This window comes from Gorillibacterium timonense (genome assembly GCF_001457415.1).
Taxonomy (GTDB): domain Bacteria; phylum Bacillota; class Bacilli; order Paenibacillales; family NBRC-103111; genus Gorillibacterium; species Gorillibacterium timonense.
In genome coordinates this window covers 576,715-807,400 of the sequence record NZ_LN881724.1, presented here as the reverse complement: position 1 = coordinate 807,400, position 230,686 = coordinate 576,715, and the positions used below count along the sequence as shown (strand labels likewise).

Annotated in this window: 193 protein-coding genes, 1 pseudogene and 1 riboswitch (2 of these 195 running past the window's edge); of the genes and pseudogenes, 58 read left to right on the top strand and 136 right to left on the bottom strand. The window is 54.5% G+C overall.

The annotated features are described in order from the left end of the window. The 7 genes from rpiA to BN2684_RS16205 all read right to left on the bottom strand — a co-directional run. A protein-coding gene (gene rpiA, locus BN2684_RS16235) for a ribose-5-phosphate isomerase RpiA (RefSeq protein ID WP_058303197.1) crosses the window boundary here: on the bottom strand, window positions 1-347 show its 5' portion. It extends 337 nt beyond the left edge of the window; the window shows 347 of its 684 coding nt (coding positions 1-347); its start codon is at window positions 345-347; its stop codon lies off the left edge, out of view. Between the two features lie 5 nt (window positions 348-352). Then, window positions 353-892 carry a CvpA family protein gene (locus tag BN2684_RS16230; protein WP_058303196.1) on the bottom strand — a complete coding sequence of 180 codons (540 nt, stop codon included), beginning with the start codon at window positions 890-892 and terminating at the stop codon, window positions 353-355. A 6-nt stretch (window positions 893-898) separates the two neighbouring features. Next, entirely contained in the window at window positions 899-3,313 is a 2,415-nt protein-coding gene (gene zapA / locus BN2684_RS16225; RefSeq protein WP_058303195.1) for a cell division protein ZapA, read from the bottom strand. 62 nt (window positions 3,314-3,375) lie between these two features. Further along, the gene (pheT, locus tag BN2684_RS16220) at window positions 3,376-5,814 is read right to left on the bottom strand and encodes a phenylalanine--tRNA ligase subunit beta (protein ID WP_058303194.1); all 2,439 of its coding nucleotides are present in this window, start codon (window positions 5,812-5,814) and stop codon (window positions 3,376-3,378) included. 52 nt (window positions 5,815-5,866) lie between these two features. Beyond that, a complete protein-coding gene (gene pheS, locus BN2684_RS16215) occupies window positions 5,867-6,898 on the bottom strand; it encodes a phenylalanine--tRNA ligase subunit alpha (protein ID WP_058303193.1) in 1,032 nt (343 codons plus the stop codon). A 559-nt stretch (window positions 6,899-7,457) separates the two neighbouring features. Beyond that, window positions 7,458-7,652, bottom strand: a complete 195-nt coding sequence (locus BN2684_RS16210; RefSeq protein ID WP_058303192.1) for a hypothetical protein — start codon at window positions 7,650-7,652, stop codon at window positions 7,458-7,460. Window positions 7,653-7,718: 66 nt separating this feature from the next. Continuing rightward, a complete protein-coding gene (locus tag BN2684_RS16205; RefSeq protein WP_058303191.1) occupies window positions 7,719-7,988 on the bottom strand; it encodes a DUF1294 domain-containing protein in 270 nt (89 codons plus the stop codon). 322 nt (window positions 7,989-8,310) lie between these two features. On the opposite strand from BN2684_RS16205, the gene BN2684_RS16200 reads away from it, so the two are divergent. Continuing rightward, window positions 8,311-9,243: an aldo/keto reductase gene (locus BN2684_RS16200; RefSeq protein WP_058304588.1), complete on the top strand. Its 933-nt coding sequence runs from the start codon at window positions 8,311-8,313 to the stop codon at window positions 9,241-9,243. Window positions 9,244-9,391: 148 nt separating this feature from the next. On the opposite strand, the gene BN2684_RS16195 is transcribed toward BN2684_RS16200, so the two are convergent. The 7 genes from BN2684_RS16195 to BN2684_RS16165 form a co-directional block, all read right to left on the bottom strand. Continuing rightward, window positions 9,392-10,939, bottom strand: a complete 1,548-nt coding sequence (locus BN2684_RS16195; RefSeq protein WP_058303190.1) for a DUF4179 domain-containing protein — start codon at window positions 10,937-10,939, stop codon at window positions 9,392-9,394. Next, window positions 10,932-11,441: a sigma-70 family RNA polymerase sigma factor gene (locus BN2684_RS16190; RefSeq protein WP_058304587.1), complete on the bottom strand. Its 510-nt coding sequence runs from the start codon at window positions 11,439-11,441 to the stop codon at window positions 10,932-10,934. The genes BN2684_RS16195 and BN2684_RS16190 overlap by 8 nt, the downstream gene beginning before the upstream one ends. 330 nt (window positions 11,442-11,771) lie before the next feature. After that, on the bottom strand, window positions 11,772-12,152 hold the full coding sequence (locus BN2684_RS16185; protein WP_058303189.1) for a hypothetical protein: 381 nt from the start codon (window positions 12,150-12,152) through the stop codon (window positions 11,772-11,774). Window positions 12,153-12,354: 202 nt separating this feature from the next. Continuing rightward, window positions 12,355-12,981 carry an MBL fold metallo-hydrolase gene (locus BN2684_RS16180; protein WP_058303188.1) on the bottom strand — a complete coding sequence of 209 codons (627 nt, stop codon included), beginning with the start codon at window positions 12,979-12,981 and terminating at the stop codon, window positions 12,355-12,357. 35 nt (window positions 12,982-13,016) lie between these two features. Next, window positions 13,017-13,583 (bottom strand): thioredoxin family protein, encoded by a 567-nt coding sequence (locus BN2684_RS16175; protein ID WP_058303187.1) that lies wholly within the window; start codon window positions 13,581-13,583, stop codon window positions 13,017-13,019. Between the two features lie 18 nt (window positions 13,584-13,601). Further along, complete coding sequence (locus tag BN2684_RS16170) at window positions 13,602-14,213, bottom strand: undecaprenyl phosphate transporter UptA (RefSeq protein WP_058303186.1); 612 nt, start codon at window positions 14,211-14,213, stop codon at window positions 13,602-13,604. A 282-nt stretch (window positions 14,214-14,495) separates the two neighbouring features. After that, complete coding sequence (locus tag BN2684_RS16165; protein WP_058303185.1) at window positions 14,496-15,458, bottom strand: aldolase catalytic domain-containing protein; 963 nt, start codon at window positions 15,456-15,458, stop codon at window positions 14,496-14,498. A 189-nt stretch (window positions 15,459-15,647) separates the two neighbouring features. Here BN2684_RS16165 and BN2684_RS16160 point away from each other — a divergent pair, with 189 nt between their 5' ends. Then, entirely contained in the window at window positions 15,648-16,094 is a 447-nt protein-coding gene (locus tag BN2684_RS16160) for a cupredoxin domain-containing protein (RefSeq protein ID WP_058303184.1), read from the top strand. A gap of 170 nt (window positions 16,095-16,264) precedes the next feature. Continuing rightward, complete coding sequence (locus BN2684_RS16155; protein WP_058303183.1) at window positions 16,265-16,576, top strand: hypothetical protein; 312 nt, start codon at window positions 16,265-16,267, stop codon at window positions 16,574-16,576. A 118-nt stretch (window positions 16,577-16,694) separates the two neighbouring features. On the opposite strand, the gene map is transcribed toward BN2684_RS16155, so the two are convergent. Beyond that, window positions 16,695-17,453 carry a type I methionyl aminopeptidase gene (map, locus tag BN2684_RS16150; protein WP_058303182.1) on the bottom strand — a complete coding sequence of 253 codons (759 nt, stop codon included), beginning with the start codon at window positions 17,451-17,453 and terminating at the stop codon, window positions 16,695-16,697. Between the two features lie 291 nt (window positions 17,454-17,744). On the opposite strand from map, the gene BN2684_RS16145 reads away from it, so the two are divergent. The 3 genes from BN2684_RS16145 to BN2684_RS24570 all read left to right on the top strand — a co-directional run bounded on the left by BN2684_RS16145 (window position 17,745) and on the right by BN2684_RS24570 (window position 22,816). Beyond that, complete coding sequence (locus BN2684_RS16145) at window positions 17,745-19,289, top strand: bifunctional ADP-dependent NAD(P)H-hydrate dehydratase/NAD(P)H-hydrate epimerase (RefSeq protein ID WP_058303181.1); 1,545 nt, start codon at window positions 17,745-17,747, stop codon at window positions 19,287-19,289. A 1,268-nt stretch (window positions 19,290-20,557) separates the two neighbouring features. Next, window positions 20,558-22,348 (top strand): LPXTG cell wall anchor domain-containing protein, encoded by a 1,791-nt coding sequence (locus BN2684_RS24340; RefSeq protein WP_058303180.1) that lies wholly within the window; start codon window positions 20,558-20,560, stop codon window positions 22,346-22,348. Window positions 22,349-22,678: 330 nt separating this feature from the next. Further along, window positions 22,679-22,816: a hypothetical protein gene (locus BN2684_RS24570; RefSeq protein ID WP_159065811.1), complete on the top strand. Its 138-nt coding sequence runs from the start codon at window positions 22,679-22,681 to the stop codon at window positions 22,814-22,816. A 159-nt stretch (window positions 22,817-22,975) separates the two neighbouring features. Here BN2684_RS24570 and BN2684_RS16135 read toward each other — a convergent pair whose 3' ends face one another. Both BN2684_RS16135 and BN2684_RS24755 read right to left on the bottom strand, forming a co-directional pair. Beyond that, window positions 22,976-23,896, bottom strand: a complete 921-nt coding sequence (locus BN2684_RS16135; RefSeq protein ID WP_058303179.1) for a prenyltransferase — start codon at window positions 23,894-23,896, stop codon at window positions 22,976-22,978. 361 nt (window positions 23,897-24,257) lie between these two features. Then, complete coding sequence (locus tag BN2684_RS24755; protein ID WP_187385780.1) at window positions 24,258-24,401, bottom strand: hypothetical protein; 144 nt, start codon at window positions 24,399-24,401, stop codon at window positions 24,258-24,260. A gap of 205 nt (window positions 24,402-24,606) precedes the next feature. Here BN2684_RS24755 and BN2684_RS16130 point away from each other — a divergent pair, with 205 nt between their 5' ends. Continuing rightward, window positions 24,607-25,617 carry a LacI family DNA-binding transcriptional regulator gene (locus BN2684_RS16130; RefSeq protein ID WP_058303178.1) on the top strand — a complete coding sequence of 337 codons (1,011 nt, stop codon included), beginning with the start codon at window positions 24,607-24,609 and terminating at the stop codon, window positions 25,615-25,617. Window positions 25,618-25,737: 120 nt separating this feature from the next. Next, the gene (uxaC, locus tag BN2684_RS16125; RefSeq protein ID WP_058303177.1) at window positions 25,738-27,144 is read left to right on the top strand and encodes a glucuronate isomerase; all 1,407 of its coding nucleotides are present in this window, start codon (window positions 25,738-25,740) and stop codon (window positions 27,142-27,144) included. Here uxaC and BN2684_RS16120 read toward each other — a convergent pair. From BN2684_RS16120 to BN2684_RS24565, 3 genes are all read right to left on the bottom strand, one after another. Beyond that, on the bottom strand, window positions 27,141-27,440 hold the full coding sequence (locus BN2684_RS16120; RefSeq protein WP_058303176.1) for a hypothetical protein: 300 nt from the start codon (window positions 27,438-27,440) through the stop codon (window positions 27,141-27,143). The genes uxaC and BN2684_RS16120 overlap by 4 nt on opposite strands. 94 nt (window positions 27,441-27,534) lie before the next feature. Further along, a complete protein-coding gene (gene yyaC, locus BN2684_RS16115) occupies window positions 27,535-28,113 on the bottom strand; it encodes a spore protease YyaC (RefSeq protein ID WP_058303175.1) in 579 nt (192 codons plus the stop codon). Between the two features lie 148 nt (window positions 28,114-28,261). After that, on the bottom strand, window positions 28,262-28,426 hold the full coding sequence (locus tag BN2684_RS24565) for a hypothetical protein (RefSeq protein WP_159065810.1): 165 nt from the start codon (window positions 28,424-28,426) through the stop codon (window positions 28,262-28,264). Between the two features lie 615 nt (window positions 28,427-29,041). On the opposite strand from BN2684_RS24565, the gene BN2684_RS24560 reads away from it, so the two are divergent. After that, complete coding sequence (locus BN2684_RS24560) at window positions 29,042-29,182, top strand: hypothetical protein (protein ID WP_159065809.1); 141 nt, start codon at window positions 29,042-29,044, stop codon at window positions 29,180-29,182. Window positions 29,183-29,210: 28 nt separating this feature from the next. On the opposite strand, the gene fumC is transcribed toward BN2684_RS24560, so the two are convergent. Continuing rightward, window positions 29,211-30,599, bottom strand: a complete 1,389-nt coding sequence (gene fumC / locus BN2684_RS16105; RefSeq protein WP_058303173.1) for a class II fumarate hydratase — start codon at window positions 30,597-30,599, stop codon at window positions 29,211-29,213. 222 nt (window positions 30,600-30,821) lie between these two features. Here fumC and BN2684_RS16100 point away from each other — a divergent pair, with 222 nt between their 5' ends. From BN2684_RS16100 to BN2684_RS16065, 8 genes are read left to right on the top strand one after another with little or no spacing between them, the layout of a single operon-like run. After that, window positions 30,822-33,203: a DUF7408 domain-containing protein gene (locus BN2684_RS16100; RefSeq protein ID WP_058303172.1), complete on the top strand. Its 2,382-nt coding sequence runs from the start codon at window positions 30,822-30,824 to the stop codon at window positions 33,201-33,203. Beyond that, window positions 33,200-34,129 carry an ABC transporter ATP-binding protein gene (locus BN2684_RS16095; RefSeq protein WP_058303171.1) on the top strand — a complete coding sequence of 310 codons (930 nt, stop codon included), beginning with the start codon at window positions 33,200-33,202 and terminating at the stop codon, window positions 34,127-34,129. Before BN2684_RS16100 ends, BN2684_RS16095 begins: the two co-directional genes overlap by 4 nt. Beyond that, a complete protein-coding gene (locus tag BN2684_RS16090; protein ID WP_234340254.1) occupies window positions 34,126-35,034 on the top strand; it encodes an ABC transporter permease in 909 nt (302 codons plus the stop codon). Before BN2684_RS16095 ends, BN2684_RS16090 begins: the two co-directional genes overlap by 4 nt. Window positions 35,035-35,055: 21 nt before the next feature. Further along, window positions 35,056-36,975 (top strand): hypothetical protein, encoded by a 1,920-nt coding sequence (locus BN2684_RS24555; protein ID WP_058303170.1) that lies wholly within the window; start codon window positions 35,056-35,058, stop codon window positions 36,973-36,975. A 12-nt stretch (window positions 36,976-36,987) separates the two neighbouring features. Further along, window positions 36,988-37,977, top strand: coding sequence for an AAA family ATPase (locus BN2684_RS16080; RefSeq protein WP_058303169.1), 990 nt, complete (start codon window positions 36,988-36,990; stop codon window positions 37,975-37,977). Further along, entirely contained in the window at window positions 37,974-39,056 is a 1,083-nt protein-coding gene (locus BN2684_RS16075) for a DUF58 domain-containing protein (protein ID WP_058303168.1), read from the top strand. The genes BN2684_RS16080 and BN2684_RS16075 overlap by 4 nt, the downstream gene beginning before the upstream one ends. A 25-nt stretch (window positions 39,057-39,081) precedes the next feature. Beyond that, the gene (locus BN2684_RS16070; RefSeq protein WP_058303167.1) at window positions 39,082-41,163 is read left to right on the top strand and encodes a vWA domain-containing protein; all 2,082 of its coding nucleotides are present in this window, start codon (window positions 39,082-39,084) and stop codon (window positions 41,161-41,163) included. Then, window positions 41,147-44,116, top strand: a complete 2,970-nt coding sequence (locus BN2684_RS16065; RefSeq protein WP_058303166.1) for a VWA domain-containing protein — start codon at window positions 41,147-41,149, stop codon at window positions 44,114-44,116. Before BN2684_RS16070 ends, BN2684_RS16065 begins: the two co-directional genes overlap by 17 nt. A 127-nt stretch (window positions 44,117-44,243) precedes the next feature. Here BN2684_RS16065 and BN2684_RS16060 read toward each other — a convergent pair whose 3' ends face one another. The 21 genes from BN2684_RS16060 to BN2684_RS15965 form a co-directional block, all read right to left on the bottom strand. Then, a complete protein-coding gene (locus BN2684_RS16060) occupies window positions 44,244-46,520 on the bottom strand; it encodes a M56 family metallopeptidase (RefSeq protein WP_058303165.1) in 2,277 nt (758 codons plus the stop codon). Between the two features lie 3 nt (window positions 46,521-46,523). Then, window positions 46,524-46,901, bottom strand: coding sequence for a BlaI/MecI/CopY family transcriptional regulator (locus BN2684_RS16055; RefSeq protein WP_058303164.1), 378 nt, complete (start codon window positions 46,899-46,901; stop codon window positions 46,524-46,526). A 241-nt stretch (window positions 46,902-47,142) separates the two neighbouring features. Beyond that, window positions 47,143-47,781 carry a PAQR family membrane homeostasis protein TrhA gene (gene trhA, locus BN2684_RS16050; protein ID WP_058303163.1) on the bottom strand — a complete coding sequence of 213 codons (639 nt, stop codon included), beginning with the start codon at window positions 47,779-47,781 and terminating at the stop codon, window positions 47,143-47,145. Window positions 47,782-47,914: 133 nt separating this feature from the next. Continuing rightward, window positions 47,915-48,436 (bottom strand): DinB family protein, encoded by a 522-nt coding sequence (locus BN2684_RS16045; RefSeq protein ID WP_058303162.1) that lies wholly within the window; start codon window positions 48,434-48,436, stop codon window positions 47,915-47,917. A 97-nt stretch (window positions 48,437-48,533) separates the two neighbouring features. After that, window positions 48,534-48,800, bottom strand: a complete 267-nt coding sequence (locus BN2684_RS16040) for a hypothetical protein (protein ID WP_058303161.1) — start codon at window positions 48,798-48,800, stop codon at window positions 48,534-48,536. Between the two features lie 61 nt (window positions 48,801-48,861). After that, a complete protein-coding gene (locus BN2684_RS16035) occupies window positions 48,862-50,442 on the bottom strand; it encodes a putative ABC exporter domain-containing protein (protein WP_058303160.1) in 1,581 nt (526 codons plus the stop codon). Further along, entirely contained in the window at window positions 50,439-51,143 is a 705-nt protein-coding gene (locus BN2684_RS16030) for an ABC transporter ATP-binding protein (RefSeq protein WP_058303159.1), read from the bottom strand. Before BN2684_RS16030 ends, BN2684_RS16035 begins: the two co-directional genes overlap by 4 nt. 52 nt (window positions 51,144-51,195) lie before the next feature. Continuing rightward, the gene (locus BN2684_RS16025; protein ID WP_058303158.1) at window positions 51,196-52,065 is read right to left on the bottom strand and encodes an ATP-grasp domain-containing protein; all 870 of its coding nucleotides are present in this window, start codon (window positions 52,063-52,065) and stop codon (window positions 51,196-51,198) included. Continuing rightward, window positions 52,058-52,966, bottom strand: a complete 909-nt coding sequence (locus tag BN2684_RS16020; protein WP_082652012.1) for an ATP-grasp domain-containing protein — start codon at window positions 52,964-52,966, stop codon at window positions 52,058-52,060. Before BN2684_RS16020 ends, BN2684_RS16025 begins: the two co-directional genes overlap by 8 nt. A 173-nt stretch (window positions 52,967-53,139) precedes the next feature. Further along, window positions 53,140-55,152, bottom strand: a complete 2,013-nt coding sequence (abc-f, locus tag BN2684_RS16015) for a ribosomal protection-like ABC-F family protein (protein WP_058303157.1) — start codon at window positions 55,150-55,152, stop codon at window positions 53,140-53,142. 97 nt (window positions 55,153-55,249) lie between these two features. After that, complete coding sequence (locus BN2684_RS24750) at window positions 55,250-55,393, bottom strand: hypothetical protein (protein WP_187385779.1); 144 nt, start codon at window positions 55,391-55,393, stop codon at window positions 55,250-55,252. Between the two features lie 111 nt (window positions 55,394-55,504). Continuing rightward, window positions 55,505-57,532: a beta-galactosidase gene (locus BN2684_RS16010; protein WP_058303156.1), complete on the bottom strand. Its 2,028-nt coding sequence runs from the start codon at window positions 57,530-57,532 to the stop codon at window positions 55,505-55,507. Between the two features lie 104 nt (window positions 57,533-57,636). Continuing rightward, window positions 57,637-59,349, bottom strand: a complete 1,713-nt coding sequence (locus BN2684_RS16005; RefSeq protein ID WP_058303155.1) for an ABC transporter substrate-binding protein — start codon at window positions 59,347-59,349, stop codon at window positions 57,637-57,639. A 125-nt stretch (window positions 59,350-59,474) separates the two neighbouring features. Continuing rightward, entirely contained in the window at window positions 59,475-60,371 is an 897-nt protein-coding gene (locus BN2684_RS16000) for a carbohydrate ABC transporter permease (RefSeq protein ID WP_058303154.1), read from the bottom strand. Between the two features lie 15 nt (window positions 60,372-60,386). Then, window positions 60,387-61,349: an ABC transporter permease gene (locus BN2684_RS15995; RefSeq protein ID WP_058303153.1), complete on the bottom strand. Its 963-nt coding sequence runs from the start codon at window positions 61,347-61,349 to the stop codon at window positions 60,387-60,389. Window positions 61,350-61,511: 162 nt separating this feature from the next. Next, the gene (locus BN2684_RS15990) at window positions 61,512-63,089 is read right to left on the bottom strand and encodes a response regulator transcription factor (RefSeq protein ID WP_058303152.1); all 1,578 of its coding nucleotides are present in this window, start codon (window positions 63,087-63,089) and stop codon (window positions 61,512-61,514) included. After that, entirely contained in the window at window positions 63,082-64,890 is a 1,809-nt protein-coding gene (locus BN2684_RS15985) for a sensor histidine kinase (protein WP_058303151.1), read from the bottom strand. The genes BN2684_RS15990 and BN2684_RS15985 overlap by 8 nt, the downstream gene beginning before the upstream one ends. A gap of 504 nt (window positions 64,891-65,394) precedes the next feature. Then, window positions 65,395-67,827 carry a glycoside hydrolase family 95 protein gene (locus tag BN2684_RS15980; protein WP_234340253.1) on the bottom strand — a complete coding sequence of 811 codons (2,433 nt, stop codon included), beginning with the start codon at window positions 67,825-67,827 and terminating at the stop codon, window positions 65,395-65,397. A 142-nt stretch (window positions 67,828-67,969) separates the two neighbouring features. After that, window positions 67,970-69,184 (bottom strand): glycoside hydrolase family 130 protein, encoded by a 1,215-nt coding sequence (locus BN2684_RS15975; RefSeq protein ID WP_058303150.1) that lies wholly within the window; start codon window positions 69,182-69,184, stop codon window positions 67,970-67,972. Window positions 69,185-69,213: 29 nt separating this feature from the next. Next, window positions 69,214-70,227, bottom strand: coding sequence for a glycoside hydrolase family 130 protein (locus BN2684_RS15970; RefSeq protein ID WP_058303149.1), 1,014 nt, complete (start codon window positions 70,225-70,227; stop codon window positions 69,214-69,216). Between the two features lie 253 nt (window positions 70,228-70,480). Beyond that, window positions 70,481-71,491 carry a substrate-binding domain-containing protein gene (locus BN2684_RS15965; protein WP_058303148.1) on the bottom strand — a complete coding sequence of 337 codons (1,011 nt, stop codon included), beginning with the start codon at window positions 71,489-71,491 and terminating at the stop codon, window positions 70,481-70,483. 648 nt (window positions 71,492-72,139) lie between these two features. Here BN2684_RS15965 and qoxA point away from each other — a divergent pair. From qoxA to qoxD, 4 genes are read left to right on the top strand one after another with little or no spacing between them, the layout of a single operon-like run. After that, window positions 72,140-73,120, top strand: a complete 981-nt coding sequence (qoxA, locus tag BN2684_RS15960; RefSeq protein WP_058303147.1) for a cytochrome aa3 quinol oxidase subunit II — start codon at window positions 72,140-72,142, stop codon at window positions 73,118-73,120. Between the two features lie 27 nt (window positions 73,121-73,147). After that, the gene (qoxB, locus tag BN2684_RS15955) at window positions 73,148-75,094 is read left to right on the top strand and encodes a cytochrome aa3 quinol oxidase subunit I (RefSeq protein ID WP_058303146.1); all 1,947 of its coding nucleotides are present in this window, start codon (window positions 73,148-73,150) and stop codon (window positions 75,092-75,094) included. Further along, window positions 75,091-75,687 carry a cytochrome aa3 quinol oxidase subunit III gene (qoxC, locus tag BN2684_RS15950; RefSeq protein WP_058303145.1) on the top strand — a complete coding sequence of 199 codons (597 nt, stop codon included), beginning with the start codon at window positions 75,091-75,093 and terminating at the stop codon, window positions 75,685-75,687. Before qoxB ends, qoxC begins: the two co-directional genes overlap by 4 nt. Before the next feature lies 1 nt (window position 75,688). Continuing rightward, on the top strand, window positions 75,689-75,976 hold the full coding sequence (gene qoxD, locus BN2684_RS15945) for a cytochrome aa3 quinol oxidase subunit IV (RefSeq protein WP_058303144.1): 288 nt from the start codon (window positions 75,689-75,691) through the stop codon (window positions 75,974-75,976). Window positions 75,977-76,061: 85 nt separating this feature from the next. Here qoxD and BN2684_RS15940 read toward each other — a convergent pair whose 3' ends face one another. From BN2684_RS15940 to BN2684_RS15920, 5 genes are all read right to left on the bottom strand, one after another. Continuing rightward, a complete protein-coding gene (locus BN2684_RS15940) occupies window positions 76,062-77,777 on the bottom strand; it encodes an ABC transporter ATP-binding protein (protein ID WP_058303143.1) in 1,716 nt (571 codons plus the stop codon). A 34-nt stretch (window positions 77,778-77,811) separates the two neighbouring features. Next, window positions 77,812-78,882: an ABC transporter substrate-binding protein gene (locus BN2684_RS15935; protein WP_058303142.1), complete on the bottom strand. Its 1,071-nt coding sequence runs from the start codon at window positions 78,880-78,882 to the stop codon at window positions 77,812-77,814. A gap of 20 nt (window positions 78,883-78,902) precedes the next feature. Further along, window positions 78,903-79,664 (bottom strand): ABC transporter ATP-binding protein, encoded by a 762-nt coding sequence (locus tag BN2684_RS15930; RefSeq protein WP_058303141.1) that lies wholly within the window; start codon window positions 79,662-79,664, stop codon window positions 78,903-78,905. A 5-nt stretch (window positions 79,665-79,669) separates the two neighbouring features. Then, a complete protein-coding gene (locus BN2684_RS15925; RefSeq protein WP_058304583.1) occupies window positions 79,670-80,695 on the bottom strand; it encodes a FecCD family ABC transporter permease in 1,026 nt (341 codons plus the stop codon). 223 nt (window positions 80,696-80,918) lie between these two features. Continuing rightward, window positions 80,919-82,475, bottom strand: a complete 1,557-nt coding sequence (locus tag BN2684_RS15920; protein ID WP_058303140.1) for an ATP-binding cassette domain-containing protein — start codon at window positions 82,473-82,475, stop codon at window positions 80,919-80,921. A gap of 477 nt (window positions 82,476-82,952) precedes the next feature. Between BN2684_RS15920 and BN2684_RS15915 the strand changes: the two genes are divergently transcribed. The 3 genes from BN2684_RS15915 (at window position 82,953) to BN2684_RS15905 (ending at window position 86,447) form a co-directional block, all read left to right on the top strand. Next, window positions 82,953-83,768 carry a DUF6492 family protein gene (locus BN2684_RS15915; RefSeq protein ID WP_058303139.1) on the top strand — a complete coding sequence of 272 codons (816 nt, stop codon included), beginning with the start codon at window positions 82,953-82,955 and terminating at the stop codon, window positions 83,766-83,768. Beyond that, complete coding sequence (locus BN2684_RS15910) at window positions 83,765-84,898, top strand: glycosyltransferase family 4 protein (protein WP_058303138.1); 1,134 nt, start codon at window positions 83,765-83,767, stop codon at window positions 84,896-84,898. The genes BN2684_RS15915 and BN2684_RS15910 overlap by 4 nt, the downstream gene beginning before the upstream one ends. 130 nt (window positions 84,899-85,028) lie before the next feature. Further along, a complete protein-coding gene (locus BN2684_RS15905; protein WP_058303137.1) occupies window positions 85,029-86,447 on the top strand; it encodes a sugar phosphate nucleotidyltransferase in 1,419 nt (472 codons plus the stop codon). 96 nt (window positions 86,448-86,543) lie between these two features. Here the strand turns inward: BN2684_RS15905 and BN2684_RS15900 are convergent, their stop codons facing one another. The 24 genes from BN2684_RS15900 to BN2684_RS15785 form a co-directional block, all read right to left on the bottom strand. Then, the gene (locus BN2684_RS15900; protein WP_058303136.1) at window positions 86,544-86,777 is read right to left on the bottom strand and encodes a hypothetical protein; all 234 of its coding nucleotides are present in this window, start codon (window positions 86,775-86,777) and stop codon (window positions 86,544-86,546) included. Window positions 86,778-86,958: 181 nt separating this feature from the next. Beyond that, the gene (locus tag BN2684_RS15895) at window positions 86,959-88,434 is read right to left on the bottom strand and encodes a hypothetical protein (RefSeq protein WP_058303135.1); all 1,476 of its coding nucleotides are present in this window, start codon (window positions 88,432-88,434) and stop codon (window positions 86,959-86,961) included. A 1-nt stretch (window position 88,435) separates the two neighbouring features. Continuing rightward, window positions 88,436-89,311 (bottom strand): ABC transporter ATP-binding protein, encoded by an 876-nt coding sequence (locus tag BN2684_RS15890; protein ID WP_058303134.1) that lies wholly within the window; start codon window positions 89,309-89,311, stop codon window positions 88,436-88,438. Window positions 89,312-89,400: 89 nt separating this feature from the next. Next, complete coding sequence (locus BN2684_RS15885; protein ID WP_058303133.1) at window positions 89,401-90,486, bottom strand: sensor histidine kinase; 1,086 nt, start codon at window positions 90,484-90,486, stop codon at window positions 89,401-89,403. Continuing rightward, window positions 90,476-91,201, bottom strand: a complete 726-nt coding sequence (locus tag BN2684_RS15880; RefSeq protein ID WP_058304582.1) for a response regulator transcription factor — start codon at window positions 91,199-91,201, stop codon at window positions 90,476-90,478. Before BN2684_RS15880 ends, BN2684_RS15885 begins: the two co-directional genes overlap by 11 nt. A 341-nt stretch (window positions 91,202-91,542) precedes the next feature. Then, entirely contained in the window at window positions 91,543-93,345 is a 1,803-nt protein-coding gene (gene pepF, locus BN2684_RS15875; RefSeq protein WP_058303132.1) for an oligoendopeptidase F, read from the bottom strand. Between the two features lie 62 nt (window positions 93,346-93,407). After that, a complete protein-coding gene (gene sdaAA, locus BN2684_RS15870; RefSeq protein ID WP_058303131.1) occupies window positions 93,408-94,292 on the bottom strand; it encodes an L-serine ammonia-lyase, iron-sulfur-dependent, subunit alpha in 885 nt (294 codons plus the stop codon). Between the two features lie 54 nt (window positions 94,293-94,346). Next, entirely contained in the window at window positions 94,347-95,111 is a 765-nt protein-coding gene (locus BN2684_RS15865; RefSeq protein WP_058303130.1) for a serine dehydratase beta chain, read from the bottom strand. A 350-nt stretch (window positions 95,112-95,461) separates the two neighbouring features. Next, window positions 95,462-96,496 carry a DUF7309 domain-containing protein gene (locus BN2684_RS15860; RefSeq protein ID WP_058303129.1) on the bottom strand — a complete coding sequence of 345 codons (1,035 nt, stop codon included), beginning with the start codon at window positions 96,494-96,496 and terminating at the stop codon, window positions 95,462-95,464. A gap of 187 nt (window positions 96,497-96,683) precedes the next feature. Beyond that, window positions 96,684-99,497, bottom strand: a complete 2,814-nt coding sequence (locus BN2684_RS15855) for an ABC transporter permease (RefSeq protein WP_058303128.1) — start codon at window positions 99,495-99,497, stop codon at window positions 96,684-96,686. Then, complete coding sequence (locus BN2684_RS15850; protein WP_058303127.1) at window positions 99,494-100,177, bottom strand: ABC transporter ATP-binding protein; 684 nt, start codon at window positions 100,175-100,177, stop codon at window positions 99,494-99,496. Before BN2684_RS15850 ends, BN2684_RS15855 begins: the two co-directional genes overlap by 4 nt. 83 nt (window positions 100,178-100,260) lie before the next feature. Continuing rightward, on the bottom strand, window positions 100,261-101,259 hold the full coding sequence (locus BN2684_RS15845) for a sensor histidine kinase (RefSeq protein ID WP_316245522.1): 999 nt from the start codon (window positions 101,257-101,259) through the stop codon (window positions 100,261-100,263). Next, entirely contained in the window at window positions 101,246-101,962 is a 717-nt protein-coding gene (locus tag BN2684_RS15840) for a response regulator transcription factor (RefSeq protein WP_058303126.1), read from the bottom strand. The genes BN2684_RS15845 and BN2684_RS15840 overlap by 14 nt, the downstream gene beginning before the upstream one ends. Before the next feature lie 208 nt (window positions 101,963-102,170). Continuing rightward, complete coding sequence (locus BN2684_RS15835) at window positions 102,171-103,865, bottom strand: M3 family oligoendopeptidase (protein WP_058303125.1); 1,695 nt, start codon at window positions 103,863-103,865, stop codon at window positions 102,171-102,173. Between the two features lie 195 nt (window positions 103,866-104,060). Further along, window positions 104,061-104,858 carry a hypothetical protein gene (locus BN2684_RS15830; RefSeq protein WP_058303124.1) on the bottom strand — a complete coding sequence of 266 codons (798 nt, stop codon included), beginning with the start codon at window positions 104,856-104,858 and terminating at the stop codon, window positions 104,061-104,063. Between the two features lie 62 nt (window positions 104,859-104,920). Further along, window positions 104,921-105,541, bottom strand: coding sequence for an MBL fold metallo-hydrolase (locus BN2684_RS15825; RefSeq protein WP_058303123.1), 621 nt, complete (start codon window positions 105,539-105,541; stop codon window positions 104,921-104,923). After that, the gene (locus BN2684_RS15820; RefSeq protein ID WP_058303122.1) at window positions 105,538-106,110 is read right to left on the bottom strand and encodes a PadR family transcriptional regulator; all 573 of its coding nucleotides are present in this window, start codon (window positions 106,108-106,110) and stop codon (window positions 105,538-105,540) included. Before BN2684_RS15820 ends, BN2684_RS15825 begins: the two co-directional genes overlap by 4 nt. Window positions 106,111-106,211: 101 nt before the next feature. Continuing rightward, complete coding sequence (locus tag BN2684_RS15815) at window positions 106,212-106,868, bottom strand: zinc dependent phospholipase C family protein (protein WP_058303121.1); 657 nt, start codon at window positions 106,866-106,868, stop codon at window positions 106,212-106,214. Window positions 106,869-106,889: 21 nt separating this feature from the next. Beyond that, window positions 106,890-107,150 carry a DUF2164 domain-containing protein gene (locus tag BN2684_RS15810; protein ID WP_058303120.1) on the bottom strand — a complete coding sequence of 87 codons (261 nt, stop codon included), beginning with the start codon at window positions 107,148-107,150 and terminating at the stop codon, window positions 106,890-106,892. After that, the gene (locus BN2684_RS15805; RefSeq protein ID WP_148449997.1) at window positions 107,147-107,818 is read right to left on the bottom strand and encodes an alpha/beta hydrolase; all 672 of its coding nucleotides are present in this window, start codon (window positions 107,816-107,818) and stop codon (window positions 107,147-107,149) included. The genes BN2684_RS15810 and BN2684_RS15805 overlap by 4 nt, the downstream gene beginning before the upstream one ends. 44 nt (window positions 107,819-107,862) lie before the next feature. Beyond that, window positions 107,863-108,324, bottom strand: coding sequence for a hypothetical protein (locus tag BN2684_RS15800; protein ID WP_058303118.1), 462 nt, complete (start codon window positions 108,322-108,324; stop codon window positions 107,863-107,865). A gap of 27 nt (window positions 108,325-108,351) precedes the next feature. Continuing rightward, a complete protein-coding gene (locus BN2684_RS15795; RefSeq protein WP_234340252.1) occupies window positions 108,352-109,092 on the bottom strand; it encodes a DinB family protein in 741 nt (246 codons plus the stop codon). 203 nt (window positions 109,093-109,295) lie between these two features. Continuing rightward, on the bottom strand, window positions 109,296-109,910 hold the full coding sequence (locus tag BN2684_RS15790) for a M24 family metallopeptidase (protein WP_058303117.1): 615 nt from the start codon (window positions 109,908-109,910) through the stop codon (window positions 109,296-109,298). Window positions 109,911-109,932: 22 nt separating this feature from the next. Further along, window positions 109,933-110,706, bottom strand: a complete 774-nt coding sequence (locus BN2684_RS15785; RefSeq protein WP_058303116.1) for a hypothetical protein — start codon at window positions 110,704-110,706, stop codon at window positions 109,933-109,935. 386 nt (window positions 110,707-111,092) lie between these two features. Here BN2684_RS15785 and BN2684_RS15780 point away from each other — a divergent pair, with 386 nt between their 5' ends. Next, window positions 111,093-112,082 carry a glycoside hydrolase family 43 protein gene (locus tag BN2684_RS15780; RefSeq protein WP_058303115.1) on the top strand — a complete coding sequence of 330 codons (990 nt, stop codon included), beginning with the start codon at window positions 111,093-111,095 and terminating at the stop codon, window positions 112,080-112,082. 87 nt (window positions 112,083-112,169) lie between these two features. Here BN2684_RS15780 and BN2684_RS15775 read toward each other — a convergent pair whose 3' ends face one another. From BN2684_RS15775 to BN2684_RS15765, 3 genes are all read right to left on the bottom strand, one after another. Next, window positions 112,170-112,685, bottom strand: a complete 516-nt coding sequence (locus tag BN2684_RS15775) for a GNAT family N-acetyltransferase (RefSeq protein ID WP_058303114.1) — start codon at window positions 112,683-112,685, stop codon at window positions 112,170-112,172. Between the two features lie 161 nt (window positions 112,686-112,846). Further along, complete coding sequence (locus BN2684_RS15770; protein WP_058303113.1) at window positions 112,847-113,374, bottom strand: DinB family protein; 528 nt, start codon at window positions 113,372-113,374, stop codon at window positions 112,847-112,849. Beyond that, window positions 113,361-113,927 carry a GNAT family N-acetyltransferase gene (locus tag BN2684_RS15765; protein ID WP_058303112.1) on the bottom strand — a complete coding sequence of 189 codons (567 nt, stop codon included), beginning with the start codon at window positions 113,925-113,927 and terminating at the stop codon, window positions 113,361-113,363. Before BN2684_RS15765 ends, BN2684_RS15770 begins: the two co-directional genes overlap by 14 nt. Window positions 113,928-114,588: 661 nt before the next feature. Between BN2684_RS15765 and BN2684_RS15760 the strand changes: the two genes are divergently transcribed. Continuing rightward, a complete protein-coding gene (locus BN2684_RS15760; protein ID WP_148449994.1) occupies window positions 114,589-114,816 on the top strand; it encodes a hypothetical protein in 228 nt (75 codons plus the stop codon). Between the two features lie 356 nt (window positions 114,817-115,172). Next, window positions 115,173-116,513 (top strand): alpha-helical endospore appendage domain-containing protein, encoded by a 1,341-nt coding sequence (locus tag BN2684_RS23980; RefSeq protein ID WP_082652010.1) that lies wholly within the window; start codon window positions 115,173-115,175, stop codon window positions 116,511-116,513. Window positions 116,514-116,659: 146 nt separating this feature from the next. Here the strand turns inward: BN2684_RS23980 and BN2684_RS15750 are convergent, their stop codons facing one another. From BN2684_RS15750 to BN2684_RS15700, 11 genes are all read right to left on the bottom strand, one after another. After that, the gene (locus BN2684_RS15750; RefSeq protein ID WP_058303110.1) at window positions 116,660-117,079 is read right to left on the bottom strand and encodes a VOC family protein; all 420 of its coding nucleotides are present in this window, start codon (window positions 117,077-117,079) and stop codon (window positions 116,660-116,662) included. Between the two features lie 19 nt (window positions 117,080-117,098). Beyond that, window positions 117,099-117,923, bottom strand: coding sequence for an alpha/beta hydrolase (locus tag BN2684_RS15745; protein WP_058303109.1), 825 nt, complete (start codon window positions 117,921-117,923; stop codon window positions 117,099-117,101). A 65-nt stretch (window positions 117,924-117,988) separates the two neighbouring features. Continuing rightward, entirely contained in the window at window positions 117,989-118,570 is a 582-nt protein-coding gene (locus tag BN2684_RS15740) for a hypothetical protein (RefSeq protein WP_058303108.1), read from the bottom strand. A 2-nt stretch (window positions 118,571-118,572) separates the two neighbouring features. Then, entirely contained in the window at window positions 118,573-119,043 is a 471-nt protein-coding gene (locus tag BN2684_RS15735) for a GNAT family N-acetyltransferase (protein ID WP_058303107.1), read from the bottom strand. A 191-nt stretch (window positions 119,044-119,234) separates the two neighbouring features. After that, window positions 119,235-120,026: an endonuclease/exonuclease/phosphatase family protein gene (locus BN2684_RS15730; RefSeq protein WP_058303106.1), complete on the bottom strand. Its 792-nt coding sequence runs from the start codon at window positions 120,024-120,026 to the stop codon at window positions 119,235-119,237. Window positions 120,027-120,173: 147 nt separating this feature from the next. Beyond that, window positions 120,174-121,139 (bottom strand): LacI family DNA-binding transcriptional regulator, encoded by a 966-nt coding sequence (locus tag BN2684_RS15725; protein ID WP_058303105.1) that lies wholly within the window; start codon window positions 121,137-121,139, stop codon window positions 120,174-120,176. A gap of 45 nt (window positions 121,140-121,184) precedes the next feature. Then, window positions 121,185-124,556, bottom strand: coding sequence for a GH36-type glycosyl hydrolase domain-containing protein (locus BN2684_RS15720; protein ID WP_058303104.1), 3,372 nt, complete (start codon window positions 124,554-124,556; stop codon window positions 121,185-121,187). Between the two features lie 106 nt (window positions 124,557-124,662). After that, window positions 124,663-126,825 (bottom strand): glycoside hydrolase family 3 N-terminal domain-containing protein, encoded by a 2,163-nt coding sequence (locus BN2684_RS15715; RefSeq protein WP_058303103.1) that lies wholly within the window; start codon window positions 126,823-126,825, stop codon window positions 124,663-124,665. A gap of 154 nt (window positions 126,826-126,979) precedes the next feature. Further along, window positions 126,980-128,581 carry a type 2 periplasmic-binding domain-containing protein gene (locus tag BN2684_RS15710; RefSeq protein ID WP_058303102.1) on the bottom strand — a complete coding sequence of 534 codons (1,602 nt, stop codon included), beginning with the start codon at window positions 128,579-128,581 and terminating at the stop codon, window positions 126,980-126,982. Between the two features lie 56 nt (window positions 128,582-128,637). Then, on the bottom strand, window positions 128,638-129,537 hold the full coding sequence (locus BN2684_RS15705; protein ID WP_058303101.1) for a carbohydrate ABC transporter permease: 900 nt from the start codon (window positions 129,535-129,537) through the stop codon (window positions 128,638-128,640). A gap of 29 nt (window positions 129,538-129,566) precedes the next feature. Further along, a complete protein-coding gene (locus BN2684_RS15700) occupies window positions 129,567-130,520 on the bottom strand; it encodes an ABC transporter permease (RefSeq protein ID WP_058303100.1) in 954 nt (317 codons plus the stop codon). A 567-nt stretch (window positions 130,521-131,087) separates the two neighbouring features. On the opposite strand from BN2684_RS15700, the gene BN2684_RS15690 reads away from it, so the two are divergent. Then, complete coding sequence (locus tag BN2684_RS15690) at window positions 131,088-132,098, top strand: serine hydrolase domain-containing protein (RefSeq protein ID WP_234340251.1); 1,011 nt, start codon at window positions 131,088-131,090, stop codon at window positions 132,096-132,098. Window positions 132,099-132,170: 72 nt separating this feature from the next. Here BN2684_RS15690 and BN2684_RS15685 read toward each other — a convergent pair whose 3' ends face one another. From BN2684_RS15685 to BN2684_RS15680, 3 genes are all read right to left on the bottom strand, one after another. Then, window positions 132,171-132,911, bottom strand: coding sequence for a TrmH family RNA methyltransferase (locus BN2684_RS15685; RefSeq protein WP_058303098.1), 741 nt, complete (start codon window positions 132,909-132,911; stop codon window positions 132,171-132,173). Between the two features lie 174 nt (window positions 132,912-133,085). Beyond that, entirely contained in the window at window positions 133,086-133,280 is a 195-nt protein-coding gene (locus BN2684_RS24550) for a hypothetical protein (RefSeq protein ID WP_148449993.1), read from the bottom strand. A 15-nt stretch (window positions 133,281-133,295) separates the two neighbouring features. Continuing rightward, the gene (locus BN2684_RS15680; protein WP_058303097.1) at window positions 133,296-133,919 is read right to left on the bottom strand and encodes a DedA family protein; all 624 of its coding nucleotides are present in this window, start codon (window positions 133,917-133,919) and stop codon (window positions 133,296-133,298) included. Between the two features lie 223 nt (window positions 133,920-134,142). On the opposite strand from BN2684_RS15680, the gene BN2684_RS15675 reads away from it, so the two are divergent. The 3 genes from BN2684_RS15675 to BN2684_RS15665 are packed head-to-tail and all read left to right on the top strand — an operon-like array spanning window position 134,143 to window position 138,432. Further along, window positions 134,143-135,117 carry an ornithine cyclodeaminase family protein gene (locus BN2684_RS15675; protein ID WP_058303096.1) on the top strand — a complete coding sequence of 325 codons (975 nt, stop codon included), beginning with the start codon at window positions 134,143-134,145 and terminating at the stop codon, window positions 135,115-135,117. 13 nt (window positions 135,118-135,130) lie between these two features. After that, entirely contained in the window at window positions 135,131-136,312 is a 1,182-nt protein-coding gene (locus BN2684_RS15670) for a dipeptidase (protein ID WP_058303095.1), read from the top strand. Then, the gene (locus BN2684_RS15665) at window positions 136,309-138,432 is read left to right on the top strand and encodes a CocE/NonD family hydrolase (protein ID WP_058303094.1); all 2,124 of its coding nucleotides are present in this window, start codon (window positions 136,309-136,311) and stop codon (window positions 138,430-138,432) included. Before BN2684_RS15670 ends, BN2684_RS15665 begins: the two co-directional genes overlap by 4 nt. A 235-nt stretch (window positions 138,433-138,667) precedes the next feature. Here the strand turns inward: BN2684_RS15665 and BN2684_RS15660 are convergent, their stop codons facing one another. The 5 genes from BN2684_RS15660 to BN2684_RS15640 all read right to left on the bottom strand — a co-directional run bounded on the left by BN2684_RS15660 (window position 138,668) and on the right by BN2684_RS15640 (window position 143,003). Next, complete coding sequence (locus tag BN2684_RS15660) at window positions 138,668-139,684, bottom strand: serine hydrolase domain-containing protein (RefSeq protein WP_058303093.1); 1,017 nt, start codon at window positions 139,682-139,684, stop codon at window positions 138,668-138,670. Between the two features lie 36 nt (window positions 139,685-139,720). Then, entirely contained in the window at window positions 139,721-140,545 is an 825-nt protein-coding gene (locus tag BN2684_RS15655; RefSeq protein ID WP_159065808.1) for a GNAT family N-acetyltransferase, read from the bottom strand. Window positions 140,546-140,849: 304 nt separating this feature from the next. Then, complete coding sequence (locus BN2684_RS15650) at window positions 140,850-141,278, bottom strand: organic hydroperoxide resistance protein (protein ID WP_058303091.1); 429 nt, start codon at window positions 141,276-141,278, stop codon at window positions 140,850-140,852. 158 nt (window positions 141,279-141,436) lie between these two features. Then, entirely contained in the window at window positions 141,437-142,540 is a 1,104-nt protein-coding gene (locus BN2684_RS15645) for a phosphodiester glycosidase family protein (protein ID WP_058303090.1), read from the bottom strand. Next, a complete protein-coding gene (locus BN2684_RS15640; protein ID WP_058303089.1) occupies window positions 142,530-143,003 on the bottom strand; it encodes a hypothetical protein in 474 nt (157 codons plus the stop codon). The genes BN2684_RS15645 and BN2684_RS15640 overlap by 11 nt, the downstream gene beginning before the upstream one ends. 422 nt (window positions 143,004-143,425) lie before the next feature. Between BN2684_RS15640 and BN2684_RS15635 the strand changes: the two genes are divergently transcribed. The 5 genes from BN2684_RS15635 to BN2684_RS15615 all read left to right on the top strand — a co-directional run bounded on the left by BN2684_RS15635 (window position 143,426) and on the right by BN2684_RS15615 (window position 148,304). Continuing rightward, window positions 143,426-144,022, top strand: coding sequence for an RNA polymerase sigma factor (locus BN2684_RS15635; RefSeq protein WP_058303088.1), 597 nt, complete (start codon window positions 143,426-143,428; stop codon window positions 144,020-144,022). Next, the gene (locus BN2684_RS15630) at window positions 143,961-144,767 is read left to right on the top strand and encodes a hypothetical protein (protein WP_058303087.1); all 807 of its coding nucleotides are present in this window, start codon (window positions 143,961-143,963) and stop codon (window positions 144,765-144,767) included. Before BN2684_RS15635 ends, BN2684_RS15630 begins: the two co-directional genes overlap by 62 nt. A gap of 46 nt (window positions 144,768-144,813) precedes the next feature. After that, window positions 144,814-145,716: an ABC transporter ATP-binding protein gene (locus BN2684_RS15625; protein ID WP_058303086.1), complete on the top strand. Its 903-nt coding sequence runs from the start codon at window positions 144,814-144,816 to the stop codon at window positions 145,714-145,716. Further along, window positions 145,713-146,969, top strand: coding sequence for an ABC transporter permease (locus tag BN2684_RS15620; RefSeq protein WP_058303085.1), 1,257 nt, complete (start codon window positions 145,713-145,715; stop codon window positions 146,967-146,969). The genes BN2684_RS15625 and BN2684_RS15620 overlap by 4 nt, the downstream gene beginning before the upstream one ends. A 72-nt stretch (window positions 146,970-147,041) precedes the next feature. Further along, window positions 147,042-148,304, top strand: a complete 1,263-nt coding sequence (locus BN2684_RS15615; RefSeq protein WP_058303084.1) for an ABC transporter permease — start codon at window positions 147,042-147,044, stop codon at window positions 148,302-148,304. A gap of 89 nt (window positions 148,305-148,393) precedes the next feature. On the opposite strand, the gene BN2684_RS15610 is transcribed toward BN2684_RS15615, so the two are convergent. Further along, a complete protein-coding gene (locus BN2684_RS15610) occupies window positions 148,394-148,888 on the bottom strand; it encodes a pyridoxamine 5'-phosphate oxidase family protein (protein WP_058303083.1) in 495 nt (164 codons plus the stop codon). An 887-nt stretch (window positions 148,889-149,775) separates the two neighbouring features. On the opposite strand from BN2684_RS15610, the gene BN2684_RS15605 reads away from it, so the two are divergent. Beyond that, window positions 149,776-155,169 carry a S8 family serine peptidase gene (locus BN2684_RS15605; protein ID WP_234340250.1) on the top strand — a complete coding sequence of 1,798 codons (5,394 nt, stop codon included), beginning with the start codon at window positions 149,776-149,778 and terminating at the stop codon, window positions 155,167-155,169. A gap of 147 nt (window positions 155,170-155,316) precedes the next feature. Here the strand turns inward: BN2684_RS15605 and BN2684_RS15600 are convergent, their stop codons facing one another. From BN2684_RS15600 to ileS, 4 genes are all read right to left on the bottom strand, one after another. Next, complete coding sequence (locus tag BN2684_RS15600; RefSeq protein ID WP_058303082.1) at window positions 155,317-155,853, bottom strand: hypothetical protein; 537 nt, start codon at window positions 155,851-155,853, stop codon at window positions 155,317-155,319. 89 nt (window positions 155,854-155,942) lie between these two features. Then, window positions 155,943-156,383 carry a hypothetical protein gene (locus BN2684_RS15595; RefSeq protein WP_058303081.1) on the bottom strand — a complete coding sequence of 147 codons (441 nt, stop codon included), beginning with the start codon at window positions 156,381-156,383 and terminating at the stop codon, window positions 155,943-155,945. Between the two features lie 63 nt (window positions 156,384-156,446). Beyond that, the gene (locus BN2684_RS15590; RefSeq protein ID WP_058303080.1) at window positions 156,447-156,965 is read right to left on the bottom strand and encodes a DUF4275 family protein; all 519 of its coding nucleotides are present in this window, start codon (window positions 156,963-156,965) and stop codon (window positions 156,447-156,449) included. A 258-nt stretch (window positions 156,966-157,223) separates the two neighbouring features. Next, window positions 157,224-160,316 (bottom strand): isoleucine--tRNA ligase, encoded by a 3,093-nt coding sequence (gene ileS, locus BN2684_RS15585; protein ID WP_058303079.1) that lies wholly within the window; start codon window positions 160,314-160,316, stop codon window positions 157,224-157,226. A gap of 697 nt (window positions 160,317-161,013) precedes the next feature. On the opposite strand from ileS, the gene BN2684_RS15580 reads away from it, so the two are divergent. Together BN2684_RS15580 and BN2684_RS15575 are read left to right on the top strand one after the other, a co-directional pair. After that, complete coding sequence (locus tag BN2684_RS15580; protein ID WP_058303078.1) at window positions 161,014-161,493, top strand: DUF6530 family protein; 480 nt, start codon at window positions 161,014-161,016, stop codon at window positions 161,491-161,493. 3 nt (window positions 161,494-161,496) lie between these two features. Then, on the top strand, window positions 161,497-161,883 hold the full coding sequence (locus BN2684_RS15575; protein WP_058303077.1) for a GIY-YIG nuclease family protein: 387 nt from the start codon (window positions 161,497-161,499) through the stop codon (window positions 161,881-161,883). A 65-nt stretch (window positions 161,884-161,948) separates the two neighbouring features. Here BN2684_RS15575 and BN2684_RS15570 read toward each other — a convergent pair whose 3' ends face one another. Beyond that, window positions 161,949-162,314, bottom strand: coding sequence for a DUF1304 domain-containing protein (locus tag BN2684_RS15570; RefSeq protein WP_058303076.1), 366 nt, complete (start codon window positions 162,312-162,314; stop codon window positions 161,949-161,951). Between the two features lie 327 nt (window positions 162,315-162,641). After that, a complete protein-coding gene (locus tag BN2684_RS15565) occupies window positions 162,642-167,819 on the bottom strand; it encodes an alpha-amylase family glycosyl hydrolase (protein WP_234340320.1) in 5,178 nt (1,725 codons plus the stop codon). Between the two features lie 609 nt (window positions 167,820-168,428). Here BN2684_RS15565 and hemH point away from each other — a divergent pair. The 4 genes from hemH to BN2684_RS15540 all read left to right on the top strand — a co-directional run bounded on the left by hemH (window position 168,429) and on the right by BN2684_RS15540 (window position 171,694). Continuing rightward, entirely contained in the window at window positions 168,429-169,487 is a 1,059-nt protein-coding gene (gene hemH / locus BN2684_RS15555; RefSeq protein WP_058303073.1) for a ferrochelatase, read from the top strand. Between the two features lie 14 nt (window positions 169,488-169,501). Next, entirely contained in the window at window positions 169,502-170,755 is a 1,254-nt protein-coding gene (locus BN2684_RS15550; RefSeq protein ID WP_058303072.1) for an MFS transporter, read from the top strand. Between the two features lie 14 nt (window positions 170,756-170,769). After that, window positions 170,770-170,985, top strand: a complete 216-nt coding sequence (locus tag BN2684_RS15545; protein ID WP_058303071.1) for a hypothetical protein — start codon at window positions 170,770-170,772, stop codon at window positions 170,983-170,985. 103 nt (window positions 170,986-171,088) lie between these two features. Next, window positions 171,089-171,694: a pentapeptide repeat-containing protein gene (locus tag BN2684_RS15540; RefSeq protein ID WP_058303070.1), complete on the top strand. Its 606-nt coding sequence runs from the start codon at window positions 171,089-171,091 to the stop codon at window positions 171,692-171,694. Window positions 171,695-172,174: 480 nt separating this feature from the next. On the opposite strand, the gene BN2684_RS15535 is transcribed toward BN2684_RS15540, so the two are convergent. Then, the gene (locus tag BN2684_RS15535) at window positions 172,175-174,016 is read right to left on the bottom strand and encodes a glycosyltransferase 87 family protein (protein WP_082652005.1); all 1,842 of its coding nucleotides are present in this window, start codon (window positions 174,014-174,016) and stop codon (window positions 172,175-172,177) included. 163 nt (window positions 174,017-174,179) lie between these two features. On the opposite strand from BN2684_RS15535, the gene BN2684_RS15530 reads away from it, so the two are divergent. Beyond that, window positions 174,180-174,407, top strand: a complete 228-nt coding sequence (locus BN2684_RS15530; RefSeq protein ID WP_148449991.1) for a hypothetical protein — start codon at window positions 174,180-174,182, stop codon at window positions 174,405-174,407. A gap of 15 nt (window positions 174,408-174,422) precedes the next feature. On the opposite strand, the gene BN2684_RS15525 is transcribed toward BN2684_RS15530, so the two are convergent. From BN2684_RS15525 to BN2684_RS15470, 12 genes and pseudogenes are all read right to left on the bottom strand, one after another. Beyond that, the gene (locus BN2684_RS15525; RefSeq protein WP_058303068.1) at window positions 174,423-175,184 is read right to left on the bottom strand and encodes a hypothetical protein; all 762 of its coding nucleotides are present in this window, start codon (window positions 175,182-175,184) and stop codon (window positions 174,423-174,425) included. Beyond that, on the bottom strand, window positions 175,181-175,876 hold the full coding sequence (locus tag BN2684_RS15520) for an ABC transporter ATP-binding protein (protein WP_058303067.1): 696 nt from the start codon (window positions 175,874-175,876) through the stop codon (window positions 175,181-175,183). Before BN2684_RS15520 ends, BN2684_RS15525 begins: the two co-directional genes overlap by 4 nt. A 104-nt stretch (window positions 175,877-175,980) precedes the next feature. Continuing rightward, window positions 175,981-176,340 (bottom strand): annotated as a pseudogene (locus tag BN2684_RS15515) (GntR family transcriptional regulator); the annotation flags it as partial. Between the two features lie 33 nt (window positions 176,341-176,373). After that, a complete protein-coding gene (locus BN2684_RS15510) occupies window positions 176,374-177,123 on the bottom strand; it encodes an ABC transporter permease (RefSeq protein WP_058303065.1) in 750 nt (249 codons plus the stop codon). Continuing rightward, window positions 177,116-178,177: an ABC transporter ATP-binding protein gene (locus BN2684_RS15505; protein WP_082652004.1), complete on the bottom strand. Its 1,062-nt coding sequence runs from the start codon at window positions 178,175-178,177 to the stop codon at window positions 177,116-177,118. The genes BN2684_RS15510 and BN2684_RS15505 overlap by 8 nt, the downstream gene beginning before the upstream one ends. A gap of 318 nt (window positions 178,178-178,495) precedes the next feature. After that, on the bottom strand, window positions 178,496-179,851 hold the full coding sequence (locus tag BN2684_RS15500; protein WP_187385777.1) for a dipeptidase: 1,356 nt from the start codon (window positions 179,849-179,851) through the stop codon (window positions 178,496-178,498). Window positions 179,852-180,058: 207 nt separating this feature from the next. Further along, entirely contained in the window at window positions 180,059-180,799 is a 741-nt protein-coding gene (locus BN2684_RS15495) for an SdpI family protein (protein WP_058303063.1), read from the bottom strand. Then, window positions 180,774-181,088 (bottom strand): autorepressor SdpR family transcription factor, encoded by a 315-nt coding sequence (locus BN2684_RS15490; RefSeq protein ID WP_058303062.1) that lies wholly within the window; start codon window positions 181,086-181,088, stop codon window positions 180,774-180,776. Before BN2684_RS15490 ends, BN2684_RS15495 begins: the two co-directional genes overlap by 26 nt. Before the next feature lie 243 nt (window positions 181,089-181,331). Further along, entirely contained in the window at window positions 181,332-181,958 is a 627-nt protein-coding gene (locus BN2684_RS15485; RefSeq protein WP_058303061.1) for a nitroreductase family protein, read from the bottom strand. 220 nt (window positions 181,959-182,178) lie between these two features. Beyond that, window positions 182,179-182,634 carry a hypothetical protein gene (locus BN2684_RS15480; RefSeq protein ID WP_058303060.1) on the bottom strand — a complete coding sequence of 152 codons (456 nt, stop codon included), beginning with the start codon at window positions 182,632-182,634 and terminating at the stop codon, window positions 182,179-182,181. Window positions 182,635-182,789: 155 nt separating this feature from the next. Further along, the gene (locus tag BN2684_RS15475) at window positions 182,790-184,529 is read right to left on the bottom strand and encodes an ABC transporter ATP-binding protein (RefSeq protein WP_058303059.1); all 1,740 of its coding nucleotides are present in this window, start codon (window positions 184,527-184,529) and stop codon (window positions 182,790-182,792) included. Beyond that, window positions 184,526-186,400 carry an ABC transporter ATP-binding protein gene (locus BN2684_RS15470; protein ID WP_058304575.1) on the bottom strand — a complete coding sequence of 625 codons (1,875 nt, stop codon included), beginning with the start codon at window positions 186,398-186,400 and terminating at the stop codon, window positions 184,526-184,528. The genes BN2684_RS15475 and BN2684_RS15470 overlap by 4 nt, the downstream gene beginning before the upstream one ends. Before the next feature lie 181 nt (window positions 186,401-186,581). Here BN2684_RS15470 and BN2684_RS15465 point away from each other — a divergent pair, with 181 nt between their 5' ends. Continuing rightward, window positions 186,582-187,463 carry a LysR family transcriptional regulator gene (locus tag BN2684_RS15465; RefSeq protein WP_058303058.1) on the top strand — a complete coding sequence of 294 codons (882 nt, stop codon included), beginning with the start codon at window positions 186,582-186,584 and terminating at the stop codon, window positions 187,461-187,463. 559 nt (window positions 187,464-188,022) lie between these two features. Here BN2684_RS15465 and BN2684_RS15455 read toward each other — a convergent pair. Then, on the bottom strand, window positions 188,023-189,153 hold the full coding sequence (locus BN2684_RS15455; RefSeq protein WP_082652002.1) for a DUF3048 domain-containing protein: 1,131 nt from the start codon (window positions 189,151-189,153) through the stop codon (window positions 188,023-188,025). A gap of 293 nt (window positions 189,154-189,446) precedes the next feature. On the opposite strand from BN2684_RS15455, the gene BN2684_RS24330 reads away from it, so the two are divergent. Continuing rightward, window positions 189,447-190,298 carry a DUF4358 domain-containing protein gene (locus BN2684_RS24330; RefSeq protein WP_199825324.1) on the top strand — a complete coding sequence of 284 codons (852 nt, stop codon included), beginning with the start codon at window positions 189,447-189,449 and terminating at the stop codon, window positions 190,296-190,298. A gap of 173 nt (window positions 190,299-190,471) precedes the next feature. On the opposite strand, the gene BN2684_RS15440 is transcribed toward BN2684_RS24330, so the two are convergent. Together BN2684_RS15440 and BN2684_RS15435 are read right to left on the bottom strand one after the other, a co-directional pair. Continuing rightward, window positions 190,472-190,960, bottom strand: a complete 489-nt coding sequence (locus BN2684_RS15440) for a cation:proton antiporter regulatory subunit (RefSeq protein WP_058303053.1) — start codon at window positions 190,958-190,960, stop codon at window positions 190,472-190,474. 77 nt (window positions 190,961-191,037) lie between these two features. Continuing rightward, window positions 191,038-192,261: a cation:proton antiporter gene (locus BN2684_RS15435; protein ID WP_058303052.1), complete on the bottom strand. Its 1,224-nt coding sequence runs from the start codon at window positions 192,259-192,261 to the stop codon at window positions 191,038-191,040. A gap of 274 nt (window positions 192,262-192,535) precedes the next feature. Then, window positions 192,536-192,641, top strand: a riboswitch (TPP riboswitch). A gap of 101 nt (window positions 192,642-192,742) precedes the next feature. Here BN2684_RS15435 and BN2684_RS15430 point away from each other — a divergent pair. Genes BN2684_RS15430 through thiE form a run of 6 tightly spaced genes read left to right on the top strand, consistent with a single transcriptional unit; the run spans window position 192,743 to window position 197,577 of the window. Continuing rightward, complete coding sequence (locus tag BN2684_RS15430; protein ID WP_058303051.1) at window positions 192,743-193,504, top strand: ABC transporter ATP-binding protein; 762 nt, start codon at window positions 192,743-192,745, stop codon at window positions 193,502-193,504. Continuing rightward, window positions 193,501-194,271, top strand: coding sequence for an ABC transporter permease (locus tag BN2684_RS15425; RefSeq protein WP_058303050.1), 771 nt, complete (start codon window positions 193,501-193,503; stop codon window positions 194,269-194,271). Before BN2684_RS15430 ends, BN2684_RS15425 begins: the two co-directional genes overlap by 4 nt. After that, entirely contained in the window at window positions 194,268-195,281 is a 1,014-nt protein-coding gene (locus BN2684_RS15420; protein WP_058303049.1) for an ABC transporter substrate-binding protein, read from the top strand. The genes BN2684_RS15425 and BN2684_RS15420 overlap by 4 nt, the downstream gene beginning before the upstream one ends. 30 nt (window positions 195,282-195,311) lie before the next feature. Beyond that, window positions 195,312-196,100 carry a hydroxyethylthiazole kinase gene (thiM, locus tag BN2684_RS15415; RefSeq protein WP_058303048.1) on the top strand — a complete coding sequence of 263 codons (789 nt, stop codon included), beginning with the start codon at window positions 195,312-195,314 and terminating at the stop codon, window positions 196,098-196,100. Then, a complete protein-coding gene (gene thiD, locus BN2684_RS15410; RefSeq protein WP_058303047.1) occupies window positions 196,097-196,912 on the top strand; it encodes a bifunctional hydroxymethylpyrimidine kinase/phosphomethylpyrimidine kinase in 816 nt (271 codons plus the stop codon). Before thiM ends, thiD begins: the two co-directional genes overlap by 4 nt. Continuing rightward, complete coding sequence (gene thiE, locus BN2684_RS15405; protein ID WP_058303046.1) at window positions 196,909-197,577, top strand: thiamine phosphate synthase; 669 nt, start codon at window positions 196,909-196,911, stop codon at window positions 197,575-197,577. Before thiD ends, thiE begins: the two co-directional genes overlap by 4 nt. Before the next feature lie 56 nt (window positions 197,578-197,633). Here thiE and BN2684_RS15400 read toward each other — a convergent pair whose 3' ends face one another. The 7 genes from BN2684_RS15400 to BN2684_RS15370 all read right to left on the bottom strand — a co-directional run bounded on the left by BN2684_RS15400 (window position 197,634) and on the right by BN2684_RS15370 (window position 206,602). Then, window positions 197,634-198,494: a cation diffusion facilitator family transporter gene (locus BN2684_RS15400; protein ID WP_058303045.1), complete on the bottom strand. Its 861-nt coding sequence runs from the start codon at window positions 198,492-198,494 to the stop codon at window positions 197,634-197,636. A 244-nt stretch (window positions 198,495-198,738) separates the two neighbouring features. Then, window positions 198,739-199,752, bottom strand: a complete 1,014-nt coding sequence (locus BN2684_RS15395) for an HD-GYP domain-containing protein (RefSeq protein WP_058303044.1) — start codon at window positions 199,750-199,752, stop codon at window positions 198,739-198,741. A gap of 235 nt (window positions 199,753-199,987) precedes the next feature. After that, window positions 199,988-201,883: a molecular chaperone HtpG gene (gene htpG, locus BN2684_RS15390; RefSeq protein WP_058303043.1), complete on the bottom strand. Its 1,896-nt coding sequence runs from the start codon at window positions 201,881-201,883 to the stop codon at window positions 199,988-199,990. Window positions 201,884-202,320: 437 nt separating this feature from the next. Beyond that, window positions 202,321-203,598, bottom strand: a complete 1,278-nt coding sequence (locus BN2684_RS15385) for an Nramp family divalent metal transporter (protein WP_058303042.1) — start codon at window positions 203,596-203,598, stop codon at window positions 202,321-202,323. A gap of 260 nt (window positions 203,599-203,858) precedes the next feature. After that, complete coding sequence (locus BN2684_RS15380; RefSeq protein WP_108722224.1) at window positions 203,859-204,494, bottom strand: nitroreductase family protein; 636 nt, start codon at window positions 204,492-204,494, stop codon at window positions 203,859-203,861. A gap of 119 nt (window positions 204,495-204,613) precedes the next feature. After that, a complete protein-coding gene (locus BN2684_RS15375) occupies window positions 204,614-205,063 on the bottom strand; it encodes a MarR family winged helix-turn-helix transcriptional regulator (RefSeq protein WP_234340249.1) in 450 nt (149 codons plus the stop codon). A 204-nt stretch (window positions 205,064-205,267) separates the two neighbouring features. Next, the gene (locus BN2684_RS15370) at window positions 205,268-206,602 is read right to left on the bottom strand and encodes an amino acid permease (protein WP_058304572.1); all 1,335 of its coding nucleotides are present in this window, start codon (window positions 206,600-206,602) and stop codon (window positions 205,268-205,270) included. Window positions 206,603-206,841: 239 nt separating this feature from the next. Here BN2684_RS15370 and BN2684_RS15365 point away from each other — a divergent pair, with 239 nt between their 5' ends. Both BN2684_RS15365 and BN2684_RS15360 read left to right on the top strand, forming a co-directional pair. After that, window positions 206,842-207,750 carry a LysR family transcriptional regulator gene (locus BN2684_RS15365; RefSeq protein WP_058304571.1) on the top strand — a complete coding sequence of 303 codons (909 nt, stop codon included), beginning with the start codon at window positions 206,842-206,844 and terminating at the stop codon, window positions 207,748-207,750. 36 nt (window positions 207,751-207,786) lie between these two features. After that, window positions 207,787-208,692, top strand: coding sequence for a GNAT family N-acetyltransferase (locus BN2684_RS15360; RefSeq protein ID WP_058303041.1), 906 nt, complete (start codon window positions 207,787-207,789; stop codon window positions 208,690-208,692). A 19-nt stretch (window positions 208,693-208,711) separates the two neighbouring features. Here BN2684_RS15360 and BN2684_RS15355 read toward each other — a convergent pair whose 3' ends face one another. The 9 genes from BN2684_RS15355 to BN2684_RS15315 form a co-directional block, all read right to left on the bottom strand. Further along, the gene (locus BN2684_RS15355; RefSeq protein WP_234340248.1) at window positions 208,712-209,770 is read right to left on the bottom strand and encodes a CdaR family transcriptional regulator; all 1,059 of its coding nucleotides are present in this window, start codon (window positions 209,768-209,770) and stop codon (window positions 208,712-208,714) included. Between the two features lie 77 nt (window positions 209,771-209,847). Then, entirely contained in the window at window positions 209,848-211,002 is a 1,155-nt protein-coding gene (locus BN2684_RS15350; RefSeq protein WP_058303040.1) for a glycerate kinase family protein, read from the bottom strand. Window positions 211,003-211,039: 37 nt separating this feature from the next. After that, window positions 211,040-212,338 carry a GntP family permease gene (locus BN2684_RS15345; RefSeq protein WP_058303039.1) on the bottom strand — a complete coding sequence of 433 codons (1,299 nt, stop codon included), beginning with the start codon at window positions 212,336-212,338 and terminating at the stop codon, window positions 211,040-211,042. A 550-nt stretch (window positions 212,339-212,888) separates the two neighbouring features. Then, entirely contained in the window at window positions 212,889-213,257 is a 369-nt protein-coding gene (locus BN2684_RS15340) for a DUF4180 domain-containing protein (RefSeq protein WP_058303038.1), read from the bottom strand. Window positions 213,258-213,350: 93 nt separating this feature from the next. Further along, a complete protein-coding gene (locus BN2684_RS15335; RefSeq protein ID WP_058303037.1) occupies window positions 213,351-214,124 on the bottom strand; it encodes a methyltransferase domain-containing protein in 774 nt (257 codons plus the stop codon). Between the two features lie 83 nt (window positions 214,125-214,207). Then, window positions 214,208-217,339: a hybrid sensor histidine kinase/response regulator gene (locus tag BN2684_RS15330; protein WP_316245521.1), complete on the bottom strand. Its 3,132-nt coding sequence runs from the start codon at window positions 217,337-217,339 to the stop codon at window positions 214,208-214,210. Between the two features lie 171 nt (window positions 217,340-217,510). Further along, window positions 217,511-217,777 (bottom strand): CD3324 family protein, encoded by a 267-nt coding sequence (locus BN2684_RS15325; protein ID WP_058303035.1) that lies wholly within the window; start codon window positions 217,775-217,777, stop codon window positions 217,511-217,513. Window positions 217,778-218,191: 414 nt separating this feature from the next. Next, window positions 218,192-219,832 carry a diguanylate cyclase gene (locus tag BN2684_RS15320; RefSeq protein WP_058303034.1) on the bottom strand — a complete coding sequence of 547 codons (1,641 nt, stop codon included), beginning with the start codon at window positions 219,830-219,832 and terminating at the stop codon, window positions 218,192-218,194. 27 nt (window positions 219,833-219,859) lie between these two features. Next, entirely contained in the window at window positions 219,860-220,675 is an 816-nt protein-coding gene (locus BN2684_RS15315; protein ID WP_058303033.1) for an alpha/beta fold hydrolase, read from the bottom strand. Window positions 220,676-221,219: 544 nt separating this feature from the next. On the opposite strand from BN2684_RS15315, the gene BN2684_RS15310 reads away from it, so the two are divergent. Next, the gene (locus tag BN2684_RS15310; protein ID WP_058303032.1) at window positions 221,220-222,995 is read left to right on the top strand and encodes an ABC transporter ATP-binding protein; all 1,776 of its coding nucleotides are present in this window, start codon (window positions 221,220-221,222) and stop codon (window positions 222,993-222,995) included. Then, the gene (locus tag BN2684_RS15305; protein ID WP_058303031.1) at window positions 222,982-224,757 is read left to right on the top strand and encodes an ABC transporter ATP-binding protein; all 1,776 of its coding nucleotides are present in this window, start codon (window positions 222,982-222,984) and stop codon (window positions 224,755-224,757) included. Before BN2684_RS15310 ends, BN2684_RS15305 begins: the two co-directional genes overlap by 14 nt. A 173-nt stretch (window positions 224,758-224,930) precedes the next feature. Here BN2684_RS15305 and BN2684_RS15300 read toward each other — a convergent pair whose 3' ends face one another. From BN2684_RS15300 to BN2684_RS15290, 3 genes are all read right to left on the bottom strand, one after another. Continuing rightward, window positions 224,931-225,425, bottom strand: coding sequence for a flavodoxin domain-containing protein (locus BN2684_RS15300; RefSeq protein WP_058303030.1), 495 nt, complete (start codon window positions 225,423-225,425; stop codon window positions 224,931-224,933). 134 nt (window positions 225,426-225,559) lie between these two features. Beyond that, window positions 225,560-226,438, bottom strand: a complete 879-nt coding sequence (locus tag BN2684_RS15295; RefSeq protein WP_058303029.1) for a hypothetical protein — start codon at window positions 226,436-226,438, stop codon at window positions 225,560-225,562. A gap of 30 nt (window positions 226,439-226,468) precedes the next feature. Further along, complete coding sequence (locus BN2684_RS15290) at window positions 226,469-227,044, bottom strand: TetR/AcrR family transcriptional regulator (RefSeq protein ID WP_058303028.1); 576 nt, start codon at window positions 227,042-227,044, stop codon at window positions 226,469-226,471. Window positions 227,045-227,378: 334 nt separating this feature from the next. Between BN2684_RS15290 and BN2684_RS15285 the strand changes: the two genes are divergently transcribed. Continuing rightward, entirely contained in the window at window positions 227,379-227,696 is a 318-nt protein-coding gene (locus BN2684_RS15285; RefSeq protein WP_058301425.1) for an LA_3659 family protein, read from the top strand. Next, window positions 227,693-228,571 (top strand): IS3 family transposase, encoded by an 879-nt coding sequence (locus tag BN2684_RS15280; RefSeq protein WP_108722159.1) that lies wholly within the window; start codon window positions 227,693-227,695, stop codon window positions 228,569-228,571. The genes BN2684_RS15285 and BN2684_RS15280 overlap by 4 nt, the downstream gene beginning before the upstream one ends. 778 nt (window positions 228,572-229,349) lie before the next feature. Here the strand turns inward: BN2684_RS15280 and BN2684_RS15275 are convergent. Then, window positions 229,350-230,686, bottom strand: the 3' portion of a protein-coding gene (locus tag BN2684_RS15275; protein ID WP_058303027.1) for a hypothetical protein. It continues 1,084 nt past the right edge of the window; 1,337 of the gene's 2,421 nt are visible here — the last part of the coding sequence; the start codon falls outside the window, past its right edge; the stop codon is at window positions 229,350-229,352.

Genomic DNA, 230,686 nt, shown 5'->3' with positions numbered 1-230,686 from the left:
ACGATGATGATCAGCTCCTTGCTCGCTCCTGCCACAATCTTCTCCCGCAGCAGCGCACCGCCGCCGCCCTTGATCACCTGCAGGTCGGCATCCACTTCATCGGCCCCATCGATCGTAAGATCAATGGTATCGATCTCCGCAAACGAAACAATCGGAATTCCGAGCCTGCGGGCATGCGCTTCGGATTGCTTAGAGGTTGCGATGGCGCGAATGGATAACCCGTCACGCACCAAACGGCCGATTTCCCGGATCGCCCAATAGGCGGTTGATCCGGTTCCAAGCCCGACGACCATCCCGTCCCGAAGGTAACGGGCAGCCCGTTCCGCCGCGATCCGTTTTCTGTCCATCCCGGTCATCTCCTGTCCATACGGCTGTCAAACTGGTCAAGCAGCTTCGGAATCCGGTCCATGATGAAGACGACGCTTTGCGATCCCGCCATCTTCTCGCGAAAGCGGTCTCCTGGCGCAGCCGATAGAGCATAGACGATCAAGCTGACCAGCACAGCCGCTTCAAGCAATGCAAGAATCGCCCCGGCAAGCCGGTTGGCTCCATTCAATCCGGGCGCTTTGGCGATGACGTTCAGCAGGTAACCGGCAATTGTGAGCGCGACCTTAACCGCCAGTACGATCAGGATGAACGCCAATGCCCGCAGCAGCGGCTGTTCCCAGCCGAGGCCGCTGAGCCTCTCCTCATAGTGACCAATCCCCTCGGCAAGCTCCTGCGGGAGCCAGCTTTCAAGATGAGGCACGAGTGCGGGTGTGAGCCGGTAAGCCGCATACCAGGCAATGATCAGGCTCCCTAAGGAAATGAGCTGGGTGATCAAGCCCCTTCGCCACCCGAGAACGAAAGCAAGCAAGAGGATAGCGCCAATCGTCGCGTCGATTCCGTTCATCCGCTTTTACTTGCGTCCCGCTTCTTCTGAGGTTTCTTCCATGACCAGCTCGATCCATTCGTTGTATTCTTTCTTGAGAAGCTCGTATTCCCTCTGCAAAGCCTCGTACTTACCGACCAGCTCCGAGTCTTCTTCGCTTCCGCGTTCGTTCTTCTCTCGCTCCAGACGCAGCGCTTCGAGCAAGCTTGATTTTTCTGCTGCCTGCTCTTCCGCCTGCCTCTGCAAAGCAGTCAGCCTGCTGTCGTTGTCTGCAAGGAGCTGCTCGCGTTCCGTAAGCTGCTCCTGTACCTCCCGAAGGGAAGCGCTCAGCGTCTCCCGCTCCGAGTCAGCGCGCGAGACGCTGTCCGCAGATTGGTTAAGCTCTCTGCGCAGAGAGAGGAGGGCATATTCGAGATGATCCTTCTCTTCGTTCCAGCGGGAGCGTTCAAGCTCCAGGTTAGCCGCATGCTCGGCTCGTTCGCTCTCGCGCTCCGCTTCCACCTGCTGCCGCTTCTCGCGCTCGGAGGACAATTGGCGGTTAGCTGCTTCTGCCTGCTCATCCGCCTCCCGCGTCTTCTCGATCAGGCTTGCGGCGGCGGCTTCTTCACCTGCCCGGAGGGAGGCAAGCAAAGCTTCCTTCTCCTGTAACAGAACGGATTTCTCTTCCTGCAGAGTGTCTTTCTCCCCTAGCAAGGTCGAATTCGCATCCTGCAGAGCTCCCTTCTCCTCTTGCAGAGCGGATTTCTCTTCAAGAAGGGCTTCTTGCTCCTCTTGCAGAGCCGATTTCTCTTCCTGCAGAGCTTCCTTTTCGTTCTGCAGTCGGGAAACTTCCTCCGCCTTCTCGGTCAGCAGACGGGACAACTCGGTATCCTTGTCCGCAAGAAGGCGATTGGAGTCGGCTTCGAGCTCACGGAAGAGAGCATCCGTCTCTTCCTCTTTCTTCTGCCTCCAAGCCTCGAACTCTGCTTCCTTCCCGCGGAGCTCCGCCTTTTCCCGTTCCCAAAGCTCCGAAAGCCGGCTTTGCTCCGCTTCCGCATCTTCCCGCGCTCGCGTATAGGCTTCTTCGGCTTCGGCAAGCCGTTCCCGAAGCTCGTCCGCTTGAATAGCCAGACCTTCCTTCTCTTCCAGCCAAGCGAGCTCCTTCTCGGCTTCAAGCTCGGCAAGCTCCTTGCGGAGTCGCTCCAGCTCGTCGGCTAGGAACAGGTCCTTGTGCTCCAGCGCTTCTTCCTGCCGCCGCCGAAGCTCTTGAACCTCCTGGCCGTGAGCAGCGATGAGGTGCTCGGTCTCGGCGCGCAGAGCTTGCTCCGCTCCCTCGAGCCGCCCTCTCCATTCGGCAATCTCCGCTTCCTGGGCTTCCCGCAGAAGACGCAGCTCTTCTCCGGCATCGTCCTTCAGACGCTGAAGCTCGGCGGCATGCGACGTTTGCAGCTCGAGCATTTCGGCGGAGCGGGTCTCCTGAAGCTTGTTCAGCTCCAGGGTATGCAGCTTCACCTGCTCGGCCGATTCCTTCTCGCCTTCATCAAGATAGGCAGCCAGCTCGGTGGCATGGGCTTCCTTCATACGACCGAGCTCCGCCGCATGCGCCGTCTCCCGTTCCTGCAGGGCCCGGGCATGGCTGGTTCGAGCGGTTTCCAGCTGTTCGCGAGAACGCTTTTCCGCGTTCTCCAGCTCCTTCAGCCGGGTAGCCGACTGCTCCAGCTCCTTGCGCAGACCCGCAAGCTCGGCTTGCAGGGAACCGCTCTTCTCTTGAAGCGACTTCCGCTCCTGCATTAGCGAATTCCGTATGTTCTCGTATTCCTTGATCCGTTCCCCGGTTTTCGCAAGCTCCGACGTCAGTTCCGCTTCGCGAGCCTTCAGGCCGTCCCGCTCGCCGGCAAGTCGGGCTGCCTGTTCGGCATGCTCCTCCTCAGCGAGAGCGAGGGCGAGCGCCGATTCCTCCGCAGCGCGCAGCTGCCCGTCGTAGCGGTCCTGCAGCTCGGCTAGGCTCGCGGTGAGCTCCTGCTCCCTGCGGGAAAGCTCGCTGCCTTCCCGGAGAGCGGAATCCCGCTCTCCGACGAGCTGCTCGCGCTCGGCGCGCCATTGCTCCTCCTGCTTGCGGTACTCCGCAAGCGCCGATTGCTGGGCGCTCGCGGTCTCCCGCAGCTTCTCCGCTTCCTCTGCGATGGCGCGAAGTGCCTGCTCGCTTGCCGACAAGCGCTCCCAATCCGCTGTCAGCTGATCGAGCTGGTCACGGATGCGCATCAGCTCATCCGCCATATTCACGGCAGCCAGCACGGCGATCTTCGTCGTATCGTACCGCTCGTTGGAACCGGCGATATGATGCATCTGCTCGTTGACCTGCGCGGCCAACCGCTTCATGTAAGCGGGGCTGGAGCTGCCTTTCAGCTTGTATGGAGTTCCGTATATGTCAACCGTCAGTCGCGTTTTCTCTTCATTGGCCATATGGAAAGACCTCCTCTCGCGTTCGTTAACCTATTCGCGCAGTACGGTCCCGGTTCCTGCCTTTACTTCCGCAGTTCCGCGGCAAAAGTTTGTTCCAGCGCTTCCAGCACTTTTCCATTGGCAAGAGTGACTTCTTCGTCGGTCAGCGTCCGTTCCGGATGGCGGTACACGAGGGACAAAGCGACGCTCTTGCGATCGTTGCCCAACCGATCTCCGGTGTAGATGTCGAACACATCGCTGAATTCCAGAAGAGAGCCTGCCGCGGTACGCGCCGTTTCCAGGATGGCTCCGACGGGAACCGATCGCTCCACGACGATTGCCAGATCGCGGGTGATCGCCGGGTATCTCGGCAACGCATGAAATTCAACCGTAGGTCCGGCAAGACGGATCAGGGTATCCAACTCGACCTCCAGAAGGTAAGCGTCGCTTGGAAGATCTCCTTGCAGACTCGGATGAAGCTGGCCGATTCGGCCGATGAAGACTTCTTCACCCTCCTGCTTCACGAACACTTCCGCCGTACGCCCCGGATGGAACCCGACGGGAGCTGCGCTGCGATAGAGGACATCGGCGATGCCGAGCGAGGTCGTTAGCTTCTCCATAAGCCCTTTCAGGTCGTAGAAATCAACCTTCTCCTGCTTCAACTGCCAATGAGGAGCCGTGCGGTTTCCGATGAGGAGCGCCGACAACAGCTGCTTCTCTTCCGGTTGGCGGGTAATGGTCTTCTCATTCGTCAGATAGACCTTACCGATCTCAAACAGGGCGATGTCAGCTTGATTGCGGTTACTGTTATATTCGGCTACGTCGAGCAGCCCCGGGATTAAGCTCGTTCTCAGCACGCTCCGCTCCTCGCTCATGGGCATCGCAAGCGGAATGAGCTGAGCTTCGAGATAGGTGCCCGGGAAGCGGGATTTCCGGCTCGGATGCGTGAGCGAATAGGAGATCACTTCATTCAATCCGCTTGCCGCGAACAGATTGCGGACAGCGCGGCGAATCTTCTGAGCCGGATTCAAGGAGCCGGGAGTTGTGACGCCATACATGAGCGTCGTCGGAATATTGTCGTAGCCGTGGAGGCGGGCGACTTCTTCGATGAGATCCACATCGCGGGTGATATCTCCGCGGCGTCCCGGAATGTGCACCGTGAAGGTATCTCCTGCGGTTTCATAGGTAAAATGCAGCCGGTCCAGCACCCCGCTCACTTCAGCAGCTGTAAGCTCTGTACCCAGATAGCCGTTCACTTTCGCAAGCGATAAAACGACGTTCACCGGCTCTGCTGCTTTTGCGACGGCTTCCGCATTACCCGATTTGGCGCTTCCTCCGGCATACTGGCACAAGAGCGAAGCAGCGCGGTCAAGAGCCGCTTCGACGGCTTCCGCGTTCACTTCCTTCTCGAAGCGAAGGCTCGCTTCCGACCGCAGCCCGAGCTGCCGGGAGGTACGGCGTACGGACGCCCCTGAGAACCTAGCGGATTCGAGCGCGATGCGCACCGTTTCGCCCGTGACCTCCGAATTGGCTCCGCCCATAACTCCGGCGATCGCGATCGGTTTCTCGGCATCCGTGATGAGCAGCATGGACGGGAGCAGCTCGCGCTCGCTGTCATCCAGCGTGACAAGCTTCTCTCCCTCGCGGGCAAAGCGGACATCGATGCGACCGCCGGCCACCTTGTCGGCATCGAAAGCATGGAGCGGCTGGCCGTATTCCAGCATGACATAGTTGGTGATGTCCACTACGTTATTGATCGGACGAACACCTGCCGCCATCAGACGGTTCTGCATCCAGAGCGGAGACGGCCCGATCTTGACCCCTTCGATGACGCGGGCCAAATAGCGATCGCAGGCTTCCGGCGCGCTGATCGAAACCGAGAGGAGCGAATCGGCAGCGGGTTCTTTCTCGACGAGCCCTTCACGCGGATCGGGCAGCTTCACGTCCCGTCCGATGATGGCTGCGATCTCGTAGGCGGTGCCCAGCATGCTGAGGCAATCTGAACGGTTCGGGGTCAGGTCGAGCTCCAGAACCTCGTCATCGATATTCAACACGTCGAGCGCGCTTGCTCCGACCGGAGTCGCTTCAGGCAGAACAAGAATCCCTTCCTGAATCTCCTTCGGCAGGAATTTGTCGTTCAAGCCGAGTTCCTTCGCCGAGCAGATCATGCCCTGCGATTCGACGCCTCTCAGCTTCGCCCGCTTGATCACGAGCCCATCCGGCAGCTTGGCGCCGATCATCGCGACCGGAACCTTTTGGCCCGCCGCCACATTTTTCGCTCCGCAGACGATTTGAAGGGGAGCTTCCAGCCCGACATCCACGGTACAGACATTCAGCTTGTCTGCATCGGGATGCTTCTCCTTAGCCGCCACATAGCCCACGACAACTCCTTCAACGCCTTTGTTGAGCTTTTCTACCTCATCGACTTCCACACCGCTGCGGGTAAGCTTCTCCGCCAATTCCTCGGCCGAATAGCCGGTCACATCTACATATTCCGATAACCATCGGTAAGATACTTTCATCGCTTTTCACGTCCTCTATAGATTGGATCAAGAGATTGGATCAAGTTTGGATTTACGCGCGGCCGAACTGCTTCAGGAACCGCAGGTCCCCGGTATAGAAATTGCGGATGTCATCGATCCCATATTTAAGCATGGCGATCCGTTCCGGCCCCATGCCGAAAGCGAAGCCGCTGTATACCTCGGGATCGTAGCCGCCCATGCGCAGCACGTTCGGGTGAACCATCCCTGACCCGAGGATCTCGATCCAGCCGGTGCCTTTGCAGGTCCGGCAGCCTTTGCCGCCGCACATGCAGGAGATATCCACCTCGGCGCTCGGTTCGGTGAAGGGGAAGAAGCTCGGACGCAGGCGGATCTGCACCTCCGGCCCGAACATTTCGCGAGCGAATTGCAGCAGGGTTCCCTTGAGATCGCTCATGCGAATGTTTTTATCGATCACGAGTCCTTCAACCTGGGTGAACTGGTGAGAGTGGCTGGCGTCATCTTCGTCGCGGCGGTACACCTTGCCCGGACAGATGATCTTGACTGGTACAGCGCCCTTGCGGCGCTCCATCGTCCGCACCTGAACCGGCGAGGTATGCGTGCGAAGCAGCAGCTCTTCGGTCAAGTAGAACGAATCCTGCATGTCGCGGGCGGGGTGATTCTTCGGCAGGTTCAACGCTTCGAAGTTGTAGTAATCCTGCTCGACCTCCGGCCCTTCCTCCACGGTATAGCCCATACCGACAAAGATGTCCTCGATCTCTTGCACCACGCGACTGATCGGGTGGATCGTTCCCGCTTTGGACGGACGTCCAGGAAGCGTCACATCGATCGTCTCGCTCGCAAGCTTCGCCTCCGTTTCCCGTCGCTGCAGCTCGGCCTGCAGAGCGTTCAGCTTTTCTTCGATCGCTTGCCGTACCTCATTGGCCACCTGACCGATGATCGGACGCTCCTCCGCGCTGAGTGCGCCCATGCCGCGGAGCACTTCCGTAAGCGGCCCTTTTTTACCCAAGTATTTAACCCTGAGGTCGTTTAGCTTTTGGCTGCCGCCTGCCGCCTCCAGCTCTTGAAGCGCGAACTGCTTCAGCTCCATCAAACGCTCTTTCATGAATCATTCGCCCCTTTGCCTGTTCTTCTTGCTCTCCATGGCTTGCTTTACTTTTACCTTCTTTCGGCTGCCGAATGCGATCGACAAAACGCAAAAAAACGCCATTCATCCCCCAAAGGGACGAAGACGCCGTGGTACCACCCTTATTCCAAACGCGCTTGCCGTTGTCCGCAGAAATGCGGATTCATCGTGACACCAATTGGCCGCTATGGCCCCGCTTGGGTCTGACGAGGTAACCGGACAAATTCCGAAAGCTCGTCGCGTTTGCTCTCACGAAGGTAACGGCTCGCAACCGGCCCCCTCTACTGGTCGCAATCGCGCGCGTTCAAGGGACTGCTCCGGAGTGAACTTCAGCAGCGGGATGGTGCGAGAAACGCTCTCAATCTTCGGCGTTTCCTCCCTGTCGCGTCGCTCTGCCTACTTTTCTCCATCTCTGCATTTCGGTATGGTGAACATTATGTCTCATTATAAGCAAGCGTGAACGGGAATGCAAGGTTTCGCTCGCCCATTGTCGGATTCCGGAGAGTGCCTGTACCCCATTCGATTCGACCGGCAAGCGCTACGGCATCCGTTTGATCCAATAAGCGGCGAGAACCGCGAAAATCGCGGTGATGGTCCACAAAGAGATCCGTACGTATCGGCGGCTCCGATCGCTTGCGGATTCGTCCGATTCCCTAAGCTCTGCCGCAAAGCGTTTTCCCCACTGGAGCGGTTCCGCCCCATGCTTTTGCCAGGACTGCTTGGAAAGTCCCATTCTAATCTCTCCTTCCCTATCCTTCGAACTTGGCTTTCGGCCATTCAAGCTGCTTATGTCTTCCCATCAATCCATCAACCGGACGATAAAGGTTACCGCCGCCGCGTTCACCATGAGCAACAGCGGGACTCCGACGCGAAAGGAGGTGTGAAGGGTTTTGTGACGAAAACGGTTCATGCCGAGCAAGACGCCGAGCGCCCCTCCGAGAAAAGCGGTGAGGAACAGTCTTGACTCCGGAATGCGGCGCTTTTTTCGCCGGGCGCGTGCCTTGTCGTCACCCATGAGGGCGAAACCAAGCACGTTAATCGCAAGCAGATAGACGAGCAGGACTGTCATCTTTTAGAGCCTCCTATCCTGATTTATCGGGGATACTTCTGAGCGAGTACAATTTCGACTTGAAACCTTGGGTTCAGTTGCCGTTCTCTTACCAATTGACACCGATACCTATTCACCCCATTTGGATCGATCGCTACTTGGTATACTCTTTTCGATTTTGGTCTAAATCGAGGACAACGTCAAGCCGGGAATGCAAGGAGGCTCCTTAGCTACCGAGTTGCTTTGATCCATGTGCATTCGATAAGGTAAGATGAATGAGAGTTTCGCTTATGCATCACCCTCAGTTGACCATCCCCATGCGAAGGAGGAACAGTCCATGGCCATGAAATACCGCAGGCTGGGCAAGACCGGTTTAAAAGTTTCAATCGTCGGAGTGGGCACCTGGCAATTCGGCGGCGAGTGGGGCAAGAGCTTCGGACAGGAAGAAGCGGACCGTATTCTCGGTCGGGCGAAGGAACTCGGCATCAACCTGATCGACACGGCGGAGTGCTACGGCGATCATCTGTCGGAAGAGCGAATCGGCGGCTTCCTGAAGCAGGACCGCCGGGAGGATTGGGTGCTCGCCACCAAGTTCGGGCATCATTTTCACGGCAATTTCAGCCGAACGGATGACTATGATCCCGAGGATGTCGTTCGCCAGCTCGAAGGCTCCTTGAAGGCGCTGGGAACCGATTATATCGACTTCTACCAATTCCACTCGGGACCGGATTCCTCGTTTGACAGAGACGATCTGTGGACTGCGCTGGATAAGCAGGTACAAGCGGGTAAGATTCGCCATCTCGGGATCTCGATCGGAGCCAACACCAACCTCCATCAAACCTCGGCGGCGACTCGCGTCGGCGCTTCCGCCATTCAGGTCGTCTACAACCGGCTCGACCGGGAACCGGAGGCGGAAGTATTCCCTTCCTGCCAGGAGCAGGATTTGGGCGTTCTCGCGCGGGTGCCGCTGGCAAGCGGTTATCTGAGCGGCAAATACAAGCCGGGAGCCGTCTTTGGTTCTGATGATGTCCGGCACCGGCATGACAAGGACAAGACCGACGCCAAGCTCCGCCTTGTGGAAGAGATTCTGCTGAACGAGGTGCCGGAAGGAACGCCGATGGCGGCCTGGGCGCTCGCTTGGTGCCTGAAGCACGATGCGGTGACCGCCGTCATCCCCGGCTGTAAGGACACCGCCCAAGTCGAGGCGAACGCCGCAGCGGTCGATCTGGTGAGCAACAACCACCCGCAAGCCTGGAAGGACGCAGAGCGGGAATAACGGACGAACGTTCTCTCAGAATGGAGCCAAAGGCAAAGCCCTTTACTAGCATCACAGCTGCAGTCGTATCACGAGAAAGGAGTTTTCGCCATTTCGGGCGGAGACTCCTTTCTTATGTCTTAAGAGAGATCGTGTCGGGACGAAGGCTTCAAAAAGGAGTCTTAAACTCCACCTTGTAAGGATCTTGCAAAACAGCGGGAAAGTAGCTGGGGTAAATCGCCAAGGTATCCTTCATCTGTGCTCCATTCGTAAATACGAAGATGTAGCTATAGTCAATTTCACCTTCATCAAACGTTTGCTGGCGAGTCTCCATGGTATGGGCTTCAAAAAGCGTTCCTGCTTCATCCGTTGCCTTTTCTATGCTGAAGCCTGCCGTATAGTCGGAGTTCCGTTTGACCCGGAAGCTTACGCGGCGGTCCTTCCCGCTCACCTCGGAGCCGAGGTATTCCAACCCGGAAGGGCCGTTCAGCAGCTTGCCAGTTTTCAGGTCCACGCGGATTGGCAGATCTTCATTCTTAAGTGCCACGACTCCCAGCCCCTCCAAGGTCAAACGATGCGGCCGAGTAAAGTACGTGCTTTCGAAAAAGTAAGTCATCCCGTCCGGATCGAACGTTGCCGTCTTTGTGGTCCATGCTCGGCCGTTTTCGTCTTTCAGGGTAAGGCCTTCCAATCCGTAGATATGAAGGGGGTTAGCCGGATCGAACACCACCTTCAGCTTCATGCGGGTCGGGTAGTAGATCGCATTTTCCAAGCGAAAGGTTTGCCCTGCGACCGTGAACGATTTGTCAATCCGCTGTTCTTGACGCATTCCTTGGAATTTGCTTTGATCGATCGAAAAAGAGACCTTCCATTCGCTACCGCTTTTCACGCCCGGCTCACTTTCAGGATGAAGAGCGATGTCAATCTTGGCCGGCTCGAGGCGCAAATCCTCCATCAGTTCAATCTCCAGGCTGTTTGATGCTGTCTTATCTGGAGGAGGATAAAAACCGCCGGCCACCGTGTACCCTTCCTTGATCGCTTGGCCTTGATCGTCATACAAGCGGACATCGTATCCGAAGGATGGAGGCAGATCGGTGTTCTTATCCGCTGTCAGTGTGTAAAAGATCACGATCCGCGCCTCGTCCGCGATTACCCCGTTCACCCGAAAGGTCACTCCCTCACGGCTGTCGGAAGCATCGATTTCTTGCATGAGGTCATGATCCACAGCAAGCTGCAGTCCTTTGTCTTGGGAAAAGAATTCGACGAAGCCCTCCATGCCGGGAATACGGCTTACATACGAAGCGAATACCGGAGAAACCCGGACGCTCCCGATAAAGAGAAGCAGTACCGCCGCCGCTGTCCAAGCCGCCAGCCGGGAGCGGATTTTCGTCTGCCGTCGTTTTGCCGCCCGGGCCATTCCGCTCTGCACGACGCCAGCGAGCCCGCTAGGAAGCGAAGTATTCTCGTAATGGCTCTTCAGCTCGGCTAGCGTCAGCTTGGACGGTGGATGTTCTTCCCTGCTCGATGAACTTTCCCCTTCGGGCTTGCCCGATGCTTTCGCATCCGTCCTTCTCCAGGAGTCGTCTTCCGACCCTTGCGAATCGCCATCCTGTTCCGGTTGTACCATGAACCGCTCCTTCTCCTCGTTCACAGTCGTCTGCTCCTCGCCGCCTTTCGGACGCTTCGCCCCATCGGGACGCAGGTTCTCCTCACGCATGGGTCCACTCCCCCTCTCCCAAGTGCCGGCGCAGCTCCGAGAGCGCCTTATGCAAGCGCGTCTTCACGGTACCGTCGGGTATTTCGAGAATTCGCGCAATCTCTGTCAGCGTATAGCCTTCAAAATACATCAGGACAACGATCCGGCGGTACTTCGGTTCAAGTCCGGTGATCGCCGCCTGCAGATCCGGGTCGGCTCCCTGATCCCAGACCACTGCGTCGTAATCAGCCAGCTCATTCCCCGCCCGGATGCGCCGCTTCCTCTCATCCGCGCAATAATTGAGCAAAATCCGAGTGATCCACGTGAGGAAATACTCGGGCTCCTTCAATTTGCCGATCTTCATGTAAGCCCGGCATACCGTTTCCTGCACGGCTTCGAGGGCGTCCGGTTCATTTCTCAGATAAGCGAATGCGATTCGGTACAGCCGCTCCTTACAGGAATCCGCCAGCCTTGCGAACGCATCGTCATCTCCCCTGCGGGCTTTTGCGGCCCATTCCGTCATGCTCACGTTCGTCCCTCCCTACGGGCCTTCGCAAACCTTTCCTTCCAACTCACGGCCGTCCTCCTGTCCTTGACTTCCCCCATTAGACGCGCGTACGAGCCAAACGGTTTTCGGTGGCGCTCTTTTTTTTCGCGCATGCTTTCAACCCTACTTATACGGATACGAGACGGCGTTGATTGGGATGGAAATGAGTGCGGGAGCCACAGCAAAAAACCTCCAGTTCCCGGAAAGGGCTGGAGGTTGAAAATTCTCGGTGAACATCGCCCGAGCTAAAGCTGCAGCTCGTTGATGCTAGCGCATATCCAATTTCTTCTCTGACGAACAGACCGATCAGATCCAAGCCTTCAAATTGATCTGCTTGATGAACTCCTCGCGGCTGGTGACTTCCTTGACCGGTTCTTCCGGAGCTTCTTCCATCGGTTCCCCGTTGACCAAACGGTAGAACAATTCCTCATTGCGGGTGGCAAGAGCGAAATCCAACAGCGCTTCCCGCTCTACCCGATCGGCTTCCTGCTCAAGCAAGACCTCTTCGCGTTCGATGTCCGCAGCGGGCACCAGCACATGCCGGTTCAGCTTGGGTATTCGCACCACATAATCAAACACATTGTCCGCATTGCGGTCATACGCGATGACATAGCCGTAATCCTCAAGCGGCAGTCCTTGTTCCAGAGAATCGCCCACAAAATAAACCTTTTGTCCGAGTCGCAGCATCCTGTCTTCCCCCTTTGACATCCCCTGCGGATGCGACCTTGTTTCTTCTTGAATCGGGCCAGTTTCAGCCTGATTCATGGTGCCATAATCAACAATACGGTTGAACCCTATATGATGTTTCACGGATGTTCAAGCTTCTTCTCAGGCTTCATGCTCGAGCTTTGGCTCAAGCTTTGGCTCAAGCTTTGGCTCAAGCTTCGGCTCAAGCGTAAGGATTGTTCGCCCGTTCATACCCGATGGTCGTCTTCGGGCCATGGCCCGGATAGACCTGAACGGCATCGTCCAGCTTGAACAGCTTGTTGTGCAGCGTGTCATGCAGCTCGCGTTCGTTTCCGCCGTAGAGATCGGTTCGTCCGACCCCGAGCCGGAACAACGCATCGCCGCCGAATAACCGGTCCTCCCAGAGAAAGCTGACGCTTCCCGGAGAATGCCCCGGGGTATGCAGCACACGAATCTCTGTGCCGAGCAGCTTCAGCACTTGCCCCTCTGCGAGGTCGTACTCCGCCGGACGGGCGGTGATGGCTCCGCCCACTTCCGGCCAACGAGCCGAACCATTCTTCTTCGGATCGGTCATCCAATCCGCCTCCAGGTCGTGGAGGTAGACGGGACAACCCTTCGCATCCCGAACCTCGTCAACTCCGGCCATGTGGTCGAAATGCGCATGCGTCAGCAGAATGGCTTCCACCTGGAGCGGTTCGATCCTGCGCAACAGCGCCCCTGGCTTCATTCCCGGATCGATCACGACGGCATGATTCGTCTCCGTATTCTTAAGCAGGTAAGCGTTGGTGCCAAGCGAGCCGAGAACGATGGTTTCGATTTGTAGGGTCATGCTCTTCGTCTCCATTTCCCGAGTGAGTGATTCCGTTAAAAGGATGAGAGAAGCGAACGTAGCTCCTCCACAATCGTCCCTTGATAGCCGTTGCCCTCTCCGTAGCGGCGTCCCATTTCTTCCCGCGCCGCCTGCAGCTTCTCCTGATAATCGGAGGCTTCCCGGTCGGGATTGGCCGTTTTGAAGGCGGTCATCGCCTCCTGGACATGCGCCGGTCTCGGTCCCCAGGTCCCGAGAACATAACCGCCGGTATCGGCGAAAATCACAATCGGAATCGCGCGTCCGCCCATCGTCAGGAACTGGTCCATGACATCGGGATGCTGCTCGATCACGAGCACCTCCAGCGGGATTCCGCTGTTCTCCAGGGTGCGGAATACGACCGGCACGTTGCGGACGACATCCCCGCACCATTCGGCGGCGAGAATCAAGCAGCGAAGGTCGTCGCGGTTCTTGAGCGATTCGAAGAACAACCGGTCATCCTCGCTCGGCCATTCAAAGGAAGTGTAATAATCCAGGAAGGCTTCCCGGTTTTTCTGCATGCTGTCGATGAAAACGGCGGGTTTCAAGCCGGTCCCGATGGAGCTTGCCACATTCTTGGCCATAACGAAGACCTCCTGTTGTTAAGATTGGGATTTCTTGCGGTTGCGCAAAATCTTGATGATGAAATAAAGCGACAAGAGTCCGACGGCTGCCGCGATGAACGGAATCGTGTACTGATCGGACAGCTCATGAATGTCATTCCAGCTCTTGCCCAAGCTGCTGAGCCGCTCCCCGAGCCATACGAAAAGGACGGACCACGGAATGATCGCCAGCGTCGTAAGCATGGTGAACTTCCAGAACGGCATGCGGGCGATCCCAGCGGGAATCGAGATGGCATGGCGGACGACCGGAATGAACCGGGCTGTGAAGATCACGCCGCCGCCGTATTGATTAAACCAGTTCTCCGCACTGTCGATGTGCTTTTTCTTAATGAGGATGTACTTGCCGTATTTCTCGACGAACGGCCTGCCTCCATAAAGTCCGATCCAATAGATGAAGAGCTGGGCGATGACGCCCCCGATGGTTCCGAAGATGATGGCTTCAACAAAATTGATTTCTCCCCGCGCTACCAGAAACCCGGCATAAGCGAGTACAATTTCGCTCGGAATAATCTCAATCATGAGGCCGAGCATGATGCCCCAATACCCGAGTCCCGTCAAAAAATCCAAAACCTGCTGAATAAACTGGCCCATTGTCAACCTGCCTTCCGATCGTTGGTTGTTCCTTGTCCCGACATTGGTCTCTACCATTCTATCATAATCAAATGGAAATCATGAAACCTTAATGCAGGATTAACTTTACTTGCAAAAGGAACCCTTGCTTTCGGCTCTACTCCGCTCCTGCGCGAAAGGCCTTGTACGCTGCCATCCTGAGTCATGTGGATAGAAAACGCGTCCGTTCGCATGAGAAAGGGTGCGAAAATCGCGGTTATGAGTTGACGCATACGAGGAGGGGAGGGAGAGACGAAGTCCTCGTCAATCTCCCTTCTTGGCAACGATGGCCTCCGGGTTCGTTAACGTATCGTAGAATTCGAGGTACTGGTCCTTGTTCTCGCTTGCGCGCAGCGCCATGGCAATTCGGGGATGCTCGTCGAACACGCCGGAGATCATGTACGGGATCAGGTAGCCCCACTCCCATTTTTGCCGGATGCCGATCATGTGCTCCTCAATGACCCGAATGAGCGGACGCAGCTCGTAGCGGGTGTTGTCAAGATGGCTCAGCAGCAGCTCCGTGTTGCAGTTGCCGGCAGCCCGTCCCATTCCGAAAACCGAGGAATCAAGGAACGTAGCGCCGTGGTCGAGTCCCGTCAGCGTATTGGCGAAGGCGAGCTGAAGGTTGTTGTGGGCATGAATGCCAAGCTTCTTATTCGGCACGAGCTCTTTGAATTTGTCTACCATCAAGGCGAAATCGCGGGGGTCCATGCTTCCGTAGGAATCCACCACATAGACGATATCGACGGGACTGGCGGCGATCCTGACAAGCGCCTCCTCCAGTTCATGCTCCAGCACGTGAGAGAGCGCCATGATGTTGAGCGAGGTTTCGTAGCCTTTGTCATGAAATGTTTGAACCAGCTCCAGCCCTTTCCCTACATCTCGTACGTAGCAGGCGACGCGAATGAGATCAAGGAGCGAATCCTCTCTCGGGAGGATGTCATCCTCGTCTACGCGCCCGATATCGACCAGGGCGGACAGCTTCGTTGCCGTCTTATGGGGAATAACCTCGCGAAGAAACCCTTCGTCCAGGTAACGCCAAGGTCCCGCCTCGGCCCCCTTCAACAGCTTGGGAGAATTTTTGTAGCCGATCTCCATATACTCGACACCCGCTTCACTGAGCCCTTTGTACAGGTCACGTACAAATTCGACACTGAACTCCCAATTATTGACGAGCCCGCCGTCGCGGATGGTGCAATCCAAAATGTTTGCTGCCCTTCGATCCATGAGTGATCCCCTTCCCGCTTCGTTTTCGCAATTTATATCATATGCCCGGCCCCCTGTCAAACAAACCCCGGAATGCCCGGACAGCCCATCGCATAAGAATGAGAGAAGGGGAATCGGACACGCCCCATTCGCTGCTCACCCCGGTATTCGGTGTTTGCCTGCAGCTGAATCTTTGAGGAGGGACGAACCATGTTTACAACCATTCGCATCCGCAAAAGCGCAGTGGCGGCCGTTCTAACGGTCCTCTGTCTGGGACTCATCGCCGGAGGGTATTATTACGGCAACGGAAGGGCCTGGACGGCATCGGCTCCGGCGGCTCCGGAAAGGATCATCGATATGGTAGCCGGAGAGTTCAGTTCGACCCAGAATGGCAAGGAAGTGGAGGCCTACGTCTGGCATCCGGGAACGGTCATTGCGGAAAAAGGCGAAACCGTCACCCTGCGCATCCGGGGAATCAATGGCGCAAGCCATCCTTTCTACATCGAAGGAACCGATGTGAAGGGAGTCGTGAAGAAGGGGATGACCACCTCCGTCACCTTTACGCCGCCGAAGGAAGGAACCTACCGGATCATTTGCACCGAGCATCCCGACGCCGCTCACAACGGTCCGATGATCGCCTACTTGGTCGTGGATTGATCCCTGGTCCAGACAGCTCCAATGATTCGTGTGCGATGGCAGGCTCCGTCGCACTTCCACGGGGCTTTAACCGATACCTCCCCGATTCGGCAGGCCGGTAGCCCGGTGCCTTCCTCCCGCATATGTATGACTAACGGCGCACATGCGCTGGCGGGAAAGGCGGGGAAGCTATGAAGTCGAATACAAGCAAGCATGATGCGCAGATTCCAAAGGCCCGGCACATCCGGCGGGCTTGCTCGCGCGAGCTGTACCGGACGGCCAAGAGGCTGAGCAAGCATATCTCGGCGGAGCGGATGGAGCAGGCCGAAGAGCTGTACGTGAAGAGGGTCATGCTGGATCTCCCTTATATCGCGCAGAACGGGAGCAACAAGCGGCTCTTGTCCGATTGGTTCGAGGAGCATGCGGCGGAGGAAATCGCCGCGCTCTGGGAGCTTCCGCCGAAGCAGGTGGCGGATGCGTTCCGTTCTGCTTTTGGCGGTTGAAGCAGGAGCCGTACCTTGCGAATCTGGATGAGAATGAACTTGCAACGAGAAAAGGACGCTCATCCGCCGAAACGGAAGTAGCGTCCTTTTTTACATGCAACAGCGCTTGCTTGCGTACTTACCGCGGCTCTCCCTGATCGGTGAGAATGACCGGACCGTCCTTGGTGATGGCAATGGTATGTTCATACTGAGCCGACCAACTGCCGTCCACCGTCTTAGCCGTCCAGCCGTCATCCTCGATGTACGCTTCCCAATGCCCCATATTCAGCATTGGTTCGACGGTCAGCACCATGCCTTCCTTCAAACGCGCCCCTCTGCCCGCAGGACCGTAATGAGGAACCTCCGGAGCCTCGTGCATATCCATGCCGATGCCATGACCGATGAACTGACGGACGACGGAATAACCGCGCTGCTCGGCATAAACTTGAATGGCATGGGAGATATCTCCGATACGATTCCCGACCACAGCCTGCTTGATGCCTTCATACATGGATTCCCGGGTCACTTGGAGCAGGTCCGCCGCCTTCGGACTCACTTCTCCGACCGCATAGGACCAAGCGGAATCGGCCAGCCAGCCGTTCAGGTTCACAACCATATCGATGGTCACGATATCTCCGTTCTTCAGCGGCTCCTTCTTCGGGAAGCCGTGGCAGATCACATCGTTTACAGACGCGCAGGTTGCATACTCGTAGCCGCTGTAACCCTTTTGCTCGGGTGTGGCTCCGCGCTCGCGCAGAAACTCCTCCACAAACTGATCGATCTCCCAGGTAGTCACACCGGGTGCGATTCGCTTGGCGATTTCCTTGTGGCAGTCCGCAAGTATGACTCCCGCCGCCCGCATCAGGGCGATTTCTTCGGGTGTTTTCATCTTAATCAAAACTGTTCCTCCTCCAATCGGCACAGCGTCGTCTCTATCGCGGATTTGGCGCTCATCCTTTCAAGAAGGCGAATGAACCCCGAATATCGGTGACGGAGATGGACCTGTACCCGTTCCACAGCTTACTATCACTATATGCGGCAAGCAGCACAGGGTAGCATTCGTCATGCTGCCGCTTTTTCGCTATACTTGATTCTAGAATTACGCCTTCGGAAAAGCAAGGGAAGCCGGCAATCGCTCGCATACCTCACCTCACGAAGCTATCCCAACTTGTTGTAGGGGGAATCCCTTTTGTACGTATTGACAGCAGAACAAATGAAGCAAGCCGACCGGCATACGATCGATCAGATCGGCATTCCGGCCATGTGCTTGATGGAAAATGCCGGCCGAGCGCTGGCGGATGAAATCATAGCCTTCTCCGAACGGCTGGAAGGAGAAGGCCGCAAGCTGAAGCGCCGATGGATCGTCTTGGCCGGCAAAGGAAACAACGGCGGAGACGGGCTGGTGGCGGCCCGACACCTGCGCCTAGCGGGAATGAGGGCCGACATTCTTTTCGCTTTCCCGGAGGGAGAACTCGCCGGGGAGGCAGCGTTACAGCGGGATATTGCGGCTCGCTGCGGCCTCTCTCTGTCTGCGGCGAGTGAAACGGACATCCGCTGGGACCGGTACGACGGGATTGTCGACGCCCTGCTCGGCACCGGTTCGACAGGAGCTCCGCGCGGGACGGTCGCCGATCTGATTCGCACGGCGAATGACAGCGGTCTCCCCATCGTGGCGGCCGATCTGCCGAGCGGTCTGGATGCCGACACGGGGGCTGTTCACGACCCGTGTATCCGGGCAGAGGCAACGGTGGCTTTCGCCTATCTGAAGCAGGGCCTCGTCCTCCATCCGGGCGCCGATTATGCCGGGCGGGTCGTCGTACGCCCGATCGGCATTCCGGAGGAAGCCCTGGAGGGGCTAACTCCGATCGCGCGATTGATCACGCCCGAGACGCTGGAAGGCGTCCTCGGGGTTGACGTAACGCGCAAGCGCAGAGAGGATACGCACAAAGGGACGTACGGCCACGCGCTCATCGCCGCCGGAACCCAGCGGATGAGCGGGGCCGGCCTGCTGGCGACTCGGGCCGCGCTGCGCACCGGCTGCGGGCTCGCGACCTGGGCGATGCCGTCGAGCCTGGTGCGCCATCTGCTCGGCCGCCTGCCGGAAGCGATGCTAGCGGGAGTTCCCGATGCCGGAGACGGCGATTGGACGCATGTCTCGGCGGAGACGCTCCTGAAGCTGGCCGAAGGAAAGAGCGCCTTCGCCATGGGCCCGGGGCTCGGACGCTACGCAGATGACTCACAGTGGCTGCGCGCCATCTGGGAAGGAGTCCGCTGCCCGCTTGTGCTCGATGCGGATGCGCTCGGCATGCTCGCAGACGCCTCTGACTTTGCCGACTGGCGGCGGAGGGATGAGCCGACCATCCTTACTCCGCATCCCGGCGAGATGGGCCGCCTCCTTGGGATTCCGACGGCGGACGTGCAGGCGGATCGCATCGGCGTCGCTCGCGAGTACGCGGCTCGGCATGGCGTGACCTTGGTCCTCAAAGGCTCGCGCACCGTTGTCGCCTCCCCGGACGGCGATGTTTACCTTAACCCGACGGGTAATCCCGGCATGTCCACCGGCGGAACCGGCGATGCCCTCACCGGCGTCATCACGAGCCTCCTCGCTCAAGGCTTGTCCAGCCTGCAAGCCGCCTGCTTCGGCGTATGGCTGCATGGAAAGGCAGGCGACGACGCCCGTGCAAGCCGGGGAACGGAGACCTTGCTTGCCGGGGACTTGATTGAGTGCTTGTAAGCTCCGGTTGAATGAGATCGGCGGAGGGGCTGTACGACATGTAGGTTTGGGCCTGCAGATCGTACAGCCCCTGATGATTGAAAGGACGAAAGATAAAGGAGCGGTTCAAGCGGGCGAAATTGCACGAGCTTGATTCGCTCCTTTTTGTGATCTTAACCGGTGCTCGACACTACTCGAGATCGCTCGCATTGATCCACCGGTGATCCATCGCTCACGGGAATCGAGGACATAGGCTCTATCGGATGCCACAGCCGCTATTTGATCGATAAACGGGGTTTGAAATCCTAGCGGAACTAGACGCAGCTATTTGATCGATATACGGGGTTTGAAATCCTAACGGAACTAGATGCAGCTATTTGCCTCCAATCGCCGATTTTTACTCCGCACCAAGCCAAGTAGCGGCATGCATTTCCTTTAGATTTGTCAGGGTGCCTTTTTGAGCGAGTTAACCGCTGCTGTCTCCGTTAGACAAGGAAATGTGGATCAAACTCCATTGCCGCTCATCATAGTAGAAGTCATTGCTGCACTCGTCCCTCTCCCTGCTTGCGGATTCCCTTCCTCAGCTTCATTCCCTCTCCCTTCGTGCGGATTCCTTTCTTCAACTTTAGTCCCTCTCCCCGCGTGCGGATCCCCCTCTTCAGCTTCAGTTCCCCTCGTAGGTAGTTCCTTATGAGGGGCTGCTCCAAAAGTGATCATTCAAAAGGGGAGCCGTTCCTATCATGTACGGAACTTCTCTTTTGGGACACCCCTTCTTTTATGTGGAAAGCTTCGTTCACGGCAAATCGTGATTTCCAGAGGGAATAGAAAGGAGCATTTATTGACTCCTTCCTCTATTGCTAGCAAGAACAACTTACTTGGGTTCAGCTCCATCACATTTTCGCTTCGCCGTATAAAAAGAAATCATTGTTCTATATAAAGAATTATTCTCTTGCGAATGAGTATGGTTTTATGGAATAGTTAGGGAGAGCGACGTTTGAACGGCATGCGTTCCGGTTAAAAGCTACCAGGAGTGTATGCGCTGGAAAGGAGCGATTTTTCTCATAAAGTCTTGGTATTCGCCACTGGCGGTTAGGAGCTTCGGATTATTTTTCTAAGGGGTGTCATAACTCAACGCTCGAGGGAATAAGTATCCCTCGAATTTCTTTTCAGTCCGACCGGTTCTTTATAACGAACATCATCGCAAAATGTCACCCAACGCCCATGATCTGCATGATCTAGAGTGTGGATGCAAACATGCTTAAATTGAAACCCACGAAAGAGGTGAACGCATGAAAAAGACAAATCAAAAACGGGTAGCAAAGCTGCTCCTCTGTGCTCTCCTAGTCTTCGGCTTGGCTCCCATCCTTCATGCTACGGCCGCCGGTCTCCATTCGACCGATTCTCATGCGGCCACAGAAGCAACCGTAACCGAGACCACTTATGCGAATGTACTCGACAGCACGTACTTGAATTTCATCGACTACGTGCGAACCGACGGCGATCAGAACACGGTCTTCCGGTATGCCTTAAAGCTGCCGGTATCTCCGGATTTATTCGCCGGGTCGATTCTCCAGTTGCATTTTGACGAACCGCTGACCTTCGTTGGCCCTGCCGGCAATTTGTCGGCGAGCCAGCTCAGCTTGCCAGTTGATCCAGCTTCCTGGGCATCCGCCCTCAGTCCCGGTCTCACTGCGACCGTCACGGGAAATACGATTGAGTTCTCCTTCAAGCTCGTCGGAAAGTTCAAGAGCGATCGCAGCTTCTCGATCCTGATCGAAGCGGACGGGAAGCAAAAGATGTTCACTGTACCGGCTCCTTCGCGGGAGATGAGCGGCGATCCAAAGGATTACGGCTCCCACTATATCGACATGGGCAAAACCAAAATCGTTGAAGATCCCGTAACCGGAAAAGCCAAGCTCCACCTAGTCATCACTGGAGGAAGCGCCACGATCAGCTTCAGCAGTTATCGTTATCCGCTCGGAACGGTTGTACAAGAGCATGGAGAGCCCTACGAGCTGCAAATTCTGCACGATTCCATCTCGGGTACCTACGGCCCGGGGACCTACGACCTGGAGATCGATCTCCCGGATGTCGGCCCATACCAGACGGATCTGTATGCCGGAGGAGTGTTGGTTTCACCCGGAAAAGACGGGCACGGCAGCTTGTACCTCAAATCGCTTCTGCAAATTTGGGATAAATGCCGGGGAAATGCGTTGCCGCTTGTATTGAACGTCGTTCCGGGGCAAACGAAACATGTCTGGACGGTAACGAGTAAGCTCGATGTCCCCGCCAAGTTCAATTGGCAGCTGGAAGGCAGCTCCCAAAAGGGGAGCGGTATCGTCATCCCGGCCGGCGGACAGCTGACCCTTGAGACCAACCGCATCGGGACGAACGACAAGCTGACTGTCGATCTGCTTCCTTGTCACAAGCTGACGAGCCTGGCAATCGGTGACGTGACGCCGACTCCGACTCCATCCGAGACCGCTACTTCGACGCCGACTCCGACTCCGTCTGAGACTGCTACTTCGACGCCGACTCCGACTCCGTCCGAGACCGCTACCTCGACGCCGACTCCGACGCCAACCGAGACTGCTACCTCGACGCCGACTCCGACTCCATCCGAGACTGCTACTTCGACGCCGACTCCGACTCCATCCGAGACTGCTACCTCGACGCCGACTCCGACTCCATCCGAGACTGCTACCTCGACGCCGACTCCGACTCCATCCGAGACTGCTACCTCGACGCCGACTCCGACTCCATCCGAGACCGCTACTTCGACGCCGACTCCGACGCCTGCGACCGCTTCCGAAACCGCAAACAGCTCACCGTCCCCGGATACCGTATCGCCCGCTGCTTCCCCCTCCCCTTCGGAGGATGAGATTCTCATCGACGTAACTCCGGAGCCGATTCCTTTAGGCGGCGGTGAAACAGCCTCTAGTGGAACGGGAACCACCTCGACCGCTGAAACCTTGCCTCAAACAGGCGAGTCTCTGCCCATCGGGTATTATGCCGCCGGCTTGCTGTTGATCGGAGCCGGACTCGGAACCCTGCGGTTTGCCCGCGATCGTTCGAAATAATCTCTGTCGATATATCCAGCCCTCTCGCTTCCCAAAAGGAAGCGGGAGGGCATTGTTTATGTACCGGGACAATTCCAACAACCCCCGATGAGCGTTGACCATTTCGAAACAGGGCCATTCCAGCGCCTTGTTGAATCGACTTCCGAAAAGGAACTCATACTAGTGAAAGCGTAGATTCAAACTGACGCTACGAACGAATGCGAAAAGAAGGACCGCATGAAAATCGAGCATAAAGAAGCTCGTCACAAGCGGAATCCTGAAACTCCACCGGTCGAAGTCCGGGTTGAATGAATGTTGTAGGGTACGCAATCCCACTAGGAGGAATAAAAATTGGGCAAAAAGAAATCGTTGAACCAGAAAATGCAGTCGATGGCCGACAAAGCCAGTAACGTGGAGAGCATCAAAGAAAATCCGACGGCGAACACAAAGAACGGCCAGTTTCACGAACCAAATCGTCCCTCTGTTTAAGATCACGATAAAGCGAAAGCAACCCACTCGGCTGATAACCGGACTGTGGGTTGCTTTTTTGATGGAGTGAGATAACGGGATTTAGGTATTTCTACTACCAAATAATGATCGCCATGAACTGGTTTTGCTTGGATTCGCCTGCTAACCAGCTCGAAGAGCCTACTTCAGAATTCCTTGAAGAAGCAGCGACGCCGCCATCACAAGCCCGCAGCGGACGCTAGCCATCTGGGATGCCTTCATCAGCGGAAGGTACGCTTCAGACGGATTCTCATCCGCTAGCGAGCGATAGACCTGGATGAGCGGCAACGCCGTGAGCAGCCCAAACAGCGCATACAACGGCACCGCTCCGACTGCTGCGGCCAAGACGAGGGATGCGTAGGCGAGAGCGACCAGCATCGTGGAGAACCGAAGCGCCTTGCTTTCTCCCATAACGACGACCAGCGTCCGTTTCCCCGCCTTGAGATCCGCGCGCCAATGAAGGAAGTGATGGTTAAACAGGATCAGGGTGGTCAACAACCCGATCGGCAGTGAGAGCAGGACGGCATCGAGCCGAAATGAGGAGGTCTGCACATAATAGCTGCCTACCACCGGAAGCACGCCGAATGCGATCACGATGGCGATCTCGCTGTAGCCCTTGCCCCGGTAGCCAAATTTCACAGGCGGAGCTACATAATAATAGGCGATCAGAGCGCCAAGTCCACCGTAGATCAATACGGGATATCCGCTCAGGATCGCAAGCAGGATTCCACTGGCCAGTGCCAAGACAAACATAGTCCAGGTCCAGAAGGCGTACTTTTGCTCCGTCCAGATCCCCTTGGTGAGAAACTGGGAGTGCGTTTGGATCACACCCTCGGTTTCAGCCGCAGCTGAGTCCGTTTCGTTGCGGTAGTCCCAAAGATCGTTAATCATATTGGAAAAGAGATGCATCGCAGCGGCGCCGATTGCCGTCACAACCAGCAGCCCGAAGTTCCAAACTCCGTTCCATGCGTATGCTCCAAGCGCTCCCAGAATGACCGGAAGAATCATCACCGGTACGATGTAAAACCGGGAAGCTTTCATAAAGTCTTTAATGCCGTTCATGCGCTAGCCTCCACCATTGATAAATGATAAGAAAATCACAAAAAAAGCTGCAGCAACCGCCAAATGCAGCGGAGCCCGCAGGGTCCAATGAGAAAGTATAAGGATTTTAGCCGAATTTGTCCATGTCAATCATTGGTGATTAATATCACAGCTATCGAGTGACTCAATTTCTGCACCTCTAACGGGTGGCCGGGGATAAAAAAGGAACGCGACTCCGCAAAAACAGCCCGTCCCTGATTATGGATGGGCTTGATCGTCTCCGAATTCTCGGTATTGGGGCAGCTATCTTTCTGTGGAGAAGCTAGTGCTTAACTGGCTTTCCTTCGGGAGCCGAAGTCCTACATCGGGAGCTGGATGACTCTCACATTGCCCGCTTATGCATTTCGACATCGACTTGCTCTTGGGCCTTCTGGATACGGATGACGAGCAGTTGCAGGAGATTCGCACGAAGTTCCTTTTGCTTGCAGCGGCTAAGCTTCCGAAGGATAAACCGTTCGATCGACATGCTCTTCAACTCCTTTTCCATTGGGTAATTTTACCGTTGATTCTAAGAATCTATACACGGAATTGCTAGAGCTGAAACAAGGACATGCATGCCTTTCCAAAAACAGGTCTTGGAGGCTAGAGAAGAGAAGCATCGGCTTGACGTCGTGAGCTTAGCGGCCTACACTGATACCATTCCCAACCCTTAAGAAAGCAGAGATCCCACTATGGTTACGATAAAAGATGTCGCTAAAGCAGCCGGCGTTTCGCATACGACCGTATCCCGGGCCTTGAATGGGAACCCGTTGATCAAGCTCGAAACCCGCGAGCGGATCGGACGGATCGCCCGGGAGATGAACTACATTCCCAACTATAGCGCAAGAAGCCTTGTGATGAAGAAGCCTCATACCATCGGCTTGTTCTTTTCAAGTCTCGGGCAATCCACCACAGCGAGCTTTTTAGAGGATGCGATCAAGGGGATCCGCAGCGAGCTGGATGAATCCTTCAACCTGTCGGTCAGTGCAATCGATGAAGTGAACCACCTGGACTCCCTCTCTCCTCAACGCTTCAGCGGTATTCTAATCGTAAGCCAAAGCGAAGTGGATGTGGAGTTTATCCGGCATGTCCAGAAAGCGAACATTCCGTTCGTGGTTCTGAACCGGCAGATGAACGAACCCGGCATCAGTTGGGTGGCGGCTAACGACCGCGACGGCACCCGCGCAGCCATCGATTATGCGATCGCCTGCGGCCACCGCAAGCTGGCCATTCTAGAAGGGAAGCCTGGCTACAAGTCCTCCATGGAGCGAAAGCTCGGATTCCTGGACAGCTTGAAGGCCGCCGGTATCTCTCTTCCATCCGAATACCAGATTGCCGGGGATTATTCAATGGAGAGCGGATTCGCTGCGATGGAAGAGCTTCTTGAGCTGCCTGACCCTCCTACCTTCGTCTTCTGCTCCAATGACGATATGGCAATAGGCGCGTTGAAGGCCTGCTATTCCCGTAAGCTTGATGTGCCAGGAGCCTTGTCGCTGATCGGGTTTGACGACATGCCGTTCGCCCGCTATGCGAATCCTGCCCTGACCACCATTCATAAACCTACTTTAGAAATCTGCAAGACCGGAATCCGCATGCTGCTTCTCCGCTTGAGCGATCCTTCGACCGAGTCGGAGCAAAGGCTGATCGAGACGAGCCTTGTTCTCCGAGATTCGGTTGCACGGCTTACTCCGGCTGAGGAATAATCATCCCTCTATTCAAAAAAGCCCGCTTATCACTAAGGGGTCCGATGTGATACAATGGCTTTGTTTCAAAATGTTAACGTGTGCATAATCCTATAAACTCGTTCGAAAGGGGATATCGCCATGTTTTTGAACGATGACTTTCTGCTGACCACCGAAGCGGCCCGAAATTTGTATCACCGCCATGCCAAGCGAATGCCCATCATCGATTACCACTGTCACCTGGATCCCGGGGAGATTCTGGCCAACGAGCCCTTCCGCAATTTGACGGAAGCCTGGCTTGCAGGCGACCACTACAAATGGAGGCTGATGCGAGCAAACGGAATCGCCGAGGAGTTCATTACAGGGAACAAGTCCGACTACGACAAGTTTCTCGCTTGGGCGGATACCGTGCCCCGGACGGTTGGAAACCCGATGTTCGCTTGGACGCATTTGGAGCTGCGCCGATTCTTTGGAATCACTGAACTTCTTAATCGAGAGACGGCTCCGCGGATCTGGGAGCAGGCGGGTAAGCTGCTAGCAACGGAGCCCTTTTACCGCCGCAATCTGGCGAAGAATGCGAGAGTGAAGGTGATCTGCACGACGGACGATCCGACCGATTCCTTGAAAGAGCACCAGCAGCTTCGTTTAGAGGAACCTGAGCTGCAGGTGCTCCCCACCTTCCGCCCGGACCGGGCGCTTCAATTGAATGCGGCAGACTTTCCCCAATGGTTGAAGCAGCTGGAGGAGGCTGCCGAATGCTCCATCGCTTCGTTCTCCGAACTCGTCGAGGCCTTAAGCCGGCGGGCTGCTTATTTCCATGACCTCGGCTGCCGCCTGTCCGACCATGCGATCGACTGGCTGCGCTATGAATCCGGAGATGAGGCTGTATTGGAGGAGCTGTTCGCCAAACGGTTGGCCGGCGACCGGCTCACCGATCATGAACGGGCCGTCTATCAAACCGAATTGCTGTCCCGGCTCCTCTCTCTCTATCGCAAGCTGGGTTGGACTCTGCAGCTTCACCTTCACGCTTATCGCAACAATAATAGCGCGATGCTGAAGAAGATCGGAGCCAATACCGGCTTTGACGCATTGAACGACCGGGATGTGACCGAGCCGCTCTCTCGGCTGCTGGATCGTGCGGAGAGCGGAGACGGGCTCCCCCAGACGATTCTATACTCGCTCAATCCAAAGGATTATCCCGCCATCGCCACCCTCATGGGCTGCTATCAAAAAGAAACGCCCGGCAAGCTTCAGCTTGGCTCGGGCTGGTGGTTCAACGATACGCGAAACGGGATGAGGCAGCAGCTAAAGGTGTTCGCAGACAACAGCTTGCTCGCCCATTTTGTCGGCATGCTGACCGATTCCCGCAGCTTCCTGTCCTACACACGGCATGAATACTTCCGGCGTGTGCTGTGCGAGCTGATCGGCGAATGGGTGGAACGTGGAGAAGCGCCTGCTGACGAAGCCTTGCTCGGCCGCATGGTCGAAGACATTTCCTACGGCAATGCCGCCCGGTACTTCGGGTTTGGCAACTCGTATCCCGCTTAACCGGTCAGAGCTTCGTTTGAGTCGGTCAGGACGGTTTCAAATGTGATATGGACATCCCGGCGCTGATTCTCCATCCATTCCGCGTACGGGTCCGTCACATTCACCTGGGTACGGGTTGTGCGTAGGTCCTCCCAAACACATTCCACCCCACCCTCTTGTAAAAGGGTGCTGAACATTTTACAGCCGTTGCAATACTGGGCTTGGTGTTCCGCATCCGCTCTCACGACTTTGTTGCGAAGGCAGCAATATATTTCCTGATCATCATTCGCCACATTGCGATGCAAGACTCTCGTCATGGGATCACTCCTCTATCAAAAATAAAAACAAAGCTCTTCCATTGTAGCGGAGCCGATCCGCGAAGTCGCTCGAACGGCGCTTCCTTGACCGGCTCTATTTTTGACGGTTCCTGTCTGCTACTGTATGCAGAAGGACTCCGATCGGTTCTTCTTGAGAGAGGGGATGGAAGGAGCCTGCCGGATCCGGATCGAAAGCTTCCAGGATCGCCTGGGAAGCACCCGCAGCCATGCCCAGCACTCGATGCAGGGAAGCGGTCTGAAGCGCTGTATACGGATTGGACCGATTCAGGCAGACGATTCCAAGAAGGGAGGCAACACCGATTTTCGGCAGGGGCTTGCCGAGCGAGCTTCCCGGAGCGAGCGGATGCGGCTCCAGCTGATAGAACCCGACGGAGCGTCCGACCACGCTGTCAATGGCTAACACGCAGGCGCCTTCCGGCACCTCGTTCAAGCAAGCCGTCAAGGTGTCGGAGTCGCAAGGCCGCTCCAGCGTTCCAATCACATTAGGATAGCCTGCATATTGCAGCAGGCTGCCGACGAGTGGCCCGAAGGCGTCTCCCGTCGACTGGTCCGTTCCGACACATATACAATAAACGGGATTTCCCGAGGCGAAACGTTCTTTGAATTTGACTAGCTCCTGAACTAACCCTTCCTTACGGATGATGGGCGCCACTTTCGTTTTCCTCCCTTTGCAGCAAAAGAACCCTTCATCCGCCGACAGTTCCGGCGAATAAGGGCCAGAGATTCTCCTGCAATTGTAAACGAAGCGGGGGCTTCCCGCCACTTCGGGACGAATCTCTCTCTTAAGCCTTCCCGACGGCCTACGCGGATACTTGCTCGCTATCCTGCTCGATGTCTTCGGCTAGAACGGCCTGGATGACCTCCAGATTCTGAAAGCAGGGCTTGAGATAGACCGCCATCGCCATCGCGCGCTCTTCATTCATGACTTCTCCAAACACTTTCCCCTTGTAGCTGAGCTGGTACAAGGCTCTCCCTCCGATCCTATCGTTCTTCATCGCATTGGTTGGCTCTGTTACCCTTCCCGTAGAAGCTCGGACTTATGGGCTTAAAGACTCGCTCTAGGTCCAAAGACTGACCGGGTTTTTTATCTTATACCCCATTCCAGCATTCTCTAAACAGAACGAATCACGAAAATTGAAAAAAATGATCAATATCCAAGCAGACAAGCCGCGAGATCATTGATAGGATAGAGGAAACGGGCATGGAGCAAGGAGAGAGCCGCGAGTTCGCTGAGGAGAACGCGCTGTCCGTCGCAGCACCGTTCAAGGAGGATACTTGGTGCTAAGGAATGAAGGCGGGATTTCCGATCGTCGTCGGCTATTGCCGATTACCGTCACCTTCGGCATGCTGGCGGAATCAGCCGGCCTCTCGCCGTGGATCGCCGTCGCTTTCTGAAGTCTTCATCTCTGACGCATTAAAAAAGCCCGTCCCTCAAGGGACGGGTCAAAGCGCTCATAGCCTTCGGCATTACGGATGAGACCTTCGTCGTTCAGTCCATGCACGAAAACGCGCGAACCTTATCGGTTCCCTTCCTGCTCGGACTGAGCGGAATTTGCTTACCTGTCCTGGAACTTCGGGACATGGGCCGGGCTTCTGCTCTCATCCGGTCATCCCAAGCTCGTCAAGAGCAGCAAGGCTTCTCGCTATACGAGCGCCTGCCGATCATCGCCTACGTTTTCGGAGGACTCGCCACAGCCTTGCTGACCCGTTGGCTGCTGTAAGATGCTTGAAGAGGATGCGGAGCTTCTCCTATTCCTTCGGATGAATCATGTCCTCGGGTCTCACGAAATCGTCGAATTGCTCAGAGGTCAACAGCCCGGAGCGAATGGCCGACTCCTTCAAGGAGATCCGATCTTTGTGCGCGGCCTTCGCGATCTTCGCTGCGTTCTCATAGCCGATATGAGGATTGAGTGCCGTCACGAGCATGAGCGATTCATCCAGATTGCGCTTGATGACCTCGCGGTCCGGTTCGATGCCGACGGCACAATGCTCATTGAAGGAGAGCATTGCATCCGCCAGGAGGCGCGCCGATTGGAGGAAATTGTAGAGGATGACGGGCTTGAAGACGTTCAATTCGAAATTGCCCTGGCTCGCAGCAAATCCGATGGCCGCGTCGTTGCCCATCACCTGCACCACCACCATGGTCATCGCTTCAGCTTGGGTCGGGTTCACCTTGCCGGGCATGATCGAGCTTCCCGGCTCATTCTCGGGGATGCGGATTTCGCCGAGGCCACAACGGGGGCCGCTCGCCAGCCAGCGGACATCGTTGGCGATCTTCATCAGATCGGCAGCGAGCGCCTTCAGCGCTCCGTGAACGAACACCGCCTCATCGTGGCTCGTGAGAGCGTGGAATTTGTTCTCGGCGGAGGTGAAGGCCGTGCCCGTCAGAGCGGCAAGCTCCGCCGCGACTCCTTCGCCGAAACGGGGATGGGCGTTGAGGCCGGTACCGACCGCCGTGCCGCCGATCGCAAGCTCCCGCATGCCGGCGAGCGCAGCCTTCAGCATACCACCCGTCTTCTCCAGCATCGCCTTCCAGCCGCTGATCTCCTGTCCCAAGGTGAGAGGAGTCGCATCCTGCAGATGGGTCCGGCCGATCTTGACGATATCGCGGAAGTCCTCCTCTTTCTGAGCGAACGTAGCTTTAAGCGTATCCAAGGCAGGCAGGACCAGCTGCTCTACAGCCAACACACCCGCGACGTGAAGCGCCGTCGGGAAGGTGTCATTCGAGCTCTGCGAGCGGTTTACGTCATCGTTGGGATGCACCGACTGATCGATCGCTCGTTCGGCCAAAAGCTGGTTCGCGCGATTGGCGATCACTTCATTGACATTCATATTCGTTTGCGTTCCGCTGCCCGTCTGCCAAACGACGAGCGGAAAGTGATCGTCCCAGCGGCCTTCCGCAATTTCATCCGCCGCGGTAGCGATGGCCTCCACCTTCTCGGCTGTCAGCTTGCCGAGCCGAAGATTGACCAGAGCCGCGGCTTTCTTCAGGAGCGCGAATGCGCGGATCACCTCGAGCGGCATGCGCTCGGTTCCAATGCGGAAGTTTTCGCTGCTGCGCTGGGTCTGCGCTCCCCACAGCTTATCCGCCGGCACCTTGATCTCACCCATCGTATCTTTCTCCATGCGGTATTCCAACGAGATTCCTCCTCCATTGCGCTAAGGTCCATTCTTCTTGCTTCATAAGTTCATTCCCCTTCATTCTATAAAAAAAACGTACCCTTTTCCAACGGATCGCAGGGCTAGCCTTCCCCGCATGCGTCCATGGCTAAGGAGAGTTGATGGGTGAGTCTCGCAACTTTCTGTTCCGAATTCCGTTATTATTGGTAGAGACTGCCGAAGAAGAGAGGAGTTTGCCGTTTGTTCACGAAGCTCCGGACGAAGATCGTCCGCACGTTCATCGCAATCCTATGCATCGGGATCACCGCTTCCGCTTTTGCTCCCACTTGGGTTAAGGGCACGGCGCATGCCGAGGAAGCCAAGCTAACCACAAGCATTCAAATCGGTTATGACGGGCAAGGCCAAGAGGGAAAGACCGTTCCAGTCCGCGTCAGCCTGACCAATCCAAATGAGGACCTGAGCGGCGATTTGGTCATCACCACCATCAGTCCCGCCGGCGGCAAGGATGTTTCGTACGTCAAGCACGTGGAGCTTCCGAAGGGAAGCACCAAAACCGTCTGGCTGTCGCTCCCCGTTCTTGGTTACACAAGCAAGAACAACAAGGTTGAATTCTTCGAGGGCGGCGTCGGTAAAGGAAAGTCCGTTGAGTTGGACGGAAAGAAGACCCTCTCGCTAAACATCTCAAGCGAACGGATCATCGGGGGGCTTACGCGTGATCCGGACACTTTAAATTACCTGTCGGCTATCCGCTTGCCCGAGCTCTATGCCGTTCCACTCGATAACGATTCGCTTCCGGACGAACCGGGACTCTTATCGGGCTTGGAAGCGCTTGTCCTGAACGATGTGGCAACGGATGCGCTGCGCCCCGAGCAAATCGAGGCGATCAAGAGCTGGGTGCGGAGCGGCGGGACGCTGTATCTCGCCGGCGGAGCCCAGTATGCGAAGACGGCAAAAGCCTTTGCCGAGCTCGCCCCGATGAAAGCGGAAGGAACCGTGCAGAAGGACGCCCTGCCCGCTCTTTCAAACTTCACAGGCAAAGAATTAAAGCTTTCCTCCCCGGTTACTCTGTCTACGGGTGCTCTGCAAGAAGCGGAGACGCTGATCGAAGAAGACGGCATTCCCCTCCTCGCTCTCCGCAAAGCAGGGCTTGGCAAGGTCTATTATTTTGCATACGATTTGGCGGATCCCACGTTAAACGGCTGGAGCGGCAATGCTCCCCTGTGGCAAACGCTTTTCAATGGCACGAACAACAACCGGGGAAACGGTCCCATGAGCTATGCGAATTCTTTTTGGCAGATCGACAATGCCCTAAATCAATTCCCGTCGATTAAAGCGCCGAAGCTCGGCTTGCTGGCGCTGCTCTTCGCCGTCTACGTCCTGCTGGTCGCTCCCGTTCTGTATTTGATCCTAAAGAAGCTGGATCGGCGGGAATGGGCTTGGGGCATCATTCCTTTCGTCGCGGTGATCTCCACGGGGATCATCTACTTCGTGGGAGCATCGGACAAATCCTCCACCCTGGTTCACGAATTGAACCGGTTTGAGCTGGACGGCACCGGCGGCGGAAGCCGGGTGTCCGATGCGGCTATTTTCGTTCCGCGCGGTGGCAAATTCAGCATCAGCTTACCCTCCTCGGCCCGTGCGATGCCCTTTGATTCCTCGCAAGGGATGGGAAGCATAAACGCCAATCTGCTCGGCAAATCGGATGTGTACCTGTATGGGCAGCCGGACAACCTCAAGGTGGAATGGAACGGCATTCCCTTCTGGTCCGTTCGCAAAACCCATTGGGTGAATATGCAGGAAGAGAAGCTCGGACAGCTGAAGGCGACCGCATCTATCAAGGGGTCAACGTTGTCCGGTGAAGTGACCAATGAAACGAGCCAAGATCTGACGGACGTCTACGTTGTTTCCGCCGGAAGTCTGATTTTCGTCGGAGACCTGAAGATCGGGGAGACAAAGAGCTATACCGGGTCCGTCGCTGCCGTTTTCACGAATAACAGCGATATCGGATATCGGATGTTCTCGAGTACGATGGGCAATTCGATGAATCCGTATGACCGCCATCAGAACATGCTCTCCTCTTATTACACGGAGCTGGATGCGGTTGGGAAGAGCTCGACCACACGGGTTCTGGGCTGGAGCAAGGATCGTACCCCGGACTTTAAGGCAAAGGGAGTCTCTCGTTTCGATCGGTTGAATTTGTGGGTTCAGGAAGTTCAAGTAGAGAGGGTTACGGATGGACAAGTCTACTTCCCTTACTCCTCCCTGAAAGCTCAGGTGGTCGGGAATACGGGCAGCCTTTCTTCCATGAACGGAGACTATCTGGAGCTAACAAGCGGCTCCCTCGAATTCGAATATCGGATTCCCGCCACCAAGGAAAAATACTTGTATCATGATCTCACCCTGGCTCAGGCTCAAAACTTTCCTGAAGTACAGCTGGAGATCATGAATTTTTCATCCAAAAAGTGGGAAGCTCTGTCGATGTCAAACGCACAACATATCATAGCCGGGGATATCTCCGACTATCTGAACAACAATCAAGTGCTTCGGCTGAGAGCCACAACATCGACTCAGACCAGCTATTGGCTGCCGCAGATCACCCTGGAAGGGACGGTGTCGCCATGATCGAGATCCAGGGACTGACGAAATCCTACGGCTCCTTCTATGCGCTGAACAATCTCAATATGACGGTTAATAAGGGCTCGGTCTTCGGCTTCGTCGGACCGAACGGGGCGGGTAAGTCGACGACGATGTCGATTCTCGCCACCCTGCTCGCCCCGACCTCCGGCTCCGCCAAGGTCGACGGCATCGAGGTGACCGAGCACCCGAAGGAAATCCGCCGAAAGATCGGCTACATGCCGGACTTCTTCGGAGTCTATGATCAATTCAAAACGACGGAATACTTGCATTTCTACGGAGCCAGCTACGGCATTCCCCGGCAGGAGCGCGAAAAGCTCATTCCTCAGCTGCTGGAGCTCGTCAATCTGACGGAAAAGAAGGACTTCTACGTCGATTCTCTCTCGCGCGGCATGAAGCAGCGGCTCTGCCTCGCACGCTGTCTCGTGCATCAGCCCGATCTGCTCATCCTGGACGAACCGGCTTCCGGGCTCGATCCGCGCGCGCGAATCGAAATGCGCGAAATTCTCAAAGAGCTGAAGACGATGGGCAAGACGATCATCATCTCCTCGCACATCCTTCCGGAGCTGGCCGAGATGGTCGACGAAATCGGCGTCATCGAGAACGGACGGATGGTCGCCCAAGGCAAGGTGCAGGACATTCAAGGACGGCTGCGCGTGAAGCGCGTGTTGCACATCCGCCTCTTGGGATCGACTGAAGAAGCGGCGGCTTATCTGCAGGACCGCCCGTATGTGAACTCCGTGCTGGTGGAAGAGGACGGCCTCCATGTTCATTTTTCCGGGCAGGATGAGGAGCAGGCAGAGCTTGTGAGGGAGATGGCCCTGCAGGGCTTTGGCGTGATCGCCTTTAATGAAGCCCAGACCAATCTGGAAGATGTCTTTCTGGAGATAACCAAAGGAGGGGATGTCAAATGAAAGCATCCGCGATGAAAGGGAGAATGGTGAATCCCGTCCTTAGCAAGGAGTTCCGGCTGCGTATGCGCACGCTTCGCTCGCCGCTCGCCCTTCTCTTCTATCTGCTCGCCTTCGGGGCTATCGCTCTCGGTTACTTGTACATCACCCGCGGCCTCTCAGGAAATGCGACCAACAGCTTTAATCCTTCCGACAGCCGCAGCATGTTCTATATTCTCAGTGTTGCCCAGCTGTGCCTGATCGGGTTCATGACGCCGGGCCTCACCGCAGGCGTGATCAGCAACGAACGGGAAAAGCAGACGCTGAACATGCTCCTCACGACACAGCAAAGCTCGACCGCCATCATCCTGAGCAAGCTGGCGTCGTCGCTCAGCTTCATGCTGCTCATCGTCATCTCGACCATGCCGATCTACGGGATCGTCTTCCTATTCGGGGGAATTTCGCCGAAGCAGCTCGGGTTGGTATTCCTCTTCTACGTCTTTGTGATGTTCGTGCTAGGCTCGTTTGGAGTGCTGTTCTCGACTCTCCTGAAACGGACCATCGCCTCTGTCATCGTCACCTATGGAACCAGTCTGTTCCTCTTCGGCGGCACCGGTATCGCCTATCTCTTCTGCCAGCAATTCGTGAACCGGATGCAATACCTATCTCAGGGAAGCTCTCAAGCAGCCGTTCACGGTTACAACTGGGCCGGCTATATTCTTGGCTTGAACCCAGTGGCTGCGCTGATCAGCCTGTTCGAGGAAGATCTCTCTGGCTCCGTCTTTCGCAAGCCGGGCTCAGGGACTCCCTCCGGAGCTCCCATCGAGCTGTGGCAGCTGTTCCTCATTGTCATGGCGGTCCTGGCCGTCCTTGCGTTGCTGCTCAGCATTCGCCACATCCGTCCGTCCATGAAGAAAAAACGGAAGTAAATCAGGAAAGGAGAATCCGCCATGGAGCAGCTTCCGAAGCAGCGGCCGGAACTACACCGTCCCCTCCTTCACCCTAGAGCCAGCCGCGAGCCGCGCTTGCGGTTTGGACTGCACAGGGTACGTTCTCTTCTTCGCAGCTATGGAATGACCTTCAAACCATCGAGTCATGCGGGAGTATCGGCGAGATCGCCTCTTCCAAAGGGAGAGCCACATCCGCCTCTCTTTGCCAAGCTTGCACCGATCCGCCGGAGGCTTCGTCTTGTCCGAACGGCGCAAGCGAGCTTGATCGGCGTGCTGGCAGGCTTCGCTCCTGCGAGTGCCCTCGCGATCGCCGCTCGCTTCCTGCCGCTTCCGCATTATCGCTTCGCCTCGGTTGCCGTCTTGCTCGCATGCGGCCTGATCGGGCTCGCCTGGGGCTTGCTGCGGCCCGTTCGCTTCGAGCAGGCTGCCGCTTGCGCCGACCGGCTCGCGGACGGCAACCCAGCGGCAACCGCCCTGCATTATTGGGACAGCGAGCAGCCGGTGGCTCGCCTGCAGCGGGAGGAAGGCCTCGCGGCAATCAACGCCGCAGCTGCCCTGCCGAAGCAGGCGGTGCCCTTCCCTGCGCAGCGAAAGCGGCTAATCGCGATGACGGGAGCTGCCGCTCTGCTGGTGGCCCTGCTGCTGATCCCGAACCCGCAGGACGCCGTGATTGCGAAGCTGCGCGAGGAGCAGCGGCTCGTCCAAGACGGCCGCGAACAGGTGAATCAGATCGCCGACCGGATACAAGCGTCCGAGCTCCCGGCAGCCGCCAAAAAGCCGCTGGCCGACGCATTGGCAGAGCTGCAGAAAGGCCTGAAGGATACCAAGGACCCCAAAGCGGCGCTGGATAAAATGGAAAAAGCGCTCGCCGATATGCAAAAGCAGCTCGACGAAGCGGAGAAACGCGAGGCCGCCGCCCGCCGCTTTGCCGAGGAATTAAAAAAACAGCCGGACTTGAAGGCGCTCGGAGACAGCCTCTCCAAAGGCTCGAAGGAGGATCTGGCGAAAGCAGGCGAGGCGCTTCAGCAATCGGTCGCCAAGATGAGCGAGGAGCAGAAAAAGGCGCTCGCCAAGGAGCTCGAACGGCTCGCCGATCAAGTCCCGCAAGGAAACGCGAGCAAGGACGTCCAGCAGGCGCTGAAGCAAGCCGCCGAGGAGCTGAAGAAAACGGCGGACGCTTCCGGCGAAGGCCAGAATGCGGCGGCGCTCGCCGATGCCGTCAAGCAGCTGGAGGATTCGCTGCAGAAGGCGCTGGCCGAAGGCAAGCTCGATGAACAGCTCGGCCAATTGGCCGCAGCCGAAGGGAAGGAACTCGCCGATCTCGGTTTGGCCGCAGCCAGCAAGCTCGCGTCTGCGTCCGGAACGCCCGCTTCCGGCACATGGGCCGCCGGCGGCGCCGCTCAGGCGATGGCGAACGGCCAAAACAGCGGCGCCAGCCCCAGTTCAAGCGGCGGGCAAGGCTCCGCCGGATCCGGGCAGAGCCCGAATCCTGGCAGCAGCGGCCAGAACGGCGCTGGAAAAGGCAGCGGATCGGGGCAAGGCAGCGGGAGCGGACAAGGCAACGGCAATGGGCAGGGCAGCGGAAGCGGACAAGGTAACGGCAACGGGAGCGGCTCTGGCTCAGGCTCCGGTCAGGGAAGCGGGGCCGGTCTTGGTGCCGGAAGCCGAAATCTGGTCAGCACTCCCCGCACCATGCAGGGCTCGGGCAACGTGCAGAAGGACGGCGGACCCGCCTCGCCCGGCAAAGGCCAAATCGAAAAGAGCGGATCGGCTCCGGCCATTGACGGCACCACTCGCCCTTATCAGGAAGTCTACCGCGACTATGAAACAGCAGCCAAAAGCTCTCTGGAGCGCAATCCGCTGCCGCAAAATTTGCAAAATCTCGTTCGGGACTATTTTACCGAAATCAATCCGGAGTAAGAGGTGGATGTGTTGATTGAATCGAAGGAACAGCTGAAGCAGTGGCAAACGGTATTGGATAGCGTACGGGAGCAGATCGGCCGGGTAATCGTCGGCCAGACGGAAGTAGTGGAGCAGCTGCTTTGGTGTATTTTCACAGGTGGCCATGCGCTTCTTGAAGGCATTCCCGGACTCGGCAAAACGATGCTCGTGCGCACGATCGCGGATACCCTCGATCTGGAATTTTCGCGGATCCAATTCACTCCCGACCTGATGCCTGCCGATATCACCGGCACGAATGTGATTCAATTCGGAGCGCGCGGCGAGACTTCCTACCAGTTCCAGCGGGGACCGATCTTCGGCAATTTGGTGCTGGCCGACGAGATCAACCGCGCCACTCCCAAGACGCAGAGCGCCTTGCTCGAAGCCATGCAGGAGAAGACCGTAACCATCGGTACGGAGACGCATCGCTTGCCTCGTCCGTTCTTCGTCCTGGCGACGCAAAATCCGATCGAAAACGAGGGAACCTACCCGCTGCCGGAAGCGCAGCTCGACCGGTTCCTGCTGAAGATTAACGTCACGTACCCCACTCCGGCGGAGCTGAAAGAAATCGTTAGGCGAACGACCTCAAGCGAAATCTTCGCTGCCGAGAAGGTGGCGGACGGAACGGTGCTGGAGGAAATTCGTGAAGGAGCCAAGGATATTCTGATCGCGGAGGATATTCTGGATTACGCCGTCAAGGTGCTCATGCTCTCCCATCCGGGAGAGGCGGGAGCTCCGGACTCCGTGCGCCGGTATGTCACCTTCGGCTCCGGCCCGCGCGGCATTCAAGCTCTGATCACGGTAGGAAAATTCCGAGCGCTCAGCCAAGGGCGCCTTCATGTCTCGTTAGGCGACATCCGCGAGGTAGCTTACCCCGTTCTTCGCCACCGGATTCTGTTGAACTTCGAAGGTCAAGCGACGGGAATTTCGTCCGATTCCCTCATCCGCGATATCCTCGCCGCGGCGGACGCCGCCCTATGAGCGGTTCCCTCCTCTTCCCCGATCCGCGAGACTTATACCGGCTGGAGCGGATGACCCTCTCCTCCAAATCCCGCATTCGCGGTACCATCCAAGGGCGCCGGCGCTCCCGCCAGGCCGGTTCTTCCCTGGAATTTGCGGATTATCGGCTCTACGCTCCGGGCGACGATACGCGGCAGCTCGATTGGAACGTATTCGGGCGGACCGGCAAGCCGTTCATCAAGCAATTTCTTGATGAGCGAGAGCTTCAGGTCCATCTCTATATCGATTGCTCGCGCTCGATGGATTTCGGCGGCGAAGGCGGCGGATACGTTGATCCGGGCAGCGCAAGCTCCAGCCAAGGCGGCAGTCGCGGAAGTGCGGATGCAAGCGATCTGACAAAAAAACCTGCGAACAGCGGGAAGCCCGAATCTGGAAACGATTATGCAGCTGCAACCGGCACCGGTACGAACCGAGATGGAAACCGACGCAGCGGCCGCACACCGGCAGCTGCGAACAAATTTCTTCACGCCAGGCGCCTTGCGGCCAGCATCGGCTATCTGGCACTCGCCGGGTATGACCGGACCGATGTGCGCTTCTTCGGCGAACGGATCAGCCGCGAGCTTCCTCTATTGCGAGGAAAGGGCTCCGCACATCGTTTGTTCTCGTTTCTGGAAGAAACGGAAACCGAACCGACCGGAGACATCGCCGCCGCCATCATGTCTCCGCTCGCCGTTCCGAAGCAGCCGGGTATGACATGGATCTTCTCCGATTTTTTGTACGAGACGGGGGTAGAAGAAGCCCTCGGTTATCTTCAAGCTGCACGCCAGGAGGTGATGGTCGTGCAGGTCTTGTCGCCCGAGGAAGTATCCCCCGAGCTGTTCGGCGATCTTCGACTCGTCGACAGTGAGTCCGGAACAGGCAAGGAGGTCGCGCTTAGTCCGAAAGTGCTCCGCGCTTACAAGGACGCGGTTCAGCAATATACGACGGGACTGGCATCATTTTGCCGCGAACGGGGGATGGGGTATGCCGCCGCACTCACCGACGTCCCCAGCATGGAGACCCTCGACCGACTGTTCCGTTCCGGCGGCATGATCCGCTGATCCCGCCTGAAAGGAGGTTACCGACTTGCATTTCGCATCATGGGCCGGCTTGTGGTTTGGGCTAACCCTACCCACCATCCTTCTCTTGTATATCTTAAAGCGCCGCTATACCGATACCCCCGTATCCAGCCATCTGCTGTGGAACAGGGTGCTCCGCGAATCCGAAGCCAATCGGCCCTGGCAGCGCCTGCGCAACAATTTGCTGCTCCTGCTTCAGTTGGCCGCAGCGGCTTTGCTCGTGCTTGCAGCCATGCAGCCGTTCATCTACGCACGCGGAGCGGCAAAGGGACATGTCGTGATCGTGATCGATCGTTCCGCAAGCATGACCGCTTCGGCCAGCTCACTTCCAACGGGCAATTCCTCAGAGGCAGGCTCGGGTGGCGGAGCTCCCGGCTCAACTGAAGATGATGCCGTTTCCCGGCTGAAGGAAGCGAAGCGAATGGTTCTAACGGATTGGGGCAGCCCGGGCCGAAGCCGAATCACCCTGATCTCCATGGGTGCGGAGCCGCAGATTCTCCTTACGGAAGAGAAGAGTTCCTCCAAGATCAAGGCTGCTATTGAAGGAATCACGCCCTCCTTCGGAAAAATCGGCTACAAGGAAACGATGTCCCTTGCCGCCGCATTGACCGCTAAGGAAGACGACGGAGAGATTGTCGTCTATACGGACGGGCAATGGCCGGAATCGGCGGATGGCTTGCCCTTCCACGTTCCAGTACGAGTCAAACAGCCGGGAGCCGGCATCATCGATAACCTGTCTGTCCTTCAGTTCGGTGTGCGAACCGGAACGACGAGCAGCGGCGAGGAAGCTACCTTAAGCGCCATCGCCGCGATCAAGAATGAAGCGACGGCAGCCCGCAGTTTCTCTCTTACGGTCTATGCAGGAAAGACACCTGTCGATTCCCGCGAGTACAAGCTTGGCCCCGGTGAACAAGCCGGCTATTCGTTCGAGGGCCTTCCCGCCGCCGATTACTACAAACTCCAAATGGACAGCGGCGACGGTTATCCACTGGATGACAGTCTGTATGCCTTCCCCGGAGAAACCCGCAGCAAGCGGGCGCTGCTTGTGACGGAAGGGAATCTTTTTCTGGAAAAAGCACTACAGCTTGCAGGGACGGAAGTGACGAAGGCGGCTCCCTCGGACACGCCTCCGAGCGTGAAGGGGGATCTCGACTTCATCGTCCTGGACGGCTTTCAGCCGGCGGATGGCGGGGACGCTTGGAACACGCTCCTCGCATCAAAGCCAGTATGGTCCATCGCTTCCGACGCTACTGGAACTCCGACCGCGATTTCTGATGATGACGCGGAGATCACTACTCATCCGGTTACGGATCACATCGGCTTTGCGGAGACGCATATCACCGCCGTTCGATCAACCGAGACGCCAACTTGGGGAAAAGCTCTGGTCTCCGTTGGCGGGGTTCCCCTCATCATCGGAGGAACGGAAAATGGGCAGCGCCGCCTTCTCTTCACCTTCAATCTGCATGAGTCGGATCTCCCGCTGCGACCGGAATTCCCCGTGCTCGTCCAAAATGCCGCCGATTGGCTGGGAGCATCATCCGCTAAGGCGCTAGGCCGGGAAACAGCTGGCGCCAAGCTAGAAATTGGCGTATCGGCCAAAACCTCTGCCGCCCGTTGGGTGACCGTCGAGAATAAGGGAGACGCGGGAACGGCAGCGCCATCCGAAGTTGCCGCAGAAACAGTGAACGGAGGGGTCGCCAGCACCCAGACCGTCCCCCCGATTCCCGGACTCTACCGGTTTGAGGAGACGGAAACGGACGGCACGGTGCGCAGCAGCTTCCTTGAGGTGATCGCCGACCCGGCGGAAAGCGCACTGGCGAACCGTACCGGGCTTTCAGTCGGAAGCACGACGGCAGACGGAGAGGGTCTTTCGGAGGGCGGCGCCGGATCAGACAACGGAAACGGATCATCCGGCGTATCGGCCACGGTCAGCCCCGATGGCACCGGCCAGCCCGGTTCCTCTGCCGCTTCCAGCGACTCAATGGGAGTAGATCGCTCACGGCTGCCTTTGATCCAATGGTTTGCCCTTGTGGCCATCTTGATCATCTTCGTGGAATGGGGGGTGTACCGCCGTGGGAATTCGCTTTGAGAGCCCTTGGATTTTGCTTCTCCTCCTTCCGCTTCTGTTCTTCCTGATCCAATCCGTTCGTTCGCCGGCACGCCGCGGCAAGACCCGCAAGGCGATCTCCTTGACGCTCAGAGCCGTCCTGCTGCTCGCCTTGATCGCATCGGCAGCGGGAATTGAGGCCCTGCTGCCCGTGAAGGAACGGGCCGTGTTCTATGTCGCCGACCGCTCAGAGAGCATGCCAGCTGCCAAAGCCTATGAGGAATGGCTGCGTCAATCCGCTGCGGCCAAGGGAGCTCGCGATCAGGTTGGCGTCATCGCCACCGGACTCGATTCGGCTGTGGAACGGAGCCTGTCGAAGGAACCGCTCACTGCCTGGGAATTTGCGGCTCAGGTGAACCGGCTGTTCTCCAATCCCGGCGCCGGCCTTCAGCTTGCGGGAGGCCTCTTGCCCGCCGAGGCGGACTCCCGCGTCGTGCTCGTAACGGACGGGCAGGAGAATGCCGGTGATTTGGCGCGGCAAGCCAAGCTGTTGAAGGACAGGGGAATCATTCTGGATATTCTCCCGCTCGCCACAGCCGCAAGGCCCGATGTCGCCGTCGAAAGCGTCAAGGTGCCGGGAAGCTTGTATCAGGCGGAAAAATACACGCTGGAAATCACTTTGAACAGCACCCTTGCGGCCGATGGAGAGCTTCGCGTCTACGAAGACAACAACGAAATCTCCCGCTCCTCCGTCCGCGTCGAGAAAGGCGTCAACCGATATGCGGTTCAAGCGTTGGCTTCAAGCACAGGGCTGCACCGGTACCGGGCCGAGATCTATTTTGCCAATGACGAGGTGAATGCCAACAACGCCGGTTACGCCTTCAGCCGGGTGTCCGGTTCGCCGCAGGTCCTCATCGTCGAAGGGGTACCCGGCAGCTCAGCGAACCTCGTCTCCGTGTTGGAATCCGGGCTCATCGGTCATACGGTCATTCCGCCCGAACGGTTGTCCCGCGAGTTAGCCGATTATGCGGCCTATGACAGCTTGATTCTGAACAACGTTCCCGCCACCAAGCTTTCGGGGAAAACGATGCAGCTCATCGAGCAGGCTGTCCGCGATTATGGGATGGGGCTGGTGATGACAGGCGGAGACGAAAGCTTCGGCATGGGCGGCTATTTCAAAACCCCCATCGAACAAGCGCTTCCGGTCAAGATGGAGCTGACCGGCAAACGGGAAATCCCGCCGCTTGCGATCATGCTCGTCATCGACCGTTCCGGCAGCATGAGCGGGGACAAGATGGAGCTGGCCAAGGAAGCGGCCATGCGCACCGTTGAGCTCCTGCGCGAGCAGGATACCGTGGGCGTGCTCGCCTTCGATTCCAGCCCATGGTGGGTCGTTGAGCCGACTCGCTTGACCGAGAAGGACGATGTGCTGAACCGGATCGGATCGATCCAGTCGCAGGGTGGAACGGATATTTATCCGGCAGCGGCTGCAGCCTATCAGAAGCTCGTCGATGTGAATGCCGAGCGCAAGCACATCATCCTGCTGACGGACGGCCAATCTGCCGGAAGCGGCAGCTATGAAGCTTTGACAGCGGACATGGTGGCCAAGAACATCACCATGTCTACGGTAGCGGTCGGAAACGATTCGGATCAGCGCCTGCTGAAGAGTTTGGCGGAGCTGGCAAAAGGCCGTTATTACTTCACCGATGACCAAAGCACCATCCCGGCCATTTTCAGCAGAGAGACGGTCCTCTTGTCTCGGACTTACATTGTGGACAAGCCCTTCGTTCCCGCCATAGGTCAAGCGGCCGAATGGTCGAAGCTGTTCCAAGGCGGCGTTCCGCAAGTGAACGCGTATATTGCGACTACACCCAAGGACTTGGCGGAGGTGAGTCTGCTCACCCCCGAGCCAGACCCGCTTCTCGCCCGCTGGCAATACGGCTCCGGCCGTGCCGTAGCCTGGACAAGCGATGTCACGGGCAAATGGGCACCGGATTGGACCGGCTGGGAGAAGTTCTCCGACACGTTCAGCCAGATCATCAAATGGACGTTCCCGCAGTTCCAGGCTTCACCCGTGGAGATCACGGCGGAGACAACCGGTGCGAATACGGAGCTGCTGCTGGACAGCCAGATGCTGGACTCCGCTTCCGGAGCAGCGGTCACCGTGACCGGTGATGACCTCGCCGAACGGAAGGTGAATGCCATCCCGACCGCTCCCGGCGAATTCCGCACCGAGCTTGGAGAGCTAAAGCCGGGTACTTATTTGACCCGGGTGGAGATGCAGGATACCACCGGCTCAACGCTTGGCGGAACGTCCACGGGCTTCGTCGTACCGTATTCTCCGGAATACCGGATCACGGAGACCGATCCGACAGACAAGCTGAAGGCTCTGGCCGAACAGACCGGCGGCAGGCTCCTCTCCCTTGATCACCCGGAGGAGGTGTTCCGGGGACCGATCCGTTTAGGCGAGCGCCGCATCGATCTCCGTCTGGCGCTGCTCATCCTGGCGCTGCTCCTCTGGCCGCTCGACATCGCATCGCGGAGGCTCGCCTTGCCTTGGCAGCGGTTCGCCTCCGCGCTCAGCCGCTTGCGGCACCCGCTGCGCGGACGCCTAGCGCCCGCAGCGGCTTCGGCGGCGGATGTCCCGGCCGCGATGACGCGGCTGCGCAGCCGCCAAGAGCGCGCCCGTGCGTTCTACGGTGCGGATGGCGGCTCCGGCGGCAAGCCTCGGCCGAGCGGCGATTCCGCTCCGGACAGCCAGCCTGCGGCACGTCCGCCCTCCCGCGGCGAACAGTCCGCGGCAAGCGCCACACCCGCCGCGAAGAAGACCGCGCCGCGCACGGTCGCAGCCGAGAGCCCGCTTGAACGAGCGGCGGCTTCCGCCGCTCCGAAGCCCCCGGAACCGCCGCAGAACGGCGGCTCCGCAGCAAGTCCAGGCAGCAGCGGCGATGCCATGAGCCGCCTCCTCGCCGCTAAAAATCGCAAGAAAAGCTGAACATCGGGCTCTGATCAAATAAACCGAGCAGCCCGCCCCATTCAAAGAAAAGCCCTCTCGCATCCATAATGGTTGTCGGGAGGGCTTCTATCATTTCCATCAGCTGGCTGTGGGAGTTGAGCTGGGGCTACAGGATCTCCGTCTTTCTCTCATCATAGATCTGATAAATCAGGTTTTCTACGCTTAGCTGAACTCGAGTGCTGCTGTATTGCTTTTCCAGCTTGTCAATTTCGGATTCCAGTGCGGGCCTACCGGTAACCCATTCATCCTCGCTCCATTGATCGACAAAAGCCCGCACCCCGCTCAATAGCCCCATGAGGGCATAGTCTCGTTCTGAAACGGTGAGAGTGCCTTCGTTCGGAATGGTATAGGTTAGGGTATACTCCATGTCCGCCTGGAAGGAGGGGTTCTGTTGACCGTTTGCCGTGGTTATAGGTTCTCTCTTGATCCGGTCTTTGAGATACGGGAGCACCTTCGCATTAGAATACTCCTGCATGTGCTTTGCCGAATTCTCCGAGAGGGATGCGTTCAAGGTGATCGCCAGGAACTGGTACTCTTCTTCGGTCAATGTTTCGGGTATGTCTCCCATCTGGAGTCGAAGCCGATGGCTAATCCGCTCCCAGCTCTCTTGGGGAAACGGCCCCCCATCTTCCATCGTCACCAAGACAGAGCGGTTGAATTCTGCGACCGATAACGACTTGTATCCCTTTGCTTGAAGGGAGAGGTAGCGAGCATAATCATCTGCAGTTGCCTCGCCGAGGGCACTTTCGGCTTCCTTAATCGAATCCTTAGCAGGTGACGGCAGAGGTTCCTTCTCTGGTTCTGCTCGGAAGGAGAAGATGGAGATCGTCACCTCCAGGGAGGGCGTGCTGTACTTCTGCTCCCATGTTCTCCCCTCCTCTTGCAGAAGAGCTTGCATGGCCGCTTCATCGGCAAGCTCATCCTCGCTTTTGCTCTCGACAAAGCGGGCAACCTCGGCTTGAAGGCCCTCGACCGCGCGATTTCTGTCCTTCATTTTCAGCGTATCCGCATCCAGAATGGTGTAGCTCGCTCCATACTCAAGCATGCCCGAGTTCCACTCTTTCGTTCCCCCAAAGCTCCATGACCTCCACTTATCCGATAAAATCGGATTCATGATCGTCAGAACGAACTGAATATCCCGGTTTGCTTGTCTCTCCTTAAACCAGCTTTCTGGAATACCGTTCAGCAGCTCTCGATAAGCTGCTTCATCCTGCCCGATTGCCTCCCAAGCCTTGTTCCGGTATTCGGAAACGGTCATTTCCTCGTAATGATCGAATCGGAGGTCCAACAGCTTCCTGTACTTGGCATCCATTCCATAGAGAGCCGAGGGGGTAGGAGCGGGGTGCTTTTCCTCTTCCTTGTCGGTTGTCGCCCAAGCTCCTCCTGTGATCACGATCACTAGTAAAAACAGACCGAGAAGGGCGAGCCCCGCTTTTTTGGGCTTTGTATCGACGATAGAGAGTAGCCGTTTTTTCAGCCCCTTCTTTCCACCCATAAAGGCTGTGGATAAATCCGTTTGAAGGTTCTCTCCGTTCCGAATGACATCGAGGATGGTTTCGCCATATTGTTGACGGCGCGTGGAGTCCGCCCCCGCCAGTACGAAGGCATCGCAAGAAATTTCACATTGAACGGCGACGGCCCTTCTCATCAGGTAGACGACCGGGTTAAACCAGTGCAGGCCGCTAGCCAGCAAAACCAGTGCCTTATTCCAAATGTCGTGCCGCTTGAAATGGATCAACTCATGCTTGAGAATAAGCTCCAGCTCATGAACCGAGATTTTGATAGGCGGCAGCAAAATGAGAGGGCGGATAAAACCAATCAGCATAGGACTTCTGATGCCGGGGCAGCGCTTGAGCTCCACTATGGCATTAATGCCGAGCTCCGCTTTCAAGCGATTTACTAGTTGAATCACCGCTTCATCATCCACGCGCTCGCTCCATCGATCTACAAAGCGGACATACCTTCGATGCTTCCAGAGAGGAACGACGATCACAATCGCAAAACCGGCAGCCCAGATGGCGCTGAGCCAAGGCCAGAGAGGAAACGCCGTTGAGACTGCCGAACCAACTGAGCTAACTGAGCCCGCCGATCCCTCCACCCTCTCATTCACGATCAGAGGTCCCGAAGCGGGTGGGCCGATACTTGCTTGTGGCAACGAGAAGGGGGCCATAATGGACTCCTGAACCGCTTGTGCAGGTTGGAGAAAAGGGAGCTCTATCAGCGGCCGAAAGGGGATCACCCAGCCGAGCACGATAACCAACCAAATCCGATAGGTCCATTTCGCTGCGTACCTTCTTGACAAAAGGGGCATCAAAGCCATGTAACCAAGGGTCATCAGCGACATGGTAATCGAACACGAAATAAGCGTGGTAAGAAGGGCCATCTCTCAATCCCTCCTGTCCTTCAGCCACTTTTCCAGTTCATCGAGGTCCTGCTTCTTTATCTTCCGGTCATTGTAGAGCGTAGCAAACAAACTGGCAAAGGAGTTCCCGTGAAATCTCTCCATAAAATCACCGGTTTCAAACTTCAGATACTCCTCTTTTCCGATCAACGGATAATAGGAACGCTCCTTGCCGTTCTTTTCGGTTCGGAGATAGTTACGTTCTACTAAGCGCAGCAGCAAGGTTAGGATGGTTTGCGCTTTCCAGCCTTTCTCTTTCCCTATCTGTTCCATAACGAGGTTGGTTGTGATCGGCGGTTCGTTCGCCCATACGACCTTCATGACTTCAAACTCAGCATCTGGAAGTTTTTTTGCGATGTTCATCGTCGAACCTCCACTTTCTACAAATGTCTTTAATCATATTCTACATCTGTCTTTATTCTTGTCAATTCATTTTTAAGCAAAACCAGGTTTTGTGACCATTATGTGGAATTCCAATCATCATAGAGCACATAAAACAACACCTCTTCACATGCGGCAAGGATAGCTTAGTGCTTTTCCTTTACCGGATGAAGAGGTGTTTTTGATTATCGTCACGTTTATATGAGGGTTACCCTGTTCTCACTTAGGACAGCGAATACAAAATCGAGAAGAAGTGCATCACCGAGCCGCCTAATACGAACAGATGCCAAACGGCGTGGTGATACGGGAACGTCCGCCAAACATAGAAGATGGTGCCCAGCGTATAAAGGACCCCGCCTATGACGAGCATCACCAACGCCTCATGGGGAAAGCCTGCCACCAGCGGCTTCCAGGCGAACACAACGACCCAGCCCATCAAGATATAGATCAGCGTCGAGGTAAACAAGAATCTTTTCACGAAGAACACTTTGAACACCACGCCGAGGAGAGCGATTCCCCAGATGATGCCGAACAGCGTCCAGCCTAGCGGCCCGCGGATCACGCTGAGCGTAATCGGCGTATATGTTCCTGCGATGAACAAATAGATCGAGGAATGGTCGAAGATCGTAAACAGATCCTTGACCTTCCCTTCCTGAAAGGCGTGAACCAGCGTCGACGAGGTGTAGAGAAGCAGCATGGTTACGCCGAAGATGGTAAAGCTCACGACATGCCAGGCGTTCCCTCGAAGACTGGCAAAGACAATCAATAAGACGAGGGCAGCAACGCTCAGTGCGACGCCGATGCCGTGAGTGATGGAGTTAGCCACTTCTTCACGGCGGGTGTAGACATGGGTGTTGGCCACAGCCGTCACGCTCCTCTCATCTGGTATGCGGCTAAAGACACAATCTGATGAAACTGTTGTATTTAAGCTTCTAATCGAAATAAGGGCTTTCGATTAACACGGGACGGGAACCGCTGCGCGCGGTCTACCCGATTCATTGCTGTTTCAAGTAACGCTCACGAACGATCGAGAGATGATGGAGCTCATGGCCGGCAACCACATAGACAAACGCACGAGCGCTCATCGTGTTCCCGCTAACAACGCCCTTCCGCGTCCATGCTTCCTCCGGGATGCCCCGCAAAAGAAACAGCGTCGTACGGCGCAATGCTGCGTATTCGTCAATAAGGAACGACAAGGAGAGGCGCCCCGCTTCGGCGTTAGCGGTATAAGCATCCTGATCGAATCCGGGCTGCGCGGTTTCATCTCCCCGGGCGATCCGGTGTAGCCTCCCCGTCATGATCCGCTCCGTATCGATCATGTGGCTGAGCAGCTCCTTCAGCGACCATTTTCCCGGAGCATAGCGATCATCCCCCTGCTCCTCCGCGAAGGACCGGAACAACCGCTCACCGGCAGCCCCTTGCTCTTCCAGAATCCCCAGCACGTCTCCTTCCGGAACTAAGCCGATGTAATGCGAAAAATGCCCTGCATGTTCCCCATCAAGCGGTTTTCTCAGCATAATCGAACCTCCTGTATGGACCGGGGATGCCGATCCCTCATTTTCCTTGTCTGATCTTCTGAATAAGCCGGACTCGCTCTCTCGATCTTCGTTGCCCTTACTCCTCCAAAGCCTCTTCGGCCGCATAGAGCAGCGCATCGAATGCATCGTCATCTTGTTCCAGCCATTCTTCCACCGCTGAAATCTCTTCTTCATCGCCCGGGGTGTCTTGAAAATGCAGACTGTAGTTCCAATCGTCCCCGGAATCGCTTTGAAGCGTAACTTCATAAGGCTCGCGATGTCCCTCCACCGTGAATATCACGGTTCCCAAATAGCCGAGTTCCTTGGTGTGCGTCGTGCGGGCGCCTTGAATCTTCAATTGCATATGCCGTGCCCCTTTCAAAAAATCATTCTTGCTCTCATTGTACCAAACGGAACGGATCCGGTCACTTCATCTCCAGCCGGTCAAATATCCCTCTCGCCATCGCGAAAATGCCGCTGACAAGAAGCAGGTTATAGCCCATGAGAGCCGAGACAAAGGCGGCATCTCCTGCGAGACCGTCCCATCCAGCGAAATGCCGGGCAATAAATCCGATCGCGACACCGGGTCCGATCAAGATCAGGAGCAAGAACATGCGGAGAAACAGGAGTACCACCTTGCTGTGAAGGGGGCCAAACAATCGCCGGAACAAGACGTCTGAGTACGTGAATGCCGCGCTGTAGGTCACGTATCCGAGAGCACAGAGCAGGATCGTCAGCGGTTCTCCGCGGAGGAAAATTCCCGCTGTCACGAACAGCACGAGCCCGTCGAGCAATCCCTTGATGAGATCCGCCAAGGTCGCATAGAACAGCTTCGCCGCCGATCCGGCTGGGATCAGGTAGATGTAGGGGCGCTCCAGCTCCCGCATCCAGCTTCCTTGGAAGGAGAGGATGAAGAGATAGTAGATGGAGAAGAGCAGCAGAATCGTGAGATCCATATCCGGTACAAAATACTGCGAGGCAAACCCGAACGCCGCCAGGAGTATCGTTGAACGATCGATCAGGAAGAGTCCGCGCTTGCGGTATTCCAGCAGTTGCCGGGAGAACACCGCCGCCGCGCCGCTCCGGTAATTCGTCTGCTTCACTTTACGAGCTTTACCCAAGGCTCCATTTCCGTTTCTCAACTGCTTGCCTGCCTTCTTGGCTGCGTAGAGAGTTTCCTTTTGCTCGGTGTTCGCCAGAACATCCTCGTAATAATCCGATTTCTGGTAATAGAACAGCACCATCAAGAGAACCGTAACCGCAAGAACGAGTGCGACCGCTATATAAAACCGAGGAGTCGTACCGATAAGGGGAGCCATGAAGATTGCTTTAAACCACCCGATCAACGGCACATACTCAAATTCCTTTGAATGGAGGACAGCGCGCAAGGTCGCCCCCATATCCTTAAGCTCCATGAGCTTGACGAGAAAAACAACGCCAAACAGTCCGAGCAAGCCATTCCACACCTGCGTGGCTCTCGAACGGGCAGCTTTGGTCCGGGAAGTCCACGAATAGATCAGCACGCCGATCATTTGGAGAAGGAAGAGCAGCATGACGAAGCCAAATAGCAAAGCGACGATGCCCCAGCCGTCGATCTCGTAATGGTTGCGCAGGTTGGGAATTTGCCAGACGAGCATGAAGACGCCGACAAACGACAACCAGATCTGCTTGAGAAACCCGTACAGCAGCACCTTTTTGGGTGAGATCGGCGCCGTAAACGCAAGGTTCACATCCGCCATCCGAAAGAAGCTGTTGCCGGATTTGATGCTCTTTGAGATTGACGTATAGACGATAAAAAGAATAACTCCGCTCACGATCATTCCGTATATAGCCGGATCCGCTGTCTGGCTTGTCGGGTCGATCGCCTTTGGGAGAAACGAGAGCACCAGAAACAGCACAAAGAAAGCAGCCAGGAACAGATATAGAATCAGTGTGCCCGGCTTGCGCTTCAATTCCTTGAGTGTATTGACGAAGCTTTTCTTCATGACATAGAGGAGGGGTCTCATTTCAAGCCGCCTTCCGTCAGGCGGAAGAAGATGTCTTCCAGCTTTTCTTCTCCCTCTTCAAACTCCCTCTTGGTACCGGAGTAGAGTACATGACCGTCCTTCATAATGAGCGCCCGGTCCCAGAGCCCTTCCACGCTGTCGATGATGTGCGTGCTGATCAGCAGGCTCGCTCCGGCATCGCTCAGCTCCGTGAACATCGCTTTCAGTTCCTTGATCGCCTTTGGGTCAAGCCCGATCATCGGCTCATCGAAGAAGATCACCTTCGGCTGCGGCAGAAGCGCGCAGCAGATGCTGACCTTTTGCTGCATACCCTTGGACAGCTCCTTGCCCAGCTTCTCCTTTTTGTCCTCCAGATCGAGCCGTTCCAGCAGCTTTTCACCGCGCTCCTGCCAATCGCTCAGCCCATACGCGTGAGCGATGAACTCCAGATGTTCCCACACCGTGAGCATATCGTAAAGCGCGGGCGTCTCCGGCACATAGCCGAAGAGCCGCTTCGCCTGAAGGCTTTTGCCGGGATGGCCGTCGACGAGCACCTCTCCCTCATGATTCAACAGGCCGATGATGCACTTGATGGTCGTGCTTTTGCCCGCACCGTTCGGTCCGAGCAGCACCGCAAGCTCCCCGTCTCTCACCTCAAAGCTGACGCCGCTCACCGCCAACGTCTTGTCATACTGTTTCGTTAAGCCTCTTACCTCCAGCATGCCACTTCACCTTCTCTTCCCCATGGGATATGTAAAGATGTCACTCGTTGTATCAATCTTTGGTCGTTATCGTCTCCCGAATGTGCTCCAGGTAGAGACGCACGATATTGATGTTGGAATGAAGGGAGAGCGTCCGACTGCCGACGACATCCTCAATTTCGTTCAAGAGAACCGTTCCGTCCGAACCGTAGATGAAATCGATGCCCGCCATCCCGAAGTCAAATCGTTCGATGATTCGTCGAGCCAACTCCTCCTCGCTTGCTGTTAGCGTGTACAGGGAAGAGCGCCCACCCAGTGAGTGATTGGCCCGGAAATCACGGTCGGACTCTCGAAGAACCGCTCCGACAATCCGCTTGCCGACGACAAAGACCCGCACATCTCTTCCCGGCGTCACCATCTCCTGCAGCACGAACGCACTTCCCTCCGGGTAACCGCGCAGCCTCTCCGTTATCTCCTGTGCGGAGCTAACCCGGTAAACTTCGCTTCCGCCTCGTCCACCCGCCGCTTTCAAAATGCGTGGATAGGCGAGTCCCTCATACCGCTGTTCCCGGTAATCCGTCTTGTTCAAGAACAGCGTATCCGGCATCGGGATTCCATGCTGAGCTAGGTACTGACAGGTTCGCGCCTTGTCATTGGCAAGCCGCGATACGGCGGATGAATTGAAGACAGGCACTCCAAGCGCTTCCAGCTGCGCGGATAACAATTCGTCCCGGTTCCGCATGATACAATAATCAGGCAGCTTCGCGTGATCGCCGCGCAGCCCTACATACAAGGAACCCGCTTGGACGCCGATCTCCAGCTCTTCCTTGCTCACAAGCTCGAGCCCCATGTCGAGCCCTCTCGCTTCCTCAAGAAACCAATCAATATAACTACGGTTGCGTTCGGCGTCCGTTTCGTTGTAGAGAAGCCATCCGTTAAGCATACCGCCCCGCCCTCTCGCTCCGTATGTAATCCAGCATGCGGACGGCCAGATCCACCCCTGTGCAATCGAAGATGTTTTTGAAGTGAGCGTTCGAGTTCACTTCGCACACATAAGGTTCCCCGTCCTCTCCGAACAAAAGATCGACCCCGGCAAAATCCGCACCGATCCGATTGGCGCAGGCGATGGCAACCTCTTTTTCTCGCTCGGTGGGGGTGTAAGCCTCCATCCGTCCTCCGGCCGTCACATTAGCCCGGAAATCATGCTCCGACTCCCTTCGCATGGCCGCCGCTGCCGTTTGCCCGACCACATTGATCCGTATGTCCCGGCCTATGCTTGAAGTGACCAGTTCCTGATACAAGTGCGGTCGGTGCTTGATCCTTTCCACAAGGCGGAGCAGTTCCTCCCGGCTCCGAACGAGATAAACTTGTTCGCCGAAGGAGCCGAACGCTTCCTTCACCACCATCGGGAAACCGAGCTCGGCGATGATCGTGTCGTAGGGACTGAAATCCGTGATCTCGCTCGTTTCATAAATGAGCGGCGCCACCATCGTCTTCGGCAAACGCAGACCTTGCCCCATCAGCGTCTCATAGGTACGGATCTTGTCGTCGCAAATCTCGATGCTGGCCGCATTGTTGTAGAGCTTGAAGCCCATCCGCTCCAAATGCCGGGCGAGCCGGACATCCTTGTCCCAAAAGAAGAAAAAATCCGGCTCATACCCCGCGTAGCAGCCCTTGATCACGGGAATGCCGCCTTCGATCGTCGGGATTAGCTCTTGATTACCGATCGTCCTTACGTCAAACCCAAGCTCTCCTGCGGACCTTTCCAGCCAGCGAACCTGATAGAGGAACTTCTCGCTTCCGAGATTTCCGTTATGGACGATGGCACAACTCGTTTTTTTCACTCATTCTCATTCCTTTTTGTCCATCAACTATGAGTTAAGTATAGGCCACAACCCGAGAATTGAACATAAAGAAACCGGTCAAAAAATGACCGGTGTTTTTCGTTGAGAGGAGTTACTTGGAGTAAATACCTTTTTCTCCCCGTATTGCTCACAATCGACTGCATTTCTTTCGTTTATTGGCCTTCCTCCGTCATCAATGCCCACTCTTCGTAGTATTCTTGAATCTGTCGATTGAGGGCTTCCTTCTCTTCCCATACCCGTTGAAGCCGCTTCGTATCCTCCTGCAGCTGAGGGGACAGCAAATCCGCCTCCAGCATAGCCGCTCGCGCCTCATGCTGCTCGATCTCCACTTCCAGTCGAGCTATGCGCTCCACGAGATTGTTGGCAGAAGCTTTTCCCGGCAGATCCGAACGCGGGCCTCGTTCATTCCGTTTAAGTCCGGCTTGCTCTTCGCGGCTTCCGGCAGCTCTCTTCGCTTCTATCAATCGCGACTTATCACAATCGCTCCCGCTGTCCGCACTCTCGGCTCCTGCTGCTTCCGCCGAAGACCGAGAGCCACTTTTTTCCCGGAAGTTCTCATAATTGCCGTGATAGACTGTAAGGCTGCCCTGTCTCAGCTCCCATACCTTCTGTGCCAGCTTGTTGATCAGGTAGCGATCATGTGAAATGAGCAGCAAGCTCCCCGGATAATCCTCCAGGGTCTCCTCTAACGCTTCCCTTGAGGCGATATCCAGGTGATTCGTCGGTTCGTCGAGTAAGAGCAGATTAGGCTTCCTTTCGACTAACAGCGCGAGCCGCAAGCGGGTCCACTCTCCACCCGATAAGGAAGCGACCGACTTGAAAACATCTTGGCCATAAAAGAGGTAACGCGCAAGCCGGCCACGAGCGACTCCTTCTTCCAGCTCGGCTTCCTTGCGGTAATAATCCAGCACGCTCTCGGTTCGGTCGGAAGGAACCGCCTCCTGGGCCAAATAACCTGCCTCCACCTGCGCACCAAGCGTCAGTTGCCCGCCATCCGGCGCAGCTTCACCCAAAACCAGCTTGAACAGGGTGGTTTTACCGGAGCCGTTGGTGCCGACTAGGGCGATCTTCTCGCCGAATTCCAGCTCGGCCGTCACCCCGTTCAGAATCGACCGGGAGCCATAGCTTTTCAGAACCTCGCGGAGCACAAGCGTTTTCCGGCCGGAACGCTCCATCATTTGGAGGTCGAACGCGGCGGTTTTTCGGTCCAGAACCGGCCGCTTCCTCTTCTCCATCCGATCGATCGCCTTCTGAATCGACGCCGCACGTGTGAAGAAGCGCTTATCCCCGCCAAGGCCGCCCCACTCTTGGAGCTGACGAATCGATTCCTTCATCTTGCGGATTTGCTTCTGCTGCTCCTGGTACTCGGCAAATTCCTTCAGCAGTCGTTCTTCCTTCTCCTTCACATAACCCGAATAGGTGGTCAGGTACAAGGAGGATTCGCCATCCTCCAATTCGATGATTTTCGTAACGACCTGGTCCAAAAAGTAACGGTCATGAGATACGATCAGACAAGTCCCCGGATAAGAGGACAAATAGCCTTCCAACCACTCTACGCCAGCTAGGTCAAGATGGTTGGTCGGTTCATCCAGCAGGAGTAGATCCGGCCGTTCGATCAGGACGGCAGCAAGCCCAGCCTTCGTCTTCTCTCCTCCGGATAACCCGGCGTAGGGGGAGTCGAATTGATCCGCGCGGATGCCAAGGCCGGATGCGACCTGACGAATTCTCGCGTCCATCTCATAGCCGCCGCCCTTCTCAAACGCCTCCTGCCATTCGGCATACCGGCTGAGCAGCTTATTCATCCGGTTCGCATCTTCGGCCAACTCCGGATCGGCCATTAACCGCTCGGCTTCCGCCAGCTTGGCACCAATGTCCCGCATCTCGCGAAAGCCGTGAGCGAGCCGGTCATACAGTGTACCTGAGCTTCCCTCCGCTTCCGCTTGGATCTGTGCCAGGTACGAGACGCGTATTCCTTTTCTTAGCGAAAGCTGCCCTTCATCTGCACGGTCAAGACCGGCCAGCAGTCTCAGCAGGGTAGATTTCCCGCTCCCGTTCAGGCCGATCAGCCCGACCCGGTCCCCGTCATGCAGTTCAAAGGTAACAGCCTTCAAAATTTGGTTCGATCCGATATAATGTTCAACTTGATTCGCGCTCGCGATAATCATGGATAATCCTCCTTGGGATTCTCCGGTTCGAGCCTTCGTGAATCAAAAAAAGAGCCGCAGGGAATATCCCTACGGCCCTTCATCGCTTCCGATGAGGCTACGGCAGGAGATTCTTCTCGAATGGGTGATACGTATAGGGTAAAATGGACAGACCTCTCCCGTATCCGTATTCCGCATGAACGATGCCAGCTGTAGCAATCGGCAGCCGGCTTACAGTGTTGTTCACCTGTTCGAGATTCATCTCCCGCTTCACCTCCTTGTCATAATTAGATTTATTTTATCAGATAGGTACCCGAAAGCGCAAGGGGCAGGGAATAGAGCCCCGTCTAGATCGGAGCTCGCTAACTCTCAATTACTTTTCGAGGATAAAAACGCCTCTGCCTGGGATGAATGTCGTCCCGGCCATGCTGCGTCCGGTCAACAAGTCGGTCGCCCCTGCATAGGTAGCGGGAAGTTCAACCTGCGCTTCCTCTGCGTTGTGGTTAAGAAGGAACGTAAAGCTCTTGCCATCCTTGCTCCGCTCGGTGACCTCCACTCCCTCCGGAGTTTCCAGCAACGGCTGAATGCCCTTCTCCCTGCAAATCTCCGCAAGCAGTCCTGTGAGGAATGCGGGCTCCGGATTCGAAGCGATATACCAAGCTTCTCCTTCCCCGTACTGGTTTCGAGTGACGACCGGCATCCCCTTGTAAAAGTCGCTTCCGTATTCCGCCAGGACTTCGGCGCCTTCAGAGTGGATCAGATCGCAGAGCAGGTTGCAGGAATAGTCGCCCGACAGACTGCCATACGGCTTTTTCATGACGATCCGATTGCTCGCATCTGGGAATAGCGCATCGATTTCCTCCGCCCAAATTCCGAGAATCGGACGAAGCTTGCCGGGATATCCGCCAACCGTAACGATATCAGTCTCGTTGACAATGCCGCTGAAGAAGGTCGTGATGAAGGTTCCGCCCCGCTTCACAAACGCATCGATTTTCTCTGCTACTCCCGGCTTGATCATGTAAAGAACCGGAGCGATGATCAGCTCGTAGCGGTCAAAATCCTCTTCGAGGCCGATCATATCCGTCTGGATGTTGTTATCGTACAGAGCCTTGTAATAGGTATGGACTTGATCGACGTATTTCAAAGCGACGGTTGGCCCGCTGGAGAGCTCGACCGCCCAGCGATTATCCCAATCGAAGAGAATGGCGGCTTTGGAGTTCAAGCGGGAATCAATCAGCTTGTCTTGGAGCGAGACAAGCTCCGCTCCAAGCTCCGTGCATTCGCGAAAGACCCGGGTATGCTCATGTCCGGCGTGCTCAATGACGGCACCATGGTATTTCTCGCATGCGCCGATAGAGCGCCGCAGTTGGAAGAACATGACCGTATCCGCACCGTGAGCAACCGCTTGATAGCTCCATAAGCGCATAACGCCCGGCCGCTTCAAGGAATTGTAAGCCTGCCAATTCTGCTGGCTCGGCGTCTGCTCCATCAGCATGAACGGTTGACCGCCCTTGAGCCCTCTCATCAAATCGTGGGTCATCGCGGTCACGCTGACCGGGGTATCGAGAGACGGATAGCTGTCCCAAGAAACCACATCCATATGCTTGGCCCAAGTGAAATAGTCAAGCTCCGGATAGGTTCCCATCAGATTCGTCGTGATCGGAACATCCGATTGCTTTTTTATGGCCTCGTATTCCAGACGATAGCAGTCAAGGAGAGATTCGGATTGGAAGCGCCGGTAATCGAGCGAGATGCTTTGGAAATTCGACCGTCCCCCGCCCCATTCCTCGCTCATGCCGCTGGGAGGAACGATTTCATCCCATTCGTAGAACGTATGGCCCCAGAATGCGGTATACCACGCTTGATTCAAAGCATCCAGCGAGCCGTAGCGCTTCTTAAGCCAATCGCGAAAGGCCTCCGCGCAGTTGTCGCAATAGCAATAGCCGCCGTATTCGTTGGCGATATGCCAAGCGACGAGTGCCGGATGATCCTTGTAGCGCTCCGCCAGCTTGGCGGCCAGTCTCTCCGAATACATGCGGTAAGTCGGGCTGTGCGGGCAGGAGTTATGCCGTCCGCCAAATTGCCGCTTCAAGCCGTTGTGATCGACGCGCCGGATGTCAGGATAACGCTTGGCCATCCAGGCCGGATGAGCTCCGGTGCTGGTGGCGAGACATACCTTGATTCCTTCTTCCGCCAATCGGTCCAAAATTTTATCCAGCCACTCGAACCGGTAGGTGTCTTCGTCGGGCTGAATGCGAGCCCAAGAAAAGACATTGACGGTAGCCACGTCAATATTCGCCAGCTTGAACATGCGCAGGTCTTCTTCCATCTTCGCTTCATCCCACTGCTCGGGGTTGTAATCCCCTCCGAACCAGATCTTGGGAAGCTTCTCGTGTATCATGGCTATGTTCACCTCGAATGATAGGATTCTAATCATCGTTTACTAAAGACCCCTGTATGACAAACAAGGAGGCCTGAAGCAGGCCTCCTTGTGCGATACTTCAATTATTTCCAGAGATCAACTCTTGCTTTGACAAGCTCAGTGTACAGTTCATTCATTTTCTTGACGCCGGCTTTGTCGATGTCCTGCATGAATTCATCCCAAACCTTGTCGAAGTCAGCCGGCTTCGCAAGGATCGCTTGCGGAACGCGCTTCTTCATGATATCTTCCATTTTCTTTTGGAGAATTTGCAGGTCGGAGCCAGTTTCAACCGGGATGTTCCAAGCCGCGCCCCAAGCTTTAACCGGGAATTCTTCCGGTTTCGGCCACAGATCAAGATACGTTTCGGCGTTATACGCTTTCAGCGTTTCTTTCTCGGCATCGGTGTAGGTAGCAATGATTTGGCTCTTGAAGTTCAAGGTATACGGATTGCCACTCGGGTCGTTTACACCGTCGCCGTACCAAGGAGCGAAGTTGTAGTTACCTACACCACTTTCTTTGGTATAGTTCACATTGTCATTGATGCGGCGGTTTTGGATGTCGTCCAGAATGACGCGCTTGCCGTTATCGACTTTGTAGTCTACGTTTTCAACGCCCCAGTTCTTCAGAACTTGACCTTCGTCGGAAGCGAGATAGTCCAGGAACTTGATCAGTTGGACGGCGTTCTTTTCTCCGCTGACGGTAATGCCGATCCCGGTACCTGCTACATAACCGGTATCTTGGAACTCCTTCTGCTTGATGTCTGCGCTCATGGTAACCGGGAAGCGGGCATAGGTTTGATCATACTTTCCTTCGGTCCTCAGAGCTTTCTCTGCATCTTGGTAGTCCCATTGTTGGTCGATGATGCCCAGTACACGGCCGGTAGCAACCTTCGCCTTGTATTGGTCATACTTTTGAACAAAGCTTTCCTTGTCAAGGAGGCCGATGTCGTTCATGTGGTTCAGCCAGCGGAAGTATTCCTTTTCTTCCGGACGCATGTAGTGGTAGGTAGCTTCATAGGTATTGTCATCGATATAGAACTCCCCGTTGTCGGAGCCGCCCGTCGTGTAGAAGGCCGGGTTCGTGGTGGAGATCAAGATCTGCCATTCACCAGCGTTCAGCGACATGCCAATGGTCGGTTTGCCGTCTGTAGTCGGATGTTTGGCAATATATGTCTTGATGGCGTTTTCATAATCTTGAACCGTCTTCATTTGCGGATAGCCAAGTTCCTTCAGAACGCGGTGCTGAAGCTGGAAGCCGCCACCGGCATCAAAATATTTCTGGTTAACACCGGCCGTCGGCAGGATGTAGATGGCATCGTCATCCTTACTCCATTTCAAGCGGTTCAGGTATTCACCGTAAACTTTCTTGATGTTAGGGGCATATTTCTCGATCAGGGGACGCAGGTCGATCAGGGCGCCAGCATCAACCAGCTTGGCAGCGTCGCCTTTTGGCAGAATCATGTCCGGATATTCACCGCCGGAAATCATAAGTGCGATCTTTTGGTCGGTTGCCGCGCCGCCAACCGGGAATTCCATCTTCAGGGTAACACCGGTTTTCTCGGTGAGTACCTTCCCAACTCGATCTTGCATGTTATTCCAGGATGCGTTCGGATCCGAGCTGTAAACGGTTGCATTAAGCGCTTTAGGAGCTTCCGCTGTAGCGCTGGCCACTGGAGAGCCAGATGAAGATGCTTCCGGAGAAGTAGAAGCTTCATTGCCGGATTTGCTGCTGCAGGCGGTTAATGCCAGTGAACCGACGAGCAAAACGCTTGTGAGTTTCGCTGCTGTTCCTTTCATTTTGCAATGCCTCCCTTTTTTTATCCCTCATAATGGATGTGTATCACACAGGTTTCCCTGGAAACACCTTGGATGATTCCGCGGAGTCCGAATCTCACAGACCCCGCGGGTGCCGAACTCGGCATTTAGCTCTTGACAGCGCCGAGCGTCATGCCTTTGACGAAATACTTTTGCATGAACGGATAGACTACAAGGATCGGCACGGTACATACGATCGTGATCGCCATCTTAATGGATTCCGGCGATACTCTTGCCATGCTCTGAGCCGCATTCGGATTGTGCATCTGCTCGTTCCCGGTCTGCGTGCTTTGCAGTACCTTCATCAACTCGTACTGAAGGGTCGTGAGCTGCTCTTTGGAGCTGTTGTACAGATAGGTATCAAACCATGCATTCCAGTGACCAACCGCAACGAACAAGGCGATGGTCGCAAGAACCGGCAAGCAGAGCGGAAGCACGATGCGATAGAAGATTTTGAAATCGTTCGCTCCGTCGATTTTGGCAGATTCTTGCAAGGCAAAGGGAAGTCCGTTGATGAACGAGCGGATGATGAACATATTCCACACGCTCAGGATTCCCGGAATGATGTAGACCCAGAACGTTCCGACCATATGCAGGTTGCGAATCAGCATGTAGCCTGGAATAAGGCCACCGGAGAAGTACATGGTCAAAGCGAACATGGTGGAAAACAGCTTGCGTGCTTGGAAGTCAGTCCGGCTCATCACATAAGCGACCATCGAAGCGCTGAGCACTCCGCAGATGGAACCAATAATTGTCCGGAGCACGGAGTTCCGGAACCCGATCAACAACGTAGGATAACGGAGTATGGTTTCGTAGTTGGACCAGGTGAATTGCCGCGGCCAGATGGTAATGCCGCCTCGAACCGTATCCGTGGAGTCATTAAGTGAGATCGCCAGCACGTTCAGAAAAGGATAGAGCGTGACGATACAGACCAGAATCATAACGATGTACAAGAAGATATCGAATAAGTGTTCCGTACGGCTTCTGCCGACTGCCGACTGCATGGTGATTCCCCCCCTTTAGATAATGCTCTCTTTGGTTACGCGCTTGTAGATTCCGTTAGCCGAAAGCACCAGGATGATGCCGACGACCGAGTTGAATATCCCGATAGCGGTACCGAAAGAGTAGCGTGTCATGCCGATCCCATATTCCAGAGCATAGAGATCGAGGACGCGGGAGTAATCCGTAACAAGCGGGTTTTGCAGCAGGAACTGCTTTTCAAAGCCGATGCTGATCAAATTCCCGATCGACAGGATGAGCATAACCATGATCGTCGGGCGAATTCCCGGGAGAGTGATGTGCCACATGCGCCGTATGCGTCCAGCGCCATCTACGGTGGCGGCTTCATAGATTTCCTGATCGATACCGGCCATCGCGGCTAGGAAGATGATCGAGTTCCAACCGGTTTCCTTCCACATATCGGCTGCGGTTACAATTCCCCAGAACCAGGAACCTTTGGCCATAAACTGAATCGGTTCGCTGATGATACCGAGCCACATGAGAAGCTCGTTCAACGCGCCTCCGTCTGTTGAAAGCATTTTCGTAACAAGACCTGCGACGACGACCCAGGATACAAAGTGAGGCAGATAAGAAATCGTTTGGACGGTCCGTTTAAACAGTTGTCCGCGAAGCTCATTCATCAAGAGGGCGAAGATGACCGGAACCGTAAACCCGACGATCAGCCCCATGACGCTCATGGCCAATGTATTTCTTAGAACAAGGTAGAAGGTATCATCCGAAAATAAGGCGCGGAAGTTGTCCAACCCTACCCACTTCTGATCGAGAATGGACTTGCCCGGCTTATATTTTTGGAAGGCCATCAGCCAGCCCCAAATCGGAACGTAGCTGAATACGATCAGCCAGATAACAAAAGGTACGGACATGAAATACAAATAACGTTGTTGGACCATCTTCTTCCAGAACCCAAAGCTTGTTCGGGTCTTTACTTCCGGCAGGGAGCCTCCTGCTGACAGCGGTTTCATGGGTATCCCCCTTCTCTTCTCTCTTGGTTCCATCTTACCGAAATCGGGTTATCGGAAAAACCACTAAAATTCACTGTGAAATCATATAAAAATAAGCGCTTTCATAAATTATTTCATGCTGAATAAAAAAATCCGCCGGATCAGGCGGATTCGATCGAAGACTTACGATTCATCGTTCGGGTCTTCTCGAAGCAGCTTCACAGATTTGCCTTTGAAGGTCGAGGGAGACTCCCCTACATACTTTTTGAACTTGCTGTGAAAGTAATCGACGTTGGCATACCCAACCAATCGGGCCACCTGATGGACCTTGAGCCCGCTTCCCAGCAATTCGATGGCATGGCGGATACGGACCCTATCCAGATAGGTGTTAAAGCTTTCACCGGTCTCGCTCTTAAAGAGCTTTCCGAGGTACCCACTGTTGTAGTTATGCAGCTCAGCCAGTGTCTCCAGCTTCAGGTTTTCTCCATAATGCAGCTCGATAAATGCCGTAATCTGCTTAATGATGGGGGCGCTGCTCATATTGCCGATCCGGTTAGCCAATTGGACCGTAAGCTCGGCCGCTTCCTGAATCAAATCGTGATACGTACTCTGGGTAAACAAAACCGGGATATGATTCATGCTCTCCTTCACCGGAGCGGCATACGCCGGATTAAGCGCTGCCAGCTTGTTGAGAGCAAGCGTGAGCACTTGGGTCATACTCGTTTTGATGGTCATGGCCGAGCTTTCGACGGAGCGGATTTTTTGACCGGCTTCCTTGACTGTATGCTGCACCTTGTCCGGCTGTCCCAGCTCAAGGGCGAACAAGAGCTTATCCGCCATTTGCTGCAGGGCCGACTCCGTCAATGGTTCTTCCGCGTGAGAAGAGAGCTCCTGAAGGGACGAATACAGATGAATGGTCTCCCCTTCGAGCAAAAAGCGGTTCTGCAGCACATGAGCCGCTTCCTCATAGGAGTCATGGATGCGGCGAATGTCGGGTACAGAAGCCCCTCCGGCCGCGAAGAAGCGAGTTCCATTCTCCGCAATCGCCCGCAGTTGGCGGTAAAAATCGATCAGGGCCCGCCCATTTGCCAATCCTTCTCGAAGCAAGATGCCCATCCGGCTATCCAGGAGAAAAGTGAAGCCCGCTTTCCGCGCTTGCAGCATGTCCTCGATCGAACGGCGAAGGGCAGCCCGCGATCCGGAGATGTTATCTTTTTGAAGCTCCAGTTCAAGCAAAATAATTTGGTAACCCTGATGGGTTGTACCGAAGAGCTCATTGATCTCCGGCCCGTAATTCGGTTCGCCCTTCTCATGGATCAAAGTGAGCAGCATCCGTTCTCGGTAGACGTCTTCGCTATCCTTCCGTCTCTTCTCCATTTCGGATTCCCGCTGCATGATCCCGCTGATCCTTTTCAATTCCTCCGACATTTCATCTTCATCCACTGGCTTCAAGATATATCCGTCCACACCAAGGCCGATTGCCCCTCTAGCATAATTAAAATCCGAATATCCGCTGAGAATAAGAAAATGGCAATTGCTGTTCCGTTTCTTGATTTCTTGAATGAGCTGCAAGCCATCCATTCCCGGCATTCGGATGTCAACCACCATCATCTGCGGATGGAGCTCGTCAAATTTCTCTAAAGCTTCCCGCCCATTGGCTGCCGTATCGACAACCTCATAGCCAAGCCCTGTCCAATCGATGAGCGATACGAGGCCCGTGCGAATGGCCGGCTCATCATCCACTAGCAACACTTTATACATGAGTCTTCCCTCCGATCGGTAACGAAAAATAGATGCGGGTTCCCCTACCCGGCTCGCTGTCAATGGTCAATCCGCTTCTTTCTCCGTAGGTGAGGATTAAACGCTGGTGGACATTTCGCAGCCCGATCCGATGCTCTTCCCGATCTTCGCTCTCGTCCATAGCGCGCATGATATCCTGCAGGCGATCAGAAGTAAAGCCGATTCCGTTATCTTCCACTTCTACATGCAGCCAACCGGATTCCACTTTCGCCGTAAGGGTGATCTCTCCGCCTTTTTCGATCTCCTCCAGCCCGTGGATGACGGCATTCTCCACAAGAGGCTGAATGATCAGCGGCGGAATCCGCACGAGCTCGCCGTCTGTGTCGATATCCAACCGGTAACTCAACCGGTCATTTCCGTAACGGAACTTTTGAATTTCCAAATAGCAGCGGATGATTTCGAATTCGTCCTCAAGCGGAATGTCCTTCGCTCCGATCTCCAGGTTTTTGCGGATCAGCTTGCCCAGGAGGCGGACAATCGTAGCCACTTCCGTCTCACCGCTCATATGCAGGCGCATCCGGATCGACTCCAGGGAGTTGAACAGAAAATGGGGATTGATCTGGCTCGCCAGCATCTTCAGCTTGATCTCCTTCTGGTGAAGCAGGAGCTGATTGCGCTGCTCGTTCGATTCGCGCACCTCATCCATCAGCCTGCTGATGTTGGTGACCATAAAGTTAAATTGCTTCGCCAATAACCCAATCTCATCACTTCCGTCAATTGCCAACGTGGAGTGAAAATCGCCCATGGCCACCTTGTTCAGCGACTTGTTCAATTTTAGAAGCCGATTGGATAAGAGCGAGGCGAACAGATAGATCAGCAGGGTCGCAAGGCCCAAGCTCAAGAAGATGATGGTGAACCCCAGCCGGTTTACTTGATTAGCCTCGCGAATGATGCTTTCAATGGAAAACACCGATATGATTTTAAGCCCGTTGTCACTGTCTCCCGGCAGTAAATCATCAATGATGATTTTAGAGGGCTTCCCTTCAAAATCGAACTCGTACGTTCCCTTAGATCGTCCGGTTAAATCCTTGGCAAAATCCATTTCACGGATATTTTTCCCTACCCAGGAGGTATCCTTGGCGGCGACAATGGTTCCATTGGAATCGAGCAGGAGAGAAGCGAACGGCTCCTGGCTCACGATGGAGTTCAGCTCTTGCTGATTGAGCGAGATGACAAAAACGCCTTTTGTTCCTCCATCAAACGTGATTTTGCGGATCAGGTTAAAGGACGGCCCCGAACTTGGAATCTGAGGCTCCTTCATGTACTCCCAGTCGATCCGGCTGATCGATTTGGCCATCGCCCTTTGATACCATTCTGATTTCAGTGTCTCTTCATCGGGATTGAGGAATTCCCAATTGTTCAGAATGGTTGGGTTGTCCACATACAGCCGAATCGAGGAAATCTGTTTGAAAAGACTTATATAGGTAGCAAAATCAAGATATTCCCGGTATGCCTCAAAAACGTCATATCGGTCCGTATAGGTGGTTCTTATCAGCTTGCTCAGACGGGTATCCACCATGAGCCGGTCGGAAACATCGATCGAGACTTTCAAATTTTCATAGGCTCGGGACTTGATTTTATCTACGTTATTCGAGGTTTGTATAGTTGCATGATTAAGGACCGTGCCCCGGAACTCCGCCGTCAGGTAGCTCCCGACAAACATAACCGGAACAAACACGACGATGATAAAGAAGAAAATCAGCTTGTTCTTGATCCGAATGTTGTTGGTTTTCAGGAAAAAGGCATGCAGGTTATGAAACATGGCATCTCCGCTCTCTTGTAACCGTTTGCCCAAACCTTGGCGTTGGGATATAGATACATGCGCATGTAGGGCTGGTTTAAGTATATAGCATGTTTTGTCCGCAAAAAAGCGCCTTTCCCGGCACTCCTCCGAAACTCGGATCCAAGCGCGGGAAAGTCGCCTTCCTAACGATTCTGGGCATAATGCCTTACAGGTAGAAGATCAGCTTGCCGAATGCGAGGGTGTCTTACTTCGACATGACGATTAAGCTCCTGCTTGCCCGATGATAGCTTGACGATATCGTGGACCGCTTCCTCTCGCTGAAAAGGAAACGATTACTTTTCGTTATGCTGCAGTTCTCCTCGGTTGTGATAGGCTCTTCCTGAGTCTAGCGTTCCATTCGCATGAAAGGCACCCAGTAAATTAGAGGGATTATCACCTAACAATTTCGACTTTCATCACCTTTTTCGTCACCGGAAGCTTCACAGCACGTCCGCGCGGCTGAGAGCGCCTGCGGGAAGCGGATCATTGTGCCGGGGTAACGCGGTACGTCGCACCGATCGCGGTGGCGAAGCCATCCGCTGTACAGGCTACCGCTCCATCCGGTCCGGTAATTCGCCAAGTGGAAGCGTCCGCGATGCGACACGGTTCTCCTGCGTGCGAGAGAATGACCGCTTCTGTTAACCGGCTCCCTTCCCAAGAGAGGGAGACCTCAAATCCGCCGCGCGCTCGCAGCCCTTGAATCGAGCCAGTCGTCCAATCGGATGGAAGAGCCGGAAGGAAATCCAGCTCGCCCAGATGACTCTGGAGCAGGCATTCCACGATACCCGCCGCCCCTCCGAAGTTTCCGTCAATCTGAAAAGGCGGGTGGGCATCGAACAGGTTCGGATAGGACGAGCGAGCGAGAAGCGTACGAATGTAGCGGTGAGCTTCTTCGCCATTCCGCAAACGGGCGTACAGGTTGATCAGCCACGCGCAGCTCCAGCCCGTATGCCCGCCGCCGTTCGCGATCCGACCCTCCAAGGATTTGGCAGCAGCCTGAACGAGCTCGGGACGTTCCTTCCGGTTGATCTGATTGCCCGGATACAGGCTGAAGAGATGCGAGACATGCCGATGACCCAGCTCACTCTCCGGGAACTCACGATACCATTCCTGCAGCCGCCCTTCCGAGTCGATGTGAAACGGGTACAGCCGCGATGCGGCCTCTCGGAGCTCTTGAAGCAGCTCCGCGTCCACGCCCAGTAGGTCTCCCGCTTCGCCCACAGCCGCGAATAGCTCGCGGATGATGGACATGTCCATCGTCGTAGCCATCGAAACGCTGCACGGATTGCCTTCCGCAGTGAGGAATTTATTTTCCGGCGTGGTCGACGGGTTCGTCACAAATAAGCCTTCCGGCGTCTCTTCCAGATAATCCAGGCAAAACAACGCCGCTCCCTTCATCAAGGGATAAGCTCGCTCCCGGAGAAACTCAGGGTCCATCGTAAAGCGGTAGTGCTCCCACAGATGCAGAGCCATCCACGCGCCGCCCATCGGCCAGAAAGCCCAGCTCGGCGAGCCGTCGGTAGGCGTGGACATCCGCCACAGGTCGACATTGTGATGGACCGTCCATCCCCGGCAGTTATAGTGAATCTGCGCGGTCCGACCGCCGGTGACGCTCAATTCGTCCAGCATGTCAAAGAGCGGCTCATGGCATTCGCTCAAGTTGGCGGTCTCCGCCATCCAATAGTTCATTTCCGTATTAATGTTCGTCGTATAATCCGAATTCCAGGGCGGCTGAACGTGTTCGTTCCAGATTCCTTGCAGATTGGCAGGCTGTGTTCCAGGACGCGAGGAAGCCATCAGCAAATACCGGCCATACTGAAAATATAAAGCTTCCAGCTCCGGATCTGATTCGCCTTGTTTGTAAGCATGCAAACGGTCGTCGGTAGCCAAGCCGCCTTTGGAGGTCGCAGTGCCCAGAGATAGCTCCATCCGCCGGAACAAGCGGCGGTGATCCTCCAAATGCCTTTCCTGCAGCTCTTCGCTCGTGTAAGCCGCCGCATGGCTGAGCCGCTGCCTGCATGCTGCGGCAAGCTCTTTACGATCGGTACCGGGCATAGCGGCATACCCTTTAAAGCTCGTTTCCACCGCAAAGAGCAGCGTGACCGCCTGAGGATCGCGGACAATCAGACGCGGCTCGTGCGAAGCAGCGAGCTCGACCTTCTCCGCTACGGCCTTAACCCCACCGCAAAAACGAATCCCCAACCCTTCTTCATCTTGGACCGACCAGGGATGGTCCCCCAAGTTATGGCCGGCGACAGGGCTCGGGCAGTTTCCGGCGAGAAGCAGTTCGCCGCCTTCTCCCGGCAGGAGCTGATGACGGAGCTTGGAATCGAGCGCAGCTGAGAGAACCACAGGCTCTTCTCCGAGAGAACGGATCGAAACGCACATCACCTGGTCAACGGCACTGACGAACACTTGCCGCAGGTACTCGGTTTGTCCGATCCGGTATCGAACGGAGGCGATTCCGGAATCCAGATCGAGCGTTCGCTCGTACCCTTCCCGCTCATCCCCCGCGCTGTCCAGATGCTCGAGGATCAGATCGCCAAACGGCTGATACGCTTGGCAGTTCACTCCCTGCATCTTATCTTCGATGAGTCTTTCCGCTTCGGAGTACTTTTCTTGACGGATCAGCTCACGCGCATTCTTCAAATGCCGGATTGCTTCATAATTGTTCGTATCACGCGGAACCCCGCTCCATAACGTATCCTCATTCAATTGAATCCGTTCGCTAATCGTTCCTCCGAAGACCATCCCTCCAATTCGGCCGTTCCCGACCGGCAGAGCCTCTTCCCATTCGACAGCAGGCTGCCCATATCGGAGCAGCAAAGAAGAGTTATCGTTAACCCCATATGCCATATTCGTTCCCCCTGCCAGCACCCGAAGACGCATTCCGTTCCCTTCGGACTCTGAATTCATACTCAGGCCTATCCTATCATGGAAGCGGTTAAGTTGCCACATGAAATCCAGACACAGCCCCTTGCCGGCTTATCATCATAAGAAAAGAACCCCTGCATCCTACCATTCGATAGGCGCAGGGGTTCTGTCGTTTCATTCTTTATTAGCCTTTGATCAGGAACGCATACTCCGGACGAGACATGAGCTCCAGGTTTGCCTTGATCAGCTCGCTGCGTTTCTCAACACTCGCGAAGGAACGCAAGCCGTCCTCCGGCGTGTGGAGCACGTAGTCAACGAGTTGGTCAACGGTGGTTTTGGCCACATGGCAACGGGTATCGGAGGAAGCGTAGTATAGGAATACTTCTCCGTTGTCGCGAGCGACGAGGCCGTTCGTGAATACGACGTTCGACACATCCCCGATGCGCTCGATTCCTTGTGGAACGATCAGGAAGCCGCCGGGAGAGTGAGTGACGCGATTCGGTTCGGCCAAATCGGTCATGAATGAGTAGATGACATAACGCAGGCCAGCAGCGGTGTTCCGCACGCCGTGCGCGATATGCAACCAGCCGTGCTCGGTCTTGATCGGGGCAGGGCCTTGGCCGTTCTTGACTTCCTTGATCGTGTGGTAGATCTTCTCGTCCACGATCGTCTCGTGATCGATGGAAGCCGGATTCATGCTCTCCGACAAGCCCCAGCCGATCCCGCCGCCCGAACCGGCTTCGATGAAGCCGTCCTGCGGGCGAGTGTAGAAGGCATATTTCCCATCCACGAATTCGGGATGGAGAACGACGTTGCGCTGCTGCGGCGAAGGGGTCTTGAGGTCAGGAAGCCGTTCCCAGCTCTTCAGATCCTTCGTGCGCACGATTCCGCATTGGGCGTACGCGCTGGACGTATCGCCAAAGGGAGCGTTCGGGTCTTTGCGCTCCGTGCAGAACAGACCGTAGATCCATCCATCCTCATGCTTGACCACACGCATGTCGTAGATGTTCGTGTCCGGAACTTCCGTCTCGGGGATCGCAATCGGATAATCCCAGAAGCGGAAGTTATCAACGCCGTTTTCGCTTTCAGCGATCGCGAAGAAGGACTTGCGATCGGCACCTTCCACGCGTGCAACGAGGTAAATGCGGCCGTTCAGCTCGATGGCGCCCGGATTGAACGCGGCGTTCACGCCGTTGCGTTCCATCAGATACGGGTTCGTCTCCGGATTCAGATCATAGCGCCAGTAGAGAGGGGCATGTTCCGCCGTCAGAACCGGATTCTTGTAGCGATCATAGATGCCGTTGCCGAGCTCCTCCGGGGCATTGGAGCGAGTCACCAATTCTTCATAATCGGCAGACAAACGACGCAGGCGCTGCCAGAAGTATGCTTGATTGTTCATGTCCATTCTCCTCTCAAATGACCCTGGAATTAACGGTAGCTTTCAGCGTCTCCGGGATTGAGATCGTTATGCTCTTTGATCCAGTCAACGAGCAGGTTCAGTTCGGTATAAGCAACGGCCACGTGGGTGTCAGCTGCTCCGTAGTAGATGGCGATACGGCCGGTAGCCGGATCATGCAGCGTAGCGCAAGGGAAAGCAACGTTCGGAACGAAGCCCGTCGTTTCATAGGATTCTTCCGGAGTAAGCAGGTAGTCCCCGGAGCGATACAGAACCTTCGAAGGATCTTCCAGGTCGAGGATGGCAGCGCTCATGCTGTAGACGAAGCCGTTACAGGTCGTCGATACGCCGTGGAAGAACATCAACCAGCCTTCGCTCGTTTCGATCGGGTTCGGGCCTGCGCCGATCTTGACGCCTTGCCACCAGCCGTTGCCGCCGCGAGTCATCACACGACGGTGACGTCCCCAGTGAACGAGGTCCGGGCTTTCGCTCAGGAAGATATCGCCGAACGGCGTGTGACCGCTGTCGCTAGGACGGCTGAGCAGAAGGTATTTGCCATCAATCTTCTTCGGGAACAAAACGCCGTTGCGGTTGAACGGAATAAACGGGTTTTCCATACGGATGAACGTTTTGAAGTCCGTCGTGCGGCCGAGACCGAGAGCAGCTCCGCCGAAATCGGTGCACCATACAATGTAGTAGGTGTCTTCGATTTTGACAAGACGAGGGTCGTAGGCATAGTGAGGTTGATACGACTTTCCTTCTTCATCCACCCAATGCACTTCTTCGTCTTCAATATCCCAGTTGATGCCATCGTTGCTTCGTCCCAGGTGAATTTGCGGACGGCCGTTCTTGTGGTCGGCACGGAATACACCGATGAAACCGCCTTCGTAAGGAAGCACTGCGCTGTTATAGATACGGGCAGACTTCTTCGTCGGGTTCCAAGGAATAATAGGATTGTTCGAGTGTCTCCATACAACGGACTCGCTGTCCGGGCGTTCTTGCCAAGGCATATTCGGCAATGCCTCTCCGATCATTTTCACTGTCATGTTCGAGTTCCCTCCCGATGGTATCATTCATTTGGTTAGGCTATCCTGCAAATCGATTCTTCATGCTTAATGGCGCTGCAATCGTCGACAGAACGAGGTCCTGCCGCGAAACGTCCATTAAGTTATCGATTAAGTAACAACTTTATTTTACCTTGTTAGGTTTTGTTGGTCAATATGCACTAACAAAAAAACACCCGATCCTCATGATGTTTTTTCTGTGACAGAAAATCATCATGAGGATCGGGATTGGCATTTAGACTTCAATGGAGCGAACCGAATCGCGGATCAGCAGCTTGCCCTTGACTAGAATCCGCCCCTCTCCGGATGTCTTCCCGCGGATTTTGCGAATGATGCTCCGCGCAGCGGTTCGGGCCATCTCGTTCATATTGACTTCCACTGTCGTCACCTGCGGAGATGCAAGGGTTGAGAACAGGTCGTTGTCGAAGCCGACCACCGAGCAATCTTCGGGTACGCGGACGCCATTTTTATTTAAGGATAAGATGAGGTTATACGCCACCAGGTCGCAATTGCAAACGAAGGCGGTCGGCAGCTCCTCGGGAAGCTGAAAATCGACCCACCACCCCTCTTCATCCCGATCCGTGATGATGTTATCGGGAAGAAGCGGAATGTGATGCTCGAGAAGAGATTTGTAAAAGCCAAGGAACCGGTCCTGGATGCTGCTCGTGGCATACAGATTGCCGACGAAGGCGAGCTTGCGATGACCGCATTGGATCAAATAATTGGTCATTTCATACATCCCGTAAAAGTTATCCGTAATCACGCAATCGATCGTCGATTGCTCAGTGTAGAAATCCAAAAAAGCGAGGGGAGCGCTGCTCCCGGCAAGCACTTGAATGTATTCCTTGCCGACTTGACCGAGTACGATCAGCCCGTCCACCTTGCGTTCTTGATAGATTCTTGGCAGCGTGAGAGAAGCTTCATCCCCCACCGTCAATATATGGAGAATGGCCGAGTACTTGAATTCCTCCAGGACCTGAGAGATCTGCTCATAGAACTTCAAATAGAACGAATGCGACTTGCTGGTAAACCGTTCAGAGACCACGACCCCGATGTTGTAGGTGTAGCCCTCCCGCATCGATTTGGCGACCATGTTCATCTGATAACCCATTTCCGCCGCGACCTGCTTGATCTTCTCCTTCAGCTCTTCGCTTACGCCCTCTTTGTCGTTCAGGGCTTTCGAGACCGTCACGCTGCTGATTCCTAGCTTCTCCGCGACGTCACGCATAGTCACACCTGGTTTCATTTCTTCCCTCCTCGCGAAAGAGGTACATATTTGTAACTTAATCGATAACCTTTGTTCATCTTACGATTTCCCTTCGTCTTATGTCAACCGTCTGTTCCAGGAATGAAGTGCAGCGAGAACACGGAGGATTAAGCTCATTCCATAAAATCGGGTTTCCAGCAAACAAGGAATACACGGTTCGCAATGATCGTAGGATGGAAGGTGATAACCGGAAGGGACTTCTCCCACAAAAGATAAGATCATCGGAGCATGCAGACATCAAAACCCATTTGATCCCCCTCATCCAGAGAAGGGAAAGGCAATTCATAAACAAGTAAATAAGTATCAATTGAATAAATCAATTAAATATTGCATAAAACAACCGGTTAAATTGTTACGAAATGAAGAATTTTTCGATAAATTTGATTATATTTGAACGAATTGTGAACATCAATAAAATCGAAGCTTTTTCAGTGATTTTAATCACACGTAGAGGATAATGTAACCGCTTTTCATAAATATTGTAATAATATATTCATATTATTGTTTTAATCTGGAAATGTTGTTACCATATGGCGTTTGAGTTCAATTTGCCGCTTTATTACTATATACATAGCGGAAGCACTCGCAGGAATCCATGATTTTATCACTAGAGAAAGGGGCTCCTATATGAAAAAGAGAGGGCCATTGTTCGTGATGTTTCTCGCACTTGCCACCCTTCTGACCGGCTGCGGAGATTCCTTCGTCGTTCTGGATCCCAAAGGGCCGCAAGCGAGGACCTTGTCGGACACGATCATCTTTTCCATCTTAATGATGGCGGGCATCCTGATTGTCGTTTACATCCTCTATGTCTTCATGCTCGTCAAGTACCGCGCGAAGAAATCAAATGAGGATTACATTCCTCCCCATGACGAAGGGAACAAATGGCTGGAACTGATCTGGACCGCCATCCCGGTCGTCATCGTCATCATTCTGTCCGTGGTCACCGTACGCACAACCAGTGCGGTGGAAAAGGTGCCGGAGGGCTACGAGAACCAAAAGCCGCTGGTCATCTACGCCGCATCCTCCAACTGGAAATGGCATTTCAGCTACCCGGAGGAAGGCATCGAAACCGTCAACTATGTCAACATCCCTGTGAACCGGCCCATTGAATTCCGACTGTACTCCTTCGGACCGATCACCAGCTTCTGGGTGCCTCAGCTTGCGGGACAGAAGTACGCCATGAGCGACATGATCAATACCCTCAACCTGGTCGCCGAGATTCCCGGCTCTTACATGGGCAAAAACTCGAACTTCAGCGGCGAAGGCTTCGCGCATATGGAGTTTGAGGCACTCGCGATGAGTCAGAAGGAATACGACGAATGGGTCGATAAGGTGAAGAAGACCGAACCCGAGCTTACGGAAGAGAAGTTCAATGAGCTGCTGAAGACGGCTCATGTCGGCCGCCAAAGCTATTCCACCACCCATCTGACCTTCAGCCCAGCCCCGGAAGGCACGAACGCCGGTCATATGCACGGCTCGGGAGGCAGCGAGGAGCACATGAACATGCATCCGTCTCCGGCGCCGTCGGATCGCTCCGAATTCGACGCAAGTCCCGACGTCAGCCCGACGCCGACACCGGAAGCTGTATCGCCTTCCGAAAATCCGTAAGACAACCCGAAAGGAGAACCTACCCTTATGAAATGGGATGAATTTTTCGTTACCGGCGAACCGATGATCTACGGGGCGATGGTTTCCATAGCACTCGCCTCCATCGGGATCGTCGCAGGCTTGACCTATTTCAAGAAATGGGGCTACCTGTGGCGGGAGTGGTTGACAACGGTCGACCACAAACGCATTGGCGTCATGTATATCATCTGCGCTCTGTTAATGCTGTTCCGCGGCGGAGTCGACGCGCTCATGATGCGCGCACAAACCGCAGCGCCTGAAATGAAATTCCTTGACGCTCAGCATTACAATGAAGTCTTCACCACTCACGGCCTTATCATGATCTTGTTCATGGCCATGCCCTTCATCTTCGGTCTCATGAACGTCGTGATCCCGCTGCAGATCGGCGCGCGCGACGTCGCTTTCCCGCGCCTGAACGCGATCAGCTTCTGGTTGTTCTTCGCCGGCGCCATGCTGTTGAACCTCTCCTTTGTGATCGGGGGATCGCCGGATGCCGGCTGGTCCGCTTATTTCCCGCTCGCGAGCAAAGAGTTCAGCCCCACCGTCGGCAACAACTACTATTCAATTGCTCTGCAGATCTCCGGGATCGGGACGCTCATGACGGGCATCAACTTCCTCGTGACCATTCTGCGGATGCGCGCTCCCGGCCTCAAGCTGATGCGCCTGCCGATGTTCACCTGGTCTACGCTCATCACCAGCGTCATCATCACCTTCGCATTCCCGGTTCTGACAGTTGCTCTTCTGCTCATGATGTTCGACCGCCTCTTCGGAGCGCAGTTCTTCACCATGGCGAACGGCGGGATGGATATGCTCTGGGCCAACCTATTCTGGGTATGGGGGCATCCCGAGGTTTATATCGTCATTCTTCCGGCCTTCGGGATTTACAGCGATATCATCTCCACCTTCGCCAAGAAGAACCTGTACGGCTACAAATCGATGGTCATCAGCATGGTCGCGATCTCCCTCCTGTCCTTCGTCGTCTGGGCGCACCATTTCTACACGATGGGGCAAGGCGCGATGGTCAACGGCTTCTTCTCGATCACGACGATGGCGATCGCCGTTCCGACCGGCGTCAAGATCTTCAACTGGCTCTTTACGCTGCATCGAGGCAAGATCAGCTTGACGACGCCTATGCTTTACGCGATGGCGTTCATCCCGATCTTCACTTTAGGCGGCGTAACGGGCGTCATGCTGGCGATGGCCAGCGCCGACTATCATTACCATAACACCATGTTCCTGGTCGCTCACTTCCACTACGTGCTCATTCCAGGCGCCGTGTTCGCCGTCATCGCCGGGTTCCATTACTGGTTCCCCAAGGTTTTCGGCTTCCGGTTGAACGAAAAGCTTGGCAAACTCGCATTCTGGCTCATCGCAGTCTGCTTTAACATCACGTTCTTCCCGCTGTTCCTGCTCGGCCTTAAGGGGATGACCCGCCGGATGTACACGTACTCGGCCGAAACCGGATTCGGGCCGCTTAACTTTATCTCCTTCCTCGGCGCGCTCGGTCTCGCGGCTGGTTTCATCGTTCTTGTGTACAACGTGTATTGGAGCTTCCGTCACAGCCCGCGCGAAACGACGGGAGATCCCTGGGACGCACGGACTCTGGAATGGGCTACGCAAAGCCCGGTTCCGGCCTACAACTTTGCGGAAATTCCGAACGTCAAAACGATCGACGCCTTCTGGTTCTCCAAGATCGACAAGAAGAAGCCAATCTTCGAGGGCAAGCTTGAGCCAATCCACCTGCCGAACAATACCGGCAAGCCTTTCGTGCTCGGCATCGCGTTCTTCTTCCTGGGCTTCTTCCTTGTCTTCAGTTGGTGGATTCCAGCGATTGTCGCCGGGATTGGAGTGCTCGCAATCATGGCCGCCATGTCCTTTGACCGAGACCATGGCTTTATTATTCCGGTTGAGGAAATTCGTCAAACCGAAAAGAAACTGCGGGGTGAACCGGTATGAAACTAGACGCTTCCCGTCCGCTGGAATATTCCACAGAGGAGAACAGCAACCGGATTCTCGGCTTCTGGATCTTCCTCGGAGCGGAAATCGCGCTCTTCTCGACACTGTTTACGGTCTTCTTCGTTCTTGTGGACCGCTTCGCCAACGGTCCGAGCGGCTCCGAGCTGTTCGAGCTCGGCCCCGTGCTCGTGGAAACCTTCGTGCTTCTGACGAGCAGCTTTACCATCGGACTCGCGATTCACGCGATGAGGCTGGGCTACAAGAAGCCGGCGATGGTCTTCATCGGCATTACGCTTCTGCTCGGGCTCGTCTTCCTTGGAGTCGAAATCACGGAATTCTTCACGTATGTCCATGAGGGAGCGACTCTGACCACGAGCGCCTTCCTATCGAGCCTGTTCGTTCTGCTCGGCACTCATGGAGCTCACGTGACGTTCGGCCTCCTCTGGGGCTCGGCGATCCTGATCCAGGTCAGCCGCGAGGGCTTCACTCCGGCGACGGCCAACAAATCGTTCATTTTCTCCCTGTACTGGCACTTTCTCGACGTCGTGTGGATCTTCATCTTCAGCTTCGTCTACCTGAAAGGAATGATGTGACATGTTGAAAGATTTGTTTCCCATCCGTCATGTCATGGGCTTTGTCTCCTCGCTCGTCCTGACGGTCGTCGCTCTGACCGTGGTCATGTTCGACCTGTCTAGTGCCGCAAGCATGGCGATCCTGATCGTGACCGCCCTGATTCAAGCATCGCTGCAGCTGTTCCTCTTCATGCACATCGGGGAAGACCGGTCCAAGTCGACTTTGTACCTGAACATCGGGTATGCGCTCTTCGTCGGGCTCGTCACGATCTTCGGCACGCTGTTTATCTTTGTATGGGGCTGGTATTGATAAGCAAGCTCCTCTATTCGCCTTGAAAAAGAGCGATTCCCCAGGCAATATCGCCTGGGGAATCGCTCTTTTTGCAGTTCTTGTGCTACATTCCAAACTGAGCCTGATGGAGTCGGCTGTAGACTCCGCCTGCCGCGATCAACTCCTGATGCTTTCCTTGCTCGGTTATCCCCTGCTCCGTGACTACCGCAATGCGGTTCGCTTCCTTGATCGTGGCCAACCGGTGGGCGATCACGAGTGTCGTGCGCCCTTCGGACAGCTCTCTGAGCGATTGCTGAATCGCAAGCTCCGTCTCCGTGTCGAGAGCAGACGTCGCTTCGTCGAGAATCAGGATCGGCGGGTTCTTCAGGAACATACGCGCGATGGCAAGCCGCTGCTTTTGGCCGCCTGAGAGCTTCACGCCTCGTTCACCGATGACGGTGTCCATCCCCTTCTCCTGAGCCTGAATGAATTCATCCAGATGCGCCCGCCGCGCCGCTTTCCAAACTTCCTCGTCGCTGGCTCCCAGCTTGCCGTACAGGATGTTCTCGCGGATGGTTCCGGTGAACAGGAAGACATCCTGCTGGACGATGCCGATCTGGCTGCGGAGCGAATCCTGCGTGACCTCCCGGATGTCCTCGCCATCGATGGTAATGCTTCCTCCGTCTACGTCATAGAAACGCGGAAGAAGGCTGCACATCGTGGTTTTTCCCGCTCCGGAGGGTCCAACGAACGCGACCGTCTCTCCTCGCCGGATGGTGAAATTCACCCCATCCAGCACCTTTTTCTCCCCTTCGTACCCGAAGGTAACATTCTGGTAACGGATTTCCCGCTCGAACGGCTTCATGACCACGGCTTCCGGCGCATCCTCTACATCGGGCTCTGTATCGATGAGCTCCGTATAGCGCTTGAAGCCCGCAAAACCTTGCGGGTAGCTTTCCACGATGGCATTGATCTTCTCGATAGGCCGGAAGAATACGTTCGTGAGCAGCAGGAAGCCGATGAATTCGCCGTAGGTAAGCTGGTCTTGAATGACATACCAGGTGCCGCAGATCATGACAAACACCGTGACGAAACGCATCATCACGTAGCTGATCGAGCCATTCTTGGCAATCAGCTTGTAGGAGGCGAGCTTGGTGAGGCGGAAGCGCCCGTTGTTTACCGCAAACTGCGCTTCCTCGTGCGCTTCGTTGGAGAATGCCTTAACAACGCGGATTCCGCCGACGCTGTCCTCAATGCGGGCGTTGAAATCGCCGACATCACGGAAGAGCTGGTGAATGGCTTTCGTCATCTTCTGATTAAAGAAGATCACCAGCCATAGAATAGCCGGAACGATGACGAATGTCAGAAGCGCCAACTGCCAATTGATCGACAGCATGAGGAGGAAGGAGCCGGCCAACGTCATTACGGCAATGAACAAATCCTCCGGCCCATGGTGGGCCATCTCGCCGATCATGTTCATATCGTTCGTCAGGCGACCGATCAGGTGACCGGTCTTCGTGTTGTCAAAGAAACGGAAGGACAGCTTCTGAATATGCGAGAACAGCTTGCGCCGCATATCGGTCTCGATGTTGATGCCGAGCATGTGGCCCCAATAATTGACGATATACGTGAGCACCGCGCTAAAGGCATACAGAGCGATGAGTCCGAGCGAAGCCCACACGATCATGTTCCATTTTCCGCCGGGGAGCAGGTCATCGACGAACAGGTTCACGGCAATCGGAAAAGCCAATTCCAGCAAACCGGCAATGATCGCACAGCCGAAGTCGAGCAGAAACAACGCTTTATAAGGCCGATAATAGGCGAAAAATCTACGGATCAACGGAAGGGGCAACTCCTTTCTCTAGGTGAGGTTGTTATTTGAACAGATCGGGATACATTTCCTTTGCCAGCAGCTCCATCCCGTCGATCGTGTTATAGCCATAGCCGAACATGTAGTTGTAGTCGACCGCATAAATTTGTTTGTTCTGAATCGCCTTCATGCTCGTCAGCTGCGGATTGGCGTAGAGGGCCTCCTTGATCGCCTCGGCGCCTCCTTCCCAGTCCGGAATGATCAGCACATCCGGGTTGGTTTCAATCAGCTTTTCCACGCTAACCTCGCCATCGACATTTTCGAAAGCATTGTTCAGCTTGACCATCTTGAACGAATCATTGAAAAAGGATTCCTTCCCGGCCGCATAGACGTAGACCTGTTTCGGGTCACTCATGTGCAGGTAGGCAAAGGTCTTCTCCTCCTTGATCCCAGCCAGCTTGGACGCGATGGCCTCTTGCCGGTTCTTCAGCTCCTGGATGAACTCATCCGCTTTTTCCTTCACATTGAAGATTTCCCCTGCGTTCTCGATGTCCTTGTAGATGGAATTGTACGTGCCGCCGGTGATCGAGGATTCCAGCACATAGGTTTTGATCCCCATACTGTTGATCGAATCGACGGTTCCCACTCCCCAGTCGGCATTGTCAAACAGCCCGCCTCTCCCGAAGACCAGGTCCGGATTTGTACCCAAGGTAACCTCCTTTCCTACATAACTGTCGCTCAGAATATTCAGCTTGGCGTACTCGGCTTCTACGGACTTGTCCGGCGCTCCAAAATTGGCGCCAACGCCAACGATCCTGTCTCCAAGTCCCAGATGCAGCAGCAGCTCCGCCGCCGGGCGAGTGTTGGCCATGATGCGTTCTGGCGCCTTATCAAAGACTTGCTCCTTCGCTTCCCAGGTCGTTCCCCCTTCGGCTTTCTTGAAGTTTTGGATCGTCACCGGATAGGTGACCGTCTCAACAGGGGTTGTTGCGGCAGCCGTTGCAACAGCGGTTGCCTGCGCGGTAGCCGTCGAGGTAGCAGCCGGTTCACTGGAACCCGATTTGGTTGTGTTTCCACAGGCGGACAAGGCCACCATAAGCGTTAAAGCCGATACCGTCATCCATACTTTTTTCATTGGTAAATTCCTCCCCTTTTCTATAGACCAAAAGCAAAGCTCAACCGGTTGGTCACCGGATTTCGATACGACTGGCATTTGACCTGATAGAGCGATTCGATGGTTTCGTTGGTAAGCACCTCTTCCGGCGTACCGTGGGTGTAAACCTCCCCGTTCTTCACCGCATAGAGGTAGTCGCAGTAATGGGCGGCCATCTCCAAATCGTGCAGAGCGGCCAATACGCCGATCTTCAGTCCCTTCACGCAGGACAGGATTTCAAGCTGATAGCGAATGTCCAGATGATTCGTCGGCTCATCCAGGATCATGAAGGCGGGCTGCTGGGCGATGGTTCGCGCTAGAATCACGCGCTGCTTCTCGCCGCCGGACAGCGACTGATAGCTGCGATCTTTGTAATCCAGGAGATTCGTACGGGCGAGCGCCTCCTCCACAATAGCGAAATCCTCCTGCTTGTCCGCCTCCAGCATTTTCTTGTGCGGGGTTCTCCCCAGCATCACCATCTGATGAACGGTCAGATCGAAGCTCATCTCGTTAAACTGACCCACGACGCCAAGCCGCTGGGACACCTTCTTCTCGGTTGTACTCAGAACGTCCATGTCATCGAGAAAGACCGTGCCCTTTTGAGGAACCAAACTTTTATAGATCCCCTTCAATAACGTCGACTTCCCGCACCCGTTCGGTCCGATCAGCCCGACGAACTGCTTGGCCTTCACTTGAACCGAAGCCTGCTTGACGATGTCCTTCTTCCCGAGCCGGATATCGATTCCTTGCGCGGTCAATTCCATGGTTGTTACCCTCCGAATTGGTAGCCTTTTTTGACGATCATGTAGATAAACAACGGCGAGCCAATGACCGATGTGATAATTCCGATGGGCAAATCCACGTTGTGTATCAACGTTCGGGACAGGATGTCGGACCAGAGCAGGAATAGCCCGCCGACGAGAAGCGATGCCGGCATCAACCGCTTGTGATCAGAGCCAAACATTCCTCTGCATAAGTGGGGTATGATCAGTCCGACAAATCCGATCATCCCGGCATAGGCAACCATCGTTCCCGTAATTAAAGCGGTCAAAATCATGTAGAGCTTGCGATACACGCTCAGATTGATGCCGAGAGTAACGGCCGACTCATCGCCGAGCAGCATCGTGTTCAACACCCGGAATTGCAAGAGGAACAGCGCGCAGCCGAGCAGAACCACCACCGCCAGGATCGGCACCTTATCCCAGCTCGACGAGGCCAGGCTCCCCATTGCCCAAAAGGTCACCGATTTGATCCCTTCCGCATTGTTCGCGAAATAGATCACAAGACTGGAAAAGGAGCCGCACAATGCCCCGATGACAACCCCGGACAAGACGAGCTTCACCGAGGTCGCCTTTCCCCCGATGCTGGACAGGACAAGTACGGCGATGGACGTGATGATCGCACCGGCAAATGCGCCGAAGGCGACGCCGAGTTGGGAGAAGAACGCTCCGCTCCCGAAGCCCACCAGGATGGCGAACGTCGCCCCGAGAGAGGCACCTGATGAGATGCCGAGTATGTACGGGTCAGCCAACGGGTTTTGCACGACCGCTTGCATAACCGCCCCGCACAGGGACAGCCCCATGCCGATGAGAAGAGCAAAGAGCACGCGCGGCATTCTCACCTGACTGATGATCGTCACGAAGGATGGGTTCTCCACATGCTCCAGAGAGCCCAAGTGACCTCCCGTCAGCGTATGAAGCATGATCTCCATGGACTGCCCGAACGGGATCCGGACTTGCCCAATGGAGACAGAAAATACGGCGGATATGAGAATCAGGCCGATCAAGAGAACCATGATCGCATAATAGAAGCCGCTCGCTCCTCTATGCCTGATGTCCTTGCTGGTCAAATCGTTACCTCCTGCTCCTATGGATTCGATAATGCTATTGATACTGATTATCATTATCAATTACCTATCATACGTGAAGTTTTGATGAAGATCAATCCTTTTTTAACCACCTCTGCTAACAAGATAGCGACTTAATATCTCAAGAGCTAACTTTGGTGTTGAGCCTTAATTACAGCATGGGAAATTGTACAATTTCATCAAAGTCCTCAAGATTTTCTCTTGTTTTATTATGGGTAATAAATAGAATTGTTTTATCCTTTAATAGAAGACTATGTTGCAATTGTTTGGAGTTTTCGTGATCGATAGCCGAGAATGACTCATCAAATAGAAGTATTTCACTATCTACTGCTACTAGCCGTACCAATTGAAGCATTTGTTTTTCGCCACCACTTAAATCTCTTGCGCTTTCCTTTTTTGAGATCGTATTCAATTTTTCATTAGTGAAATAATGAAATACGTTTTCCACAGTTCCTTCTGAATAAGCTCCAAAAACAGTCACGTTCTCCATGAATGTCGCATTAAACGTGTGTTCAAATTGGTTTATACATGCTATTATTTTGCTGGTATCCATTCCCAATATGGATTTATCATCGATTAGTATTTTGCCGCTATCAGGATGAATATACTGCATCAAAAGATTAAAAACCGTTGACTTTCCCACTCCACTTGGACCGACGATTGCATATTTCTTTCCCTTTTTAAATTCATAAGAAAAGTTTTGTAAGGTGAAATCACCTAATTTAACACTTACATTCACGAATTTAATAGATGATCTAAATCTCTCTATTATTGGTCTGTAATCGATCTTTTCTTGTATTAGTTTTATGAGTTTTTCTTTTGCGCTTTTTGAAGCGTTTACATTGTTGATCTCCGTTAATAGATAGGCCATAGGGAAGCAAAAGCTTTGAATATATCCTAGAGCAGCGACAGCTATTCCCATCGTGATGGTATGTTTGAGAAGCATGAGAGCTATTACTGCAAAAACAACTAACTGTAAAAAATACATGCTACTTCCGCTTAGTACATTTGCAAATGTCTTAAACTTCCCGAATTCGTAAAGCTTCTCTTCTGTTGCAAGTAAGGAAATCTTTTGCTTTTGAGAAATACTAGTTCTTGTTTCATTGTTAACAAATCGAAATCCAGATAATAAGTCAAGAAGAGTATCTATGTAAGATGCCATTGCTGACAAATGACCACTCTTTTTTTGGGATAAGCGATCACCCGTAATATGTGGCAAAATCAGACTCAGTGATGAACTCAAAATGATGACGATTGCAAGTCGGTAATCAAGCGCGAAAAGAAAGAACCCATATACTAATAACTGTAAAACAGTCTGAATTACGGCAACGATGCTTTCTATGTATTGCTCACTTGTCTTTATATCATTGTTAAATATCGAGATATATTCAGAGACTTCATGATGCTTGAAATCCGTATATTTTTTGCGAAGGATCGAATCAAACAGATCTTGTTTGATCAATATATTAAATCTTTGCTCTAACTTCCATGCATGTCTTTGACTTATATACTCAAATAGCATTCCGATAAACATCGCAAAGGCATAAGCTAAAACTAAATATACAATTCCCCTCTTTCCTTTTGAAAAGTCGTAATCAAATAATAATTTCAAAATGTAGGGCATACTTGCTAATCCAATAATAGAAATAAGAGCGGCAACAATTTTTATTACGATTATATACTTAATCTTAAGAACATATTTTTTCATTTCAACACCTTTTCTTCAGCGCTTATGTCCAACCAAGATAAAATTTGGCTAACTACGAGAGCAAAGACAGCAAGAAAACGAGTCAGGCAATCAGAGAAATTCCCATCGTCCATATTCAATATATATGGTTTCGATAAAACTTTTTCACATTTTATCATTATTGAAGTGCCAGTTCTTATTTTGTACCTGATTCCATAAACCATGAATTTTACCTGAAACAACTCCATTGTGAAGTAATATTACAGGTTAGTCAATATTAATATGTCATTTATTAATGATATGGCAAAATCTTTATTTTGTCCGATGAATTAATGATAAAAACATAAACCTGGAGAATATATCACACTCTTATTCGGGTTATACCTCGTATAAAATTCCCTTGAATGTATAAGCTTTGCATCTGCCCTTGGCCCATTCCCTTTCCATGTCACTCTCATATCTTACTCACAACGAGCGTCCGACAGGAGTGACTTCCCCGTGAAAAAGAAATCATCCGAAAGCTTGCCTATCATCGACGTGCTCATCCCGGCTATTGAGAAGGATTTGCCTACCTTGCCCCATGTCATCGATGCGCTCCGCAAGCAGGTCCGTCATCCGATCCGAACGATCCATATCGTCTCTCCGGAAAGCAGCCGCATTCGCGCATTGTGTCGGGAAAATGGCTGCCATTTTGTCCACGAGGATACTCTGCTCCCCATTCGTAAAAAAGACATCCATTACCGGTCCGCCCGCTTCGAGCGCTCCGGCTGGCTTTATCAGCAGTTGCTCAAGCTGGCGGGGGACAACGTGTCCAAATCCGAGCATTATCTCGTCATCGATGCCGATACTGTGCTTCTGCGACCGCATACCTTTATCCAAGACGGCAAAACCGTCATGTTCAGCCGCAATTGGACCCAGCCCGAATACCGCAACGCCCACCGCCGGCTCCTTGGCAAAAAGCCGCAAGCCCCCGGTTCCTTTGTAGCTCATTACATGCTCTTTAAGAAAAGCCGGCTGGCGGACCTTAAGAAGGCCATTAAGGCGCATACCGGACTTGTTTGGTATCAGGCTATCATCCGGAAGACAGACAAGACAAAGATGTTCGGCTTCTCCGAATATGAAACCTACGGCCACTACCTTCATTCCCTAGCCCCCGGCAAGCTGATCCGCCGCCCCACCCTCAACCGAGCGCTGTCCGGCTATCCCTCCCGACTTGCATCCGCAGATTGGCGGCGTCTCGCGGAGCGCTATCGTTCGGTGTCCTTTCACAAACGCGGCGGCTACCAAATCAGAAGAAAGGGAGTAAAGAAATGAAGCCGTACCAAGTAGTCTGGAGTGGTCCGGTTGGTCGCTTATCCGGACTCGGGAACGCCAGCCGGGAATATGTGTCAGCTCTGCGGGGCCAAGGAGTCCGCGTACATGCAACGGCGAACGGCAGGAGTGTCCCTCTCTCAGGCTCAAAGTCGGATCGTAAGGTCCTTGTCTTTCATCACTCTCCGCACAAAATCAACCTCAATCAGGAACGCAAACGCTTCGACCGGATCATCCTGAACACCGTGTGGGAGACAACCCTCATTCCGCGGCATTGGCGTCCGAACATGAACAAGTTTGATGCGATCTGCGTGCCTTCCCAGCAGAACCGACGCGCCCTGATCGCAAGCGGAGTCAAAGTCCCCATTTACATCGTCTCTCATGGTGTTAACGCCAGCCGTTACAAGCCGGGCAACTCGAAGACTCGTCTTCCCGGAGATGGAGGCAAATTCGTCTTTCTCTCCGTCTTCACCTTCCAGCACCGTAAAAACCCCGAAGCCTTGCTGCGCGCCTATTGGGAAGAGTTCAAACCGAACGACCCGGTTCTGCTCGTCATCAAAACAAGCGGATTTGCGGGAGACAACGAGGCCTCAATCCGACGCAAGATCGAGGCGTACAAATCGGTGCTCGGTCTCCGCGGCCGCAAAACCGCTCCTCTCGTCGTCATCGGTCGCCGCCTGGACGATACACAGCTCAAAGGTCTGTACGCGCGCGCGAATGCCTTTGTCCTGCCAACAAGGGGCGAAGGTGTAGGCCTGCCGTTTCTGGAGGCGCTGGCAAGCGGCGTTCCGGTTATTGCGACCGGTTGGGGCGGGCATATGGACTTTCTCCATTCGGGGAATTCCTTCCTTGTCGATTACAACTTGCAAAACCCGGGTGTTTCGATGAACAGCAAGCACGCCATCGCATTTCGATTCCGAGCGCTGTTCGCACAGCCGGGTCAGCGCTGGGCCGAGCCGAGCATTGCCAGCCTGCGCAAGCAGATGAGGGCGGCCTTTCGCAACCCGGCGCTATGTCGGGAGAAGGGCAAGCGCGGCCGAGCGGATGTCGCCAAGCTGACTTGGGCACGCGCAGGCAGCTCCTTGAAGAAGGCGATCGAGCAGGTGCTGGAAAAGGGGACCTCCAAGCGGTAGCCCTGCCGCCAGGTGCGGATTTCGGCAATATTCGCGGCGTGTGCCCAGTCCGGCCCGCTCGTTTCCCCCCCCTTGGTCATACCCTATTTCATCATGAAAACTACATGTTTTGTTAACAGGGGGCGGTTTCTTGCGTGTTGTATTGCTGTCAGGCGGTTCGGGCAAGCGGTTGTGGCCCTTGTCGAATGAAATCCGGTCCAAAGCCTACCTGAGGCTGCTCCAGCGCGATCAGGCGGATAGGGATAGAGAATCGATGATCCAACGGATCTGCCGCCAACTGGAAGCGGCGAGTCTTCTGAAGGATGCCGTCATTTTGACGCATGAAAGTCAAGTGGAGATTACCCGCGCTCATGTCGGCGATGCGATCCCCATTCTCAGCGAACCTCTCAAGCGTGGTACCTTCACAGCGATCGCGCTTGCTGCAAGCTATTATCATTCCCGTCTTGGAGTGGGACCGGAGGAGCCCCTGTGCGTGCTCCCGGTGGATTCCTATGTGGATGCGGCTTTCTTCGAGCTGGTTCGAACCGCGTCGACTACCCTGTCCGAAACGGGAGCCAAGCTTGTTCTCATCGGGACAAAGCCTACCGGTCCTTCCTCGCAATTCGGATACATCGTTCCGCAGAATTCGGGAGCAGCCACTCCGAACCTTAAAGGGGAGAAGAATGTCGGTCACAAGCTGCCAGAAGGCTCGGGACGCGCTCTTCCCATTGCTTCTTTTGCCGAAAAGCCGGAGGAGAACGTCGCTCGGGAATTGATTGCCAAGGGAGCTTTGTGGAACTGTGGTGTGTTCGCTTTTACACTTGGCTTTGTGCTGTCCTGCCTTCGAGACAGAGGTCTCCCTACGGATTTCGATGAGCTTCTCGCGCGTTACCCCAACCTTCCGGAAAAGAGCTTCGATCAAGAAGTCGTCGAGCGAACGGATTCCGCAGCCGTTCTCCCTTACAGCGGGGCTTGGGAGGACTTGGGAAGCTGGTCAACCTTCGCCACACATCTCGGTTCGGTGACGGTAGGAGCGGGCCAAGTGTCCTCTGACAGCCGGAACACCCATATCGTGAACGAGCTTGCGGTTCCCATTCAAGTCATCGGCTTATCCGATGCGATCGTAGCGGCAAGCGCGGATGGTATTCTCGTAGCGGCCAAGGAAGAAGCAAGCCGGATCAAATCGTATCTGGCCGGAACGAAGCCGGAAATCCGCTTTGAGGAAAAGCGGTGGGGAACCCGATGCACCCTGGACATCATCACGACCGGCCATCCCGATGCACCTGACGTTACGGTAACGAGCAAGATCGAAATGAAGCAGGGCCACAGCACAGGCGTGCATGCGCATGAGAGCGCCGAAGAATTGCTTATTGTTCTAGCTGGACGGGGGGAGCTCTCCATTGACGGCGAGCCCTTGCTGCTAAAAACGGGAGATGCCTTTCGGATTCCTCGCGGGGCCGCCCATTCCATAGAGGCGAAGACGGATCTCATCGGGTTGGAGATTCACCGACGCTCTTCGGAGAACGATAGCCATGCGCTGCGGCAACCTTTAGAGCATCCTCAACAATAAAAATGGATGGCATACAGAAAAACCGGGGAGCTAAGCGACTTGATCTCGCTTAGCTCCTTGGTTTTGACGTCTAGCTCTACCCTCTTCCATGAAAGACTATTTTTTACCTGGCATAGAGAGGAAGAGTGAAACAACAAACCCAACGAGACTGATTACGATTGGGAAACCGATCAGCAGGAGAAGAGACGATCTCATCCCTTCATACGAGGTTGTTCCGACCACAATCGGGATCTCAACCCCTGCCTGCGTGAGGATAAAGAAAAACACGCCTGCTGCTATTCCAAGAAGCGCAGTCCTTTTCATTCTGCCGAGTAATGATTTGGATTTCATATCCATGCTCCCGCCGGGAAAGATTATTATGCAGTTCCGTCCGCTATGAATCCTGTGCGATCCGTTTCCTGGACAGGTAACTGATCGTCACCAACCCCACGCTGATTCCTGTATAAATGGCATTCATCATCAAGGAGCTTCCCTCCGCCACCTTTGTGCCCAGAAAATCGAGAAAAGGCATTTAATTTAGCGGACCCAAGTACCAAATGATCATGTAGAGAACCTCGAAGGTGCGATTGGACTTGGTCAGCACCCCGGACGCGAGAGAGAGACTGGGAATGAGGAGAACCGCAGAGCTCCAATCCATGAAATGCGCCATATCTCCTTCGAATATCATTCGAAGGGCCATGCCGCCCCCTGAAAGGCAAGCCAGCACAAAACCGGAACCCCACACGGCCAATAACTGACGAGTAGCATAACGCGGGCTTGAAGCGACTAGATATTGGGTTTGGTAACGGGTCTCCCGACATCCCATTCCAGACCAGAGCACCAACGGCCATATCCAGGCCAAAGGCCAGATCATCGATTGAGAGGTCGAAACGGGGAAAGAAAGACAGAGGACAAACAGGGCACCCGCGACGGTATACCAGCCGAGAGAGGCGCTTTTCATCATCAAGCGCCATTCGGCATACACGAGGGACAAGAAGGAATGACGGATGGTCACAGGAGTAAGGGAAGACACAGACACAGAAGCATGAGAATCTAGCGGCCCATCGTCAATTCCTAAATCGACGCTAGTATGATCCAGATCAATGGACGGCTCTGCAAGGGCCAGTCCTTCCGCGGATTTTTGGCGCCTCTGCCGTTCCATCCCTGACGAATTTCTAAATCCATGGAATAATAGAGCCGCTGCAAGAAGAAGCAAGAGGGCGACAAGAAGGAGAGACAATTGCTGGAGCAGAATTGCGGGGGTCCACTCCACCCCGTTCCATTCAAACAACTTTAGCGGGGCATCCAGAACAAGAATGCCGAGACTAGAGGAACCAGTAAAGCCCGGGTGAATCGAAGCAAGCTCCTTTACCATAGATGACATTATGATGGTTGGACCAAATGGCATGTTACTTGAACCGAGAACGTAGGCAATAAAAAGAGCAAAATAAAGGGCATTGCCCCATCCGCCATTCCATGCTTGACGGGTTTCAAACAGCACAGCCAATGCCGCAACAACAGACATCGTGGGGAGCGCCAAAATCAAGAATGGAGATACAAGCGGCCATAGTTCAATCCGCATCTCCTCTCCTCTGACTACCTGCATGATGATGGAGACGAGAATGATGACCCCGACGATGATGGATAGGACGGCAAAATTACTCATCCACTTGCCGATCAAGTAGTGCCGTTTTTTTATGGAGGTGGATGCGATGAGCTGACCGACTCCGGATCGCTCATCGCGCTGAATGCTGTTCTTCACCAAATAGAAGCCAAACAAGCCCAAAAACAAGGTGGTTGAGATCGCGACGGACCCGCCTATCCAAGCCGAGTTATAAACCCCGCGATACTCCTCAAAATACAGCGTGACATACCCGGCTTCCGCAGGAGGGACGAAGAAATAAGCGGCCATCATGGCGATTCCCAGCATGATCAGAAACGAATATTGACGGATTCGTTCGAGCAGATCGGCTCGTGCAACTGGATAACTCGTACGGAGGAGTCCCACGCTATGCGCCCTCCTGGAATGCCCGGACATACAAGTAGGCATCTTCAAGGCTTGGGGGCACGGCTATCGCATGCGGAAGCGGCGGATTGTCCGAGACGATGCGAAGCTGCAAGCCATCCTCTCGCCGAACGGTTCCGCTAATGGTCCATCTCATGCGTGCTTCTTGGATTTCCTGGTCCGGGATGGTAACCGACCACACCCTTCCCTGCACCTTGCGCAAGAGGAGGGCGGGATCCGCTTTGGTAAGCAATCGTCCCTTGGTGATAATCGCAATCTGGTCGGAGACCGCTTCAATGTCCGAAATGATATGCGTGGAAAACAGGATGATCCGATCGCCAGACAAGTCCGTCAGAAGGTTGCGAAGCCGCATGCGCTCTTCCGGATCCAGCCCGACGGTGGGCTCATCGATGATGAGCAATTTCGGATCATTTAAGAGCGCCTGTGCGATGCCAATCCGCTGCCGCATTCCTCCGGAAAAGCCGCCGAGCGGCCGCTTCCGATCATGATGCAGATTGAGTAGCTCGAGGAGTTCCAGGATTCGGGCCTTCATCAGACGACCGCCAAGACCCTTCAAGGCAGCAGCGTACTCCAAAAATTCGATCGCGTTCAAATGGGGATACACGCCAAAATCCTGAGGCAAATACCCCAGTGTGCGGCGCAGCTCATCCGGGTTCCTCCGAATATCGATCCCGTTCCAGATAACCGTTCCGGTCGTGGGTTGCAGGATCGTCGCAAGAATGCGCATGAGGGTGGATTTTCCGGCACCGTTTGGCCCAAGCAACCCGATTATTCCCGGCTTTAGTTGTAAGTTAATGTCTTGTAGAGCCCGGACGTTTCCTTTGTATTGTTTGCTGATCTGGTTTATCTCCAAAATCATACCCATGCCCCCTTGAAGGTTTCATCGTCTATAGGGAACAGAATAAGGGATGGGAGTAAACACGAGGTAAACGGAGGACAAAACACAGCTTAATTATGCAGCGGCAGCTTAACGGTTATAGAGGTTCCTTCATGTAGGCGGCTTGTCGCCTCGATCTCCCCGCCGTGCGCCAACACTAACTGCTTGGCAATGGCCATGCCGAGTCCGGTACCCGCGGATAGGATATCGGTCGAGGTCCCGCGGAAATACTTCGTAAACAATTGGCTTAATGCGGCTTCATCCATCCCTACCCCATCATCCGCGATGACAATATGCAGATGAGTGGTTTTCCTAATATGAACGTTCACGTTTGTACCTGGAGGATTGTGAAGGACGGCGTTAAGGATCAAGTTGTGCAGGGCTCGTTGAAGCAGCTTGATGTCCAGTACGGTTTCGATATGCGCTTCTGTCGTTTCGAGGAATAGATTGTACCCGACAGCACGGGGATCATTGGTTACATCAACCACGATTCGCCGAACCAATTCGATCAGATCGGTTTGTTCTCTCTTGAGGGGAGGTTGCTGTTCATCCAATCGAAAAGATAAGTTCAAATCCCCGATCAGATCCTCCATATGGTTGGCCTTTTGTTGGATCTCCATGAGAAATGCCGTTTTCTCCTCTTCGGTCCAGTCATGGTCAGGGGAGAGCATCATGGAAGAATATCCTTTAATGTAAGTGAGCGGGGTTTTTAAATCGTGGGAAATGCCAGCCATCCACTCCTTCTTCATATCGTCTACCCGATTTCTTTCTTGCTTGCTGCTCTCTAAAACGTCAGATAAGAATTGCAGTTGGTTAAACAACTCTTTAAACAAGCGGTAAGGCCTCTTAAGTTTCTTCGTTCGATTTGAGTAGATCCTCTGATGCTTCTCCGGCTCTGTGTATATTCCGGCGGCAAGACGGTTCATCCATCTAATCAAATAAAAGAGGGGCCTGCCGATGGACCAGGCATACCCGATCATAAAGCATCCGATAAGGATAAACATGCTGTTTAGCCCCAAATTATCTTGCGCGTTACCCTCATGCGGGATAATCCATTCCGTTAGCGAGATAGCGCCCGCTATAGCTAAAGCAAGCAGAGCAAGGCTCATCATGAGATGGCACACAAGACGAAGTCCCAGACGAACATTACCCTTCATAAGCAGTCACCTTCCGGGGTGGGACAAATTTATATCCGATGTTGCGTAGATTTATGATGATTTTCGGGTCGGATGGGTCAGCTTCCATTCGTTTTCGAAGCCTGGAAATATGAATAACGACCGTCTTTTCATCGCCAAAAACGGCCTTCCCCCATACTTGTTCATATAATTGCAGAGCGGTAAATACCTGATTGGGGTGCTCACACAGAAAGAGCAGCAATTCGAACTCTTTGGCTGGACAAGGGGTGTCGATCCCCTGGATGGTCAGTTGCGCAGCGCTTTTATTTATCGCAAACGATCCGAAATCGAGCTGGGTTGATTTCGCTTGAACGGGGGCTTTAGCCAGAATTTGTCGGCGCAAGTGTGCCTGGATTCTAGCTACAACTTCCAACGGATAGAAGGGCTTCGTAATGTAATCATCCCCGCCAATCCCAAGCCCCATGACTTTATCAAGATTGCCTGAGCGGGCGGTCAGAAACAGAATGGGAGCCGAGGTGTGCCTGCGGATCTGGTGGCAAAGCTCGAATCCGTCCGTATCCGGGAGCATCACATCAAGCACAATGAGATCGTAGGAGTCCGCCTCCACCTTGCGCAGAGCTTCTTCTCCCGTAGTGGCTGTAGCGATTCGGTGAAATCCCTCTTTTTCCAATAGGGTGATCAACATGGTCAAAATACCTTTCTCATCATCAACCAACAAAATGTGCTCGTTTCGCAAGCTTATCATCCTTTTTGTACTCGTTATCTTGAAAGGCCGAATTCCTTCTCTCTGTTTAAATATACCATAACTCTACTATTGTCTTAGGGGAGAATCCCCCCCATTCGCTTACGAAAACGGGAGCCATTCTTCGTGGCGGACATGATCAAGCGCATGGATGCGCATACCGCGATCATGCAGAATGCCGCTATCGATGACACGTTTCATCGCTTTGGTAATAACGGCATACCAAAGAGGCCGTCCTTTTCGAACAGCCTCTTTGGGGTGAAATCGACTCGGAATAAAAAGAGTTGAGGATCGTATTGCGAAATGATGCTGATCGAACGTGTGCCTAGCGCGGCTTACTCAAACAAATCCTCTAGCTCTGTGACCAGTTGACCGACATACTCAACAGCCTTCCGGATGGGAGCGGCATCCTCCATGTCCACGCCAGCCAGCTTCATCAGCTCCAATGGAGCAAGCGATCCGCCTGCCCGCAGAACCGTAAGCCAGCGGTCAACCGCGGGCTGCCCTTCTTCTCGGATCATGGCAGCGACGGCTGTAGAGGCGGTAAGGCCGGCCGCGTAGGTATACGGATAGAGGCCACGATAGTAATGAGGCTGACGCATCCATGTGAGGCTGGCGTCCTCGTCAAGCGCGACCGCATCGCCCCAAAACTCCTCCAGCACCTTGCCCATCAGCCCCGACAGCTTCGTTGCCGTGATGGCTTCTCCTGCCTCTGCGGCAGCGTATACTCGGCGCTGGTATTCGCCTTCGAGAAGATGGGTCACGAAGTTGTGGTAATACGTGTTCAACAGACTTTGAATCACCATGCGCTTAAAGCGGGAATCCTCGGACTGCTTTCTCATGTGATCCGCTAACAAAAGCTCATTCATCGTCGAAGGAGCTTCGATGAAATACATCGTCGGGCGGCAATTGGATTGGCGCTGATGGCGGGCAGCCAGTGTCAGATGTCCCGCATGACCCAACTCGTGCGCCAAGGTGAAGGCGCTGCGCATGCTTCCTGACCAAGTCATCAGGATGAACGAAGGGAGGCCAAAGGTGCTGGAGCAGAAGGCACCCGTCGATTTGCCGATATTGTCGGTGTAATCGATTCGGCGGTTGTCGAGCATGTCGTCGATGATCGCCGCGTACTCGCTCCCCATGACCGTGAGGGCCTCGCGGACCGTTTTCCCGGCTTCCTCAAACGACACCGGCGGACTATAAGCAGGATCGAGCGGCGCCTTCAGATCGCAGTAAGTCATGCTCGGCAGACCGAGAACGCGCTGCTTCAGGCGCGCATACCGGCGCATGTGCGGGGCAAGCTCCTGGAAGATCGTATCCAGGATCGCCCGATACATGCCAAGAGTCGCCTGCTGAGGCTGCAGCAGCATATGGGTTACCGATTCGTAGCCCCGCATGCGGGAGAGGACGACCTGCTTCTTAACCTCCGTTGCATACACCGCCGCGAAGGTATTGCGATATTGACGCAGCGTAGAGGAAAAGGAAGCATATGCATGATGCCGCAGCGTTGGGTCCGCCGAAAGCTCGAAGTCCGTCTCGAAGGTGGCAAACGATACGGGGTGCACGTGACCTTCACCGTCCTCTACCGGAGCAAACGTCATGTCCGATAGCTTGCTCCGCGAATAAATCGCTTGCGGAGCGCCGAGCACCTCACTTAGGCCGGCGAGCGCTTCTTCCGTCTGCGCGGACAGCTGGTATGGCCTTGCGCGCAGCAGTTCGGATAAGCTTTTGCGGAAGGAAGCCAAGCCAGAGCTCTCTTCCATCCAGCGCTCCAATTGATCATCCGGAATATCGAGAATCTCCGACCGGACGAACGAGAAGGCAGCGGCCGCTTCGGCCCCCAGGTCGCCCATCGCGGCGGATTTCGCCTGGTAGTCGGGATTCGTTCCATCCTCCGATAAATGCAGGCGCGAGAACGCCGCTGCCTGATTTAGCCGGATCTGATAGGCTTCCAGCGCTTCCAGGCAGCCGATCAGAGCGTCAGGTCCATCGCTCAGTCTCCCCTTATATTGCGTCACGGAGTCCAGCTCCGCCTTTAGCGCCTTCAGCTCGGCATCCCATTTCTCCCAGCTGTCAAAGATCACGCCTAGGTTCCATGTCGCTTGAATAGGCGCATCCGCCCGTTTCAGTCGTTCCTTCATCGCAATTCCTCCCCTTATATACGGAGAGGCCGCCCATTCGCGCGAACAGGCAGCCTCTCCTCTTAGGACTCGCCGTCTTCGGCAAGCTTGTTCATGATGATTCGTCCGGTTGGCGTTTGGGCCAGTCCACCCTTGGCCGTCTCGCGGTGCTTCTCCGGCATGGCGGAGCCGACCTCCAGCATGACCTCCACCACTTCGTCGCTCGGAATGACGCTACGCACGCCGGCGAGCGCCATATCCGCGGCAGCTAATGCGGTGACTGCACCGAAGCCGTTACGCACGATGCACGGAATCTCCACCAGTCCGCCGACCGGATCGCAGATTAGGCCGAGGGTATTCTTCAAAGCGAGGCCGACGGCATGGACCGCCTGTTCGGGCGTTCCTCCCTTAAGCTCCACCAGCGCGCCTGCCGCCATACCGATCGCAGAGCCGACCTCCGCTTGGCAGCCGCCTTCCGCGCCGGATATAAAGGAATTATTAGCGATCACGTAACCGATCGCGCCCGCCGCAAACAAGCCGCGCGTCATCCGCTCGTCGCTCCAGCCGAAGCGTTCCTGGCAGCTGACGAACACGCCGGGGATGATGCCACAGGAGCCTGCCGTCGGCGTGGCGATGATCCGCCCCATCGAAGCGTTCACCTCGGATACGGCGAGCGCATAAGCCATGGCGAGGCTTGTCCCGTCTCCCAGGCAAGTCTCTTCCGCTTCTCGATGGGCCATCACGCGCTGAGCGTCCAGGCCGGTAAGCCCGCTGCGCGAGGTCGTATCCTCCGTCAATCCCTTGTGGACCGCTTCCTTCATGATCTGGTAATACGCCGCCATCTGGGCGAACTCGCTATCTGCGTCGCGCCCGGATTCCAGGCTTTGCTCCTTCAGCATCAGCTCCCCGATGGTCATCTGCTCGGCGGTGCACAGCTCCGCCAATCCTTTTAATGTCCGAAACCTCACGTTGTTCCCTTCCTCCTGCGTCTTTCCCTGTTTCAAGATCCGAGTGCTATCGGGTTAGCTCAATTCCACCGAACGAATCTCCCGAATGGATGGAAATCCCGCTAATTCCTCAATGAGCGACTCCGGAATCATCGCGTCAAGCTCCAATACCATCATCGCATCGCCGGCGCGGCTCTTGCGGTCAACCGACATATAGCCGATGTTGACCCATTCACGCTTCAAGATCTGCGTGATATCCGCAATCACACCGGGACTGTCATTATGAGTGATGACGAGCGCCGGATAGACACCGCTGAACCGTACATTAAAGCCATTGACGCTCACCACTTCGATATTGCCTCCACCGATGGAGGTACCGGTCATGACTAGCGACGGTTCAGGCTTAGGCGTAACTGGTGAAGATTCCTCATCGGTTCCCAAGCGAATCGTCTGCTCATCCGACTCCGCAGCCGCTCCGGTATTCTCCGCAAGCGGAGCATACAGCCGGATCGTGGCCGTGTTCGGATGAGGATGCAGCCCTTTGCCGGGAATGAATGCGACATCCATCCCTCTCATCCGGGCGATGTCCTGCGCACGAGGCAGCCGTTCATCGTCCGTCGCAAAGTCGAGAAGGCCGCCGACGATCGCCATGTCGGTTCCATGGCCTTTGTATGTATCTGCGAAGGAGCCGTACAGCACGATCTCCGCCTTTGCGGGCAGACGGTCTCGGCCGTATAAATGCCGTGCAGCTCTTCCAATCCGCGCAGCACCGGCCGTATGGGAACTGGAGGGTCCGACCATGGCCGGGCCTATGATCGAGAACACATCCTTAAACCGCATGGAAAGCCCCTCTTTCTTATGGAATCCTTGTTATGGAGCATTCGATTTATTGTAGCACGGGAACGCCCTGGATAACAGATTCGGGTTTCTTCTCACGGATGCCACTCGCGATAAAATTGATGGATGGCAAATCCGTGAAAGAGAGCTCCCCTAACGCCCTTTTTTAGGCTTGATTCTCCATCACACTCTGCTCGTTCCGCACCGCTCCCAGATCATGGAACCGCAGCAGTTCGACAGATTCCCGATCTCGGCAAGCAAACCGGTTCTTACGGACAACAACGGAAAGAACCTTCCGCTCCACTTCGCCGTGGGGTAGAAGGTTCTTCTTGCAGCTTTGTTTGATCGATCCTCTACCGCCCTGCCGTCAGCCCGGCCATCATGCTGTCTCTGGCTTCCTCCAACGCAGGCAGCTCCATCGACAGATAAGCTTCAATATCAAAATAGCTCATGACGGGTCCGATATAGGTATAGGCTTCTTCGGTCAAGGCTTCCATTCGGGAAGGAATGATCTGTAGCTTGTCGATCACCTCAAGCAAGCCCTCGATCGCTTCTTGAGCGATATTCCATTTGTTGCTTAGAGCGACTTTCAAGATTTGCCCGCTCGCCTGATCGACCAGCATGAGCATCTTCGGGAAAATCCCGCGCTCCCCTTCCTGCAGGGGAACCGGAATGTAAGAGCAATCGACCTCCCACACCGCTTCCCGGTTGGTGATGGCCTTCTTCATTCGGGCAAGCCGCAGCTCGTCCACCCGAAAGCCGAAGGTCTCCTCGGGCTGCTCTCCGGAGCTAGCCGGCAAGGAGCGCCATTCGTTCTTCCACTCGGCACTTGTGGCATCTCCCGAAGTTGCGATCCGGTGTCGGACCATAATCTGCGTCGGATCGTCATGGAACAAGTCATCGGCTTTATCGCGGAATTCCTCTGCAAACAACATCACCTGATTCAAGGCGAGGGTGAGAAATTCCGTCTGCTCCCCCGTCAGCTCAGGCGACGGCACATAGCCGGGTTCGTAATAGAGGAAAGCGGGCCAAGCGTTCTTGCCGCGGAAGGTGAGACCGAGATCCTTGATCTTGCGGCGTTCTTCTGGATACAGATCCTCGCGGTCGTTCAAAGCCATCAGCAGGCAGTGCTGGGTAAACAGCGGTTCTTCGTCCACTTCTCCGTTCAGCATGTCCATGAGGACCGTCAAACCCTCCGTTCCCAAATAGATGGACATCCCAAACGCCTCTCCCCCGCTGCCGAGAATGCTGATATAGCCGATTTCTCCATTCGCCGGGTTCTCAATTCCGAAGAGATGTCCGTTTGATAGCCACTCCCAACTGGCCTGCTTCTTGAAGGCGGCGGCGGACTCATATAAGGCGATCCATTGTTCTCTGGTTGGTTGCATGAAAATCGGTAACTCCTCTTCTTGATCGGGATATGACCCGATTGTCTCACGTTAGGAGGAGCATGTCCAGTTCAGAGAGAAGGGTAGGGGCACTACCGTCCATTATCGGCACACTGCACAAAAGAAGCTTCCTCATCCGCATGCGCATTGGCGCCATCCAGATGAAAGAAGCTTCTTGCTTTCCGAATTAGATCGTCTCCGTACGCAGACCATCCAAAATGTTCCCCTTGCGAATTTTCGCGGACGAGTAGAGCATAGCGGCGCCGACGATCAGGAAGACGGCACAAACAGCAGCCGCTACACTCCCCCACGGCACAGCAAACCGGAAGAGAAAGGTCTCATACAAAGCTCGGTGCAGCAGCAGCATGATGCCGAAGCTGATCGGAAGTCCATATGCCAGCGTCTTGATGCCATAGAAGAGACTTTCATAACGGATCATCTTGTTGAATCCCTTCGGAGTCATCCCAACCGACCGCAGCATGGCGAATTCCCGCTTACGGAGAGCAATGCTCGTGGAGATGGTATTGAAGATGTTCGCGATAGCGATGGCCGTGATCAGGGTGACAAAGCCATAAATGAAGATCGACACCATCTGTACCATTCGCTGGCTTCTCCGCTCCTCCTGGTGGATATTCCAGACGATGAGCTGATCCTGTCCGCTCTCGGTTCTCCATTTTTCAATTTGCGTCTCAAGGCCATCCGGGTCATCGCTCTTCAAGAAGAGCTTCGGGGCTATCGTGTAGAAATCGCTCCTTTGAGAGACGATGGCATTCCAGGTTGACTTGGGGACGATGACCGAGATTTTCGGCTCCCACTCATAGTTGCGGACTCCCATCGGCACTTTCCCGGTAGTGGCTGCAACCTCAAGACTCCCGCTGCTCTTTTGCTCCGCTGTGTCGGAGCTGGAATCCGTTAAGGACAGCACCGTTCCCTCTGTCAGGTGAATGGCCTTCGTTTGAACGAACTCGCCGGTACCGACATTACGGTACTTCACCTCGTCAATGACGATTCCCGCCGGATGGTCCGGATCGGCAAACCGCTCTGGGGAAACGCCAACCTCCCGCGCATAACGAGCAAACGCATCGTCCGAAAGACCGATCAATTCGACTCGATAGGGATAGGGTCCCTTATCGGGGAGTCCGCGCTTTCGATTGTCCTCCACCAAATAATCGGCGGCTTGCTCCTTTGTTGCTCCGTAGGTGAATAGCATCGAATCCAGCAGAGAGGCTTCCGTAACTTTGTCCAGTCTCGCAATCTGACCGAGCATTTTCCGGATTGAGCTTTTCTCTTCGTTAACCAGAATGTGCTTGTTGTCCGCCTTGGTTACCCCGGTAGAAGTGCTCAGAATGCTTGTTGTTTGGGAGGAGGTAATTTGGAGATCGTAATTGTAGCTTCTTTGGCTCATGTCGACTGCCTTGTTCAAATAGAAGGTGAAGGTCGATACGGAGAGAAAAAGGATCAGGCTGATCATGAGCGAGATGACGGTTGTGCGGTAACGGCGGCGATTGCGTTTCAAATTCTTCAGACCGATTTCGGCTTCGAAGCCGAACAGCCGACGAGTCAGCTTGGACGTCTTGACAACTCGACCGGTCATACGAACATCCTGAGACTGCCGGATTGCATCCATGGGTGAAACTCTCGCGGCTCGACGTGCGGGGATATAAGTGGACACGAAGATGGTGATGACCGAGAGCAGGACGGCCAACAAGAGCGAATAGGGAGAGACGACGAATCGGATCTTCTCATCGATGGCCAGCGCATCCAAGATTAGCTGATTAATAATGGAGATCGTGAGCGCAATCCCACCCAATCCAGCGGCTATGCCGATGGGAATGCTGATGAGACCGATGACCGTTCCCTCGAAGAAGACCGATCGACTCTTTTGCCTCCGGGTCGCCCCTACACTGGACAGCATGCCGAGATGGCGTGACCGCTCGGAGACGGAGATGGCGAATGCGTTGTAGATGAGCGAGATCGAACCGATCATGATGATCGCCATGATGATGGCGATGACGGAATACAGCGTCATGCGATAACGGTTCAGCTTCACTACCCCGTAATAACGGAGAAGCGAATGATTGAAATCAACCGATTGGATTCCCAGCTCCTTGCCAAGCTCATTCGCATGCTTGTAGATTCCTCGGGTCACCTTCTTGACCTCGACGGAAGCCGTCGCCGTCTCTCCCGGCTTCAGCAGCGATTCATCTACATAGGATAACGCTGTATAGCCAGGGGCCCATATCGGCTCAAAGCTTGACCTGGCCATCACACCGACGATGGTATACGTCCGGGTCTTCTCCGGGTGGATCCTCTCGTTCGCCTCCCCTTCCACATCCCTCTGCAAAGGCGTTTCCTGCGTAAGGAAATCTCCTCCTTCTGCAGAATTCACCATCGTGGTTTCCGTTTGGTCATTCGTGGTGTCCTTGGGAGTTTCTTTCGGGGTGACCTTCGCAGCTTCTTCCTTGGAAGACTCAGAGCCGCTGGTGCTGTCCTCTGTCTCCCCATGACGGATCATCTCCCGAGAACCAATGGCCAGGGTCAGCTTCTCGCCAACGCGATAGCTCTGCCCACCGTTGTTAACGGCATGCTCTGGGATGACCAGTTCATCCGATGCAGTCGGCAGTCTGCCTTCAAGAAGGTTGATCGGGAAATTGCGATAAGCCCCCTCATTGTATTCGGATACGAACCAATAGGGCTTGTCCGGATTCTTTACCGTTCCGGTTATCGGTGCATACCCCAGATCTCGGCTGATCAGCAGCATTTTGGTCGCAGGGTCCGCCTGTATGGCATTCAATTGCGCAGAGGTGGCGTTATCGTACCGCACATGCCAGTTTCCCGTTCCATTCATTGTATGTCGTTTGAACAAATCCACGAAGGAGGTTCCAAGTGTGGATACAGCTGTAATCATCGCCACGGAGATGATGACGCCGATTAGGGTGACGAGGGTCCGCTTCTTGTTCAGCTTGAGCTGACGCAGCGTCAGTTGGTTCACGACGTTCATCGACGGATCACCTCATCCCGTGCGATCCGCCCGTCGGCAATCGTCAGGATGCGATCGGCCTGCAGGGCGATGCGTTCGTCGTGCGTGATGACGATCAGCGTCTGGTTGTATTTCTTGTTGAATAGCCGCAAGAGCTCCATGATCTCGCCGCTGTTCTTGCTGTCGAGATTGCCGGTCGGTTCATCCGCCAGAATGATCGCAGGGTTGTTGATCAGCGCCCGGCCGATGGAGACACGCTGCTGCTGGCCGCCGGACAGCTGATTGGGCAAGTGGTTCAGGCGGTTCTGCAGGTTCAGGGAAGTCACGATCTCTTGTAGGAATTCCGGGACCACCTTGTGATGATCCAGAAGCAGCGGCAGCGTGATGTTCTCCTCCACATTCAATACCGGAATGAGGTTGTAGAATTGGTAGATCAAGCCGATCTGCCGCCTGCGGAAGATCGCCAGCTTCTCTTCGTCCATCTGATAGACATCGGTATTGTCTACATAGAGCTTGCCTGACGTGGGACGGTCAACTCCCCCGAGGATATGAAGAAGTGTCGATTTACCGGAACCCGATGGGCCGACAATCGCGACGAATTGACCTTTGTCTACTGTGAAGGAGACATCGTCCAGCGCTTTGACTACCGTATCTCCGCTGCCGTAGATTTTTGAGAGATGCTCAATGCGTAGGATTTCCATGCTTATAAGTCCTCCTGCCTCTTTGATACCTCTACTCTACCTGCCGCAGGTGACTTTCCGGTGACTTCAAAGTGACAGTTTTGTCAGATTTGTCTGTAAAACCGCACGGTGAACTCCGTTCCATGCCCACGCTCGCTCTTTACGGTCAATTCCGCCTGTTGATTGACGAGAATAGATCGAGCCATGGCTAGCCCGATGCCTACGCTGTCTGTGCCGGAGTCCTTCCCTTTGTAGAAGCGTTCAAAAACATGAGGCAAGTCCTCTGGGTCGATTCCATCTCCGTTATCGGACATACGAATCTCCGTGTACAACGGATTTTCGCTGAACCGGATAAGAATCTCGCCTCCATGCCCCGTATGCTCCACTCCGTTCTTCACGATGTTGAGCAGGGCTTCCGCCGTCCAATTCAGATCCCCCCGAAAGAAGGCCTCCGGATCTCCTTGAATCGTCAGCGTCTGTTCCTTCAGCTCCATCGGGATCATCAGCGGAGCGGTCGCTTTCTCAATCGCATCCTTCACGCGGCACGGCTCGCTTCTGAAGCGGACGGCTCCCGCATCGATCTTCGACAGCTTGAGGAGTGAGGTCACCAGCCATTCGATGCGTTCGAGCTGCGCCCGGATGCTGCAGAGAAACTCCCCGCGCTTGTCCTCTCTTAGCTGCGGATCGTTAAGCAGGTCGGTCATGACCAGCATGGAGGTCAGCGGCGTTTTCAATTGATGGGAGATATCCGAGAGAGAATCAGCCAGATAGACCTTGTCCTTTCGAAGGAGCTCCGCTTGCTCGGACAGCATCAAGGTCATCTTGTAGATTTCACTCTTGAGGATGCTGAGTTCTCCTTCGCGGTTATCACGAATATCGAGCGAATAACAGCCGGCGCGAATCGCCCTCAAATCGTGGGAGAGCCGATTGATCCGAGAGAATCGGCGCAAGGTGAACAGGAGGTGGCCAGCTGTCACCAACAGACCGGTTGCGAATGCGAGAGCGCCCGCAGCCGGACCGATAGCGGCATAACCGGCGCAGGAGCCGAGGATCGTGAGAAGCAGCGATAGCAGGAGCATGAAGCCGATTTCACGATTCCGCACGATGCGCTTCCCCCACCCTGTAGCCGAGTCCGCGCACGGTATGAATGAGCGCAGGGTTGGCCGGATCGTCCTCCAGCTTTTCACGCAGCCTCTTGATGTAGACGGTGAGGGTATTGTCATTGACGAAATCCCCAGCCAGATCCCAGATCCCTTCCAACAGCTGGCTGCGCGTCAAGACTTGCCCGGTGTGGTTGGCAAACGTCAAGAGGAGACGGTACTCCAGTGGAGTCAGGAGAATCTCCTGCTCGTGCTTGTACACCTTCGCCTCTAGAAGCTGGATGCGGATGGGTCCCAGCTGCAATGTTGTCTTCATACTCGAAGCGGCGGTCTTGCTGTACCGCCGAAGGACCGAATGGATCCGCGACATCAGTTCGCGTAGGCGGAAGGGCTTCGTGATGTAGTCGTCCGCTCCCATATCGAGCCCCATCACCACATTGACTTCATCATCGCAGGCTGTCAGGAAAATCACCGGCACATCGCTCTCCGTCTTCGCCTGCCGACACAGCTCATAGCCGCTTCCATCCGGTAGCGACAAATCGAGAAGCAGGAGATCAAACGCCTTCGATCCGACCGCTCCAGTGACAAGCGCTTGCTGTGCCGAACTCAACGTATGGCAGACCGTCACGGTATATCCTTCCTGTGTAAGCGAGTAGTCCAGTCCCGTCGCTATGGTCTTGTCGTCTTCTACAAGTAAAAGATTCATCTTCGATCATCACCATGGCTTTGCATTTAATAAGTTAGCTTCATTATACCCATGATGCCGGAATGGGGAAATCATGGAAATCTAAAAAAAGCCCGACGCACGCCAAGGCGAGCGCCGAGCTTTCTATCGCTTCATTGTTTCAATCAGCTAGAGCCTGCCTCCTAGGTCCCATCGAGTTGACGAAAGAAGCGAAGGCGGAGATCAGGTTTTACAACGCTTTATCGTCCACTCCGTTCAGCCAGCTTTCGATCTCGCCGATAACGGATTCGATGCAGCCATCCTCGAACGGCGATTTCAAGCCGCCCAGCTCGACCAGCTTCAGAAACGACAGGCTTCCACCCGGCTTGCAGAGCCGGACGTAATCCGCCCAGGCGGTTTCCCGGTCTTCCCGGGTCTTCTTCCAGAATTGGAAGGCGCACAGCTGGGCCAGCGTGTAGTCGATGTAATAGAACGGCGACCGGTAGATGTGCGGCTGCTTCTGCCAGAAGCCGCCTTGCTCCAGATAGGCATTGCCTTCGTAATCGCGGTGCGGCAAGTACTTCTGCTCGACTTCGCGCCAGAAGCCATTTCGTTCTTCCGGCGTAGCATCCGGGTGACGGTACACGAGGTGCTGGAATTCGTCGACGGCTACTCCGTACGGGATAAACTCAAGAGAATCGGCCAAATGAGCGAAGCGATATTTGTCCGCGTCTTCCTCGAAGAACAGCTCCATCCACGGCCAGGTGATAAACTCCATGCTCATGGAATGAATCTCGCAGGCTTCGTAGGTCGGGAAGGCATATTCGGGAACGCCGAGGTTCCGGCTGGAGTACACCTGGAAGGCATGGCCCATCTCATGGGTCAGCACATCAATGTCTTTGGAGGTGCCATTAAAGTTCGAGAACACGAACGGCGATTTGTAGTCACTGATGAACGTGCAATAACCGCCACCGCGCTTGCCCGGCTTGCTGACGAGATCAACCAGACCGTTGTCGATCATGAAACGGAAGAACTCATCCGTCTCTTCCGACAGCTCTGCGTACATCTTGCGGCCGTTCGCGACGATCCAGTCCGGATCACCCTTCGGGGCGGCGTTCCCGCTCGTGAAGCTGATCGCTTCGTCAAAGTACTTCAGCTTATCCAGGCCGATTCGCTTCGCTTGCCGCTCCTTCAGGCTGTTCGCTACGGGAACGATGTGCTCCAGCACCTGCTTGCGGAAGTTTTCCACCATCGCCGCATTGTAATCGGTGCGCATCATGCGGTCGTAGCCCAGCTCGACGAAGCTCGGGTAGCCGAGCTTCTTGGCGATGGACGTGCGAACCTTCACCAGCTCGTCGTACAGACGATCAAACTCGGCGCCGTGGTCGGTCATGAAGCCAAAGCGGGCTTCGCTCGCGCGCTTGCGCATGTCACGGTCCGTGGACATTTCAAAGGGAACGAGCTGCGGCAGCGTCCTCTTCTCTCCTTCGAACTCGATCTGCGCCGATGCGATGAGCTTCGAATATTCGGTACTCAGCTTGTTCTCGGTTTGCAGCTCTTCAATGATACTCGGGTGGAACGTGCTAAGCGAAATTTCTGCGATTTGGAAAAGCTGCGTACCGAGTTGCTTTTCCAAATCCGGGCGGAAATTGGAATTGACCAAAGCTCGGTAATAGTTCGTTATGTACTCTTCCAGGACCGGACCAACCTCATCCATGTAATCCTGTTCGGTTCTATAAAAGTTATCCTCGGTGTTGATGGAATGACGGATGCTCACCAAGGTCTGCATCGTGTCAAATTCACTGCGGAGCTTGTTTATCGCGGTAATCGCAGCGGTCTGTCCCTCCAGCGACTCCGCCTCGTTCAGCTCTTGCAAGAAGCGGGTAATGTCCTGCTTGAACGCCTCCGCATCGGGACGTTCATAGCGGTATTCAGAAAACTTCATGTCAAATTCTCCATCCTTTCTTTTTTCATGTCACCTATTATACCATGAGTACGTGAATGCTGCCCGGGAACAAATCGCTTTACCGAGATCAAGCCCGGAGCGAATGGAAAGAACGTTAAAAAAAGCCCGAGAACAACCCACTCGGGGGCGACTGCTCGAGCTTGTGCATCCTTTTTATTGCTTATTGAAAACCGTCTAGGACCAGACAATAGGATTGCCCGTCACGATTGAGGCTTCGAAGAGCCGCTTGAGCACCTTTGTCTGATAAAGATCGGAGCGGGTTAAGTGACGTTTCGCCACATGAAAGGCACGAGGATAATAATACGCCTTGCTCTCCCATGAGAAGCTGCTGATCGGATATCCGGACTCATGTACCTTTCCCGATTCCAGATCCCGAAAGCGCACCCCATCGACAGCATGGTCTGCAAGCCGCTCTTGCATGACCTCCTGAGAAAAGGAGAGCGAACGAAACAGCTCCTTCTGCTCCGAATCCGTTACAACAAATCCCCGCTCGCTCATTCGATAGTAATATTCCCTGCCGTGAGAATAAAACCAATAATCTTCGCCAACTAGAATTTTGCGATATTCCTCCTGCGCATCCGTATCCATTAGGAACACACCTTCGAGCTCGACGATCCGATTTTCCAGAATCTCCAACTCTACCATCGCTTTGTGCGACATGTCCGGAGAAGTGTTCCCATTTCCGATTACTGAGCTTAAGACCGGAAACTCTTCCTTTCCTAGCTGTTCCAGTACCCCATAAAAGAACATGCCACCGCTCGCGTTATATACCCGATCATAGACAAAATGAAAATCTTCATGCTCACATGCAGTCTCTTTCCATGTGCAATAGTGATGGTATACGTCATCATCGGCGGCCTCTGCCAAATCAAACTCCCCATCGATCCATTCGATCAACCCTAGATCAAAAGGCGGCGGCTTTACCTTGCCTTCCTTCAGACAATTGCATTGAACATACGCATCGAGTCCCATGAGATCCCAATCCCTTCCCTCACAAGTAATCTATTCTGAGCGAACCGTCAATTCGATGAAAGTCACTCCTCCAAGCGATCTCTCTTTACCGGTCTCCCATGTGCAGGACAAAGCCATGTATAAGGAATGCTCTCCAGCTTTTGAAACGACTCGATCATCTGGGGTTGGTTCCAGTTCCAAAATTTCGGGTAGGGCTTGATTTCGCCATTCTGGGTCTTTACAAGATCGCCCGCAAACAAGATATCGTTATACCGATAGCAGACATGCCCCGGTGTATGTCCAGGTGTGGGGATGGCTTCAATCGATGGAATAGTTTGGCTGGATACAAAAGGATGGACCTGAGTCGGATTCTTCAATCGGAACAGGTGCTTCAAGTATTTCTTGAAGCCGTGCCGGTCCGCTGATCCGATGATATACGGAATATCCTCATCGGAAGCCCACAGCTTTGCCCCCGACAGCTCTTGCAGCTTGGCGGCGTTCCCCACATGATCGATATCGTGGTGGGTCAAGAGGATATGTTTCACCTGCTGCACCGGTACTCCGATCGCATCCATCTCACGCATGATGGCCTTGCTTCTTCCCGGCAAGCCCGTGTCGATCAACACGGGTTCATCTCCCAGAATCAAGTAAGCATAGGCACCCATTGTTGATTCCAGCAGGTAGACATTCTCCGTCACTCTCATTTGTTCACCTGCGATTCTTTATCCCGTACCACTCCTGCCATCCTCAGCTCTTCCATACACTCGTCTGCCCATTTCATCAAGGTCTCCAGAGTGCTGCAAGCTCTTTTTAACACGAAGGAATGATATAGGGTTTCCGGATTGGACTTATCCTTCAAGGAAAGCCTCCCGATCTCCCGCATCTCTTCGAGACGGCGCTGCTTCTCCTCCTTAAACCGTTGAAACTGCTTGAAGAGCTCTTCCGGACTGACATGCGAGCCAAAAAAGATCCGCATGGTAAACTCGTCACGAGTGTCCTTCGATAAAACCTCCGGGAAAGCGACGATCCAATCGTGGAAAGCAACCTCTCCGGCTTTTGTAATGCAATATATCTTCTTATCCGGCTTATCGCTCTGAGGGTACACCTCTGAGCTCACATACCCTTTGCTTTCCAAGGCGTTCAATTCCCGATAAATCTGGCTTAGACTCGCCACCCAAAAATGATTGATCGATTTGTCGATGGTTTTTTTGAGGCTGTACCCGTTCATCGGATTTGACTTCAATAAACCCAGAATTGCGTAATGCAGGGACATTTTGTTCCCTCCTTTTACGCATATTATACATGTTATATATTATTCTACAAGTTATATATCAATGCTTCCGTCCACTTATCCGACCCAGTAGAAGATAACCGTCAATTCAAAGCTCCGATGCGTGCATTTAGCAGCATGGTTAGTTTCGAGACGGTAGCTCCGACAAATTCATCCATCTCGCTTGGAGCCAAGTAGGTAAATATATAACCGTCAGGAAGTGAGCTCTCTTGATAAAAGGCTGTAATCCGTTTGATCTGTTCAAGAATTTGACCTTGTGGGAAAATATCCAGATAATCCGGGAATTCGTGGATGTTTTGAAAGACCGTCCAAAACTTAGCGTCTGCATGGTTCTGAAGGTAGTTAAAGTCTACTCCATACCAGTCCTGTTTTAAGAACCTCCAAAAATCCGGGTGATCTAGAATCGCTTGATGAACTTCGTCCGTCTTTTTATGCTGAATGAACGTTTTCCATTCCAGATCGGTGACCAGATGAGCGTAATAGCCCAGATGAAAAGACAATTCCTTGTGATCCATACTCGTTAGATAAGGAGCGGTATATTGCTCGTAGAACAAATCCGGATTGGTTTCGCCGTTGAGTTTAAAATGAGTGACCGTCCTTGGAGGATAATACGCACCGTCCTCCCCAGGAAGTCCGCAATCCGGCCCGATATTGCCAACGATAAATTCTTTGTCGCTTACGGAAAGCCCCTCATCCATCAATCGTTCCGCAATCCGCATGTGGGTGATCCAAGTAGCCATGATTCCCCTCCGGTGACGATTTTATCTGTTTGTTTTGTACTTGTTCGGCTTCTCGAGGGAGTAAAGTTCATCTTCAAGCTGAACCATTCTGTCATTCATGAGCGTTCTCGCATCGAAGATGGCTCTATTGTAGAGGATTGGCCCCAACTCTTGGATCATAAAATCAATTAGCTGTTCCGCTCCCAGCATTCCCAAGCTTTCTGAACGCTCCTCTTCAAAAAATGTTTGAAGCGCTTCGATCAATGCAAGCTTTTCTTCTCTCGGCAATTTCATGGGTATCATTCGCTATCTCCTCTTTCGTTCCCCAAAGCTAGGGCAGAGTTATCCTGTAGAGCTTCTCGATAGATATGAACTACTTGATTCAGGATCGATAGATCCTCCCTCACGTCTCCGGTCTCCAGTCCGTGATCGGCGTGCGGGATGCGGATCAATCTACTGACACTTGTTAAGTCTATCGCTTGCAATTCCTGCTCTCCAAAGAAAACGTCGTTCTCCCCCGTTATCACGAAGGATGATGAGGAGTTGATGTAGGGGATCGTGTCCGCCAATGGAGTCAAGTAAACATGATGAATTGGTAGGTGAAGCAGCCGATGTACTTCACCGGCCACGAGAGTTCCTAGGCTTTTGCTAATAAAAACGATGCGATGATAGGATCCTGCAATCGGCTTTATTGCCGCGAAGCAATCTTCGACGACTTTGAGCAAATCCTCCGGGTTATAGCCAACTCTTTTTACCTGGTATCCATACTCCATTTCCAGTACATCGTAATCACATTGAAGTGCCATCGATCCGGCATAATAAAAGAGAGGGGTTTCACAGGAATAGTTTTTCCCCGGAAACAGGACAACCAGCTTGTTGTTTCCTTCGTGTGCCGCTATGAGTTTAGGTTTGAGCTGAATGTCCCAATGAGACAGGACAGGGATTTCCTTCGCTTTCAATCTTGCGTTCATGAATCCGCTCCTTTCGAATGCCATCTTTCTTACACCCCAGCGTGCTAAATCCATCTAATTATTCTTCCGTGGGTTACTTCTATTCCGTTCCTGCCTGCCCACTGCAGGAATTCTTTTACATGTTCATCTTCGTTGTCTTCGAAACGGAAATGAAAATAGAAGGAAACGAACCTTTTGCCGCGTCGCTTGATTCCAATACTCTGAAAAAAATAACCATGGACGATTATTCTCTCAATGTCCGCTAATGGTGCTTCCATCGGGCTTATTCGAATGAAGTTCTCTGTGATTTCCAAGCGATCGTTCTTTCTCAAGAACATAAAAAATTGAACAGACGCTACAGCTGCTAGACTTAAAATGACTGCCAATGAGATTACGATTGGAGCGACAGGTCGTGAATTTCTCAACCAAAACAACAGATTTGGTAACTGAATAGCGATTAATAAGAATAAACATGCGAATTGGATATACACGGATGTGGGTAGTTTGATCGCATAGGTCTTGTTCATGAATCAGTCACCCCGCTTTCCCTGATATCATTCCGATCCTACCATCGGAAAAACTTCCGTATCCTTGATTTTCTGCAGCTTTTGCTTAATTCGGATGGATTTGTTCAGATGCAGAAAGTTATGTCTCGTTGCGGGCATGAGAACCAAGCCGGCGATCGTCTTGCTTCCCCAATAATCCAATAACCATGAGGCTTCCTTCTTAACAGCCGCTTGTTCTTCAAGCTTCTGTATCTTGCCAGGTTCGACCTTACGCTTAAAATCTTCAGGCCGTAAGGAGCCTATGATTTCTCTCGTCTTCTTCCCCACCTCTAGTCGGTAAGAGAGCAGGGCTGCAATGTCGATCTGGAAGCTAAGGTCCGCAATCTCCGCTTCTGTCATTCCATTCCCCGTATGAGCATAATCAACAGCGAGCGACTCATCCCAATTGCCCGTGAAAAAAATTTGGTCTTGATCTGCTACCAGTACATTCATCGTCATATCTTCAATTCGGGCGATGTGCCACACATGCCAGACGATGGAGTTGATTGTACCGGGAACGTTAACCGGATATTTGCGCAAGGTATCTTCCTCTGCATCCCGGAATAGAGCGTCTTCAAAAGTAGTCTGTGCGGATCGAGTCAATTTTGACGAATACAGCAATGCATGTTGGTTCAAGAATAGGGCAAGCGTGTGATCGTATTCATTCGGTTTAAGGATCAGGCCGGTCAGCTTCTTATGATGGTCATTCCAACTATCTTTAAGAGTTGCGTAATCCATAAGGCCGTTCATCGTTTCATCCCTTCGCAAAAAAATGGACAAAACCCACCTTCGGCTTCAAGCTTGAGGCGGGTTTATTTAGTCTCGTTGTCATTCCTGATGGTTGGAAAAGGAGCGGAACATAGGCTTCCCATGAACATCATATGTCCTCTAGTTTACCACAGCGACTCTCTCTCGGACAGAATGCTTGTTCGCTTTTTTTCAACAAGTCAGCCTTATAGCTCAATTACATTCTCGAATTTGGCCCCATAATTGCCTATGCCGATATGCGGCTCAATGGCCCATCTTTTCCCCTTCAACCGAATAGACTCATGATCGGGACTGATGTAGATGCGTTTATCTTGGTTGTCATAATCTTCGATGGAATGTCCGATATTTCCATTGGGGTCAAGCAGCTTGTATCCCTTTGCTTGGATGAGCTGTTCGCAAAATCTGAAAAGCTCCCCAATCGTCTCGGAATGTTTCGCATAGGCGTAAGTTAACTCAAAAATGTGTCTGGCATCGGTGATCAAACAATGAAAAAGGGGATCATGACCTACCGCAAGGGTCTCCGAGTAATCTCCCCACAAACCATTCTTCATCGGACTAAAATCAACGAGAACGATGTCAGTTTCCCTCAGGATAGCATCCTCTGCTGGCAAATGGTTGCCACGGGTACAATAGATCGTATTCTTATGAAAATTAACAAGCATCGGGTACCAAAGGGCCTCCGCTCCCAGTGAGTACATGATCTCTTCACACTTCGCAGCGAATGCTTTCTCGGAGATTCCCGGTTTAAGAAACTCTTTCGATTTTTGACAAGCTAGAATCGCCAACTCTTGTGCATCCATGTTTAACCTTCCTTTGCCGGTGTCAGTTGAAGTTGATCTCATCCTGTGTACCTCTGCCCACAATCTTCACTAATCCCTTGCAGTGGGGTGCACTGCTCTTGCAGAATTCAAGCATGTCCTCGCATTTTTTCGTTTCATTTCGTTGGTGGTAACCGTTCATTAACCCCCACGCGATGATCAACTTTGGCAGCAAGGGCATTTTTTGATATTTTTGCTCAAGACTTCGAATAAGATCGTCATTCCTGTTCCAGCCGACAATTTCTCCAACCTCCACATACGCCTCATATACCTCGGCACTCTTCTTCGCGCCTGGAAAAGACGATGTTGCAGCCAATGCTTTAGCTCTACGTGCATTTGCAAGACCGGAATGGATGTCGTTGGTGAAATACTGAATTTGACTCCTAATCGAATCGTTTAAGGCCTGGAACATCGGTTCTTTGGTTTCCCACTCGATTGTGTTCATAACGGAAGCAGCCTTATCAAGCTCCCCATAGAATACATAAGATAACGCCGTATTATAGACATAAAAAGGTTCTTGAAGCTCTTTTCGAACACTGCCCCTTAACGGCGATGCAATTGTTTCAATCAATTTATCGGGAGTCTGATGTTGCAATGCCGCCTTTACCCTATTCTTCACTCGTACTCGGATCACATAAAAAAAGAGTAGGACGATTACAGGAATCAGGACATAGGTCCAAGCTTCGCTAATTTCTCGCACTAAGCCAATGGAAGCAAAAATAATAAGCAATACGATCGGAATCCACAGCTTCGCTAAAAATTTATTATTTTCCTTCATGATTTCCTCTCCTAGATGAACGCTTTATTCATGAAAATGGTTTGTTCGTATTCCTCGATAATATCGAATATCTTTCCATAACCCGACCAGAAAAGATACCGGCAAAGCGATGACCGGAATGATAACAGTCGCTACCATCAACCATACCGCTGTGAGTGGTGTACTCAAGAGAAAATACAGAACGGCAATACTCTGCCGTGGAGTTTCATTTTCATTAATGGCATGTGATTAGGTTTCGTATGAATATAGTACCACAGCATGAACGTTGACCGTTTGGATTTTTCTTCATAAATAAACCGCTTACAAATCGGCATGGCTTCCTACTTGTATATCTGATAAAGTGAAGCTAGCGCCTATTTCCATCCCTAAGCTAAGGAGCGATTCCTATGACAAAGCCTGCGAAGCCGAACGAGCCCTTAGTCACCCATATGTATACGGCAGATCCTTCTGCGCATGTATTCGAAGGCAAGCTCTACATTTATCCATCCCACGATCTGGATCATGCCATGACCTCCAATGACAACGGAGATCAATACGACATGGAGGATTATCATATTCTATCCATGGATGACTTCCATTCCCCTTGTGTAGACCATGGGGAAGCCCTGCACCTGCGAGATATTCCGTGGGCCAAGCAGCAATTGTGGGCACCGGATGCCGCTTATAAGAATGGACTGTATTATCTCTACTTCCCTGCGAGAGACGAGGACGATATTTTCAGAATCGGCGTTGCGACGAGTTCTTCACCTGCCGGGCCTTTCGTGCCGGAGCCGAATCCCATTCCGAAAAGCTACAGCATCGATCCCGCCGTTTTCGTCGATGACGACAACAAAGCCTACCTCTATTTCGGTGGTCTTTGGGGAGGACAACTGGAGAAATGGCAATCCGGTACGTTCGACCCGGAAGGAGATGGCCCTGCCGCGGATGCTCCCGCTTTCGGACCGAGGGTCGCGGAATTAAGCGAGGATATGCTTACCGTTATAGAAACACCGCAGGAAATTTCGATCCTCGATGAAGAAGGAAATCCACTGGTAGCCGGTGACGAGGAGCGGAGATATTTTGAGGGACCCTGGGTTCACAAATTTAACGACTATTATTACCTGTCCTATTCCACAGGGACAACCCATACCATCGTTTATGCGATGAGCAGGAACCCGAAAGGACCTTATGTCTATAAAGGTATAATCTTGACGCCAGTCGTGGGATGGACCACCCATCATTCCATCGTTTCCTTTCAGGGAAAATGGTACCTGTTCTATCACGACAGCTCCCTATCGGGTGGGGCTGACAATAAACGCTGCGTAAAATATACAGAGCTTCACTACAACGATGATGGCACGATCCAGACCATTGATCCTCATCGTCCTACGGACTAGCCGTTTCCGTTTCTACGAAGCCGATCACGAATAATTCCACCTCAAAAAACCGATCCCTCTGGATCGGCTTTTTGCTTTGGTCTCGCCTTATTCAACTGGTTTGGATAGCCTTTTCTCCAAGCAATGGAAGGGGAGTTCTCGCCACGGGAAATTTACTTCTCCTCGGTGTTTATAGCCAAGCTTATCATAGAGCCGAAGAGCCCTTTCGTTCCCGCTGTATGCATCCAACCGAACCGATTCATAGCCGCATTGAAAAGCGGTCGTCTCGGCAAAATCCATGAGCTTCCGGGCAATCCCTTGTCCTTGATAGCGGGGATGAACCGCGAGCCGATGGATGACGATCGCCCTTCCCCCATCATAAGTCCAATCCAATTGACCGTATTCCTCTGCCTGCTCCTCATCGAAGGTGACGACGCCGACGATGATCTCATCCAGCTTGTATACATACAGAGTGCCTTTCTCATGATCTTCTTGAATGACGTCCGGATTCGGATAGTAGTCATTCCATTGAAAAATTCCGTCCGCTTCCATACTCCACCTGCATGACCGGAACAGTTGCATGATGTCGGACAAATCTTCGGTTCCCGGTTGTACAATGCTCATGGTCTCCCTCTCATCTCCGAAAGAAGTGCTCTTCACTAATCATCCGCTCTATTCATTCGCTCTCTTCTTTGCCGCTTCGATTTGAGCCAAATGATGTCTATCGTGCCATAACAACCGTTGAATTGCGGTTTCCATTGAACCGAAAAAGAATGTTCATATCATTATCCGCCAGATGATGAACGATTTGTTTGATCGTCCAGCCCCCAACTAATGCGATCCACCCCATCATCGTCACGCAAGGGAGTATCCGGGAAGATTTGATTCATATGATGCATCAGATGCTGGAGGTAATCGTCGACAAGCCATTCCAACGTCGCCGAAGAACCATCCGCTAAGTACAGCGGGTTGCCATACTGTTCATCGGTCAAAGTCTTCAGCACACAAAGAATTTGTTTATTTGCCTGCTGCCATAGAGCCACCAATTCGGAACCGGTATAGAAAGTCTGATAGCCATGCAAGGCCACCCATTCGTTCTGTTGATAGCTTTCGATCTTGATCGGTTCTTTCGAGATGGCTGCTCTGACGAATCGATAGTGATTGTTTGCAGCGGAATCGCACAGATGACCTAGAATTTCTTTCTTCGACCATTTCTCGGGACGCTCTTTCTTCGCAAATTCTTCCTCGGATAATTCAAGTAAGCGAGTGAAGCTGGATCGGATGCGGTTCTCCAATTCCTCATGAATGCTCATCGTGAACTCCTCCCTGAATCCTTCCCATCACGATAGTATCGTAATAGTTGCCGTCGGAAAGGAATTTATCGTTTCTTAATCGTCCTTCGACTTCAAAACCAAAATGCTTGTACAGCTCAATCGCTTTATGATTCGTTGCCAACACATGAAGGGCGATCTTCTTGATGCCGCTGCTATCGGCCCAGGTAATGGATTCTTTCATTAAGTTCTTCCCGATGCCGTATCCCCAAGCCTCTCTTATAATGCAAATCCCAAATTCGACTTTATGGGAAAGTCTCTTCAAGGAAGATCCCTCACATCTTGAAAACCCTACAATCCGATCATGGGCCACCGCCACCAGAAAAAGGTTCCTTGGACTCTCCGTATCCGTCCTTATGATCTGCTCAAAGGCCGTTTGATCGAGAAACGCCTCCCCCGCTTCCCGGTCCAAGTATTCCGTCTCTCCGTCAATCATCACCCTTAGGTCGGACAATTCTGCAGCATCTCCACGAGCCGCCGATCGGATCGAATAGGATACTCCTTTTACCAAATAGTCTTGCTCCGCAATGATCATGAGCGCACCTCCTACCGTTCTTCCTCCGAATGTCTCTATATAATCCAGTGCTCATGCTGATTCCATTATCGTGATTATACATCTGCTTACATGGGAAAACAGTCCCTTAAATGTTGACAAAATAATGAAGGATACCCACTTTGTTTATAGATCCACCGACATGAGGGTATTAAGCTCTCCGAAATGCCAATGTGACTATATGGAAGAATCCGTTTTACTATTTGAGGCTCCACCTCTTCTGGTAGTGATGGGTCGTATTTTCACTTTACTAAACGAAGCGGTGTTTTTCTATTTTGCAAGCGCAGCATTGATTCGTTCAGTTATATTCGCAAAACCTGTCACACAGGCAAAATGATATTGTCTAATCTAGCAAAAAGGTCAGGAGGTAAGGGATTGGAACCATCAAAGGTAAATGAGTTAATTGAACTTGCGGCAGGCGGCAACGGTGCTGCGTTGGAAAAGCTACTTGCAAGTATTCAAGACTTTATTTTTATCTTTCTTTACGAATGGTAGGCTCCGTCCATGATGCAGAAGATTGCAGGAGAAATCTTAGAGATGACGCCAGAAAATTATAGGTAAAAACTGTCCCGTACCCGGCGCAAAATGGCGGGCTTTCTATCCTACTATTGTGGATTAACAAAAACAGGGTTTTGCTCATGCAATGAGCGAATTGGATATGCGATCCAGCATGACCGACTTCACCCTAAAAAAGTTAGAGTATAGCCGTTTGAAAGAGTACGACAAGGAAATCTTACTAAGCTATATGGAAAACATGAATGCCATTGATGAAATGAAACCACTTGTGGGAGAAATGAATATGAAAGATGTGCCCTGCGTCCAATATAAAAAAGCCGCCGTATGGCATAGGGATTTGTGTGCTTTGAAATGAGATAGGTGGCGGCTTGGAATGGGAATATCTATTTAGGGGTGGTTATAGCGCCCATTTTTCGTTCGCCACCGTTCGGCTTTTTTCTCGGATTGGTGTCTTTGAAGAGTCTGATACAAGATGTCGATTTACTCGGAGTGCCGTTCAATGTTTGATCGTAAAGCTGAAATAAAACTTAGATGATCAAAGTAAGGTGTTTGTCCGTGTCTTGTTCAATGGAATTTGGATATGGTAATAGTGTTTACTTTCGATAGGAATATGAGGTGATCCCCGTGTCTCAACCTAACATCCCCCCTATCACTCCCACTATCACTTTATCGAGGGAAAATGCGTTAAACCTGTTGCTGGCTTCCCTTGCAATGGAGGATTTGAGTGTCGGACATGTTATGAATGCCGAGGCCGAGAAAATCCAATATGCCGTAGGTACACTGCCCGGCCTCCCATCTCCGGCTTCGATTCGTGATCTGCTTGCCATAAATGCAAGTGTAAAAAAAACAATGGATAATGTACTACTAAGAGAAGCTCTGTTGCAAACTAATTTGCAAACGATCTTGACTTCGTCGCCAGACGGACAAACAGGAGCCACAGGACCGACTGGAGCGACTGGTGCAACCGGAGCGAACGGAGCGGCGGGAACGACTGGAGCAGCCGGAGCGGCCGGAGCGGTCGGAGCGACGGGAGCGAACGGAGCGACCGGAGCGGCCGGGGCAACCGGGGCAACCGGGGCGAACGGAGCGGCGGGAGCGGTCGGAGCGACTGGAGCAACCGGGGCAACCGGGGCGACCGGGGCAACCGGGGCGACCGGAGCAACCGGAGCGAACGGAGCGACTGGAGCGGCGGGTGCAACCGGAGCGAACGGAGCGACTGGAGCGGCCGGAGCGGCCGGAGCAACCGGAGCGGCAGGAGCGACTGGACCGACTGGACCGACCGGAGCAACCGGAGCGACTGGAGCGGTCGGAGCGACTGGAGCGAACGGGACAACCGGGGCGACTGGAGCGGCAGGAGCGACTGGTGCGACTGGTGCGACTGGTGCGACTGGTGCGACCGGGGCGGCCGGAGCAACCGGAGCGGCAGGAGCGACTGGAGCGGTCGGGGCGACCGGAGCAACCGGGGCGGTCGGAGCGACTGGAGCAACCGGGGCGACCGGAGCGGCGGGAGCGGTCGGAGCGACTGGAGCAACCGGGGCGACTGGGGCGGCGGGAGCAACTGGAGTGACCGGAGCGACTGGAGCGGTCGGGGCGACCGGAGCGGCAGGAGCAACCGGAGCGGTCGGAGCGACGGGAGCGACTGGAGCGACTGGAGCGACTGGAGGAATATTCGGGCAGTTTCAAGTAGCTCAAAACAGTCCCAATACATCGGGCAGCTCGGCAATCGTTATTGGGGCTACGAGTACTACACTGCATACGATCACAATGACGGGAGTTAGTGTTGGGAATCGAGTATGGCTTACCGCTGTTGCCGGTTTTCTGAACACATCGGGAAATACCATCATCCAATTGCAATTGTTCCGCGGAGCGACTTTGATCTTCAGCATTGATAATAGTGGGCCAGGTAACAGCTCATTTACGGCGCAGACTGCTAACCATGTTGATCTAACGCCTGGCACCGGGAATGTCACCTATACTTTGTCGGCTTTAGCCACTGTCGGTTCAGCCAGTGCAACGGGTGGAACCACCTTGACCGGAGCCTTGATTCAATAGAAAACCGGATAGCCGCAGGTTGAGTAGAAAGAGCTGCGGCATCCGGCTCAGGTTCAATCCAAAGGTACTCTTGCATGTTCGTATCCAAACCATTCGTGCGTTCTCCGATGCAAACAAACCTTATTCCTGGACGCTTTCCGAATGTACTATATCGGATTCTCGGTCATCAGTTCCCATCTCATCCCATAACGATCTATTACAGAGGCAAAGCAGCTGCTATAGGTGGTTTCGCACAAAGGATGGATTGCCGTTCCGCCATCAAGTAGGGTATGGTAAGCGTCTCTAACCTCACTTGGATCATCAAAGGTTATCACCATCGATAGATTCCGGCCTTTTGGAACGGCAGCTCGATCGTCGGAGAACATAAACCGCTGGTTTCCAATCCTCATCTCGGCATGGTATACATAGTCTTTTTCTTCTTCGGTCAGATCCTCCATGGATATGTCATTTGGACTCGCGTCGCGATAAGGGATAAGGACAGTGATCTTCCCCTGAAAAGCTTGTTCATAGAGCCGCAATGCTTCTTTGCATTGCCCGTCGAAATGATAATTGGGAGTTACGATCATGATCCTGCCCCCTCGTGTTCTAGCTTAACCACCAGTCCAGCATATCCGGCCACCATTCGTCCTTGCGATTCATGATATGGGCATGGTCGGCATGAGGTCCCGGAACATAGACGATCTCGATCCGATCTGCGGCTTCAGGCGAAAGCTTGGCTAACTCCCGCTTGAAGCGCTCCGCATTCTCCGGGGGGATATGGCGGTCTTCTGCACCCAAAGTTAACCGCATCGGCGGACAGTTGATATACCGGTCCAGGTGAGTCATCGGATTCAACTGGTCGTAATAAGCTTGGGATTCATCGTCGGGTACGCCGGGGTCCATGAGCAGAGCCGCTTCGGAGATCTCGTGCATGCCGGGACGAAGCCAATCCGGTGTGGTGATAATCGGTGCGACCCGGACAATTCGAGTATCGATTCCCGCCGCCGCAATGGAGATATCGCCGCCCATGGAGATGCCGCCCATGCGCACCTCCGGCGAAACCTTCAGGACGTCGATGGCCCAGTCGATCACCTTTTGCGTATCAAGTACGGTCTGGCCTAGAATCTTCCAGCCTTCCTTGCGCATATTGGCGAAGACTTGATTAACCAGATCTCCAAGAGGCAACTCCCCACGTTCTCCGTGACGGTAATTATCGAAAGCCAAAGCGAAATAACCACGGCCCGCGAATTCTTTGAGAAAGGGAATCTGCCGTTCCTTCGTGCCCCCTAAGCCGGTGAGGAAAATGACCAATTTTCTCTCCGAAGCCGGAATTTCAGGCTCCAAGTAGAGAACCGGGATATCCCCTACCCAGTCCTTATGTACCGGAACACCTTGAATGGTTTCAATCGTTGCTGTACGTTCCTTATCCATATCGAGCTTGTCTCCTCTGTTCGGATTGGATAGTTCGTTGCTGCACTTTATGCCCCTTATGGGCTCTAGTTTCTCGGTGTAGAGGACGACTCAGGAGCAACCCGTTCAACCTGCTTCACCATGTCGTAGCTCACAGGGGTATCGGGATTCTCCTTATCCGTCTTCCATAGAACGATCAGATTGTCCATGACCATGATGGATGTCGGCGGATTTTCCTTCAGCACATATACAGTCCGGTGCATCCCACTTCCGCCTGTGAAATCCGGAGCACCATGGATTCGGTTGAATTCCCGGATTACGTTCCAACCGATTTCATCCCGGTTTCCGGAAGCCACCCGGGAAACGATTCTCTGCGCTAGCTGTTCCGTTAGGCGAGGCTGGCTTTCCGGCAGCTCTCCCAGAATCATCATAACGGAACGGGCGCTAATTCCAGCCGGATCGGCTGCTTGGAGATCGGAGATCTTCCGTTTTTGTTCCTCGCTCTTTGCTCTCACCAACGCATCCTCATAGGAGGTCACGATTTCCGGAACACTGCTCGGCTTCGCCGAGAGGCCAGGAACTCGCTCCGCCGCATACGCGGCCGACAATCCTCCAGCAAGCAGCACCCCACCGACGATCAGCACGATCCACTTTTTTCTCATGCGCATGATTACAGAGCTTTGCTCATCGACAGATCCGTGACCTTGTATCCGGATTTCTCATAGAGGCGGATTGCCCTCGTGTTATGCCCGAACACATGCAAAGAAATCTGTGCGATGCCAAGCTCCTTCGCCTTCTCATCCAGCGCCGCCATAGCCTGCTTCCCGTAGCCTTTGCCTTGACTGGGCTCGAAGATCAGGAAATCATAGATGAAGAATGCTCTCCCCGTCGGGCTGTTCCTCTCATGGAGCCAGAGGTAGCCCACCTTCTCTGCCTTCTCGGCATCCTCAATCCGAAACAGCAGCGTGTCCGCGGTAGCCATTCCGTCCGGTAACAGACTCTGAAAAGCTTCTTCGGAACGCTTAAGAGCTTCATCCTCCGTCCAAGCGCCAGAACGTACCTTCTCGAGTGCATAATCCTTAGCGGCATGCTCCAAATAATGCTGATAATCCTCTTCGTCCATCGGAACTAACGTTGCCATCTTGCTCCTCCTCTGCGTAAGGAAAATTGGAATGCGAATGAACCCATCGTCAACCGATCATTCCTTCTTCCTTTATTATCGCATACCGAGACAAAATGGAAAGGGCGAGTTGAGGTAAACAAAAAAGAGCCGCGTTTATGAAGCGCGTGCTCTTTTTGCTCTTGAACCGATAATCGGACAAAGAATCAACTTTATTGCTTGCCCTCCCATGACACAAGTGCGCAAACCGGATAATGATCCGACGGATAACGGCCTTGGTAGCGGCTTCGGTCGATCTCAATCTGCTCCACCGTAACTTGCGGTGTGGTGAAGATGTAGTCGATCAGTTCTCCCGTTACGCCGCCCTTGAAGTCGTGGAAGGTGCACCCTATGCTCGCTTTCCCTCCCGGCAAGATGGAATACGCATTGGTATACCCTGCCCGCTCCAAGCCATGGATAACCGCGTGATCCGGCTCCACATTAAAGTCTCCGGTCAAAAGGACAGGCAGCCCCGTCTCCCGCTGAAACTGTCCGATGCGATCGCGGATCAGCTCCATACCCTTCACTTGTGCTTCCTCGCTGATATGATCGAGGTGAGTATTGAATACGGCGAACTCCGACGATCCGTCCACCGAGCGGAGCCTGGCCCATGTGCACATGCGCGGATAGTCGGTTTTCCAGCTGAGCACTCCGAGCTGTTCGGGGTTCTCCGACAACCCAAAATCGCCAGACTGGGCAATCTGCCACTTTTCCTTGTCGTAGAAAATCGCGCAATGCTCATCCTCATGCCCGCCCTTGCGGCCAGCGCCGATCCAGGCGTACCGGTCGAGCTCAGCCTCCAGTTCTTGCAGCATGAACAATCTTCCTTCCTGCGTGCATACGATGTCGGCGCGATGCTCCGCGATCGCGGCTGCGGCAGCTAGATAGCGCTTGTCCCAAGCATTGTCTCCGTCCGATTCCACCATTACACGCAGGTTGAATGTCATGATCTTTACGGATGTCATAGGATATCCCTACTCTCTTCTGAGTCTGATAAAGGAAAGAACCTCTGTCCGTGCGACAGAGGTCCTTTTCATCTCATGCTTCGCGGACCGTCGAAGCCGCCGCATTCATCCAACAGCTCCGTTCAGATCCATGCTTCCGAAAGGGGGCTATCGAGCGCTGCCCACCGATTGCCCTTCAATCAGTTTGACATAGACTCGTTCCTGCTCCACCTGCTCGCCCGCAATCAGCTTGATCAGCTGCTGGGAAGCGAGTTCTCCCCATCTTTGCTTGGAATATTCAATGGTAGCAAGCCGGGGGTACAAGTATTGGGACACTTCGATGTTATCGAAGCCGATGACATGCAGATCTTCTCCGATGCACAGGCCGGTTCCAGCCAGCCGATTGTACAAGCCGATTGCCATTTCATCGTTGAGGCAAAAGACTGCAGCGGGTTCCGTATATTCGTTGATAATTCTCTCCGCCGCTTGAACCCCGCCGCTCTTCTTGAAATCGCCGGCGATCTCGAAGATGTCGATGCCGGCCCGCTCGGCTGTCATGCGGACCCCTTTCATCCGCTGCATCGAATCGAAGGAATCATCCGGTCCGGTAACGACGTAAATCTTCCGGTGTCCCTTATCGAGCAGGTAATCCATCGCAAGCGTAGCCCCAGCCTTGTTGTCGAGGAGCACCTGGTTGATGTTCGGATGCTCCAGCTCCCGGTCGAGCACTACGATCTTGTGGCCAAGATCGGCATATTGCAGCAATTCCTCGCTCTGGAAGGCATGGTCCAGGATGACCGCACCGTCGATCATCCGTTCAGGCAGCATCCGATGCGACTGTTTGCCGCTGCACACCACGAGATCATACCCGAACGCATTGCTGACTTCCTTCATTCCATGCTGCAAGTCTCCATAGACACCGCCCCGGAAATCCGTCAGAAAGACACCGATGATCTTCGTTTCCCGTTTCTTCAGGTTTCGTGCCGAAGCGTTCGGAACATAATTCATTTCCCGCGCAATATTCAAGATCCTTGCGCTCGTTTCGTCCGTCACCTTGTCACTGCCGTTCAGCGCGTAGGAAACCGTCGAGATGGATACGTTGGCTTTTTTGGCGATGTCCTTAATGCTTACCACTGCACTCGCTCCTAACCTATGCTAAAGCAACCTACAGCCTGTCACTTACGCAAACAGCTCGATGACGGCCTTTTCTTGCCCTGCAAGCTTTTCAAAATCGTGACGCTTAATGCGCAGACCACCTTCACGGTACGGATTGGCCAGTCGTTCCCCTTCCACTTCAACGCCGTTAATCACGACCTTGCGGATCGGAGCGCCAACACTCCGGTAACGGAAGATCGTCTCGCGTCCTGCATACCCGAAGCGGAACTCCATTCCGTTCAGCTTGCTCGGAAGCACCGGATCAAGAACTAGATCTCCGTCCAGCTGACGGATGCCAAGCGCAGCCGAGATGAGCTGGTTCATGTAGATTCCCGGACCGCTGGAATAGATTCTCCAGCCGCCCTTCACCGGAACCTCTCCGGTTCGCAGCTCGTCAAAGCGCTCCTGCGCCTCGTAACGGGTGTTGAACTTGCCGTCCGAGCTGCTGAAGTACGAATTGCTTTGGCGCGGCTCTGCATTCGGAACAACGTCCGTGATGCCGACCGGGTTGATCGTCTCCAGCCCGTTCCAAACATCGTCCGAATGGCCCAGCTTCGCCATCGCTTCCACGTAGCGGATGTGCGCATGGACGTATTGCAGCCCGACCTCGCGGCCGAAATTCGCCGCCTGTTCGGCTCGTTTGAAATGCGAGCTCACACCGCCGGCATACTGAGCTGGGCGGTTCATCAGCCGCACCCCGTCCGGACAGCGGAACTTTTCCTGAACCAGCTCGTAGGTGGAGGCAGCTCGCTCGCCTTCAAGAAGCTCCGCGATGATGCTGCGGGTCATGGGCAGCAGCCGGTAATGAATGCCGGTTTCCTCGTCGCTCGGGTGAAGCATGAGCTTCACTTCTTGCGGGTCTTCCATATACAGGAAGCCCGGAATGACATCGGTTCCCAGCATATAGCGATTGTAATCCTGGCGGATGGCGTCGGCCATTCCGCGCAGATCTTCCGCCAGCTCGGCATCGGTTTCGGCTAGAACTTCCGAAAGCCTTGTTACGGTTTGATACGTCAACGCCACCGTCCAGCTGCTAACCATGTATTGCTTGAGCTGAGCGTTGGCCGGCTGCAACGTATCGTCCCAATCGCCGTCGCCGTATGCCGACAAGTGGGTGTCATGCAGGAAGTGGCTGCGGATGTAGTCCAGCTCTTTCTTGGCATGGTCGAGCAAAGTTGCCTTGCCGCTCGTGAAGCCGAACCCTTCCTTCACCGTATAGGGCACTTGCTCCTGCAGGATGGTCGGGTCGCCCGTAATCGTGAGGTAATCCGCCAATACCTTCAGCGGCCAAACGATGATATCGCCGTGGCTTTCGGTCTGTTGAATGGCGCTGTACCGGTCGAACATGAACCATTGCGGCCAGTTACCGTCATCCTCGTACTGATGCGAGTACACCATTTTCAGAATGTCCCGCACCTGATCATACTTCTGGGTAGCCAGGAAATATTCGACCGGTCCCTGGCAGACGTCTCGGGTTCCCCAAGCGGCGCCGCCATATTGCTCAAGCCCGTGAGGAACGGAGTAGTGAACCAGCATGTTGTGGGTATACCACCACGCGAGTGCGTTCACTTTAAACAGGCTGTCGCTCTTCTCTTCGCCGGGCATGGACAGGTGAAAATCATTCATCACCCCGCCAAGGAAGCTCCGGTAAGCCGCAATTTCTTCATCAGCGCTGCGTCCGGTTGTGGGTGCCAAAGCTCCATCCAACGAGCCCCGAATCGTCATCGTCCACTCGCTGCTCTCTCCAAGCTTCAGAACAACCAGAGAAGCGTCGCCAGCAGCGACTCCTTCGGCAAGCTCGCTCTCATCGGACACGTTCATCTCGGCCCCGTCTACCCGCAGCGTGTAGCACAGTTCCGGATATTGCGTCTGGCTGAGCGAAGCGGGGTCGGCGCGGAAGATCCATTCGTCGCCCTTCTCGGTCAGATGAATGGGATATTCATATTCGTTCACATTCATCGTCACTTGATTGGTGACAAGATACCGATAAACCTTCCCGCTCTCCGAGCGAACATTCAGACGAACTTCTGTGGAATCGGCTCCGGTGTAGTTCGTGATCACGAGGGTATCTTGTTCCATTATATAGTACCAACGCACGTAGTTGAATCCGATTTCATACAGCGAAGGCAGCGTCAAGAGGCAAAATTCACCATTTTGTTCAATATAGATGCGCTGACCGGAGGTTTTGGGAACATTGAGCGCCCCGCGAGCTACGCCTACCATCTTATTGAAGTTCGTGTTCCCGATAACCAAATGGGAGTTGAATACCCCGTACATATACGAAGTGGTGGTGATAACCGGTTCTCCCAGCACCACGTTATTGCCGCTCATCAGGATATGTCCATGCGGACGCTCGACGCGCAGTTCTTTTTCCTTCAGAACCACATGCTCATAGGTTTCCGTGAAAAAGGCAGCCAGCTTGCCGTCCAGAACTTCTTCTTGATGCCTCGTGCTTGCCGGGAAAAGCTGCTCCAGCTTCTCATCAGATACGGGCAGCGTCTGGACTGGCTTGCCGATGACGGGGCGATAGGCGGCTTTCACAGCGGGCTTCGCTGCTGCCACTGCCTGCGCCGATTCCGCAAACCGGCCTTGATAAGCGCTCCAAGCCTCAGCAAGAAGTCCCGCATACTCCAGCTCTGTGATCGCAGCCGGATGATCCGCTTGAAGGAGACCGTAGAAGACGAACCGCGCATTCCCATTTAGCTCGACCTTCTCCGACTGGAGTGCCGTATAGGCGAATTCGTATTGGTAAATTTCATTGGCAAGCTGCTCGTGCAGGAGGCTTTCCGGAACATCTGTTTCTTTGTAGGACAAGCCGTAGAATTGGAACCCGTCCGTGGAATATCCCGTCGCCCGGGTGAGAGCCCCTTGCTGAAGATAAGGAAAAGCTCCGCCTTGAGGCTGATTTTGTCGCGAGCACACGACGAAGCCTTGCTCAGCGTCTTCGAATACCGCATGATCGATATATTGCGAGAGGTAAGCTTCATTGCTGCGTACCGCTCCGCCGTCCGCAAGGCCCACGTCCTGCCCGTACACGAGATCGACGGTTGCGCCTTCTCCCTCAACGGTAATATCCCAGAACCAGACACCTTGCTCGGTCGGGGCGAACAGCACGCGGTAGCCGATGCCGGCCGCTTCCCCTTCCCACACCGCGTAATCTTCACTATAGGCGAAACGGCTTCCGGATCGGATGCCGACAAGCGGGTAGTAAGCAATCCCGGATGGTTGATGAACGCGCAGATACAGGTTGTTCAACGATCCGTCAAGGGGACTTGTCATCAGTTGGTTGATCATGGTCCGGCCGCTCTCTGCAAGGTACAGATCGCCGCTGTTCCAGAAGGTGAAAGCGAGGGCACCGGCCCGCACTTCGATTTTCGATTTGGCTAGAGTTGTCATTAGTATGTTCCTACCTCCTATCCGGAACCCGGAACCCGATCCTGCCAAGAGGATCGGGCTCTTAGGCCCTGGGCAGCTCTGCTGCTTCTATCGGCTAATGGACGTATCAAGGGACAAGCTGAAACCCGGCTTCCCGGGTGTCCCGGCTGTTGCTTCCGACATAGACGCGAAACGCGCCCGAATCGCTGGTGAACGAAAGATCAGAATGATGATAGCGCAATTGTTGCTCCGTAAGCGTGAAGATCGCCGTTCCGGTCTCGCCCGGCTTCAGCGCGAGTCGGACAAAATCCTTTAACTCGCGAAGAGGCCGTACAACCTCCCCGGCTAGATCCCGGATATATAACTGAACCGTCTCGATCCCCGAACGAAGTCCGGTGTTGGTGACCTTGACTTGAACCGTCAACGACTCATTCCGGCTAAGCTTCGCCCCGCTGATCTCAAGCTCTCCGTATTCGAACTCGGTGTAGGAAAGGCCGAAACCGAAGGGCAGGAGCGGTTCGTTCGGGCTATCGATATATTTCGAGATATAGCGTTCATCCTCGTGTCCCGGCGTAAGAGGACGTCCCGTATTGAATTTGTTGTAATGAACGGGCACCTGGCCCACCGAATGGGGGAACGACATACTCAAGCGTCCCGACGGATTCACGCGGCCAAGCAGCAGATCAGCGATCGCTGCCCCTCCTTCAACACCGGGGAACCAGGCTTCGAGCACTGCGTCCGCTTCTTCGAATACGCCGGTCAAATCGAGCGGCCGTCCGTTGAAGAGCACGACGGCTATCGGTTTCCCGGTCGCCGCGAGCTGCTGCAGCAGCTCCAGTTGCGCTTTCGGCAGCTGCAGATTCGTGCGGGATGCGCCTTCGCCGCTCATGGCAACGTCTTCGCCGAATGCCACGACGAGAACGTCGGCATCGCTCGCGGCGGCGAACATGGCATCCCGCTCAGAGGAGCTGATCGATTCGATCCCACAGCCGGCTGTGGTCAATCGGCTGCTGTCCATGCGTTCCCGAAGCGCAGCCGCAAGGGAAACCGCGTCTTCCTTATCGCCGGCGCAGGACCACCAGCCAAGTATGTCGTTGCTCTCGGCGTAGGGACCGACGAGCGCGACCTTCGCATTCGGGCTGAGCGGCAGCGAGCCGTTATTCTTCAGCAGAACGCACGATTCCGCCGCCAGTTCATAGGCCGCCTCCCGGTGATCGTCGCAGAGGATCACCTCGCGCTCCCGCTCGGGATCGGCGCCCCTAAGCGGATTCTCAAACAGGCCGAGTTTCTCCTTCAGCTGCAGGATCCGTAGCACCGCTTCATCGATCAGCTTCTCATCAACCTCGCCGCCCGCAAGGAGCTCCGGCAGATGGTGCACATAACACGGCGTCATCATCTCGATATCGATGCCTGCTCGAATGGCCTTGAGCGCCGCTTCCCGATCGTCTTCACAGACTCCGTGCGCGATCATCTCGCGGATGGACGCCCAATCGGAGATGACGACTCCGTCATAACCCCACTCGCCGCGAAGGATGCCGCGCATCAGCTTCTCGTTGCCGCTCGCCGGGATGCCGTCCACGGTATTGAAGGAGGCCATGACCAGCGCGCAGCCTTCCTCAATCGCCGCTTTGTACGCTGGCAGGTAGTACTCGCGCAGGTTCCGCTCCGACATGTCAACGGTGTTGTATTCCCGACCGCCTTCCGGAGCGCCGTATGCGGCAAAGTGCTTGACGCAGGAAGCGAGTCTTTCCTTATCACCCTTCAGGTCGTCGCCTTGGTAGCCGCGGACGAACGCCCGTGCGAACAGGCTGTTCAGATGCGGGTCTTCGCCCGTCGATTCCATGACGCGCCCCCAGCGCGGATCGCGCACGAGGTCGACCATCGGAGCGAAGGTCACGTGAATCCCGGACACAGCAGATTCCCGGGCTGCGATTTCGGCGCTCTTTTCCGCAAGCGGAAGATTCCAGGAGCAACCGATCGCAAGCGGAATCGGAAAGATGGTCTTGAAGCCGTGAACGACATCCGCCATAAACAGTAGCGGAATGCCAAGCCTATTTTTCTTCAGATACGTTTGTTGAACCTCTGTGATCGTTCGGGCTCCTGACAGATTGAGCGCTGAACCGCTCGCATTCACCATCGCTTCATTGACACCGAGCTCCTCCATCGGACCGGTGAGGAGTTCCTTATCGTGAAACCCTTCATAGAAAGCTCCGGTGAGCTGCAGCAATTGAGCGATCTTATCTTCTCTTGTCATTTGCCCGATCAGGTCCAGCAATTGCTGATCATTCATTACGGTTCCCTCCACTATCCCATTGGTACCCTATCCCGTGTCATTCCCGCGGTTATGTCAAGAACCCGGCTGCGTGCGGATGATCCGTGGCAGACCGGGTTCCGACTCCGGCTCGGGCAGACACCCCGTGCCGAATCACCGCTTCTCTATCAACTTATTTCTTCTGGCTATTCAATTCATCAAGAACCGGCTTCACCATCGATTGCTTGCTTTCCACCCATTTCTTCCAGTTGGCTTCCAAATCGCCCGGTTGGAGAATCAGGTTGGTGTATTCCGTTGCGTAGTCAAAGCTGGCTTGGTTCTTCGCTTTCGAATCGTACAGCTGGACGTCCCAATCATAGGTAGCCATCTTGCCGCCTTCGGTGCTCAGCTTCGCTTTTTCCTTGTACAGCTCGACCGCACGGTCGCGGTAATCCTTCTTGATCGCCGGGTTGATGACGCTGAAGTCGTCGCCCAGAAGGTACAGCCCCTCAAAGCGGCTCGGGTATTTGTCTTCCAGAGAGGTTCCTTCTGGCAGAAGGCTGACAAGCTGTTTGTTGTCGTCGTACTTCCAGTCCTTGCCTTCAAAGCCCATGTTCAGAACCAATTGGCCTTCCTTGCTGACCGAGTAGTCGATCAAATCCATGATGCGTTCGAATTTCTCTTTGCTGATTTTCGGATTGAAGATCAAGGCCGACCAGAAGTTGGCTTGTTCCAGGTTGCGGTATTTGCCGTCATCGCCGGTCACCAGCGCCGTCTGGATAAGATCGTCACTGTCTACGCCGAGATTCTTTTTCATGTTCGTATTAAGATCCTGACGGTACGAAGCCAAACCGCCGAGGCTCATGACTGCGGCTACGCCGTTCACGCGGAACTTGTCGGTGCCTTCGCTGTTCTTCCAGGTGTAGAATTCCGGATCAAGCAGCTTGTCCTTGTAAGCCTGCTGCATGATCTTCAAGCCGGTAAGCGTTTCTTGATCGGCAGGACCCCAATGGTACTGACCGTCTTCGCCTTTGTAGAAGGCCGATTCTACGCGGGAATGCTCGCTGTTTGCCATGACGAAGTTGGTCAGGGCGTCAGCCGAGTTGTAGGAGATCGGAACCAGCTTGTTGCCGACCTTGCCCGGGTCCTTCTCTTTTACGAGGCGGGCGTACTCGTTGAGCTCGCTCGTGGTGTAAACATCCTTCAATTCGAAGCCGACAGCCTGTGCCCAGTCCTTGCGGAGAGCGATAACGCCGATTTGGTTCAGCAGTGGATCAGCAGGCTTGTTCTCAAAATAAACCGGGCGCGGCAGGATGTATGTTCCGCCAGTCAGCTCTTCCAGCTTGTCGCCGAGGCCCGTCTCCTTGTAAGCGGCAGCGACGTTCGGCCAGCGGGTTTTCCAATCATCCGGGAACTTGTAGAGCAGGCCTTGATCGATGTAGTTCATGGCATCGCCGTGAACATAATTCCAGACCGCTACATCCGGAAGGTCGCCGGAGTTGATCCAGAGACGCAGCTTCTCTGCCCAGGAATCCCAATCGATATAGTTGTAATCCCATTTGATATTGAACTTGTCCATCCAGTATTTGTGGAACTCGTTGTCAAGCTGTCCGTCCTTAAGGTTAGTCAGGTTGGCTGCGGAGATGGTCAGTTGGGTCTTGTAGTTCCCGTTCTCATCCTTCGCGTTGTCGTCTGCGCTGCCGGAGCTGCTCTTGGAGCAGGCACCCAAAACCAGGGACATGCACATCACGGTTGCAAGAACCGCCTTGCCGGAGAACTTCCATTTGGTCTTCATGTTTTTCCCCCATGTGTCATAATGGATTGCTTGAAGCTTGGTTTTATTTGTATAGATCAGGTCTTGATTGCCCCTGTCAATACCCCTTTGGCAAAATGCTTTTGCAAGAGCGGGAAGAAGCACATGATCGGCACCATCGTCACGAAGACGGCGGCCATCTTCATCCCCATCGAGAAGGATCCCTTGCCGATCTGATCGACACTGGAAGCATTGGAAGCGTTCGTGGTCGATTCGACGATGATCGCTCGCAGCACGTTTTGCAGCGGGAGCTGTTCGGCTCTGCGCAGGAAGATCATGGCGTCGTACCAGCTGTTCCAGAAGCCTACCCCATAGAACAGGGCGATGGTTGCCATGATCGGAGCGGCGAGCGGAAGGACGATCTGAAACAGGATGCGCCATTCCCCCGCTCCGTCGAGACGGGCCGATTCCATCAGCGACTCTGGCAGGCTGTAAAAGTAGTTCATCATCAGTATCATATTGAAGGAGCTGAAGCTTCCGACAAAGATGACGGACCAGAGCGACCCAGTTAGATGAAGCGACTTCATCACCAGATACATCGGAACGATCCCGCCGTTAAAGACCATCGTGAAGAGCACGAGGAAGAAGAACAGCTTCTTGCCGGGAAACGGAGGACGGCTCAGGCCATAAGCCATGCTGGTGGTCAAGAACAAGCTGAGCGGCAGACCGGCCAGAAGCAGCTTGATCGTGTTCCAGTAACCGGTAAGAATGGTGCCGTCCGCGAACAGCGCCCTATAGGAATCAAGCGTCGGGTTCTTCGGAAACATCAACAGCGGGTTATCCGCGTATTCCTTCGGAGTTGAAAAGGAAATCATGATGACATTCCAGAAGGGAACGAGAATCAGGAGAGCTGCGATCAGCATGATCACGAAGATCAAGTAATCCATCAGCGTCAGCCGGTTCGTGCCGAATTTGGCGGATTTCGATAGTGTACTCATCAGGACCATCTCCTTTCTTACGTTCTGTCTTACTTGAACAATCCGTCTCCACCGAGCAGTTTGGCCCCACGGTCTGCCAGAAGCAGCAGGCTCATGTTCACCAGGGAACGGAACAAGCTGACGGCAGTCGAGAAAGAGAAGTCCGTGGAGGACTGGAAGGTGATCCGGTAGATGTAAACGTCAAGCACTTCTGAAACATTCTTCGTAGCGGCGTTCGCCAAGTTGAAGATTTGATCAAAGCCTGAGGACATCAGTCCGCCGACGTTGAGAATGAACATGACGACGATGGTTGGCAGGATATTCGGCAGCGTGACGCGGAACATCTGCTGAAATCTCGAAGCTCCGTCAATCTGAGCGGATTCGAATTGATCTTGATCGATCCCCGAGATGGCAGCCAAGAAGATGATGGCGCCCCAGCCGGTGGACTTCCAGATATCCGTCAGGAGCAGCATCGGAACGAAGGTGCTCTCCGAGCCGAGGAAGTTGATGGTGGGCAGCCCGACCAGCGTGAGCAAGCTATTGACGAGACCGTCGTAGGACAGCACATTGATCACGATCCCAGAGACGATGATCCAGGACAGAAATTGCGGAAAGGTCAGCACCGTCTGGAAAATCTTGCTCATCTTCCGCATCCGCAATTCATTCAGCAGGAGAGCGACCAGAATCGGGAAAGGGAACTGGACGATCAGCTTCAGGATGTTGACGTACAAAGTGCGCCACACGGCGGCTGAGAAATTCGGATCGCGGAAAACATATTGAAAGTTCTCCAACCCAGCCCAAGGGCTTTTCCAGATGCCAAGATTCGCCTTGTAATCCTTGAAAGCCAACGACAAGCCTCCCATCGGCATGTAGGCAAACAGGAACAGCCAGACAAGACCGGGAATCAGGAGCGTGTAGACCATCCGGTTTTTCCAAATTTCCGTAAACAGCCGTTTCATTCGCGTGTTCTCTTTTTTCTCGGGGCCTAAGACTGCTGGTTTCAATGGAATTCACCTCGCTCTTCATCATTGCATTCCGCGCCAAGGAAGCCGAACACCGCACTCGGACGCTCTTGCAGGAACGATCCGGTAAGACTGCCAAGACTTCCTTCGCACCGAAAGCCATTCAATGCCTTTGCTTCCTTCTCTTCCGAATCTACCTGGTTACTTTCGGCAAAAGGACCTCCGTCCATGCGCTTGCATGAAAAGAAAGACAGCTCGGAGCAAGTTTGTATTCGTTTTCTTCTCTCTGCGTAAAGCGACGGAATCGGGGTAATCAGTAGAGAATCCCCAAAGACCGAACCCTCCTCCATGGATAAACAAGCCATAGGTTTCTCCTCTCCACCTTGCTTAAAACGACAGCAATTCGAATCGTTTCAATAATATTTAACCGCTTTTTTTGGCAAATAATCATTAAATCCTGTTTTGTAAGCGGTTTTATCGAATCGTTTCGATTAACATCATAATACGACTCTTCTTTCGTGTCAACCATCGTTTTTCCCTTGCTGGAATGGAAGAAAACCGAGGGCTTTCATTTCTCTGCAAGCATTTACATCCCCAGCAGCAGCTTGTATGATGAGAGACATGCAATCAAGCGCGATCTTTGGCTGGCGGCTCGGGTTCGGTAAACGGCGCCTCCAGGATCGAGAAGAAAGAAAGGTGCGGCGATTGGACAACCTTGGGCAACGCTTTTCAGAACGCATCGTAAGGGATGGACTGCATGTACACTCGATTCGAGTGTTGAAGGAAGGTCGGCTGTTCGGGCAATGGGATCGAGATCAAGATAGGAGGCGGCTGCAGCATTCGGTCAGCAAGTCCTTTACCTGTATGGCGGTGGGACTCGCTATTCACGAAGGCAAGCTGAGGCTGAATTCGCGTTTGAAGGACTTTTTCCCGCAGCAAGCCGCTGTTCAGCCGACTGGAGGATGCGGCTTCCCGCCGGGAGAATTGACCCTCTACGACCTGTTGAGGATGACAAGCGGTCACGATTCTCCCCCCTTGTGGGCGGATGAACGAGCCACTCTTCCAGAAAAGGACTGGGTCAAGCACTACCTGTCTCTCCCGCTCGACCGACCTCCGGGCGAACCGTTCACCTACAGCAGCGGCGACACCTTCGTGATCTCCGCACTCGTCCAAGAAGCGGTCGGCATGACAGTGGAAGATTACCTGACACCCCGATTGTTTGAGCCGCTTGGCATCCGAGAGATCGAGTGGGAGAAATCGCCGCTCGGAGTGACGCTCGGCTGTGCAGGTCTTTGGCTAACCACCGAAGAGCTCAGTCGATTCGGGCAATTGCTGTTGCAAAAAGGTATTTGGAACGGGACGCAGCTTGTCCCCGCTGACTGGATTGACTTTGTCAGCCGGAAGCAGATCGAGAATGGCAGCGGGGAAGGCGACTGGGGAGTGGGTTATGGGTGCCAGTTCTGGATGTGCACACACGGAGCTTACCGCGCTGACGGAGCCCACGGTCAATTCTGTATCGTCCTGCCGGATAAGGACGCGGTTGTCGCTATCAACAGTGAGGACGACCGATTGGCGGATATCCTGAATGCGGTTTGGGAAGAAGTTTACCCGCTGCTCTAAGCGAAAGAGGCGAATCCAGTGCCGCTCCTACGGCTTACCGGATTCGCCTCATTTCTCTTTCCTTCTTCCAAATTAAATCAACCCGTTTTTTGATGCAAACAGATACGTTCCAATGCCCGCCGCAACCGACAGATTTAACGAATCCACAAGCTCGGATTGCGGAAGGGTCAGGCTCGTTCCGACTTTCCCAAATAGCGCCTCATCCAAGCCTGTCGCCTCATTCCCAAAGATAAGGGAAAACAGCTCCGCCCTCGGGCAATTATTCGGAGTCAGCACGGTTTCTCCATGGAGCATAAATGGAAATAGGCGGTGCTGACCGAACCTGCTCCGGTAGTGGTCAAACGTTTGAAACGTCTCGCATTTCATGCGGAACAACGAGCCCATCGAGGCCCGTACCGTTCGCGGATGGAATCGGTCGGCGGCAGGCAGCACGATTGCCAGGTTGCCCACGTGGAAGCCCGCTGCCATTCGAAGAATCGTCCCCACATTCCCCATATCCCCCGGTTGAACGAGAACGAGATGAGGCTTATCCTCCTCGATGCGGTCTTCATATTTGGAGAACACCCCGATGACGTAACAATTTTCCTTCGGACTGATTCTGGCGATCCGATTGTCGTCATAAACGATCGGAATGCCGTTTATTCGGCACAGATCCACGACCCTAGCTCTATCCGTGCATTTCGAATGGAGAAGCACACTCCGCACGATATCGGGCCGCACCTGAAGCAGCTCAATCGTGGCATAAGCGCCAAGGGCGTAGGAATAATCAAATTCTTTTTGATAAGGCTTGATGCCGTTCGTCTTATTCTTCATAGAAACCCGCTCCCTAATTGGTATGGTTCAATTAAGGATGCAAAGCCTCATGACAAACAGCCTGTTCGAATCGGCGAACCGGGTTATCTCTCCATGCAAGCTTCGCCGTCTGTTTGTCCTATAGACTTTGCATGGAGTTTGGCAAGTACTCTACCAAATTGGACCGCCATCGTCTCACCTGCTTTCATACGGAGGAACCCGCTCTTGATCGAAACAACGTTTCGCTTTTAATTGGAACACGTTCATTGTAGGGAATCGAATGCGGTCTGTATAGGCCAAGAATGGCTTATCAAAAAGACAACCAAGCGCATGCTTGCCCGCTCTATCGAAAAAACCTTGACCACCGTAACTAAACTTACGGTTGTTCAAGGTTTTTGTCTCCGGTTATTCAAGATCGGGTTTGGGCTTGCGGCGCTTTCGCCAAAATAGATACCCCAAGGTCCCGGCACCCACCAACAGAAGGGCGTACACCGCATTCGAATACAGATCCATATATCCCGTTATCGATTCCCAGGATGCGCCAAGAGCCGCACCCGCTGATACCAGGAGGATATTCCAGCCCAAGGTGCCAATGGTCGTATAGAAGAGAAACAGACCAAAGTTCATTCCCGACATCCCCGCCGGGATGGAGATCAAGCTGCGGACAAGCGGAATCATCCGGCAAAAGAGTACGGTCCACCCGCCATAACGATCGAACCAGGCATCCGCTTTGCGGACATCCTTCCTGCTGATCTTGAGATAACGGCCGTATTTGTCGACTAGTGCTTCCATCCGCTCGACATCAAGCTGCCTTCCGATGGCATAGAGAATAACGGCCCCGAGGAGAGAACCTACCGTCGCTGCGATCACAACACCCGGCAAAGTCAGCTCTGAATTGGTGGTCATGAATCCTCCGAACGGTAGAATCACTTCCGATGGAATCGGAGGGAAAATGTTCTCCACAGCCAACATCAGCATGACGCCCAAATATCCGTATTCCTCCATAAACCCGGTGATCCAATCCTTCATTCGTACCTCCCTGGTTGTGAGATGCTGGCATGATGCCTCAACAAGACTACGTTTATCCCCCCGAAAGGTTTCACATTTTGGACATTTTCCCTCCGACCGGTGCATCTCCAAGTGTAACGACCAAGCGGCCTTCTGTCGTCCATCCTTCGGCCATAAGCCCGCGAATCGTGATAAGATAGAGAAAGCTGGAATCAAACGCATAGGAAGAAACGGAGGGAACGCGATGCTTATTCTTAACCGGCAGCAGGTGCGAGAGCTGCTATCCATGCCGGCATGCATGGATGCGATGAAGGCGGTGCTGACCAGCTTATCCGCAGGCAGAGCCGTACAACCGCTGCGGCAGGTGATGCCGCTAGAGAACAGCAATTTGCTCGGCCTCATGCCCGGCTATTTGCCCGATTTGAAGCGGGCAGGAGCCAAGATCATCTCCGTTTTTCCCGGAAACCATAGCAAGGGGCTGCCTTCCCATCAAGGAATGATCTCATTGTTTGATTCCGAAACCGGACAGCAGCTGGCCTTGATCGATGGCAGAGAGATCACCGCCATCCGTACCGCCGCGGCCAGTGGCGAGGCAACCCGCCATTTGGCGAGAGCACGGGCAGAAGTGCTGGCGATCCTTGGCACCGGAGAACAAGCGAGAAGCCATCTGGAGGCCATGCTGCTCGTCCGCCCCGTTCGGCAGGTCCATGTGTGGGGACCAACCCCCGCTCATGTCCGAACATTTCTGGAGGAGATGAGCCCGAGGGTCGGAGTTCCGATTATCGCTGCGGAATCCGTTCAGGAGGCGGTGAGAGACGCGGACATCATCTGCACCGTGACGGCTTCCACCACTCCCGTCCTCCATGGAGAATGGTTGAAGGAAGGAGTTCACATCAATGCGGTAGGAGCTTGCCGAGCGGCGGACCGCGAATTGGACACAGCGGCTGTGGTAAAATCCCGGCTCTATGTGGACCGCTTGGAATCCGCTCTTCACGAGGCGGGCGACTATCTGATCCCCCTCGCCGAAGGTGCGATCGAAGCGGATCACCTCATCGGAGAGATCGGCCAAGTCTTTGCGGGATCCATTGCTGGAAGACAATTCGAATCGGAGATAACTCTGTTCAAATCGCTCGGACTGGCGGTCGAGGATTTGGCAGCCGCTTCATTCTTGTACGACGAAGCCCTACGAACCAAGATAGGCTTCACCATTCCATTCTGAGAGGGGCAGACCCATGAGTTTTGGACAGCAAGAGGGGCTATACGATTTTTATTTGACGGAAGAGCAAGAGGAACGGGCACGGAACCTGCACGAGAGCATGATCATCATCGACCTCCTTTTTCAGGGCCCCTTGTCGCCCGGAGCAATTCCGGAGTCCGTGTCGGAGCGAATCCGTGAACAGTGCGAGCCCTATATCGAAGATCCGATGAAATACAGCGGAATGCCCGCCAAGCTGCTCTTGCAGATGGTTGCCAAAGGGGAACTCCCCGAGTATAAGGAACAATGGTACAAGTCCGGGATCACGGCGGGAAACCGTCAACTCGCCTTGGGCAGCCTCGACGGCATGCTGGACAGCATGGGTGAAGTCCAGCTTCAGTTCGATACGGCGGATTGGCTGACGAAGGCATTAACGGCGGAGGATATCCGCAAAGCGAAACGGGAAGGCCGCAAGGCGGGCATCGTTACGGCGCAGGAAACGGATGCGCTGGGCAAAAATCTGGAGCTGCTGGACATGCTGCACAACTACGGGCTGCGGATTCTACAATTGACGTACAACAACCAGAACATGATCGGCTCTGGCTGCGCCGAGCGGGCAAACGGCGGTCTGTCCAATTACGGCAGAACCTTTGTGGAAAGGCTGAATCAGTTGGGCATCCTCGTGGACACGGGCCATTGCGGGAAGCAGACGACGCTGGATGCCTGCCTGTACTCCTCTTCCCCTGTCATCGCCTCTCATACAGGGGTAGAAGCCATCTATCCGCATATGCGCTGCAAGAGCGATGAGGAACTGCTTGCTATTGCGGGAACCGGCGGAGTTATCGGCATTTTCGCGATGCCGTGGTTTATCCACGATGACCCAAACCAAACCACGATTGAGCATGTGCTGGATCACATCGATTATGTGGTCAAGCTGTGTGGGATCGATCATGTCGGCATCGGCACCGATTGGCCGATGAGCGACGTACTTTGGTCGCTCGTCTATTTCAAGGAGAACATTGCGCCTCGGCTCGGCTTCGCCAAAGGCGACGGTCCTTCCACCGAAACGGTTCGAGGGCTGGAGCAGTATGGGTTTTTTATCAATTTTACAAGAGGCCTTGTAGCCCGGGGCTTCAGCGACGAGGATATCGCCAAGATCATGGGCGGCAATTGGCTGCGTGTCTTTGAGCAAGTCTGCGGGAAAGGAGCGGAGTCATGACAACCGACAAGTTAACAGAAGTCTTCCTTCTCTACTGCTCCGGCATCTATTCGGGCAAGATCACCTTCACCGAGCAAGCCATTCTGCATGCGAAAGTTGATCGGCGTCGTAGCACTCAAATGCAGGACGCTCCGCTTGAGGACAAGCCGGGTTATGCGCTGCCTCTGTCCTATATTCACCAGCAGCTCAAAGCCTACACCCAAGCGAACTGGTCCGGAGAAGAAGTTGTGCTTGAGAATGGCGATAGGTACCGGAAGCACATCTCGTATCACGATGATCGGGACGGTCATACACGAAGCTCCCAGGTATGGGCAAGGTGCAAGGACACAGCTCTGGATGTCGTGACGGTGGACGGGAAGGTCGTGGCATTTCTGACGCCGAATCGGTATGGGATCGAGATAATCGTGAAAGAGGGCTGCGAGTCGCTGACTCCGCTTGCCGGCTATAACGATCCTCTCCTTTCCAAGCCCGAATACGGCATTAACGATTTGGGCACCTTTCTCGTCCCCATGCGCGACGGTATACGGCTCGCGACGGACGTCTATCTGCCCGAAGGGATACCCGCGGATGCGACCCTTCCGGCGATTCTAGTCCGAACCTGCTATGATCGCAATGGCAAGAAGGAGCTCTTCATGCGCTGGGCGAACAAGGGCTATGCCGTCGTCTGTCAGGATGTGAGAGGACGGGCGGATTCGGAAGGTGAATTGGTACCCTTTTACCATGAGCGGGATGATGGCTATGACACAATCGATTGGATCATTGACCAGAGCTGGTCGAACGGCAAGGTCGGCATGTGGGGGGCTTCTTATCTCGGTTATGTGGTCGTATCCGCTGCCACAAGCGGCCATCCGAACCTACTGGCCGTCGTCGACGAGGTGAATGTGGGCTCGCCGTTTGTGGATACCGCCCGCAAAGGCGGGACGCTGTGCTCGTGGCCGCTGCTCTGCTGGACCTTAGCCCAATCGGTGGGTCCTCGCACGGATTTTGACATCTTCGGCGGAATTACCGTCGATCCTCAAAAGGCGGTCGATGCCCGCCCCATCAAGGAGATCCCCCAGCAGATGATCGGCAGACCGTCAGGTCCATGGGAGCTTTGGAGCCAGCATCCGGAGTATGATGACTTCTGGAGAGCCTGCACCTTCAGCGAACGCGGTGATCAAGTCCGTGTGCCCATGTATGTCATCTCCGGCTGGTACGACGGGGACAGCGCAGGCGTATCCGAAACGTGGAGGATGCTCAGCAAGCATGATGTGCCGAACCGCAAAATACGGCTCGGTCCCTGGGAGCATGGGCCGAACCGATCGCGGGAATTTGGCGGACAAGCGTTTGGAAACGACGCTGTCGTATACGATTACGACATTTCCGTGCTTCGTTGGTTTGACCGGTTTCTGAAAGGCATTCCGAACGGGATTGAAGAGGAGCCGAGGGCTTCTTATTACGTAGTAGGAGAGAATCGCTGGAATACCTCCGTGGATTGGCCTCCTGTGGAAGCCGTCGTCACTCCGTTCTACCTGACCAGCGAAGGAAAGGCCAATTCGAGTCTGGGAGACGGCCGATTGGCTTGGTCCAAAGCCGCCGATGCTCCAGAGGACATCTATTTCTATAATCCGGAGGACCCAATGGATGACAGCGGCGAACGGGAACCGGAGAACATGCGCAAATACGAGCTTCGCAGCGACATGCTGGTTTATACCAGCGAGCCGTTATTAAGTCCGTTGACTCTTGCAGGCGAATTATCCGCCCTCCTCTATGCCGCAAGCTCGGCACTCGACACCGATTGGGCTGTCGCGTTATGCGATGTCAACGAGCGGGGAGATTCGATCCGCTTGTCCAATTACATCGTGAGAGCCCGCTATCGCATGGGCTTCGACAAACCCGAGCTGTTGACTCCGGGCGTCGTGGAAGCCTATGAGATCTTTATGCCCAACATCGCCCATACGTTCGCAGCGGGACACCGCATCCGATTCACCATCACGTCCTCCAGCAAAAATGTCGCCTTCCCGAATCTCAACACAGGCGGCGACCCTTATGAAGACGCGCAAGCGGTGATCGCCAAGCAGACGATCTACCATAATGAAACGTACCCGAGTCACGTGCGCCTGCCGATTTTACCGGAATGACCGGTTATCGCTCTAGAGCGTGTCTTTAATGAGTGGGGAACCCTTGAATTATTCAGACAACGTCTCATTCCTCCACTCGACTCCGCTTTCGCTGCAACGCAGGTTTGAAGTCACCGCTAATCAATACTAATCGTGAATCGTGGCAATCCGCTTCGAAAGTAAGGAAGCACCCGCGTTCAGCAGCAAGCTGGACGTGGGTGCTAGTTCATACGAATGCCCATTTACTTTGTCCGCTTTAGAGCACTTTCTTCAGGGCTCTCTCCAGCTCCCACACATTGCAGCCGAGGTTGCTTACCAGCGTGCAGCTCGTTCTTTGGGATGGATAATAGCGGGACAGGAAGCTGACCCCTGGATCAAACCCTTGAAAGTAAGGAATCAAGCCTCCGTCCTCCCCGACCTTCAACCAAACTCCATATCCATAGGAGCAGTTTTCATCCCCGCTTTGTCGAGCCAGCATTTGCTCCACCATGCTATCGGACAGCAAGCGACCCTCAAGCAAGCCCTCCCAAAACCGGTCCACATCCAGAACGGTGGTGAAAGCTCCGCCTGCGCCAGTCCCTTTGACATCGACGCTGTAAATGTTCGTATAGTACTCCTTACGTGCGTCATCATAGATATACGCGTTTGCGCAGCCTGCAGGGAGCCGGTCGAGCTCATAGTACCCGGTGCCGGTCATTCCGCACGGCAGAAAGACCTGCTCCTGCAAATAGTCGTCAAACGGAACGCCCGCCACTTCCTCCAGGATGAGACCTAAAACGGCATAACCGGTATTGTTGTAGAGGAAACGTTCTCCCCGCGGGTACATCATCGGCTTATCCAGAAACAAGGGAAGCAGATCGGCCGACCTTCTGATCTTATAATTGGGATACTCCACCCACAGCTCGGCGTAGTCGTCCATTACGCTTTCATCGAAATAATCCGGGATTCCCGATGTGTGGGTCAGCAGCTGACGGACGGTGATCTCCCGGTCGATGCCTTTCCAATCCCGGTTCAGCAAGCTGCCGAGAGTATCATCCCATTTCAATTTGCCCCGCTCGATTAATTGAAGAATGCCCACCGCAACAAAGGCTTTCCCAGCTGAGGCCGTCGGAAACTTCGTGTCGATCCGATTCGGGATTTGGTTGGGCTTATCCGCATATCCGTATGCATGTTGAAAGAGAATACTTCCATCCTTCTTGATGGATACACAGCCGCAAAAATCACTACCGATTGCCTCTTCGATTGTCTCTTCGATTGCTTTTTCGATGCTCATGATGTTCTCCATTTCTGCATATCGTTCGCTCGATTTCTACTTGCTCCATTTCCACCAGGTGTCGGTAGAATGCGGGCGGAACCCGATGCTGTAATAAAACGGCTGTGAGGAGCCGACATAGGCCCTTATAGCACCGAGAGCGCCACAGCGTCTGACTCCCTCCAATACGGCGGCTCGTCCGAGCCCCATCCTTCTATAGTCGGGATCAGTCGCGACCGGTTCAACCAAAGCATAATCGGTCCCAGGCAAATGCCACATGCCGCAATAGGAGACAAAATTGCCGTTTGGCGCCGCTACGGCAACCTTCAACTCCAGTTGAACATGGGGGCCGGACAGTTCGACGCGACGGCCTTCCAGACTATCCGGTGTATCCGGAGCATCCCCTTGATGATTGAAGCCCCGCCAGAGAACTTGATTGTATTTGTGCAGATCGAATTCATCCGCTAGACTGACGATGCGATATCCCTCGGGCAATGCGTATGTAAGCCTGGAAACATCGATCGGGATGACGGCGTTCTTCTCGCCTTCATCTGTCGGGATGAAGCCTTCATCGGCGGCGATGTCCTGAAGCTCGCGATCAGTGTCCGGGATCAAGACGCTGATTAACCCATCTCGGTTCAAGCAGGCTTTGGCGTACAGAAGCATATCCCGCTTCAGCTCAGAGTAGTTCGGGTCGAGGAGTAGCCACGCATTCCCAAGCCCCTGTTCATAGGTAGCCAAGGCGACGATTACGCCATCGTCCTCCCAGATCCCAATCCGGTTCAAATGCTCCTTCTCGAAGTAAGGAAGAGAATTCACCCATTCCCAACGCCCCCACAGGAAGCCTTCCGTCCGGATTACCGGCTGATTCAACCTAATCATAAAATCATGGATTCGTCTATAATCCTGAGAAAATCCCGGCTCACCGGAATGCGTTCTGAATGCAACCGCCACCTGCCTCGCCACCTCTCTTCTGCTTCCCTCATTGTAAACGACCTCAATTGGACTGTAAGTACCGAGAATGAGTAAGAAGAGAAGTTTACCAAGGGTGATGACTTTCGCCCTGCTCTTCTCCTGAGCGTGATTCCAAAACCAAACCGAAAAAGGACTACGGTGAGGATTTCTCACCATAGTCCCGTTTTAGGATAACCATCAGAAACGGACGTTGATCGCCCGAAATCGGCGATTACAGAACGTTGAGCTCAACAACGATGTTGCCGCGCGTAGCACGGGAGTAGGGGCAAGCTTCATGAGCACCTTCCACAAGCGAAACAGCCGTTTCGTGATCGACGCCCTTCACGAGAATATCCAGCTTGGCTGCGATGCCAAACCCACCGTCCTCTACTTTGCCGAAGCTCACGGTATTGGTAATCTCCGTCCCCTCCAGCTTGATCCTGCGCATGCGGGCAACCATATTCAGCGCGCTGTCGAAGCAGGCCGCGTACCCTGCGGCGAACAGCTGCTCGGGATTGGTGCCTTCTCCGCCCGCGCCTCCCATTTCCCGGGGAGTCGAAATTTTCTGATGGAATGCCGGGGAAGCCGACTCCACATAGCCGTCTCTTCCGCCAACGGCTTTTACCGAGGTTTCGTACATTTTCTGTTGAATGGTCATCATTGTGCATTTCTCCTTTAAGTGAATATATATTGTATACAATATAATTTAACACAATAAATTTAAATGTCAAATCGAAATCACAAAAAAAGAAGACCGCGATGATAATCGACGATCTTCTACCCAATCAAAAAAGATAGAAATGCTAATGACGGCACTTCCTAAGGCTTGATCACAAAGCTGGATACGACCTTGCGCAGCTTGCCGTCAGACGGGCTGTTCAATACCTTGCCATTGTAGACGAACGTGCTGGACCCGCCTCCATCGAGGTTGTAGGCGTCGACCACCTTCCATTCCAGCAGCTTGGTCTGCGCTTCTTCCAGGGTGAGACCGGCGCTGTCCTTCTGCCTGCCGTCAATGACGATGAAGAGCATGTCCCCATTCGAGAAATGACCGATGAGCGTGCGCGGCTCCTTCCGGTTTTTCCACTTGGCGGGAATGGTCAGCTTTTTGCCGTCCTTCAGTAAGGTTGGTACGAAGGTGGCTCCCTGCTGGATGCCCATCTGCTTGATTTGCTCACGAGTAGTGACATTGCCGCCTACCAGGTGGCCCTTTTGATTGAGGCCGATAAAGCTGAGGTCCACTTGGGAAAAGGTTTTGACCACGCCGTCAACCACCGTGATCCCCATCGGGTACAGGAGGCCGTTCTGCTTGGCAAAGCCTCCGCCGTTAATGGCGAGGACAGCGTCCGTTCGGTTGGCGGCTTCCAAGGCTGTCTCTCCCTTGTCTCCGACTTTATCGCCAGAGAGCACCAGCTTGACGGCAGCCGGATCATGCAGCTTCACCTTCGCCATGTACCCGCGATAACCGGCTTCCTTCAGGGAAAACACCTTGATGGTCGAGCGCTCGCCATAAGTCTGTCCGATCGGCTTGCCCAGTATGCTCGACAGTACAGAATCGAGTACATCGCTGGCGGCCTTGGCCTGCTTGGCGCTGTCGCTGACCATGGCCTCTACCGCCGATTTATGAGCGGCATCCGATGCGCTCTCCTGCTTGGCATCCTTCTCCAGTGCAGCCAAGACGGTTTGGATTCCCTGAAGATGTTCCGTGGAGGTACCTGCTGAATCATCCATGAGGCGAAAGGCTTCCTTCAAGCTCGAGAGAGGCTGCTTAATCGCCTCCGCCACCTTTCGTTCCGCGTTCAGATTGAGTTCAGCATTCTTGTAGCGGGGTTCAAGCTTCGGCTTGTCCGAGGCAAACCCGGCGATGAGACCCGCGATCAGCGCAACGATCAACGTAGAGGGTAGAATCCATTTAGTAAACACGGGCGGCTTCCTCCAGGCGCTTGACCAATTTGCGCAGCTCGGTCAACTCCTTGCTGAGATCCGTGATTCGGTCATTTAGCGCCTTTTTCGTCTCTGCAGTTGTACTGAGAGAATCTCCGGCAAGCGACATCTCGTCTTTCACCGCCGTCAGTTCCTTTTCAACGGCAGCCAGTTTTTTCTGCAGGTTTTCCGCCTGAGTCTTCTGGTCGTCCATTCCCTTCTTCAGTGCAGTGAGCTGTGCGTTCAATTCCTGAATTTCCGTCTTGTTCGTCTCCGCAATCTGGTCCAGTTGCTGCTGGATGTGACCCAGATACGTTCGGGCCAGCGTATATCCACCGTAGCCGATCCCGATCCATACTATCAAAATGATGGTGAGGACCACCCACCTCGGCATTCGCTTGCGTACAGCCCTGCTTTTCCCCCGACCCCGCTCTTGAGCGATCAGGTCAACCCCTTCATTCATGAATCCAGTACTTCCTTTCTCTCCTCTTAGTGAAGCTGCGAGATTATCCATGTAGAAAATCTCGTATCCTCCTACAAAACCTACCCATGGCTATATACCTTTTAAATCCTCAATGGTTGCGATTTTATTGGCAGAAGAGATGGCGGAATCCCAAAAGCTTACGGATTCATCCCTCCCCCTGTGACACAGCTCCTACCCCTTCCCTCCCTAACTGATGCAAAATAACGGTAGTCCAACCCTCAACACCAGAACCGCCCACTTTCTCGCTATTCTGCGATCACATCATGATGCGCCATCCTGTTCCCATTGGTAAACCCATTGCCGGGTTGTCCTTAAGCATGCAACAATTCACAATATAGACATCTTTCATCTTCTCAAAATCTAGCCTTGTCCGGTTATACCAAGTGGAAGGAGAGGAACCCTTGGACGACGCTGAACTGCTCGAACGGATTCATGGCGGAGATCCCGACGCGCTGAATCAATTGATCGAACGCCATTACGACAGCATCTGCCGATACTGCTATTGGAAAACCGGCAATGCGGCGATGGCACAGGATCTCACTCAGGAAACATTCTATCGTTTCTTTCGTTCCCTGGACCGCTACACCCACACCGGCAAGTGCCGCGCCTATCTATATACCATTGCCCGCAGGCTCGCGAGCAACGCTAGGAAAGACCTATCGCAGGTGGGACTGGACCAAATCGCTGAGTCAGCCCTGGGAACGGCACCTTCAGCGGAAGAGACCGCGGAGCGGGTTTGGCAGAGCCGGGAGCTTGTGCGATGGCTCGCTCATTTGCCGGACGAGCTGCAGGAGGCGGTCATCCTTCGCTACAGCTACGGGCTGCGGTTCCGTGAAATCTCCGCCATTACCGGTGTAAACCTCTATACCGCCCAATACCGGGTGAAGCGTGGACTCGCCGCCTTAAAGAAGATCATTCAAAAGGAGGAAACCGATGATGAAGAACCGGAGAAGCCAGCTGCCCGCCCGTCTCCCGCTTCCCCCTGCTCCCGGCCATGATCCCGAGCGGATCGCGGAGACCGTCAAGCATTCTCGCTTGATCCTAGAAGAGAAGCTGCGGAAGGATCAAGAACGGCGTATCTCGTTTAAGGATTTTTACATCCGACAGCTCCGCTTTATCGGTTTGCGGGTTTGGTTCCTTCATGCAGGGGTCCTCCTGATGGCAGCTGCTCTGATTCACCGGATGCCGGAGGATTCGTCCGGCGAGCGCTTGCAGCTGCTTGCGCTGCTCTCCACCGCCGCCCCGCTTCTTGTGCTCATCGGAATTCAGACTCTCTCCCGCTCCTTCGCCAGCCGGATGGTTGAGCTTGAGATGAGCACCCTGTACTCCCTGGACCGGTTATTCTTAGCCCGCCTGAGTCTGCTCGCGCTGATCGACATCGTGGGACTCGGCGTTCTCGCCGGATTGTTCAGCCTGGAATGGGGGCAGGACTTGGGGCGAATGCTGCTCTATCTGTTTACCCCGTTTACAGTGGCCTGCGTCGGCTGTCTATGGCTGCTCAATTCTCCTCGCATCCGGGACAAAGGCTTTGGCTGCGCCGCGTATATCCTGCTCCTTCTGACTGTGCAGGTAGCCTGCGCCTATCGGACCGAGAACCAGACCGGGCTGAACGCTCTCGTCTATGAGAGCTCCTCGCTCGGCATTTGGGCCGTCGTCCTGCTGCTATCCTCCCTTGCTCTGATTCGCGAGCTGCGCAAGCTGCTGAACACCTGCCGCCAAATAGAGATCAGCAGCCCATTGTGAACTCTCACTCACCAACTCCATCATTCAAAACAAGGAGGCATTATCGTTGGAACTCGCACTTGAAGGCATCAGCAAACGATTCGCCGGTATACCTGTCGTTGACGGCGTATCCACCCGAATGAACGCAGGCGTCTATGGTCTGCTTGGCGCCAATGGCGCCGGGAAGACCACGCTCATGCGCATGATTTGCGGCATCCTGAACCCGACAGCCGGACGGATTTGCTTGGACGGACAGGACATTGCCGCGCTGGGTGAACGATACCGCGACCTGCTCGGCTATCTGCCTCAGGATTTCGGTTATTACCCCGACTTCTCCGCCGAAGAATTTCTGCTTTATGTTGCGGCCCTGAAGGGACTGTCGACTCCCGCAGCCAAACGCAAGAGCCGAGCGCTGCTGGAACAGGTAGCCTTGACGGAGTCAGCGCGCAAGAAAATTCGCACCTTCTCCGGTGGAATGAAACAGCGCCTAGGCATTGCCCAGGCATTGCTGAATGATCCCCGCATCCTCGTGCTGGACGAGCCCACGGCCGGCCTTGATCCGAAGGAGCGAGTCCGCTTCCGGAACATGATCGCGGATCTGGCCAAGGACAAGATCATTCTTCTCTCCACGCATATCGTTCCCGATATCGAGTACATCGCCGATCGGATTCTCATCATGAAGAAGGGGCGCTTCCTCATGAGCGGCACCGCACAGGAATTGACCTCCTCCATGGAGGGATTCGTCTGGAACTGTCGACTCACGCCAGCCGAAGCGGAGCATGTAGGAGGCGACCTTGTCATCAGCAATCTGAAGCATGACGGCCCCTATGTCGAACTCCGCGTCATCTCGGCTGCGCGGCCGACAACGGATGCGGTACCTGCCACTCCTACTCTGGAAGATCTGTATTTGTATCATTTCCGCGATCAATCCGTCGCTCCAGCCCCTGGAAAAGAGGAGGCTCACGCATGAATGCCCTAACCCGATTTGAACTACGAAAGCTTACGCGCAGCAAATCCACCTTGTTCGGCCTGCTCGCGATGCTGGCAATTGCCCTGCTCGGCGGCCTGGTGCCTGCCCTACTGGAAAGGTCATACGATAGCGAAGGCGTAGTTAAAGGAATGGCAGCCATTTCCTTGGATAAGAAGTATGCCCAAGCCTTCGAAGGCCCCCTTACTCCGAAGGTGCTTGAAGACGCGCTCAGGGGCTATCGCGCCATTAATGATGATCCCAAGAACCAGGGGGTCTACGATCCCGATGCCGGGAGAATGTCGCTGTCCAATGAAGCATTCTATCAGGCATATCCGTATTTTTTCGCACTCGACTTCATGCGTAACGTTTATTCTCCAATCGGCCAGTATGATTATTTCATTGTCGACAGCCTTTCGCCAACAAAACTACCGGACTTTTATGAAAAGCGGATGGAAAAGGTTCACGCTTACCTCCATGCAGATTACTCCTACGGCAATTATTCCGAAGCGGACAAAACGTATTATGAACGCATGAACGCGAAGATAAGCACCCCCTTCCAGGCGGGCTACTCCGGGGGATGGGGAAAGCTTCTTGAGAATTCCTCCGTCGTCTTCTTGCTCGCCATCTTCATAATCTGCGTTTGCACCGCGCCTGTGTTTGCTTCCGAATACCAGACCGGCGCTGCGGCCATCGTGCTCTCGACGCGGCACGGACGAGGCAAAGCCATTCACGCCAAGCTGAAGGGTGCCTTTCTTTTTGCAACCGGGATGTTCCTCTTCGGATGGCTTGCTTTTACAACGGTCGTATTTGCCGTATACGGAGCCTCGGGGTGGTATGTCTCTCTGCAGTTGGTGGACCGCTACTTGCTTTCCCCATTCCCGCTAACTGCGTTGGAGAGTTACCTGTGGGTGTCTCTTCTCGGCTATTTAGGCGGCCTCATGATGACTGGTCTGACGCTGCTGTTCTCCTCGCGAATGAAATCGCCTTTTCCGGTTATCGTCTGCACCGTCATTCTCTTGTTCGGACCGATGTTCATCTCCGCCAGCAAGACGAGTCGGCTCTTCAATCATGTGATTGCTCTGCTTCCCGGTAAACAGACAGAGATCGTCGATAGCTTCCGCAACTATGAGCTCTACCACCTCTTCGGATGGCAAATTCCGCAGCCGTACATGATCGGAGCCGTCGCCTTCTTGGTTACGCTACTCGCACTCCCTTTTGCGTACCAGGGCTTCCGCAAGCATCAGGTTGTCTAACAGACAGCGGATAGCTTGTATCATCCGTGACCAATCCGAAGTTAACTCTCTCGGAGAAAAGGAGGCTCACTTATGAGTACCTTAACCCGCTTTGAACTTCGCAAGCTGATGCGACGCAAATCCGTCCTGTTCGGCCTGCTCGCGATGCTGTTGTTCGCCTTGTACGGCTCCGTGGTAGACGCCCTTCAGGATGGACCTTCGTACGATAGCCACGGGGAAGTGAACGGAATGGCGACCATTTCCCTGGAGAAGAGGTATGCCCAAGCCTTCGCAGGCCCGCTTACACCGAAGGTGTTTGAAGATGCGCTCAAGGGCTATCGTGCCATTCGTGATGATCCTGCCAATCTGGGTGTTTATCGTTCCGATATCGGGAAGAGGGTGCTTACAAATGAAGCCTACTATAAGGTCTATCCGTATCATTTTGTACTCGACTTCCTTCGCGACGTTTATTCTCCCATCGATCAATATGATTACTACATCGTCGACAGCCTTTCACCAAACGATCTAAATGACTTCTATGAAAAGCGGATGGAGCAGGTTCAGGCTTACCTCAACATGGATTACTCCTACGGCAATTATTCCGCAGCGGACAAAACGTATTATGAGAACATGAACGCGAAGATAAGCACCCCCTTCCGGGTAGACTACACCGGAGGCTGGCAGACTCTACTTAGGAATTCGTCCTTCATCTTCTTGATCGCCACCTTTGTGATCTGTGTCTACACCGCGCCTGTATTTGCCTCCGAGTACCAGACCGGCGCCGCAGCCATCGTGCTCTCGACGAGACATGGACGAGGCAAAGTCATTCGCGCCAAGCTGATGGCGGCTTTCGCCTTCGCAACCGGGATGTTCCTGTTCGGATGGCTTTCTTTTACAACATCCGTATTTGCCGTATACGGAGCTTCGGGGTGGAATGCCTCTCTGCAAACGGTAGGCTTACGTTACTTGCTCTCCCCCTTTCCGCTTACCGCCTTGGAGACGTACCTGTGGCTGTCCCTGCTCGGCTATCTGGGCAGTCTTATGATGACCGGAGTGACGCTCTTGTTCTCCTCACGGATGAAATCGCCCTTCCCGGTTATCGTCTGCACCATTATTCTCTTGTTCGGACCGATGTTCATCTCCGAAAGCAAGACGAGTCGGCTCTTCAATCATCTACTCGCTCTCCTTCCCGGAAAACAAGTGGGAAACATCGATGCCTTCCGGAGTTATGAGCTCTATCACCTCTTCGGATGGCAAATTCCGCAGCCGTACATGATCGGAGCCGTCGCCTTCTTGATTGCACTCCTCGTCATTCCTTTCGCATATCGGGGCTTTCGCAACCATCAGGTTGTCTAACGCAATAACGGCAACGGCCTTCCAGAGAGTTTCTCTGAAAGGCCGTTTTTTGCGAATAGCAGAGCGTGTATGCAAACATGCTCCAGGTCTTACCCCAACTCAATCGTCTCATTCAAGCCCGAATCCTTCTCTCCGTTGCCGGTGATTTTCTGGAAGAGGCGCTTCACCATCTTGGTCATGCTGCCGGTCTCCCAGTACTCGGCCGTTTCCGCCTTCACCTTGATCAGGATCAGGTTGGGATCGTCGCTCGACGTCTCCAGGAATTTCTCATACGCGGCATTCCAATATTCCCGGATCTTGGCGGGGCTTTGGATGAGCTCTGCCGTACCCCGGACTGACAGGTACGATTTGCCGACGAACGCAACGTTCACATGGGGATTACTCACGAGGTCTTCGTATTTCCCCGTGTCCTTCTTGGTGAGAAACCACAAGTCCCCGTCAAACTCCACTTCCTGCGTCTTCATGGGACGGGATACCAACCCTTCGTCCGTCACCGTCGTGAGCATGGCGATGTCGATACCTTTCATGAGATCTCGAACCGTCTCGACGGCTTCCTGATGGGTATCTGCCGTATGCGTTGCCATGATGCATCCCCTCTCTTCGCTTGAATGAATCACCTTTCGGCTAGAGCGTGTTTGCAAACCCATGAAAGGATCGATTAGCAGGTGAGAAGCGCCGGAAGATTAACCATATGCGGCTATCGTCAGGGGAAACCACTCAACGGATTCGACCAAAAATCAGGTTTGCATACATGCTCTTATTGGTAGAATACCCAATTGCTGCGGAAGACAACCACCATTCTGCGGGAGAGAAGCCGGGCTCATTCTTTCCGCTTACCGAGAATGGTCCTCCAGGAGGGCGTAGCACAACGAGACAGAATCGGTAGATTTTGGATAACAAAGAGTCGACAGATATTGTTCCAGATACAAGCGGATGCCGCTGGAGATAATCGGGCCGCAAAAGCATGACAGGTCTTTCGGTCCAAGCCTTGGGGTCCAGGAACAAACACAAATTTCGAATGTCCATGTCTGATCAAAGGAAGAAATTTCTTACATTTTCTGATTGAGAGGGTTTTCAATGTCGGCATGAGGCGAGAACGGAGAGAAACACGATTTAGAAAATCACTTTTAACCGTTTAAATCCAGTAATTGGGTTCTATACCCATTCCTGTATTTTCGTGTTATAAACGATCATAGAGCGGTTATCAGCCAGACTGCGAGCAACGGTAGAGAGACTTTGACGAAAGGAGGATCAAAGGCGCGGAAGCCGGACGAAAGGCGCCTCGCCTATCGAAACGGTTTGCTCTCTGGCGAGACTTGCCGCATCCTGCGCGGCTGACGAGATGCGAGAAGAACCGCATTCCGGTATCTCGTCGAACGAAATCAGAAGCTCGATTGTCGCCTCTTCCGGTGACAGCAGGTCGAGCTTAGTTGAATGGTATCATAAATCCTAGTATAGGGAGTGGTTTAGTTTGAGTATTGGCAATGGAAGAAAACGATCTCTTCTGATTGGAGCCAAACTGCTGCTGTCGCTCACCCTCGCGGTTCCGGCCCTCGCCTCACCTGCTGGCTCTGTCGGGGACAAGCTAGTGCTTGGCTCTCAGGAGCTTCAATCGGCTCAGACCGCGCCGGATGCCAAAATATCCACGAAGCTGTCCAAGGAGTTTGAAAGTTCGGACTATGTCTCCTATCTGGTCAAGATGACGGATCAGGTGAACACGACAGAAGTTTCTCGCCAAGCCTTGCAAAAGTCCACCTTGCTCAAAGCCACTCCATCTGCCGCCAAGCTATCGGCGCGCAACGCCGTGGTCAGCGCCCTTCGGCAGGTAACCGCCGAAACACAAGGATCGGTAGAAAAGCTTCTGGAGAAGGAGAAGCAGAACGGCAACGTCAAAAGCTTCCAAAGCTTCTTTATCGTCAATGCCTTGTCGGTCACGAGCACGAGAGCCGTCATGGAGGAAATCGCTAAACTGCCGGAGGTTGCCAAGATTCTTCCGGATGAAGAACACTTTTTGGATAAGGGAGTCGTAACGACCTCCCCATCCGAAGCACCGGCTACTGCTCCGTTGGAGAAGGAGGAAGTGGCTACGGAAGCAACAAGCGGTGCTGCTTTGGCCGCCGACCCCAATGTGGAGTGGAACATCGCGGCGATCGGAGTTCCCGCCGTATGGGACAAGGGGATCGACGGCACGGGGATCGTGGTCGCGAATCTTGACAGCGGCGTCGATTATACGCACCCTGCCCTGTACAGCAAATGGCGCGCCGTCAACGCGAACGGCGAAGTCGTGAACCCCGAGCTAAGCTGGTACGATGCTCACAGCGGTGCACGGCTTCCCGCGGACGAAGACGGCCACGGGACCCATACGATGGGGACGATGGTCGGCTCGGAGGCGAACGGTACCAACAAGATCGGCGTAGCACCAGGAGCCAAGTGGATCGCCGTACGGATCTTCAACCCGAGTACGACCGACAGCGTCATTCTCGCCGGAGCCCAATGGATTCTTGCTCCGGTGGATGCCCAGGGCAATCTTCATCCCGAGCTCGCTCCAGACGTCGTCAACAACTCCTGGGGCGGCGGTGCCGGGCTGGATGAATGGTTCCGTCCTTCGGTACAAGCCTGGCGAGCAGCGGGTATCTTCCCCGAGTTTTCTGCCGGCAACGTGAAGCTGACGAATCCAGGCGGACCGGGGTCGGTTGCCAATCCGGCAAACTATCCGGAATCCTTCGCCACCGGCGCCACCAACATCAACGGCCAGATCGCAGACTTTTCCCTGCGCGGTCCATCTCCTTACGGGGAGATCAAGCCGGAGGTTTCGGCACCTGGCGTAAACATCCGCTCTTCCGTACCCGGCGGGTATGAAGGCGGCTGGAACGGCACCTCGATGGCCGGTCCGCATGTGACGGCTCTCGCCGCCCTGCTGCTGCAGGCCAATCATTCCCTCACCGTCGACCAATTGGAGGAAATTATCACCCAAACCGCCGACCCCAGGACAGACTCCCAATATCCTACCACGCCGAATAACGGGTACGGTTACGGGATCATCAATGCCTTAGCCGCCGTTAATGAGGTGCTGGTCGGAAGCGGTACCGTTTCCGGGAAGGTGGTAACCGGCGGCGACGACCTGGAAGAACCGGTCATCGAACATACCCCCGTTACTTCGGCCTTTAGCGGCCTCGACATCACCATCAGCGCGCGTGTTCGCGATGATGTCAGCATCACGGCTGTCGAAGTCCAGGCTCGCAAGAAAGGCGACTCGCTGTTCACGAGCATTCCCGCCGCCCGAGTGTCGGGCGATTATCGCGACGGCGTGTACGAGGCGGTCATTCCCGGACAGCTTGCTGCAAAGCCGGGACTTGAATATCGCATTCGCGTAAACGACTACGGCAACAACGGCTACGATTCCCCGCTCTATCCGGTGCAGATTTCGGACGGCGTCGTTCCAGGGTATTTCGAGGATTTCGAAGCGAGCGCGTATGGCTTCTCTACTGGAGGAACAGGCCCAGCATGGCAATGGGGCAACCCCGTCAGCGGACCGGGAGCCGCTTATTCCGGACAAAACGTGGTGGCCACCAACCTTACCGGCACCTACGCAGCCAGCTCCAACGTCTTCCTTCTCTCCCCTCCCATTGACCTCAGCAGCAGCCCGCGAGGCGCATTCGTCACCTTCAAGCACTGGTATGACATCGAAACCAACTATGACGAAGGCACCGTATACCTGGTAAAAGCAGGTGAGGAAGATGCGCTGCCTCTTGCCTCGTTCACCGGAGCCAGCGGCGGCTGGAAGACTCAAAATATCGACCTCACCGCCTACGCCGGCGAACGGGTATGGCTCGCCTTCAATCTGACGAGCGACAACACCGTTAATAAGGCCGGCTGGTACATCGACGACTTCCGGGTGGAAGCACCGGATGAAGTACTGCCCGGAGCTCCGATCAACCTTACTGCAGTCGCCGATACGGTTGGTCATGTTCAATTGAACTGGGCGCCGCCTGCCGATGAAGACGTGAAGCAATTCGTCGTCTATCGTGCTCAGGAAGCAGGAGACTTTGCTCCGATTACCACGACAACTGCTACTTCCTATACCGACACGGTAACGGCTGGCGTCTATGGTTCACCGAATGACGTGCTCTACACGTACAAGGTAGCGGCACAAGACTTCTCCGGCAATACCGGACCGGCCTCCGATCCGGCCAGCGTTACCGTTCATTTTGCCACCGTCCTCTATTCGGATCATTTCGATGGTACGACGGACAACGGATGGACGCACAGCGGCGTGAAGGATGAATGGGAACGCGGAATACCGAGTGGAACCGGCGGCCCTGCTTCCGCTGCATCGCTCCCGAATGTCTGGGCAACCGACCTGGATTCCACTTATGAGAATAGCGCGGACTACTCCTTGTACAGTCCCGTCATCGACTTGACCGGACAACCGCATGCCGCCTTGAACTTCTCGCATTGGTATGAAATCGAAACCCGCTATGACGCCGGAACCGTGGAAGCCTCCAAGGATGGCGGCGCCACATGGACCGAGCTGCTCCGCTTCAGCAGCAGCACCGACGGCAAGAAGTGGTCTTCGGTCGTATACGACCTGAGTGCTTATGTAGGCGGACCTGTTCAATTCCGCTTCCACCTGAAGACGGACACCAGCGTCAACAAGGCCGGTTGGTACATCGATGACTTCCGCATTACGGAAGACACGGCTCCGACCTCCGTCCCCACCGCTTCTCGTGTGGAGCTTGCGGACGGAAAGGTGAAGAACGACTCTTATCTGCCTGAGCTCCAATCGAAGACCAGCCTCCTGTCGAGCGCTGCTGCCCATGGAGACATTGAGCTGGAGAGCCTGCCGGTTGGCGCCACCGTGACCGTTCTGGAGACCGGACGCTCGGTCAAGGCCGACCCGGCTACCGGACGCTACTCGCTGCGCCATGCCGCCGGTACGTACACGCTGAAGGCGGAAACCTACGGATACCGAGCCCAAACCAAGACGGTTACGATCGCTCAAGGGGCGGAAGCCAAAGTCAACTTCAGCCTGGAGCCGATCCCGCATGGAATCCTGCAAGGAGCCGTCACCGATCAACGGACGGGAGCCCCCATAGCGGGAGCGAAAGTAAGCGTGCTGGAGGACGCTGCCATCACACCGGCAACGACCGATGCAAACGGCCGATACTCGCTCGACGTGCTGGAAGGTACGTACACGCTGTCGGTGATCGCCGACGAGTATCACAGCATCACCAAGTCGGTTACCGTCACGGCAGCCGGTTTGGAGCAGAACATCGCGCTGAAGCCGTTTGTCGGCTACTCGGCGAACATTGCTTATGATGACGGAACCGCGGAAAATGCCCGCGCCTTCAATGCGGCGAACAACGGCTGGGCCGTCCGGTTCACCCCGGAATCGGCTTCTGCTCAAGTAACCGGCGCCTCCTTCCGCTTCTGGAATACGCAATTCCCGTCACCGGGCGGAACCGCCTTCCAGTATGCGGTTTATGATGCAAGCGGAACGGGCGGAGCTCCGGGACGCAAGCTCGCCGGTCCTTTTGCCGGAACGGCTCTGCGGAACGATCAATGGACGAATGTGGTGTTCCCCTCCGCCGTTTCGGTGACCGGAGACTTCTACATCGTCTACATCCAGCCGCAAGTGGGAACCCTCTCCCCGGGCCTTGCTACGGACGAGAGCAGCCCGAATGCGGGTCGCAGCTGGCAGGTGGTCAGCGGGGTTTGGACGAAGTCGCCTGCTGACGAAGGAAACTACATGATCCGAGCAGCCGTACGGTACGATGCCGGTGTTCCCGTGCTTCTCGCACCGGAAGGCGGGACCATCACCAGCCAACCGGCTGTGACTGTGAACGGCACCTCGCCTGCCAATGGAGGCGAGATTCGGATCTACAACGGTACTGCCTTGGCCGCCACAACCACGGTTCAGAACGGCGGCTTCCAAGCCCAAGTGCAGCTTGGGGAAGGCGACAATTCGCTCACCGCTGAAGTCGTGGTGAACGGCGCCGTCTCGGACCGCAGCCTCCCGCTTGTCTACACGCTTGATTCTACGGCGCCGGTATTGGATGTCACCTCGCCGACGGATCGTCTCGTGACCAACACCGAAGTCATTCGCGTAGATGGCACTGCCCAGGATCTTCATCTGAAAGAAGTGAAGATCAACGGCAAAGCCGCTGCTCTGACAAACGGAGCCTTTGCGGAACGTCTCCTCGTCAGCGAGGGAGAAAACCGCATCACGGTGGAAGCCATCGACCTGGCTGGCAATGTGACCACCATTATTCGCACGGTGACCGTTCATACGGTGCCACCGGTTATCACCGGCGTCCTGCCGGCTGCTGATGTGCGCCTTGCACCCGGCGGCAGCGTGAAGATTGCGTTTGACAGCAACCCGGGACTCACGGCTTCCTTCACGATCAGCTTGCCCGCTTCTCCGACTACCTTCGTTGCTACGGAAACGGCTTTGAAGGAGACGGCTCCCGGCCATTATGAAGGAACGTTCACGGCTCCCGCCTCGCTGCGGCTCTCCGGCGGCATCATCACCGTAACCGCCCGCGATGCCGCAGGCAACCTAGCAACCGCTCAAGCGGCAGGCAAGCTGTACGTGGAAGAACCGGCTGCGAAACCGCCGGTTGCCGTCATCGTGGCTCCGACCAAGGCCAGCCTGGATTTGGCCATTCCGTATAGCGCGGCGAACTCCACCGCTCCGGCAGGAAAAATCGTCAAATACGAATGGAACTTTGGCGACGGCAGCACCGCCAGCACCGCCGAGGTGAAGCATAAGTTCCCGAAACCGGGAACCTATACGGTCACCTTGACAGTAACGGACAACACGGGAGCCACCGCGAAAGTCACCAAGAACATTACCATCGTCTAAGGTTCAAACTCCAAGCCAAAGAGCCTTCCGCCTTAGCACCATCAGGATGGAAGGTTCTTTTTCTTTGACCACCCATCTGATGGAGCCGCATAAGCGGAATGGGGGACTACCTAATCAAATTCGGCGAACGTGGTGTCCATCACGAAATCAAATGGGTCCACTGTCATGGACAGACTCGATCGTTGTGAAGATTCGGGTGTAAACGTCCCTGATATTCGCCTCATTCTCGATGTCGTTGTATAACCCAAACCCCCAGCCTTGGTATTTCACACCCGATTGGTAGTATCCTACGGCATATTCCATTGAAAGATCGGGAACATCCTCGTAAGCGAGATCCTCATTTACAAAGGGTATGTAGGTTTTATGCGTATCGATATAGAAAAAAGGAATCCCCGCATGCTGATAGACCTTTGCATATTGCGGACCGGCCGCTTCACGAAAGTGATCCTTCATGATAAAGACCGCATCAAGGCCTGAGGAAGGGGCAAGCTCTTCCATTTGATCCAAGCTCATTTTCTTAAAATGAATGTTAGGCTCCCTAACGAGGGGAGGATCTCCAACCACACCAATGAATAAGCTATTCCCATTGTACAAGGCGGTATCGACCGACTCCGGCTTGGATTCGATTTTACACACGATCAGAATCAGACAAAGAACAAGAAGAAGCGTTGAGAGCTTTTTCATCGCTCCAGGTCTCCCCTCTTTCAATCATTCGGATCCCTAGGATTACTCCATCAACCGTTGCTCTGAGAACTCTTCCATCTATCGATTTATTAATAAAACAGCAATTCTTCGATTTCTCTTAACTCCAAGATCTCGCTGCGATCCTCGATGTTGAGATAGCCCCTTTTCTCATGCGAAACTGTCACTAACCATTCAGATTGATTCTTATAAAAGCACAGATCCTCCAGCAAGTCGGGCTGCAGCCAATCATACAATCCGGTTGTCCGGCTCAGAAGAATATCCTTCACCATCTCGGTACATGGGAGATAATACACATCCGCGAAATGACCAAACAAAGCCGTTCCAGGCCAACTCTCTTGCTTCCTAATTATCCTCGTATAAGGTCTCAATTGGGTAATGAGGTCTTGACCGCTCTCGTTTAATGGAAGCTGATCTCTCTTCACCAAAATAAGCTCATCGCAAATCTTAAACGCTAAGGAGATCAAAGATCGATAGGCCTCACCGACAGGTTCCTCTAGGATTTGGATCATTGGAGACTTACTCCCTCTACTTTTGAGTCTACGGCTCAGGCTGTTAGAGCGACAGGAATGCACTTAGATAGTGGAGTTCTCTTTTCTTTTGAAGAAATAGGGACCGAGGTCGGATTCATGAGTATGGACATACGTCCACGTGAGGTTCATATCAAACAGATAAATATCCTGTTCCGAATCAAAATCGGAGGCGAGGACCTTCCCAGCATTTTCATAGCGAAATACACTAGGGGATCTCTGAACCATCCCATACAGTTCGTCCTTCGGCATCGCATTGAAAGCCGCTCTCGCTTCTTCTTCTTTTAAACAATCTTGTTTCTCATAACTGAACATATGCCACTTAAATTCATCATAATGAATCGATTCTTTTGTTTCTTCACTGATGTTTTCGGCAAAAGCGCGATCCCATGTGTCAATAAGATCCTGTGCCTCTTCAAAAAGCTCCGAGACGACAACCCCTTTTTCGCGCAGGTTTTTCTTAAACAAATATTTCATTTCGATAAACTCCAATACAAACACGACGTTATCCAATTCCTCTTCCGGCAATCGGTCTAAAAGCTGATGAATTTTATCTCGAACCATCCAAACCTCCACCAGATAATTAGTATTTTATTCCATAAAATAGAAGGACACCCAGCCCCGTTATTCTACGTTGACTGAATGCCCTGTTCTACTCTAGTATTCGGAATGTTTTATCAATTATATAATAGTTTGCCTTAAGTTGGCAAAATGCAAATTTATCGAATACACCCCACCGCATAAATAGGAAAGCTCCAGCCGAATCCTCAGGCTGGAGCTTTCCGTTATTCGCAGCGTCCCGTTTGGGTCCGTATGGCTCTCTTACTCCTCCACTCGCATCCCAATGGTCTTGTCGCCGAGAGAAGCGCGTTCCATGTCCGGCTCGGAGGCGAAGCGGACGCCTGCTAGCAGAACGTTCTCTTGCAGGACGTTATCGAAGCGGGTGAGCGCCGCTTGCAGCTCGGCATCGGCATCCAGCACGAGGCGAATGCGTTTCTCGATCGGCAGCTCCAGCTTCTTGCGGTAGTCCTGAACAGCGCGGACCACCTCGCGAACGAGACCTTCCTGCACGAGCGCCTCGGTCAGTTCCGTGTTCAAAGCAACCGTCATGCGGTAGCCGCTAGCTGAGGCAAAGCCCGGCTTCGCCTGCTTCTCGACGAGCAGCTCATCCAGGATAATGTGTTGCGGCTCGCCGTCCAGCGTGAGATCGAGGAATCCGTTATCGACGATCTCCTTGGCAGCCGGAGCGGACAGCCCCTTCAGGTGCTGCTGGATCGGACCGACGAATTTACCATACTTCTTGCCGGCGACCTTCAGGTTCAGCTTCAGAGTGAAGTTGACGAAGCCTCCGTCGCCTTCCGCGATGCGGATGTCCTTGACGTTGACCTCGTCGCGGATGATGTCGGCGAAGCGGTCCAAATGGAACTCCCGGTCGAGATCGAGGGAGAGAATCAATTCGGAGAGCGGCTGACGGGTCTTCAATCCCGTTTCGTTGCGGATGTTGCGGGCCAGCTCGACAATCTGGCGAGCGGCTTCCATGTCATTTTCCAGATCAAGGTCAATGGCAGCGGCATTCACTGCCGGATAATCCGCGAGGTGGACGCTGCCTTCCCCGCCCAGATTGCCGTACAAGTCTTCGGCCAAAAGCGGCATGTACGGAGCGATCATCAAGGCGAGCGTGCGAAGCACCTCGGTCAGCGTTTGATAAGCTGCGACCTTGTCCTCCGTCCACTCTCCGCCCCAGAAGCGGTCGCGTGAACGGCGGATGTACCAGTTGCTCAGCTCATCGACGAACGTCTCGATGGAGCGTGCCGGGTTCAGGAAGTCGTAGCCGCCGAGCCCCTTCTTCACCTGCTCAAGCGTCGTGTTCAGGCGGGACAGAATCCAGCGGTCGAGCGGATTTTTTACTTCAACACGGGCATGATCCTCCGGTTGATAGTTGTCGATGCTGGCATAGAGCGCGAGGAACGCATGGGTGTTATGAATCGTATCGACGACCTTGGACTTGGCCTCTGCCACGATCTGCTTGGAGAACCGTTTGCTGTTCCAGGGTGCGCTATCCGAGAGGAGCGCCCAGCGGAACGCATCCGTTCCGAATTCCTCGATGATCTCCCAAGGGTCGATGACGTTGCCCTTGCTCTTGGACATCTTCTGCCCGTTCTCGTCCAGCACGTGTCCGGTGGAGATAACGGCTTTATACGGAGCTTTACCGGTGGTCAGCGTGGACACGGCCAGCAGGCTAAAGAACCAGCCGCGCGTCTGGTCGATCCCTTCGCAAATCAGATCGGCCGGATACTGCTCCTCAAAGAGCTTCTTGTCGCCGAACGGATAGTGGTACTGAGCAAACGGCATCGAGCCGCTGTCGAACCAGACGTCGATGACCTCCGATGTCCGCTCCATGATGCCGCCGCAGGAGCAGCGGACTTTAACCGCGTCTACATAAGGCTTGTGTAGTTCCAGCTCGCCCTCGATGGGATCGATGGCTCGATCCTGAAGCTCTTGGCGGCTTCCCGGAGAATATTCCGCTCTGCAATCGCGGCATACCCAGACGTTGAGCGGCGTTCCCCAATAACGATTGCGGCTGATGTTCCAGTCAACCAGCTCCTCCAGGAACTTGCCGAAACGGCCGTCGCGAAGATGCGGCGGGTACCAAGCGATGTCCCGGTTGTTCGCGATCAACTGCTCCTGAACAGCGGTCGTCTTGATGAACCAGCTCTCCATCGCATAGTAGAGCAGCGGAGATTTGCAGCGCCAGCAGAACGGATAGCTGTGCTCATAGCGTTCTTTGCTGAAGAGAAGGCCGCGCTCTACCAAGTTTTTGACGATATCGACATCGCAATCCTTGACGAACCGTCCTGCAAATGCCGTCACCTTGTCGGTGTAGCGGCCTGCCAGATCGACCACGTTGACGAAGTCGATTCCATGCTGGCGAGTCGTCTTGTAGTCATCTTCGCCGTGCGCCGGAGCGGTGTGCACGATCCCGGTACCGCTCGTGTCGCTGACATAGTCCGCATCGACGACGATGTGACCCTTGTTGGTTACCTGAATGTAATCGAAGGGCGGTGTGTACGGAGTACCGACGAATTCGGCGCCCTTGTGCACAGACAGTACTTCATAATCTTCCTTCAATACTTTTTCCACCAGGCTGCGGGCTAGAATGTACACTTCGCCATCTTTGCGCGCCTTCACGTATTCGATGTCCTTATTCACTGCAAGGGCGATATTCGCCGGAAGCGTCCAAGGGGTCGTCGTCCAAGCGAGGAAATACGCATCTTCGTTCTTGCTCTTGAATTTGACGGTCGCGCTCAGATCCTTGACATCTTCATAGCCTTGAGCCACTTCATGGGAGCTGAGGGTCGTTTGGCAGTCCGGACAATACGGGCTGACGCGGTGCCCCTTGTACAGAAGCCCCTTCCCGTGGATGTCGGACAAGAGATGCCAGACCGATTCAATATAGGGATTCTCCAGCGTGACATAGGGATGGTCCAGGTCCGTCCAGTAAGCGATAGCTTCGGTGAGGTCCCGCCACTGCTTTTCATATTCAAACACGCTGCCCTTGCATTTCTTGATGAATTCCTCGACTCCGTACTTTTCGATCTCGGCTTTGCCGGAGATGCCGAGCTCCTTCTGCACCCCAAGCTCAACCGGAAGCCCATGGGTATCCCAGCCCGCTTTCCGGATGACCCGATACCCCTCCATCGTCTTGTAGCGGCCGACAAAATCCTTGATGACGCGGCCGAGCACATGCCCGATATGCGGCTTGCCATTTGCCGTAGGCGGTCCTTCGTAGAAGACGAAGTTCGGCTTGCCCTCGCGGTTCTTGATCGAGGCTGCGAACGTGTCCTCCTTGCGCCATTTCTCTAGGATGCGCTCCTCGCGCGCCCGGGCTTTTTCTTTGACGTCTACCTTTTGCACGGTTATCCCTTCCCTTTCTATGCGTCCTAAACGATACCCCATACGGTTCCCAGCGGAACATGCTGCTGCCAAATCCAAACATGCTGTTATGACGATCTTCAACAGCCCCTGTATGCAAAAAAGCCCCGCCCCCAAAGGGACGGGACTGATTTCCCGCGCTACCACCCTAATTCCGCTTCTGCATTTCGCCTGCTGCGACGAACGCCGAAAACGGCTCCTTAACGCGCACCCGCAAACGGCACGCGCCCCTTATAACGGCGGGGAACCGGGTCAGCTTACTGGATTTCGGCTTACCTTCTCGGAGAGGATCATCAACCGGGCTTGAACGTTGGCTTGCAGCGCGAGGGCCAACTCTCTGGAGATGCAAGGAACCGGTGACGGTAGTCTCGTCAAGGAAGTTGCTGTTGGATTGAACTGTTACCTTTCGTTGTACAATATCAGGCGGCAAAAGTCAACCGCAGGCGGAGCATTCCGCTCATGTGGAACTCGGGGGACAAGTCAAAGCTTGAGAGCAAAGCTTGGGAACGACAAAACAAAAGCTTGGGAACATTGACTCCTGTTGGTGGATTCTGTATACTCCATTTGAAAGTACTAATTTAGTAATTTAGTAATTCACTAATTTGCTAGTCTTTCGGATTGTTGATACTCATTATCCATACCGCTTCTTCCCCATCTAGATCATGAAAGGACGATCCTCGTGAGCATTCCCACAACCTTAAAGCATAAGCCCGTCATCGTGTCCGACAATTATGAGCAGGTGGATGGCCGTTACGCCGGTCAAACTGATGCCAAAGGACTTTCGCTCGGTCTGGCACAATGGAACGACCGCGGCAAACTCGACATATCCGCCAAAGTGTGGCGGTATACCGGTGAGAAGTGGTCGCGTCAGTCCGAGGAGCTTCCGCTCCATCGTGTGCTTGACCTGGCGATCTTGGTAGCCAGAAGCCTTGAGCATTTTCGCGAAGCCTATCAATATGAACAGCTTTATGACCCCGAGCAGCCGGTTATCGACCGCGTCGGCCTTCAAGGAGACGCGATGACGATCGCGGTATGCACCGACAACGAAAAAATCAACGAGGACATCAAGCTGTTCAAGCAAGCGCTCAGTCAGGACGATGAAATAATCGGAGAGCGTCTGCAAACCTTGTCCAACATTTTGAAGGAGATGGGGTATTAATTCATGGCCCTTGATAAACAGCAAAAGAAAGAGCTGGCCGATGCCTACAAAACCTCATTCCGACGGATGGGGATTTATCAAATCCGCAATGAGCAGAACGGCAAGATCCTTATCCGTTCCTCCATGGATCTGGAAGGCACGCGCAACCGCTTTGACTTTATGAAACAGATGAACTCCCCCATGTTCGCCGAGTTTAGAGCCGATTGGGTGAACTTCGGCAGCGGCAGCTTTGTCTTCGAGGAATTGGATGTGATCAAACCACAAGAAGAACAGCCCGGAGCTCCAGACGAGCAAAAGAAATACAAGGACGAGCTCGACACGCTGCAGGAAATGTGGATCGAAAAGCTGCAGCCCTATGCCGAAAAAGGGTATCACAAACGAAAGCCATAAAACACAAAAAGAAGGGACCCCGTAGAGGTAAAGGTCTCTTCTTTCGATTCTGCCACTTCCCGTATTTAGGCGATCGCGAGCACAGCCAACAAAGCGAGAAAAGCTGGAAGGCCTTGCATCAAGAGGATCGATTTTTTCGCAGTGAACCCGCCGTAAATCGCCGCGATGGATACGCAGATGAGGAAGAACAGTTGAATTTGATGGCCAAATGCCGCGTTCCCGTGTACCAAGCCCCAGATCAAACCGGCTGCCAAAAAGCCGTTGTAAAGCCCTTGATTAGCGCCAAGAGCGCGAGTCTCCTGAGCAAATTGCGGCGTTGTGCCGAAGACCCGCTGGCCTCTTGCGGACGTCCATAAAAACATTTCCAGAATCAAAATGTACACATGCTCAATCGCTACGATCGCCACGAGCAGGTTTCTTACGATCTCCATGGGGTAACCCTCTTTTCCATATGATCATTTCCAAGTTTATTCTTGATTATTATATTGTATGCAATTTAATATAATTCAATTAACCATCCATGTCAATCTCATGGAATCATAGGCATTAGTCGCAAAGGGATCGTTATCCCTGTAGAGTCGAAAAGGAACTCCGGGCAAGTTCAGCTGGAGGAAATGATTGTACAACAGCAAACAGGCTGCCGACAAAATCGGCAGCCTGTTCGGCTCCCTTGCGAGAACGACATCAAAAAAATCGTACACGTTCATCTAGGACTTCATTTATACGATGTACACGTCCCTGGCTGAAGCTTGAAGACCTTACATCCCCGCCTTCTCCATAAGCAGCACCAGCACCTTGGCGATCTGCTCGCGGGTAGCGGCGGCAGACGGATGGAAACGGCCTTGCCTGTCTCCTTCCATCAAGCCGAGCGCCTGTGCGGTGCGGATCGCATCGACTGCATACGCGGAAGCTTGCGCGAGATCAGCGAAGTCCGACTTAGCAGCTGCGCTTGGACTCCCCTTCGATCCGGCCGCATAATCATAAGCCCGGACCAGGAGCACAGCAAGCTGCTCGCGTGTGATGGCTTCATTCGGGCGGAAGCTTCCGTCTTCGTAACCCGTCAAGAGGCCCGCTTGCTTCAACTGAGCGGCATATCCGCCGTAATAAGCAGTTGCTGGGATATCTGCAAAGGTACCCGCCGAACCGGCTTTGCCGGATTCGGCAAAGCCGAGCGCACGGCCGAGGAAAGCGGCGAAATCCGCTCGCGTAATCGTTCCCTGCGGGGTAAACGTGCCTTCTCCCGTTCCGTTTGCAAGGTGCTTCGCGGCCAAAATCTCAATATATGCCTTCGCCCAGCCATCCGGCACGTCCGAGAAGGTCTTGTTGTACTGCAGGATCAAGAAGTCGCCCAGAGCTGCGGTCTTGAAGCTGAAGCTGCCGTTCGATAGCGCGCCTCCCAGATATAGTGGTTTCTCCACATTGCCGATCTCGTAGGCTCCCGCCTTGGCCGGTTGAGTCAGAAGTGCCAGTTCAGCACTGTTGAGCGTCCGTTTCCATTCGACCTTGTCCCGGAACGCGTTTATCTTTCCGCTGCCGGTTGTTAGTGTCAGGTGGAAGATTGTTCCCGAAGGCTTGTAGCCGGGATCAGCCGCTAGAAGCTTCGCAGCGGCCGCTGCCGTTTCGGAGGACGATGCCGTACCCAGGCTCAAGGTGAACCGGTCGGACGGCGACAATTCGTCCATTGGCCAAGCACCGCCTGGGATCGTAACGACGAGGTCCCCTGCGATGATCCGGATGGAAACTTGTCGAGCCGCTTCCGACGATAAAGCGGAAGCCGGAAGGATCAGATTCACCCGTTCTCCTGCCGCTAATCCAGATACGGCAAGCTCAACGGTCCGCTCTGTGGTACCGGCTGCAAGGGCGATAGCTGCCTTTAAATCGGTGGCGGTAACTTCCGCTTGCTTGGCTCTATTCCCTGTGGAGATTGGAACCAGATTGAGATGAGTGGAGGTAACAGTTGGCCATATTGTCCCGGAACCATTGTTGTTTCCGTTATGGTTTCCATTGCCGTTGTCTTTCTCTGCCAGCAAAATCACGGTTCCACCGGTTAATGCGGAGGGCAGCTTAACCGTCACTTGACCCTTGTCGTCAGAGGTATAGATCGTTCCGCTGAACGAGTCCTTCCATCGTCCTGCCTCACCGACCGGGATGGTAACCATCTGCTCGGATTCCTTGATGTTCAGGGCGACATAAGCCGTTTGCCCTTGATAGCTTCTCGCGAACACATCATAACCTTCGGCATCCGAACCGGCGACCTGCGTGCGCGTTCCTTTGGAGAAGAGCAAGGAGTTCGCTTTGCGGATGTTGAGCAGCTTCTTATAATGCTCGTGAATGAAGCTGTACTTCGGATCGTTCAGACGACTCCAGTCGAAATCGTAGCGATTCTCGCTGAACAACCCCTGGCTCATGTCGATGGCATTCATACCGGAATGTCCGATCTCTTCTCCGTAGTAAATGACAGGCTGGCCCTTCGCGGTGATCTGCAAGGCGGCAGCCAACATCTGCTTCGCTTGTGCGGAACGCAACGTTGCTTCATCCAGCGTTCCATTTTTGAATTTCACCCTGTCGGCGTCACTCAAGAGTTTGATCAGGAAGTCGTCCTCATCATGACTGCTGAGGAACTGTCCCATCGTCGCCGTATTGTCCAGCTTCTCGTTGCGGGCGGCGAGTTCTTTCTCCACGCTGGCGATCTTGCCGGATACAAATTCGCTGGCAATGCCCTTGAACCGGAAATCCAACTCCGAGTCCATCGTACCGGTCTTCAGGTAGCCTCCGTCATTGTCGATGCTTGCTCCGAAATTTTCCCCGATCAGTTTGAAAGCGGGAGCGATCTCGGTAAGCCGGTTTTTGAAGGCCATCCAGGTCGTTGTATCCACATGCTTCACCGTATCCACACGGAAATAATCAATCGTGTTGCCGAGCTCCGTACGCGTCTTCGCGATCCAGTCCGTCTGCCATTCGATGATCTTCGCCCGAACCGCCGGGTCCTCCGTGCGCAGATCGGGCAAGCCCGCCAGATTATTGCGAACGACGCCATCCTCGTTCTTCGAACGCAGCATTCCGTCAAATACGCTTCGTTCGGCGTCCGTCGGATAGTTCTGGATTCCCTTCGTATCCGGGGTGTCCATGCCATAGCCGGTATGATTCAGCACTACGTCGACCATGATCTTGATGCCGCGGCTGTGAGCGGCGTCGAGCAGGTTCTGGAAGTCGCGGATTTCACCGAAATGCTCCTCCGTCTTCGTGAAATCCTTGGCCCAATACCCGTGGTAGGCATACTGCGTCCCGCCGAAGTCAGTCCCTTTGTTGAAATCGATATTGTCCACAATTGGAGAAATCCAGATGGTGTTGATGCCGAGATCGGCCAAGTAATCGAGCTTGTCGGTGATCCCCTGCCAATCTCCACCATGATAGGACTCGAGATGGGTCTTATCGGAATTCTCTCCGTTCGGATCGTCATTCGCCTGAGTTCCATTAAAGAACCGGTCGGTCAGCAGGAAGTAGATGCGCGCTTCATCCCAGTCGAAATCGTTCGCGTCTACCTGCTGGCGAGTCTTTACCATCACGCTCGTCTGGAAGCGGTGCTTGTTGCCGAAGCGATCGGTCAGTGTGAGCGGGATTGCTTTCACTCCGGCGGTCACCGAATCCTTCACCGCGATCGTCAGCGCGAGAAGTTCCGGGTCAATCGCCGTATCGGCTTTGCCGCCCAAGAAACTGAGGTCCGCCGAGAGGCTCTTGACGTCAGCGGCGTTCCCCTCGATCGCCAAAGTCATCACTGCGTTCTCGTTGGAGCTGATCTCACCCGGCGCGACCGACGCACTTAGCCCAAATGTGGGAAGTGCATATTCGATCACCGAGCGGCCGTCTACTGTGTTCATCGGGTCGTTCAACTCGGTTGTCACGCCGTCCCTGGTTACTAAATACGTATAAGGATGCAGTCCCGGAGTAAGAGGATCCAGCGTGTAGCGGAAAATCTCATCTTCGACGGAGTAGGTCATCGGGTACTCTTTGCCATCGATCTTGAGTACCACTCCGCTGATCTGGCTCATTTCATCTTCCGCAAACAGCTCGGAATCCCGGTAATAGAACGTCGCAGCTCCATCGGCCAAGAGCGGCGCGGACATAGGCGGATAGGTACGAATCGCTCCTTGGCCTGCCGTCACGGTCACCTTGGTTACCGCACTCTTTCCCGTCACAATCTCCCGGTCATAGTCCTGGTCAATGATCCGCCAATCGGTTCCTTTGCGCACTTTAAAGCCGATTTTGGCGGTTGATTTGCTGATGGGAATGATGGCGACCGCTTCCGTATCGGATACCTTGGTGAGATTCACTTGTCCGTCTGAGTCGCCGGAACTCCATACCCACAGGTTCCAGCCTTCGAAATCGCCGTCTGGCTTTGTATACGTAAACTTGATATAGCGGTCCGGCTTGATCGAACCCGGCTTGGTGTAGAACACCCCTTCTTTGCCTTGGATGATCCAGACTTCCGCTTCATGCCCGCTGCGGACTTCGACTTGGCGTGTAGAATCTTGAGCTGACCAGTCGTTCCCTTCCACAGACAAGCGCGGAATCACATTCAGCTTCGTATCAGGGAATATGTAGGTCCCCGTTGCATAGCCGTCTTCATCCACTCCTTTGAACGTATAGCCCTTGCCTTCCTTTCCTTCCGGGTACAGCCACAGATTCCAATCACCTGCTTTGCCGTCGGTGCGATAGTAATGGATGGTATACCGATTCATCGAAGTGACGACGTTGATCGTCCGCTCCAACCGGTAACCGCCATACTCAGCGACAACAACAGCCGATTTGGCAGCCGCATCAGCCGCTACCGTCAGTTGGTTCCCTGCCAACGCGATGCCATCTACCGCCTCCTTCAAGCTCCAAACCGGGGCCGCTTCTGTCTTCTCTCCGGTGGGAGACAGCAGGGATGCCTTCAACTCCAGAGTGCTACCCGCCGCCACATCGGTTCCCGCTTCATAGAGCAAGCCAGGGACAATGGCTAGTGAGTTGCCTCCAGTCATCTTGGGATTGAGCGGGTCCGTGAAATCGCCGGACCAGCTGCCGAGGGTCGGGATGAATTTGTATTCATAAGTACCGGGGTCCAGCTTCAGATTCAAGCGGAATTGTCCGTCTATTTTGATAAAAGGAATCGCCGTCTTCTCATTCCAGCCGTTCATTTGGCCTACAAGATACAGAGTGTCGCCCGTATGGCTGGCGTTGGCAAACGAGATGCTGCCATCCGCTTCGAGCTTCGGACTCACAAGCGCGGAGGCCGCCACTTGAACGGTTCGGTTTAGACTCCAAGTACCGTGGGTAGCGGTGATTTGGTAGTCGCCAACTGCCGCATCCGCTGCCACCACCAGCTTGCCGTCCGCTAGGGCAACCCCTTGGCCCGCAGGCGCTACGGTCAGATCCACCGACTCCGTCTTGCCAAGCTCACCGGTATAATAAACCGCGTCGAGCACCGTCTCCGACCCTCGAGCGATGTTGGTCGGCTGCTTGAAGGAGATTCCCGGAACCGATAGCCCCGGATTTCCGTTTTTCCGGACTGGATTGAGCGGGTCCGCCTTCCAGTCGCTGTCGTTCGCCACCAAGCCGTATTCATACCATCCGGCCGGAATCTTCTTGGTCAACGACCAGACATCTCCGCTACCCTTCTCCAACGGCAGCAGAGTTCCCCAGCTGTCGCCGGTAAACTCACCTTTTACAATAACCTTGCTCTCCGATCCATTCCCTTGATAGAAAAAGCTGATCTCTGCGCCGTCCGCATAAGGCGTACCAATCTGCGGGCTCGTGATCGCTGCTGCATCTGCTTTGGCTGTTGCTGAATAAGTGGGCAGCAAGCTGACCAGAAGGGCGAACACAAGCAGCCAGACCATCGGCCGGGCCGCTTTGCGTGAGGCTTTACGGGGGTTATTGCGAGGGATGTTGTGCATATCCGTCAAGCTCATTCAACTCCTTTGTCACGGTATAAGATGTAAGCGTTTGCTTTTTCGGATAACCATCAACCTGATTCCTTTCAATCATGCTGAGAAACCGGTCGTTTAGCCTCCTTTCCCAAGAAAATCAATGGCAAACGTTTGTTCAGAAGACACAACTTCACAAATATGCGAATTAACGGATAAACGCGCCAAAGAAAGCGCTTTATCAATGATTCAAGCATACTGGAATATATAAACAAGTCAAATCGTTTGCACAATGGAATGCCAGATTATTACCATTCAATTTCTTCCTAACTCGCTAAATCATTCAAATCCTCTCTATTTCAGAGACACATCCATTTGCACAACATAATGACGATTGCGCATTTGCATGAGGGTTATATGCAATAATGTGCAAATCTTGACTTGTTCCGACAAGTGGAAGCGCCTCTCCTCTCCCCTAAGCGATTTGATCCTGTATCCTTCATTGACACCGATCAAACCGAAGGGGTACGATAGAGCCATTGTCTGCAGCTTGCTGTCCCTAACTAGGGAAATGCCAGCTGCCCATGAGTTCGGCTGCTTCAACCTATTCCACCAACGCCAATGAACGGGGGATCTTTGATGATTTCGCAGCAAATCGGTGTTGTACTGGCTCAGATCGGGACTCCGGAGGTCCCTCACGCCCGTGCGGTCCGGCCTTATCTGCAAAGGTTTCTTTCCGACCGGAGGGTGATCGATTACCCTTCCTATCTCTGGAAGCCCCTGCTTCATACCGTTATTCTGCGCGTGCGCCCGAAACGCTCCGCCTCCCTCTACAAGGAGATCTGGACCGAAGACGGCTCTCCTCTTCTTGTCATCTCTGAGAATCAGAAGAAGGGCTTACAGGAACGGCTCGGTGAAGGCTACCGGGTAGAGCTCGGGCTCGCCTACAGCAAGACGGATATAGCGGAAGCGGTGCAAAAGCTCGAAGAAGCCGGCATACGCCGCATCGTCGTCCTGCCCCTCTTCCCGCAATATTCCTCCACGACGACTGCCGTTATGTATGACAGAGCCTGCTTTGCCGCATTGGGGCGAACGAAAGCGGACGGTCCCGCTCCCAAGCGGTTTGTTCCCGAGCTGCGGCTTATCGGCAGCTATCACAACCGGTATGGCTATATCCGTGCCATGCGAGATTTAATGAACGAAGAACTCGAACGGCTTGCCGAAAAGCCGGATAAATACCTCTTCACCTTCCATGGTATACCGAGACGCTACGTAGAGTCGGGGGATCCCTATCCGCAGGAATGCGAGGAAACAGCTCGGCTCCTCGCGAGCGAGCTGGGTCTGGAATCGCACGAGTGGATCGTTACCTATCAATCCCGCTTTGGACCAGAGAAATGGCTCGGCCCTTCCACCGCCGATACGTTAGCGCGATTGGCTTCAGAGGGTGTCCACCGGCCTTTCGTCTTCTCTCCGGGACTCGTTACCGACTGCCTGGAGACGCTTCATGAGCTTGGGATTGACGCCCGCAAGGACTTTACCGATCATGGGGGCGCACCGGACGGCTTCACCCTCAGTCCTTGTCTGAATGACAGGGCGGACTGGCTCGACTTTCTCGCCGATCTCGTCCGTGTTCATTCGCTCGGATGGGAGGAGCATGAAGAATTTCCCTATGGCCTGACCCGTATCTTGCACGAATAATACAGGAGCTTACGATGAACCCTTTGAAAGCCTATCCACGAGAAGTGAAAGTCTTCCTTGCCGCCAGTCTGATCAATGCAACCGGCAGCGCCTTGATGTGGCCGCTCGTCAGCATGTTCGTGTTCGATGAGCTCGGCCGAAGCATGGCGGATGCCGGTCTTGCTATTCTCATCCAATCTCTCGGAGGAATTGCCGGCCAATTGTTCGGCGGCTCCTTCTACCATCGAATTGGAGTCAAACGACTCATCGTCGGGGCGCTCGCCCTGAACGCACTCGGTCTCTTCCTATTGCCTTTCGTCCGAGAGGTTTGGCCGCTATTTCTGGTGACGATGGGCCTCATCGGCCTCTTCAACTCCGTCTCCTCGCCCGCTATTCAAGCCTTCGTCGGCTTCCGGTTCGCCGAGCGTCGAGCGGAATTGTTTAACGTCATCTATGTGGCCAACAATATCGGCGTCGCTCTTGGAACCGCTATGAGCGGGTTTCTCGCTGATCTGTCCTATAACCTCAGCTTCGTGCTGAATGGGGTTTCCTGTGCGCTGTTCGCGGGCTTTTTTCTCATCTATCTGGGGAAGGTGGATGAAGCGGGCCTTGAGGAAGCCCCTCAAAGAGCCGGATGGAAAAGCATCCCGCCTGCCGACGATGAAAAATCGTCGGCAGGCGGTACTTGGGCCCTGCTCTCCAATGTCCGTCTGTATCTGCTGATCGCAATAGGCGGCCTGCTGCTGCAGGTCGGTAACTCGATCTGGAACACCGGCGTCTCCCCTTCCATCATCGCAAGCGGGATGGAGAAGAAGGCATACGGCTTCCTCTGGACCTTGAATGGTATCATGATCTTTGTCGCCCAGCCGCTGACGGCCCTCATTCGCCGTTTTGCCGCCCGGACCGTCACGGCCCAGATGACCGCAAGCAGCGCCTTCTATTTGGCGGGCTATGCCTGTATCCTGCTCATTCAGAGTTATCCCGGTATGATCACGGGCATGGTGTTCGCCACTCTCGGCGAAATGCTCATCGCTCCCGCCGTACCCGCCTATCTATCGGAGAACGGCGGTAGACACGCCCCCTTCTACATCGGATTGACCGGCGGAATCGGATCAGTCGGACGCGTGTTTGGCCCGTTTGTTATGGGCAGCCTGTTCGATGGCGGCGGACTCACTCCGGTCGCTTGGCTGGCTGTGGTAACCGCAGGCTTATCAACGGTCTTTTATGGCGTACATTCGCGAATTCAACATTCATCCCGGCTTCTGCCCGCCGCTGGAAAAGAAAGATAAGGAGGAAGCCCGAAATGGCGCTTAACCGAAGATTGTTTACCGATGCGGACTTTGCGGAGGCGGAGGAGAAGCAGGTGCTCATCCGCGTCTTTCAGGACGATCACATGGTGGATGCCGGCGGGGTCATCGTCCGGTTTTCTCCCGATCTCGTCGTCATCCAATCCGGAGTCGGCGACGTCGCTTATTACAGCCGCACGGAATGCGAGTTTTTTGAGATGAAGCGCCGGTAATACTCAGCGCTGATGAAAGATCGGCAGGCAGTATCTCGTGTGCAATTGTGGTTCACTTAGAAGTATGCCAGGGGAACCGATTGTTAAAGGAGGTGAAGCTGCAATGTCCACCTATGAACAGCAAGAATGGATTGAAGCGGATTTTTCGGGTGAAGACTTGCGGGAGACCGAGTGGAGGCAGTGCACGTTCATTCGCTGCCGCTTTCGAGGAGCTCGTATGGAGGACACCCGCTCCGAGCACTGCCAGTTCATTGATTGTGATCTGACCGGTGCGCTGCTGAATGCCTCCACTCACCTTCATACCGCTTTTACTAACTGCGAGATGCAGGGCGTCAACCTGTTTGTCTCCCGTTTCGAGGAGTGCAAGCTGGTCGGATCGAATTTGACGGAGAGCTTGACGAACGGATTCACGCTGCTCGGAGGCGACTGGTCCTATACGAATTTGCGGTTTGCCAATCTCAGCCGCCAAAATCTGCGCGGGGTACGCTTCTGCGAGGCGGATCTCATGGATTGCAACTTGGAAAAAGCCGATCTGCGCGAAGCCGACTTGACCCGCGCCATCCTGGCCAAAGCCAAGCTTTCAGGCGCAGACCTACGCGGAGCCAAGCTCGACGGCGTCGACTTTCCCTCGATGAATGTAAAAGGGGCACGGATGGATATGTTCCAAGCTGTCGCGTTCCTCCGGTCGTTCGGGGCGAAGGTCGAATAGAAGGTGGAATAGCTGAGAGATCGCTAAGCGGTAAACGGAGAGCTACTCTAAAGCCTTCCGCCTATCGGCCGCCATTCCTTTATGGGAGTGTCCCCAAAAGGTAACCTTGGACACCCTTAGAACCAATGGATGACCTTTGAAAAGAAGCCAAGGAACTAAGCGGCTTGTTCACGCTTAGTTCCTTGGTTTTTGACGTCTACCGCCGTGTTCGATCATCCTATTCACGACCAGCGCAGTAGCTCCGTTAAAATTTCAAAACCCTATCTTTTAGCAAAATAGCGGCCGTGGCCGCCGTTAGAGAAACTCACTCGAACAGCCTTGAAATTCCCCCTTAGAATTTGGTAGAACCACTAGGAATTCCGATCACATTCTAGGGGTGAGGGGGACTCACCCAAATGGTCGGTGGCTTTCGCATGCCCACAAGGTGTTCGAGAAGCCAACGATCGATCCTAGAAGAGTGCAAATCAAGCTTGTTGAGCCTCACCTACTTGATTCGCCCCTCTTTTTCATCATTTCAGGCAGCCTCGGCTGCCGCTCATCTTCGCTCGCATTCGGTTCCGTCGGATTCGACCTATTCGCATGTAAGCTCCGCCCCGCAAGCTCCCAGGCGACCTTTGCGAGCAAGCAGCAGAGGATTACATTGAGGAGCGACACGGCGAGCATCGGGAAATCAGCCGAACCCCCGCTCATTCCGATGGAGCGAGAAAAGTAGATGACATGTGTGTTCACGTAGACCGTCACCGTGAAGGCAGCGGCGAAGGCGAGCAGCCTTTTGTCCCGGAGGTAAACATAAGCCGCGAGAGTGAGCGCGATAGCCGGATACAGGTAGCGTTCATGCATGCTCGTCGAGAAGGTGAACACTCCGGCAATCTGGATCGCCCCTGCAAGAAACGCAAATGCGGGACTTTTCCCGCGATCATATACCGCCCATGAGAAGAGTGTCGTGATCGCGATGAAGATCAGCCCCAAGAGATGATAGCTGAACAGGAACCCGACATTTGCGCTCGGGGTATAATTTGTTCCGATCAGGCTAAAGAAATTGTACGCATTGACCGAAGCGTATGGATACTCTCCGACCGTGCTTTTGAAGAGATCGATGATCCATAGCGGTTCCTGTTTGAGGGAGAAGGGAACAAGGATCAACACCGCTGTTCCGATTCCCGCAGCAATGGCTTTGAGCCAAACCTTCAGGCTCCGCTGCCGCACCAGCTCGAAGAACAACACGGGCAGGAAGATGATGCCCTGCGGTTTCATTAGGATGGAGGCGGCGAACAACGCGGCGGACAAGGCCGGTTTTCTTCCGACGATCGCCGTGAGCGCCAGCAGAATGAACAGAGTGAAGAAGGAATCGACCTGCCCCCAGAACGTCGAGTTGATCAAGACAGCCGGATTCACCATGTAAAAAGCAGCCAAGAGCACTCCCGCCTCATACGAAAGGGCCTTGCGGGCAAGCCTGTACAGCAGCCAGGCGCTTCCCGCATCTGCAGCGAGGGAAGGAAGCTTGAGCAGCAGAGGGGAGTAGCCACCGAGTCCCAAAGTGGAGATCGCCTTGCCTATCGGGTACAAAAAATAGATGTAGAACGGCGGATAATCCGCATTCCCATTCACGTAAAAATCCTTAAGTCCGTTCGCTGCCGTCACAGCCCAATTGCGGAACAGCGACAAATCCATATGTCCGCTAATCCAAGGCGCAATCGCCACTCGCAGCAAAAAACCGGTGCCTAGCACCGTAACGAGCACAAGCAATCGATTCGCTTCCCGCACACGCAGCGAGTGCTTCTTCACGAGAATCGCTGCCGCCGCACAAAGCGCCGCAAAGCCCGCCGCATACCAAAGCAGCGAGACCCGCTGAGCTTGGCTGCCGCCCGAGCTGCCAAAGCCAGCTCCAGAAGCACCGCCAAACCCTCGCCCTCCGCGATTGCCCATTCCAAAGCTGCTTTGACCAGTTTGATCGGGTTGAAGGTTTTCCCCTTTATTGCGATTGCCCATTCCGGAACCGCTTTGTTCGGTTTGATCGGATTGGGTCCCATCCTCGTTATTGCGGCTGCCACTTCCAAAACCGCCTCCCCGATTGGTCCCTTCTTGATTCGTTGAAGCAGAGCCACTATCCGGTCTCTGGATCCCGCCGCCATTTGACCCGGCCCCTTGTCCCATGCCTCCCATAAAGCCGCGTCCGGTCCAGGTCATCCCACTGCTGCTTTTGGCGTTCGTGTAGGCAGTACTGCCATGATACGACCAAAGGGAATAACCGGTCGCGATCAGCGCGGCCACTAGGATTACCATCATCGCGATTCTCGCTTTATTTCGCTTCACTGCCGTCACTCGACTCCGCCTCCCGCATCAATCCTTTGGCTCATTATAGCCACCAAACCTTAATCGCACCTTAACGGCGCATGAAGCCGTGTCAGTTGAGGGAGCTGTCCGTTCATGAAATTCTCCTTGCTTGCTCCATTCCTCTTCATCTGCCTTCTTGCTGCTGGCTGCGGTGTCTACCGTGGAGGCGGATGCCGATCAAGACGGCGACAATGAGATCATCGCTACGGTCGGAACAAACCCGCAAACCTCCATCTACAAATGGAAGGAAAGCCGGATGGAAGTCGCCGATCTCAATGAGCTCATGAAGGCCGGGACGGTTCTTTCCACAAAAAAAGAAAGGGCCAAGAACGGCCCTTTCTCATGGCGATACTTTCAACTTCCAGACGGTTGGACTTGATGATTTCTCCGTTCGTTAATTCTCCACCTTATGCTTCATCAGCCAGAGGGTGACGCCGAGCAGAACGAGAACAATGGCCAGTTCGAAGAGAACGGGACCCATAAACCACTCTTTAAGCGGGAAATTCACGGGAACGGTCAAACTCCCGGCGCCGTCACTCTCATAGAGCTTGAACGAGAAATATTGAGTCATTTTCGTTACAGGGGTATGAAAAAGCTCTTGCTCAATCAGAGACGGAACATTCTGCAGCAGGGTGAATGCGATGATCACGACCGGGATTTTGCCTTTAAAGCGGAAGCTGAACAGGAAGGTCACCAGAAAATAGGCAACCATGCAATAAAACACGAACATCCAAAGCCCGGTTATGGCCGCCGCGAGATAATCCCCAATGCCAAACGAAGCGATTGCATCATGCAGAAGATGATGGGGCAGCCGATGCTTGATGAGCGCCGCCTGAGCGAGAGCGATGAGGCCGAGAACACTCTGGGAGATAAGACCGTAAATCAGAGATGCTGCCATATAAGCAAGAGGTCCGAGCGGCAGCAGCCGGCGGGAAGGCAGCTTGAGGCTTTGATAAAAGCCGCGTATGCACTCCACGAAGATCAAGATACAGACGGCCGCGTACGAAATCACGCTGATCATGATCGTGTACGCTTTCGCCTGCTCGCCTCCAGGCGTATACAGCAGCAAGGATAGCTGGATCAAGATCAGGATGCTGAGGGCACCAAGCAAGCTCGTCGCGTTTTGGCGGAATTGATATTTCAACAATTTACTCAATCCGCGAACACCTCCTTGAACAGCTCGTCGATGCTTTTTCCCGTCGTGATCCGAATCTCTTCCACTTCCTTGTGCAGCACGATCTCCCCTTCCTTCAAAAAGACCACTTCATCGAATATTCGCTCGATATCGCGCACAAGGTGGGTGGAGACGATCAAGGTGCTGTCCTCGGTATAATGATCCACGATGGCATCGAGGATCTTGCCTCTGGCGACCGGATCGACGCCGCCGATCGGTTCGTCAAGCAGATAGAGGCGCGCCCGACGCGACAAGGCGATTGTGAGCTGCAGCCGCTCGTTCATGCCCTTGGAGAGGGACTCCACTCGATCCGCAGGAGACAGCTTCATGAAAGCGAGCAGCTCATCCGCTTTCTGCCTGTCAAAATCGGGGAAGAAATCCGCGTAGTAGGCAATCGCGTCCCTCACCTTCATCCACGACTCCGTGAGCGGCTTATCCGGCATAAAGGAGACTAAGGGTTTTGTCGCAAGTCCCGCCGGAATACCGTTTACGGTTATCGTGCCTTGGTTCGGGTGGTTCAGCCCGGCGATGAGCTTCATCAGCGTCGTCTTCCCGCTGCCGTTCGGCCCGAGCAAGCCGACGATTCTGCCCGGCTCCAGCTGCAAGGAAACCTGCCTCAGTCCGCGATTATTCCTGTATTGCTTCGTCACGTCTTTCAGCTCCAGCAGACTCATGCTTCCGCTCCTCCTTCCTGGCCGTTGGAGCCATTCTGCCCGGACGAGGTTCCCGCAGGTTGCCCTCCCGACGCAGCGGCATTCCCGTTTCCATCCGATCTTCCCGTGCGAACAGCGTCCGCCACGATCGCAGCGATATCATCGCCCGCAAACCCCAGCTCCTGCATCCCTTCGATAAAGCGGCCGAGAAGCTCCCCGGCCATTTCCTTCTTGATCGCCATGATCTTCCCTTCCTCACTCGTCACGTATCGTCCGAGACCGCGGCGGCTTTCCACGGTCCCTTCGCGTTCCAGCTCCTGCAGCGCCCGCTGTACGGTGTTCGGATTAATCTGCAGCTCAGCGGCCAATTCCCGCACGGCAGGCACCTTATCACCGGTTCGTAAAACCCCGGTTACAATCTGCCGCTTGAGGTAGGTCATGATCTGGAGGTAAATCGGCAGGTTGTTGTCAAATTCAATGGGCATATTCCTGGTGCCCCCTTTCCTGAAAACCTACAATCAAGCCACATCTCGTTTGCAAAAAGCGAGAAAGCCAAGTCCGATGAATGCGGCTGCGTACACGGCCAATACGACGGCTGAGAACCCGAGCGTCATACCGGAGAGAGGAGGATGTCCGGCAGAGTAGACCGACAGATCCACATTGGAGAACAGCACGTACTTGTAAAAGGGTTTCGGGATCATGATATCACTGAGCAAGGAGATGAAGATGCCGGCGCCGATCGCCTTTCCAGACGAACGGGTGAGCACGCCGACCAAGAAGGTGAAGAGCACGAAGATCGACATGTAGATCCATTGATAGAGAGCCATCAAGAGCAGGTGACTCCAGGTCTCTCCAGCGGCTGGTTGAGTACCGAATACAATTCCTCCGACAACAAACATAGCAATCGAAGCGAAGACGGTTATGCTCATCGTGTAAATCAGGGTGATGATTAGCTTCGAGGCGAGGATACTTCCCCGACTGTGCGTCCGGATGAGTAGAAATTTCACCGTGCCAAACCGAAATTCCTGTGTCACAATCGAGGCCGTACTCGATACAGCGATCAGAGCGATCAGCTTGCCAAGGCCGCTCTTGTCGAGCGTACCCGTCGTATAATCGAATGCCGAATGAAACATGGTCGGATCGAGATTGTTGACCACAATAGCGGTGATAACCGTCAAGAGAAGAATCAAGAGATACGGGATGAAGAACCCCGGTTTCTTCCATATTTTTAACCATTCGTTCCATAAAAGCAATCCAAAGCTACGCAATGCGGTTGCCCCCCGTCCATTTCAAGAATTCTTCTTCCAAGGTTGCTTTCTGTTCTTCAATTCGGTGAATCCGAATCTGTCCGGCTGCGAGCAGGGCAACCAGCTCTGGGACGACCTCTTCATTCAATCGAAGAAGCAGGTCGCTGCCCGCACCCGGCTGATTGCTTGCTCCGGAAAATGAATCTCCCTGCACGCTCGAAGGGCTATCCATTCCGGAGGAGCCTTTTCCGGCGTCTACCGGATTATCCAGCAGCTCGACATCCTTCCGTTGTTCGATCAATTGCCGAGCGGCGCTCCTCTGTCCCGCTCCAACACGAAGCGACAGGACGACTCGCGCGCTCTCTGCAGGAGCTGTCTCATGAAGGGAGCGAACGGTCACAAGCTTGCCCTCCTGAATGACCACTACCCGACTGCACATCTGTTCCACTTCCGAGAGCAAGTGGCTGGAGACGAGGACCGAGATCTTTTCCTCCATCGCGATCTTCTTCAAGTATTCGCGCATCTCGCGTATACCCGCCGGATCGAGGCCGTTGGTCGGTTCATCGAGAATGAGCAGCTTCGGCCGATGCAGAAGCGCTTGGGCGATCCCGAGCCGCTGTCTCATCCCGAGCGAATAGGCCTTCACCTTTTTCCCCATCGCTTCCGTAAGTCCGACCAGCCGGATCACATCCATCAGCCGTTCCTCCGTTACCCCCGGGGTCATCCGCTGGTACTGCTTCAGGTTATCGAAGCCGGTCATGTAGGGGTAGAACTCGGGGTTCTCAATGATGCCGCCAATCAGGCTCATCGCTTCCGCATGGTTGCTACGGACGCTTTTGCCGCCGATGAAGACATCCCCTTCGCTCATGCCGATCAGGCCGACGATCATCCGGATGGTGGTTGTCTTCCCCGCTCCGTTCGGTCCGAGCAGTCCGACGATCTCTCCTGTACCGATCTCGAAGGAAAGACCGTCTACAATCTTCTTGGCTCCAATGCGCTTGGTGACTCCGTTCAACCGAAGTACCGGGACGGTTACCCCCCGCTTGGATTTCGCATCTTCCACATGCATGGTCATTGTATCGCCTCCATTATCCTTGATCCGCTGTAAGGCGGATTGGCTTTGCTTAACTGTATCGGTGTCATAGTTATATAGTACACTATAACATTAGAAAAGGAAAGCCCTTTTTTCTGTTGGAGGATAAAGCCGAAAACAACCCTCTCCGAATAAGGACTGCCTCTAAAGGCAAACCACCCAGGGAGATAGCAAAAAGAAAAACCGATCCTTTGGTATAGGGGAGTATCGCACTCCCCCTATCCCCAAAAAGGACCGGTTTTCTTATTCATTCCCTATACAGGGACCGATTGCTGCTGCCAATGGATTGGACCCGCTTGCTTACAAGGAGTCCAGGAAGCGGACGATGGTTTGCAGCCCTTTGTCGAAGTTCTCCAGATGGAAGTGCTCGTTAGGAGCGTGAAGGTTTTCGTCGGGAAGTCCGAAGCCCATCAACACGACCGGAATGTTCAGCACGCGGGACATGTTCTCCACAATGGGAATGGAGCCGCCGTCCTTCGTGAAGACCGGACGGGTGCCGTATACGTGCTCAAAGGCGTCCGCGGCTTTTTGCAGAATCGGCAGAGACGGATCGATGGTGAAGGGGTTGCCTTTTTCCCGCTGCAAGACCGAGACCTTAGCTCCTACCGGGGTGTGAGCCTTAATATGCCGTTCGAGCTTGTCGAGAATATCCTGCGGGTCTTGGCGGCCGACGAGGCGGCAGGTGATCTTGGCATGTGCTTCCTTGGGGATGACCGTCTTCGTTCCCTCTCCCTGGAATCCGCCATAGACCCCGTTCAGCTCAAGGGTCGGGCGCGCTCCGGTGCGCTCTACGTAGGTATAACCGGCTTCACCGAACAGCTCGTCAAGGCCGAGATCGCGTTTCAGGGCTTCTTCGTCGAATTCCTTGCGGGCCAGCTCTGCTCGCATCTCCGGACTCAGATCGGGAACGTCGTCATAGAATCCAGCCACGTTCACCCGTCCATCCGCCGTGTGCAGAGTGCTGAGCAGTTCGACGAGCGCATGCAGGGCGTTCGGTACGCCGCCTCCGAAGGTTCCGGAATGCAGATCCGTGTTGGCCGTCGTCAAGTCGACGTCCAGGGAGCACAGTCCGCGCAGACCGGTGCAGATTGCAGGCTTGTCCGGACCGAGCAGCTCGGTATCGGAGATCAGTACAGCGTCTGCGGCCAATTTGTCAGAATTCTCGTCGACGAAGCCGTACAGATTCGGGCTCGTGATCTCCTCCTCACCTTCGATGCAAAGCTTCACGTTGACCGGCAGCTTGCCCTCCAGCTTCAGGATCGCTTCCAGCGCTTTGACATGGAGGAACAATTGACCTTTGTCATCGGTTGCTCCGCGGGCATACAGCTTGTTGTCGCGAATCTCCGGCTCAAAAGGCGGGGATTGCCACAGGTTCAGCGGATCTACCGGCTGGACGTCATAATGGCCGTAGACGAGAATCGTCGGCTTGCCAGGCGCGTGCAGGTGATCGGCATACAGGATCGGATGTCCTGCGGTTTGATGAATTTCCACATGCTCCATGCCGGCTGCAAGGAGTTTATCGGCCAGCCAGGAAGCGGCCTTTTGCATATCGGGTTTATGTGCGGACAGAGCGGAGATGCTCGGAATACGGAGCCATTCCTGCAGCTCAGCCAGATGCTTTTCCCGATTTTCACTGAAATACGTTTGGTAATCCATGTTGATCCTCCTGAAAGTAATTCACCCGCCGATTTGCGGTTGCCGCTCTTCTTAGCCTAGGGTTAGGCCAAAGCGAGAGTGCGGTTCACCGGCAGCATAGACAGCGCCGTCCGATGAAGGACTTGATCGGCAGCCGCGAGCGGCGGGGGTCGTTTCCCTTATTTTACTACAAGCATGCCGGAAAATACGAGTCAACCGACAAGATTGCTAACGGGCGAGCCTCCGGCCGTACACGAGCGGGATCAAGACCAGCAGCACGAGCAAGCTTATGGCAGCCGGAAGGAAGAGCGAGCCCGGAAGAAATGCCGAGAGCGCCACACTGGCACCGCCCGCCATCCAGACCTTCCCTGCGAACCGCTGGGTCTTGAACCAGACATCGGCATCCTCCAGGTTGCGGCGAGTCCGGAAGCCGGATAGGCGGTTTCGCTTAAGCTTCGGCATGAAATTGCCCAAGCCTAGCAGAAGGAGGCCGAGGAAGAAAGCGACGATCCGTTCAAGCGAAATCGACCTGAGAACATCCAGATCCGTCATGCGGAGCATCGAATGGATGCTCATTGCCGTAAACAACAGCGCGACCAAGGCGGCAACCGTATTCATGTAAAAGCGCAAGGATGCGCTGCCGTTGCCCTCCGCTTCCTGAGCACGGATGACAAAGTAGCCGATCGGCTTCATGAGAAGCGGTCCGATAAACCCGAGAAGGGCAAACAATAGCATGTCGAAGCTGAACTTATCCGCATAGCGGTCTGCGGCCCCCGCCGCATTGTAATGCACCGGAACTCGGTCCGACATATGCGGGTACAGCACCATCAACGCCATGACAGGCACGAGCGCAATCCCCCAAGCCACCCAGGAGGACAAGCGGAATTTCTTGTTCTTGGTTTGCTCCGAACTTGTTCCCTTCAGCATCTGACCCGTCACAAGCTTATTCTTCGATCCTGCGCCGTTCATCGTCAGACTCCCTTTCCTGTGAATTCTCATTACCGCCCAGCGAGATCATCCATTTCATCACATCTTCAAATACGCTTGTGTTCAGTTCATAGACGATGAACTTTCCCTTGCGTTCCGTTCGAACGAGCTCCGCTTCCTTGAGGATCGCCAGATGATGGGAGACCGTCGCCTGCTTCATCTCAAAGCGGGCGGATATGTCGCCAGCCGTCATTTTCCCGTCTCGCAGCATCTCGAGAATGTCCCTTCGATACTCATCTGACAGCGCTTTGAAAGTCAGCTTCAAGCTCACGAACAGCCCCGCCCTTCATCATTTAGATCAATTTCATTTCGATTATTTTCTAAATGTAGCATATTCGGATTGGAAGCACCTGTCAATCCTAACTTCGAAAAGAAGTCTCAACCCTTCCTCCTTCTCACTATGAGGGAAGAGTGACGATCTGTTATGGGTATAAGAAAAGGGCCGTTATCCGGCCCCATTCAACTCAGATCTTCTTGTCGCGCTACCCTAATTCAAGAGCTGGAATCCCTCCAACTACTCGAATTTGTTCCAGGTTGTCACTTCATCCACGGTAAGCCGTGAGCTCTTGTGCGCCTCCCGTGCGGCTTTGCCCACTGCGATGAGCATGACTTGAGCATAGCGGTCGGGAACGCCAAACTCTTCCTTGAACCTAACCGAGTCGTAACCGCCCATGGGCACGGTATCGTAGCCGTGTGCCTTCGCTACCAGCATGAGCTGCATGGAGACGAGCCCGCCGTCCACCAATACGATTCCCCGCGCCACTTCCGGCGGCAGGTTCTTGTAGGTTTCGATGTTGCGGGGCACCATCCGGTTCTTCGTCGCTTCATCCATAAAGCCGATTTCGACGGCGCGGTTGTAGATCTTCTCCGTCTGTTTATAGGAATCCAGATCCCCAAACACGGCGATCACGGCAGAGGCGTCCACGACCTGCTGCTGGCCATATGCAATGGGCTTCAGCCTTTCTTTCGCTTCCTGATCGGTAATAACCAGAAAACGCCACGGCTGCAGATTGGAGGATGATGGAGCAAGCGTCGCTTCTTCGAGCATCTGCTTCAGTTCATCGTCCGAGATTTTAACTTCCGGATCATAATAGCGAACGGAATGGCGTTCGCGGATGACGTCAAAGAAAGTGGGCTCCATCGGTCTTTGCCTCCCAAAACGGAAATGGTTCGTTCGGGATCATTATACACGGATTAATAAGCTGCTTACAAATGGTATGCTGAGTGAGGTGGTGGGTTCGACTCCGCGTAGATCCGGAACCCGATTCGCGATCAACACCGGCCGAACCCACGGAATAAACCATCTTTGAAAGAAGCTTTGACTAAAGCTTTGACCAGCCCATCGAGTGGCCATTCCCGGCTTACAGATCGACTCCGTCCGGTCCGTCAAGCAAGTCGATGGTGCCCACGGCGAGCACGCCGATGGCGGCTGCCTTGACAAGATTCTTGGCAGCGTCCTTCGTCTGCTCGGCATCCCCCTGCCGCATTCCGTTCACAGCTTCTTTGCCATTGTGGTAGACGTAACCTGCCCCTTGTACCGTTCCGCGAACAACCCGATCCGCAGCGCTCCCCAGATCGGCGAGTCCGGCATCCCGCTTCTCGGCATCGGAAGTGATCAAGCCGGCTCCCGTATCCCACAGGCCGCTGGCTGCCGTGCCGAGTGTCTCGCCCGATTTCACCGTCACCTTCTCAACGCTGTCGCCGATCTCCTTGATGAACGGGCTTCCGGCCAGTTCCCCGACCACGCGGACGCTGCCACCGATCACGAGTCCTGTCATTTTACCGGCGTATCGACCTGCTTTCTTCAGCAAATCCATGCTGCATTCTCCTCTCCCTTGCGCAAACCGGTTCACAACCGTCTGCATCCATGCAACACATACGTCTCACAAGCGGCTGGGTTTCACTGGGGAGTTCGTGCTCGAGGGTTCGTGCTCCAAAGGTTCGTACTCCGTGTCTCCGTGAGTTCCGTTCCTTATACCGCCGCAAACTGGCTGTTGTAGAGCCGCGCATACCCGCCGTTCAAAGTGAGCAATTGTTCATGCGTCCCCTTCTCCACGATATTCCCGTTCTGCATGAAAAGAATCAGGTCCGCTTCCCGAATCGTCGAAAGCCGGTGGGCGATGACGAAGCTCGTGCGGCCTTCGATCAAGCGAAGGAACGCCTGCTGAATGCGCTGCTCGGTGCGCGTGTCGATGCTGCTGGTCGCTTCGTCGAGAATGAGCATAGGCGGATCGGCCAGCATGACGCGCGCGATTGTGAGCAGTTGCTTCTGCCCGCCGGACAGGTTGTCTCCGGAAGCGGACAAGCGGGTATCGTAGCCTTCCGGCAGCCGTTTGATAAACCCGTGAGCGTATGCCGCTTTGGCGGCCACCACAATCTCTTCCTCCGTCGCATCGGGCTTGCCGTACGCGATATTCTCGCGAATGGTGCCGCCGAACAGCCAGGTCTCCTGCAGCACCATACCGAAGCTTTTGCGCAGGCTATCTCGGGTGAGGCTGCGGATGTCCGTTCCGTCCACGCGGATGGAGCCGGAATCCACATCGTAGAACCGCATGAGCAGGTTGACGAGCGTCGTCTTACCCGCTCCGGTCTGGCCGACAATAGCAACTCGCGTGCCCGGAGGAACCTCCAGGCTGAAGCCGGTAATGAGCGGACGGTCCGGGGTATACCGGAAGCTCACCTGGTCGAAAACAATGATTCCCTGCTTGGGAGCCAGCTCCCGGGAAGCCGGGTCATCCGGCATCTCCGAAGGCTGGTCGAGCACCGCATAAATCCGCTGAAGGGAGGCGGTGGCCGCTTGGATCTGTGTCAGCACACCCGTCACTTCATTGAACGGCTTGGCGAACAGGTTGGAATAAATCAGGAAGCTGGACAGATCACCGATGGTGATCCCTCCGTAAATGATGTCCATGCAGCCGATGATGGCGACCGCAGTAAAGGTGATGTTGTTCACGAGGCGGGTCGTCGGATTCGCCAGCGAACCGTTGAATTGAGACTTGATTCCAACTTCATACAGCTCACCGTTGCGGCTTTCGAATTCTTTATAGGTATGCTCCTCATAGTGAAAGGCCTGCACGACCTTTTGCCCACCGATGGTTTCCTCCGCATACCCGTTCAGGCTGCCGAGAATCTTCGCCTGCTCGCGAAACAGCTTTTGCGACCGGGTGGTGATAAAGCGGGCCACATAATAGGAGATCGGGGCTGATACGAGGACGACAAGCGCCATGAGCGGACTGATGTAGAGCATGAAGCCGATGGCTCCTACAATCGTGAAGATGCCCGTCAAAAAGGTGGAAAAGCCTTGCAGCATCCCATCCGAAATCGCATCCATATCGTTGACGAAACGGCTGATCGTATCCCCATGCGGGGTGGTGTCATGGAACTTGAGCGGGAGCGTGTTCAGCTTGTCGAACAAATCCTCACGCATGCGGTTGACGGTCTGATAGGAGATTTTGTTCGTCCAATACGTAAGCAGCCAGCCGAAGAAGCTGCCGATTGCATAGACCACCGCGAGCCCCGCCAAAATCCCTCCGACGGAATGAAAATCCACCGTTCCCGGGCCGACCATGTGGTCGATGGCGCGGCCGATCAGCAAGGGACCGGCCACGCTCGCCGCTACGCTGATCAGCGCGGCCAGTACAGAACCTAGAGCCAGAAGGCGGAACGATTCCGCATAGGCGATCAATCTTTTCCAAGCTTGCCAGGCTGTCATCTCCTCGCCTCCTCTGCATCCAATTGGGACATGGCAATCTCGCGGTAGACCTCGCAGGTGCGCAGCAATTCGTCGTGCTTGCCGATTCCGGCGAGACGGCCCTCTTCAAAGACAAGGATCTTGTCGGCGTGTTGGATAGTGCTGACACGCTGAGAAACCAACAAAACCGTCGTCCCCTCGCTGCTCTCGCGAATGGCCCGCCTGAGGGCCGCATCTGTCGCAAAATCGAGAGCGCTGGACGAATCGTCCAGGATGAGGATATCCGGCCGCGACACGACGGCGCGAGCTATCGTCAGCCGCTGCTTCTGACCACCGGACAGGTTAAGGCCTCCGCGCGAGATCGGAGTGGCATAGCCTTCCGGCATCCTGCCGATGAATTCGTCCGCCTGCGCGATGCGTGCTGCCCGAAGGACCTCTTCGTCCGAGGCGTCCTCCTTGCCCCAGCGAATGTTGTCCGCTACAGTTCCGGTGAAGAGAACCGCCTTTTGCGGAACGAGGCCGATCTTCTTGCGGAGCTCAAGCAGCGGATACTCCTGCACCGGAATCCCGTCCATCTTCACGCTCCCCTCAATCGCATCATAAAAGCGGGGGATCAAGTTCACGAACGTCGTTTTGCCCGAGCCGGTTCCCCCGATCAAGCCGATCGTCTCGCCGCGCTTGATGGTGACGGACACATCCGTGAGCGCATAATCACCAGTCGCGCTGTAGCCGAAGGAAACCCGATCGAACTCGATGGCTGGAGCGGAGCCGGAAGAAGAGCTTCCCTCAGCGGGGGCATTCTGTGTTTTGGTGATGCTGCTTGTAGGGGTCGAGCCGTTCCATTGGGAATCCACTCGAAGGACCCGAGGCTCGGGATCGACTCCCGAAGGCTCTGGCATGGATGCCGAGGATTCCGCATGGGATGCCAAACTAGCCGCATCCTTCACCGATGGCTCAGCCGCCAGCACCTCGCTGACCCGACCGGCGGAAGAAAAGGCTTTGGTGAAGATGACCACCAGGTTCGAAACGACGATGAGCGCAAGCAGAATTTGCGTCACATAGTTGATGAACGCGATGATCTCCCCCTGCGACAAGCGGCCGCTGTCGATTCGGCCGCCGCCGACCCACAGGATCGCGATGATTCCTGCATTTACTACGAGCGTTGTAAACGGATTGAGCAGCGCCGATAGACGCCCTACCCGAATCGCCGTTGCCGTCAAATCGTCGGACGCTTCGCGAAACCGCTCCTTTTCTCTGCGGGATTTTGCAAATGCACGAATGACCCGTACACCCGAGAGATTTTCACTCAGAATGACCGCGAGGCCATCCAGCTTGCGCTGATAGCTACGGTACAGAGGGGAGGTTCGGCTGATGATCCAGTACAGCAGGACAGCGAACACCGGAGTGGCAGCCAGCAGGACGAGCGAGAGCTGAAAGTCGAGGATCATCGCCATGATGATCGCTCCGATGCAAATAAACGGTGCGCGAATAACAAGCCGAATGAGCATCGCTACGGCAAACTGCAGCTGATTGACATCGTTGGTCAGCCGATTGGTTAGCGTAGAGGTGCCGAAGCGATCCAGCTCCGCGTACGAGAAAGATGAAATTTTTCGAAAAAGCGCATTTCGCAATAGCGTTCCATACCCCTGAGAAGCGCGCGCCGCATAATATTGGCAGACGAGGGAGCTGGCATATCCGCAGACGGTCATGACAAGCATGACCCCTCCCATTCTCAGGATGTAGGATGAATCATGCTGCCCCACGCCGCGATTGATGATGAGAGCGACGATCGTGGGTAATAACAGCTCCAGAATGGCTTCAATCAGCTTGAAAATAGGGCCGATCACAAGCTCCTTCCGATAGGGCTTCAGAAAACTCGAGAGTTTGGACAAGGAAACCAACACCTTATTCATCATGATGGCATTCAGCCGATTCGGCAAAATGCGGGGGGTTGACGATTTGCAACCACCGGTTATGATTATGGCATATCCCTTTGCATATGAAAACTATTAGATACATATCCTTTCCATACCGAAATCATATGGATTGGTTTGATTCGCGAGGAGGTTCAGGATGGATATCCGCCAATTGATGTATTTTCTCGCTATCGCCGAGGAGGGTCAGATCACCGCTGCCGCCAAGCGCTTGCAGATGGCGCAGCCTCCATTAAGCCAGCAGCTTCGACTTCTTGAAGAGGAGTTCGGCGTCAAGCTGGTGGAGCGCGGCTCCCGCAGCATTCGTCTCACCGGTGCGGGTGAGCTATTGCGTGACCGGGCTCGCCAGATCGTGAGCTTGACGGATTCCGCCGTCCGCGAGATCGAGGATTATGCCAAGGGGCTCACCGGTACGCTAGCCATCGGCACCGTCTCTTCCTCCGGAGCAGCCCTGCTTGAAGTAAGACTGTCCGATTTTCACCAGGCTTATGCGGGAGTCAAGTTCGAGCTTCATGAAGGAAACACCTTCGCCGTACTGGATATGCTGCGTAAAGGAATTGTCGAGGTGGGAATCGTTCGGACGCCCTTTCCTTCCGCTCCTTATGAATGCTTGTTCGTCGAGCCGGAGCCGATGATTGCCGTCATGACGCCAGAGCTCACCTGGTCGGGAGATACTGCCCCCATCGAGATCGGCGAGCTGGAAGGCAAGCCGCTCATTCTCTACCGCAGGTTCGAGTCCTTGATCCGCGAAGCGTGCGGACTCGCCGGGTTTGAGCCGGAGGTGTTCTGCTTGAACGACGATGCACGCACGACTCTACTCTGGGCAAATGCGGGCCTTGGCATTGGCCTCGTTCCCGAGTCAGCCATCCGCATCGCTGGGAGCGGGAACTTGATCGTCCGGGAAATCAAGGGAGAAGCCTTGAAGACACGGATCGCCGCCATCTGGATGAAGGATAAATACTTATCCGCTCCCGCTCGCAAATTCGTCGAAAGCTTCGGCAAACCGCCGGAAGCGAGATGACAAAAGGTAGAGCAGCAAAAAACATGCCTCCTCTCACGCCCGTGTAGGGCCTGGAGAGGAGGCATGTTTTTTGGGTTGTGCTAACGCGGCCAGGCGCAGAGCCAGAGCGTGCGCAAAAGTGTAGGCGCATACACGAAGTCAGCCGCCTAGCGGAAGCGCGGAGCCGAAGCGTCAGCGCGGCTGGCGGGGTTGGTCGCCCAGCGGAGGCGGAGCGCCTGGGGCGAGGTGGAGAAGCGATAGCGCTCGCCTTTGGATTTCGGGGGCTAACAACCAGCAAATTCAATCAAGGCCCCCGAAACCAACAGCGATCGGAACCTCGCCCTGGAAGTGCGGAGCCGAAGCGTCAGCGCGGCTGGCGGGGTTGGCCGCCCAGCGGAGGCGGGGCGCTTGGGGCGAGGTGGAGAAGCGATAGCGCTCGCCTTTGGATTTCGGGGGCTAACAACCAGCAAATTCAATCAAGGCCCCCGAAACCAACAGCGATCGGAACCTCGCCCCGGAAGTGCGGAGCCGAAGCGTCAGCGCGGCTGGCTGGGTTGGCCGTCTAGCGGAGGCGGAGCGCTTATGAAAATTCCGGAACCGTGCCGAGCGGGACGATCTGGATCCACGTTTTTCCCGGAACGAGCGGCAGTTCTGCGCCGTTCGCGAACACGCGGATCACGCCATCTTTGCGGCTCCACGTTACCGACCGTTGATGTCCCTGCTGGATGAGGTAACCCTTGCCGGACGAATTTACATCGACGGCCCGGCGTCCCTCTTTGTCCAATATTTTATGAGAGGCTTCGATTACAAGAACGTTTGCCGCCGTGAGCTGCTTGCCGCTATCCTTGTCCACATGCGGCTGTCCGGCCATGAATCGGTTATACACTCCCGTTTCCGCATCGTACTCATAGCCGACCTTATACCCCATGATATAGGGAATCGTGACCTTGCTAGCCGGCTGCCACACCGCTTCTTCGTTGACGACGGATTCCCCTACCGATGCGAAGGAAAGCCCCGGGTTTGTCCACTGTGTGCTGAATTTGTGCCGAGCCGCGCCATCCTGTATCTTTTCCCAGGAGGTGTACAAGTTGTGAGGCGCCTTGCGGTCCTTCGAACGCCAAAAGGTAACGCCGTCCGCATAGACGCCGTCCAGGTGGTCGGCTTTTAGCTTGACCATCATGTTCATGCCATCCTGACTCCAGCCCGCATGGACGAGCATCGCGCCAAGACCGACGCCAATCTCGGCAAAATAAGGGCGCATGCTGCGCACCGGACCGATGACCTCCGGCTTCTCGCTCTGATAGACAGCCAGAAATCTCGTAATCTCTCCTTCCGCCAACACCTCATATACGAGATCGGCTTGACTCAGTCCCGTTTGCGGCCTCGCCGCCGGGGAATTCTCCACCGTCACCAGGAAAGCCCGATCCTTGTTCTCCGTTTGACTCGGAAGTCCGGTTAGCGGCTGAACATAGGGCAAAACAGGAGCCGCAGTAGCTGTAGGATCAACCACGGCTGTCGGCGCCATCGTCGGAAGACTGCCGGACGGTGAAACCGTCTCCGTCACTTTAGCGGGACCGCAGCCCGCCGTGATTAGGAAAACGCAGCAGACTCCGGCAAGCCAGCGAGTTCGCTGAAGCCGCCTGCGGTGTGGGGATGGTTGAATGGGATTCGCTTGATAAGCCGTATGTATGTGCGGGGTCGATGAGTTCATGAGATTCTCCTTTTCCGATCTTACTAGTACGCTGTCAACCTTAATCGTATGTATACGAAGCGGCGTCAATCGGTATGGGAAGTGGTGCGGAAACCATCTTTTTTGAGTTGACAGCGTACTAGTCCTATTCAGTATAGCATGTCCTTGATTTCGGAGGCAGGAAACCTCTCGACAGCGGATACCTCGGTTCGTCACGAGCTCTCGTATAGGCAAGCCTTTCCCTCGGTTCCTGCAACCTTTTGACGAATGCTGTCGTCTGAGGGAACGACATCATGAGAGAAGGAGAGTTGTTCTTGAACCCCTTGACTTCGTTTTATCCCAAGCTTGCCGCCTTCGCGGTAGCCGCAGCTCTAGTTGCTTCCGGCTGCAGCAGCTCCGCTGACCGATCGGAATCAAGTCCGGCAGTCAGCTCCGTTCCATCTGCCGAAGCATCCGCCTCCCCATCCCCCACCGCAACCGACTCGGCAGCCGTTGGGTCAAGCTCCTCCCCGGAGGAAACGGCCTCCGAAGCTCCCAGCGCAACTCCCTCGACGAGTCCTTCGGAGCAGCCGAACGAGAAGGAGACCTCTGCACCAGCAACGGTCAAGCTAACCGATAAGCCAGACGCCAAGCCGACCGGAAATCCCTCATCTAAGCCCACGGTGAAGCCGACCGCCAAGCCTACAGCAAAGCCGACTGCTAAGCCCACAGCGAAACCAACGGTCGATCCTACTGCGAAGCCAACCGCCAAGCCAAGTCCATCCATGAAGCCGGAAACGAACGTGAAGGCAGCGGATGTGACCGCAAAAATCAAAGAAGAGATCGAAATGCCGATGCTCATGAAGGTGGAAGGAGATATGATCCAAGATATCTATTATCTCGATCCTTCCCTCCTCGCAGATTATTCGTTCATGCAGCCCATGATAAATGTCAGCACAAGTGAAGTGGTCGTCGTGAAGCTGAAATCGGGAGACGACTACAAAGCCGTCACGGAAGGTCTTAAGAAAAGAGCTGCCGACGTTCAACGAATCTTCTCGACCTATCTGCCCGACCAGTATGAGCTTGCCATGAACGATCAGATTGTGAGGAACGGCGATTACGTCCTCTTCAGCATCACAAAGGATCAAAAGAAAGCCGCAGAAATCTTCAATAGCTTCTTCAAGTAAACGAAGCTTCGCCGGTATCGACCAACGACATCCTATGATATCGTACAAAAAAGGACAGTCCCGCTCAGCGGACTGCCCTTTTTTCGTTTAGTAAACCCAAGCTATTACACAGGTTAGTACGCTGTCGGCCCTAATCGTGTGGATATGAATCGGGTCAATGGGGATGAGAAGTTTTACCCGAACTGAAGAAGTTCCTTCAGTATGCGGATCTGCTTGCGCTCCCCGGCGATGACGATGGTGGTGCCGGCAATGAGGCGATCCTCCGGACCCGGATTGATTTTTTGGCCGGTTTTGCCGACGATGGCGAGGATGGTGGCTCCGGTCTTGGCACGGACGTCCAGCTCCATGATCGATTTGTTGACGCTTTTGAAGGACGGCTCCAGCTTAAACCAGTCGATCACCAGTTCATCGAGCGAAACCTCAATCGTCTCCAGCGCTTTCGGTTTGTACGTCATCCCTCCGATAATCGCGGCGACCTGGCGGGCTTCCTCGTCTTCCAGGGTCACGAGGGATACGCTTTCCTCTGGATCGTCATCATCATAGTGGTACAGCTCGCGGCGGCCGTCGTCGTGAATGACGATCACCAATTTATCTCCGGAACGGGCTTCCAGTTGATACTTTTTCCCGAGGCCCGGAAGATCGGATTCTCGAATAATTCCCATAGCAGCTTTCCTCCAATATCAGGTTGTGGTTAGACTTGACTCGCATCCTCTGCCTCAGGCTGACATCGCACCGCGCTTCACGGCTGTGAAGCAGGAGCATCCTGCGGCTTCGGCTTGTTCCATTTGAAGATTTTGTTGAGAAATTTGTAGACATGCTTCGATTCCTTGGTCAAGAGCGGACCGATGATGGCGAGAATAAGAACATAGAGCGCCGACAGCGGCCGGAGAACGGGCATCAGCCCCGCCGTTATTCCGAGATTGGCGACGATGATGGTAAATTCCCCGCGGGCCATAACCGTAAGGCCGATGTTGGTGGACGCTTTGTGGGAGAGACCGGCTTTCCTTCCGGCGATCATCCCGGAAACCACGTTGCCGAGGATCGTGAGCACAGCGGCAATGAGAGCAAGGCCGACCGCACTTCCCAGCGTACTCGGATCAATGCCGAGGCCAAAGCTGAAGAAGAACACCGCGCCAAAGAAATCCCGAAACGGTACCACCAGATGCTCGATTCGTTTGCTGTGCTCCGTCTCCGACAAAGCGAGGCCGAACAGGAGGGCTCCAATCGCCTCCGCGACGTGAAGCGTTTCTGAGAAGCCTGCAACGAAGAACAGGAGCGAGAATACGACGATGATGAAAATTTCGTTGGATGCGATATTCAGCAGACGATTAAGCACCTTCGGACCAAACCGCGCGATGACGAAAAACATCAGCATGTAGCCAATCGAAATCGCCACGGATACGAGCACCCCACCGACGGATGTCGCCCCCCCGAGCAGCAGCCCGGACATGACGGATAGGAAGACCGCCAGGAAGATATCGTCGAACAAAATCATTCCGAGAATAAGCTCCGTCTCCGCATTGCCGGTCCTTCTAAGATCGACAAGCACCTTGGCCACAATAGCCGTAGAGGAGACAGACATCATCCCGGCAACGATGAGCATTTCATTGAAGGGGAAATCCGCAAGATAGGCGAACCCGAGGCCCAGAGCAAAATTAAGCGCCACGTAAATGCTCCCGCCGAACACAATGTTACGCCCTGATTTTATCAGCTTGGACACTGAGAATTCCAGCCCCAAATAAAAGAGCAGGAACAAAACGCCGATGCGGCCGAGAAATTCGATGAATGGCTGGCTCTCGATGAACCGGAAATCCAAGATTCCGATCTTAGGGGCATGGGGCCCAACCAGCATTCCGAGGACGATCAGAAATGGAATGATGGAAAATTTCAGTTTATTCGCAAGCACCGAGGCCAACGCGACCAGTAACAAGGCCGTACCGACCTCAAAAACCAAGTGATCCATAGAATCCCTCCCTCTTCTCCTTGTTTATACATCTATTATACAGATAAATGAGCAATAAACAAAACATATTAGTATTTTATCGAAACTTTACGATTTTTTTTGCTTAATTTATTCATTATTCCCGATTTTATGCCATCCATACCTTCCCGGGGAAAATGGGCCTGTTCCTTCTGTCCTTGCCATGAGAGCTGGAAATCCAGCCTTTACAAAGAGCCAACATATGCTATAGTTAGAGCGTGTTTGCAAACATGCACTAGGCTAATTGAATACTGCCAACAATCACTAGGGGGGCCAATCCGGCTGAGATGGAGCGATGCAGCTCCGGACCCTTGGAACCTGAACTGGATCATACCAGCGGAGGGAAGTGAGTGGACCGATGAATCCCGCCCGCAGCAGGCGGTTTCCGGACCCGTTCGTTTCCTTCGAAACGAACGGGTCTTTTTTGTACCCCTGGATTGGGCGCATGGAAAGGAGGGACGATATGTCCCGGATTCTCTCGCTGAGCCGCGTCGCGCATTCCTACTCTCCCGGGAAATCACCTCCCGTATTCACGGGAGTCTCGCTTGAATTGAATCAGGGAGAATTCGTCTCGCTGGTCGGACCGAGCGGTACCGGAAAAAGCACGCTCTTCAAGCTCATTGCCGGACTTGACGAGCCCACTTCCGGCGAGATCGTCATGAGCGATTCACCTCTCCCGGCTGCCGATCGGCTCGGCAAGGTCGGCTATATGCCGCAAAAGGACCTTCTGCTTCCTTGGCGCACCGTACTGGCGAACTGCCTCCTGGCAAGCGAGCTCTCTGCGAACGCAAAATCTGCCTATTCCTCCGCGCAAGTACGTTCGCTTCTGGAACGCTTCGGGCTCGGCCAAGTTCTGCATGCTTATCCGGATGAATTATCCGGAGGCATGAGGCAGCGCGCCGCTTTCCTGCGGACCGTAGCAACCGGCAGGCCGCTCCTGCTGTTGGATGAGCCGTTCGGCGCTATCGACGCGCTCACCAAGCAGGATATGCACCGCTGGCTACTCTCGCTTTGGGCGGACCTTGGGGTCTCCGTCCTGTTCATCACCCACGACCTGGAGGAAGCGCTTCTGCTCAGCGACCGCATCTGCATCATGCCCACCGGGACGGACAAGGGGCTCGTTGAGGTTCCGGTGACGCTCCCGCGGCCGCGTTCCCCTTCCATCCGATTCGAGCCCGCCTTCGTGGAGCTGCGCCGAGAGCTGGAAGGGAGGCTGCTCGGATGAAGCGGAGATGGCTCGCGCATTTGAACGCTTACGGCTACTTTTTGCTGCTCGCCGCACTGCTGCTCGCCCTATGGGAAGCGTTCGCCCATATGGGCTGGATGCCGCCCTTCACCCCCCCCGCCCCTACCGCCATCGGGCGAGCTCTGCTGGCGAACAGCCAGCTTCTGCTCCTCACGCATCTGCCGGTCACGCTGCGCGAGGTCGGAGCCGGCTTCCTGCTGTCCGTCGCCGGCGGGCTGCTGCTCGCAGCGGGCATGCGAGCCTGGCGACCGCTCGACAAAGCGCTGTATCCGCTGATCGTCATCAGCCAGACCTTGCCGCTCATCACCCTGGCCCCAGTCTTCATCCTTTGGTTTGGCTACTCTCTCCTGAGCAAGGTAGCGGTGGTGGTGCTGACCGCGTTCTTCCCGGTCGTAGTCGGTGCATATGACGGGCTTGCCCAAGGAAGCCGAGAATATCGGGAGCTGCTTCAAGCCATGGGGGCAAGCCGCCGCGAAATCTTCTTCAAGGTACGTGTGCCCTTCGCCCTCCCTTCCTTCTTCTCTGGCTTGAAGCTAGCAGCTGTCTATTCCGTGGTGGGGGCGACCATCGGTGAATGGCTTGGCGGCAATGCGGGCCTCGGTTATTACAGCCGCCGCATGTCCGCCAATTTACAGACGGCGGAGATGTTCGCCGCCGTTCTGCTCTTGTCGGTTACAGGTATTCTATGTTTTCTCGTCATCATTCTAGTAGAGAAGCTCTGCTGCAAAAGGAGGAAGCCTTTATGAAAAGGATTCAAACGTCTCTCTTCGTTGTTGTTATGATGCTCACGTTAACCGCATTGTCCGGCTGCTCGTCCAGCGATCAAGCCCAACCTTCCGCCACCGCATCTCAGAAGCCCACAGCCAAGCTGTCCATCATGCTGGACTGGTATCCGAATGCGGTCCATTCCTTCCTTTATCTCGCGGAAGAGAAAGGAATCTTCGCCGCCCATGGACTGGATGTCCATATGGAGATGCCTTCGGACACGAACGACGCCCTGAAGCTGGCGGCCGCCGGTAAGGTCGATCTCGCTCTCAGCTACCAGCCACAGGTTCTGATGGCGCGCGGGGAAGGCATTCCGGTAAAGGCCATCGCATCCATCGTCCGCCATCCGCTCAACCACCTGATGGTGCTCGCGGACAGCGGGATCGCCCGACCGAAAGACCTCGTTGGCAAGAACGTCGGCTTCTCTTCAATTCCGCTCTATGAGGCGATGATCAAGACGATGGTTACAGCAGACGGTGGCGATCCGGAGCAAGTGACCCTCACGGATGTCGGCTTCAGCCTCATCCCCGCGCTCGCCGCCAAACAGACGGACGCGATCATGGGCGGCTTCATCAACCACGAGAAGCTGCTCTTGGAAAAAGAAGGGCATCCCGTAATCGCCATGGACCCTACCCGCTACGGCGTCCCTGATTATAGCGAGCTCGTTCTCATCGCAAGCGAGGACGGCATCAAGAAGAAGGAAGCGGAGCTGAAGAGCTTTCTCGCAGCCATTCGCGAGGCTGAGGAGCAAGTGGCCCAAGACCCGGATGCGGCGCTCGCGATCCTGCTGAAGCATGAGGACAAGACTTCACCGCTCGACAAGGACATTGAAGCGAAGAGCCTGCAGCTCCTTCAACCGCTCATGACGGAGCCAGGTGTCCCGTTCGGCCAGCAGAGCGCTGATTCCTGGAATGCCGTACACCGCTGGCTAGCCGAGAACAAGCTGATTCCAGATACCGTTCAAGCGGCAGACGCTTATGTCATTTGGTAAATCCCAACTGAACCGAGGAGGAATGCTTTCATGAGTTATCTTGCCAAAATCCGCACCGTCAATCCGTTGATTCACAACATCACCAACCTGGTGGTCGCCAACTTCTCCGCCAACGGGCTACTCGCCATCGGAGCTTCTCCCTTCATGGCTAGCGCCCTGGAGGAAGTCGCTGATGTGGCCCGAATCTCCGGCGCTGTCGTGCTCAACATGGGCACGCTGGACAAGGACACTGTTGATGCCATGATCATCGCCGGCCGCTCCGCAAATGAACACGGCGTCCCGGTCGTGTTTGACCCCGTCGGAGCCGGAGCGACTCCGTACCGGACCGAAACCGCCCGCCGGATCGCTTCAGCCGTGAAGCTGACGGCTATCCGCGGAAATGTAGCGGAGATCGCCAATGTCATCGGCGAGCCTTGGGAGATCAAGGGCGTCGATGCGGGCGCCGGGAGCGGTGATGTGCCTGCTCTCGCGAAACGCGCAGCGAAGAAGCTCGAGACCGTCGTCGTCATCACCGGGAAGGAGGATGTCATCTCCGACGGCGTCCGAACGACTATCGGTACGAACGGCCATCCGATTCTCACCCGCGTCACGGGTACGGGCTGCCTGTTGAGCGCGGTCGTCGGCGCGTTCCTGGCGGTCGGCAAGGACGATCCGGTGGAAGCCGCCACGGAAGCGGTCGCCTACTACGGCATCGCCGCCGAGAAGGCCCACGAGCTTACGGCGGATCAAGGTCCGGGCAGCTTCCAGATCGAGTTCCTGAACCAGTTGGCCCTGGTCACGCCCGAAACCGTCGCCAAACAAGCGAGGATTACCCGATGACGGCCGCGAAGGCACTCACCATCGCCGGCTCGGACAGCGGAGGCGGAGCGGGCATTCAAGCCGATCTGAAAACCTTCCAGGAGCTTGGCGTCTACGGGATGAGCGTTCTCACGGCTGTGACGGCCCAGAATACGCTCGGCGTGCAGGGTGTCTATCCCCTCGAGCTTGAAGCTGTCGAGCGGCAGCTTGAATCCATCGGAGCGGACCTGCCGCCTGATGCCTTCAAGACCGGCATGCTCTTCAGCAGCGAGATCATTCGTATCACCGCAGCTAAGATTGCCTTCTTCCGCTGGACCAAGCTCGTGGTCGACCCAGTGATGGTCGCCAAAGGCGGTTCGCCGCTGCTCCTGGAAGAAGCGGTCGCCGCCCTGAGGGCCGACCTTCTGCCCTTGGCCGAAGTCGTCACGCCCAATCTGCCGGAAGCCGAGATTCTCACCGGACGGGCCATCCGTACTCTGAAGGACCGGGAAGAGGCCGCCCGCAGCTTGATCGAGCTGGGCGTTCGCTACGCGGTCATCAAGGGAGGCCATGACGAATCCGGTGACAATACCGTCGATCTCCTCTATGACGGCAGTTCTTTCACCTATTTGGAAGCTCCGCGCATAGCGACCCGGCATACGCACGGAACCGGCTGCACCTTCTCCGCCGCAATCACGGCTGGTTTGGCCAAGGGACTCTCTGTGACCGAAGCCGTCCGACTCGCCAAGGCCTTCATCCAAGCGGCGATTGAAGACGGACTCGAACTCGGCGCAGGACATGGGCCGACCAATCATTTTGCTTATCAGAGAAGAATGCGGGGGGAACGCCCATGACGACGAAGCACTCTCATTCACCGGAAGAGATTCGCCGTCTGCTCCGCGTCTATTTCATCATGGGAAGCCCGAATACAGTCGGCCGCCCACCGGAGGAGGTGCTGACCGAAGCGATCGCCGGAGGCATCACCCTCTTCCAATTCCGGGAGAAAGGCCCTGGAGCGCTGACCGGCTCAGCTAAGCGCGAGCTAGCCTCCCGTCTGCAAAGCATTTGCCGAAAGGCAGGCGTTCCTTTCCTCGTCAATGACGATACGGCGCTGGCTGAAGAGCTGAATGCGGACGGCGTCCATGTCGGCCAGGACGACGAGCCGGCAGGCATTCTCCGCTCCCGGCTCGGAGCTGATAAGATCATTGGAGTATCCGCCCATACGCTGGAGGAGGCAAGACAGGCTGTTCTGGACGGGGCGGATTACATCGGTGTCGGTCCCATCTACCCGACTTCTTCCAAGCCCGATGCCGAGGAGGCGTGCGGTCCGCAGCTGCTCACCGATCTGCGCTCGCAGGGCATCCAGCTTCCCATCGTCGCCATCGGCGGGATCACCTGCCTTAATGCCGCACCCATTCTCGCGGCGGGTGCCAACGGCCTCTCGGTCATCTCCGCGATTGCCGGAGCACCTGACGTGAGACAAGCGGCGGCCGATTTCGCCTCACTGGCATCCCGCTAAATCAAAAAGAACCTCGTCCCTTGCGTGCAGCCGCTGCTTGGGACGAGGTTCTTCTATTATTCATCCGGCTCAAGATGAGTCTGGACATATTCGATCATGTGGGCATCCAACAGCCGCTTCTCCACCACTTCCGTGATCTCGTGACTCTCCCCGACGGTGAGCTCCCGGGCGACCTCCAAGGTCACATCGACCAGCGTGTTGTTGCCGAGATTTCTTGCTTTCAAATCCTTCACGGAAATAACGCCAGGCGTTTCCTGGATGGTTGCGCGAATGCGTGAGAGCTCCGACTCGTCAAAGCCGTCCGTCAAATTATGCGACGTGTCCCGGAAGATCTCCCAAGCCGTTTTGCAGATCAGGAGGGCGACAATGACCGCAGTGAGCGGATCGAGCCAGGGCAGTCCGAACCGGGATCCGATAATGCCGACGAATGCCCCCGTACTGACAAGGGCGTCGGAGCGGTTATCCTGGGCCGCAGCCCGCAGCGCGCTGCTGTTCAATCTGCGGGACAAACGTAGGTTGTATCGATATACCGCATAGATGACCGCCGCTCCGAAGAGGGCCGTCCATGCCGCGATTAAGTCGGGAGATTCCACCGAGGGGGTCCGCAGCTTGCCGATCGCGTCCACCATAACCTGCACTCCGACAGCGATCATGATCAGGGAAGCGGTGAGAGCGGCGATCGTTTCCGCGCGATTGTGCCCGTAGCGATGATCACTGTCCGGCGGTTTCCGAGAGATTCTCAGCCCGATCAAGACGGCAAGTGACGCCGCGATGTCTGTCGTATTGTTGAGACCGTCCGCCCTCAGCGCGTCGGACCCGGTCCAAATCCCCACGGTCAGCTTCAAGGCTGCGAGAAAGAGATAGGCTACGATGCTGAGTGCCGCTCCCTTATCCGCTTCATTCATCTGTCTGCTCATGAAAACTCCAAGCTCCCTGCCGTCGAGATTTTCTATCGGTAATCAGCATACACGACGAACTTCGGGTGGGTCTACAGAAACAGTGTTATCCTGACGCTTAAGAATCATGCGAACGAAACAAAATTGCCCTCCCCCAAAAAAAGCGTGCCTCAAACCCGTTATCAGGCCGACTCGTTCCTTCGGATCTCGCTTCGTGAAGGGAGGGAAATCGAGTCCTCGACAATCTGCATCAAACGTCCGGCCTTTAGATCGTGATCTCCTGAATCCGCAGGTCGGTCACTTGGTTCAGATCGATGAAGTCATCGTTGATCTTGACGAGCGGCAGCTCGGGCCGATGGGGATTGATCAGCACCACTTCCCCGCTGCGTCCGTCCGTCAGCAGGACCTGATGCCCCACCGTACGGTTCATCACCTGCTCCAGGAACACAGACGTAATCCGGGAATCCAATTCTCCGAAGAGTCCAGCGCGCATCTGGCTGATGATCTCATGAAAGGCAATCGGATGGTGATAGGGCCGTGTGGAAGACATGGCGTGGAAAATGTCCGCCACCGCGACGATCTTGCTGAGATAATCGATCTTGTCCCCCTTCACGCCGAACGGGTAGCCTTTCCCGTCCAACCGCTCGTGATGCTGCAGAGCGACGAGAGCGACGCGATGGCTGAGTCCCGGAGTTGCCTTGATCAATTGATAGCCGTAGATCGTGTGCTTCTTGATAATCTCGTATTCCTCCGAGGTCAGCTTTCCCGGCTTCGTCAGAATCTCTGTCGGGACCATGACCTTCCCGACATCATGCAGGGTGGCGGCCAGCGACAGCAGGTTCAAATCGCTTTCGCTCAGCTTCATCCAGCGGCCGATCAGCGTGGACAGGATCCCTACCCCGATGTTGTGGGTGTATGTATATTCATCCGTAGCTCTCACGATGGTAAACAGCTGAAAGACGTCTGGATGCTCGGAAATCTGTTGGACGGTGGGCAGAATCTCCTGTCGAAACTCCATGACCGGAACCTTGTGGGTAACCCGCATCTTTTCGATGAATTCGTGTGAAGTCCCGACGATCTTATTCACGTTTTTCGAAGCGGCCTTGTAGCGTTCCTCGGATTCGCTTGAAAATGCAAGATCATTTGCTTCAATGCGGTGATTCCGCAATAGCGTAAGATGCTCTTGGCGGAATATCGTACCTGCAGGCAAAACAACGACACCAAGCGAGTTGCAGATATCGCGTTTGATTCTTTTTCCAAACCGCAGGCCGTGCTCCATCAGCAAACCTCCCCCACAACCGATAAGTGACTGTCCTTCAAGCGTACCCGATTGAACTAAACCAATTCTGAACCTCCGTCTTTTCCCCCCTACGAGGCAAGACCCGTTGCCCAATTGCTGACAAATTGCTCGTATTCTGTCACATCAACGGATTTTTTCCTAGCATAACATGGAAAAAGGGGCCAGAATATGGCCCCTAAGTCCTAGTGTATTGTCCTTTTCTTCAGATAATCGCTTACACCATGATTTTGCAGATCGCATTGGTGAATTCCACCGGATCCTGAACCGGCAGACCTTCGATCAGGAGCGCTTGATTGTACAGCAGGTTCGTGTACAAGCCGAGCTTTTCCTTGTCCTTCTCGCTGGCCGCCTTCAAGGATTGGAACACCTCGTGATTGACATTGATTTCGAGTACCTTGTCCGCCTCGATGTTCTCGCTGTTCGGCATGGCGCGGAGCACCTTTTCCATCTCGATGCTGAGCTCGCCTTCGCTCGTCAGGCAGACCGGATGGGATTTCAGCCGTTTCGATGCCCGCACTTCCTTCACCTTACCGCCAAGAAGCGTCTTCATCTCATCGAACAGCTCCGCATTGGATTTGTCCTCTTCCTCGGACTTCGTTTCCTCGTCGGATTCGATTCCGAGGTCGCCTGCGGATACGTTCTTGAACTCCTTCTCCTTGTAGGACATCAGCATCTTCAAGGCGAATTCGTCGATGTCGTCAGTCAGGTAGAGGATTTCATAGCCCTTGTCCGCCACAAGCTCCGTCTGCGGCAGCTTCTCGATGCGGTCCACCGAACCGCCGGTCGCATAATAGATGTACTTCTGTTCCTCCGGCATGCGCGAAACGTATTCCTCCAAGGTCACTTGCTTCTTCTCCTTCGAGGAGGTGAACAGGAGCAAGTCCTGCAGCGTGTCCTTGTTCATTCCGTAATCGCTGTATACGCCATATTTGAGCTGACGTCCGAACGATTCGAAGAAGGTTTCGTATTTCTCCCGTTCGTCCTTCAACAAGCTTTGCAGAGCGCTCTTGATTTTGTTCTGGATGTTCTTTGCAATCAGCTTCAGCTGGCGGTCATGCTGCAGCATCTCGCGGGAGATGTTGAGCGAGAGATCCTCGGAATCGACCATCCCTTTGACAAAGCCGAAATAGTCGGGAAGCAGATCGGCACATTTGTTCATGATCAGGACGCCGCTGGAGTATAGCTCGAGCCCTTTTTCGTATTCCTTGGTGTAGTAATCGAACGGGGTTTTCTCCGGGATGTAGAGAATCGCATTGTAGACGATGTTGCCGTCGACCTTCAGATGGAGATGCTTGAGCGGTTTGTCGAAGCCGTAACGCTTCTCCGAGTAAAACTTCTCGTAGTCCTCATCGGTGAGCTCGTTCTTGTTCTTGCGCCAGATCGGGACCATGCTGTTGACGGTCTCTTCCTCGCGCACTTCGGTATAGGCTGTTTCTTCGCCTTCCGCGCCATCGGCTCCTGCCACCGGAACACTGCGGGTGACCTCCATCTTGATCGGGTAACGGATAAAGTCGGAGTATTTTTTGACGAGCGAGCGCAGCCGGTATTCCTCCAGGTATTCGTCGTAGCTCTCATCCTCGGTGTTCGCCTTCAGATGCAGGGTGATCTTCGTTCCCGCTTCCGCTTTCGTGCCGGACTCAATGGAGTAGCCTTCTGCTCCAGCCGATTCCCAGACATAGGCATCCTCCGAGCCGAATGCCTTCGTCACGACGCTAACCTCGTCCGCCACCATAAAGGCGGAATAGAAACCGACGCCGAATTGGCCGATGATCGTATGGTCTTCCTTGGTTTCGTTCTCGCTCTTGAAGGCGAGGGAGCCGCTCTTCGCGATCACGCCAAGGTTCTCCTCCAGTTCTTCCTTGGTCATGCCGATCCCGGTGTCGGTTATCGTCAGCGTCCGCGCTGACTTGTCGGCAGACAATTTAATGAAATAATCGTCCTTGTTGAATTCCAGCGTATCATCGGTAAGCGCTTTGTAGTACATCTTGTCGATGGCGTCGCTGGCGTTGGAGATGAGCTCCCGCAGGAAGATTTCCTTCTGCGTGTAGATCGAGTTGATCATCATTTCGAGAAGTCGTTTAGATTCCGCTTTGAATTGTTGTTTGCTCATGAACCTGCTATCCCCTTTGTACAAGATAAGGTGAACCCGGAGACCTGGTACGCTGTCAACCCTAATCGTGTGGATATGAATCGTAGCTTGTCCCGATTCCTCAGTCCTCGTTCTCGGATTCCCCGGCTTAAACGCGAAATGTTAGCACTCAGATAAGAAGAGTGCTAACTCTTATTTAACACATTCTTTTTTCCGGTGTCAATATGTGGGGATCGGAACTCCATTGGATGATAACGGCGTTGAACGATATGGAATGGCGCGACCGAAGTACCGCCCAAAAAAGAAGGGAAGGAGCTCCGCTTCTCGCGGAATCCCTTCCCATTCCTTCCGGCTGGCTTGATCGTCCAGCGCGTTCTAGCTCCGTTCCCATCTGCGACCCCGTTCATGCCTCCTCAGCCGACCCGTTCGGAATCGCCGACGCTACTTCTCCGACCGTCTCAGATCAGCAGATCACCCAGCAGGAACAAATTCAGCGAAACGACGATCGCCGCGACGATCCAGCCGAGCACCGTGGTGAGCCTGTGATTCACGAGCCCACCCATGATGCTGCGGTTGCTGGTGAACAGGATGAGCGGAATGAGCGCGAACGCGATCCCGAAGGACAGAATGACCTGGCTGATGACAAGCGCTCTCGTCGGATCGACTCCCGAAATGATGATGGCGAGAGGCGGCAGAATGGTGATGGCACGCCGCAGATACAGGTTGATCCGCATGTTGATGAAGCCTTGCATGACCACATCCCCCGACAGGGTGCCGACCGAGGAGCTGGCGAGCCCGGCGATCAAGAGCGCCAGCCCAAACGATACCGCCCCCATGGGTCCAGCGAGCCGATCAAGCTGGTTGTACGCTACGGCGAGGTCGTCCACGAGCAGGCCGTTCTTGTGAAAGAATGCCGCGGCGATGACGACCATCGACATGTTGACGGCTCCCGCGATGACCATCGCGATGACGATGTCGACCAGCTCCCATTTAAAGATACGTTTCTTATCGCTATCCGTCTTGCCTACGATACGGTTCTGGGTCAGCGAGGAATGCAGGTAGATCGCATGCGGCATAACGGTTGCTCCAAGAATCCCTGCGGCAAGCAGCACGCTGTCGGTTCCCTGGAAAGCAGGGGTGAGGATGCCTTGAGCGACCGCCCCTGCATCGGGAGCGGCGATGAATACCTGAAAGGCGAAGGCGAGCACCACCATCAGGATCATGGCGGAGATCCCCACTTCGAGCGAACGGTATCCCCTGCGCTGCAGCTCCAGAATGAGAAAGGAAGCGATCGCCGTAATCACAGCGGCTGGCAGCATCGGAATCCCGAAGATCAGATACAAGCCAAGCGCCGCTCCGATGAACTCCGCCAGGTCGGTCGCGATGATCACCAGCTCGCTTTGAATCCACAGAAATACCGAAACCGGCTTCGAGAACCGGCTGCGGGCCACTTCCGGAAGGTTCATCCCGGTTGCGATGCCGAGCTTGGCGGACAGCGACTGGATGAGGACAGCCATCAGGTTAGAGGCGGCGATCACCCACAAGAGCAAATAGCCGTATTTGGAACCGGCTGTGATGTTGGTAGCGAAATTACCAGGGTCCAGATAGGCCACGGCGGCAATGAAAGCCGGACCCAGGAAAGGCAGCAGCCGCTTTACTCCTTTGCCTTCTCCTCTCAAAACGGATTCAGCGGCTGCCTCCGTCGTCATTCGAGTCGAAATCGGTTGATCCAGCATGGCCAACCCTCCCTTTGTGAAAAAGTTATCTATCTCCATAAATGTTTGCCTTGTGCAACTCTTGACCTGATTATAATCGCATCCTCGGCAATTGTAAATAGATTCATATTGGAATTAATCTAATTTTCATAATGAATCTTTTGACCAGCAAAAAAAGCTCTCCGCACACGGCGATGGCCGCGAGACGGAAAGCTTTTCAGGTAGTTTTTTGGGATTCCTAATCGATGAAAGGGTCTATTACTGAATGTAACCTCGGGGCATTACTTCCACTGAGCGACCGTTTCAATGGGAAGCCGGACGGAGCTGTAGCCTTCCTCCGCCGCTTTCCCGATCGAGAGAAGCATAACCGGAACATAACGTTCCTTTTCCAGACCGAACGCTTCCGCGATTTTGTCCTTTTCGTAGCCGCCGATGGGGTTGGTGTCATAGCCGTGTTCACGGGCAACAAGCATCAGCTGCATCGCAGCCAGACTTGCGTCGATCACGACGGTTTCCCGGTTAATCTCGTGAGGCAGGACGGAAAAATGCTGGGTCAGCGCCGCCAACTGTCTTTCCTTCACTTCCGCCGGCATGAAGCCCCGTTCCACGGCAGTGCTGTAGATTTCTTCTGCATACGAGAAATTGTCCAGATCGCCGAAAATCGCAATCACGGCCGCAGAGGTCTCGACCTGAAGCTGGTTGAACTTTGCGAGCGGCGCAAGCGCAGCTTTGCCTTCTGGGCTCTCGATGACAACGAACCGCCACGGCTGCATATTGACCGAGGAAGGGGCGAGCGTCGTTTCCCTCAGAATCTCCGTCATTTCCTCCCGGCTGATCTTGACCGTCGAGTCGTATTTGCGGATGGATCGGCGTCCGGTAACAATAGCGGCGAAATCGTTGTTCAATACTTTGTTCATCAGTAGCACTCTCCTAGGGTTTTAATTAGAGCGTGGCTCGAAACAGGCGAAAGGATCGACTGAGTCATCCGAAGACGGGGTTAGCAATCACGCTCCAGCTTTAGCTTTTGCTGAAAAAGTTAGATCTGTTTTATATTCCCGCACAATCGCTCCAGCATGCGGGCCAAGAGGGCAACCTCTTCTTCCTTGAAGCCGGATAGCAGCTGTTCGAGGAACCGGCCTTTCTCCTCCCGGCAGGAAGACATGGCGTTCTGGCCCCGCTCCGTAAGTGACACAAGAATGGCTCTGCCGTCTGCGGGATCGCTCCCCCTCGCAATCAGGCCGTTCTCCTCCAGCCCCTTCAGATGGCGGGTAACGGCTGCGGCGTCGATTCCGACTTTTCGCTGCAGGGTATTCTGGCTGACGGGACCTAGCCGGTATAGCTCCTGAAGCAGCCGCAACCGGGTGAAGCTGATGCCTGCATGGCGTTCGAACTTGGGGCTGAGCCGCTGATTCAATTCCTGCAGCAGCTCGAAGATGGTGTCATCGCGGTTGACAGCTCCATCGGCTTGACCTTCGCTTATCGGCAATCTCACCCCTCCTGTACAGCTTTTTTCCTCTCGATCAATTATATTATACCCAATTTATTGACCCGTCAACTATAACAAAAAACCGCCTACGAAATCATGAAATCGTGGCGCTCTTCTCGCTTCAGCATCATTTTTTTCATGGATCGCATCGCGGCGTGATTCTATGAGAATGTTATCTGGCAAAGCGCTCGTACACGTGCGATCTTACTTGTGCGAATGCATGTCTTCCGGGTCCTCCTTCTGAAAAACCCGCGGGACGTCCACCGCATGCTTGGGATTCCGCAAGAAAGACGCGAGGGAGAAACCAGCAGCGATGAGGAGAGGATACCAAGCAGCCGTTCCCACGAACGGGAACACCGCCAGCGAGCAAAAGCAGGACAGCGCGCATATCCGGACTTGCCAGGAGTTTCCCTTCAGGAGGCGGATACCGGCAGCGGTGCCACTGATATACGTCAGGATGAACGTGGCGTTGGGAAAGCGGATCAGCTCTGAAAGGGAGACGATCCCTTTGCCGTAGACCGTCATGACGATGGCGAAGCAAGCGGCAAGAAATGCGAGGCCGCCTAAGGGAGTGGATGAGCGCCGCGATAAACGGCCGAGCATACGAGGGGCTTCTCCTCGCTTAGCCAGCGAATAGGCGAGGCGGGACGCCGCTCCGCTGTAGGCGATGATGGTCGCCGTACAGATGAGCACGGCGACGACCCCCGTCGCCACTCCGCCTGCGCTGCCGAGGCCCATGCCGATCACCCGACTGAGCGATGCTTCCGCTTGGCCGTCATGGTAGCTGGCCGTGCCAACGGTGGCGACGGCCGTCAAGGTGTAGAGCACTCCGAGCAGCAGAGCTGCGACGATCACCCCTTGAACGCCCGCTTTCTTCGGATTTTTGAACTCTGCGGACAAGTGGGAGACGGCCTCCCAGCCGATGAAGCACCAGAACAACAGCGCGGTTGCCTTCCCTACGCTTAGCCAACCATTAGGCAGGAAGGGAGTGAACGCTTCCCGCGACAGATGGGGAATCGAGACCGCAATCCCCGCGGCCAGGACGACGATGATCGCGAGGACAACCGCGATCTGCACGCCTCCGACCAGCTTCATACCGGCCGCATTAATCCCGAGAGCTACGACCAGCATGACGCACGCCACCGCGACCCGATATGGCTCGCCAAGACCGAGCGCATCGGTCAAGTAACCGGCTCCGGTTAGTGCCGCTACAGGTGCTCCGATGGGGACCGAAGCCAAGAAGAGCCATCCGGTGAGCGCTCCGATCTTCGGACCGAACGCCATCTCGGCGAAATGAGACACTCCTCCCGCATCGGGAAACCGCGCGGCGAGCAGCCCCATCGACAGCGCCATCGGCAGGATCAATATCGCCATGAATCCCCATGCCAGGAGGGAAGCTGGCCCGGCGATTTCAGCCGCAAGCCCGGGAACAACCAATATGCCGGATCCGAGGACCGATCCGATGTAGAGGGCGATGGCCTGCGGCAGGCCAATCGTCCTTTTGACCGGCTGCTCCGCCGGTACTGCGGCTGTATTCATCACGGACATTCGGGCTGTCTGCTGCCCGGGGCTAGATATCCTGGACACGCTGCTTGCCGTTCTCTCTACCGTGTTCTTCACGTTCTCTCCCTCTTTCCTCTTGCCATTTTCTCCATCCTATCCGATACTGGAGCTATCAGTAAAACGGAACTTTTCGATGGAATCGATCAGAATAGCCGATGGAAGAGGGACCCATGCGGTGGGCAATCCGATTCACGGAAGCACAAGGGGGAATCCTAGTGGAATTGCGGCATTTGCATACCTTTATCGTCGTAGCCGAGGACGGCGGCTTTACCAAGGCAGCGGCCCGTATCGGCTATGCCCAATCGAGCATCACGGCGCAGATTCAAGCGCTGGAAACGGAGCTGGGCGTGCTCCTGTTCGATCGACTCGGCAAACGGATCGTCCTGACCGAAGCCGGGCGCCGCTTGCTGCCGTATGCCCAGGACATGGTGCGGATGCACGGAGCGATCCGGGAATCGGTCGTCCTGGAAGAGAAGCCGTCCGGCACGCTGACGATCGGCGCACCGGAATCGCTGGCGGCCTTCCGGCTCCCTGCGGTGATCCGCGAATACAAGCGGCTGTATCCCCAAGTAAAGCTGATTCTAAAGCCTGGGCTTTGCACGGAAATGAAAGAGCTCGCCCGCACCGGCGAAGTCGATCTGGCGATTCTGCTGCAGCCGGTAATTGCCGATCCCGACTTCGTGATCGATTCGCTCGTGGAGGAGCAGATGGCTCTCATCGCCTGTCCCGAGCATCGGCTGGCAGAAGCCGAGATCGTCACGCCGGATGACCTGCGCGATGAGGTCCTCCTCTACACCGAGAATGGCTGCACATACCGAGCGGTCTTCGAGCAGGAGCTATTGGCCTGTGGGGTGACTCCCGAGGTGGGGCTCGAATTTTTCAGCATCGAGGCGATCAAGAACTGCGTCATGCTGGGGCTGGGCCTCGCCCTTGTTCCCTTGATTACCGTCCAACGAGAGCTGGGCGAGGGCAAGCTGCTCCGCTTGAAGTGGGATGACCGGTCGCAGCGGATGACCATGCAGGCCGCGTATCACCGCAAAAAATGGGTAACCCCCGCCCTGGAGGAATGGCTGAAGCTTCTCGGACGATATGCCGAGGGATGGAGAGAAGCGCAAGAATCATGAGAGGCGTTTCATAAGTTTTCCGGAAGGATGTCCCGAATGATTAAGATGATGAACGGACTTACCGCCACCCCTGAGGACAACAAGCTCTTCAATGAACTGACGCAATCCGTGTTTGGGATCGATTTTGCCGCTTGGCAGGCTCGGAAGGTTTGGGGAGAGGAATATGAATGCTACTCCATCGTGGAAGGTGGAGTCATGCTTGCCAATGCATCGGTCATGAAAATGCAGCTCTTGATCGGCGGAGTGAAACGGCTCTATCTCCAGCTTGGAGCGGTAGCCGTGCGGAAAGAGTATCGGGGAAGCGGGCTGTCCAGGCAAGTTCTTGAGCATATCCTCGCCAAGTATGAAGACACCCCCATGCTCTTATTTGCGAACAAAGGCGTAACCGGCTTTTATCCGAAGTTCGGCTTTCGGCAGACGACTCATTCAGAGCCTTGGCTAGATCTCACAGACCAGACCGTGAGGATGAGCAGCACGAAAACTCTCGTAGCTATCAGCGAAAGCGAGCAAGAGGCCAGCCCCGTCCTTCAGAAGCTGGAGCTGAACGATCCTAAAGTCGATCTCTGCTTGCGGCAGCGCGCTGCATACTCCGCTATCTTTGATTGCGCAGCTCCCTATTCCGTAAATTGGTTTCATTTGATCTATGAGCATGCTGAGGAGCTCTATTACGTACCCGAGCAGGATGCTATGCTCGTTGCCGAACAGGAAGGCGACCATCTCATCCTTCATGACGTCATTGCACCTCGTCGATTCAGCCTGTCAAAGCTGCTTCCAGGGCTGCGGCACCAATTCCCCGAAGTCGAGCGCATCCAGTTCGGCTTCAATCCCGAATGGATGGGAGTGAACTGCCGCTGGGAAACCCCGGAGCATGATCCCTTCTTCGTTCGAGGAGAATTCCTTGTCCAGGGGGCGTTCATCTTTCCCCACCTGCTCGTAACGTAAGCGTGTCTTCAAGCCGAACTCAGGTCGATTCGCTCCTGAACCCTTCGCGCCAGATCAAGCCACACATCAGCTCGAACAAGTCTTTGAACTCGCGCGGATTTTTTCCCGTCAGCTGCCAGATCCGGTTCAAGCGGTAATTCAAGGTGTTGCGGTGGATGTTCAGCCGCTCGACGGTCCGGTTGTGATCGCCGTTTTCGGCCAGGTAGGCCTGCAAAGTCTCAACAAGTCCGGTCTTGTCCCCTGTCTGCTCCAAGGAGGCGAGCAGCGGCGCTGGCGGCTCCGAACCTCCGTGCGTGAGATGGATGAGGAATTTCAGCGATTCATATTCATATACCTTGGCCGTAGGATCCAGTGCGGCTCCCGTCTGTATGGCGAGATACGCATGCGACAGGGAATCGGCTGCCAGTCCTTCTTCCGAACCGATTCCAAGCTGCACGACATCCCGGCAGGCCGATAGCCTCTCCGTAAGCTTGCGGAAAAGTACGGGATCGGTAACGAACAAGAGGGCTTGCTGCTCCTTCACGACCCACCAGGAGGACAGAACGCGCACGATCTCGATGAACTCCTTGCCTCCTAAATCTCCTTCCACGACCAGAACCTGACTCTTTCTCGACAGATCCAGCTGATAGCGAGATGCCCGCTTGCGGAAATCCTGATCGTACGGAGTGTTCCGGTAAGACAGCTCATGAAAAAATAACGCCCGCTGCTCGCGTTCGTCCCGTTCGCGCCGATTCTGCCGCTCCTGCTCGATGAGAAGCACCGTTGCCGCTCGCACCAGCTTGCTGAACGGACGCACGATGTCCGGTTCGCCCGTGATGCCCACCACGCCGATGACATCACCGTTCAGCACGATCGGCTCGTTCACGCCGGGCTTCATGCCCTCCGCCTCTTCCTGAACCTCGAAGTTCGTGCCGGATGCGATCGCTCTCTGCGCCCCGCGATGAAGAGTGCCGATCCGTCCTGTATCTCCGCTTCCGACGATAACTCCCCGCTCATCCATCACGTTGATGTTGAACGGAATCACGCTCATCATTTCCTGGGCGATTCGTTTAGCAATCGGCTTCGACAGTTTCATCATTCACAAACGTACCTCCCTCAAGTGCCAAATAACAAACAGGGGCGGCTCGCAAGCCTGCCCCTTCTTTATTGCTATCCCTACTCCTTCACTTTGGAGAGCCGGATGAACCGAGCGGCATTCTCCGCCGTTCGCTCCAGATTCTTCGCGCCTTCCTTAAGCGCCGTCTCCAGCGTGCTTGCTCCCTGCACGATGCCGAAGATCGCATCGATTCCGAGCGAGTAGAGCACCTCGGTCTGATCACCGATCCGTCCAGCGAACGCCAGCACGGGCTTGCCGTATTTCTTAGCGACTTGGGCTACTCCGAGCGGCGTCTTGCCGTATTGGGTTTGAAAATCAATGCTGCCTTCTCCGGTCCATACCAGGTCGGCCTGCATCACCTTCTCCTCAAGGCCGGTATAACGGATCACGAGCTCGATCCCCTTCTTCAGCGACCCGTTCAGGAACACCATCAGCCCGGCGCCAAGCCCTCCAGCTGCTCCCGCCCCCGGATACTGGGCAATATCCTGACCGAGGCTCTCCTTGATGACGTCCGCATAATGCTGCAGGTTGGCGTTCAGCTGCTTCACGATCTCGGGCGTCGCCCCCTTCTGCGGACCGAACACATGCGAAGCTCCGGTCGGCCCGACAAGCGGGTTGGTCACGTCGCAGGCGACCTCCACCTGTACATCTTTCAGGCGAGGATCAAGCCCCGCGAGGTGAAGCGTCGCCAAGCGGTTTAGCTCGCCGCCGCCGTGGCCCAGCTCCCGGCCTTCCGCATCGAGCAGCCGGCCACCCAATGCCTGGAGCATGCCCGCTCCGCCGTCATTGGTGGCGCTGCCGCCGATCCCGATCAAGAGCTTCTTCACCCCGTGCTCCAGACAGGCGGCGATCAACTGCCCGGTTCCGTAGGTGGTCGTGATGAGCGGGTTGCGCTCCTCCGGCTTCACCAGTTGGATGCCGCTCGCGCTGGCCATCTCCAGAACGCCGGTTTCGCCGTCGCCCGTGATGCCGTAGTGAGCGGTGACCTCCGTTCCTAAAGGCCCCTTCACCTGGACCGCGTAGACCTTGCCGCCGGTGGCATCGACCACCGACTGCATCGTTCCTTCCCCGCCGTCCGCCATCGGAACATGCAGACAAGTGATGCTCGGATCAGCTTTATGAATCCCCCGTTCCATCGCTTCGCAAGCCTCTTTGGCAGTCATGCTTTCTTTAAAGGAATCCGGAGCGAGCAATATCGTAAGATTCGATTTCATCAGTATCATCCTTCCCGTTGTGCTTGAACGTGCCTAATCAGAAGAGAAATCCATAAAGGATCGTTGCGACAATGGTCATCGTCAGCCCCACAATGCTTTCATAAGGAATGAGGCTCATCCGGTTCTTGATGTTCATTTTAACGGCATCCGCCGTCACGTGGAAGAAGTTTCCGTGCGGAAGATGGTCGATCACCGTGGCGCCGGTATGCACCATAACAGCGGCATTCAACGGAGCGGTTCCCATCGAGAGGATAGCCGGACCGAAGGAGCCTGCGGCCACGATGGAAGCCGTCGAGGTGGAGGCGGTAGCGGCCCCCATCAGAATACCGGCGATCGGAGCGAGCAGGGTACCGGAAATGCCGACGGCTTGAATGGCATCCACGACCGCGCTGCTGAGATCGGATTTCGAAATGATCCCGGCGATCGCTCCCGCACCGATGAGAATGATCGCGGTGCTGGTCATCTTGTTAAGACCCGAGGTGGTATAGGCGATGATCTTCTTGCTCTGCTTCATGGCAATCAGCCCGATGATCCCGGCTAGCGGCAGAATGATCATGGAGTCGATCTTGAAATCCATCAGCAGCGGGATATTGAGAATACTGCCAAGCGGATTGATCGCGAGCAGAACGACCGCAACGATCGGAGCAACCATCGACCGAGCAAAGCTCGGGTTCTCCTTCGTGGAACCTCCGGTTGCCACTCCGGGATCGCTATCCTCAATCTTCACGCCCTTATGCATCAGGAACCGGGCTACGATGACCGTAACGATCAAGCCCGCGATAGCCGGGAAAAAGCCTGCGATCATGACCTGCGCCAAATCCACGTCGAAGCCCTTCGCTACTGCAATCGTATTGGGATTCGGCGAGATGACGTTCCCCGCCTTGCCGCCGCCGACTAGTGCAAGCAGAAGAGCCGTTTTGGACAACCCGATCTTCTTGCCGACCGACAGAGCAATCGGTGCGACAATGATGATGGCGACCGTGATGAACACTCCTACCGCCGTGATAATCATCGTGGCGAGAGCGATAGAGAAAAGCGCTTTCTTTTCACCCAATTTATTGACAATGGTTTCGGCTATTCGCTCTGCAGCTCCTGATTCGATCAAGATCCCGGCAAGAACGCCGGCGGCGAGAACGCGAACGACGGCACCCATTACGCTGTTCGTTCCTTGAATGATGTATTGCACGGTGGTATCGAGCGAAGCCCCTCCGAGCAATCCTCCGATGATCGCACCTCCGAACAAGGCGTATACCGGATTGACCTTCCGAAAGATGAGAAAAATTGCGACAAGCAGCCCGATAACGGCTCCTATCCAGTGAATCACGGGTCCTTCCATTCTTATGCATCCCCCTAGTTGTAATCAGACTCGAACGGTTGTTTTGACAACGCTTACATGTTTAGTATAACGGGCTGGGCCGGGCTCTCCTATTGACGCGATAACGTTTTATTCTGGGCAAATGCACAACCGGCAGCTTCATTCGGCAGCTTTCTTCCGCCTATTTCCAAGAATCAGGATTCCTTCGGTTGGAGATAAGCAGGACCGCCGTGCATCAAACATGTCCCGTTATTTCTGTAAGCTTTCCCAAAAGCAGAGAGCCCCTATTCCCATTCCCACAACGCGGCTTAAGCAGATCACCACAAGGATGGTCGGAAGCCCTTCGTTCGGGTCGTCAGATCCTTCGCCCTGTCCTTCCGTGCGTCTTCCTGCGATTGTTCTTTTGCAGCAAAAAAAGCCACCCTCCCGGGCAGCTTTCGTCAACCATACGATTTCTACCTATTTTCTTATTGGGCAGCCAGCCCCGGCTCTATTCTAGAGCTTAAAGAGAGACATATCCCCCGCGAGCGACCACTTACCGGGTTCAGCCAGCGTCATCCCGCTGCCATCCTCAGGAGGGGAGTCCGTGCAGCGCCTCCAAAGCTTCCGCTTCCGTGGACTTGAATAGAATCTGCGATCCCTTGTTGCACTCATAGATGAAATCGCGCAGGCTCTTGCTCTCGTACCCGTGAAAATCACCGACAATGGCTGCTTTCATCTGGTAGTTGGTTAACTTTTGGACGATTTCTCCGGCCAGCTTCGTCCTCAGCTCGAAGAAATCCTCGGAGAGCTGTTCCTTGCGAAGCAGCATTTTACCACTGCCCTGAAAGCGGACATTCGCAATCAGATCCAGCGCATCGCGAACCGTGTCGATTCGGTAGTCGCTCTGTGACACGAGGGTCACTTTCGATTCGTTTTTTTGATCGATGGGGTAAGTCAAGTTGTAACATCCTTTCCGGGCTAAAGCCCTCTCTGCTGCTTCATAATATGCCTATTCGCATCCGCCCCTCCACATGAAGGAGCGCCCTTTCATTCATAGCTTATTCGCCATAAAGAAGAAGCGCGGAAAGCGAAAGATGATCTCCCCATTCTGCTGCACTGGGTAGCTCTCGATCACTCTCTCCAAGATCTCCTGCTCGAATTCAGGCTTTTTCTCCTCAGGAAGTGCATTCAGATAAGGCCGAAGCCCTGTCCCCCGATACCATTCCATGATTGCTTCATGAGACTTCATCTTATGAAAATAGACGGTCTCCCACAGTGTAAATTGGGGGGTGATCTCCGCCAACAGATCGAAATACTCTTCCTGCTGCAGGTTATAAAAGATACGCGGCTCGGAGATATACGGCCGCCATTTCTCGGAAGCAGTCACCTCTTGGATGATCCGATGAATCGGTTCCTTGTCATTCATCGGAGTCTGAACCGCCAGAATTCCGCCCGGCTCGAGCAAGGCCGCCATGTCGCGCAGCAGCTTGGGATGGTTCGGGATCCATTGGATGCAGGCGTTGGAAAAGACAATGTCAAAGCCTCCACCAAGCGTAGGCAGGTCCACCTCGGCATCGCACACCACGAAGTCAAGCTCGGGGTAATCCGCTTTGGCTGCGGCGATCATCGCCTCTGACTGGTCGATCCCCAGAATGGAGGCATCCGGAAACCGCTTAGCCAAAACCGCCGTACTGTTGCCGGGGCCGCAGCCGATGTCGATGATCCGGCGCGGGGATATCCCTTGAATTCGGTTCGCCAAATCGATAGCCGGCTGTGTCCGTTCGTTCGCAAACAGCAGGTACTGCTTCGAGTTCCAATCCGCCATCATAGATCCCTCTCTCTCGATAAGTGCGTCACTTTCTTCGATCCTAGCACGGATATAGGTACGGCGGCAATCGACCAACACGCTTATCCCTTCAAATCGATCGTAAAGGAGATCGAAGTTCCTTCTCCCGGCTTGCTCGTGATCTGAAGGCCTTTGCCATAATACCGCTTTAGCCGAAGATCCGTATTCAACAGCCCGACGCCAGACGGCTGCCCCGGCTTTGCATCCAGCAATCGCCTCACCAACTCGTCCTCCATCCCCGGACCGTTGTCCTCAATCGTGATCTCGGCGTAGGTTTCATGGTTTAGGACTCGAATGAGGACGATTCCTCCAAGGCTGTTCTGCATGATGCCGTGCTTGACCGCATTTTCCACCAGAGGCTGGATCGTCAGTAACGGAATCTTCGCCTGGCCGCACTCCTCCATTTCCCAAATCACCCTCAGCCTATCGTCAAACCGTTCCTGCTCAATGTACAGATATGAGCGCACCAAGTTCAGCTCTTCCTCAAGGGGAACGAGTTCATCTCTGTCCTGAAAGCGGAATTTTTCCCGAAGGAAAGCGCTGAAGGCCTCCAGCAGCCCGCGCATTCGATCTATATCGATCTCACTTAGGGCCATCAACGAATTCAAGGTATTGAACAGAAAATGAGGTTGAATCTGCGCTTGAAGCCAAGCCGTTTCCAAGCGCAGCCGTTCGCGAACGGATCGCTTGACATCGGTTAGCGCTTTGACCCGCGACCGCAGCTGCTGGGCATCCACCGGCTTCGTCACATAATCATTAGCTCCGGAACGAAAGCCGTTCTCGATGTCCTCGGGCTGACTTCTTGCCGTGAGGAGCAAAACGGGGAGCTCGGTGATGGTAAACCGTTCACGGACAATCCGCGTCAGCTCGTAGCCAGACATCTGTGGCATCATGACATCGGTGATGAGGAGATCCCATTCCTTCGATTTCAATGCATCCAGCGCGATCCTGCCGCTGGTTGTCGACGTCATGTCATAGCAATCGGCCGAGAGAATCGTCTCGAGCACACTGAGGTTGATCGGATCATCATCGACCATGAGAATACGAGGCCGGTCGGCACCCGGCACTCTCGCGGATCCCGATTCAGAAGAGGGATGAGGGGCGTCCGCTTCCGCAGATTCATCGGCTGCCGTGGCCGCAATTTGCATGGCGGTGAACGGATCGAGGGAGCGATCGTCCGGCGACGGAGACTTCGCTTCCGATTCAGCCAGAGGCAAGGAGAAAGCGAACTCCGAGCCTTGACCGGGAATGGAACGCGCCTCAAGCGATCCGCCATGCAGCTCTACCAGCTTCTTGCAGATGCTGAGTCCGAGCCCGAAGCCTCCTTCGATCATCCCCTCATCCGAGTGAGCCTGTTCGTACGGCTCGAACATGCGGAGCATCGTTTCCTTATCCATGCCGATGCCGGTATCCGAGACGGTGATCCACGCTTTGCCATCCTTTACGAGCCCTCGGACGGCGATCTCTCCTTCGTTCGTAAACTTCACCGCATTATGGAGCAGGTTGAACAAGATTTGAATGACTCGGTTTTCATCGGCGAGCACCGGGGGGAAGGAATCCGGAATCTGATTGACTAGGGATATAGACTTAGCTTCGGTCATAAAGCGCAGCATGTCTATGACACCGGTCGCAATCGACGAGATCGATATCCCTTGCAGGGAAAGACGAGGCGCCCCTTCCTTCAGGCTCATCAAATCGAGCAGATCGTTCAGCATGAGCGACATCCGGCGGCCAATGGACAGAACGGTCTCCATATCTCGGAGGCTTCGTCCCGTAAGCGACTGTTGCTCCCTCTCGAGAACCGCTTGCGACATGTTTAGCATGCTGTGAAGAGGATTTCGAAGCTCGTGAGAGGTCGTGGCGAGAAACTCATCCTTCCGTTTGTCCGCCTCCTGCAGCCTGGCTGCGAGCCGTTTGGTATCCGAGTGGATCTGGAAATAGTGCTTGAACCAAACCGATGCAAAGCAAGCCACCGAAATGATCAGATCAAACGGATAATAGACGATCTTGATCTTCAGGATCAAATAGATGCCCCACCAAATAAAGTGGTTCACAACAGCGATGAAGGACAGGAGCAGCAGCACGTTCCCCTTGGAATCCTGCTCGGACATCCGGAGCATGGCAAAGATCGTGACGAGAATGGAAATGCCGGTTACCGCAAACAGGAACGGTTGATAAGGGATAAATTGCCGGACGGGCAGCAGCAGCGGGATGAGAGCAAGGAAGCCGCAGAAAACCCCGTATCCCGAAAAAATCGTTCGCCAAGGCTTCTTCAATTGCCCCTTCATACATTGAATGAGCAGAAAAGTAGCGAAAATCATAGCCAGATGGACGGACTTGAAGCCCCATTCGTACGAGATCGGGAACCAGACATGGAGAATTTTCTCGTCGCTCCCTAGTAAGTTCCCAATCATCGCGGAGACAATCAGCAGGGAAAAGTACAGCAGCCTCCGGTCGCGGTTTCCGATCAGGAACAGGATAATCGCATACATGGCATGGAGGAGGAACACAACGGCCATCATGAGCTGCATCGCGGTGGATAGCTGAGTCTCGCGAGCAATTGCTTGCTCCGTCCCGAACTTCATGGACCGGACGATGCCGCCCTCGCGAGGGTCCTTGAAATTCGCCGCCTGCACGACGATCACGATCTCCCCATCCTTGTCTGCCGTGAAGGAAGCGGTGTAAGGGACATTACGGGCCTTATATGTCTGCTCATTCTCTCCGGGCTGCCCGGAATGAGCCAGAAGGCGACCGTTGACATAGAGCTCCGATGAGCTTCGGACGCTGGATACACGGATGGAGTAGGATTGTTCCATAGCCTTATCGACGAGTATTTTGAGCCGATAGGATCCGTATCCATAAGGCGTATGTCTTCCCGACAGCAAAAAAGCATTCCAGCCTCCCGGCACTTGAAGGGAAACCGGATTTTTTGTGATGCTTCCGAGGTCATCCGCTTGGCCTTCGCCTTCCAGCCATTCCTCAGGATAAAATTCCCACTCGCCATCCAGCGACAGGGTACCGTCTTTCGATGCATCCCACTCTCGCAAATCCAATTGTCCCTTTACGGCTTGAGGCTGTTCCGTATTCTGAAACGTGACGATCCAAACGATTCTTAAGCTCGTCAAGATCAACAGGAACAGGAACACGGCAGCAAGGGTTCTTCTCATTCTCAGCTTGCTTCGACTCGTAGACACAGCAGGATAACCCCTAACTTCCGCCATAATATGGAAGATTTTCCGTACAGCAATTCAGAATGAGTATACCCTAAGCCCTTTCTCAAATCTATGAAAAGGGCAGAAAAGGCATCATCGGCAACGGTTGAACGACATAGGAAAGCCCGCAGAGGGTTTCTGCGGGCGTGGGTCCTATCTCTTGGTATATACGATTTTCTTGATCGTATCCGTCGACAAGCCAAATTGCTCTGCCAGTTGGCCGATCCTAGCGCCATCGTGGAAGGAATCTCGTATCCTCTTGTTGCGGACGTCATAATAGCTTGCCGCTCCGGAGGACTCCCCCCACTTTTTTCGATTGTTCGAACGGGTTGGGATGTACATCAATTCCCCTTGAATGTAACGCTGAACTTCTTGAAGAAGATGTGCCGGGAGCACATCCTTGATTCGGTTGGATTCCATAACGGACTCGCTCCTTAAAATAAATGGGATATTTTAAGGGCAAAGCCTGCTCCATAAGCAGAATCGATCCGATAGGCGAATAAGGTGCTACGCTCCATGCCAAGCTTCGCCTCTGCTTATTCAGCAGGCTTTGCATGGAGCCGATCAAGTACGAAACCTATCATGCGGTTCACCACTGCCGTTTCTCCCCCCTTTGAATGGAATTCATCTTGGCCACCGTTTCTCCGGTGATCAACCCTCGCAAGAAATCGAAAACAAATAGGTTGGAAACTCCTCCGTATCGCCAGGCGAATATTCCCGCAGAATTCTTCAAAAGAGGATTGGACTGAATGATTCGATTCGCGTTCTTCGTGGCAGCCGCCGACTTGGGCGCTCCAGTCTACTCACCCTCCCCCGCCGCACCAATCGGCCGTATCAACCGGTTTCAACGCGATTGCGCCCCTCCTGCTTGGCCCGATAGAGCGCTTCATCCGCCCGCTTGTACCAGTCCTGGAACGACTCGGACATCCTTTTCTCGGCAATGCCGATGCTGACGGTTTGCTTGCCGGTAAGCGGATGATCCTGGGCTACCAGTGCGAGCCGCACCTTTTCCAGCGCCTTGACGGCTCCCTCCATCTCGGTATTCGGCATCAGCACGACGAACTCTTCCCCGCCGAACCGGATTAGCAAATCCGACTTGCGCAAGTTCCTGCCGGCCGTCTCCGCCGTAAGCATGAGCAGCTCGTCTCCCACGGGATGCCCCCATGTGTCGTTCACCCGCTTGAAGTGGTCCAAATCCATAATCGCAAGCGAGAGCCGCTGATCGGAAGCATCCGCTTTGTCCATTTCACCCTTCAGAATCATGGCAAAATAGTGCCGGTTGTAAAGGCCGGTCAATTCATCCTTTACAGCGATTCTCTGCAGATTTTCTTCCTTGAGCACAGTTTCCGTAATGTCTCTCGCCGAAGAGTAAATGTAGGGTCCGACACCGGGCTGCGCACGCCACTCCAGATATCGGTAAGACCCGTCCTTGCAGCGAAAGCGATTGGTAAACCCGGACACCGTATTTCGATCGGTCAGATCCTTGATGACGGCCATCGTGTCCCCGATATCATCCATATGGACAAAGGAGAGGAAGTTTTTCCCGATCAGCTCCTCCGTCTTATACCCGAGCACTTCCTCAAACCGGATGTTGACCTTGTGCAGCAGCGTATCTCGATCAAACACGCAAAGCATGTCCATGTTCACATTCAAGAAGCTGTCGATTTCCTTTTCCTGCAAATACTCTTTGGTAATATCTCGAAACGATGTAACGGTTCCGGTGATCGTTCCGTCCTTCGATGTGATGCAGGCCGAGGTTCCCGTGATGAGCCGCTCGGTCCCGTCGTGAGCGACCAGAACCGTATGATCGTTCAGATCCAGTCCCCTCCCGGTTCGGATCACCTCATTCACCGCCCCGTCGACATCCTCTCCCGTATGAAAATCCTTGCAGCGGAATACAAGCGCCGCTTCCTTCCCCTTTGCCTCCTCCGACGTCCAGCCGGTATAGGTTTCCGCCAAGGGATTCATCAGGGTGACGATCCCCTGATTATTCGTTACGATAATCCCCTCGTTGATGGAGAAGAGCGTCGTCTCCAACAGCTCCCGAAGCTTGCTCTCCTTCTCCAGCACCTCATTTTTCAATCGGTAAGCCTCTTCCAGCTTCGCCTTGATCGTCTGCAGCTCATGCTCGTAATCATTGCGTTTCGTAATCCTTACCGCGATGCAGTCGATGTGCTCCGTCCCGTCGATCTTGACGAGGCGGCCGTTCAGCAGAATGGGAACCTCTTGATCCTGCTTCGTTCGGAGCGTCAAATAAGTCTCTTCCACTCGTCCTCCGGATGTGATTCCCATCACGAACAAGGAATGAAAGATGATCCGGCTCGCAGCCGACAAGCACTTCTCAATATGCTGGTTCACAAGCTCCGAATGCTCATAGTCCATCCAACTCAAAAAAGTATGGTTCGCCTCTTGAATCATCCCCTGCTTGGTTAAGAGCAGGTACCCGCAAGGCGCTTGATCGATTCTCCCGTTCACCGCATGTACGTCCTTTATTCGTTGTAGTTAGCCTTGCGCCTCGGAGTCATCCAAATAGCTCCGAATCAGCTCCGACGTTTCCTTGGGCTGGCTCAGGTTCGGGTAATGCCCCCTTGCGGAGATGACCTCAAGCCGGCTGTTCCTCAACTGCTTATGAAGATACTCGGCCACTTCAAGCGGTACGATGCTGTCAACCGAACATTGGACGATCAAGCAAGGAACCGTAACCTCTGGAAGCTCCCTTCGGTGGTCCGACAAAAAAGTGGCCTGAGCAAAATTTTTCATGATGGCCGGATCTTCCGCACAAAAGGTGTCCTTCAGTTGTTCGGTAAGCACAGGCCGTTCCGGATTATCCATGAGAGCGGCGGCGTTCATGCTCGCCCAACCGACGAAATTCATCTCCATCATCTGCAGAAGCTCCTTCACATCCCGTTCATCAAAGCCGCCGTAATAATCGGGCAGATCATTGATATAACGTGGGGAAGGACCGATCAGGACCATGCTTTGAAAAGCCTCCGGCTTCCGAATCGAGGCCAGCAGGCCGATCATCGAGCTGACCGAATGGCCGACAAAGACAGCCTTCTCAATCTCGAGCGCCTCCAGAATGTCCAGCAGATCCGCAACATATCCGTATAGAGTCGAGTACCGTTCAGGGTTGTAAGCGGCCAGATCAGAATTCCCGGAGCCCACATAGTCGAACAAGACGATTCGATAATCCTTTTCAAAGTACGGGATCATCGATCTCCAAATGTTCTGCTCGCAGCCAAAGCCATGGCCGAATATGAGGGTTCGATCTCCTTCTCCCTGTATGCGAATGTTGTTCCTCTCGATGATCGCTTCCATACCTGCCTCCTTCTCTAGGTGAAAAACTCGTTGATCCTTATACGCTTTCAACTCAAAACCAGGGATCAGAACATTTCCCACACCCATTGACGCCAATTCGTATCCACACGACTCAGCTTGAAAGCGGGCTAGTGATTTAATTCTTTGACGGCGTTTGCATAAATCCAGATAAAAGGTTCTTCCGACATCCGCCCGACACTTACACTCTACCAAACGAAGCTGTGTTTTTCTATGTCGATTTGCGGCGATCTTCATAAAGCTTAACTCACAAAAAATCGCTTCTATTATAAGAGGTAACGCATTCCACACCCCGAATCAGAATGTTTTATTCAACACAAATTATTCGGTTGGCATCGGAACGGATTATGTTATAATTCCTCGTAGCAATCCATTATCGAAAGAAGGCCTGCCTATCTTACACATGAAATGAGCGCAATCCGGTAAACGAAATTCAGAGAGTGGAAATTCCGAGAGTAGAAATTCAGAGAGACGTCTTTCATGAAGATCGACCCACACGTACCAACAAACAGAAACAGGTGATCAGATGTTTCAATTGAAATGGCTTTGGCAGAATTTGAAAGGAGATCGGTTCCGATATATCCTGGCGCTGATTCTCTCCGTTGTGTGCTCTTCGCTCACCATTGTGAACCCCTATATTGGCCAACGCATCGTCGATACCTTCATATCGGGTAAAGACGCCGCAGTCCATTTGGCAAACGACCGCAACCTGCTGATCTGGCTCTGCTTGGCCATGATCGGCTTTTCGCTTTTGCGCACAGGTTTATCCTATTTGACGGCCATGCAGTATGAAATTTCCTCCCAGAACATGCTGTACCGGGTTCGGATCTACCTGTACAACAAGATTCAAGGGCAAGACATGCATTACTACGATCACAACCGCACCGGCGATCTCATGACCAAGATGACCGGGGACCTCGACATGGTGCGTCACTCGATGGCCTGGATCATCAAGACGATCATCGAATCGTTGACCATCTTCGTGGCCGCCGTGGTGTACTTCTTCACGATCGACGTCGGCCTTACGCTGTGGCTGCTCATTCTGTCGCCGCCGATCTTCGTTGTGGCGTTCATCTTTGCGCGGCGCGTGCGCCCCATGTACATCGACCTGCGCGAACGGCTATCGCAGCTCAACACCACCACGCAGGAGAACATCGCCGGCAACCGGGTGGTCAAGGCTTTTGCCCGGGAAGAGTTTGAGATTCAGAAATTCACGGATAAGAACGTCAACTACTCGAAGGCGAACAAAGCCGCTGCTCTCGTCTGGCTGGACTACTTCCCTTACCTGGAAACCTTCGCGCAGGCCTTCAGCGTCATTCTCATGGTAGTTGGCGGTCTGTACGTCATGGACGGTCGAATTACCTTCGGGGAATTCTCTGCGTTCTCGGCGCTGATCTGGGGCCTCTCGAACCCGATGCGCAACATCGGGATCATCATCAATGACATTCAACGCTTCTTCGCCAGCTTGACCAAGATCGTGGAAGTGTATTACGCCCAACCCGAAATCGTCAACGAGCATAACGTTGTCGTCAAGCGTCGTTATCAAGGCCGGATCGAATTCGATCACGTGACCTTCAAATACGATAACGTGACGGTTCTCGATAACATCAGCTTCAAGGTCAATCCCGGCGAAACCATTGCCATCATGGGATCGACCGGCTCCGGCAAAACAACGCTCATCAACCTGATCCCGCGCTTCTATGATGTGGCCAAGGGCAAAGTGCTCGTTGATGGCACAGACGTACGCAAGCTGGAGCTCGATGAGCTGCGCGGCAATATCGGGGTCGCGACCCAAGACGTGCTGCTGTTCTCCGATACGATCGACGGAAATATCGCCTACGGCGATCCCGAGATGCCGGAGGAAGAAACCGTCAAGTATGCCCAGCTTGCCGCCGCTCACGATTTCATCAGCAAGATGCCGCAAGGCTATGACACCATCGTCGGCGAACGCGGTGTAGGTCTCTCCGGAGGACAGAAGCAGCGTATTGCTCTGGCACGGGCTATGGCGGTTCAACCGCCCATTCTGATCCTCGACGATACGACCTCCGCCGTCGACCTCGAAACCGAAGAGCACATTCAGAAGAGCCTACGCGAGCTTGACTTCTCCTGCACGAAGATCATCATCGCACAGCGCGTCTCGACGACGGCTCAGGCCGACCGCATCCTCATCCTGGAGGACGGCCGTTTGATCGAGGAAGGCACTCATGCCGAGCTCCTCGCCATGCGGGGCTACTACTACGATGTATTCATGCTGCAAAACGAAGGCATTGGAAGGCAGGTGAGCGCTCATGGCCAGGAATAAATTCGACATCGACGAGAATCTCGAGTCTCCCTTTGACATCACCCACTTCCGGCGAGCGCTCGTCTATATCAAGAAACAGAAGAAGCCGATGATCGTCGCTCTCGTGCTGAGCGCTCTCTCGGCGGCTATCGCGCTGTCCGCGCCTCTCATCATCCAGCATGTCGTGGACGTGACGATTCCCGCGAAGGATAAGCTTCCGCTCGTCGGATGGTCCGCTCTCACGCTCGCCACGATCGTCATCAGCGTCGTTCTGGCCACCATCCGCTCGCGCATCATGACGAGCGTCGGTCAAGACATCATCTTCGATATTCGTACAGATCTATTCAAGCATCTCCAGGAGCTGCCGTTTCAATATTACGATGACCGCCCGCAGGGTAAGATCCTCATCCGTGTCGTCAACTATGTCAACTCGGTATCGGATGTCTTGTCAAACGGGATCATCAACTTCATTCTGGAAATCCTGAACCTGATCTTCATCGCCGTGTTCATGTTCGCTGTAAACGTTCAGCTCTCGCTTGTCATTCTCGCGGGCTTGCCAATCTTCCTCGGCATCATGCTGCTCATCAAAACTAAGCAGCGCCGCGCCTGGCAAGCGGTCTCCAACAAGAGCTCCAACCTGAACGCTTATCTGCAGGAGAGCATCAGCGGCATCCGGGTCACGCAGATTTTTACCCGTGAGCAGCGCAACGAAGGGATCTTCACGCGGTTGTCCACCAACTTCCGCAAGGTCTGGATGAACGCCGTAGGCCTCAACCTGCTCATCCCGTTCTCGGTCGACAACCTGGCTACGCTCGTCACGACTTCCATTTACTTGGTCGGTCTGCTGGCCTTGGGGCCGGAGACGGTGACCTTCGGTGTCATTCTCGCGATGAGCAGCTATGCCGCGCGCTTCTGGCAGCCGATTCTCAACCTGTCGAACCTGTACAACAGCTTCATCAACGCCGTCGCTTACCTGGAACGGATCTTCGAAACGCTTGACGAGCCGGTGACGGTCAGTGACGTTCCGGACGCCAAGGAGCTTCCCCCGATCAAGGGGAATGTCAAGTTCGACGATGTGACCTTCGCCTACGATCCGGGAGTAAATATCCTGGAGAATCTCTCCTTCGACGTCAAGGCCGGGGAAAGCATCGCGCTCGTCGGTCCGACCGGCGCAGGGAAAACGACGGTCGTCAACCTGATCTCGCGCTTCTATAACATCACCGGCGGGAGCTTACAGATCGACGGCCACGACATTTCGCAGGTCACGCTAAAATCGTTGCGCAGCCAGATGGGCATCATGCTGCAGGACAGCTTCATCTTCTCCGGCACCATCCTCGACAACATCCGGTACGGCAAGCTCGACGCCACCGAGGAGGAAGTCATCGCCGCCGCCAAGACGGTCTGTGCCGACGAGTTCATCCGCGAGTTTGAGGACGGGTATATGACGGAAGTTAACGAACGCGGCTCGAAGCTTTCGCAAGGGCAGCGGCAGCTCATCTCGTTCGCCCGCACCCTGCTCGCGAATCCGCGCATTCTCATCCTGGACGAAGCGACTTCGTCCATCGACGCGAAGACGGAGCGCCTGCTGCAGCAAGGCTTGAACGAGCTGCTTAAGGGCCGGACCTCGTTCATCATCGCCCACCGTCTGTCCACGGTGAAGAACTGCGACCGCATCATGTACGTCTCCAACAAGGGCATCGCCGAATCCGGCTCCCACGACGAGCTGATCGCTCAGCGCGGCTTGTATCACCGGCTGTATACCGCTCAGAAGATGGAGGCATAGGATAGGAGCCTTCCACAGGGAAGCACACTCTTTCTGCCTTCTGAGCGGATTCTGAAGGTGCATAATATGAAAATGACATGCAAACTGATTACAGTTCGCATGTCATTTTTCTTTTTTTCCAAGCTTCTATCAGCGAGCGGAGAGTACTCCGGCCCCCGTCCACGCTAGGCTTTTTACGGAGTGGAGCCCTTCTGGTTTAACACCGCCGCAAACTGGGAGATCCCGTCGTTGTCATATTCCGCCGTGCTGATGTTGTCTCCTTTGATTTTCTTAATGATCCATCGTTCGAGGAAATTCATCTTATCAAACGCGTAAGCATAACCAAGTACTTCTTTCACGGCAGCATGGCGGTAGAGGGTGTCCGGGTAGGCTTTTTGAAGGAATTGCAAGCGGCCCTCCTCTTTTGTTTCGCCGGCGCAGAGATAGAGGCCAACGTTTTTGGTGAGTAAGCTATTTAAGTTACGAGATATGTAATTTGTCAGCTTCTTTTGAACTTTCCCTACATAGATGGATCCGCCGAGAATCACGGTGTCATATACGTCAAGCGGCGGCACGCTGTCCGTCATGATGTTGCACAACCGGGCTTCTCCGCCAAGCTCCGCTTTGATGCGTTTGGCCACCTCTGCGGTACTGCCGTATTTGGTTGCGTAGATCACGATGCTCTTCACGGTTTTTGCCTCCTTCATGATCCGATTTAAATGATGCTTACCTAGTACGCTGTCAGCCTTAATCGTGTGAAAATGAATCGGTGTCAATGGGTATGAGAAGTTGTGCGGAGACCACGGTTTAAGCCGACAGCGTACTAGGTGCTCTTCCATTCCGGCTCCCGAATCCGCTTCAGGAATACCACCACGCCAACCATCACGAGCACATTCGCCGCAGGAAAAACCACAAGCTCGGCTGCTGTCATCGGAACGTCAGCCATCCACTGAAACAGAATCATCGCACTGAGGGCCGTCAGCATCGTGACTCCCTTCATGCACATCACGGAAGCGAGAAGTAAGCCAAGAGGTTTCTTTTGCATCAGCAGAATGGCCGAGAGGATGGACACCGGGATGATAAAGCCCAAATCCATCGCCTGAATGATGTAGGTGGTGTAATGCTCCAAGCCTGCCGGGGCATCCCCTTTCACTAGCGGCGGAACGAGGCGGCCCAGCCACATGAGTCCGATCGCAGAGGCAAAAACGATGATCGAGATTCCGATGGTCTTCACTGGCAGATCATCTCGGAAAACCTTCGCTAGAATCTTCATGTCAAACGACAGCATGACGAGCATGAACGCGAAGAAACTGACCGACATCAGCCCCACGTAAACCAAAAACAAAGCATTGTAGGTGCACAGAAAAGAATAAGACATATACGTATATAAAAAGTATGCCAGCGTTCCGGCGAGAAGAAGCCTCGCTCGCAATTGTCCCTTTCTTGTCAAAACCAAGGACACAATCAAGAGGGGGATTCCAAGAAGGAGCGTCACCCAATCCTGTGCGATCGCTTGCGAGGCGGCTGCCACCGAATCGTTCGCGTAAATTCCTCTTCCATAGAGGAGGACGCTTTCTCCCCGAATGGTCGTTACTTCATGCCGCCCTGGGCCTCCAGTTGATCCTATTCCGATCCCCGCTGCCAATAGCGACAGCACCGCAATGGCCAGAACCACTGCGGTGATGCTTATTCTATCCTTCATAGGGATGCTTTCCTCCTCAAGTCGTTCCATCTACCGGGTCCCCAAGGCGAGCAGAATGACCTTCACGGCATGATCCATTAACCGCTGCTTCTGCTCCTCATCGACCTTCTCCACCATGAGACGCACTGCAAGCCCAAAGGCGGTGGACCAAATCACTTGCGCGGTCAGCTCCGTTTCAGCAGCCTCCCAATTATCCAAGGCGGGGAACTCCTTTAGCGAGTGACTGAGCATCCCGATGGCAGGCCGCTCAGCAGACGCTCCCCTTTGCAAAACCGATGTATGCGCAAGGACATCAGGGGACCCGTTCAGCATCAGGCTGATGTAGAAATCGCCCATCTCCATCGCTAGCTCGATAAAACGTACAATGCCTTTTCTCAGGCTATCGGCGGGTGCCAAAGTCTCCGACTGCATGGCAGATAAGGAAGCGACCATCTCCGCGTACTGCTCCGCGATCAGCTTCTCGATAATCTCTTCCTTGCTGGAAAAATAGTGATAGATCATCGCGGGAGAATACTCGATCTTAGCTGCGATTTTGCGAATGGATACGTTCTCGATGCCCTCGCTGCCGATGATTTCACGAGCCGCTTTTAGAATATCACCTCGCATTTCATCCTTCTCTCTTTTCTTACGTTCTGCGCTTCCGATGATGATCTCTCCATTCTGTTAACACTGTTTATTATATGAACACTGTTTAGTAAAACATAATGCAGAACTCTCTTTGTGTCAATCTGCAAAAATCGAATAAATTGATCTTCTGACGTAGTAGATCGCGCTGGGGTCGGATACGGATGAAAACGGCGCTGACTTCTCCCTTTGTGAGCCTTATTAAGAATGAACCGGAACTGAAATCAAATTTATTCTAAAGGAAACAGTGCAACTAGAATAAAAAGTGGACACCGGCTAACAGACTGCGGATAATGAAGCCAACGGAGGTGTCCCCATGGGCGAACAACGACAACGGTACAACGAGGAATTCAAAAAGCAGACCGTGCGGTTCATTCAGGAACAAACAAAAACAGTAGCGGATCTAGCAGAGGAACTCAACATTCCAAGAGGCACCCTCCACCAATGGATGGGCCAGTACCGTGAACTGAAATATGAACCGGCAGCTAGCGGAGATCGGGTACGTGAACTGGAAGCGAAGTTGAGCGAACTAAACCGGCAACTCCATGAAAAAGAGCAAAAACTCTCCGATGTGGAAGAAGAGCTCGCCATCGTAAAAAAAGCAGTGCACATCTTCAGCAAACCAAAGAACTGAGATTCCGGTTTATTGAGGATCATCGCTCCGAGTTCCGCTTGGAGAAGATGTGCACAACCCTACGGGTTTCACGGAGCGGGTATTACAAGTGGAGAGTCGAGCGGTCGAGTAAACAGAAGCGACGCAAAGCGATTGTGCTCAAGCGCATTCAATATCACTTCGCCGACCATCAGAAGCGGTACGGAAGCCCGAAGATTACCCGACTGCTTCGTCAAGAGGGACATACGATCTCTGAGCGTACCGTGAGCGTATACATGCGAGAGATGAGCCTCCGCTCGGTTGTGTCCAGAAAATACCGGGTACAGACAACCTGCTCCAATCCCGACCATCCCGTTTCCCCCAACCACCTCAATCAACAATTCAGGGTGCCGAAGCCGAATATGGTATGGGTGACGGACATCACCTCGATTCCTTGTCGAGAAGGGCGCTTGTACTTGGCCAGCGTCATGGATCTATGTACGCGTGAGATTGTTGGATGGCGTCTGGATCACCACATGGAAACGAGCCTCGTACTCGGTGCTTTACAAGATGCATATGCAGCCAAGCGACCCGAAAAAGGCTTGATTCACCACTCCGACCGAGGTTCGCAATACACCTCTCAAGACTACCGAAATCAGTTGTGCCTCTATCACATGAAACCCAGCATGAGCCGAAAGGGCAATTGCTATGACAACGCCTGCATCGAGTCGTGGCACAGCATCTTGAAGAAAGAGCTCATTTACTGCAACCCCCGTTTCAAGAACAAGGACCAGGCTTACCATTCCCTTTTCCAATACATCGAGTTTTACTACAACCGCAAACGAATCCACAGCACCTTAGGCTATCTCTCTCCTGTTCGTTTTGCAGCTCTTTTTTCTACTCATTCCGCTTCCTGACCGTCCACTTTCTTGACAGAGGTCCACAGGAGCCTTTAATTTACTCAAAAAAACACTTTATTCCATCTAGCGGAAATGAATGCAGCTATTTGACTTGTTTGATAGTAAAAATCGGAGATTGCCCCCAATTAGAAGCATGTATCTCCGCTAGATTTTCAAAGCCACGTCTATCGATGAAATAGCGGCCATGGCCGCCGTTAGAAAAAGGCCGTGTTGTCGCAAGGGGCAACGAGGCGAGTCATCAAGGGGCTGTGACGCTGTTCGGGTGATGCTTGCTTATTAGGCTCCATGCTTGGAAACATACGAGATGCCCGCGGTGATGTCTGTTGGGTCACTGCCTGCTAAAAATGTTACTAGTCTGCTTACATGGGGCTTAGCCCAGTCAGCTTGGTGGTCGAGTGGCTTGCGTTCTTCGTTCTTCCATATCGTCTTCGAAATTACGGCGGCGGACAAAAATGAGATCAATCAAGCCCGCCTAACTTCATTCCGCTTGATTCGATCCGAATCTTTCGCTATAAATAATCAGGAGCTGTACTCCATGCAGATGAAAACCTGCTTGGAATACAGCCCCTCTGACAAGTCAAGCCGTAACGTCCACCGAGGACGACGAGGATTCTCTTCCGCACCACGCGAAACTCTCAGCGCGTGGTGCTAGGCGCCACATGACGGTGGTGAACCACATCCTTCTCGTTTGTCATGCTCGTTCGCTCTTCTTGCTTGTCCTTCTTGCTTGTCCTTCTTGCCTGTCCTTGCTGCCAAACCGTCTCTTGCTCTTAATCTACTCGTCTTCCCATACGATATCGCCGTATACGAGCCCTCTTGTTCCGGTAGCTACGTAAATCCGTCCGAACACCCGCGGGTCTCCCGAAATCGAGCGAATATCGCCGTATTGATGGCGGTCGTCGTTGATGCGAATCCAGTTCACGCCGCTATCATGGGAACGGTAAAACCCGTATTCCCCGTTGATCGTCCCGCTCGTGAACAGCGTTTTGATGTCGCTGCTTTCAAGCGGCTTCCCAAGGCCGATGCGCTTGATGAAATCGCCCGGCTTGGAGACACGCTCCCCGCTGAGGACATTCCGCTCTCGGTCGTAGACAAGCCGCCAGAGACCGCCTTCCTGCATGGCGAGCCAGATGACGCCTTCCTTGCCCGGCTCGACGCGAATCTCATAGTGCTGCTCGCTGTCGATGCCCGCGAGATCTACACGCGGGAAGCTTTCCGGCGCCTCGATCGCTTGGAAGGTCTCCCCCTTGTCCACGCTCACATAGAAGCCCCGGCCATCTGCATGATCACTGAAGCCGTAGAAGACCTCCGGGTTCACGCGGTCCGCCATGACCTTGAACGGCAGTGTCGGCAGGCTCTCTTCAGCGAGCCGCTCACCGTCCATACCGTAGAGGATGGAGCGCGCCCAGGTCTTTCCTTCGTCATGGGTGTAGACCGCCCGAGACGCATAGACCGGCAGGCCGAGCACCCACAGAATTGTCTTGCCGTCTGCGGAGACGGCGGTCCAGCCGGAGGTCACGTTCGCCCGCTGCAGCTCCTTCAGCCATTCGTCCACAGGCTCGCTAAGCCCGGCAGGGTTAGGAAGCTGTGTCCAGGTTCGGCCCTGATCCCGGGAGAGAATAAGCCCGCCCTTCGTGAAGCCTTTCCAATTGCCGCGAGGCGTCACCACGAGCAGGTTCGGATCGCTGTCGGGATAATCGGCGTTCATGCAGGTGATCCAGCGGTCGCCCTTCTCATTGGCGAAGGTGTTCTCGACGGGCTGATCCAGATCCGTGAAGACGATGCCACCGTAATCGCCGATGATGTCGATCACCTTCACATCGCCTGCAGGAGGCGAGTAAACGTTCAGGTGAACCGTCTCCTCGACGCCGACGTTGAAGTTGGTCCAGGTGACCGTCTCGTCCCCGTCCGCCTTGGTGAGATCGCGGCTTACGAAGATGCCCGCACCGGTGTTAAAGAGAGACATGTCACGATTAAAGGGATTGATCTTCAGATCCGACATCCAGTGAATAAGCGAATCACGTCCGTTGTACTCCGGCTTCTGGTAGGAGGTCGTCCAATCTATGCGACCGATGGCAAGGCCTAACATGATCGGTTTCCAGGTCAAGCCGT

Excerpts from the sequence above, each read along its gene's own strand:
- BN2684_RS16230 (WP_058303196.1), bottom strand. The coding sequence starts at position 892 with ATGAACGGAATCGACGCGACGATTGGCGCTATCCTCTTGCTTGCTTTC.
- zapA (WP_058303195.1), bottom strand. The coding sequence starts at position 3,313 with ATGGCCAATGAAGAGAAAACGCGACTGACGGTTGACATATACGGAACT.
- pheT (WP_058303194.1), bottom strand. The coding sequence starts at position 5,814 with ATGAAAGTATCTTACCGATGGTTATCGGAATATGTAGATGTGACCGGC.
- pheS (WP_058303193.1), bottom strand. The coding sequence starts at position 6,898 with ATGAAAGAGCGTTTGATGGAGCTGAAGCAGTTCGCGCTTCAAGAGCTG.
- BN2684_RS16210 (WP_058303192.1), bottom strand. The coding sequence starts at position 7,652 with ATGGGACTTTCCAAGCAGTCCTGGCAAAAGCATGGGGCGGAACCGCTC.
- BN2684_RS16205 (WP_058303191.1), bottom strand. The coding sequence starts at position 7,988 with ATGACAGTCCTGCTCGTCTATCTGCTTGCGATTAACGTGCTTGGTTTC.
- BN2684_RS16200 (WP_058304588.1), top strand. The coding sequence starts at position 8,311 with ATGAAATACCGCAGGCTGGGCAAGACCGGTTTAAAAGTTTCAATCGTC.
- BN2684_RS16195 (WP_058303190.1), bottom strand. The coding sequence starts at position 10,939 with ATGCGTGAGGAGAACCTGCGTCCCGATGGGGCGAAGCGTCCGAAAGGC.
- BN2684_RS16190 (WP_058304587.1), bottom strand. The coding sequence starts at position 11,441 with ATGACGGAATGGGCCGCAAAAGCCCGCAGGGGAGATGACGATGCGTTC.
- BN2684_RS16185 (WP_058303189.1), bottom strand. The coding sequence starts at position 12,152 with ATGCTGCGACTCGGACAAAAGGTTTATTTTGTGGGCGATTCTCTGGAA.
- BN2684_RS16180 (WP_058303188.1), bottom strand. The coding sequence starts at position 12,981 with ATGACCCTACAAATCGAAACCATCGTTCTCGGCTCGCTTGGCACCAAC.
- BN2684_RS16175 (WP_058303187.1), bottom strand. The coding sequence starts at position 13,583 with ATGGCCAAGAATGTGGCAAGCTCCATCGGGACCGGCTTGAAACCCGCC.
- BN2684_RS16170 (WP_058303186.1), bottom strand. The coding sequence starts at position 14,213 with ATGGGCCAGTTTATTCAGCAGGTTTTGGATTTTTTGACGGGACTCGGG.
- BN2684_RS16165 (WP_058303185.1), bottom strand. The coding sequence starts at position 15,458 with ATGGATCGAAGGGCAGCAAACATTTTGGATTGCACCATCCGCGACGGC.
- BN2684_RS16160 (WP_058303184.1), top strand. The coding sequence starts at position 15,648 with ATGTTTACAACCATTCGCATCCGCAAAAGCGCAGTGGCGGCCGTTCTA.
- BN2684_RS16155 (WP_058303183.1), top strand. The coding sequence starts at position 16,265 with ATGAAGTCGAATACAAGCAAGCATGATGCGCAGATTCCAAAGGCCCGG.
- BN2684_RS24340 (WP_058303180.1), top strand. The coding sequence starts at position 20,558 with ATGAAAAAGACAAATCAAAAACGGGTAGCAAAGCTGCTCCTCTGTGCT.
- BN2684_RS16135 (WP_058303179.1), bottom strand. The coding sequence starts at position 23,896 with ATGAACGGCATTAAAGACTTTATGAAAGCTTCCCGGTTTTACATCGTA.
- BN2684_RS24755 (WP_187385780.1), bottom strand. The coding sequence starts at position 24,401 with ATGTCGATCGAACGGTTTATCCTTCGGAAGCTTAGCCGCTGCAAGCAA.
- BN2684_RS16130 (WP_058303178.1), top strand. The coding sequence starts at position 24,607 with ATGGTTACGATAAAAGATGTCGCTAAAGCAGCCGGCGTTTCGCATACG.
- uxaC (WP_058303177.1), top strand. The coding sequence starts at position 25,738 with ATGTTTTTGAACGATGACTTTCTGCTGACCACCGAAGCGGCCCGAAAT.
- BN2684_RS16120 (WP_058303176.1), bottom strand. The coding sequence starts at position 27,440 with ATGACGAGAGTCTTGCATCGCAATGTGGCGAATGATGATCAGGAAATA.
- BN2684_RS24560 (WP_159065809.1), top strand. The coding sequence starts at position 29,042 with ATGGGCCGGGCTTCTGCTCTCATCCGGTCATCCCAAGCTCGTCAAGAG.
- BN2684_RS16095 (WP_058303171.1), top strand. The coding sequence starts at position 33,200 with ATGATCGAGATCCAGGGACTGACGAAATCCTACGGCTCCTTCTATGCG.
- BN2684_RS16090 (WP_234340254.1), top strand. The coding sequence starts at position 34,126 with ATGAAAGCATCCGCGATGAAAGGGAGAATGGTGAATCCCGTCCTTAGC.
- BN2684_RS24555 (WP_058303170.1), top strand. The coding sequence starts at position 35,056 with ATGGAGCAGCTTCCGAAGCAGCGGCCGGAACTACACCGTCCCCTCCTT.
- BN2684_RS16075 (WP_058303168.1), top strand. The coding sequence starts at position 37,974 with ATGAGCGGTTCCCTCCTCTTCCCCGATCCGCGAGACTTATACCGGCTG.
- BN2684_RS16060 (WP_058303165.1), bottom strand. The coding sequence starts at position 46,520 with ATGGCCCTTCTTACCACGCTTATTTCGTGTTCGATTACCATGTCGCTG.
- BN2684_RS16055 (WP_058303164.1), bottom strand. The coding sequence starts at position 46,901 with ATGAACATCGCAAAAAAACTTCCAGATGCTGAGTTTGAAGTCATGAAG.
- BN2684_RS16045 (WP_058303162.1), bottom strand. The coding sequence starts at position 48,436 with ATGCTGAGAAAACCGCTTGATGGGGAACATGCAGGGCATTTTTCGCAT.
- BN2684_RS16040 (WP_058303161.1), bottom strand. The coding sequence starts at position 48,800 with ATGCAATTGAAGATTCAAGGCGCCCGCACGACGCACACCAAGGAACTC.
- BN2684_RS16035 (WP_058303160.1), bottom strand. The coding sequence starts at position 50,442 with ATGAGACCCCTCCTCTATGTCATGAAGAAAAGCTTCGTCAATACACTC.
- BN2684_RS16030 (WP_058303159.1), bottom strand. The coding sequence starts at position 51,143 with ATGCTGGAGGTAAGAGGCTTAACGAAACAGTATGACAAGACGTTGGCG.
- BN2684_RS16025 (WP_058303158.1), bottom strand. The coding sequence starts at position 52,065 with ATGCTTAACGGATGGCTTCTCTACAACGAAACGGACGCCGAACGCAAC.
- abc-f (WP_058303157.1), bottom strand. The coding sequence starts at position 55,152 with ATGATTATCGCGAGCGCGAATCAAGTTGAACATTATATCGGATCGAAC.
- BN2684_RS24750 (WP_187385779.1), bottom strand. The coding sequence starts at position 55,393 with ATGAATCTCGAACAGGTGAACAACACTGTAAGCCGGCTGCCGATTGCT.
- BN2684_RS16010 (WP_058303156.1), bottom strand. The coding sequence starts at position 57,532 with ATGATACACGAGAAGCTTCCCAAGATCTGGTTCGGAGGGGATTACAAC.
- BN2684_RS16005 (WP_058303155.1), bottom strand. The coding sequence starts at position 59,349 with ATGAAAGGAACAGCAGCGAAACTCACAAGCGTTTTGCTCGTCGGTTCA.
- BN2684_RS16000 (WP_058303154.1), bottom strand. The coding sequence starts at position 60,371 with ATGCAGTCGGCAGTCGGCAGAAGCCGTACGGAACACTTATTCGATATC.
- BN2684_RS15995 (WP_058303153.1), bottom strand. The coding sequence starts at position 61,349 with ATGAAACCGCTGTCAGCAGGAGGCTCCCTGCCGGAAGTAAAGACCCGA.
- BN2684_RS15990 (WP_058303152.1), bottom strand. The coding sequence starts at position 63,089 with ATGTATAAAGTGTTGCTAGTGGATGATGAGCCGGCCATTCGCACGGGC.
- BN2684_RS15985 (WP_058303151.1), bottom strand. The coding sequence starts at position 64,890 with ATGTTTCATAACCTGCATGCCTTTTTCCTGAAAACCAACAACATTCGG.
- BN2684_RS15980 (WP_234340253.1), bottom strand. The coding sequence starts at position 67,827 with ATGAATTCAGAGTCCGAAGGGAACGGAATGCGTCTTCGGGTGCTGGCA.
- BN2684_RS15975 (WP_058303150.1), bottom strand. The coding sequence starts at position 69,184 with ATGAACAATCAAGCATACTTCTGGCAGCGCCTGCGTCGTTTGTCTGCC.
- BN2684_RS15970 (WP_058303149.1), bottom strand. The coding sequence starts at position 70,227 with ATGACAGTGAAAATGATCGGAGAGGCATTGCCGAATATGCCTTGGCAA.
- BN2684_RS15965 (WP_058303148.1), bottom strand. The coding sequence starts at position 71,491 with ATGAAACCAGGTGTGACTATGCGTGACGTCGCGGAGAAGCTAGGAATC.
- qoxA (WP_058303147.1), top strand. The coding sequence starts at position 72,140 with ATGAAAAAGAGAGGGCCATTGTTCGTGATGTTTCTCGCACTTGCCACC.
- qoxB (WP_058303146.1), top strand. The coding sequence starts at position 73,148 with ATGAAATGGGATGAATTTTTCGTTACCGGCGAACCGATGATCTACGGG.
- qoxC (WP_058303145.1), top strand. The coding sequence starts at position 75,091 with ATGAAACTAGACGCTTCCCGTCCGCTGGAATATTCCACAGAGGAGAAC.
- qoxD (WP_058303144.1), top strand. The coding sequence starts at position 75,689 with ATGTTGAAAGATTTGTTTCCCATCCGTCATGTCATGGGCTTTGTCTCC.
- BN2684_RS15935 (WP_058303142.1), bottom strand. The coding sequence starts at position 78,882 with ATGAAAAAAGTATGGATGACGGTATCGGCTTTAACGCTTATGGTGGCC.
- BN2684_RS15930 (WP_058303141.1), bottom strand. The coding sequence starts at position 79,664 with ATGGAATTGACCGCGCAAGGAATCGATATCCGGCTCGGGAAGAAGGAC.
- BN2684_RS15925 (WP_058304583.1), bottom strand. The coding sequence starts at position 80,695 with ATGGTTCTCTTGATCGGCCTGATTCTCATATCCGCCGTATTTTCTGTC.
- BN2684_RS15920 (WP_058303140.1), bottom strand. The coding sequence starts at position 82,475 with ATGAAAAAATATGTTCTTAAGATTAAGTATATAATCGTAATAAAAATT.
- BN2684_RS15910 (WP_058303138.1), top strand. The coding sequence starts at position 83,765 with ATGAAGCCGTACCAAGTAGTCTGGAGTGGTCCGGTTGGTCGCTTATCC.
- BN2684_RS15900 (WP_058303136.1), bottom strand. The coding sequence starts at position 86,777 with ATGAAATCCAAATCATTACTCGGCAGAATGAAAAGGACTGCGCTTCTT.
- BN2684_RS15890 (WP_058303134.1), bottom strand. The coding sequence starts at position 89,311 with ATGATTTTGGAGATAAACCAGATCAGCAAACAATACAAAGGAAACGTC.
- BN2684_RS15885 (WP_058303133.1), bottom strand. The coding sequence starts at position 90,486 with ATGAAGGGTAATGTTCGTCTGGGACTTCGTCTTGTGTGCCATCTCATG.
- pepF (WP_058303132.1), bottom strand. The coding sequence starts at position 93,345 with ATGAAGGAACGACTGAAACGGGCGGATGCGCCTATTCAAGCGACATGG.
- BN2684_RS15865 (WP_058303130.1), bottom strand. The coding sequence starts at position 95,111 with ATGCGGTTTAAGGATGTGTTCTCGATCATAGGCCCGGCCATGGTCGGA.
- BN2684_RS15860 (WP_058303129.1), bottom strand. The coding sequence starts at position 96,496 with ATGCAACCAACCAGAGAACAATGGATCGCCTTATATGAGTCCGCCGCC.
- BN2684_RS15855 (WP_058303128.1), bottom strand. The coding sequence starts at position 99,497 with ATGAACGTCGTGAACCAACTGACGCTGCGTCAGCTCAAGCTGAACAAG.
- BN2684_RS15850 (WP_058303127.1), bottom strand. The coding sequence starts at position 100,177 with ATGGAAATCCTACGCATTGAGCATCTCTCAAAAATCTACGGCAGCGGA.
- BN2684_RS15840 (WP_058303126.1), bottom strand. The coding sequence starts at position 101,962 with ATGAATCTTTTACTTGTAGAAGACGACAAGACCATAGCGACGGGACTG.
- BN2684_RS15835 (WP_058303125.1), bottom strand. The coding sequence starts at position 103,865 with ATGAAGTTTTCTGAATACCGCTATGAACGTCCCGATGCGGAGGCGTTC.
- BN2684_RS15830 (WP_058303124.1), bottom strand. The coding sequence starts at position 104,858 with ATGGGACTCGATGCGTATGTTCAATGCAATTGTCTGAAGGAAGGCAAG.
- BN2684_RS15825 (WP_058303123.1), bottom strand. The coding sequence starts at position 105,541 with ATGAGAGTGACGGAGAATGTCTACCTGCTGGAATCAACAATGGGTGCC.
- BN2684_RS15820 (WP_058303122.1), bottom strand. The coding sequence starts at position 106,110 with ATGTCCCTGCATTACGCAATTCTGGGTTTATTGAAGTCAAATCCGATG.
- BN2684_RS15815 (WP_058303121.1), bottom strand. The coding sequence starts at position 106,868 with ATGGCTACTTGGATCACCCACATGCGGATTGCGGAACGATTGATGGAT.
- BN2684_RS15810 (WP_058303120.1), bottom strand. The coding sequence starts at position 107,150 with ATGATACCCATGAAATTGCCGAGAGAAGAAAAGCTTGCATTGATCGAA.
- BN2684_RS15805 (WP_148449997.1), bottom strand. The coding sequence starts at position 107,818 with ATGAACGCAAGATTGAAAGCGAAGGAAATCCCTGTCCTGTCTCATTGG.
- BN2684_RS15800 (WP_058303118.1), bottom strand. The coding sequence starts at position 108,324 with ATGAACAAGACCTATGCGATCAAACTACCCACATCCGTGTATATCCAA.
- BN2684_RS15795 (WP_234340252.1), bottom strand. The coding sequence starts at position 109,092 with ATGAACGGCCTTATGGATTACGCAACTCTTAAAGATAGTTGGAATGAC.
- BN2684_RS15790 (WP_058303117.1), bottom strand. The coding sequence starts at position 109,910 with ATGGATGCACAAGAGTTGGCGATTCTAGCTTGTCAAAAATCGAAAGAG.
- BN2684_RS15785 (WP_058303116.1), bottom strand. The coding sequence starts at position 110,706 with ATGAAGGAAAATAATAAATTTTTAGCGAAGCTGTGGATTCCGATCGTA.
- BN2684_RS15780 (WP_058303115.1), top strand. The coding sequence starts at position 111,093 with ATGACAAAGCCTGCGAAGCCGAACGAGCCCTTAGTCACCCATATGTAT.
- BN2684_RS15775 (WP_058303114.1), bottom strand. The coding sequence starts at position 112,685 with ATGAGCATTGTACAACCGGGAACCGAAGATTTGTCCGACATCATGCAA.
- BN2684_RS15770 (WP_058303113.1), bottom strand. The coding sequence starts at position 113,374 with ATGAGCATTCATGAGGAATTGGAGAACCGCATCCGATCCAGCTTCACT.
- BN2684_RS15765 (WP_058303112.1), bottom strand. The coding sequence starts at position 113,927 with ATGATCATTGCGGAGCAAGACTATTTGGTAAAAGGAGTATCCTATTCG.
- BN2684_RS15760 (WP_148449994.1), top strand. The coding sequence starts at position 114,589 with ATGAGCGAATTGGATATGCGATCCAGCATGACCGACTTCACCCTAAAA.
- BN2684_RS23980 (WP_082652010.1), top strand. The coding sequence starts at position 115,173 with ATGGAGGATTTGAGTGTCGGACATGTTATGAATGCCGAGGCCGAGAAA.
- BN2684_RS15750 (WP_058303110.1), bottom strand. The coding sequence starts at position 117,079 with ATGATCGTAACTCCCAATTATCATTTCGACGGGCAATGCAAAGAAGCA.
- BN2684_RS15745 (WP_058303109.1), bottom strand. The coding sequence starts at position 117,923 with ATGGATAAGGAACGTACAGCAACGATTGAAACCATTCAAGGTGTTCCG.
- BN2684_RS15740 (WP_058303108.1), bottom strand. The coding sequence starts at position 118,570 with ATGCGCATGAGAAAAAAGTGGATCGTGCTGATCGTCGGTGGGGTGCTG.
- BN2684_RS15735 (WP_058303107.1), bottom strand. The coding sequence starts at position 119,043 with ATGGCAACGTTAGTTCCGATGGACGAAGAGGATTATCAGCATTATTTG.
- BN2684_RS15730 (WP_058303106.1), bottom strand. The coding sequence starts at position 120,026 with ATGACATCCGTAAAGATCATGACATTCAACCTGCGTGTAATGGTGGAA.
- BN2684_RS15720 (WP_058303104.1), bottom strand. The coding sequence starts at position 124,556 with ATGACAACTCTAGCCAAATCGAAAATCGAAGTGCGGGCCGGTGCCCTC.
- BN2684_RS15715 (WP_058303103.1), bottom strand. The coding sequence starts at position 126,825 with ATGAATGATCAGCAATTGCTGGACCTGATCGGGCAAATGACAAGAGAA.
- BN2684_RS15710 (WP_058303102.1), bottom strand. The coding sequence starts at position 128,581 with ATGAAGACCAAATGGAAGTTCTCCGGCAAGGCGGTTCTTGCAACCGTG.
- BN2684_RS15705 (WP_058303101.1), bottom strand. The coding sequence starts at position 129,537 with ATGAGTACACTATCGAAATCCGCCAAATTCGGCACGAACCGGCTGACG.
- BN2684_RS15690 (WP_234340251.1), top strand. The coding sequence starts at position 131,088 with ATGATGAGAGACATGCAATCAAGCGCGATCTTTGGCTGGCGGCTCGGG.
- BN2684_RS15685 (WP_058303098.1), bottom strand. The coding sequence starts at position 132,911 with ATGAAGAATAAGACGAACGGCATCAAGCCTTATCAAAAAGAATTTGAT.
- BN2684_RS15680 (WP_058303097.1), bottom strand. The coding sequence starts at position 133,919 with ATGAAGGATTGGATCACCGGGTTTATGGAGGAATACGGATATTTGGGC.
- BN2684_RS15675 (WP_058303096.1), top strand. The coding sequence starts at position 134,143 with ATGCTTATTCTTAACCGGCAGCAGGTGCGAGAGCTGCTATCCATGCCG.
- BN2684_RS15670 (WP_058303095.1), top strand. The coding sequence starts at position 135,131 with ATGAGTTTTGGACAGCAAGAGGGGCTATACGATTTTTATTTGACGGAA.
- BN2684_RS15665 (WP_058303094.1), top strand. The coding sequence starts at position 136,309 with ATGACAACCGACAAGTTAACAGAAGTCTTCCTTCTCTACTGCTCCGGC.
- BN2684_RS15660 (WP_058303093.1), bottom strand. The coding sequence starts at position 139,684 with ATGAGCATCGAAAAAGCAATCGAAGAGACAATCGAAGAGGCAATCGGT.
- BN2684_RS15655 (WP_159065808.1), bottom strand. The coding sequence starts at position 140,545 with ATGATTAGGTTGAATCAGCCGGTAATCCGGACGGAAGGCTTCCTGTGG.
- BN2684_RS15650 (WP_058303091.1), bottom strand. The coding sequence starts at position 141,278 with ATGATGACCATTCAACAGAAAATGTACGAAACCTCGGTAAAAGCCGTT.
- BN2684_RS15640 (WP_058303089.1), bottom strand. The coding sequence starts at position 143,003 with ATGAATGAAGGGGTTGACCTGATCGCTCAAGAGCGGGGTCGGGGGAAA.
- BN2684_RS15630 (WP_058303087.1), top strand. The coding sequence starts at position 143,961 with ATGAAGAACCGGAGAAGCCAGCTGCCCGCCCGTCTCCCGCTTCCCCCT.
- BN2684_RS15620 (WP_058303085.1), top strand. The coding sequence starts at position 145,713 with ATGAATGCCCTAACCCGATTTGAACTACGAAAGCTTACGCGCAGCAAA.
- BN2684_RS15615 (WP_058303084.1), top strand. The coding sequence starts at position 147,042 with ATGAGTACCTTAACCCGCTTTGAACTTCGCAAGCTGATGCGACGCAAA.
- BN2684_RS15610 (WP_058303083.1), bottom strand. The coding sequence starts at position 148,888 with ATGGCAACGCATACGGCAGATACCCATCAGGAAGCCGTCGAGACGGTT.
- BN2684_RS15600 (WP_058303082.1), bottom strand. The coding sequence starts at position 155,853 with ATGAAAAAGCTCTCAACGCTTCTTCTTGTTCTTTGTCTGATTCTGATC.
- BN2684_RS15595 (WP_058303081.1), bottom strand. The coding sequence starts at position 156,383 with ATGATCCAAATCCTAGAGGAACCTGTCGGTGAGGCCTATCGATCTTTG.
- BN2684_RS15590 (WP_058303080.1), bottom strand. The coding sequence starts at position 156,965 with ATGGTTCGAGATAAAATTCATCAGCTTTTAGACCGATTGCCGGAAGAG.
- BN2684_RS15575 (WP_058303077.1), top strand. The coding sequence starts at position 161,497 with ATGGCCCTTGATAAACAGCAAAAGAAAGAGCTGGCCGATGCCTACAAA.
- BN2684_RS15570 (WP_058303076.1), bottom strand. The coding sequence starts at position 162,314 with ATGGAGATCGTAAGAAACCTGCTCGTGGCGATCGTAGCGATTGAGCAT.
- BN2684_RS15565 (WP_234340320.1), bottom strand. The coding sequence starts at position 167,819 with ATGCACAACATCCCTCGCAATAACCCCCGTAAAGCCTCACGCAAAGCG.
- hemH (WP_058303073.1), top strand. The coding sequence starts at position 168,429 with ATGATTTCGCAGCAAATCGGTGTTGTACTGGCTCAGATCGGGACTCCG.
- BN2684_RS15550 (WP_058303072.1), top strand. The coding sequence starts at position 169,502 with ATGAACCCTTTGAAAGCCTATCCACGAGAAGTGAAAGTCTTCCTTGCC.
- BN2684_RS15545 (WP_058303071.1), top strand. The coding sequence starts at position 170,770 with ATGGCGCTTAACCGAAGATTGTTTACCGATGCGGACTTTGCGGAGGCG.
- BN2684_RS15540 (WP_058303070.1), top strand. The coding sequence starts at position 171,089 with ATGTCCACCTATGAACAGCAAGAATGGATTGAAGCGGATTTTTCGGGT.
- BN2684_RS15520 (WP_058303067.1), bottom strand. The coding sequence starts at position 175,876 with ATGAGTCTGCTGGAGCTGAAAGACGTGACGAAGCAATACAGGAATAAT.
- BN2684_RS15505 (WP_082652004.1), bottom strand. The coding sequence starts at position 178,177 with ATGACCATGCATGTGGAAGATGCGAAATCCAAGCGGGGGGTAACCGTC.
- BN2684_RS15500 (WP_187385777.1), bottom strand. The coding sequence starts at position 179,851 with ATGGATTACCAAACGTATTTCAGTGAAAATCGGGAAAAGCATCTGGCT.
- BN2684_RS15495 (WP_058303063.1), bottom strand. The coding sequence starts at position 180,799 with ATGAACGGCGCAGGATCGAAGAATAAGCTTGTGACGGGTCAGATGCTG.
- BN2684_RS15485 (WP_058303061.1), bottom strand. The coding sequence starts at position 181,958 with ATGGAGCCCACTTTCTTTGACGTCATCCGCGAACGCCATTCCGTTCGC.
- BN2684_RS15480 (WP_058303060.1), bottom strand. The coding sequence starts at position 182,634 with ATGGATTTGCTGAAGAAAGCAGGTCGATACGCCGGTAAAATGACAGGA.
- BN2684_RS15475 (WP_058303059.1), bottom strand. The coding sequence starts at position 184,529 with ATGACAGCCTGGCAAGCTTGGAAAAGATTGATCGCCTATGCGGAATCG.
- BN2684_RS15465 (WP_058303058.1), top strand. The coding sequence starts at position 186,582 with ATGGATATCCGCCAATTGATGTATTTTCTCGCTATCGCCGAGGAGGGT.
- BN2684_RS15455 (WP_082652002.1), bottom strand. The coding sequence starts at position 189,153 with ATGAACTCATCGACCCCGCACATACATACGGCTTATCAAGCGAATCCC.
- BN2684_RS15440 (WP_058303053.1), bottom strand. The coding sequence starts at position 190,960 with ATGGGAATTATTCGAGAATCCGATCTTCCGGGCCTCGGGAAAAAGTAT.
- BN2684_RS15435 (WP_058303052.1), bottom strand. The coding sequence starts at position 192,261 with ATGGATCACTTGGTTTTTGAGGTCGGTACGGCCTTGTTACTGGTCGCG.
- BN2684_RS15430 (WP_058303051.1), top strand. The coding sequence starts at position 192,743 with ATGTCCCGGATTCTCTCGCTGAGCCGCGTCGCGCATTCCTACTCTCCC.
- BN2684_RS15425 (WP_058303050.1), top strand. The coding sequence starts at position 193,501 with ATGAAGCGGAGATGGCTCGCGCATTTGAACGCTTACGGCTACTTTTTG.
- BN2684_RS15420 (WP_058303049.1), top strand. The coding sequence starts at position 194,268 with ATGAAAAGGATTCAAACGTCTCTCTTCGTTGTTGTTATGATGCTCACG.
- thiM (WP_058303048.1), top strand. The coding sequence starts at position 195,312 with ATGAGTTATCTTGCCAAAATCCGCACCGTCAATCCGTTGATTCACAAC.
- thiD (WP_058303047.1), top strand. The coding sequence starts at position 196,097 with ATGACGGCCGCGAAGGCACTCACCATCGCCGGCTCGGACAGCGGAGGC.
- thiE (WP_058303046.1), top strand. The coding sequence starts at position 196,909 with ATGACGACGAAGCACTCTCATTCACCGGAAGAGATTCGCCGTCTGCTC.
- BN2684_RS15400 (WP_058303045.1), bottom strand. The coding sequence starts at position 198,494 with ATGAGCAGACAGATGAATGAAGCGGATAAGGGAGCGGCACTCAGCATC.
- BN2684_RS15395 (WP_058303044.1), bottom strand. The coding sequence starts at position 199,752 with ATGGAGCACGGCCTGCGGTTTGGAAAAAGAATCAAACGCGATATCTGC.
- htpG (WP_058303043.1), bottom strand. The coding sequence starts at position 201,883 with ATGAGCAAACAACAATTCAAAGCGGAATCTAAACGACTTCTCGAAATG.
- BN2684_RS15385 (WP_058303042.1), bottom strand. The coding sequence starts at position 203,598 with ATGCTGGATCAACCGATTTCGACTCGAATGACGACGGAGGCAGCCGCT.
- BN2684_RS15380 (WP_108722224.1), bottom strand. The coding sequence starts at position 204,494 with ATGAACAAAGTATTGAACAACGATTTCGCCGCTATTGTTACCGGACGC.
- BN2684_RS15370 (WP_058304572.1), bottom strand. The coding sequence starts at position 206,602 with ATGAATACAGCCGCAGTACCGGCGGAGCAGCCGGTCAAAAGGACGATT.
- BN2684_RS15360 (WP_058303041.1), top strand. The coding sequence starts at position 207,787 with ATGATTAAGATGATGAACGGACTTACCGCCACCCCTGAGGACAACAAG.
- BN2684_RS15355 (WP_234340248.1), bottom strand. The coding sequence starts at position 209,770 with ATGATGAAACTGTCGAAGCCGATTGCTAAACGAATCGCCCAGGAAATG.
- BN2684_RS15350 (WP_058303040.1), bottom strand. The coding sequence starts at position 211,002 with ATGAAATCGAATCTTACGATATTGCTCGCTCCGGATTCCTTTAAAGAA.
- BN2684_RS15345 (WP_058303039.1), bottom strand. The coding sequence starts at position 212,338 with ATGGAAGGACCCGTGATTCACTGGATAGGAGCCGTTATCGGGCTGCTT.
- BN2684_RS15335 (WP_058303037.1), bottom strand. The coding sequence starts at position 214,124 with ATGGCGGATTGGAACTCGAAGCAGTACCTGCTGTTTGCGAACGAACGG.
- BN2684_RS15325 (WP_058303035.1), bottom strand. The coding sequence starts at position 217,777 with ATGGAATCCAACCGAATCAAGGATGTGCTCCCGGCACATCTTCTTCAA.
- BN2684_RS15315 (WP_058303033.1), bottom strand. The coding sequence starts at position 220,675 with ATGGAAGCGATCATCGAGAGGAACAACATTCGCATACAGGGAGAAGGA.
- BN2684_RS15310 (WP_058303032.1), top strand. The coding sequence starts at position 221,220 with ATGTTTCAATTGAAATGGCTTTGGCAGAATTTGAAAGGAGATCGGTTC.
- BN2684_RS15305 (WP_058303031.1), top strand. The coding sequence starts at position 222,982 with ATGGCCAGGAATAAATTCGACATCGACGAGAATCTCGAGTCTCCCTTT.
- BN2684_RS15295 (WP_058303029.1), bottom strand. The coding sequence starts at position 226,438 with ATGAAGGATAGAATAAGCATCACCGCAGTGGTTCTGGCCATTGCGGTG.
- BN2684_RS15290 (WP_058303028.1), bottom strand. The coding sequence starts at position 227,044 with ATGCGAGGTGATATTCTAAAAGCGGCTCGTGAAATCATCGGCAGCGAG.
- BN2684_RS15285 (WP_058301425.1), top strand. The coding sequence starts at position 227,379 with ATGGGCGAACAACGACAACGGTACAACGAGGAATTCAAAAAGCAGACC.